At 61.7% G+C, this 225,106-nt stretch carries 207 protein-coding genes, 5 tRNA genes and 1 pseudogene (2 of these 213 cut by a window edge); 113 read left to right on the forward strand and 100 right to left on the reverse strand.

All coding sequences use genetic code 11. The features are described from left to right. Positions 1–365: the beginning of a 16S rRNA (uracil(1498)-N(3))-methyltransferase gene (locus RE432_RS09500; RefSeq protein WP_310933187.1), read on the reverse strand. Its footprint begins 370 nt before the window's first position; 365 of the gene's 735 nt are visible here — the first part of the coding sequence; the start codon lies at positions 363–365; the stop codon falls past the left edge of the window. A gap of 118 nt (positions 366–483) precedes the next feature. Here RE432_RS09500 and tkt point away from each other — a divergent pair, with 118 nt between their 5' ends. The 10 genes from tkt (at position 484) to RE432_RS09550 (ending at position 12,082) form a co-directional block, all read left to right on the forward strand. Further along, on the forward strand, positions 484–2,529 hold the full coding sequence (gene tkt, locus RE432_RS09505) for a transketolase (RefSeq protein WP_310933188.1): 2,046 nt from the start codon (positions 484–486) through the stop codon (positions 2,527–2,529). Positions 2,530–2,544: 15 nt separating this feature from the next. Continuing rightward, the gene (gene gap, locus RE432_RS09510) at positions 2,545–3,558 is read left to right on the forward strand and encodes a type I glyceraldehyde-3-phosphate dehydrogenase (protein ID WP_310933189.1); all 1,014 of its coding nucleotides are present in this window, start codon (positions 2,545–2,547) and stop codon (positions 3,556–3,558) included. Positions 3,559–3,652: 94 nt separating this feature from the next. Next, complete coding sequence (locus tag RE432_RS09515; RefSeq protein ID WP_310933190.1) at positions 3,653–4,846, forward strand: phosphoglycerate kinase; 1,194 nt, start codon at positions 3,653–3,655, stop codon at positions 4,844–4,846. 118 nt (positions 4,847–4,964) lie between these two features. Continuing rightward, positions 4,965–6,398, forward strand: coding sequence for an aldehyde dehydrogenase family protein (locus RE432_RS09520; RefSeq protein WP_310933191.1), 1,434 nt, complete (start codon positions 4,965–4,967; stop codon positions 6,396–6,398). A 47-nt stretch (positions 6,399–6,445) separates the two neighbouring features. Beyond that, the gene (gene mog / locus RE432_RS09525) at positions 6,446–7,084 is read left to right on the forward strand and encodes a molybdopterin adenylyltransferase (protein ID WP_310933192.1); all 639 of its coding nucleotides are present in this window, start codon (positions 6,446–6,448) and stop codon (positions 7,082–7,084) included. A 112-nt stretch (positions 7,085–7,196) separates the two neighbouring features. Beyond that, the gene (gene fba / locus RE432_RS09530; RefSeq protein ID WP_310933193.1) at positions 7,197–8,261 is read left to right on the forward strand and encodes a class II fructose-bisphosphate aldolase; all 1,065 of its coding nucleotides are present in this window, start codon (positions 7,197–7,199) and stop codon (positions 8,259–8,261) included. A 26-nt stretch (positions 8,262–8,287) separates the two neighbouring features. Further along, positions 8,288–9,169 (forward strand): phosphoribosylaminoimidazolesuccinocarboxamide synthase, encoded by an 882-nt coding sequence (locus RE432_RS09535; RefSeq protein WP_310933194.1) that lies wholly within the window; start codon positions 8,288–8,290, stop codon positions 9,167–9,169. Positions 9,170–9,247: 78 nt separating this feature from the next. After that, positions 9,248–9,775, forward strand: coding sequence for a 5-(carboxyamino)imidazole ribonucleotide mutase (gene purE, locus RE432_RS09540; protein WP_310933195.1), 528 nt, complete (start codon positions 9,248–9,250; stop codon positions 9,773–9,775). Between the two features lie 73 nt (positions 9,776–9,848). After that, complete coding sequence (locus tag RE432_RS09545; protein ID WP_310933196.1) at positions 9,849–11,030, forward strand: 5-(carboxyamino)imidazole ribonucleotide synthase; 1,182 nt, start codon at positions 9,849–9,851, stop codon at positions 11,028–11,030. 29 nt (positions 11,031–11,059) lie between these two features. After that, positions 11,060–12,082: an L-threonylcarbamoyladenylate synthase gene (locus tag RE432_RS09550; RefSeq protein WP_310933197.1), complete on the forward strand. Its 1,023-nt coding sequence runs from the start codon at positions 11,060–11,062 to the stop codon at positions 12,080–12,082. Here the strand turns inward: RE432_RS09550 and RE432_RS09555 are convergent. Further along, entirely contained in the window at positions 12,066–12,869 is an 804-nt protein-coding gene (locus tag RE432_RS09555) for an alpha/beta hydrolase (RefSeq protein ID WP_310933198.1), read from the reverse strand. The genes RE432_RS09550 and RE432_RS09555 overlap by 17 nt on opposite strands. A 93-nt stretch (positions 12,870–12,962) precedes the next feature. On the opposite strand from RE432_RS09555, the gene RE432_RS09560 reads away from it, so the two are divergent. After that, complete coding sequence (locus RE432_RS09560; protein ID WP_310933199.1) at positions 12,963–13,409, forward strand: MaoC family dehydratase; 447 nt, start codon at positions 12,963–12,965, stop codon at positions 13,407–13,409. Positions 13,410–13,468: 59 nt separating this feature from the next. Here the strand turns inward: RE432_RS09560 and RE432_RS09565 are convergent, their stop codons facing one another. Together RE432_RS09565 and RE432_RS09570 are read right to left on the reverse strand one after the other, a co-directional pair. Continuing rightward, positions 13,469–14,662, reverse strand: a complete 1,194-nt coding sequence (locus RE432_RS09565; RefSeq protein WP_310933200.1) for an acyl-CoA dehydrogenase — start codon at positions 14,660–14,662, stop codon at positions 13,469–13,471. A gap of 69 nt (positions 14,663–14,731) precedes the next feature. Beyond that, positions 14,732–16,429: a thiamine pyrophosphate-binding protein gene (locus tag RE432_RS09570; RefSeq protein ID WP_310933201.1), complete on the reverse strand. Its 1,698-nt coding sequence runs from the start codon at positions 16,427–16,429 to the stop codon at positions 14,732–14,734. Between the two features lie 184 nt (positions 16,430–16,613). On the opposite strand from RE432_RS09570, the gene RE432_RS09575 reads away from it, so the two are divergent. After that, positions 16,614–17,513, forward strand: a complete 900-nt coding sequence (locus RE432_RS09575) for a LysR family transcriptional regulator (RefSeq protein ID WP_310933202.1) — start codon at positions 16,614–16,616, stop codon at positions 17,511–17,513. An 80-nt stretch (positions 17,514–17,593) separates the two neighbouring features. Continuing rightward, positions 17,594–19,363, forward strand: coding sequence for a gamma-glutamyltransferase (ggt, locus tag RE432_RS09580; RefSeq protein ID WP_409079861.1), 1,770 nt, complete (start codon positions 17,594–17,596; stop codon positions 19,361–19,363). 470 nt (positions 19,364–19,833) lie between these two features. Here ggt and purU read toward each other — a convergent pair whose 3' ends face one another. The 5 genes from purU to RE432_RS09605 all read right to left on the reverse strand — a co-directional run bounded on the left by purU (position 19,834) and on the right by RE432_RS09605 (position 23,751). Then, positions 19,834–20,682 (reverse strand): formyltetrahydrofolate deformylase, encoded by an 849-nt coding sequence (gene purU / locus RE432_RS09585; RefSeq protein ID WP_310933204.1) that lies wholly within the window; start codon positions 20,680–20,682, stop codon positions 19,834–19,836. Between the two features lie 3 nt (positions 20,683–20,685). Then, on the reverse strand, positions 20,686–21,816 hold the full coding sequence (locus RE432_RS09590) for an NAD(P)/FAD-dependent oxidoreductase (RefSeq protein ID WP_310933205.1): 1,131 nt from the start codon (positions 21,814–21,816) through the stop codon (positions 20,686–20,688). Positions 21,817–21,846: 30 nt separating this feature from the next. After that, a complete protein-coding gene (locus RE432_RS09595) occupies positions 21,847–22,371 on the reverse strand; it encodes a flavin reductase family protein (protein WP_310933206.1) in 525 nt (174 codons plus the stop codon). Between the two features lie 22 nt (positions 22,372–22,393). Then, complete coding sequence (gene pdxH, locus RE432_RS09600; protein ID WP_310933207.1) at positions 22,394–23,026, reverse strand: pyridoxamine 5'-phosphate oxidase; 633 nt, start codon at positions 23,024–23,026, stop codon at positions 22,394–22,396. A gap of 74 nt (positions 23,027–23,100) precedes the next feature. Beyond that, positions 23,101–23,751, reverse strand: coding sequence for a gamma-glutamylcyclotransferase (locus RE432_RS09605; RefSeq protein ID WP_409079839.1), 651 nt, complete (start codon positions 23,749–23,751; stop codon positions 23,101–23,103). A 238-nt stretch (positions 23,752–23,989) separates the two neighbouring features. Here RE432_RS09605 and RE432_RS09610 point away from each other — a divergent pair, with 238 nt between their 5' ends. Next, positions 23,990–24,871, forward strand: coding sequence for a tRNA threonylcarbamoyladenosine dehydratase (locus RE432_RS09610; RefSeq protein WP_310934186.1), 882 nt, complete (start codon positions 23,990–23,992; stop codon positions 24,869–24,871). Positions 24,872–24,957: 86 nt separating this feature from the next. On the opposite strand, the gene RE432_RS09615 is transcribed toward RE432_RS09610, so the two are convergent. From RE432_RS09615 to uvrA, 5 genes are all read right to left on the reverse strand, one after another. Next, positions 24,958–25,602, reverse strand: a complete 645-nt coding sequence (locus RE432_RS09615; RefSeq protein ID WP_310933208.1) for a VOC family protein — start codon at positions 25,600–25,602, stop codon at positions 24,958–24,960. A 43-nt stretch (positions 25,603–25,645) separates the two neighbouring features. Further along, positions 25,646–25,978 (reverse strand): YnfA family protein, encoded by a 333-nt coding sequence (locus RE432_RS09620; RefSeq protein WP_310933209.1) that lies wholly within the window; start codon positions 25,976–25,978, stop codon positions 25,646–25,648. 63 nt (positions 25,979–26,041) lie between these two features. After that, a complete protein-coding gene (locus tag RE432_RS09625; protein WP_310933210.1) occupies positions 26,042–26,683 on the reverse strand; it encodes an aminotransferase class IV in 642 nt (213 codons plus the stop codon). Then, positions 26,676–27,860 carry an aminodeoxychorismate synthase component I gene (pabB, locus tag RE432_RS09630; protein WP_310933211.1) on the reverse strand — a complete coding sequence of 395 codons (1,185 nt, stop codon included), beginning with the start codon at positions 27,858–27,860 and terminating at the stop codon, positions 26,676–26,678. Before pabB ends, RE432_RS09625 begins: the two co-directional genes overlap by 8 nt. A 1-nt stretch (position 27,861) precedes the next feature. Next, the gene (gene uvrA, locus RE432_RS09635) at positions 27,862–33,597 is read right to left on the reverse strand and encodes an excinuclease ABC subunit UvrA (RefSeq protein ID WP_310933212.1); all 5,736 of its coding nucleotides are present in this window, start codon (positions 33,595–33,597) and stop codon (positions 27,862–27,864) included. 179 nt (positions 33,598–33,776) lie between these two features. Here uvrA and RE432_RS09640 point away from each other — a divergent pair, with 179 nt between their 5' ends. Further along, entirely contained in the window at positions 33,777–33,905 is a 129-nt protein-coding gene (locus tag RE432_RS09640; protein WP_264129781.1) for a hypothetical protein, read from the forward strand. 355 nt (positions 33,906–34,260) lie between these two features. Beyond that, on the forward strand, positions 34,261–35,184 hold the full coding sequence (locus RE432_RS09645; protein WP_310933213.1) for a glycosyltransferase family A protein: 924 nt from the start codon (positions 34,261–34,263) through the stop codon (positions 35,182–35,184). Between the two features lie 18 nt (positions 35,185–35,202). On the opposite strand, the gene RE432_RS09650 is transcribed toward RE432_RS09645, so the two are convergent. After that, positions 35,203–35,703: a hypothetical protein gene (locus RE432_RS09650; protein WP_310933214.1), complete on the reverse strand. Its 501-nt coding sequence runs from the start codon at positions 35,701–35,703 to the stop codon at positions 35,203–35,205. Between the two features lie 131 nt (positions 35,704–35,834). Here RE432_RS09650 and ettA point away from each other — a divergent pair, with 131 nt between their 5' ends. The 3 genes from ettA (at position 35,835) to RE432_RS09665 (ending at position 38,416) form a co-directional block, all read left to right on the forward strand. Further along, complete coding sequence (gene ettA, locus RE432_RS09655) at positions 35,835–37,508, forward strand: energy-dependent translational throttle protein EttA (RefSeq protein WP_310933215.1); 1,674 nt, start codon at positions 35,835–35,837, stop codon at positions 37,506–37,508. A gap of 23 nt (positions 37,509–37,531) precedes the next feature. Then, positions 37,532–38,074 (forward strand): isochorismatase family protein, encoded by a 543-nt coding sequence (locus tag RE432_RS09660; RefSeq protein ID WP_310933216.1) that lies wholly within the window; start codon positions 37,532–37,534, stop codon positions 38,072–38,074. Between the two features lie 114 nt (positions 38,075–38,188). Next, the gene (locus RE432_RS09665; protein ID WP_310933217.1) at positions 38,189–38,416 is read left to right on the forward strand and encodes a glycine zipper 2TM domain-containing protein; all 228 of its coding nucleotides are present in this window, start codon (positions 38,189–38,191) and stop codon (positions 38,414–38,416) included. Between the two features lie 198 nt (positions 38,417–38,614). On the opposite strand, the gene minE is transcribed toward RE432_RS09665, so the two are convergent. The 4 genes from minE to RE432_RS09685 all read right to left on the reverse strand — a co-directional run bounded on the left by minE (position 38,615) and on the right by RE432_RS09685 (position 42,424). Then, positions 38,615–38,875 (reverse strand): cell division topological specificity factor MinE, encoded by a 261-nt coding sequence (gene minE / locus RE432_RS09670; protein ID WP_310933218.1) that lies wholly within the window; start codon positions 38,873–38,875, stop codon positions 38,615–38,617. 1 nt (position 38,876) lies between these two features. Continuing rightward, a complete protein-coding gene (minD, locus tag RE432_RS09675; protein ID WP_310933219.1) occupies positions 38,877–39,692 on the reverse strand; it encodes a septum site-determining protein MinD in 816 nt (271 codons plus the stop codon). Positions 39,693–39,805: 113 nt separating this feature from the next. Continuing rightward, a complete protein-coding gene (minC, locus tag RE432_RS09680) occupies positions 39,806–40,615 on the reverse strand; it encodes a septum site-determining protein MinC (protein WP_310933220.1) in 810 nt (269 codons plus the stop codon). A gap of 42 nt (positions 40,616–40,657) precedes the next feature. Beyond that, positions 40,658–42,424, reverse strand: coding sequence for a glutamine--tRNA ligase/YqeY domain fusion protein (locus RE432_RS09685; protein WP_310933221.1), 1,767 nt, complete (start codon positions 42,422–42,424; stop codon positions 40,658–40,660). Positions 42,425–42,537: 113 nt separating this feature from the next. On the opposite strand from RE432_RS09685, the gene RE432_RS09690 reads away from it, so the two are divergent. Both RE432_RS09690 and RE432_RS09695 read left to right on the forward strand, forming a co-directional pair. Then, a complete protein-coding gene (locus RE432_RS09690; RefSeq protein ID WP_310933222.1) occupies positions 42,538–43,878 on the forward strand; it encodes a cytochrome ubiquinol oxidase subunit I in 1,341 nt (446 codons plus the stop codon). After that, on the forward strand, positions 43,875–44,924 hold the full coding sequence (locus RE432_RS09695) for a cytochrome d ubiquinol oxidase subunit II (protein WP_310933223.1): 1,050 nt from the start codon (positions 43,875–43,877) through the stop codon (positions 44,922–44,924). Before RE432_RS09690 ends, RE432_RS09695 begins: the two co-directional genes overlap by 4 nt. Here RE432_RS09695 and RE432_RS09700 read toward each other — a convergent pair. Next, positions 44,899–46,305 (reverse strand): ATP-binding protein, encoded by a 1,407-nt coding sequence (locus RE432_RS09700; protein WP_310933224.1) that lies wholly within the window; start codon positions 46,303–46,305, stop codon positions 44,899–44,901. The two genes, RE432_RS09695 and RE432_RS09700, sit on opposite strands and share 26 nt — an antisense overlap. Before the next feature lie 34 nt (positions 46,306–46,339). After that, entirely contained in the window at positions 46,340–47,041 is a 702-nt protein-coding gene (locus RE432_RS09705; protein WP_310933225.1) for a response regulator, read from the reverse strand. 104 nt (positions 47,042–47,145) lie between these two features. Between RE432_RS09705 and RE432_RS09710 the strand changes: the two genes are divergently transcribed. From RE432_RS09710 to recQ, 3 genes are read left to right on the forward strand one after another with little or no spacing between them, the layout of a single operon-like run. Further along, positions 47,146–48,933: a ClcB-like voltage-gated chloride channel protein gene (locus RE432_RS09710; RefSeq protein ID WP_310933226.1), complete on the forward strand. Its 1,788-nt coding sequence runs from the start codon at positions 47,146–47,148 to the stop codon at positions 48,931–48,933. A gap of 43 nt (positions 48,934–48,976) precedes the next feature. Further along, positions 48,977–50,134 carry a hypothetical protein gene (locus tag RE432_RS09715; protein WP_310933227.1) on the forward strand — a complete coding sequence of 386 codons (1,158 nt, stop codon included), beginning with the start codon at positions 48,977–48,979 and terminating at the stop codon, positions 50,132–50,134. A 2-nt stretch (positions 50,135–50,136) separates the two neighbouring features. Then, positions 50,137–51,954 (forward strand): DNA helicase RecQ, encoded by a 1,818-nt coding sequence (gene recQ, locus RE432_RS09720; protein ID WP_310933228.1) that lies wholly within the window; start codon positions 50,137–50,139, stop codon positions 51,952–51,954. A gap of 17 nt (positions 51,955–51,971) precedes the next feature. Here the strand turns inward: recQ and ruvB are convergent, their stop codons facing one another. Further along, positions 51,972–53,039 (reverse strand): Holliday junction branch migration DNA helicase RuvB, encoded by a 1,068-nt coding sequence (ruvB, locus tag RE432_RS09725; protein ID WP_310933229.1) that lies wholly within the window; start codon positions 53,037–53,039, stop codon positions 51,972–51,974. Between the two features lie 143 nt (positions 53,040–53,182). Here ruvB and RE432_RS09730 point away from each other — a divergent pair, with 143 nt between their 5' ends. Further along, positions 53,183–54,151, forward strand: coding sequence for a threo-3-hydroxy-L-aspartate ammonia-lyase (locus RE432_RS09730; protein WP_310933230.1), 969 nt, complete (start codon positions 53,183–53,185; stop codon positions 54,149–54,151). Positions 54,152–54,153: 2 nt separating this feature from the next. Here RE432_RS09730 and ruvA read toward each other — a convergent pair whose 3' ends face one another. The 6 genes from ruvA to RE432_RS09760 are packed head-to-tail and all read right to left on the reverse strand — an operon-like array spanning position 54,154 to position 59,433. Further along, entirely contained in the window at positions 54,154–54,729 is a 576-nt protein-coding gene (gene ruvA, locus RE432_RS09735; RefSeq protein WP_310933231.1) for a Holliday junction branch migration protein RuvA, read from the reverse strand. 52 nt (positions 54,730–54,781) lie between these two features. After that, positions 54,782–55,327, reverse strand: a complete 546-nt coding sequence (gene ruvC, locus RE432_RS09740; RefSeq protein WP_310933232.1) for a crossover junction endodeoxyribonuclease RuvC — start codon at positions 55,325–55,327, stop codon at positions 54,782–54,784. 3 nt (positions 55,328–55,330) lie between these two features. Continuing rightward, on the reverse strand, positions 55,331–56,923 hold the full coding sequence (gene purH / locus RE432_RS09745) for a bifunctional phosphoribosylaminoimidazolecarboxamide formyltransferase/IMP cyclohydrolase (protein WP_310933233.1): 1,593 nt from the start codon (positions 56,921–56,923) through the stop codon (positions 55,331–55,333). A gap of 24 nt (positions 56,924–56,947) precedes the next feature. Continuing rightward, positions 56,948–57,190 carry a helix-turn-helix domain-containing protein gene (locus RE432_RS09750; RefSeq protein ID WP_310933234.1) on the reverse strand — a complete coding sequence of 81 codons (243 nt, stop codon included), beginning with the start codon at positions 57,188–57,190 and terminating at the stop codon, positions 56,948–56,950. Next, positions 57,177–58,238, reverse strand: coding sequence for a tRNA dihydrouridine synthase DusB (gene dusB / locus RE432_RS09755; RefSeq protein WP_310933235.1), 1,062 nt, complete (start codon positions 58,236–58,238; stop codon positions 57,177–57,179). The genes RE432_RS09750 and dusB overlap by 14 nt, the downstream gene beginning before the upstream one ends. A 40-nt stretch (positions 58,239–58,278) precedes the next feature. Beyond that, on the reverse strand, positions 58,279–59,433 hold the full coding sequence (locus tag RE432_RS09760; protein WP_409079840.1) for an FAD-dependent monooxygenase: 1,155 nt from the start codon (positions 59,431–59,433) through the stop codon (positions 58,279–58,281). A gap of 65 nt (positions 59,434–59,498) precedes the next feature. On the opposite strand from RE432_RS09760, the gene RE432_RS09765 reads away from it, so the two are divergent. The 4 genes from RE432_RS09765 (at position 59,499) to RE432_RS09780 (ending at position 63,050) form a co-directional block, all read left to right on the forward strand. Next, the gene (locus RE432_RS09765; protein WP_310933236.1) at positions 59,499–59,942 is read left to right on the forward strand and encodes a TM2 domain-containing protein; all 444 of its coding nucleotides are present in this window, start codon (positions 59,499–59,501) and stop codon (positions 59,940–59,942) included. A gap of 349 nt (positions 59,943–60,291) precedes the next feature. Continuing rightward, complete coding sequence (locus tag RE432_RS09770) at positions 60,292–60,627, forward strand: hypothetical protein (protein ID WP_310933237.1); 336 nt, start codon at positions 60,292–60,294, stop codon at positions 60,625–60,627. Positions 60,628–60,657: 30 nt separating this feature from the next. Continuing rightward, positions 60,658–61,521 carry a cytochrome c oxidase assembly protein gene (locus tag RE432_RS09775; protein ID WP_310933238.1) on the forward strand — a complete coding sequence of 288 codons (864 nt, stop codon included), beginning with the start codon at positions 60,658–60,660 and terminating at the stop codon, positions 61,519–61,521. Positions 61,522–61,541: 20 nt separating this feature from the next. After that, the gene (locus RE432_RS09780) at positions 61,542–63,050 is read left to right on the forward strand and encodes a M48 family metalloprotease (protein ID WP_310933239.1); all 1,509 of its coding nucleotides are present in this window, start codon (positions 61,542–61,544) and stop codon (positions 63,048–63,050) included. Positions 63,051–63,060: 10 nt separating this feature from the next. Here RE432_RS09780 and RE432_RS09785 read toward each other — a convergent pair whose 3' ends face one another. The 4 genes from RE432_RS09785 to RE432_RS09800 are packed head-to-tail and all read right to left on the reverse strand — an operon-like array spanning position 63,061 to position 65,831. Then, on the reverse strand, positions 63,061–64,152 hold the full coding sequence (locus tag RE432_RS09785) for an alpha/beta fold hydrolase (RefSeq protein ID WP_310933240.1): 1,092 nt from the start codon (positions 64,150–64,152) through the stop codon (positions 63,061–63,063). A gap of 9 nt (positions 64,153–64,161) precedes the next feature. Continuing rightward, complete coding sequence (locus RE432_RS09790) at positions 64,162–64,584, reverse strand: nuclear transport factor 2 family protein (RefSeq protein WP_310933241.1); 423 nt, start codon at positions 64,582–64,584, stop codon at positions 64,162–64,164. 57 nt (positions 64,585–64,641) lie between these two features. Continuing rightward, a complete protein-coding gene (locus RE432_RS09795) occupies positions 64,642–64,854 on the reverse strand; it encodes a zinc-finger domain-containing protein (RefSeq protein ID WP_310933242.1) in 213 nt (70 codons plus the stop codon). Positions 64,855–64,910: 56 nt separating this feature from the next. After that, positions 64,911–65,831, reverse strand: a complete 921-nt coding sequence (locus RE432_RS09800) for a branched-chain amino acid transaminase (RefSeq protein ID WP_310933243.1) — start codon at positions 65,829–65,831, stop codon at positions 64,911–64,913. 169 nt (positions 65,832–66,000) lie between these two features. Between RE432_RS09800 and RE432_RS09805 the strand changes: the two genes are divergently transcribed. From RE432_RS09805 to RE432_RS09815, 3 genes are all read left to right on the forward strand, one after another. Then, positions 66,001–66,660, forward strand: coding sequence for an AzlC family ABC transporter permease (locus RE432_RS09805; RefSeq protein WP_310934189.1), 660 nt, complete (start codon positions 66,001–66,003; stop codon positions 66,658–66,660). After that, the gene (locus RE432_RS09810) at positions 66,657–66,998 is read left to right on the forward strand and encodes an AzlD domain-containing protein (protein ID WP_310933244.1); all 342 of its coding nucleotides are present in this window, start codon (positions 66,657–66,659) and stop codon (positions 66,996–66,998) included. The genes RE432_RS09805 and RE432_RS09810 overlap by 4 nt, the downstream gene beginning before the upstream one ends. A 175-nt stretch (positions 66,999–67,173) precedes the next feature. Continuing rightward, complete coding sequence (locus tag RE432_RS09815; RefSeq protein ID WP_310933245.1) at positions 67,174–68,553, forward strand: DEAD/DEAH box helicase; 1,380 nt, start codon at positions 67,174–67,176, stop codon at positions 68,551–68,553. Positions 68,554–68,583: 30 nt separating this feature from the next. Here the strand turns inward: RE432_RS09815 and RE432_RS09820 are convergent, their stop codons facing one another. Further along, positions 68,584–68,967, reverse strand: coding sequence for a thioredoxin family protein (locus RE432_RS09820; RefSeq protein ID WP_310933246.1), 384 nt, complete (start codon positions 68,965–68,967; stop codon positions 68,584–68,586). Between the two features lie 60 nt (positions 68,968–69,027). On the opposite strand from RE432_RS09820, the gene RE432_RS09825 reads away from it, so the two are divergent. The 3 genes from RE432_RS09825 to RE432_RS09835 all read left to right on the forward strand — a co-directional run bounded on the left by RE432_RS09825 (position 69,028) and on the right by RE432_RS09835 (position 71,541). Further along, the gene (locus RE432_RS09825; RefSeq protein WP_310933247.1) at positions 69,028–69,822 is read left to right on the forward strand and encodes an EI24 domain-containing protein; all 795 of its coding nucleotides are present in this window, start codon (positions 69,028–69,030) and stop codon (positions 69,820–69,822) included. Between the two features lie 39 nt (positions 69,823–69,861). Next, positions 69,862–70,665, forward strand: coding sequence for a molybdopterin-binding protein (locus tag RE432_RS09830; protein WP_310933248.1), 804 nt, complete (start codon positions 69,862–69,864; stop codon positions 70,663–70,665). A 63-nt stretch (positions 70,666–70,728) separates the two neighbouring features. Then, positions 70,729–71,541 (forward strand): IclR family transcriptional regulator, encoded by an 813-nt coding sequence (locus tag RE432_RS09835; RefSeq protein WP_310933249.1) that lies wholly within the window; start codon positions 70,729–70,731, stop codon positions 71,539–71,541. A gap of 121 nt (positions 71,542–71,662) precedes the next feature. On the opposite strand, the gene RE432_RS09840 is transcribed toward RE432_RS09835, so the two are convergent. Further along, positions 71,663–72,643 (reverse strand): tripartite tricarboxylate transporter substrate binding protein BugD, encoded by a 981-nt coding sequence (locus RE432_RS09840; protein WP_310933250.1) that lies wholly within the window; start codon positions 72,641–72,643, stop codon positions 71,663–71,665. Between the two features lie 357 nt (positions 72,644–73,000). On the opposite strand from RE432_RS09840, the gene phaP reads away from it, so the two are divergent. Then, on the forward strand, positions 73,001–73,585 hold the full coding sequence (gene phaP, locus RE432_RS09845) for a TIGR01841 family phasin (RefSeq protein WP_310933251.1): 585 nt from the start codon (positions 73,001–73,003) through the stop codon (positions 73,583–73,585). Between the two features lie 136 nt (positions 73,586–73,721). On the opposite strand, the gene RE432_RS09850 is transcribed toward phaP, so the two are convergent. The 6 genes from RE432_RS09850 to RE432_RS09875 form a co-directional block, all read right to left on the reverse strand. Next, a complete protein-coding gene (locus tag RE432_RS09850; RefSeq protein ID WP_310933252.1) occupies positions 73,722–74,774 on the reverse strand; it encodes a quinone-dependent dihydroorotate dehydrogenase in 1,053 nt (350 codons plus the stop codon). A gap of 12 nt (positions 74,775–74,786) precedes the next feature. Next, positions 74,787–75,515, reverse strand: a complete 729-nt coding sequence (locus tag RE432_RS09855; protein ID WP_310933253.1) for an arginyltransferase — start codon at positions 75,513–75,515, stop codon at positions 74,787–74,789. A 43-nt stretch (positions 75,516–75,558) separates the two neighbouring features. Continuing rightward, on the reverse strand, positions 75,559–76,299 hold the full coding sequence (aat, locus tag RE432_RS09860; RefSeq protein ID WP_310933254.1) for a leucyl/phenylalanyl-tRNA--protein transferase: 741 nt from the start codon (positions 76,297–76,299) through the stop codon (positions 75,559–75,561). 7 nt (positions 76,300–76,306) lie between these two features. Then, a complete protein-coding gene (locus tag RE432_RS09865; RefSeq protein ID WP_310933255.1) occupies positions 76,307–76,897 on the reverse strand; it encodes an NUDIX hydrolase in 591 nt (196 codons plus the stop codon). Then, complete coding sequence (locus RE432_RS09870) at positions 76,894–77,529, reverse strand: DUF2946 family protein (protein WP_310933256.1); 636 nt, start codon at positions 77,527–77,529, stop codon at positions 76,894–76,896. The genes RE432_RS09865 and RE432_RS09870 overlap by 4 nt, the downstream gene beginning before the upstream one ends. A gap of 83 nt (positions 77,530–77,612) precedes the next feature. Next, positions 77,613–78,263, reverse strand: coding sequence for an ABC transporter permease subunit (locus RE432_RS09875; protein WP_310933257.1), 651 nt, complete (start codon positions 78,261–78,263; stop codon positions 77,613–77,615). Positions 78,264–78,475: 212 nt separating this feature from the next. Between RE432_RS09875 and aqpZ the strand changes: the two genes are divergently transcribed. Together aqpZ and RE432_RS09885 are read left to right on the forward strand one after the other, a co-directional pair. Next, positions 78,476–79,174 (forward strand): aquaporin Z, encoded by a 699-nt coding sequence (aqpZ, locus tag RE432_RS09880; protein ID WP_310934190.1) that lies wholly within the window; start codon positions 78,476–78,478, stop codon positions 79,172–79,174. A 226-nt stretch (positions 79,175–79,400) separates the two neighbouring features. Next, positions 79,401–79,661, forward strand: a complete 261-nt coding sequence (locus RE432_RS09885; protein ID WP_310933258.1) for a hypothetical protein — start codon at positions 79,401–79,403, stop codon at positions 79,659–79,661. A 122-nt stretch (positions 79,662–79,783) separates the two neighbouring features. Here RE432_RS09885 and RE432_RS09890 read toward each other — a convergent pair whose 3' ends face one another. The 3 genes from RE432_RS09890 to RE432_RS09900 form a co-directional block, all read right to left on the reverse strand. Continuing rightward, on the reverse strand, positions 79,784–80,071 hold the full coding sequence (locus RE432_RS09890; RefSeq protein ID WP_310933259.1) for a hypothetical protein: 288 nt from the start codon (positions 80,069–80,071) through the stop codon (positions 79,784–79,786). A 522-nt stretch (positions 80,072–80,593) separates the two neighbouring features. Then, a tRNA-Cys gene (locus tag RE432_RS09895) sits at positions 80,594–80,667 on the reverse strand. A gap of 67 nt (positions 80,668–80,734) precedes the next feature. Beyond that, complete coding sequence (locus RE432_RS09900) at positions 80,735–82,294, reverse strand: phospholipase D family protein (RefSeq protein ID WP_310933260.1); 1,560 nt, start codon at positions 82,292–82,294, stop codon at positions 80,735–80,737. 227 nt (positions 82,295–82,521) lie between these two features. Here RE432_RS09900 and RE432_RS09905 point away from each other — a divergent pair, with 227 nt between their 5' ends. Further along, positions 82,522–83,004, forward strand: a complete 483-nt coding sequence (locus tag RE432_RS09905) for an acyloxyacyl hydrolase (RefSeq protein WP_310933261.1) — start codon at positions 82,522–82,524, stop codon at positions 83,002–83,004. Between the two features lie 90 nt (positions 83,005–83,094). Then, entirely contained in the window at positions 83,095–83,475 is a 381-nt protein-coding gene (locus tag RE432_RS09910; protein WP_310933262.1) for an RNA-binding S4 domain-containing protein, read from the forward strand. A gap of 45 nt (positions 83,476–83,520) precedes the next feature. Here the strand turns inward: RE432_RS09910 and ada are convergent, their stop codons facing one another. After that, positions 83,521–84,609 (reverse strand): bifunctional DNA-binding transcriptional regulator/O6-methylguanine-DNA methyltransferase Ada, encoded by a 1,089-nt coding sequence (gene ada, locus RE432_RS09915; RefSeq protein ID WP_310933263.1) that lies wholly within the window; start codon positions 84,607–84,609, stop codon positions 83,521–83,523. A 200-nt stretch (positions 84,610–84,809) separates the two neighbouring features. Here ada and RE432_RS09920 point away from each other — a divergent pair, with 200 nt between their 5' ends. After that, the gene (locus tag RE432_RS09920; protein WP_310933264.1) at positions 84,810–85,367 is read left to right on the forward strand and encodes a methylated-DNA--[protein]-cysteine S-methyltransferase; all 558 of its coding nucleotides are present in this window, start codon (positions 84,810–84,812) and stop codon (positions 85,365–85,367) included. A 2-nt stretch (positions 85,368–85,369) separates the two neighbouring features. Beyond that, the gene (alkB, locus tag RE432_RS09925; protein ID WP_310933265.1) at positions 85,370–86,020 is read left to right on the forward strand and encodes a DNA oxidative demethylase AlkB; all 651 of its coding nucleotides are present in this window, start codon (positions 85,370–85,372) and stop codon (positions 86,018–86,020) included. Between the two features lie 23 nt (positions 86,021–86,043). Here the strand turns inward: alkB and RE432_RS09930 are convergent, their stop codons facing one another. Both RE432_RS09930 and RE432_RS09935 read right to left on the reverse strand, forming a co-directional pair. Beyond that, complete coding sequence (locus tag RE432_RS09930) at positions 86,044–86,730, reverse strand: GntR family transcriptional regulator (protein WP_310933266.1); 687 nt, start codon at positions 86,728–86,730, stop codon at positions 86,044–86,046. A gap of 109 nt (positions 86,731–86,839) precedes the next feature. Next, positions 86,840–87,550: a ribonuclease activity regulator RraA gene (locus tag RE432_RS09935; protein WP_310934191.1), complete on the reverse strand. Its 711-nt coding sequence runs from the start codon at positions 87,548–87,550 to the stop codon at positions 86,840–86,842. A 209-nt stretch (positions 87,551–87,759) separates the two neighbouring features. On the opposite strand from RE432_RS09935, the gene RE432_RS09940 reads away from it, so the two are divergent. Next, positions 87,760–88,734, forward strand: a complete 975-nt coding sequence (locus RE432_RS09940) for a tripartite tricarboxylate transporter substrate binding protein (protein WP_310933267.1) — start codon at positions 87,760–87,762, stop codon at positions 88,732–88,734. A 48-nt stretch (positions 88,735–88,782) separates the two neighbouring features. On the opposite strand, the gene RE432_RS09945 is transcribed toward RE432_RS09940, so the two are convergent. Further along, positions 88,783–89,997 carry an isochorismate synthase gene (locus RE432_RS09945; RefSeq protein ID WP_310933268.1) on the reverse strand — a complete coding sequence of 405 codons (1,215 nt, stop codon included), beginning with the start codon at positions 89,995–89,997 and terminating at the stop codon, positions 88,783–88,785. 245 nt (positions 89,998–90,242) lie between these two features. Between RE432_RS09945 and RE432_RS09950 the strand changes: the two genes are divergently transcribed. Continuing rightward, on the forward strand, positions 90,243–90,647 hold the full coding sequence (locus RE432_RS09950; protein WP_310933269.1) for a DUF3597 domain-containing protein: 405 nt from the start codon (positions 90,243–90,245) through the stop codon (positions 90,645–90,647). A gap of 87 nt (positions 90,648–90,734) precedes the next feature. Further along, a complete protein-coding gene (locus tag RE432_RS09955; RefSeq protein ID WP_310933270.1) occupies positions 90,735–92,075 on the forward strand; it encodes an MFS transporter in 1,341 nt (446 codons plus the stop codon). A gap of 52 nt (positions 92,076–92,127) precedes the next feature. Here the strand turns inward: RE432_RS09955 and RE432_RS09960 are convergent, their stop codons facing one another. The 6 genes from RE432_RS09960 to RE432_RS09985 form a co-directional block, all read right to left on the reverse strand. Next, the gene (locus tag RE432_RS09960) at positions 92,128–92,685 is read right to left on the reverse strand and encodes a hypothetical protein (protein ID WP_310934192.1); all 558 of its coding nucleotides are present in this window, start codon (positions 92,683–92,685) and stop codon (positions 92,128–92,130) included. A 189-nt stretch (positions 92,686–92,874) separates the two neighbouring features. Continuing rightward, positions 92,875–93,402 (reverse strand): superoxide dismutase [Cu-Zn] SodC, encoded by a 528-nt coding sequence (gene sodC / locus RE432_RS09965; RefSeq protein WP_310933271.1) that lies wholly within the window; start codon positions 93,400–93,402, stop codon positions 92,875–92,877. Positions 93,403–93,561: 159 nt separating this feature from the next. Further along, the gene (locus RE432_RS09970; RefSeq protein ID WP_310933272.1) at positions 93,562–94,632 is read right to left on the reverse strand and encodes a PA0069 family radical SAM protein; all 1,071 of its coding nucleotides are present in this window, start codon (positions 94,630–94,632) and stop codon (positions 93,562–93,564) included. 84 nt (positions 94,633–94,716) lie between these two features. Further along, the gene (locus RE432_RS09975) at positions 94,717–95,871 is read right to left on the reverse strand and encodes a winged helix DNA-binding domain-containing protein (protein WP_310933273.1); all 1,155 of its coding nucleotides are present in this window, start codon (positions 95,869–95,871) and stop codon (positions 94,717–94,719) included. Between the two features lie 54 nt (positions 95,872–95,925). Next, positions 95,926–96,333, reverse strand: coding sequence for an SRPBCC family protein (locus tag RE432_RS09980; protein WP_310933274.1), 408 nt, complete (start codon positions 96,331–96,333; stop codon positions 95,926–95,928). Positions 96,334–96,409: 76 nt separating this feature from the next. Next, positions 96,410–96,838, reverse strand: a complete 429-nt coding sequence (locus RE432_RS09985) for a VOC family protein (RefSeq protein ID WP_310933275.1) — start codon at positions 96,836–96,838, stop codon at positions 96,410–96,412. Between the two features lie 102 nt (positions 96,839–96,940). On the opposite strand from RE432_RS09985, the gene RE432_RS09990 reads away from it, so the two are divergent. From RE432_RS09990 to RE432_RS10005, 4 genes are all read left to right on the forward strand, one after another. Next, positions 96,941–97,849 (forward strand): LysR family transcriptional regulator, encoded by a 909-nt coding sequence (locus RE432_RS09990; RefSeq protein ID WP_310933276.1) that lies wholly within the window; start codon positions 96,941–96,943, stop codon positions 97,847–97,849. A 197-nt stretch (positions 97,850–98,046) separates the two neighbouring features. After that, positions 98,047–99,030 carry a tripartite tricarboxylate transporter substrate binding protein gene (locus RE432_RS09995; protein ID WP_310933277.1) on the forward strand — a complete coding sequence of 328 codons (984 nt, stop codon included), beginning with the start codon at positions 98,047–98,049 and terminating at the stop codon, positions 99,028–99,030. 37 nt (positions 99,031–99,067) lie between these two features. After that, the gene (locus RE432_RS10000) at positions 99,068–100,117 is read left to right on the forward strand and encodes an amidohydrolase family protein (RefSeq protein WP_310933278.1); all 1,050 of its coding nucleotides are present in this window, start codon (positions 99,068–99,070) and stop codon (positions 100,115–100,117) included. Then, entirely contained in the window at positions 100,107–100,814 is a 708-nt protein-coding gene (locus tag RE432_RS10005; protein WP_310933279.1) for an RraA family protein, read from the forward strand. The genes RE432_RS10000 and RE432_RS10005 overlap by 11 nt, the downstream gene beginning before the upstream one ends. A gap of 22 nt (positions 100,815–100,836) precedes the next feature. On the opposite strand, the gene queC is transcribed toward RE432_RS10005, so the two are convergent. Further along, positions 100,837–101,562 (reverse strand): 7-cyano-7-deazaguanine synthase QueC, encoded by a 726-nt coding sequence (queC, locus tag RE432_RS10010; RefSeq protein ID WP_310933280.1) that lies wholly within the window; start codon positions 101,560–101,562, stop codon positions 100,837–100,839. Continuing rightward, a complete protein-coding gene (locus RE432_RS10015) occupies positions 101,559–102,227 on the reverse strand; it encodes a 7-cyano-7-deazaguanine/7-aminomethyl-7-deazaguanine transporter (RefSeq protein WP_310933281.1) in 669 nt (222 codons plus the stop codon). The genes queC and RE432_RS10015 overlap by 4 nt, the downstream gene beginning before the upstream one ends. A 276-nt stretch (positions 102,228–102,503) precedes the next feature. Between RE432_RS10015 and RE432_RS10020 the strand changes: the two genes are divergently transcribed. The 5 genes from RE432_RS10020 to RE432_RS10040 all read left to right on the forward strand — a co-directional run bounded on the left by RE432_RS10020 (position 102,504) and on the right by RE432_RS10040 (position 107,449). Further along, complete coding sequence (locus tag RE432_RS10020; RefSeq protein WP_310933282.1) at positions 102,504–103,436, forward strand: MBL fold metallo-hydrolase; 933 nt, start codon at positions 102,504–102,506, stop codon at positions 103,434–103,436. A gap of 265 nt (positions 103,437–103,701) precedes the next feature. After that, positions 103,702–104,277, forward strand: a complete 576-nt coding sequence (locus RE432_RS10025) for a hypothetical protein (protein ID WP_310933283.1) — start codon at positions 103,702–103,704, stop codon at positions 104,275–104,277. 177 nt (positions 104,278–104,454) lie between these two features. After that, the gene (locus RE432_RS10030; protein ID WP_310933284.1) at positions 104,455–105,144 is read left to right on the forward strand and encodes a DUF3313 domain-containing protein; all 690 of its coding nucleotides are present in this window, start codon (positions 104,455–104,457) and stop codon (positions 105,142–105,144) included. Between the two features lie 112 nt (positions 105,145–105,256). After that, a complete protein-coding gene (locus RE432_RS10035) occupies positions 105,257–106,651 on the forward strand; it encodes a chloride channel protein (RefSeq protein WP_310933285.1) in 1,395 nt (464 codons plus the stop codon). A 114-nt stretch (positions 106,652–106,765) separates the two neighbouring features. After that, a complete protein-coding gene (locus RE432_RS10040; protein ID WP_310933286.1) occupies positions 106,766–107,449 on the forward strand; it encodes a DNA-3-methyladenine glycosylase I in 684 nt (227 codons plus the stop codon). An 88-nt stretch (positions 107,450–107,537) separates the two neighbouring features. On the opposite strand, the gene RE432_RS10045 is transcribed toward RE432_RS10040, so the two are convergent. From RE432_RS10045 to RE432_RS19610, 8 genes are all read right to left on the reverse strand, one after another. Continuing rightward, the gene (locus RE432_RS10045) at positions 107,538–108,161 is read right to left on the reverse strand and encodes a hypothetical protein (protein WP_310933287.1); all 624 of its coding nucleotides are present in this window, start codon (positions 108,159–108,161) and stop codon (positions 107,538–107,540) included. A 96-nt stretch (positions 108,162–108,257) separates the two neighbouring features. Further along, a complete protein-coding gene (locus RE432_RS10050; RefSeq protein WP_310933288.1) occupies positions 108,258–108,818 on the reverse strand; it encodes a DUF2478 domain-containing protein in 561 nt (186 codons plus the stop codon). A 37-nt stretch (positions 108,819–108,855) separates the two neighbouring features. Further along, a complete protein-coding gene (locus RE432_RS10055; RefSeq protein WP_310933289.1) occupies positions 108,856–109,692 on the reverse strand; it encodes a peptidylprolyl isomerase in 837 nt (278 codons plus the stop codon). Beyond that, a complete protein-coding gene (gene narI, locus RE432_RS10060; protein ID WP_310933290.1) occupies positions 109,689–110,426 on the reverse strand; it encodes a respiratory nitrate reductase subunit gamma in 738 nt (245 codons plus the stop codon). The genes RE432_RS10055 and narI overlap by 4 nt, the downstream gene beginning before the upstream one ends. 13 nt (positions 110,427–110,439) lie before the next feature. Continuing rightward, positions 110,440–111,132, reverse strand: coding sequence for a nitrate reductase molybdenum cofactor assembly chaperone (gene narJ / locus RE432_RS10065; RefSeq protein ID WP_310933291.1), 693 nt, complete (start codon positions 111,130–111,132; stop codon positions 110,440–110,442). After that, entirely contained in the window at positions 111,129–112,652 is a 1,524-nt protein-coding gene (narH, locus tag RE432_RS10070) for a nitrate reductase subunit beta (protein WP_310933292.1), read from the reverse strand. The genes narJ and narH overlap by 4 nt, the downstream gene beginning before the upstream one ends. Beyond that, positions 112,649–116,398, reverse strand: a complete 3,750-nt coding sequence (locus RE432_RS10075; RefSeq protein WP_310933293.1) for a nitrate reductase subunit alpha — start codon at positions 116,396–116,398, stop codon at positions 112,649–112,651. Before RE432_RS10075 ends, narH begins: the two co-directional genes overlap by 4 nt. Before the next feature lie 21 nt (positions 116,399–116,419). Further along, positions 116,420–119,134 carry a nitrate/nitrite transporter gene (locus RE432_RS19610; RefSeq protein WP_409079841.1) on the reverse strand — a complete coding sequence of 905 codons (2,715 nt, stop codon included), beginning with the start codon at positions 119,132–119,134 and terminating at the stop codon, positions 116,420–116,422. Between the two features lie 410 nt (positions 119,135–119,544). Between RE432_RS19610 and RE432_RS10090 the strand changes: the two genes are divergently transcribed. The 4 genes from RE432_RS10090 to RE432_RS10105 are packed head-to-tail and all read left to right on the forward strand — an operon-like array spanning position 119,545 to position 126,461. After that, positions 119,545–121,569, forward strand: a complete 2,025-nt coding sequence (locus RE432_RS10090; RefSeq protein ID WP_310933294.1) for a TonB-dependent receptor domain-containing protein — start codon at positions 119,545–119,547, stop codon at positions 121,567–121,569. 2 nt (positions 121,570–121,571) lie between these two features. Continuing rightward, positions 121,572–122,156, forward strand: coding sequence for a MotA/TolQ/ExbB proton channel family protein (locus RE432_RS10095; protein WP_310933295.1), 585 nt, complete (start codon positions 121,572–121,574; stop codon positions 122,154–122,156). Beyond that, positions 122,153–122,509 (forward strand): DUF2149 domain-containing protein, encoded by a 357-nt coding sequence (locus RE432_RS10100; protein ID WP_310933296.1) that lies wholly within the window; start codon positions 122,153–122,155, stop codon positions 122,507–122,509. Before RE432_RS10095 ends, RE432_RS10100 begins: the two co-directional genes overlap by 4 nt. Before the next feature lies 1 nt (position 122,510). Next, positions 122,511–126,461, forward strand: a complete 3,951-nt coding sequence (locus tag RE432_RS10105; protein ID WP_310933297.1) for a cobaltochelatase subunit CobN — start codon at positions 122,511–122,513, stop codon at positions 126,459–126,461. Positions 126,462–126,645: 184 nt separating this feature from the next. Here RE432_RS10105 and RE432_RS10110 read toward each other — a convergent pair whose 3' ends face one another. Next, entirely contained in the window at positions 126,646–127,107 is a 462-nt protein-coding gene (locus tag RE432_RS10110) for a nucleotidyl transferase AbiEii/AbiGii toxin family protein (RefSeq protein WP_310933298.1), read from the reverse strand. Further along, the gene (locus RE432_RS10115) at positions 127,100–127,510 is read right to left on the reverse strand and encodes a DUF6088 family protein (protein WP_310933299.1); all 411 of its coding nucleotides are present in this window, start codon (positions 127,508–127,510) and stop codon (positions 127,100–127,102) included. The genes RE432_RS10110 and RE432_RS10115 overlap by 8 nt, the downstream gene beginning before the upstream one ends. A gap of 93 nt (positions 127,511–127,603) precedes the next feature. On the opposite strand from RE432_RS10115, the gene RE432_RS10120 reads away from it, so the two are divergent. The 4 genes from RE432_RS10120 to RE432_RS10135 all read left to right on the forward strand — a co-directional run bounded on the left by RE432_RS10120 (position 127,604) and on the right by RE432_RS10135 (position 133,484). Then, the gene (locus tag RE432_RS10120; RefSeq protein ID WP_310933300.1) at positions 127,604–128,107 is read left to right on the forward strand and encodes a sigma-70 family RNA polymerase sigma factor; all 504 of its coding nucleotides are present in this window, start codon (positions 127,604–127,606) and stop codon (positions 128,105–128,107) included. A gap of 81 nt (positions 128,108–128,188) precedes the next feature. Beyond that, entirely contained in the window at positions 128,189–129,181 is a 993-nt protein-coding gene (locus RE432_RS10125) for a FecR family protein (protein WP_310933301.1), read from the forward strand. Positions 129,182–129,428: 247 nt separating this feature from the next. Next, positions 129,429–131,891: a TonB-dependent receptor gene (locus RE432_RS10130; protein WP_310933302.1), complete on the forward strand. Its 2,463-nt coding sequence runs from the start codon at positions 129,429–129,431 to the stop codon at positions 131,889–131,891. A 159-nt stretch (positions 131,892–132,050) separates the two neighbouring features. Then, positions 132,051–133,484, forward strand: coding sequence for a YncE family protein (locus tag RE432_RS10135; RefSeq protein WP_310933303.1), 1,434 nt, complete (start codon positions 132,051–132,053; stop codon positions 133,482–133,484). Here the strand turns inward: RE432_RS10135 and RE432_RS10140 are convergent. Both RE432_RS10140 and RE432_RS10145 read right to left on the reverse strand, forming a co-directional pair. Next, a complete protein-coding gene (locus tag RE432_RS10140; protein WP_310933304.1) occupies positions 133,406–133,786 on the reverse strand; it encodes an RES family NAD+ phosphorylase in 381 nt (126 codons plus the stop codon). The genes RE432_RS10135 and RE432_RS10140 overlap by 79 nt on opposite strands. After that, positions 133,783–134,154, reverse strand: a complete 372-nt coding sequence (locus RE432_RS10145) for an MbcA/ParS/Xre antitoxin family protein (RefSeq protein WP_310933305.1) — start codon at positions 134,152–134,154, stop codon at positions 133,783–133,785. The genes RE432_RS10140 and RE432_RS10145 overlap by 4 nt, the downstream gene beginning before the upstream one ends. 708 nt (positions 134,155–134,862) lie before the next feature. On the opposite strand from RE432_RS10145, the gene RE432_RS10150 reads away from it, so the two are divergent. Together RE432_RS10150 and RE432_RS10155 are read left to right on the forward strand one after the other, a co-directional pair. Then, positions 134,863–135,621 (forward strand): type IV toxin-antitoxin system AbiEi family antitoxin domain-containing protein, encoded by a 759-nt coding sequence (locus RE432_RS10150; RefSeq protein WP_310933306.1) that lies wholly within the window; start codon positions 134,863–134,865, stop codon positions 135,619–135,621. Next, positions 135,614–136,537 (forward strand): nucleotidyl transferase AbiEii/AbiGii toxin family protein, encoded by a 924-nt coding sequence (locus RE432_RS10155; RefSeq protein WP_310933307.1) that lies wholly within the window; start codon positions 135,614–135,616, stop codon positions 136,535–136,537. The genes RE432_RS10150 and RE432_RS10155 overlap by 8 nt, the downstream gene beginning before the upstream one ends. 208 nt (positions 136,538–136,745) lie before the next feature. On the opposite strand, the gene RE432_RS10160 is transcribed toward RE432_RS10155, so the two are convergent. Beyond that, positions 136,746–136,821: transfer RNA gene (locus RE432_RS10160), tRNA-Gly, on the reverse strand. Positions 136,822–137,148: 327 nt separating this feature from the next. Here RE432_RS10160 and murB point away from each other — a divergent pair. Then, positions 137,149–138,174 carry a UDP-N-acetylmuramate dehydrogenase gene (gene murB / locus RE432_RS10165; protein WP_409079862.1) on the forward strand — a complete coding sequence of 342 codons (1,026 nt, stop codon included), beginning with the start codon at positions 137,149–137,151 and terminating at the stop codon, positions 138,172–138,174. A 68-nt stretch (positions 138,175–138,242) separates the two neighbouring features. On the opposite strand, the gene dapB is transcribed toward murB, so the two are convergent. Beyond that, the gene (gene dapB, locus RE432_RS10170; protein ID WP_310933309.1) at positions 138,243–139,034 is read right to left on the reverse strand and encodes a 4-hydroxy-tetrahydrodipicolinate reductase; all 792 of its coding nucleotides are present in this window, start codon (positions 139,032–139,034) and stop codon (positions 138,243–138,245) included. A gap of 12 nt (positions 139,035–139,046) precedes the next feature. Further along, the gene (locus tag RE432_RS10175) at positions 139,047–139,646 is read right to left on the reverse strand and encodes an outer membrane protein assembly factor BamE (protein ID WP_310934194.1); all 600 of its coding nucleotides are present in this window, start codon (positions 139,644–139,646) and stop codon (positions 139,047–139,049) included. 203 nt (positions 139,647–139,849) lie between these two features. Between RE432_RS10175 and fur the strand changes: the two genes are divergently transcribed. Next, positions 139,850–140,275, forward strand: coding sequence for a ferric iron uptake transcriptional regulator (gene fur, locus RE432_RS10180; protein WP_310934195.1), 426 nt, complete (start codon positions 139,850–139,852; stop codon positions 140,273–140,275). A 72-nt stretch (positions 140,276–140,347) separates the two neighbouring features. On the opposite strand, the gene recN is transcribed toward fur, so the two are convergent. Next, positions 140,348–141,997 (reverse strand): DNA repair protein RecN, encoded by a 1,650-nt coding sequence (gene recN, locus RE432_RS10185; RefSeq protein WP_310933310.1) that lies wholly within the window; start codon positions 141,995–141,997, stop codon positions 140,348–140,350. 4 nt (positions 141,998–142,001) lie between these two features. Beyond that, entirely contained in the window at positions 142,002–142,901 is a 900-nt protein-coding gene (locus RE432_RS10190) for an NAD kinase (protein WP_310933311.1), read from the reverse strand. A 119-nt stretch (positions 142,902–143,020) separates the two neighbouring features. Between RE432_RS10190 and hrcA the strand changes: the two genes are divergently transcribed. The 5 genes from hrcA (at position 143,021) to dnaJ (ending at position 149,214) form a co-directional block, all read left to right on the forward strand. Beyond that, positions 143,021–144,028: a heat-inducible transcriptional repressor HrcA gene (gene hrcA / locus RE432_RS10195; RefSeq protein WP_310933312.1), complete on the forward strand. Its 1,008-nt coding sequence runs from the start codon at positions 143,021–143,023 to the stop codon at positions 144,026–144,028. A 67-nt stretch (positions 144,029–144,095) separates the two neighbouring features. Continuing rightward, positions 144,096–145,157 carry a ferrochelatase gene (gene hemH / locus RE432_RS10200; protein ID WP_310933313.1) on the forward strand — a complete coding sequence of 354 codons (1,062 nt, stop codon included), beginning with the start codon at positions 144,096–144,098 and terminating at the stop codon, positions 145,155–145,157. Positions 145,158–145,252: 95 nt separating this feature from the next. Continuing rightward, positions 145,253–145,867, forward strand: coding sequence for a nucleotide exchange factor GrpE (gene grpE / locus RE432_RS10205; protein WP_310933314.1), 615 nt, complete (start codon positions 145,253–145,255; stop codon positions 145,865–145,867). 193 nt (positions 145,868–146,060) lie between these two features. Then, the gene (gene dnaK / locus RE432_RS10210; protein WP_310933315.1) at positions 146,061–147,983 is read left to right on the forward strand and encodes a molecular chaperone DnaK; all 1,923 of its coding nucleotides are present in this window, start codon (positions 146,061–146,063) and stop codon (positions 147,981–147,983) included. A 106-nt stretch (positions 147,984–148,089) separates the two neighbouring features. After that, positions 148,090–149,214 carry a molecular chaperone DnaJ gene (gene dnaJ / locus RE432_RS10215; RefSeq protein WP_310933316.1) on the forward strand — a complete coding sequence of 375 codons (1,125 nt, stop codon included), beginning with the start codon at positions 148,090–148,092 and terminating at the stop codon, positions 149,212–149,214. 446 nt (positions 149,215–149,660) lie between these two features. On the opposite strand, the gene RE432_RS10220 is transcribed toward dnaJ, so the two are convergent. The 4 genes from RE432_RS10220 to RE432_RS10235 all read right to left on the reverse strand — a co-directional run bounded on the left by RE432_RS10220 (position 149,661) and on the right by RE432_RS10235 (position 155,215). Then, on the reverse strand, positions 149,661–152,435 hold the full coding sequence (locus RE432_RS10220) for a pitrilysin family protein (protein ID WP_310933317.1): 2,775 nt from the start codon (positions 152,433–152,435) through the stop codon (positions 149,661–149,663). A gap of 54 nt (positions 152,436–152,489) precedes the next feature. After that, the gene (locus RE432_RS10225; protein WP_310933318.1) at positions 152,490–153,662 is read right to left on the reverse strand and encodes a hypothetical protein; all 1,173 of its coding nucleotides are present in this window, start codon (positions 153,660–153,662) and stop codon (positions 152,490–152,492) included. Continuing rightward, a complete protein-coding gene (locus tag RE432_RS10230; RefSeq protein ID WP_310933319.1) occupies positions 153,652–154,272 on the reverse strand; it encodes a GNAT family protein in 621 nt (206 codons plus the stop codon). Before RE432_RS10230 ends, RE432_RS10225 begins: the two co-directional genes overlap by 11 nt. Positions 154,273–154,342: 70 nt before the next feature. After that, on the reverse strand, positions 154,343–155,215 hold the full coding sequence (locus RE432_RS10235; protein WP_310933320.1) for a MoxR family ATPase: 873 nt from the start codon (positions 155,213–155,215) through the stop codon (positions 154,343–154,345). A 139-nt stretch (positions 155,216–155,354) separates the two neighbouring features. Between RE432_RS10235 and RE432_RS10240 the strand changes: the two genes are divergently transcribed. After that, entirely contained in the window at positions 155,355–155,708 is a 354-nt protein-coding gene (locus RE432_RS10240) for a cytochrome c (protein WP_310933321.1), read from the forward strand. 12 nt (positions 155,709–155,720) lie between these two features. Continuing rightward, complete coding sequence (locus RE432_RS10245) at positions 155,721–156,083, forward strand: c-type cytochrome (RefSeq protein ID WP_310933322.1); 363 nt, start codon at positions 155,721–155,723, stop codon at positions 156,081–156,083. 193 nt (positions 156,084–156,276) lie between these two features. On the opposite strand, the gene RE432_RS10250 is transcribed toward RE432_RS10245, so the two are convergent. Further along, entirely contained in the window at positions 156,277–156,705 is a 429-nt protein-coding gene (locus RE432_RS10250) for a DUF1841 family protein (RefSeq protein ID WP_310933323.1), read from the reverse strand. Positions 156,706–156,944: 239 nt separating this feature from the next. On the opposite strand from RE432_RS10250, the gene icd reads away from it, so the two are divergent. Genes icd through RE432_RS10265 form a run of 3 tightly spaced genes read left to right on the forward strand, consistent with a single transcriptional unit; the run spans position 156,945 to position 158,731 of the window. Next, on the forward strand, positions 156,945–158,201 hold the full coding sequence (icd, locus tag RE432_RS10255) for an NADP-dependent isocitrate dehydrogenase (RefSeq protein ID WP_310933324.1): 1,257 nt from the start codon (positions 156,945–156,947) through the stop codon (positions 158,199–158,201). Positions 158,202–158,240: 39 nt separating this feature from the next. Further along, the gene (locus RE432_RS10260; protein ID WP_310933325.1) at positions 158,241–158,420 is read left to right on the forward strand and encodes a hypothetical protein; all 180 of its coding nucleotides are present in this window, start codon (positions 158,241–158,243) and stop codon (positions 158,418–158,420) included. Between the two features lie 5 nt (positions 158,421–158,425). Beyond that, positions 158,426–158,731: an addiction module antidote protein gene (locus RE432_RS10265; protein ID WP_310933326.1), complete on the forward strand. Its 306-nt coding sequence runs from the start codon at positions 158,426–158,428 to the stop codon at positions 158,729–158,731. A 358-nt stretch (positions 158,732–159,089) separates the two neighbouring features. On the opposite strand, the gene RE432_RS10270 is transcribed toward RE432_RS10265, so the two are convergent. Both RE432_RS10270 and trxB read right to left on the reverse strand, forming a co-directional pair. Next, the gene (locus RE432_RS10270; RefSeq protein ID WP_310933327.1) at positions 159,090–159,821 is read right to left on the reverse strand and encodes a Smr/MutS family protein; all 732 of its coding nucleotides are present in this window, start codon (positions 159,819–159,821) and stop codon (positions 159,090–159,092) included. After that, positions 159,808–160,767: a thioredoxin-disulfide reductase gene (trxB, locus tag RE432_RS10275; protein WP_310933328.1), complete on the reverse strand. Its 960-nt coding sequence runs from the start codon at positions 160,765–160,767 to the stop codon at positions 159,808–159,810. The genes RE432_RS10270 and trxB overlap by 14 nt, the downstream gene beginning before the upstream one ends. Positions 160,768–160,811: 44 nt before the next feature. On the opposite strand from trxB, the gene RE432_RS10280 reads away from it, so the two are divergent. The 5 genes and pseudogenes from RE432_RS10280 (at position 160,812) to RE432_RS10300 (ending at position 167,345) form a co-directional block, all read left to right on the forward strand. Further along, the gene (locus RE432_RS10280; protein ID WP_310933329.1) at positions 160,812–163,166 is read left to right on the forward strand and encodes a DNA translocase FtsK 4TM domain-containing protein; all 2,355 of its coding nucleotides are present in this window, start codon (positions 160,812–160,814) and stop codon (positions 163,164–163,166) included. Then, positions 163,156–163,788, forward strand: coding sequence for an outer membrane lipoprotein chaperone LolA (lolA, locus tag RE432_RS10285; protein ID WP_310933330.1), 633 nt, complete (start codon positions 163,156–163,158; stop codon positions 163,786–163,788). Before RE432_RS10280 ends, lolA begins: the two co-directional genes overlap by 11 nt. A 9-nt stretch (positions 163,789–163,797) precedes the next feature. Then, complete coding sequence (locus tag RE432_RS10290; protein ID WP_310933331.1) at positions 163,798–165,129, forward strand: replication-associated recombination protein A; 1,332 nt, start codon at positions 163,798–163,800, stop codon at positions 165,127–165,129. A gap of 33 nt (positions 165,130–165,162) precedes the next feature. After that, the gene (serS, locus tag RE432_RS10295; RefSeq protein WP_310933332.1) at positions 165,163–166,518 is read left to right on the forward strand and encodes a serine--tRNA ligase; all 1,356 of its coding nucleotides are present in this window, start codon (positions 165,163–165,165) and stop codon (positions 166,516–166,518) included. A 38-nt stretch (positions 166,519–166,556) separates the two neighbouring features. Beyond that, positions 166,557–167,345 (forward strand): annotated as a pseudogene (locus tag RE432_RS10300) (SDR family oxidoreductase). Positions 167,346–167,373: 28 nt separating this feature from the next. Here RE432_RS10300 and RE432_RS10305 read toward each other — a convergent pair. The 4 genes from RE432_RS10305 to RE432_RS10320 form a co-directional block, all read right to left on the reverse strand. After that, positions 167,374–167,724, reverse strand: coding sequence for a hypothetical protein (locus RE432_RS10305; RefSeq protein WP_310933333.1), 351 nt, complete (start codon positions 167,722–167,724; stop codon positions 167,374–167,376). A gap of 148 nt (positions 167,725–167,872) precedes the next feature. After that, the gene (locus RE432_RS10310) at positions 167,873–168,391 is read right to left on the reverse strand and encodes a hypothetical protein (RefSeq protein WP_310933334.1); all 519 of its coding nucleotides are present in this window, start codon (positions 168,389–168,391) and stop codon (positions 167,873–167,875) included. A 139-nt stretch (positions 168,392–168,530) separates the two neighbouring features. Beyond that, positions 168,531–169,301 (reverse strand): TorF family putative porin, encoded by a 771-nt coding sequence (locus RE432_RS10315; protein ID WP_409079863.1) that lies wholly within the window; start codon positions 169,299–169,301, stop codon positions 168,531–168,533. A gap of 418 nt (positions 169,302–169,719) precedes the next feature. Continuing rightward, positions 169,720–169,810: transfer RNA gene (locus tag RE432_RS10320), tRNA-Ser, on the reverse strand. 234 nt (positions 169,811–170,044) lie between these two features. On the opposite strand from RE432_RS10320, the gene RE432_RS10325 reads away from it, so the two are divergent. After that, on the forward strand, positions 170,045–170,827 hold the full coding sequence (locus tag RE432_RS10325; protein WP_310933335.1) for a 3-hydroxybutyrate dehydrogenase: 783 nt from the start codon (positions 170,045–170,047) through the stop codon (positions 170,825–170,827). A gap of 58 nt (positions 170,828–170,885) precedes the next feature. Further along, the gene (gene yaaA, locus RE432_RS10330) at positions 170,886–171,677 is read left to right on the forward strand and encodes a peroxide stress protein YaaA (RefSeq protein ID WP_310933336.1); all 792 of its coding nucleotides are present in this window, start codon (positions 170,886–170,888) and stop codon (positions 171,675–171,677) included. 30 nt (positions 171,678–171,707) lie between these two features. Here the strand turns inward: yaaA and RE432_RS10335 are convergent, their stop codons facing one another. Next, positions 171,708–173,951: an FUSC family membrane protein gene (locus tag RE432_RS10335; protein ID WP_310934199.1), complete on the reverse strand. Its 2,244-nt coding sequence runs from the start codon at positions 173,949–173,951 to the stop codon at positions 171,708–171,710. A 123-nt stretch (positions 173,952–174,074) separates the two neighbouring features. Between RE432_RS10335 and RE432_RS10340 the strand changes: the two genes are divergently transcribed. The 14 genes from RE432_RS10340 (at position 174,075) to ilvC (ending at position 188,251) form a co-directional block, all read left to right on the forward strand. Beyond that, the gene (locus tag RE432_RS10340) at positions 174,075–174,842 is read left to right on the forward strand and encodes an SDR family oxidoreductase (RefSeq protein ID WP_310933337.1); all 768 of its coding nucleotides are present in this window, start codon (positions 174,075–174,077) and stop codon (positions 174,840–174,842) included. Positions 174,843–174,859: 17 nt separating this feature from the next. Then, positions 174,860–176,056 carry an acyl-CoA dehydrogenase family protein gene (locus RE432_RS10345; protein WP_310933338.1) on the forward strand — a complete coding sequence of 399 codons (1,197 nt, stop codon included), beginning with the start codon at positions 174,860–174,862 and terminating at the stop codon, positions 176,054–176,056. Between the two features lie 22 nt (positions 176,057–176,078). Further along, positions 176,079–177,110, forward strand: coding sequence for a phosphotransferase family protein (locus RE432_RS10350; RefSeq protein WP_310933339.1), 1,032 nt, complete (start codon positions 176,079–176,081; stop codon positions 177,108–177,110). Next, positions 177,103–177,483 carry a DUF6285 domain-containing protein gene (locus RE432_RS10355; protein ID WP_310933340.1) on the forward strand — a complete coding sequence of 127 codons (381 nt, stop codon included), beginning with the start codon at positions 177,103–177,105 and terminating at the stop codon, positions 177,481–177,483. The genes RE432_RS10350 and RE432_RS10355 overlap by 8 nt, the downstream gene beginning before the upstream one ends. Next, entirely contained in the window at positions 177,480–179,108 is a 1,629-nt protein-coding gene (locus RE432_RS10360) for a long-chain-fatty-acid--CoA ligase (RefSeq protein WP_310933341.1), read from the forward strand. Before RE432_RS10355 ends, RE432_RS10360 begins: the two co-directional genes overlap by 4 nt. Before the next feature lie 134 nt (positions 179,109–179,242). Then, complete coding sequence (locus RE432_RS10365) at positions 179,243–180,463, forward strand: ABC transporter substrate-binding protein (RefSeq protein ID WP_310933342.1); 1,221 nt, start codon at positions 179,243–179,245, stop codon at positions 180,461–180,463. 76 nt (positions 180,464–180,539) lie between these two features. Then, complete coding sequence (locus RE432_RS10370) at positions 180,540–181,412, forward strand: branched-chain amino acid ABC transporter permease (RefSeq protein ID WP_310933343.1); 873 nt, start codon at positions 180,540–180,542, stop codon at positions 181,410–181,412. Continuing rightward, positions 181,409–182,353: a branched-chain amino acid ABC transporter permease gene (locus RE432_RS10375; protein WP_310933344.1), complete on the forward strand. Its 945-nt coding sequence runs from the start codon at positions 181,409–181,411 to the stop codon at positions 182,351–182,353. Before RE432_RS10370 ends, RE432_RS10375 begins: the two co-directional genes overlap by 4 nt. Continuing rightward, entirely contained in the window at positions 182,350–183,120 is a 771-nt protein-coding gene (locus RE432_RS10380; protein WP_310933345.1) for an ABC transporter ATP-binding protein, read from the forward strand. Before RE432_RS10375 ends, RE432_RS10380 begins: the two co-directional genes overlap by 4 nt. Next, complete coding sequence (locus RE432_RS10385) at positions 183,117–183,818, forward strand: ABC transporter ATP-binding protein (RefSeq protein ID WP_310933346.1); 702 nt, start codon at positions 183,117–183,119, stop codon at positions 183,816–183,818. The genes RE432_RS10380 and RE432_RS10385 overlap by 4 nt, the downstream gene beginning before the upstream one ends. 46 nt (positions 183,819–183,864) lie before the next feature. Then, a complete protein-coding gene (locus tag RE432_RS10390; RefSeq protein WP_310933347.1) occupies positions 183,865–184,569 on the forward strand; it encodes a TetR/AcrR family transcriptional regulator in 705 nt (234 codons plus the stop codon). Between the two features lie 330 nt (positions 184,570–184,899). Next, complete coding sequence (locus tag RE432_RS10395) at positions 184,900–186,621, forward strand: acetolactate synthase 3 catalytic subunit (protein WP_310933348.1); 1,722 nt, start codon at positions 184,900–184,902, stop codon at positions 186,619–186,621. 12 nt (positions 186,622–186,633) lie between these two features. Further along, positions 186,634–187,125: an acetolactate synthase small subunit gene (ilvN, locus tag RE432_RS10400; protein ID WP_310933349.1), complete on the forward strand. Its 492-nt coding sequence runs from the start codon at positions 186,634–186,636 to the stop codon at positions 187,123–187,125. Between the two features lie 109 nt (positions 187,126–187,234). Continuing rightward, the gene (gene ilvC / locus RE432_RS10405) at positions 187,235–188,251 is read left to right on the forward strand and encodes a ketol-acid reductoisomerase (RefSeq protein WP_310933350.1); all 1,017 of its coding nucleotides are present in this window, start codon (positions 187,235–187,237) and stop codon (positions 188,249–188,251) included. Positions 188,252–188,456: 205 nt separating this feature from the next. On the opposite strand, the gene RE432_RS10410 is transcribed toward ilvC, so the two are convergent. From RE432_RS10410 to RE432_RS10430, 5 genes are all read right to left on the reverse strand, one after another. Then, entirely contained in the window at positions 188,457–188,870 is a 414-nt protein-coding gene (locus RE432_RS10410) for a hypothetical protein (RefSeq protein ID WP_310933351.1), read from the reverse strand. Between the two features lie 598 nt (positions 188,871–189,468). Then, positions 189,469–189,768, reverse strand: a complete 300-nt coding sequence (locus tag RE432_RS10415) for a hypothetical protein (protein WP_310933352.1) — start codon at positions 189,766–189,768, stop codon at positions 189,469–189,471. An 84-nt stretch (positions 189,769–189,852) separates the two neighbouring features. Further along, positions 189,853–190,263, reverse strand: a complete 411-nt coding sequence (locus tag RE432_RS10420) for a hypothetical protein (protein ID WP_310933353.1) — start codon at positions 190,261–190,263, stop codon at positions 189,853–189,855. Next, entirely contained in the window at positions 190,260–198,074 is a 7,815-nt protein-coding gene (locus RE432_RS10425) for a hemagglutinin repeat-containing protein (RefSeq protein WP_310933354.1), read from the reverse strand. Before RE432_RS10425 ends, RE432_RS10420 begins: the two co-directional genes overlap by 4 nt. Positions 198,075–198,111: 37 nt before the next feature. Next, on the reverse strand, positions 198,112–199,761 hold the full coding sequence (locus tag RE432_RS10430) for a ShlB/FhaC/HecB family hemolysin secretion/activation protein (protein ID WP_409079864.1): 1,650 nt from the start codon (positions 199,759–199,761) through the stop codon (positions 198,112–198,114). Between the two features lie 386 nt (positions 199,762–200,147). On the opposite strand from RE432_RS10430, the gene RE432_RS10435 reads away from it, so the two are divergent. From RE432_RS10435 to pssA, 7 genes are all read left to right on the forward strand, one after another. After that, positions 200,148–202,481 (forward strand): TonB-dependent hemoglobin/transferrin/lactoferrin family receptor, encoded by a 2,334-nt coding sequence (locus tag RE432_RS10435; protein WP_310933356.1) that lies wholly within the window; start codon positions 200,148–200,150, stop codon positions 202,479–202,481. Between the two features lie 64 nt (positions 202,482–202,545). After that, entirely contained in the window at positions 202,546–203,595 is a 1,050-nt protein-coding gene (locus RE432_RS10440; RefSeq protein WP_310934200.1) for a ChuX/HutX family heme-like substrate-binding protein, read from the forward strand. Positions 203,596–203,597: 2 nt separating this feature from the next. After that, positions 203,598–204,419: a helical backbone metal receptor gene (locus RE432_RS10445; RefSeq protein ID WP_310933357.1), complete on the forward strand. Its 822-nt coding sequence runs from the start codon at positions 203,598–203,600 to the stop codon at positions 204,417–204,419. Between the two features lie 8 nt (positions 204,420–204,427). Then, the gene (locus RE432_RS10450) at positions 204,428–205,444 is read left to right on the forward strand and encodes an iron ABC transporter permease (protein WP_310933358.1); all 1,017 of its coding nucleotides are present in this window, start codon (positions 204,428–204,430) and stop codon (positions 205,442–205,444) included. A gap of 18 nt (positions 205,445–205,462) precedes the next feature. Beyond that, positions 205,463–206,281: a heme ABC transporter ATP-binding protein gene (locus tag RE432_RS10455; protein ID WP_310933359.1), complete on the forward strand. Its 819-nt coding sequence runs from the start codon at positions 205,463–205,465 to the stop codon at positions 206,279–206,281. Between the two features lie 66 nt (positions 206,282–206,347). After that, positions 206,348–207,019, forward strand: coding sequence for a phosphatidylserine decarboxylase (locus RE432_RS10460; protein WP_310933360.1), 672 nt, complete (start codon positions 206,348–206,350; stop codon positions 207,017–207,019). Positions 207,020–207,023: 4 nt separating this feature from the next. After that, positions 207,024–207,923: a CDP-diacylglycerol--serine O-phosphatidyltransferase gene (gene pssA / locus RE432_RS10465; RefSeq protein ID WP_310933361.1), complete on the forward strand. Its 900-nt coding sequence runs from the start codon at positions 207,024–207,026 to the stop codon at positions 207,921–207,923. Between the two features lie 97 nt (positions 207,924–208,020). On the opposite strand, the gene RE432_RS10470 is transcribed toward pssA, so the two are convergent. Next, the gene (locus tag RE432_RS10470; RefSeq protein ID WP_310933362.1) at positions 208,021–208,542 is read right to left on the reverse strand and encodes a hypothetical protein; all 522 of its coding nucleotides are present in this window, start codon (positions 208,540–208,542) and stop codon (positions 208,021–208,023) included. 180 nt (positions 208,543–208,722) lie between these two features. Between RE432_RS10470 and rpsO the strand changes: the two genes are divergently transcribed. Both rpsO and pnp read left to right on the forward strand, forming a co-directional pair. After that, the gene (rpsO, locus tag RE432_RS10475; protein WP_310933363.1) at positions 208,723–208,992 is read left to right on the forward strand and encodes a 30S ribosomal protein S15; all 270 of its coding nucleotides are present in this window, start codon (positions 208,723–208,725) and stop codon (positions 208,990–208,992) included. Positions 208,993–209,083: 91 nt separating this feature from the next. Beyond that, the gene (pnp, locus tag RE432_RS10480) at positions 209,084–211,228 is read left to right on the forward strand and encodes a polyribonucleotide nucleotidyltransferase (protein WP_310933364.1); all 2,145 of its coding nucleotides are present in this window, start codon (positions 209,084–209,086) and stop codon (positions 211,226–211,228) included. A gap of 190 nt (positions 211,229–211,418) precedes the next feature. Here the strand turns inward: pnp and RE432_RS10485 are convergent, their stop codons facing one another. After that, the gene (locus tag RE432_RS10485; protein WP_310933365.1) at positions 211,419–211,550 is read right to left on the reverse strand and encodes a hypothetical protein; all 132 of its coding nucleotides are present in this window, start codon (positions 211,548–211,550) and stop codon (positions 211,419–211,421) included. A gap of 178 nt (positions 211,551–211,728) precedes the next feature. On the opposite strand from RE432_RS10485, the gene RE432_RS10490 reads away from it, so the two are divergent. Next, positions 211,729–212,112, forward strand: a complete 384-nt coding sequence (locus tag RE432_RS10490) for a type II toxin-antitoxin system RelE/ParE family toxin (RefSeq protein ID WP_310933366.1) — start codon at positions 211,729–211,731, stop codon at positions 212,110–212,112. Then, entirely contained in the window at positions 212,096–212,398 is a 303-nt protein-coding gene (locus RE432_RS10495; protein WP_128353781.1) for a DNA-binding transcriptional regulator, read from the forward strand. Before RE432_RS10490 ends, RE432_RS10495 begins: the two co-directional genes overlap by 17 nt. Before the next feature lie 5 nt (positions 212,399–212,403). Here RE432_RS10495 and RE432_RS10500 read toward each other — a convergent pair. The 8 genes from RE432_RS10500 to RE432_RS10535 all read right to left on the reverse strand — a co-directional run bounded on the left by RE432_RS10500 (position 212,404) and on the right by RE432_RS10535 (position 221,438). After that, positions 212,404–212,489, reverse strand: a tRNA-Leu gene (locus RE432_RS10500). Between the two features lie 324 nt (positions 212,490–212,813). Then, positions 212,814–214,460 (reverse strand): glycosyltransferase family 39 protein, encoded by a 1,647-nt coding sequence (locus RE432_RS10505; RefSeq protein WP_310933367.1) that lies wholly within the window; start codon positions 214,458–214,460, stop codon positions 212,814–212,816. After that, positions 214,444–215,496: a glycosyltransferase family 2 protein gene (locus RE432_RS10510; protein WP_310933368.1), complete on the reverse strand. Its 1,053-nt coding sequence runs from the start codon at positions 215,494–215,496 to the stop codon at positions 214,444–214,446. Before RE432_RS10510 ends, RE432_RS10505 begins: the two co-directional genes overlap by 17 nt. After that, the gene (locus RE432_RS10515) at positions 215,465–215,941 is read right to left on the reverse strand and encodes a GtrA family protein (RefSeq protein ID WP_310933369.1); all 477 of its coding nucleotides are present in this window, start codon (positions 215,939–215,941) and stop codon (positions 215,465–215,467) included. The genes RE432_RS10510 and RE432_RS10515 overlap by 32 nt, the downstream gene beginning before the upstream one ends. A 79-nt stretch (positions 215,942–216,020) precedes the next feature. Beyond that, the gene (locus RE432_RS10520) at positions 216,021–217,931 is read right to left on the reverse strand and encodes an LTA synthase family protein (RefSeq protein ID WP_310933370.1); all 1,911 of its coding nucleotides are present in this window, start codon (positions 217,929–217,931) and stop codon (positions 216,021–216,023) included. Positions 217,932–218,189: 258 nt separating this feature from the next. Continuing rightward, positions 218,190–219,458, reverse strand: coding sequence for a HAMP domain-containing sensor histidine kinase (locus RE432_RS10525; protein ID WP_310933371.1), 1,269 nt, complete (start codon positions 219,456–219,458; stop codon positions 218,190–218,192). Further along, a complete protein-coding gene (locus tag RE432_RS10530; protein WP_310933372.1) occupies positions 219,455–220,165 on the reverse strand; it encodes a response regulator transcription factor in 711 nt (236 codons plus the stop codon). The genes RE432_RS10525 and RE432_RS10530 overlap by 4 nt, the downstream gene beginning before the upstream one ends. Before the next feature lie 151 nt (positions 220,166–220,316). After that, positions 220,317–221,438: a glycosyltransferase family 2 protein gene (locus tag RE432_RS10535; RefSeq protein WP_310933373.1), complete on the reverse strand. Its 1,122-nt coding sequence runs from the start codon at positions 221,436–221,438 to the stop codon at positions 220,317–220,319. 255 nt (positions 221,439–221,693) lie between these two features. Between RE432_RS10535 and RE432_RS10540 the strand changes: the two genes are divergently transcribed. From RE432_RS10540 to RE432_RS19615, 5 genes are all read left to right on the forward strand, one after another. Further along, a complete protein-coding gene (locus tag RE432_RS10540) occupies positions 221,694–222,671 on the forward strand; it encodes an NAD(P)H-quinone oxidoreductase (protein ID WP_310933374.1) in 978 nt (325 codons plus the stop codon). A 79-nt stretch (positions 222,672–222,750) separates the two neighbouring features. Further along, complete coding sequence (gene tpiA, locus RE432_RS10545) at positions 222,751–223,500, forward strand: triose-phosphate isomerase (protein ID WP_310933375.1); 750 nt, start codon at positions 222,751–222,753, stop codon at positions 223,498–223,500. Positions 223,501–223,516: 16 nt separating this feature from the next. Continuing rightward, on the forward strand, positions 223,517–224,026 hold the full coding sequence (gene secG, locus RE432_RS10550; protein ID WP_310933376.1) for a preprotein translocase subunit SecG: 510 nt from the start codon (positions 223,517–223,519) through the stop codon (positions 224,024–224,026). A 105-nt stretch (positions 224,027–224,131) separates the two neighbouring features. Beyond that, positions 224,132–224,216: transfer RNA gene (locus tag RE432_RS10555), tRNA-Leu, on the forward strand. A gap of 186 nt (positions 224,217–224,402) precedes the next feature. Next, on the forward strand, positions 224,403–224,672 hold the full coding sequence (locus tag RE432_RS19615; protein WP_409079842.1) for an Arm DNA-binding domain-containing protein: 270 nt from the start codon (positions 224,403–224,405) through the stop codon (positions 224,670–224,672). Between the two features lie 170 nt (positions 224,673–224,842). Here RE432_RS19615 and RE432_RS10560 read toward each other — a convergent pair whose 3' ends face one another. Further along, a protein-coding gene (locus RE432_RS10560; protein ID WP_310933377.1) for a ubiquinol-cytochrome C chaperone family protein crosses the window boundary here: on the reverse strand, positions 224,843–225,106 show its 3' end. 555 nt of this gene lie beyond the right edge of the window; only the last 264 of its 819 coding nucleotides appear in the window; its start codon lies off the right edge, out of view; its stop codon occupies positions 224,843–224,845.

The raw sequence follows: 225,106 nt of genomic DNA on the forward strand, positions 1-225,106 counted from the left end.
CGCTCGCCCGAGAGCTGCAGCACGCTGCGCTGGGCGGCCAGGGGCTGGACGCAGGCCGCACCCAGTTCGACCGCCTTTTCAACGACCCAGTCCATTTTGTCGCCCGATGGCAGGCCCTGCACCAGGGTGATGCGGCCGGCGAGCTCGGCCTCGATGGGGTCGTGCCCGCCCAGGCGCGCGTAGGCTTTTTTCCCTTCGACGAGGAGGGTCGCCGTGTATTGCCCGCCCCGGCCGTCGAAGAGGACGATGTCCGATTCGGATTGCAGGCGCAGCACGCGCACGGCGTGGTGCGCAAGCGCCTGGGGCAGCTCAAGTGTGGTGTCGGGCGACAGCGGCGTGGCGCAGTAAAAGCGTGGCGTGGCCATGGGGGGTGTACCAATTGCAGAGGGCGATCCCAAGATCATAACCTTCCACGATGGTAAAATCAGAAGCTTTGTAAACTTACGCGGCCTTTTCAAGGCTGGTGCTTCCTGCGAGTTTGAAATGAGCCTTACGTCTGCCCAAAATACTTCCATGGCCAACGCCATCCGCGCGCTGGCCATGGACGCGGTTCAACAAGCCAATTCGGGTCATCCCGGCGCACCGATGGGCATGGCGGACATTGCCGAGGCGCTCTGGACGCGCCACCTGCGCCACAATCCCGCCGATCCGTCGTGGGCCGACCGGGACCGCTTCGTGCTGTCCAATGGCCATGGCTCCATGCTCATCTACGCCTTGCTGCACCTGACGGGCTACGATCTTTCCCTGGAAGAACTGAAGAACTTCCGTCAGTTGCACTCGCGCACGCCCGGACACCCCGAGGTGGGCATTACGGCGGGCGTCGAGACCACCACCGGGCCGCTCGGGCAGGGCCTGGCCAACTCGGTGGGCATGGCGCTGGCCGAGGCCTTGCTGGCCCAGGAATTCAACCGCGCGGGCCACACCGTGGTCGATCATTACACCTATGCCTTCGTGGGCGACGGCTGCCTGATGGAAGGCATCTCGCACGAGGCCTGCTCACTGGCCGGCACCTTGAAGCTGTCCAAGCTCATCGTTTTTTATGACGATAACGGCATCTCCATCGATGGGCGGGTCGAAAACTGGTTCGGCGACGACACCCCCAAGCGTTTTGAAAGCTACGGCTGGAACGTGCTGCCCGGTGTCGACGGGCACGATATCGCCGCCGTCGATGCCGCCATCGTCAAGGCGAAAGCCCTGGCGGAGCAGGGCAAGGGCCCCACGCTCATCTGCTGCCGCACCGTGATCGGCAAAGGGGCGCCCAATGCCGCGGGCACTGAAAAAGTCCACGGGGCGCCGCTGGGCGCCACCGAAATCGAAGCCACCCGCGAAGCCCTGAACTGGCCCTATGCGGCATTCGAGGTGCCAGCCGAAATCTATGCGTATTGGGATGGCAAGGAAAAAGGGCAGAAGCAGCAGGCCGAATGGCAAGGCCGCTTCGACGCCTACGCGCAAGCGTTCCCGGCTGAAGCGGCCGAGCTGCAGCGCCGCCTGAACGGCGAGCTGCCCGCGGACTTTGCCGAGCAGGCCCGCCGCTTCATCGACACCACCAATCAAAACGCTGAAACCGTCGCCACGCGCAAGGCTTCGCAACTGGCGATCACCGCTTTTGTCGAGTTGCTGCCCGAAATGCTGGGCGGCTCGGCCGACCTGACCGGGTCCAACCTGACCGACTGGAAAGGCGTGCAGGCGCTGCGGCCCGGCGAGCAGCACATTCGGTTCGGCCGCCACATCAACTACGGCGTGCGCGAGTTCGGCATGGCCGCCATCATGAATGGCGTGGCGCTGCATGGCGGCTACCTGCCTTTCGGCGGCACCTTCCTGACCTTCTCCGACTATTCGCGCAATGCCTTGCGCATGGCCGCCCTGATGAAACAACGCGTGGTGCATGTGTTTACCCACGACTCCATCGGGCTGGGCGAAGATGGCCCCACCCACCAGTCGGTCGAGCATGCGGCCAGTTTGCGCCTGATTCCCAACCTGCATGTCTGGCGTCCGTGCGACACCACCGAAACAGCCGCCGCCTGGGCCTATGCGATCCAGCGTCCCGTCAGCGTCGGCATGGCCGTGCGCGATGGCGGTCCCAGCGCCTTGCTGCTGTCGCGGCAGAACCTGCCTTTCGTGGCGCGCGACGCGCAAGCCATGGCGGATATCCAGCGCGGCGGCTATGTGCTGCGCGACGCCCCGGACGCAAAGGCCGTTATCATTGCCACGGGCTCCGAGGTGGCGCTGGCCCTGGGGGCGCAAGAACAGCTTGCCGCCAAGGGCATCGCGGTGCGTGTCGTATCCATGCCGTGCACCCATGTCTTCGACGCGCAGGACCAGGCGTGGCGCGACAGCGTCCTGCCCCAGGGCTTGCCGCGTGTGGCCGTCGAAGCGGGCGTGACCGCCGGCTGGTACAAGTATGTCGGCCTGCAGGGCGCCGTCGTCGGTCTGGATACCTATGGCGAGTCCGCCCCGGCCGGGGCGCTGTTCAAACATTTTGGCCTGACTGCCGAGCACGTTGCCGCGGCGGTCGAACAAGTTTTATAAAACAGGAGAGTAGCAATGACGATACGCGTGGCGATCAACGGTTATGGCCGTATTGGCCGCAATATTTTGCGAGCCCACTACGAAAGCGGCAAGAAGCACGATATTCAGATCGTTGCGATCAACGATCTGGGCAACCCGAACACCAATGCCCACTTGACCCGTTTCGATACCGCCCATGGCAAGTTCCCCGGCACGGTGACCGTGGATGGCGATTTCATGGTCGTCAACGGCGACAAGATCCGCGTGCTGGCCAATCGCGATCCCTCGGCGTTGCCTTGGGGCGAACTGGGCGTGGATGTCGTGCTGGAATGCACGGGTTTTTTCACCAGCAAGGAAAAAGCCAGCGCCCACCTGAAGGGCGGCGCCAAGAAAGTCATCATTTCGGCGCCCGGCGGTAAAGATGTGGACGCCACCATTGTGTACGGCGTCAATCACAAGGTGCTGAAGGCCAGCGACACGGTCATTTCCAATGCGTCGTGCACCACCAACTGCCTGGCGCCGCTGGTCCAGCCTTTGCACCAGAAGCTGGGCCTGGTCAACGGCCTGATGACCACGGTTCACGCCTACACCAACGACCAGGTGCTGACGGACGTCTATCACGAAGACCTGCGCCGCGCTCGTTCGGCCACCCACAGCATGATCCCCACCAAGACGGGTGCGGCGTCGGCGGTCGGCCTGGTGCTGCCTGAACTGAACGGCAAGCTCGACGGCTATGCCATCCGTGTTCCCACCATCAACGTGTCCATCGTCGACCTGTCCTTTGTCGCCGCGCGTGAAACGACGGTGGAAGAGGTCAACGGCATCCTGAAGGAAGCCGCTGAATCCGGTCCGCTGAAAGGCATTTTGCAGTACAACGAAGAGCCGCTCGTCTCGGTGGACTACAACCACGATCCTGCCTCCAGCACGGTCGACGCGGGCTTGACCAAGGTGTCGGGTTCGCTGGTCAAGGTGTCGTCCTGGTATGACAACGAGTGGGGTTTCTCCAATCGCATGCTCGACACCACGGTTGCCTTGATGGCGGCCAAGTAAACGTTTCAATGCGTGATTTGGTGTAAGCCATGTTTGACGCGGGCGGGGCAACCCGCCCTTTTCACGCCTGCCAAGGGCCCGGAGCTGAATATTTATGTCTACTGTTAAAACCTTGTCCGCGCTGGCCAAGTCCGATGCCCTGGTGGGCAAGCGCGTCTTTATCCGCTCTGATCTGAACGTGCCGCTCAAAGACGGGCAAGTCGCCGAAGACACGCGCATACGCGCGTCGGTGCCGGCCATACGCATGGCGCTGGACGGCGGTGCGGCCGTCATGGTGACGTCTCATCTGGGACGCCCAACCGAGGGGGCGGTCGGGCCCGACGACACCCTGGCGCCGGTTGCGCGCCGGCTGTCCGAGCTGCTTGGCCAGCCCGTCACGCTGGTGGCCGATTGGGTCGATGGCGTCAAGACCAGCGTAGGCCAGGTGCTGCTGCTGGAAAACTGCCGCTGCAATGTGGGCGAGAAAAAGAACGATCCGGAACTCGCCCGCAAGATGGCGGCGCTGTGCGATGTTTATGTGAACGATGCCTTTGGCACGGCGCATCGCGCCGAAGCGACCACCCATGGCATCGCGCAATATGCGCCGGTTGCCTGCGCAGGCCCTTTGCTCGAGGCCGAACTGACGGCCTTGGGACGCGCGCTTGAAAATCCCAAGCGCCCCCTGGTGGCGATTGTGGGCGGTTCCAAAGTGTCGACCAAGCTGTCGATTCTGCAGGCGCTGGCCGCAAAGGTCGACCAGTTGGTGGTGGGGGGCGGCATCGCCAATACCTTCATGCTGGCGGCAGGCCTGCCCATCGGCAAATCGCTGGCCGAGCCCGATCAACTGGACCAGGCGCTTGCGGTGATTGAACTGATGAAGCAGCGCGGGGCCGACGTACCCATTCCCAGCGACGTGGTGTGCGCCAAGGAATTCAGCGCAACGGCGGCGGCTACCGTCAAGCCGGCCGATCAGGTAGCCGAAGACGACCAGGTGCTGGACATTGGCCCCGACACGGCGCAGCAACTGGCCGGCATACTGCGGCAGGCGGGCACCATCGTCTGGAATGGCCCGGTGGGCGTGTTCGAGTTCGATGCCTTCGCCCACGGCACCCAGGTGGTGTCCAAGGCGGTGGCCGAGTCCGACGGTTTTTCGATTGCGGGCGGCGGCGATACCCTGGCGGCGATTGCCAAATACGGCATTGCCGACAAGGTGGGCTATATCTCGACCGGGGGCGGGGCGTTCCTGGAGTTCCTGGAAGGCAAGACGCTGCCCGCCGTCGACATGCTGCAGCAGCGCGCCCAGGGCTAGCATCGCGCGCCGCTTCCCGCCCATGCCTGGCGCCGCCGTCGTAGAATAAGTCTTCGGCGCCGCCGCCGGGCGTGGCGGCGCCAGGCCGGACCGCGGCTCAACCAGGGGGGAATGCACCATGCTGCACAAGAATTTTATTGCTAATCAATGGGTCGAGGCGCTTGGGGGGCAGACACTCACGGTGATCGATCCGTCCAACGGCCAGCCTTTTGCCGAGATCGCCCGCTCAGGCGAGGCCGATATCGATGCGGCTGTCCAGGCCGCGCGCGCGGCCAGCGCAGGCGCCTGGGGAAGGATGGCGCCGGCTGAACGCAGCCGCCTGCTCTTGCGCCTTAGCCTGGCCTTGCAGGATCAACAAGAGGCCCTGGCCAGGATCGAATCGCGCGACACGGGCAAGCCGATGAAGCAGGCGCGCGCCGACGCCGCAGCGGTGGCGCGCTATATTGAGTTCTATGCGGGAGCGGTCGACAAGCTGCACGGCACGACCATTCCGTATCCCAGCGACTACACGGTGCTGACCGTGCGCGAACCGCACGGCGTCACCGGCCATATCATTCCCTGGAATTATCCGCTGCAGATCTTTGGGCGCAGCGTCGGGGCGGCGCTGGCGGCGGGCAATGCCTGCGTCGTCAAGCCCGCCGAGGACGCCTGCCTGTCGCTGTTGAAGGTGGCTGAAATCGCCGCAGAGGCCGGCCTGCCGGCGGGCGCCCTGAATATTTGCACCGGCCTGGGTGCGGAAGCGGGCGCGGCCCTGTCGGCGCATCCGGGCATCGATCACATTTCCTTTACCGGCTCGCCGCAAACCGGCAAGCAGGTCGCCCTGGCGGCCGCCGGCCATTTTGCGCCGGTCACCCTTGAACTGGGCGGCAAATCGCCGCAGATTCTGTTCTCGGACGCCGACATCGATGCGGCGGTGCCGGTATTGCTCAATGCCATCATCCAGAATGCAGGGCAGACCTGCTCGGCGGGCAGCCGCCTGCTGGTGCAGCGCGCCATTTATACCGATGTCATGGGGCGCCTGTCCGAGCGGTTCAAGGCGACGCGCACGGGCCCGGCCCAAGACGATCCGGACTGCGGGCCCTTGATCAATGCCCGGCAACGGGATCGCGTCAAAGCGTTTCTGGCCGAGGCCGAAAGCGATGGCATTGCCATGGCGGCGCAGGGCGTGCTTGACATCAATGCCCCCAAGGGTGGTTTTTACCAACCGCCCGTCCTGCTGGGCGATGTCCCGCCGGCACATCGCCTGGCCCAAGAGGAAATCTTTGGCCCGGTGCTGGCAGCCATCCCTTTCGATACAGAAGACGAGGCCCTGAGCATCGCCAACAGCACGCCTTTCGGACTGGTGGCCGGCATCTGGACGCAAGACGGCGGCCGGCAGCTGCGGCTGGCGCGGCGGGTCCGGTCGGGGCAGGTGTTCATCAACAACTACGGGGCGGGCGGTGGTGTGGAACTGCCTTTCGGCGGCACGGGCCAGTCCGGCTACGGACGCGAAAAAGGCTTCGAAGCCCTGTACGGCTTTACGACGCTGAAAACCATTGCCATCAAGCATTGAACGCCGGCGATCCGCAGGCTTGTAGATAAAAATGAATAGGGGGAAACATGTCCAGTCCACAGCGACTTGTCCGCAGCCACCCAGACGAACTGTTGGTCGGCCTGGTGTCCATCTCCGACCGGGCTTCCAGCGGCGCCTATCAGGATGAAGGCATTCCGGCCCTGGAATCCTGGCTGGGCAGCGCTTTGACGCGGCCGCCGCAGTGCGCGGCGCGCCTGATACCGGACGAGCCGGAACGGATTTCGGCCACGCTGATCGAGCTGGTCGATCAACTGGGCTGCGACCTGGTCCTGACCACCGGCGGCACCGGCCCGGCCCGGCGCGACGTCACGCCCGAGGCCACCCTGGCCGTGGCCACCAAGGAAATGCCTGGATTTGGTGAGCAAATGCGCCAGATCAGCCTGAAGTTCGTGCCCACCGCCATCTTGTCGAGGCAGGTGGCCGTTATACGCGAGACCCCCAGCCATGCGGCGCTGATCATCAACCTGCCGGGTCAGCCCAAAGCGATCCGGGAAACCCTTGAAGGCCTGAAGGACGCCGATGGCGCGGTTCAGGCCGCCGGCGTGTTCGCCGCCGTCCCCTATTGCATCGACCTGATCGGCGGCCCCTATATCGAGACGCACGATGCCGTGGTCAAGGCGTTTCGTCCCAAGTCGGCGCTTCGGGCCGCCAGCGGCAAGATATAGGGAAAGGAGCTTTGAAGCGCTCTGTATCCAATGGATACGCGGCAGGCCAAAGCGCTCCTGACATTCGGGTAAAATGGCTTTTATCCCTTAAATTGCTTTCAGGAGTCTCTTCATGGCCCTTGTTTCCATGCGCCAGCTGCTCGACCATGCAGCCGAGAACGGTTATGGCATCCCCGCGTTTAACGTCAACAACCTTGAACAGGTCCAGGCCATCATGGAAGCCGCTGCTGAAACAGACAGCCCGGTCATCATGCAAGCGTCTGCCGGCGCCCGCAAATACGCGGGCGAAGGCTTCCTGAAGTACCTGATTCAGGCCGCCGTCGAAACCTATCCGCATATTCCCGTCGTCATGCACCAGGATCACGGCCAATCGCCGGCGATCTGCAAGGGCGCCATTGACCTGGGCTTTTCCAGCGTCATGATGGACGGCTCGCTGAAGGAAGACGGCAAAACCATTGCCGAATACGAATACAACCTTGACGTCACCCGCCGCGTGGTCGAAATGGCCCACAAGCTGGGCGTCACCGTCGAAGGCGAGCTAGGCTGTCTGGGCTCGCTGGAAACCATGAAGGGCGACAAGGAAGACGGCCATGGCGCGGAAGGCACCATGACCATGGAACAATTGCTGACCGACCCCGAGCAGGCCGCCGACTTCGTGCGCCAGACCCAGCTCGACGCCCTGGCCATCGCCATCGGCACCAGCCATGGCGCGTACAAGTTCACCCGCAAGCCCACGGGCGATATCCTGTCCATTTCCCGCATCAAGGAAATCCACCAGCGCCTGCCCAACACGCACCTGGTCATGCACGGCAGTTCCAGCGTGCCGCAAGACTTGCTGGCCGAGATCCGCGAATTCGGCGGCGACATGAAAGAAACCTACGGCGTGCCGGTCGAAGAAATCCAGGAAGCCATCAAGTTCGGCGTGCGCAAGGTCAATATCGACACCGATATCCGCCTGGCCATGACGGGCGCGATTCGCCGCTTCATGGGCGAAAATCCCGCCAAGTTCGACCCGCGTGAATACCTGAAGCCGGCGCGCGAGGCGGCCAAGCAAATCTGCAAGCAGCGCTACGAGCAGTTCGGCACGGCCGGCAACGCCAGCAAGATCAAGCCTATCCCGCTATCCGAGATGGCAAAGCGCTACGCCGCGGGCGAACTGGCCCAGGTCGTTCAATAACTGTTCTAGATTCTCAAGGATACATCGTGGTTCAGGCCCTGCATCAATCAAGCATTACATCATTGCCTCTGCTCGCGCGCGGCAAAGTACGCGACATGTACGCGGTGGGCGATGACAAGCTGCTGATCGTGGCGTCGGATCGCATCTCCGCCTTCGATGTCATCCTTGACGATCCCATTCCGGGCAAAGGGCAGGTGCTGACCGAGCTGACCGAGTTCTGGCTGAAGAAGCTGGCGCATATCCTGCCCAACCACTCCACCGGCATCGACCCGCAGGACGTGGTCGCCGAGCAAGAGCGCGGGCAAGTGGCCGGCAGGGCGGTGGTGGTCAAGCGCCTGAAACCCATCCTGGTCGAAGCAGTGGCGCGCGGCTATCTGATCGGTTCGGGGTGGAAAGACTACCAGAGCACCGGCAGCGTGTGCGGCATTGCGCTGCCCCAGGGCCTGCAGCAGGCCAGCCGTTTGCCCGAACCCATTTTTACGCCGGCGGCCAAGGCCGAGTTCGGTGAGCACGACGAGAACGTCGATTTCGATTATGTAGTGAAGCAGGTCGGCCGCGAGCTGGCCGAGGAAATCCGTTCGGTCACCTTGCGCCTGTATTCGGAAGCGGCGGATTATGCCGCCGGCAAAGGCATTATCATCGCCGATACCAAGTTCGAGTTCGGGCTCGATGACCAGGGCCGGCTGCACCTGATGGACGAGGTCCTGACACCGGATTCATCGCGTTTCTGGCCTGCCGCGGACTATGCCGTGGGCATCAGCCCGCCTTCTTTCGACAAACAGTTCGTACGCGATTGGCTGGAAACCCAGACCTGGGACAAAACCCCGCCCGCGCCCCGTTTGCCTGCCAGCGTGCTCGAGAACACAGCCGCCAAGTATCGCGAAGCCGCGACCCGGCTCATGGCATGACCGTACCGCGCCCTGCGCGCTACCCGTACAATAAAGCGTCCATAACGGACTCTTTGCATTGATATGACTGAATTTCACATGAGCGATACGAAACACGGCAATGGCGGCGCCGCGCCGGTGGTGGGCATTATCATGGGCTCGTCCAGCGATTGGGACATCATGAAGCATGCCGCGTCCATCCTGGAGGAATTCGGCATTGTCCACGAAATGCGGGTGGTGTCGGCGCATCGCATGCCGCTCGACATGGTGGATTACGGCGCAAGCGCATCCGATCGCGGCCTGCGTGCGATCATTGCGGGCGCCGGCGGCGCCGCGCATTTGCCGGGCATGATGGCGGCGCTGACCCCGGTGCCCGTGTTTGGCGTGCCGGTCCCTTCCAAGTACCTGCGCGGCGAAGACTCTTTGCTGTCTATCGTGCAGATGCCCAAGGGCGTGCCGGTGGCCACCTTTGCCATCGGCGAAGCGGGCGCCGCAAACGCCGCCCTGCATGTGGTCGCCTGCCTGGCCACCACTGATGCCGGCTTGCAGCAGAAGCTGATGGCGTTTCGTGCCAGGCAGACGGAAGCAGCCAGGGCCATGGTGGTTCCGCCTCATGTAACGATGTAGCGCTTGGCGCTTTTTTTGCCGCCGGGCCGCTCCGAAGCCTCCCTTGGGAGCCTTTATCCATTTAGGTCTTTTCATGAACGACGCTACACACACTTTTCCAATCGTGCCGGGAGACTGGCTGGGCATGATAGGGGGAGGGCAACTGGGGCGCATGTTCTGCCATGCGGCGCAAAGCCTGGGCTACAAGGTGGCGGTCCTGGACCCCGACGAGCACAGTCCTGCCGGCGCCGTCGCTGAATGGCATATCCGGGCCGGTTACCAGGATAGCGCCGCGCTGGCGCAGTTGTCCGCGCGCTGCAAGGCCATCACCACTGAATTCGAGAACGTGCCCGCCGAGAGCCTGCGCACCCTGGCCTTGCGCTCCACGGTGAGCCCGTCCGGCGATGCGGTGGCGGTGGTCCAGGACCGTATCCGGGAAAAAGCGTTCATCGAGGGCACGGGCGTGCCGGTGGCGCCCTATGCGCCCATACGCGCACGCAGCGATATTGCCGCGGCGCCCGCTGCGCTTTTTCCGGGCATTTTGAAAGTCGCCCGATTGGGCTACGACGGCAAGGGACAGGCGCGGGTGGCAAGCGCGCAGGAAGCGCTGGAAGCGTTTGCGCAGTTCCAGGAAGCCGAATGCGTGCTGGAGGCCATGCTGCCCTTGGCCAGCGAATTGTCGATTGTCATGGCGCGCGGCGCCGATGGCCAGACTGTGCGGTATGCCCCGGCGCAGAACGAGCATCGCGACGGCATTTTGGCTGTGTCAACGGTCGATCCCTCTTTGCTCGACGCGGCGCTGGCCGGCCAGGCGGCCGAATCGGCCGTGCGCATCGCCCAGGCGCTGGACTACGTGGGCGTCCTGTGCGTCGAGTTTTTCGTGCTGCAGGATGGCAGCCTGGTGGCCAACGAAATTGCGCCGCGCCCGCACAACAGCGGGCACTACACGATGGATGCCTGCATCACCAGCCAGTTCGAGCAGCAGGCGCGCGCCACGGCCGGCCTGCCCCTGGGCGACACCGGCAGCCTGTGCCCCGTGGTGATGCTCAATCTTCTGGGCGACCTCTGGTTCGACCCCGCCAGCGGCGCTGAGCGCGAGCCGGACTGGCGCGGCGTGCTGGCCGTGCCCGGAGCCCGGCTGCACTTGTACGGCAAGGCCCAGGCGCGCCGTGGACGCAAAATGGGTCATGTCAACCTGCTGGGCGCCACGCTGGACGAAGCGCGCGAGCGCACGGCGCGTGTGGCGCAGGTTCTGGGCATTGCTTTCCATCCATGAGCGGCCAGGCATCGCCTTTGGGCCCCGATATGGGACGACTGCTGACGGACGCCGCAGCGCGCCTGGCGGCGGGCGGGCTGGTGGCCTTTCCCACCGAAACCGTCTATGGCCTGGGTGCTGACGCCGAGAACACCCAGGCGCTTGCCCGGATTTATGCCGCCAAGGGCAGGCCGGCCAATCATCCCGTGATTGTGCACGTGGCGCCGGAAGCCGATCTGAGCTATTGGGCCGGCGCTATCCCCGCCGAAGCGCGCGCCCTGATACAAGCTTTCTGGCCAGGCCCCCTGACACTGATTCTTCCGCGTGCCGCGCATATTCCCGCCGCCGTCAGCGGCGGCCAGGACTCCGTCGGCCTGCGCTGTCCCTCGCACCCGGTTGCGCAGGCCTTGCTGCGCGAGTTTGCCCGGCTCAAGCCGAACGGCCAAGGAGGGGTGGCGGCGCCGTCGGCCAATAAGTTCGGGCAAGTATCGCCGACCCATGCGGCGCATGTGCGGGCTGAGTTCCCTGAACTGGGGCCTGACCAGTTGCTGGTGCTGGAAGGCGGGCCGTCCCAGGTGGGGATCGAATCCACCATTGTGGATGTGTCGCGCATAGCGCAAGGCGTGGGTCCGGTGCTGCTGCGGCCCGGGCACATCTCGGCGGCGCAGATCGGCGAGGTTCTGGGCGTGGCGCCGGCCCGCCCCGACGAGGCCGCCCCGCAGGTTTCCGGTTCCTTGAAAGCGCACTATGCGCCACGCACGCCTTTGCGGGTGCTGCCGCTGGATCAGTTGCTGGACGCCGCTGGGCGGGATACGTCCGCGCCCTCGGCGGGCCGCACGGCGGCCGTGGTGTTCAGCCTGGATGCGCGCCGCGCTATCCCGGGGGTGGACTGGCTGGAATGCGCAAGTGATCCGGGGCGCTATGCGCGCGATCTTTATGCGCTGCTGCGCCGGCTCGATGGGCAGGGTTATGACCGCATCCTGATGGAGCAGCCGCCGCGTGCGGCGGCCTGGCAGGCGGTGAATGATCGTATCGGACGAGCGGCCGCCGCCTTCGCTACAGACGGCGCATGAATCCGGTCAGTTCGCGGATGACTTTTTCAGGCTGATCGCGCTGGGGAATGTGGCCGCAATCGGCAACAATGCACAATTCGGTATGCGGGGCCAGCCGCTTGATCCCCCGGATTTGCTCCAGGGTGCCGTATTCATCGTTTTCACCCTGGATGGCCAGAATGGGGCACTGTATCTGCGCGACCAGCGCTTCGATATTCCAGTCCCGGAATTCCGGTTTCAGCCATGTGTCATTCCAGCTCCAGAAGACTGAATCGGGATCCCGGTGGTAGCGCCCGAGCTTGTGCTTGAGGTCGGTGGCCAGGTAGACCTCGCGCGCGGCCCGTATCCCTTGCAGCGTGATGTCTTCCACAAAGATATGGGGTGCGGCCACCGCGATGCCTTTGACGCGTTCCGGATACAGGGCGGCATAGAGCAAGGCAATCGAACCGCCGTCGCTATGGCCGAACAGTACGGGGCGTTCGCCGGCCAGGCCCAGGGCCTTGAACAGGGCGGGCAGGGCGTACTGGGCTTCGATGTGCAGGTAGTCGGCCGAGCGCGGCTGTTCAAGCGGGCGCGGGGTGCTTTGCCCGTAGCCATAGCGCGAGAACACCAGCCCCCGGCAATCGGCGGCGCGGCAGGCTTGCTCGGGCCAGTCTTTCCACATCGAAACCGATCCCAGGCCTTCGTGCAGGAACACCAGCAGATCGCTGCCGGTGCTTTCGGGGTTGACCCAATGGCATTCAATGGCGATTTCCGAGCCTGAGTGCTGGATGGGAAGCAAGACGGTGGTGTCGGCGGTTTCTGGCATGGGTTTCCGAAGGATGGGTGTCATAAGCTAGGTGTTTATATTAGGGTTAAACTACTTCGCTTACCAGTTATAGAAAGGTTGTTGGGCCTTGTCATGAAATTTAGCGAGTTTAGAATTGGAATGGTCATCAAGCATGGCCCTGTCGTGGTCAGCCAGGAAGAGATGCTGGCGTTTGCCAAGTCGTACGACCCTCAATGGTTCCATGTCGATCCCGAGCAGTCCAAAGAAGGCCGCTGGGGCGGCTTGATTGCCAGTGGCTGGCTGACATGCAGCCTGGCCATGCGCATGGCGGTGGATGCCGCCTTGCATGATTCCGAATCCTTTGCCTCGCCCGGCCTTGAGCGTTTGCGCTGGATACTGCCTGTGCGTCCGGGCGACGCCTTGCGCCTTGAAGCCACCGTGGATTCTTTGCGAACCTCGTCCACCCGCAGCGATCTGGGCATCATGCGCTGGACTTGGCGCGTGTTCAACCAGAAGGACGAGCAGGTGCTTGAGGTCGAAGCCACCAGTCTGTTCGACCTGGACGCGGCGTCCAGATAAACAAGGGCTGCACCGTTACGGGCAGCCCTTGATGCTTGCTACAGGAACAAGGCGATCGTTTAGAAGAACGCCTGCAGTCCTGTTTGCGCGCGGCCCAGGATCAGGGCGTGGACATCGTGCGTCCCTTCGTAGGTGTTGACCACTTCCAGGTTGACCAGGTGGCGGGCCACGCCGAATTCGTCCGAGATGCCGTTGCCGCCCAGCATATCGCGGGCCAGACGGGCGATGTCCAGCGCCTTGCCGCAAGAATTGCGCTTCATGATCGAGGTGATTTCCACCGCGGCGGTGCCTTCGTCCTTCATGCGGCCCAGGCGCAGGCAGCCTTGCAGGCCCAGCGTGATCTCGGTTTGCATGTCGGCCAGTTTTTTCTGGATAAGCTGGTTTTGCGCCAGGGGGCGGCCAAACTGCTTGCGGTCCAGTGTGTACTGCCGGGCGGTGTGCCAGCAGGCTTCGGCGGCGCCCAGGGCGCCCCAGGCGATGCCGTAGCGCGCCGAGTTCAGGCAGGTGAACGGACCGCGCAGCCCGCTGACCTTGGGCAGCATTTGCCCGGCGTCGATCTCGACCTCGTCCATGACGATTTCACCGGTGATCGACGCACGCAGGCCGACCTTGCCGTGAACGGCGGGGGCCGACAGGCCTTTCATGCCTTTTTCAAGGATGAAGCCGCGGATCTTGCCATCGTCGTCGCCGCCCACCACTTTGGCCCAGACAACGAACACGTCGGCGATAGGCGAATTGGTGATCCACATTTTGGCGCCGCTGACTTTATAGCCGCCGTCGGTCTTGACCGCGCGGGTTTCCATGCCGCCAGGGTCGGAGCCGTGGTTGGGCTCGGTCAGGCCGAAGCAGCCTATCCATTCGCCGCTTGCCAGCTTGGGCAGGTATTTCTGCTTTTGCTCTTCGCTGCCGAATTCATTGATGGGCACCATGACCAGCGACGACTGCACGCTCATCATGGACCGGTAGCCCGAATCGACGCGCTCGACTTCACGCGCAATCAGGCCGTAGCTGACGTAGTTCAGCCCGGCGCCGCCGTATTCTTCGGGGATGGTGGCGCCCAGCAGGCCCAGTTCACCCATTTCGCGGAAAATCGCCGGATCGGTTTTTTCGTTGCGGAAAGCGTCGAGCACGCGGGTGGCAAGCTTGTCTTGCGCGTAGGCCTGGGCCGCATCGCGCACCATGCGCTCTTCGCCGCTTAGCTGGGCGTCCAGCAACAGGGGGTCTTGCCAATGAAAAGAAGGGGCTGCCGACATGATGGGGCTCCGTTGAAAATAAGTTCAGGTTCAAAAATAATCTAGGCTTGGCGGGGCAAGCGCAGGATGCTAAGACTGCGCAGCCTGGGCCTGCTCGCGTATTTTTTGCAAGGTCGTGCTGGGCGAGATGGTTTCAGGATCCAGCAGGCAATGCAGGATGGCGGGTTTGCCGCTGGCCAGGGCGCGTTCGAACGCCGGCGCAAATTGTTCGGTGGTCTCGACCCGCTCGCCGTGACCGCCAAAGGCCTGGGCATAGGCCGCGAAATCGGGGTTCTGCAGGGCGGTTGCCGACAGGCGGGCGGGGTAATGGCGCTCTTGGTGCATGCGTATGGTGCCGTACATGCCGTTATCGATCAGCAGCACGATAATCGGCAGCCCATACTGGACAGCGGTGGCGAACTCCTGGCCGTGCATCATGAAGCAGCCGTCGCCGGCAAAGCACACCACGGTTTTCGATGGGTCGATGCGTTTGGCGCCGACGGCGGCGGGCAGGCCATAGCCCATCGAGCCCGATGTGGGCGCCAGTTGGGTGCCGTAGCGCGTGAAAGCGTGGAAGCGGTGCAGCCAGGTGGCGTAGTTGCCCGCGCCGTTGCATAGGATCGCGTCTTCAGGCAATGTCGTGCGCAGGTAAGCCATGACCTGGCCCATCTGCAGGGCGCCCGGGTGGTTGATTTTCTGTGGGTCGGTCCAGGCCACATAGCTGGCCCGCATGCGGTCGCGTTCGCCGGTCCAGGCGGGTGGCGAGGCCGGCTTCATGCCGGCCAGGGCCTGCGCAAAGGCCATGGGCGACACATTGATGCCCAGGTCGCTCCGGTAGACGCGGTTCAGCTCACCGGCGTCGGGGTGTACATGAACCAGCGTCTGCGCGGGCACCGGTATGTTGAACAAGGTGTAGCTCTGGCTGGCGATTTCCGACATGCGCCCGCCCACCAGCAAGACCAGGTCGGCCTCTTTGATGTAGCGCATTACTTCGGGGTTGCTCCCCAGGCCGACATCGCCCACAAAGCAGGGATGCGCGGTGGAGCACAGCATTTGCCGCCGGAACTGCACCGCAACGGGCAAGTCGTGGCGTTCGGCGAAATCGGCGAACTGGTCGACGGCCTGCTGGTCCCAGCGCGTACCGCCCAGAATCGCGATGGGCTTGCGGGCCCGGGACAGGTGTTGGGCCAGCGCCTGGATCTGCTCTGCGGTCGGGGCGTTTTCGATGACTTCATAACGGGGCGCATCGGCCACTTCGGCCACTTCGACCAGCATGTCTTCGGGCAGCGCGATCACAACGGGGCCGGGGCGGCCCGACGTGGCTACATGAAAGGCGCGCGAGACGATCTCGGGTATGCGCTCGACCTGGTCGATTTCAGTGACCCATTTGGCTTGCGTGCCGAACACGGCGCGGTAGTCCATTTCCTGAAAGGCCTCGCGTTCGCGCATGCCGCGCTCGATCTGGCCGACGAACAGAATGAGCGGGGTGGAGTCCTGCATGGCGATATGCACGCCCGCCATGGCGTTCGAGGCGCCGGGCCCGCGCGTGACCATGCATATGCCGGGCTGGCCCGTGAGCTTGCCATAGGCATCGGCCATCATGGCCGCGCCGCCTTCCTGGCGGCATACGGTGACTTGTATGGCCGCATCGTGCAGGCCGTCGAGTACCGCCAGGTAGCTTTCCCCGGGCACGCAAAATACGTGCTCTGTGCCTTGCGCGAGCAGTTGATCAACAAGAATGTGTCCGCCCAGGCGGGGGCGCAGTGTGGTTTCGGAGGTCGCTTTCATAAGGGATCAGCATAATGTGCGTTGCATGCACAACGCAATTGATAAAATTGCACAATGTCTTGCTCATAACGCAAGATCTACGACGGCGCGGGCAAGCATTGATTCTACCCTCAGGACTGCGATGCTGCGTGACGGGGATCGGGCAGCTCCCTCTGCCTGGTCCACAATATGGTAAACAGGACGCATGAGAAACGGGATACCCAATCTAGGCGCGCTGCAGGCATTCGAGGCAACGGCAAGGCTAGGCTCTTTTTCCAGGGCCGCCGAAGAGCTGTCGCTGACGCACAGCGCCGTGTATCGCCAGGTGACGGGACTGGAGCAGCGCCTGGGCGTGCAACTGCTTACCCGTGTGCGCCGCCGCGTGGCGCTGACCGACGCGGGGGCGGAATATGCGGCCCGTGTGCGGCATCACCTGGAACAACTGGAGAAAGACACCTTCGGCCTGGTGTCGCGTTCGGGCATGGGCCGCAGCCTGCACATTGCCGTGCTGCCTACGCTGGCCACGACGTGGCTGATGCCGCGCCTGCCCGACTTCCAGCGGGCGCATGGCGATATCGCCGTCAGCCTGTCGGTGCGCACCCTGCCGTTTCAGTTCAAAGACCATCCCTTCGATGCCGCCATCTACCATGCAACGCAAATTTGGCCCGACACGGCCGGCATCAAGCTGTTCGACGAGGGTGAGCTGCTGCCGGTGTGCATTCCGGAACTGATGGCGCAGCGGCAGGGCGACGGCATGGACGGATTGACGCATTTGCACATGACTTCCCGCCCCGATGCCTGGCGGCAGTGGTACCAGGCCCAGAATAAAGAGTACATTCCCGCTATCAGCGGCGGACCGCGCTACGAACTGTTCACCATGAGCCTGGCGGCGGTCAGGGCGGGGCTGGGCGTTGCCCTGATGCCGCGTTTTCTGGTGCAGGACCAGATTGCGGCCGGGACGCTGGCAACCCCCGCGGCGGGCGTCCTGAAAGTCCGCGAGGCGTATTTCTTTGGTTATCCGCTCGCCAGCGAACGTTCCGAAGCGCTGGCGTCCTTCGAATCATGGCTGGCAAAGGCAGCCCATTCCAGCAAGGAGATCGTATGAGCAGAATCCAGGCCCGGGGCAGCGCTGCCGCGGATAAGTATGCCGCCCGCCTGCGGAGGACGGGATGGCATCTGATCGCCCTGGGGCTATGGGCCGCCCTGGCGGCAGGGCCCGCAGCCTGGGCATCTGGCCTGCCGGCATTTCTGTTGAAAGCCGATACCGCCAGGCTGGCCGTCGAGGACAAGGAAGACATCAACCCTGAAATGGCGACCGTGCTGGGCCATTCCCAGGCTGTGCATGCGGCGGACTACATGATCAGCAGCGCCAATCCGCTGGCGACGCAGGCCGGCGCGGCCATCCTGGCCGAAGGGGGAAGCGCGACCGATGCCGCCATTGCCGCGCAGATGGTGCTGAACCTGGTGGAACCGCAGTCCTCGGGCATAGGCGGCGGCGCATTCCTGATCGCTTACGACGCCGCGGCGCAGAAGGTCCAGGCCTACGACGGGCGCGAAACAGCGCCTGAAGAGGCGCGCAGCAATCGCTTCATGCAGGGCGGCAACGCCATTCCTTTCTGGAGCGCGGTCAACAGCGGCTTGTCGGTGGGAACGCCGGGCCTGCTGCGCGTGCTGGGCCTAGCGCACAAGGCGCATGGGAAACTGGACTGGGCGCGGCTTTTCGAGCCGGCCATCGCGCTGGCGGAGCAAGGGTTTGCCGTGAGCCCGCGCTTGCACGCCTTGCTGGTCGAGAACACCGATTTGCGCCGCCAGACGGCATCGGCCGCCTACTTTTACGATGAAAAAGGGCGGGCCTGGCCGGTCGGGCATATTCTGAAGAATCCCGCCTTGGCGCAGGTATTCCGTGCTGTGGCGGAAGGCGGGCCGGATGCCTTTTATCAAGGCGCGATCGCGCGCAATCTGGTGGAGGCGGTAGCGGGCCACCCGGTGCCGGGGGACTTGAGCCTGAAGGATCTTTCCGGCTACGAGGCCAAGGCCAGGGAGCCGCTCTGTGCGCCTTACAAGGTCTATGTGTTGTGCGGCATGCCGCCTCCCAGTTCGGGCCCCCTGGCCGTCATGCAGATGATGACGATTCTGTCGCATACGCCTATTGCCACGACGCCGCCCGGCTCGCTCGAGGCGGTGCATTATTTCTCCGAAGCCGGCAAGCTGGCCTTTGCCGACCGGGACGTCTACGTGGCCGATCCGGACTTCATCAATGTGCCGATCAATGCCTTGCTGGATGCGCGGTACCTGGCGCTGCGGGCCGACCTGATCATGCCCCGGCGGACCATAGGCCGGGCGCCGCCCGGCGACCCGATAGGGATGCTGGTCGTGCGCGGGCAAGACGCCTCGCCAGAGCTGCCGTCCACGACGCACATCGTGGCGGTCGACCGGGATGGCGGTGTCATGTCCATGACCAGCAGCATCGAATCGGCCTTCGGCAGCAAGATATTCGTGGACGGCTATCTGCTGAACAATCAACTGACCGATTTTTCTTTGTCCGACGTGGATGCCGAATACAAGCCGGTGGCCAACCGGCTTGAGCCGGGCAAGCGTCCGCGCAGCTCGATGTCGCCCATGCTGGTGCTCAAGGATGGCAAGCCTTATATGGCTATCGGCTCGCCGGGCGGGGCGGCCATCATCAATTATGTAGCGAAAACGCTGGTGGGCGTGCTGGATTGGAACCTGAGTCTGCAGGATGCCATCGACTTGCCGAACTTCGGCAGCCGGAACCGCCATACCGAGCTGGAAAAAAACACCGACCTGCGCGGGATCGCCGATGAATTGCGGGCCATGGGGCATGAGGTGCGAGAGGTTGATTTTCCGAGCGGCTTGCAAGGGATCAGGCTGACGCCCGATGGCCTGGAGGGCGCCGCCGACCCGCGCCGCGAGGGCCTGGCGGCCGGAGGATGAGCGCGGCATGATGGCTGCGCTATGTGGGTGTGCTGCTCTTTGGGGTACGGTTCTGGCTTCTTAGCAGCGTGAGTGCTCGGCCTCGCCTCGACACGATGGCTGCGCTTTTCGCAACGGCCGTCCCGCCGCCGGCCAAGCCTTCACGCTCAAGCGCCACTCAACATACTGAAACCCGCCCTCGTTGCTTTACATCGGTCTTTGGTCTTTCTATGACGCAGCATGCGGGGTGTAGGGCACCGGGCTTAGCTCCTCGTGACTGGTTCGGCGCCTGCGCGCCGAACACCGCATCGCCTAGCTCGTCCGCCCCTTCGGGCTCCCTTCGCCACCGGCTCGCTCAGCCCCGAAAGTCGCCGCAGCCCGGCGCCCTACACCCCGCATGCGTCAACAGAAAACGGACCGCCCACAAAAAAACAAATCCTTCCCAGCGACGAGCTTATCCGCCGCCTCTTCCTAGCCAGGCCGCCGAAAAACTAACGAAACACCACCGTCCGTTGCCCGTTCAGCAAAATGCGGTGCTCTACGTGCGAGCGCACGGCGCGCGCCAGCACCAGCGATTCGACATCGCTGCCTACTTGCGCCAGCTCATGCGCGCCCAGGGCATGATCCACACGCTCGATGTCCTGTTCGATGATGGGACCCTCATCCAGGTCGGCCGTCACATAGTGTGCGGTGGCGCCGATGATCTTGACGCCGCGCGCGTGGGCCTGGTGGTAGGGCCGCGCGCCCTTGAAACTGGGCAGGAAGCTGTGGTGAATGTTGATGGCCTTGCCGGACAGCGCCTGGCAGAGCCGGTTCGACAGAATCTGCATGTAGCGTGCCAGCACCACCAGGTCGACGCGTTCGCGGGCCACGATATCCAGGATCTGCTGCTCCTGCGCATCGCGCGTTTCGGCGTTGACAGGCAAATGATGGAAGGGAATGCCGTAGGCCTGGGCCATGGCGGCATAGTCCTGGTGGTTGGATACAACGCCGGCGATCTCGACGGGCAATTGTCCGCTGTGGGTGCGAAACAGCAGGTCGTTCAGGCAGTGGCCCTGGCGGCTCACCAATATCAGCAGCCGTGCCTTGCGCTGGGCATCGTAAATGTGGGCCTGCATGTCGAATTTGTTTGCAGTAGAGGCAAACGAGGCGTCCAGTTCGGCGACGTCGGCGGCCTTGGGCAGCACAAAATGCACGCGCAGGAAGAAACGCTCGGTTTCCAGGTCGCCGAATTGTTGCGCGTCGATGATGTTGCCGTGCAGGCCCATCAGCCAGCCGGTCACGCTATGCACGATGCCAATGCGGTCGGGGCAGGATAGGGTCAGGATGTAGTCGTTCATGGTTCAGGCTTCGGTCGGGCCGGGTGATGCGTCAAGCGCTGCGCGTACTGCCTGGGCGATGGCCAGGCAGGCGGTCAGCGCGGGCGATTCCAGGCCGAACAGGTTGATCAGGTTGGGAATGCCGTGGGCGGCCGGCCCCATGATGGTGAAGTCGGCAGCCGGTTCGCCGGGACCGACGATTTTTGGGCGGATGCCGGTGTAGCCCGGGTTCAAGGCGCCGTCGGGCAGGGCGGGCCAGTAGCTGCGCACGGCTTCGTAGAACGCGTCGGCGCGGCTAGGATCCAGGGTGTAGTCTTCGCCGTCCACCCATTGCGTGTCGGGGCCGAACTTGGCCTGGCCGCCCAGGTCCAGGGTCAGGTGCACGCCCAGCCCGGCGCTGTTGGGCATGGGGTAAATCAGGTGTTTGAAGGGCGAGCGGCCCGACAGCGTAAAGTAGCTGCCTTTGCAGAAATAGGCTTGCGGTATCAAGCCGGCGGGCTGGCCGTGCAGCTTGCGGGCAACGGCCGGCGCATGCAGGCCGGCCGAATTGATCACGCAGTTGGCTGTCAGCGTCATGGCTTCGTCGCCGTCGAACTCCAGCTCGAATTCGCCCGAATCCAGGATACGCCCCTGGCGGAAAGTGGTGTGGAACACACATTGCGCGCCGTGGTTCTCGGCATCGCCCTGCAGCGCAAGCATCAGGCCGTGGCTATCGACGATACCGGTCGAGGGCGACACCAGGGCCGCGTCGCAAGTCAGCGCGGGTTCAAGCGCTTGTGCCTGGGCGCCGGTGATCTGATACAGGTCGTCGACGCCGTTGCGCTGGGCGTGTTCGGCTATCCGGTGCAGTTGCGCGCTTTGCTCCGGCGTTGCCGCCACAATCAGCTTGCCCAGCCTTTGATGCGGCACGCCGCGTTCGGCGCAATAGTCGTAGAGCAGATGCTTGCCTGCCACGCACAAGCGGGCCTTGAGGCTGCCGGGTTCGTAGTAGATGCCCGCGTGGATGACTTCGGAATTGCGTGAGCTGGTGCCGGTGCCGATGGCCTCGCTGGCCTCGACGACCAACACTTCGCGTCCCGCCAAGGCCAATTCGCGCGCCACAGCCAGGCCGACGACGCCGGCGCCCAGTACGACGCAGTCTATATCTGCTGCCATAGAATGTCCTGCATGATGATGTGACTCCGCCTAATTGCTCGATAGCGGCTCGGTTGACGGGGTCAGGTCGAAATCGCCCGCATGATACACCAGCGGTTGATGGAAGTTGCGATGGCAACGCTCTACCTGCCCGATGAAAATAAGATGGTCGCCCGCTTCGTGCTGCGTCACGTTGCGGCATTCGAACCAGGCCGCGCAGTCGGCGTCGTCCAGCATCAGCGTGCCGCCCGGGGCGCGTGTCAGCGCCAGGCCGTCGAAGCGCCGCGCCTGCGGCCCGTACGCAAACCGCTTGGCCAAGTGCAGTTGGGATGCGCCCAGCACATGGATGACATAGCGCTGGGCTTGCTGGAAATGCGGCAGCGACGATGCGGCGCGCGACAAGGTCCAGAGGACCATGGGCGGTTCGAGCGACACCGAATTGAATGAACTGATGGTCAGCCCCACCGGTTTTGGCTCGGCGCCCGTCTCAGCGGTAATGACCGTGACGCCGGTCGCGAACCGGCCCAGGGCCGAGCGAAAGAAAGCAGCGTCGAAATCGGGAGGAGTTGCCGTCATGCCGGGAGCCTGGAGCCGGCGTTCAAGGCGCCAGCCGTACACGCGACCATGCCTGGCCTGCGTCGCGCTGGAATACCAGCCTGTCGTGCAGCCGGGATGGACGCCCTTGCCAGAATTCCACCCGGTCGGGGGCAAGGCGGTAGCCGCCCCAGTGTTCCGGCCTGGGCGGTTCGCCGCCCAGCGACTCGGTGAGCTGAGCGGCGCGCGCTTCCAGTTCCGCCCGGGTAATGGGCTGGCTTTGGGGCGATACCCAGGCGCCTATGCGCGAGCCCAGGGGACGGCTGTGGAAGTATTCATCCGACTCGGCCGGCGAGACTTTTTCAATGGCGCCTTCGATGCGTACCTGGCGTTCCAGGGCGGGCCAGAAAAAAAGCAGGCTGGCGCAAGGGTTCTCTGCCAGCTCGTGGCCTTTGCGCGACAGATAGTTGGTATAGAAGACAAAGCCCTGGGCGTCGAAGCCTTTGAGCAGGACGATGCGCGCCGAAGGCCGCCCTGCCAGCGTGGTCGTGGCCAGGGTCATGGCATTGGCTTCGGGGACGCCTGCTTTCAGGGCATCGTTGAACCACAGGGTGAACTGTTCAAACGGGTCGGCAGCCAGCGAGGCTTCGAGCAATTCGAATTTTTCGTAGTTCTGGCGGATATCGGCAACAGACATGATGGCAGGCGAAAAAGGGAACGAAGCATTAGTTTACCGGATGGGGCGCGAAGCTTTGCCGGCATCGTTGCGGCTTAGCTTCCCTGGGCGATCGACATGCGCAGCGCACCGACCAGCGCCTGCAGCCGTTTGTCGTGGATATTGGACTGTTTCAGGGCTTGCGCGGTCTCCAGCACGTACTCGATGCAGGGGCCATAGCTGCCGTGCGCATTGCGTACGATCTGCACCAGGCGATCCACCGGCAGCCCGCTGACATAGGCGTCGGTATTGCGGTTCATAGTAAAGGCCAGGGCGGTAATCGGCCCGCTTTCCGTGCGGCAGGCCAGCCATTTGGGTATGTAGGCGCCGCTGGGCATTTCACGGCGCCAGAGCGCTTCCATGGTAGCGGGCACGTCGGCCGCCGGAATGCGGAAGGCCATGCCTCGGCATGATCCGCCCGAGTCCAGCCCGAACACCAGGCCGGGCTGGTCCGGCGTCCCCCGGTTCACCCTGGACCACAGGCACAGCGCGCGGTGATAACCGTGCAGCAACGCCATTCTTTTTTCAGAGAAGTCGAATTCGGGACGCCATATCAGTGAGCCGTAGCCATACACCCAAAGATCCTGATCCGGGCTCCAGTCTGTCAACGACGCTTGTAATGAAGCGTTTCGTTCAGCTTCGGTCAAAAGCCGAAAATTGCTGGGGGCGGGCATGGCATGGGGATCGGGTGAAAAAACGGTGTTCACTTTGCTGGCGGCTCTGGATGCGAGTGGATAGCGTTATATTTTAAGCCTGTCTTGGCGCGCTGCTAAGGCGCGTCTTCTATCTGTGGTTTTTTACGCATACGGCTATCGCGCGGCAGGGGGCCGGGCGCGCTGCCGGGCAAGGGCGCTGTGCTTGAAGGTAAACTTCATTCTGGGCTGGGCATCGCGCCAGCCGTCCGCCCGTACCGTGCCTATTTCCATCATTTATCCCGAGCCCGCCATGTCCGATGCTTCGTCCTTTGATCTTCAGCGCCGTTTCGGCGGGCTGGAGCGCCTGTATGGCCCGGAAAGTCTGGGCCGGCTGAGCGACGCGCACGTGGCGGTGGCGGGTATCGGCGGGGTGGGCTCGTGGTGCGCCGAAGCGCTGGCCCGCACAGGCATCGGGGCGCTCAGCCTGATTGATCTCGATCACATCGCCGAATCGAATGTCAACCGGCAACTGCATGCCTTAAGCGACACCCTGGGCCAGGCCAAGGTCATGGCCATGGCCCAGCGGGTGCATGGCATCAATCCGTCCTGCCGCCTGGGAATCATCGACGATTTCGTCAGCCCCGAGAATGTGGCTGAGCTGTTGGCGCCGGATGTGCGGGTCCTGATCGACTGCACCGACCAGGCCCAGGCGAAGATCGCCATGATTCTCGAGGCGCGGCGGCGTGGCATCCCCATCGTGGTGTGCGGCGGGGCGGGCGGCAAGACCGACCCGCTCAGCTTGCGGGCGGGCGATCTGTCCGCGGCGGTCAATGATGCTTTGCTGTCCAAGCTGCGCAATACGCTCCGGCGGCAGCACCGCTATCCCAAAGCGTCCGATCAGGCGGGCAAGGTGCGCAAGCGCCTGCCCAAGATGGGCGTGCGCGCATTGTGGTTCGATCAGCCCGCACTGCTGCCCGCGCAGTGGCTGCAGGCGGCGGGCGGCGCAGCTGCGGACGGATCGCCCGACAGGCAGGAACTTGGGCAAATGGCCGCGCATGCGCCCGAGGCCGCTGCTTTGCAAGGCCTGTCGTGCGCGGGTTATGGCTCGGTGGTAACGGTGACGGCGGCGATGGGCATGGCGGCGGCCAATGAGGCGGTGCACCATGTGCTGAGTGGGAAGTTTGCGGGCTAGGCCTGCCAACAAGGCTGGTGTACCGGAAACAGGGGGCAGCCCATGTCAAAGGGGCCGCGCCGGTGCTGCAATGGGCTTTTTCGGTGCTACTGCCGGCTGTCCAGCTGGCGTGGCCCCGAGGGCGTCTGGATATGAGCGATCAGGTAGGGCGCGCTGCCCTTGTCCAGCGGAAAGACTTTCAGCTTGTCGTCGAATCCGATCTGGTCCAGGAAGTGCTGGATGGCCGCGGCGTCGGGGTGGAAGGCTTCCAGGCCCAGCAGCGAGCATCCGATGTCTTCCATGCGGCTTGCCGGGTGGGGTTCGGCCTCCCACTGTATCAGGGCGGGCGCAATGCCGTCCATGACCAGCTTGCCGTCGTCGGGGAGGGTGATTTTCCACTTCAGGGGTCCGCGCGTCATGGATTCGATGGCGCCCAGCGGCAGCGCCGATAACTGTGCCGCCGCGTCGATATCGTTTGTCCGGGCGACCCAGGTGGCCAGCTTGGTGGGCTGGTTGTCGGCGTCTGTCAATTGGAACCAGCGCGGCCGGTCGGGCTGTTCGGCTTCGTGGTTGACCGCAATGACTTCAAGATAGACATCACTGCCCAGCCTGAGCAGCAGATTGTGCGTGCCCATCCGGGGATGCTCGCCGCCGGCCTCCAGGGCAACGCCCAGGGTGCGGAAAATGTATTCCGAGCCGTCAGCCAGCGATGCGGCGGTGATGACGATGTGGTCGATACGGGTTTGCAACATGGTGGATCCGTGCCTCCTGATGACGTATGCCGTAAGGGCAAGCTTACCCTGTCGAGGGCTGCAATGCGATGACCGCCATGCCCGTCAGGGCGATGGCGGCGCCCGCGGCGTCCCAACGGGTCAGCGCCACGCCGTCGACAAAGCGCAGCCAGAGCAAAGCCATCGCAATATACATGCCGCCGTAGGCGGCGTAGGTGCGTCCCGCGGCGCTGGGGTGCAGGGTCAGCAGCCAGGCAAACAGGCCGAGCGACAGGGCGGCGGGGATCAGCAGCAAGAGGCTTTTGCCTTGCTTGATCACCAGCCACGGTAGATAGCATCCGACGATCTCGGCCAGGGCCGTGATGGCGAACAGAAAACTCAGGCGCAGCAGTTCCACGGCGTGGGGTCCGGTTGAGGGCGGAAAGGGCTATTGTAAGGGGCCGCCGGCCAGGGGGACTTGTCAGGCCAGTTCGGCATCCAGCCATCCTCGTAAAGCGTTGGACACGCGTACGGCGGGGGCGTCCAGCAAGTCGCGCCGGCTGATGGCCGCCTCGCGGGCCAGGCCCTGGTCCAGCAAGGCCTGCCTTTGCACGCCTGGCAGCAAGCCGCAGGACAGCGGCGGCGTCAGCCAGCGGCTGTTGGCGTCCTGTATATACACATTGCTGCGGCTGCCTTCGCATACCTGATCCTGCGCATTGCAGAACACCACATCAAAATAATCGGTGTGATGGGCCAGCCATTGCTGGGTTTCGTCATACCAGTGCCGGCGGGTGGTTTTGTGCCGCAGCCAGAAGGCGTCGGCCTGCAGCGCATCGGGATGCAGGGTCAGCCTGACGGGTTGGCGCGTAGGGGGCAGGGGGTCCGCGGTCAGCGAAAAGCTGCCGTCCCGGTTGACAAGCAGGCGCAGGCGATGGGCGTGGGCGGCGTTCAATGCATCGAGCTGCTGCCGCAGGGCTGCGCTGAGCGCCTCGCCGGGCGGCGCATAATCCAAGGCCCGGCACGAGGCCGCCAGCCGCGCCTGGTGGCCCGCCAGCAGCGGCAACCGGCGGCCAGGCTCCACACGGATGGTTTCGATCAGTTGTATGTCTTTGCGCTCAGTCATATCGGGTGCCGGCAGGCCCTAGCAGGCGGGCCTTCCAAAGGCATTCCTGCCATTCCAGCTCGGGTTCGGAATCGTACACAATACCACCGCCCACGCCGAAGATGCCATGCTGCGGGTCGTGCATTTCTATCGTGCGTATGGCCACGTTCAGCGAGCAGTCGCCATCCGGGGCCAGCCAGCCTATGCTGCCGCAGTAAATGCCGCGCGCCCGGGATTCCAGCGCCTTGATCTTCTGCATGGCCGCGATCTTGGGCGCGCCGGTGATCGACCCGCAGGGGAAGAGCGCCCGCAGCAGCGCTTCCAGCCCGGTGTCGGGCGCGTCGGCGGTGATGGTCGAGGTCAGCGTCCAGACCGAGGGGTACTGCTCTAGCGAAAACAGGGCTTGCACTTTCACCGATCCCGGCGTGGCGACGCGGCCCAGATCGTTGCGCAACAGGTCGACGATCATGAGGTTCTCGGCGCGGTTCTTCTCGCTGTGGAGCAGCGCCTGCCCGCTGGCCCGGTCTTGTTCCGGGTCGGCGTGGCGCGGCGCGGTGCCCTTCATGGGCCGGACGGTCAGCGTGGCGCCCTGGCGGGCGACAAACAATTCGGGCGAGAAAGACAGCAGATAACGCCCGCCGTCTTCAATGTAGGCGGCATGGGCGGCGGGGTGCCGCGCCGCAATGGACTGATAGAGTTCGCGCGGCGGCGTCCGGCTGGTAATGGCTATGGGGAAGGTGTAGTTGGCCTGGTACAGCTCGCCGCGCCCTATGCTGGCGCGCAGGGCGCGTATGTCTTCCAGGTAGCGCGGCGTATCGATCAGGGGGCGGGCATCAAGGTCAATGGGTTGCGCAAGGGCGGGCGGCTCCCACACGGGGCCATGCCGGGCGTCCTGGAAAACCAGCGCGGTCAAGCGCGGCCGCGCTTGTGCCGCTGCTGCTTCACCTGGTTCCGAAGACAAGCCCGCGCGCGCCGGCGCCGTTCCAGGCGCCTGGCCCGCCGCCAAGGACGCCGGCTCCAGCCATTCGCCCAGTTCATAGTCCAGCAGCAGGGCGACCCAGCATCCCCTTGTGCGGGCCGCCTCGATATGCGTGAACGCCGTGGCCAGTTCCGATGCCGAATGGGCCGCAATGCGATGGCTGAACCCGGCCAGTTCCAGCGCCTGCCCCGACAAGCGGTTTTCAAATCGGCAGAGCATGTCAGCGCTGTTCCAGGAACGCGTCCAGTGCTGCGCCGGTGTGGGAGGCGGCTTTCAGGCTCATGACATGTTCGGGCGAGCCTTGGGCCACCAGGCGACCGCCGCCATGGCCGCCCTCCGGCCCCAGGTCCAGCACCCAGTCGGCTTCGGCAATGATGTCCAGATTGTGCTCGATGACGGCCACCGTGTTGCCGGCATCCACCAGCCGGTGCAGTACATGAATCAGTTTTTCGACATCGGCCGTGGACAGCCCCACCGTGGGTTCGTCCAGCACATACAATGTGTGCGGAATCCGCGAGGCTCGGCCGGTCTTGATGACGCCTTCGGTGAGCCGGGCCTTGGCCAGTTCCGTCACAAGCTTGATGCGCTGCGCCTCGCCGCCCGACAGGGTGGGCGAAGGCTGGCCCAGCGTCAGATAGCCCAGGCCGACGTCCTGCATCAATTGCAGGATGCGCGATATTCTTGAATGGGCGGCAAAGAATTCCACCGCTTCGTCCACTTCCATTTTCAGGACTTCGCCTGCGCTCTTGCCGCGCCAGGTGACATTCAGCGTATCGCGATTGAAGCGTTCGCCGTTGCAGCCATCGCACAGTACTTTGACGTCGGGCAGGAAACTCATTTCTATGGTGCGCATGCCCTGGCCTTCGCATACGGGACAGCGTCCTTCGCCCGTGTTGAAGGAAAAACGGGCCGCGGTCCAGCCGCGTATTCTGGCTTCGCGGGTATCGGCAAACAGCTTGCGCACGTCGTCCCAAAAGCCGACGTAAGTGGCCGGGCAGGAGCGCGGCGTTTTGCCTATGGGGGTCTGGTCCACCTCCAGCACGCGATCAATCGCCTCCCAGCCCGAGATGCTTGTGCAGCCGTGCCAGGCCGGGTCCTTGCGCTGCGAGACCGCCTGGGCCAGGTTGTCCAGCAGCACATCGCGCGCCAGTGTGGATTTGCCCGAGCCGGAGACCCCGGTGACCACGCTCAGCCGGCCTACCGGAAGTTGCGCATTGACGTTGTGCAGATTGTGCAAGTGCGCGTTCTGGACGCTGATCATGGGGACGCTGTCGGTGATGGCGCGCCGTGCCTGCAAAGGATGTTGCAAGGGCTGCCTGAGATAGCGCCCGGTGACTGATGCGGGATTGTCCATGAGGTCTTGCGCCGTGCCTTGCGCCACCACCATGCCGCCCCGCGTGCCGGCGCCCGGCCCGATATCGATGATGTGCGAGGCGCGCCGTATGGTGTCTTCGTCGTGTTCGACCACGACCAGGGTGTTGCCGTTGCCTTCAAGCGAAGCCAGGGCATTGAGCAAGATCTGATTGTCACGCGAGTGCAGGCCAATGGTGGGTTCGTCCAGCACATAGCACACGCCTTGCAGGTTGGAGCCCAACTGGGCGGCCAGCCGTATGCGCTGCGCCTCGCCGCCCGACAGGGTGGGCGCGGCGCGATCCAGCGCCAGGTAGCCCAGGCCGACTTCGCGCATGAAGCTGAGCCGTCCCCGGATCTCGGTCATGATGTCGCGCGTAATGTCGCCTTCGCGCCCGCGGATGACCAGGCCGTCGAAGAAGGTTTGCGCATCGGATACGGGCAGGGCGGCCAGTTCGGCAATCGATCGGCCGCGCCAGCGGAATGCCCGGGAAACCGGGTTAAGGCGCTCGCCGTGGCAACTGCTGCAGGTTTCCGTATTGCCTTCGTACCAGGCATTCCAGGCGGTTTCCTCGCCCGTTTGCTCCGCATCGAAACCGGCCAGTTGCAGGCCGGTGCCAAAGCAGCTGGTGCACCAGCCGTGCTTGGAGTTGTACGAGAACATGCGCGGATCGGGCTCGGGAAAACTGGTGCCGCAACTGGGGCAGGCGCGCTTGACCGAAAAATGCTTCTGCTGGACGGATGCGCTCAAGCCGGCGCTGCGGCGCTCATCCAGGCTTGCCGCCTGAGCGGGGGTCAGATCCAGCAAGATGCTCATGCTGCCTTGCCCATGCTCGAGCGCGCTGCCGACTGCTTGGCGCAGTTCGGCCTCGCGCTTCGGGTCCACGACCAGGTCGGCAACGGGCAGCTCGATGGTGTGTTCCTTGTAGCGGTCCAGCCGCGGCCACGGCGCGACGGGGATGAATTCGCCATCCACGCGCAAGTGGCTATGGCCTTTGCCGGCGGCCCATTTGGCCAGGTCGGTGTAATAGCCTTTGCGCGCGCTGACCAGCGGCGCCAGGATGCCGACATGACGGCCTTTGTGGTCCTTCAGTATCTGGGCGACAATTTGCTCGGCCTTCTGCGGCTCGACGGCGACGTTGCAGGTAGGGCACATTTGCGTGCCCAGTTTCACATACAGCAGCCGCAGGAAGTGATGGATCTCGGTCATCGTGGCGACGGTGGACTTGCGGCCTCCGCGGCTGGTGCGCTGCTCGATGGCGACGGTGGGCGGGATGCCGTAGATGGCGTCCACGTCGGGCTTGCCGGCCGGTTGCACAATGGCCCGGGCGTAGGCATTAAGGGATTCCAGATAGCGGCGCTGTCCTTCGTTGAACAGAATGTCGAAGGCCAGGGTGGATTTACCCGAGCCCGACACCCCCGTGATCACGGTAAAGGTGTCGCGCGGAATACTGACGTTAATGCCTTTCAGATTGTGTTCGCGGGCATTGACCATGTCGATGCTCGGCTTCTGGCCGCGCCGGTGCCGCAGAGCGGTCTGCAGCGGCGTGCCGGCATCGGCCCCATAGTGGGCCGTGGGCTCCGCCAGTTGCCGGGCAAGCTGCGACTTGTCTTCATAGACGATGGCGCTGGTGTAGTCGGCCAGGGCCTGGCCGGTATGCGAAGCCTTGTTCTGCATCAGCGTTTCGGGCGTCCCCGTGCCTACGATGCGGCCTCCGGCATCGCCGCCTTCGGGGCCCAGGTCGATGACCCAGTCCGCGGCCCGGATCACATCCAGATTATGTTCGATGATCAGAAGCGAATGCCCGGCGGCCAGCAGTTTCCGGAAGGCCCGCATCAGGCGCGCCACGTCGTCGAAGTGCAGGCCCGTGGTGGGCTCGTCGAACAGGAACAGGCTGCCTTTCTTGGCGACGCCGGCGCTTGAAATCCCGCTGCGCGCCGCGTTGGCCAGATGGCCGGCCAGCTTGAGGCGTTGCGCTTCGCCGCCCGAGAGCGTGGGTACAGGCTGGCCAAGACGCACATATTCCAGGCCCACGTCGGCCAGCGGCGCCAGTCCCCACTGCACGTCGCGCAGGCCGCTGAAAAAATCCAGGGCTTCGCTGATGGTCATTTCAAGTACTTCGTCGATCGACGCGCTGCGGCCCAGGTGCTCGACGCGGACTTCGAGTATTTCGGGCCGGAAGCGCTTGCCGTCGCAATCGGGGCAGCGCAGGTACACGTCGGAAAGGAATTGCATCTCGACATGTTCGAAGCCTGTGCCGCCGCAGGTGGGGCAGCGTCCGTCGCCGGTGTTGAAGCTGAAGGTGCCTGCCGTATAGCCGCGTTCTTTCGATAGCGTTGCCTGGGCAAAAAGCTTGCGTATGGCATCGAAGGCGCCGACATAGCTGGCGGGGTTGGACCGGGCGGTCTTGCCGATGGGGGTTTGATCCACCATGACGACTTCGGCCAGTTGCTCCGCGCCCAGCAGGCGTTCGTACTCGCCCGGCGACTCGGTGGGTTTGCCCTGGTGCTTGAGGATGGCGGGGTACAGCACGTCCTGGATCAAGGTCGATTTGCCCGAGCCCGATACGCCGGTCACGCAGACCAGCCGGCCCAGGGGGATGGACAAGGCGACATCCTGCAGGTTGTTGGCCTTCGCGCCTTCGAGCAGCAAGCGCGGCGTGTTGGCTGCAACCGGCATGGGGCGCGGGGCTTCGACGCGCAGGCGGCTGCCCAGATAGTTTCCCGTCAGCGTATCGGCGTTGCGCAATTGCTCGGGCGTGCCATCAAAGACAATCTGGCCGCCGCGCTCGCCGGGGCCGGGTCCCATGTCCATGATACGGTCGGCGGCGATCATGACCTGCGGATCGTGCTCGACGACGACCAGGGTGTTGCCGTTGGCGCGCAGCCTGTGCATGACTTCCACGACGCGATGCATATCGCGCGGGTGCAGGCCGATAGACGGTTCGTCCAGCACGAACAGCGTGTTCACCAACGAGGTGCCCAGCGCCGTGGTCAGGTTGATGCGCTGGACTTCGCCGCCCGACAGCGTGCGGCTTTGACGGTCCAGCGACAAATAGCCCAGGCCTACATCGCACAGGAACTTCAGGCGGGTGCGCACCTCGTTGAGCAGCAGGTCAATGGCGGCATCCAGGCTTGCGCCAAAGCTGATGTCGAAGAAATAGTCGCGTACCCGGCTGATGGGCAGGCGCATCAGGTCGTGGATGCCCAGGCCGGGCAAGGCATCGAGCTGATCGCGGGACCATTGGGCGTGTACAGGCATGAAGCGGGGGTAGGCGCCGTCGCCGTCGGCGGCTGTCTGGCTGCCCAGGCGCCACAGTGTGGCGTCGGGCTTGAGCCGTGCACCGCCGCAGGCGGGGCAGGGGGTGTAGCTGCGATACTTCGACAGCAGCACCCGCACGTGCATTTTGTAGGCGCGCGATTCCAGCCAGTCGAAAAAGCGCTGCGCGCCATACCATTGCGTCTTCCAGGCGTTGTTGCCGCCTTTCCAGTCGGGCGTGCCATCGATCACCCAGCGTTTTTCGTCTTCGCTCAGGGCGTGCCAGGGCGTATCGAGCCGGACGCCGGCAGCCGGGGCATATTGCTCCATTTCCGTCTGGCACTCTTTGTAGCTGTTGGTCTGCCAGGGTTTGACGGCGCCTTCGCGCAGGGTTTTCTTTTCGTCGGGGACGACCAGGCCGTAGTCGATGCCCATGACGCGGCCAAAGCCCCGGCAGGATTCGCAGGCGCCCAGGGGGGAGTTGAAGGAAAAGGTACTGGGCAGCGGCGTGCTGTATTCGATATCGCAGGCGGCGCAGTGCAGGCGATTGCTGAAACGCCACACGATTTCCTGAGCGGCGCCGTCGCCGCCGGCATCCGGCATGGCGTGTACCGCAATATGGCCGTCGCCCTGCTTCAGCGCGGCATCCAGGGCTTCCATGACGCGCTGGGGCTCGGCCGAACTATAGCGAAAGCGGTCTTGCACCACGTGCAGCACACGTAGTTTTTCCGCCTTGGGGGCGCGCTTGCTTTTCCCCTTGGTCTTGGCCGCCGGCGGAGTGTGCAGCCGGATCTCTTCATGGTGAACCCGGGTATAGCCCTGCTGCTCCAGAAAGCCCCGCACTTCCTCTTCGGTGTAATTGGAGGGAACCACGATGGGAAAGGTAATCACCAGTCTGGGGTCGCCGGCTTCTTGTGCCCGCGCGGCCAGTTGCTGCTGCACCGATTGCGCGTCATCGCGCTGCACGCGCCGGCCGCAGCATTGGCAATAAAGGCGGCCGAGCCGGGCAAAGAGCAGTTTCAGGTGGTCGTTGAGCTCCGTCATGGTCCCCACCGTGCTGCGCGAGTTGCGCACCGGATTGACCTGGTCGATGGCAATGGCGGGCAGAATACCCTCGATGCGTTCGACCTGGGGCTTGTCCATGCGATCCAGGAACTGCCGGGCGTAAGGCGAAAAAGTTTCTACATAGCGCCGCTGCCCTTCGGCATAAAGCGTGTCGAACGCGAGGGAGCTTTTGCCTGATCCGGACACGCCGGTGACGACCAGCAGTTCGCCCGTGTTGATGGAAACGTCAAGGTTCTTGAGGTTGTTCTGGCGTGCGCCGAAAATCCGAATATGTGAGCTCATGCCGCTATGATAATCGTTCTTTTCCCGCCGCTTGGCCATGCCCCTTTTTGCCGCCGGGCCAGTGGCAGGCACGGCGGCGTTTTTGTGCTTGAGCGGCATTCTGGGGTAGAATGGCGGGTTAACTGAATTTTTAGGGTTGCGCCGCCCGCGCACCTTGCACGCACAGATCGGAGATCATCATGGCAGAAATCAAACGCACGCGCCGCAACACGCTAGAGCGCCGTTGCCTGGGCAAAGCATTCAAGCGCCTTTTCGTGCGCGCGCCCAAAGGCGTTTTCAAGATGCTTGAAAAAGTAAAACGCGCCTGATTCCCTTGCGGTAGAACGCGTGCTGTACCGGCGCCGCTTGCCTTAGGTCCTTTAGGGCCCGCGCGGCGCTTTTTTGCGTCCTATCGACTTGGACAAGACAGCCCGAAAGCGGTCTTGATGCCTTGCTTGGCGGGCGTAAGCCGAAGGATGGGCATCGCTCCCCCAGTAGGAAAGTATCCAGATGTAAGTATGGCAAGCAATCCGCAGATATTCAGTCTGCGGATTTTTTTTGACCTATCATAAAACCGTTGAAGTGGGAAAAACATAGGGCAAGAATGCAAACCAGCTCGGGTACGGGCTCTCTCTGCAGGCTGGGCCGCCCGTACCTGAATGCTAAGCTATAAAGAAAATCGGTATGTCCACTTGGCGCCACCTTTTTACGGTTGTCACACCTACCTATAACAGGGCCCATACACTGGAAAGGGTCTATCTGTCGCTGTGCGAGCAATCGTTCCAGGACTTCGAATGGGTGATTGTCGATGACGGCTCCACCGACAACACGCGCGCGATGGTCATGGGCTGGCAGCAAGAAGCCAGCTTCCCCATCCATTACATGTGGCAAAGAAACCAGCACAAGAAAACGGCCTTCAACCGCGGCGTCAAGAAGGCCAATGGCGAACTGGTGGTCGCGCTCGACAGCGACGACAGCCTGGATACCAACGCCTTGTATGCCATGGCCACCGTCTGGAGCGACATTCCGCGTAATGACCGCGACCGTTTCGTGGCGATTACCGGCCTGTGCGCCCGCCCCGACGGCCATATCGTGGGCGATATGTACCCGCGCGATCTGCTCGATGCCACCTCGCTCGACATGACCTTCAAATACCATGTGAAGGGCGAGAAATTCGGCTGCCTGCGCACCGACGTTCTGCTGAAATTTCCCTTCCCCGAGGAAATTGCCGGATTCGTGCCCGAAAGCCTGGTGTGGCGGGCCATTGCACGCGCGGGCTACCTGACCCGCTTCGTCAATCAGGTGTTCAGGGTGTATCACCACAACAGCGATTCGCTGTCGAACCAAGGAAGGGACGGCCAGCAACATGCGTTGGGGCTATGGCTGCTGGCTTATGACACGGTGGTCGAATGCTTGCCCTGGTTCCGTTACCGGCCCCAGGCATTTTTGATGGCCGCGGCGCGCTACACCCGCTTTTCCCTGCATCTTAGACACAGCAGGCAGCCCCTGCCCGCGGGGCACCGGCTCAAAGGCCTTGCGCCGCGCACCTTGGTCGGCCTGATGTGGCCGCTTGGCCTGCTGCTGTATATGCGCGATCGGGCCCGCTAGCGGATTGAGCCTGGCGCCCTAATGCAGGGTGCGGGGCCCGTTAGGCTCGTCCAGGTCCAGCATGTCGTCGTCATCATCGTCATCGTCGCCGCTGTCATCGTCCGCCGGCGCTTCGTCGGCCATGATGAAAGGCAGAATGTCTTGCAGCGTATCCGTCCATGCGACTTCGTCGCCTTCCTGGTCCACCTTGATGAAGCGGACGCCTTCCAGATCGGACAACTGGATGGCCCACAGGTATTCGCAGTCGAAGACTTCGCCGTCGCTGATCGTCATGCCGCCGGTATTGCCCACGAAACGGGCATCGGCGCCGCCGATCTGCACCACGACATGGTCGTCGGGGTTGTCCTGGACATCGAGCGGAACCGCGAAAATAACCCATTCGAAGCCGGTTTCTTCCGCATCCATGATTTCGGCCAGCACGGGTTTGCCCATGTAGGCGCTCAAGGCATCGGCGGTGCGGCCCAGCAAATCGAGCTCATCGGCGGTAAAGACCAGTGGGGCGGTTTCTTCAGTGGACATGGCGAGTCGGCGGGAACGAGGATGAGAGCTTGATTTTAAAGCATGCCGGCCGCTCCTGGCCCGCAAGGCCCGGCTTTAATTTGCCGCACGGCCTACAATCGGGGTTTTCTTCATTCTTTGATTTGCTTGTTATGGCCCAATACGTATATACGATGAACCGGGTTGGCAAAATTGTGCCGCCCAAGCGCCAGATTCTGCGCGATATTTCACTGTCGTTCTTTCCCGGCGCCAAAATCGGGGTGCTGGGCTTGAACGGCTCGGGTAAATCGACCCTGCTCAAGATCATGGCGGGCATAGACCGCGAGATCGAGGGCGAAGCCATTCCCATGCCTGGCCTGAATATCGGCTACCTGCCCCAAGAGCCGGTCCTGAATGCCGAGCATACGGTTCGCCAGTCCGTCGAAGAGGGTCTGGGCGAGCTGTTCAGCGCCCGCAAACGGCTGGAAGAAGTCTACGCCGCCTACTCCGAGCCGGACGCGGACTTCGATCAATTGGCCACCGAGCAGGCCGAGCTCGAAGCCGTGATCGCGGCCGCGGCGTCCAGCGGCTCCGACGATATCGAGCACCAGATGGAAATCGCCGCCGATGCCTTAAGGCTGCCCCCCTGGGACGCCGTCATCGGCAATCTTTCAGGCGGCGAGAAGCGCCGGGTGGCCTTGTGCCGCCTGCTGCTGTCCAAGCCCGACATGCTGTTGCTCGACGAGCCCACCAACCACCTGGACGCGGAAAGCGTCGAATGGCTGGAGCAATTCCTGCGCAAATTCCCGGGCACAGTGGTTGGCGTGACCCATGACCGCTACTTCCTGGATAATGCGGCGGAATGGATACTTGAGCTGGACCGGGGGCACGGCATACCCTGGAAGGGCAACTACAGTTCCTGGCTCGAACAGAAAGATGACCGGCTCAAGCAGGAAGAGGCGTCTGAATCGGCCCGCCAGCGCACGATCAAGAAGGAGCTCGAGTGGGTCAGGCAGAACCCCAAGGGCAGGCAGGCCAAGGCCAAGGCCCGCCTGGCGCGCTTCGAAGAATTGTCGTCGCACGAATACCAGAAGCGCAACGAAACGCAGGAAATCTTCATTCCCGTCGCCGAGCGCCTGGGTAACGAAGTTGTCGAATTCGAGAATGTCAGCAAGGCGTATGGCGATCGCTTGCTGATCGATCAGCTCAGCTTCAAGATTCCCCCCGGTGCGATCGTGGGCATTATCGGGCCGAACGGCGCGGGCAAGTCCACGCTATTTCGCATGATCGCGGGCCAGGAACAGCCCGACTCCGGATCAGTCAAGGTCGGCCAGACCGTGAAGCTGGCTTTTGTCGACCAGTCGCGCGAATCCCTGCCCGACGATAAAACCGTATTCGAGGCCATTTCCGACGGCGCCGACTTGCTGACCGTGGGGCGCTTCGAAATGCCCTCGCGCGCATACCTGGGGCGCTTCAACTTCAAGGGCGGCGACCAGAACAAGCAGGTCGGCAAACTGTCGGGCGGCGAGCGCGGGCGCCTGCACCTGGCCAAGACGCTGATTGCCGGCGGGAATCTGTTGCTGCTCGACGAGCCCTCCAACGATCTGGATGTGGAAACATTGCGCGCGCTGGAAGACGCCTTGCTGGAGTTCGCCGGCAGCGTGATGGTCATCAGCCACGACCGCTGGTTCCTGGATCGCATCGCCACCCACATACTGGCGTTCGAAGGGGACTCGCAGGTCGTCTTCTTTGACGGCAACTATCAGGAATATGAAGCCGACAAGGTTCGCCGTCTGGGTGAAGAGGGCGCCAAACCTCGGCGTTTGCGCTATAAAGCACTTAAGTAGCGCCACGGTCTGAAGGAGGTCCCATGCCCACCCTGAGTACGCACGATTCCATGGTCCTGCTGGTCGATATGCAAACCGGGCTGCTGCCCGCCATTGCCGGCCAGCAGGCGCTTATCGCATCGACTCAGCGTTTGCTGCAGGCGGCACAGTTGCTGGGTGTGCCGGTCATGGCCACCGAGCACTGGGCAGAGAAGATCGGACCCACCGACCCGGTGCTGCGGCGCTGGGTCGATCATGTCATTCACAAACAGCACTTCGATGCCGCGCGCGAGGCGCACTTCCTGCCCGAACTGCCCCGGCAGCGCCGAAAAGTGTTGTTAATTGGCACAGAAGCGCATGTGTGCGTGTTACAAACCGGCCTGGGTCTGGCCGGCCTGGGCTTGGCGCCCATCCTGGTCACGGATTGCATCGGCTCCCGCCAACCGTCCGACCATGCTGCGGCCTGCGCGCGCTGGGACCATTACAGGCTAGAGCGGATCAGTTCTGAAATGGCCATGTTCGAATGGCTGGAAACACCCGCGCACCCACAGTTCAAAGAGGTGCTGGCACTGATCAAATCGACATAGTTCCCTCTTGATACATCTGTTTCGCAAGTTCACAAGGCGGTACGACCTGGCATGCATGCAGCACCTGAAATCGGCTACTTTAAGTCATCAGCTCGCATTCTTTGGAGGTAAAAAATGAAAGCAGCAACCCTCAGTAAATTTGGCGCTATCGGTATTCTTGCTCTGGCTATGGGCGGCTGCTCATCCTGGGACAGCATGAGCCATCGTCAGAAAAGCACCGTAACCGGCGCGGGTCTTGGCGGCGTCGCCGGCGCCGTCGTCACGGGCGGCGGCGTCCTGGGTACCGTGGGCGGCGCAGCCATAGGCGGCGTCATTGGCGACCAAGTCGGCAAGAATAAATAGCAAAAAAAAATGGACCCGGGGCGTTCCCGCCCGGATCCATAACGATTGACTCCGTAGATGAAACCCCCGGAAGGCTTCGGCTTTTCGGGGGTTTTTTTGCCGCCGGGCCGCCCCAAGGCAAAAAGCGCCCCCTTGGGGGGCAGCAAGCGGGCGTCAGCCCGTGCAGCGTGGGGGCATTTTTGCCGCTATGCGCTGGCGCTACCGGGCTTCCGGCTGGGGCATTTCGATCTTGACTTCAAGAATTTCCAGGGAGTCCTGGCGCTCCAGATTGACTTTGATGTCGTCCGGATTGATTTTGACGTAGCGGGAAATGACCTCGACCAGCTCTTTCTGCAGCCGGGGCAGGTAGTCGGGCGTGACGCCGTCGCCGCGCTCATTGATCAGAATCAGCTGCAGCCGGTCGCGCGCCACGCTGGCGGAGGTTTTCTTCTGGCCACGAAAAAAAGAAAGCAGGGACATATTATTTCCCTCCGAACAGGCGCTTGAACAGACCTGGCTTTTCGTAGTCGACGAAACGTAGCGGTTTTTCCTCGCCCAGATAGCGGGCAACGACGTCCTGGTATGCGACGGCGACGTCGCTGTCGCGCAGGTGGATGGCGGGAATGCCCTGGTTGGATGCTTGCAGCACCGATTCGGATTCGGGCACGACGCCGATGAGCTTGATGCGGAGGATGTCTTCAATATCCTTCAGCGACAGCATTTCGCCTTCGGCCACGCGCTTGGGGTTGTAGCGGGTCAGCAGCAGGTATTCCTTGATGGGCTCTTCGCCTTTTTCGGCACGGCGCGATTTGGCCGACAAGATGCCCAATATGCGGTCGGAGTCGCGTACGGAGGACACTTCGGGGTTGGTCACCACCAAGGCATCGTCGGCAAAGTACGATGCCATCAGGGCGCCGGTTTCGATACCCGCCGGCGAGTCGCAGATAATGTATTCGAAGCCCATGTCGGCAAGGTCCTTGAGCGCCTTTTCGACCCCTTCGCGCGTCAGCGCATCTTTATCGCGCGTTTGCGAGGCGGGAAGAATGAACAGGTTTTCAAGCTGTTTGTCGCGGATAAGCGCCTGGTTCAGGGTGGCCTCGCCCTGAATGACATTGACGAAATCGTACACAACGCGCCGTTCGCACCCCATGATCAGGTCCAGGTTGCGCAAGCCCACGTCGAAGTCGATCACAACGGTTTTGTGGCCACGCATCGCCAGTCCAGAAGAGAAGCTCGCGCTGGTGGTGGTTTTGCCCACACCGCCTTTGCCGGAAGTCACCACAACAATTCGCGCCATGACGATAGAATTCCTTTAGGTATTGATAAATCACGTAATCGTAATGCAAATTTGCATTAAGACTGCTCAAACTGACACTAATTTAACTTTGGCTTGGCAACAAAAAATATCTGCTATTTGCCCAAGGCGGTAATTTTCAGTGTGTCGTCGTCCAGCTGGACGATGGTCGGCTGGTTGTGCAATGACTTGTCCAACTGGGTTTCAATGACACGATAGACGCCGGCAATGGCCAACAGCTCGGGGTCGAGCTGTGTGGTGAAAATGCGGGCGGTCGTGTCGCCCCGGGCGCCGGCCATGGCTTTGCCGCGCAAAGGCCCGTACACATGGATATTGCCGTCGGCGATGACTTCCGCGCCCTGGCTGACGACGCCGATGATGATCAGGTCGGTGTTGCGCGCGTAAATGCGCTGGCCCGAACGCAGCGGCCGGTTGATGACCATGGCGGCGGGCGCCACCTCGGGCGCTGCCGTGGCGGTGTTTTGGGCGGGCTCGGCCGGCGCCGCGGCTGGGCTGCGGTGTTCGGCTGCTTTCCCGGTCGGCGGGGCGACGACGGGCACTTCCTGTTCCGGCGCGGGTTTGCTGACCGGGCGGGGCGTTGGGCTGGCCAGGTCGACGGCCGCCAGGCCTTGCGCCTTGGCGGCTTCCAGGTTGGCGTCTTGCGCCACCACGCCCACAGGGTGCAGGCTGTGCTCGCGCAGCGCCTGGACGAGGATGGCCCAGTTGACGGGTTCCGAGATCTGGCTGGCGTCGATGACGACCGCTTCGTTCTCGAAGAAGGCGCCGGCGTCGGTCATGCGCCGTTCAAGCGCGGCAAGCAGTTCGACATCGTCGTGGGTGTGCAGCACGACGCGCAAGGCATAAAGCGTGGCGCTTTTGAAGTCCAGTGCTGAGGGGCTTTTGCGTTTTGAGTTGGCGTCGCTCACGGATTCTTCTTTCGTTAATAAAAAATTACAAATTTTCGGCAATCATTTTTGCGGCGCCCAGGAATCCTTGAGCGTGGCCGTGCGGTTGATCACCGGTTTTTCGGGCGTGGAGTCTTCGCGGTCTGCAACGAAATAGCCCAGGCGTTCGAACTGCCAGGCGCTATCGGCAGACCCGACCGTGCCGGGTTCGAGCCAGGCCTGAACGACATGGCGGGAATGCGGATTGAGCGCCTCCAGGAAGTTCTTGTCGCCCGCGTCGGGGTGGGCTTCGGTGAACAGGCGGTCGTACAGGCGGATTTCGGCGGGAACGGCATGGCCGACGCTGATCCAGGTGATATTGCCCTTGACCTTGACCGAGTCGGCGCCGGGCGTCCCGCTTTTGGTGTCGGGCAGATATTCGGCGTGGACTTCGGTCACCTTGCCGTTTTCGTCCTTGATGCAGCCGGTGCAGCGGATGATATAGCCGTATTTCAGGCGCACCGTGTTCCCGGGAAAAAGTCGGAAATACTTCTTGGGCGGTTCTTCGCGGAAATCGTCGCGTTCTATCCAGAGCTCGCGCGACAGCGGAAATTCGCGTTGTCCCGCATCGGGATTGTGCGGATTGCGCGGCGCATGGCAAAGCTCGGTCTGGCCTTCCGGGTAGTTGGTCAGTACCAGCTTGATGGGGTCGAGGACGGCCACGCTGCGGGCCGCTTTGGGGTCGAGGTCATCGCGCAGCGCTTGCTCAAGCACACTGTAATCAATGCGTGAATCGGCTTTCGATACCCCCAGGCGTTCGCAGAACAGGCGTATGGATTCCGGCGTATAGCCGCGCCGGCGCAGCCCGGCCAGCGTAGGCAGGCGGGGGTCGTCCCAGCCGTCGACATGGCCTTCGCGCACCAGTTGCAGCAGCTTGCGCTTGCTGGTGATCACATAGCTCAGGTTCAGGCGCGCAAATTCGTGTTGATTGGGCAGCGGGCGCCGCAGTTGCCCCAGGTCGGCCAGATGGTCCAGGATCCAGTCGTAGAAAGGCCGCTGGTCTTCGAACTCCAGTGTGCAGATGCTGTGCGTAATGCCTTCCAGGGCATCCTCGACCGGGTGGGCCCAGGAATACATGGGGTAGATGCACCACCGCGTGCCTGTGCGATGGTGGGGCACATGCCGTATGCGGTACAGCACCGGGTCGCGCAGATTGAGGTTGGGCGAAGCCATGTCGATCTTGGCGCGCAGCGCCATGCTGCCGTCGGGGTGCTTGCCGTCGCGCATTTCGCGCAGCAGGCGCAAGGATTCGTCGGCCGGGCGGTCGCGCCACGGCGAGTTCGTGCCTTTTTCGGTCAGCGTGCCGCGGGTGGCGCGCATTTCATCGGCGCTTTGTTCGTCGACATAAGCCAGGTCGGCCTGGACCAGCGCTTCGGCAAACTGGTACATGTAGTCGAAGTAGTCGCTGGCAAAGTAGCAGTTTTTCTCGTCGCCGTAGTGCCAGCTGAAGCCCAGCCATTGCACCATGTCGATAATGGCCTTGACGTATTCGTCCTCTTCCTTTTCGGGGTTGGTGTCGTCGAAACGCAGGTGGCAGGCGCCCTGGTAATCGCTGGCCAGGCCGAAGTTCAGGCAAATGCTCTTGGCATGCCCGATATGTAGGTAACCGTTGGGCTCCGGCGGAAAGCGGGTGCGGATCCGGGCCGGATCGGCATCGCCCTGGGACTGCACGGAAGCCGGCCCTGGCTTGCCTGCCCAGCGCTTGTCGGCATAACGGCCCTGGGCCAGGTCGTTATCGATAATAGTGCGCAAAAAATTTGAAACAGGAGCAGGAGTGGGCACGGGGGTCATACAGAAATAAACAAGGAATGATCAGGTGAAGTAAGCATTTTGCCACGTTCAGCATTATTTGCCCGCTTTTGCGGGTTTACAAATGGCGAACTGGCTCTAAACTAGCGCTCATTATGACGCACTCGACATTGTGGTTATCGCAGATCCAGTTTTTTTCGAGTCTGGGCTTTATGCTGCTGTTTCTGGTTATCGAGCTGGGGCTGGCGTGGATACTGCTGTATTTCAAGCTTCGCTCGCTGGGGCCGGATCATGCTGCGTGGATCGCGGCATACCGCTTCTGGGTGCGGGTGTTCGCGCTGGCCTTTATCCTGAGCTTTGCGGCCAGCCTGCCGGTACTGATTCAGTTCGGCAGCCTGTGGCCTTCGCTCATGGACAAAATAGGCAATGTGGCCGGGCCTTTGCTGGCGGCGGGCATTCTCTCGGCCTTTGTCTTCAAGTCGTGTTTTCTGGGGGCCATGCTGTTCGGTCAGCGCTACCTGTCCGACAAGATCCACGCGCTGGTCGTTCTCATGGTGGCGGTGGGCGTGACGGTGTCCTCGTTCTGGCTGCTGGTCCTGCTGTCGTGGATGCATGCGCCCACGGGCGCCCAGTTTGTCGACGGGCAGTATCAGGTGGTCGACTGGCTGGCCGTTCTGTTCAACCCCGCGCTGCCCTGGTATGCGGGCCTGTTCATCCTGGCGGCCGCGCTGACGACCGCCTTCCTGATGATGGGCATGATCGCGGCGCAATCCCTGCGCCGTCCCGCCGATGACAGCGGGCGGCTGGTATTCAAGTCGGCGCTCTGGGTCGCGGCCGTCAGCATCGTCCTGCAAGGCCTGATGGTGGCCGGCATGGGCAATATGACGGCGCAATACCAGCCGGCCAAGGCAGCCGCCACCGCGGCCTATTGGCACAGCGGAGAGCCCGCCGATCTGGTGCTGTTTGCCTGGCCCGACGCCCAGGCAGAGGCCAATCGCTCTGCCTGGCTCTTGCCGCGCGCCGGCGCCGCCTGGCTGGGGCGCGATGCCGCCGGCGATTTGCGCGGCCTGGATCAGTTTTCAGGCATGGCGCCGCCCGTACCCATGATCTTCTGGTCGTTTCGGCTGGCGGTGCTGGCCGGCTTGGCCATGCTGGTCATCGCCTGGCTGACGGCATGGCGCGCCAGGCGTGTCCAGTACGACCCGGGGGCGCTGTCGCGCGGATGGCGCCATGTGCTGGCCGGCATGACGTTTTCGGGCTGGGTGCTGCTGCTGGCAGGGCTGGCCTACATCTTGCTCGGGGCGTTTCCGTACGCGGTCACCGGCACGGTCACCCTCAGCGAAGTGACGGGCAGCACGTCTTTTGAAACCTTGCTGGGCGGCTATCTGGCCTACCTGGCTTTTTATCTGCTGTTTTTGCTGGGCTTCTTCCAGATGCTGCGCCATATTGCCCGTTTTGGCGTGGTGCCGATTGCACGCCGCAGGGGACGCGCATGATTGATTCCTTGGCTGGGGCCCTGGGGCTTGGCGCGCAGGACCCCGCATTCTGGATGCCGCTGATCTTCATGGCGCTGTTCTTCGCCATTATCGTGGCCGGCACGGTGCTCGACGGTTTCGATATCGGCGTCGGCAGCCTGGTCCTGTTTGCGCCGGCCGATCTCCGTCCGCGCATGCTGTCTTTGCTGAGCCCCTGGCGCGACGCCAATGAGTTCTGGCTCTTTCTTGGGCTGGGCCTGTTCGTTGCCGCCTTTCCCAAGGCCTGGGGCAGCATCATGGGCCAGCTTTATCTGCCCTTATGCCTGCTGGCGCTGGGCGTTTTATTGCGCTCGGTTGCATTTGAAATGCGGCTGCGGGCGCCGCAGGAGTTTCAGGCGCGCTGGCTGGCGGGGTTTGCAGCCGGCTCGTTGTTGACGGCGTTCTCTCATGGCTTGCTGCTGGCGCAGGTGGTGGTGTCGTACGAGACTGAGCCGGGCTATATCTGGTTTTCCCTGTTCGTCGGCCTGTGCACGGTCGCCGCCTATTGTCTGCTGGGGGCGTCCTGGCTGATCATGCGGGTGGCGGGCGAGCTGCGCGCGCGCGCCGTGATTTGGGGCCGGCGCGCGGTGCGCTGGTCGGCCGCGGGCGCCGTGGCGGTGTCCGTGGTCCTGGCTTTCGCCAACCCGGGCGTGTTCATCAAATGGAGCGATGGCCCGCACTGGCAGGCCGTGGCCGCCTTGTGGGGCTTGTTGCTGATCTGTTTCGTCTCGGTCGAAATGTGCCTGCAGCGCATGATCAACAGCAGCTATCGCACGACCGCGCTGCCTTTCTTCATGACCTTGCTGATCTTCCTGACGATGCTGGGCGGGCTGGGGTACAGCTTTTTCCCCTATCTGGTCCTGGACGACATCACCCTTTGGGACGCCGCGGCGTCGGTGGATTCGCTGCGGCTGGTGCTGTCCGGCACGGTCATCGCCTTGCCGGTGGCCCTGATCTTCAATATCTGGGTGTACTGGCGGATGTTCGGCTTGTCGGTGCCGCCTACGCCGCCGGATTTCGATCGCTAGCCGCAGCCTTCGCCGGCAGGCTTATCCGTACTTCCAGGCCGCCCCAGGGGGCCGCTTCCAGGCTCAGCGCGCCCTGGTGGGCCCGGGCGATGCTGTCGGCCAGGGCCAGGCCCAGGCCGACAGAGCCTGTGCGGGTGCGCGCTTCGTCCAGCCGCGAGAAGGGCCGCATGGCTTCGACCCGGCGATCGGCGCTGATGCCCGGGCCGTGATCGGCGACCGTGATGACCGCCCCTTCCGGCGTGGCCTTCAGCGCAATCTCGACGGGAGGCTTGCCATGATTCAGCGCATTGGTGATCAAGTTGTCCAGGAGCCGGCCCAACGCCATTTTGTCGCCGTCCAGGCTGAGCGGCTCGCTGGGCATCTGAACCAGCCTGACGGGGCTGCCGGCGCTCTCCCAGGCGGTGACCTGCTCATCCAGCCAGGTGTTGATCACCATGGGCGTGAACTGATATGAGCCCGGATCAGAGCCGCGCACAAAGCCGATGAACTGGTTCACCATGCGCTGCATGTCCTGGACGTCCTTGAGCATGCCTTCCTTGAAGGTGGGGTCCTCGACCATTTCTATGCGCAGCCACATGCGGGACAAAGGCCCTTTCAGATCGTGCGGCAGTCCGGCCAGCAGCGTGCGCTGGACGGCGTTCGATTCGGCCAGCGTGTCCAGCATGGCATTGAAGCGCTCCCCCAGGATACGGGTTTCAGTGGGGCCCGAAGGGGTGACGCGTTCAGGCTGGCCCGCCGCCAACTGGTCGGCCGCCTTGGCCAGCCGCGTCAGCGGCCGGGTGATATGCCAGGAGAACGCGGCCGCCAGCAGCAGAAACAGGCCCATGCCGCTGAGCCAGACAATGATCACGGGCGTGGCCACCGGCGGCGCGATGCGATCCAGCGGGATCACCAGCCACTCCCTGTTTTGCCGTGCCTCGTCCACCTTGAGATCGGGCAGGAGCGAAATATACAGCCTGGGTTCGGGCCCGCGCGACAGGGCGACGCGGGTATCGTCGTCAAGACGCAGGTTCAGGGCTTTGACGAAGGTGCGCAGCGTATTGCGTATGTCCCCCGGCGGCGGAGGGGGAGGGGGCTCGCCGCGGGGCGGCCGGCGGTGCTCCACGCTGGTGTTCGGCGGCAGGCTGCGCGACCACAGATGCCATTCGTTCTGCGAGGCCTGGCGCACGAACTCGGCACGCTGGTCAGCGGGAATTTCCGCCAATGAGGCGCGCAGGGTGCGTATGGTCGTGGCCGTGAACTCGACCGTGACCTCTTCCGTGAATTTTTTGCGGTAGAACGACACGGTGGCGAAGGTCGCGGCCTGGACCAGCAAGATCGTGCCGAGCGTCAGCAGCACCAAACGGGCGCTCAGGGATCGTGGCAGCCATGTGCGTAACATCGTTCGGCTCATTGAATCGGGCTGGCGGGCCGCCCTAGGGCGAGAACCGGTAGCCGACGCCCCAGACGGTCTGTATCCAGCGCGGCTGCTTGGGATCGTCTTCAATGGCGCGGCGCAGGCGCAATACGGCGATGTCGATGGCGCGGTCGTTGCGTTCGCCTTCGTCGTCATCGCGGGCCAGCGCCAGCAAGCGGTCGCGCGACAGCGGCTTGCCGGGGTTGTTGACCAGGGCCTCCAGCAGGTTGACTTCGCCGCCGGTCAGCTTGATGGGTTCCTTGTCCTTGAACAGCTGGCGGGTGGCGGGATCGAAGACGAAGGGGCCGAACGAGACGGGCTTGTCTTTGTTCAGGGTCGAAGCGCCTTTTTTGCGGCGCAGCACCGCTTCGATGCGGGCCAGCAGCTCGCGCGGATCGAAAGGCTTGCCCAGATAGTCGTCGGCCCCCGCTTCCAGCCCAATCACCCGGTCAACCGTTTCGTCGCGCGCGGTCAGTAAAATAACGGGAATATCTTCGCCTTGCTGGCGCAGGCGGCGGCAGGCTTCGGCCCCATCGCCATCGGGCATCATGCGATCAAGTACGATGAGGTCGGGGGAATACCGCTGGATGCGCGCAGCCAAGTCGCTTGCGTCGGGGGCGAGCAGGGTGTCATAGTTGTGGCGGTTCAGGTAATCGGCCAGCAACTGGCGCAGGGCGGGGTCGTCGTCGACGACCAGCACTTTGATTAAAGGGTTTTCCATAGTTGGCAAGTGTGCCTGTTGGCCCGGGGCGTGGCAAGCGCCCGAAATGGATTGAAATAGATGCGCGCCTTGCGCTAAGGTTTTGGATTCATCAAAGGACGAGCATGATACGCAGCTCCGTGCAGTCAGTACGCGAACGCCTGGCAGGTTATTCCTGGCTGTCGGATCTTCCGGCCATGTTGTGCTGGGCCGTACTGGTGGGGGCTTGCGGCGCCCTGGCCACCATCGCCTTTCACGAGGGGATGCGCCTGGTGCAGTATCTGGCCACGGGCCGCAGCGGTTCCATCGTAGGCGTCACGCGTGAACTGCCCTGGTATGGCCGCCTGCTGTTTCCCTTGCTGGGGGGCGTGGCGGCGGGGGCCTTGCTTTGGGCCTCCAAGCAACTGAAAGGCAGCACCAATTCCGATTACATGGAAGCGGTCGCCATCGGCGATGGCCGCCTGTCGCTGCGCCAGGGCATGCTCCGATCCCTGTCTTCACTGTCCACTGTGGCGTCGGGCGGTTCGATCGGACGGGAAGGGGCCATGGTGCATATGGCCGCGCTCAGTGCCTCGGCCATCGGGCGCTTCACCCGCTTCAGCACCGCCCGCCTGCGCCTGCTGGTGGCTTGCGGCGCAGCGGCCGGCGTGGCGTCGGCCTACGGCGCGCCGATTGCCGGCGCCCTGTTCGTGGCCGAAATCGTGCTGGGCACCATGAGCATGCAAAGCCTGGGCCCTTTGCTGGTGGCCGCGGCCTCGGCCAATATTGTCATGCGCATGTCCGGCCACTACCAGACCACGTACGCCATGCCCGACATACCGCCCGTGTCCGGCCTCGAGGTGTTGCCGTTCCTGGCGCTGGGAGTGGTTGCGGGCCTGGGCGCGCCGCTGTTCCTGAAGTTCCTGGATTTTTCCCGGCGCCAGTTCCAGCGGACCCAGTTGCCCTTGCCCCTTAGCCTGGGCCTGGGCGGCGGGCTGCTGGGCTTGCTGCTCATCATCGTGCCCGAGGTGGCCGGCAATGGTTATAGCGTCGTGTACGCTTTGCTGCACGCTTCCTGGACCTGGTATGCCGTGGTGGCGATCCTGGTGCTCAAGGTGCTTGCCACAGCGCTGACGGTCGGTTCGGGGGCAGTCGGCGGCGTGTTTACGCCGGCACTGTTCGTCGGGGGCGGGCTGGGCATTCTGTTCGGCATGGTCATGTCCTTTTTCTGGCCCGGCATGAACACCGGGCTTTATATGTATGTCCTAGTCGGGATGGGCAGTTTCCTGGGGGCGGCGACCAGTGCGCCGCTGATGGCGATACTGATGATTTTTGAAATGACGCTCAGCTATCAGGTTGTCCTGCCGCTGATGCTGGCGTGCGTCATCGCGCACTTTGTATCCAGGGCCGTTGCTGAAGTCGCCATGTATGACGTCACGGTGGTGCGCGAGCGCGACGCCTGGTTTCGCTACCAGCTTCGGCGCACCGTCATTCAGGATCTGGTTCGCCCCGCCGATACGGTGGTCGCCACGACCGCGCCGGTACGCGATGCCTTGCAGATGTTCCTGGAATATCCGGTCAAGTATCTGTATGTGGTGGACGAGAAAAATGTTTACCAGGGTGTGATTGCCCAACAGGATCTGACCAGTTTATTGTTGAGCCAGGGGGATGTGCAGAGCAAGCTGGCCGGCGAGGTATTGCGCCTGGACTTCGTCAAAACGCTGTACCCCGATATGGGACTGGATCAGGCGCAGGAATATTTTGTCCATTTCCAGGGCGAACGCCTGCCGGTGGTCAGCCGGGACGAAGCGCCCCGGCTGCTGGGCGTCGTGTACAAGTCGGCCGTGCTCGAAAAATACAGTGCCCTGAAGAAATCCCTGGATACCAGCGGGGAAGCCATGCTGGATTTTCATTCAAGCAGACGTTTGCGTTGAGGGCGCTGTGTCTATGCCAAGTAGCGGTTTTGCGGTGGTTGCCATGATGTTTGATTCGGTAAGGCTGGCGCGCGCCGTTGCGCTGGCCGGATGCGCCACGCTGGCGGGCGCGCTGATGGTCCGGCCGGTGTGGGCTGACGGCCCCCGGCTGCGCGATCTGGCGCCGGTGCAGTTGTTCGCCGCGCCCCAGGTCGACGTCGCGCCGCCGCGATCCTTGCCCGACAATAGCCCGTCCAGGGCTCAGCCTGATGACGAATATGTCTTTACGAACGCCGCTGAAAGCATTCCCGATATTTCCTACAGCTTTTCCTGGAGCAGGGCCGACTCGACGGCCTGGCGATCGGGCAGGCTGTCGCCTTCATCGCCCGGCTTATGGGGTACGTCGGGCTGGCGCCGGGAGCCGTTGCTGGCGGTGCCGTCGCTGGCGGCCCCGGCCGGCCAGTCGTGGACCCTGGGCACGCAGAACTGGCGTTACGCAGGCGACGGCGGGCTGGACGTGACGCTTGGCAGCGACGAGGCAATGGTGCCGGCCTGGGGCAGCTCGGCGCGGCTGGGCGGCATCAACGTATCGCAGTCGTCGCTGGCGGGCGGAGAGGACGCGGAAAACAACTGGCAGTATTCTTTGTCGGTGGGCGCGCTGGATTATTCATCGGGCGACAGCGGCGACCTGAATCTGGGGCCTACCGCGGGCAATTCGGTGCTGCGCTACGGCGTCAGCCCCAGTTTCACCCTCGAGTCGCAGATGCAGGTGGCGCCGGACCTGATGACCACGGGCCTGGGCGGGCAATACAAAACAGACTGGGGCGTCTGGAGCGCAGGCCTGGCGCGGGCCAACCGGGGCATGTACAACGGGTGGCGCTACCAGGCGGCCTACGAACTGGATGTGCTCGAAGACTTGCAGCTTTCCTGGCTGAACGAGCGGCGGGGCGCCGGTTATGCCGATCTGAGCCGCTACACGGCCGATCCCTCGGTGGGCAGTGTGCGCCATAAATGGATGGCCACTGTGCCCATGGGCCGTTGGGGCGACGTGAGCGGCGTGTACGAAAACGAGCAGTCGTCACTGGGCGATACGCGGCGCAGTTTCGGCCTGACCCAGCAGTTCTGGTATAGCCCGAACTTGCGTATTGGCCTGCAGGCCGGACGGGAGATCACCAGCGGCGACTATGATATAGGTATTCGATTCTCGGTACCCATTTACTAAGCATGACCATTTCTCCCCTGGCGACCCTGCAGCAAGTCTTCGGCTACGAGTCTTTTCGTGGCGATCAGCAAGCCATCATCGAACATGTTGTACAGGGCGGCGACGCCCTGGTGCTGATGCCCACGGGGGGCGGAAAGTCGCTGTGCTATCAGATTCCCGCCTTGGTGCGTCCCGGCACCGGCATTGTCATCTCTCCCTTGATTGCGCTGATGCAGGATCAGGTCGATGCCTTGCTCGAGCTGGGGGTGCGCGCCGCGTTTCTGAACTCGTCCCAGGACTGGCGCACCGCGCGCGATGTCGAGCAGGCTTTCCTGAAAGGCGAGCTCGACCTGTTGTACGTGGCGCCCGAACGGCTGTTGACCGACCGCTGCCTTGAGCTGCTGGGGCAGGGGCAGGTCTCGCTGTTTGCCATCGACGAGGCGCATTGCGTATCGCAGTGGGGCCATGATTTCCGCCCTGAATACCTGGGGCTGTCGATCCTGCATGAACGGTGGCCGCAGGTGCCGCGCCTGGCGCTGACCGCGACGGCCACCTCGGCCACCCGGCGCGAAATTGCCGAAAGGCTGGACCTGAATGGCGCGCCCCATTTCGTGGCCAGTTTCGACCGCCCCAATATCCGCTATCGCATCATTGAAAAAAACGAGGTCAGGCGTCAATTGCTGGCCTTCATCAAGGCCGAGCATGAAGGCGATTGCGGCATCGTCTATTGCCTGTCAAGGGCCAGGGTCGAAGAAACGGCCGGCTTCCTGTGCGAGAACGGGATCGCGGCGCTGCCCTACCACGCAGGCTTGAGCGCCAGCGTGCGCGCCGACAACCAGGCCCGTTTCCTGCGGGAAGAAGGGATGGTCATGGTCGCGACCATTGCCTTCGGCATGGGGGTCAACAAGCCCGATGTGCGTTTTGTGGCGCACATCGATCTGCCCAAGTCGGTGGAAGGCTACTACCAAGAGACAGGACGGGCCGGGCGCGATGGGCTGCCGGCGACGGCCTGGCTGGCTTACGGCCTGCAGGACGTGGTGCAGCAACGGCGCATGATCAACGAATCGGCGGGCGATGATGCCTTCAGGCGGCGCCTGGGCGCGCAGCTGGATGCGATGCTGGGCCTGTGCGAAACGGTGACCTGCCGGCGCCAGCGCTTGCTGGCCTACTTTGACCAGACGATCACGCCTTGCGGCAACTGCGACACCTGCCTGGAACCGCCGCAAGCCTGGGACGGCACCATTGCCGCGCAGAAAATTCTTTCCGCCGTGTACCGGCTCTGGCGTGAGCGCGGGCAGCGCTTTGGCGCCGGACACCTGATTGACATCCTGCGCGGCAAGGTGACGGACAGAATCGAGCAGTACGAGCACCAAAGCCTGACGGTTTTCGGCATAGGCGCCGATTTGTCTGAACAGGCCTGGCGCGGCGTACTGCGCCAATTGCTGGCGCAAAGCCTGCTGGCTGTGGACCACGAGGGCTATGGCACCCTGGCCCTGACCGAAAGCAGCCGTGCGGTGCTCAAGGGCGAGAAGCAGCTGATGTTCCGGCGCGAACCCGAGAAGAAAGCCCGCAATAGCCGGTCAGCCAGCGCGCGCGGCAAAGATGCCGGTATTGTCCTGCCGCCCGAGGCGCAGCAGCGCTTCGAAGACCTGCGCGCCTGGCGTGCCGACGTCGCCCGTAGCCACGGTGTGCCGGCCTATGTGATATTTCATGATGCGACCCTGCGCGAGGTGGCCATGAACTGCCCGCAAACGCTGGAAGACCTGGGCGGCATCAGCGGGGTGGGCGTGCGCAAGCTGGAAGCCTACGGGGAAGATCTGCTGCGCTGCGTGGCCGGTTAACCGCCGCCGCCCGCCGATCAGTTGAACAGGTCGGGCGTTCCGGAAGCGCTGGCGGGCGGCGTCAGCCCCAGGTGCCGCCAGGTGGTCTGCGTGGCGATGCGCCCGCGAGGCGTGCGCTGCAAATAGCCTTGCTGTATCAGGAAGGGCTCGATGACGTCCTCGATGGTGTCGCGTTCTTCGCCGATCGCCGCGGCCAGGCTGTCCACTCCCACCGGCCCGCCGTCGAACTTGTGGATGATGGCTTCCAGCAGCTTCCTGTCCATCAGGTCCAGGCCTTGCGGGTCGACTTCCAGCATGGACAGCGCCGCGCCGGCCACGGCCGCGTCGATGCTGCCGTTGGCTTTGACTTCGGCATAGTCGCGCACCCGGCGCAGCAGCCGGTTGGCAATGCGCGGCGTGCCGCGCGCGCGGCGCGCGATCTCGACAGCGCCCTCTGGCGTCGCATGCGCATTCAGCAGGTGTGCGCTGCGCGTGACGATGTGGGTCAGGTCGTCGGCGTTGTAGAACTCCAGCCGCGACACGATGCCGAAGCGGTCGCGCAGCGGGTTGGTCAGCATGCCGGCCCGGGTGGTTGCGCCCACCAGCGTGAAGGGTTGCAAGTCTATCTTGACGCTGCGCGCGGCCGGCCCTTCGCCGATCAGGATGTCGATCTGGAAATCTTCCAGCGCCGGGTAGAGGATTTCTTCGACCACGGGTGAAAGCCGATGGATTTCGTCGATGAACAGCACATCGTTTTTTTCAAGATTGGTCAGCAGGGCGGCAAGGTCGCCCGGGCGCTCCAGCACAGGGCCGGACGTTTGGCGCAATTGCACCCCCATTTCGTGGGCAACGATGTGTGCCAGCGTGGTTTTGCCCAGGCCGGGCGGGCCGAACAGCAAGACGTGATCCAGCGCTTCGCCCCGGTTCTTGGCGGCGGCGATGAAGATTTCCAGTTGTTCGCGCACACGGTGCTGCCCGATATATTCCTTCAGTTCGCGCGGACGCAGGGCCCGTTCCACCGAGTCTTCGTTGGGTGAGCTGCTTTGCGGCGCCACCAGGCGTTCGGGAGCGGGAATGCTGGACAGTGAATCGGAATGAATGGCCATGTTTGCTGTGCTGATTATATTTACAGTGCTAATCGTACTCTACTACCGCCTGTTTGCGCAGCCTTGCGGCGATTGCAGCATAATGGGTGGCCTGCCTTGCATGCGCAGGGCCCTGTTTTATTTTCTACCGATAGTGGAACCTCATGAGTGCCAGTCTACCTTCTTACGATGACGTCGTTCAGGCCAGCAACACCTTGCAAGGCATTGCGCACCGCACGCCTGTGCTCACCTCCGCAACCTTGAACGCCCGGCTGGGCGCCCAGGTGTTTTTCAAGTGCGAAAACTTCCAGCGCATCGGCGCATTCAAGTTCCGCGGCGGCTATAACGCCCTGTCGAAACTGACCGAGGCGCAGCGCAAGGCCGGCGTGATTGCGTTTTCGTCGGGCAATCATGCCCAGGCCATCGCCCTGGCCGCCCGCTTGCTGGGTGTCCAGGCCACCATCGTCATGCCGCAGGATGCGCCGGCGGCAAAGAAAGCGGCGACACAAGGTTATGGCGCGCGCGTGGTGGACTACGATCGGCAGACCCAGGACAGGGAAGCGGTCGCGCATGCGCTGATGGAACAGCAGGGGCTGACACTGATTCCGCCTTTCAATCATCCCGATGTGATCGCGGGGCAGGGTACGGCCGTCAAAGAGTTGCTGGAAGAAACCGGCGGCCTGGATGCTTTGTTCGTCCCCCTGGGCGGGGGCGGGCTGTTGTCGGGCTCTTTGCTGGCCGCCCATGCCATCAGCCCCGACTGCGCGGTATACGGCGTCGAGCCCGAGGCAGGCACCGATGGCCAGCAATCCCTGCGCACGGGTGAAATCGTCCATATCGCGCCGCCCAGCTCGATTGCCGATGGCGCATTGACGCAAGCGCTGGGTTCGCTGACCTTTCCCATCTTGCGCCAGTACGCCCGCGATGTGCTGTCGGTCAGCGACCCGCAACTGGTGCAGGCGCTCAGGTTTTTTGCCGAGCGCATGAAAATGGTGGTTGAACCCACGGGCTGCCTGGGGGCGGCGGCGGTGTTCAACGAAATCGTTCCGGTCAGGGGCAAGCGGATCGGCGTGGTGCTGAGCGGCGGCAACGTCGATATCTCGGCCTACGCCCGTTATCTGCAGTCGGCCTGAACCTAGGCCCTGGCCAGCGATTTCAGCGCCAGGCGTATGCCTTCGGCGACATCGATCCCTTCGGGCAAGGCCTTGAGCGCGGCCTGGGTTTCGTTGTTTGAATAGCCCAGCGACAGCAGGGCGTTCAAGATGTCGTCGCGTCCGGCCGATGGCGTGCCGGCGCTATGCGCCAGGTCGGCGCCCAGCTTGCCGCGCAATTCCAGCAACAGGCGCTCGGCCGTCTTCTTGCCTATCCCGGGCACGCGTGTCAGGCGGCCTGTTTCCTGCTGCGTGATCGCGCTGGCCAGTTCATCGACCGTCATGCCCGACAGCACGGCCAGGGCGGTGCGGGCGCCTATGCCCGTGACCTTGATCAGCGCCCGGAACGCACTGCGCTCGTTGGCCGACAAGAAACCGTACAAGGTATGCGCATCTTCACGCACGGCAAGGTGGGTGTAGAGCGTGACCCTGGCGCCGTTCTCGGGCAGATCGTACAAGGTGCTCATGGGAACGTCGATTTCGTAGCCGACGCCGCCCACGTCTATGCAGACGACGGGCGGGGTTTTTTCAAGCAAGGTGCCGGTAATGCGACCGATCATGGGATTTCCTTATCAACTGGTGTAAGCCGCCGGGGCGCTTGAGCGTGGGGCCTTAGCCCAGCAAACGGCCCCCGCGTATGCGGCTGGCCCGTCCCGCTGCCAGCACGCCGGTGTCTTGCAAGCGCTGCTTCAGCGGGTGAAAGTGGGCGTGGCAGATGGCGCAGGCCAGGGCATCGGCCGAATCGGCGGCCGGCAGGCCGTTCAGGCCCAGAAGATGCTGCACCATTTTCTGCACCTGTTCCTTGGCGGCGTGGCCATTGCCCACCACGGATTTCTTGATCTGCAGGGCCGTGTATTCGTGCACCTCGAGCAGGCTGTCAGCCAGTGCGCACATGGCGGCGCCCCGTGCCTGGCCCAGCAGCAAGGTGGACGCCGGATTGGTATTGACGAATACCTTTTCCAGCGCCGACACGGTGGGCCGGGCGCTTTGGACGATCTCGCGGATATTGTCGAGTATGACCTTCAGGCGCCCCGCCAGCGGCTGATCCGCAGGGACCACGATGGTGCCGCTGGTGACATACTGCAGGCGCGTGCCCTGGACATCGATGACGCCAAAACCGGTGCGCCGCAGCCCCGGATCAATGCCCAGTATGCGCATGGCTTAGTGGCGGAAATGCCGCGCGCCGGTGAAGACCATGGCAATCCCGCGCTCGTTGGCGGCCGCAATGACTTCATCGTCGCGCACGCTGCCGCCCGGCTGGATGACGCAGGCGGCCCCGGCATCGGCCACGACATCCAGGCCGTCGCGGAACGGGAAGAAGGCGTCGGACGCCACGGCCGATCCGGCCAGGCTCAGACCCGCGTTCTCGGCCTTGATCGAGGCAATGCGCGCCGAGTCGATGCGGCTCATCTGGCCCGCGCCGACACCGAGCGTCATGCTGTCGCCGACAAAGACAATGGCGTTGGATTTAACGTACTTGGCCACTTTCCAGGCGAATTTCAGGTCTTGCATCTGCTGCGCCGTGGGGGCCAGCCGGGTGACGACCTTGAAAGCGTCTTCGGCGACCTGGAAGTCGTCGGGATTCTGCACCAGCCAGCCGCCGCCCACCCGCTTGATGTCGAAATCGTTATGGGCGTTGCCTTGCGGCACTTCGAGCACGCGCACGTTCTTTTTGGCGGCGAAAACCGCCAGGGCTTCAGAAGAATAGCCGGGCGCCAGCAGGACTTCGACGAACTGATTGCTGATGGCCTGGGCCGTGGCTTCGTCCACCGGGCGATTGAAGGCGATGATCCCGCCGAACGCCGACGTGGGGTCTGTCTTGAATGCTTGCTGGTAGGCCAGAAGCGGGCTGTCGCCCAGCGCGACGCCGCAAGGGTTGGCGTGCTTCACGATCACGCAGGCGCTGCTCTGGAAGCTGCGCGCGCATTCCCAGGCCGCGTCGGCATCGGCGATGTTGTTATAAGACAGTTCCTTGCCTTGCAACTGGCGGTAGCTGCCCAGCAGGCCGGCCTTGACGGGTTGGTCGACGTAGAAAGCGGCGGTCTGGTGCGGGTTCTCGCCGTAGCGCAGAACCTGTTGTTGCGTGACCTGGACCGTCAGCGTGCGCGGCCAGGCGCTGCGTTCGGGCGCCTGGTCCTGTGCGGGTTCGGCGGCCGACAGGCTGCTCAAGTACGAGGCGATGGCGCCATCGTAGGCCGCGGTGTGGGCATAGACCTTGGCGGCCAGTTCGAGCCGCAGGGCGTACGAGGGATGCCCCTGCGGGCCATCCATGTCGGCCAGAATGCGCGGGTAGTCGGCGGGGTCGATGGCGACCGTGACGCCGCCTTCGGGCGTGCCATGGTTCTTGGCCGCGGCGCGCAGCATGGCCGGGCCCCCGATGTCGATGTTTTCAACGGCGTCGGCAAAAGTGCAGCCCGGCTTGGCGATGGTTTCACGAAAGGGATACAGGTTGACGACCAGCAGGTCGATGCGGTCTATGCCGTGTTCGTCCAGGGTGCTCAGGTGTTCGGCGCTGTCGCGGCGCGCCAGCAGGCCGCCATGGATCTTGGGGTGCAGCGTTTTTACCCGTCCGTCAAGGATCTCGGGTGAGCCGGTATGGCTGGCCACTTCGGTCACCGCCAGGCCGGCGCCGGCCAGTTGCCTGGCGGTGCCGCCGGTGGACAGCAGGCGTACGCCGCGCTGCGCCAGGGCCTGGGCGAATTCAACAATACCGGTTTTGTCGGAAACCGAAAGTAAAGCAGTCTGGATTTTCATGGAATGGAAATAAAGGGTTTGAAATCAGGGTTGCAGATCGTGCGCCAGCAGTTTCTTGCGCAGGGTGCTGCGTGTGATGCCCAGCATTTCAGCCGCCTTGGACTGATTGCCATGGGTCTGTTCAAGCGCAATTTGCAGGACGGGCCGTTCGACGCAGTTCACGACCATGGCCAGCAGGTCGCGCGGCTGGGCTTCGTCGCCCAAGTCGGTGAAATAGCGTTCGAGTTGGTCGCGTACTGATTGCTCCAGAGGGTTAGTTGTACTCATGATCCTTGGTGACGATGTTTTCGGGTGTGACGGGGTTAGCTTCCCCGGCCGCCCTGGCCATAATTGGCTCGTTGGGTGGATGGCGGTCAAACCATTGCTCGATGGCGCGGGTTTGCTCGCCGGTACTGCTGATGGCGTTGACCTGAGGTAAAAGCGCCTGGGCATCCGGCAGGTCGGCCAGATACCAGCCTATATGCTTGCGCGCGGAGCGGACCCCGGTAAATTCGCCATAAAACTGATAATGGTCTTCCAGGTGGTCCAGCAGGCAATCGCGCAGTTCGCCATAGGTGGGCGGCGGCAAATGTTCGCCGTTGGCCAGGTAATGGCTGATTTCCCGAAAAATCCAGGGCCTGCCTTGCGCCGCGCGCCCGACCATGACCGCATCCGCACCTGTGTACTCTAGTACGTATCTGGCTTTCTCGGGACTATCGATATCCCCATTGGCAACCACCGGAATCTGTACTGCCTGCTTGACCTCTCGTATCGTATCGTACTCCGCTTTGCCCTGGTACAGGTCGCAGCGGGTGCGTCCGTGCAAGGTAATGGCCGCGATGCCGATATCTTGCGCGAGCCGTGCAATATGCACGGCGTTGCGCGATGCGCGATCCCATCCCGTACGTGTTTTCAGTGTAACCGGAACGCCGCGCGGCGAGCAGGCGTCGACCACGCTGCGCAGGATGCCGGCCACCAAGGCTTCGTTGCGCAGCAGCGCCGACCCCGATGCCACATTGCATACCTTCTTGACGGGGCAGCCCATATTGATATCGATGATGCGCGCGCCTTTTTCAATATTGAAGAGGGCGGCCTCGGCCATCATGCCGGGATCCGATCCGGCGATCTGTACGGCGATGGGGTCGATTTCGCCGTCGTGGTTCAGGCGCCGCGATGTCTTGACGCTGTGCCACAGGCGCGGATTGCTGGCGGCCATTTCAGACACGGCATAGCCCGCCCCCAGTGCCTTGCATAATTTGCGGTAGGGGCGATCGGTCACCCCTGCCATGGGGGCGACAAAAACGGGGTTGGGAAGAGACCATGAGCCGATGCGCATCGAGCGATTTTAACCCCCGATGCGGATTCGGGGGATGGGTTCAAGTGCGCAAGCCTTGTAACAGATGGCGAGCCAGGGGCTTACGCAGGAAGGGCGCCAGGTCCAGTGCCAGCAGGGCCAGGCCGCCGGCGTGCTCGACCAGGGGATTGCCGGTACTGAATGCCCGGGGCAGGAAATCGGTGATGCCTGCGGTCAGCCACCGGTCGGGCCGGCGCATGCCGGCAAACCGGGCCAGCAAGGGGCTTGGGTCGGTATGGGGACGGGCCAGCCACGGCGCCAGGGCCTGTCCCAGTTGGGCCGCGTCCCGCAGCCCCAGGTTCAGTCCCTGGCCGGCGACCGGATGCAGGGTCTGGGCGGCATTGCCGATGGCCACGGTTCGGTCACTGATCAATGACGGCCCGGCATGCAGGGCCAGCGGAAACACATGCCGTTCGGCCAGGCACTGGAAGCGGCCCAGCCGGTCGCCGAACATGCGGTGCAGGGCCGTCTCGAATTCGTGGTCCGGCAGCGCCTGCAGGCGGGCGGCGTCCTCGGGCGCGCAGCACCAGACGATGCCGTACACATCGTCTTGTTGAGGGTGGGGCAGCGCGGCCAACGGCCCTTGCCGGGTAAAGCGCTCGAAGGCCCAGCCTTTTCTGGGCCGCGAGGCCCTTACGGTCGCCAGCACGGCATGCTGCTTGTAGTGGCGTTCGATGCCTTGCGGCCTGGCGCCGTCGGACTGGATGGCCACGCTGCCGGAAAGATCCCGGCCTTCGTGCTGGAACAGCACATGCCCCGGCCCGGGCAAGGGCGTCGAGGCGGCCTCGAGCAGGGTGACGCCGCTTTGCCGCAGTGCCTGGTGCTGGGCCGCCAGCAGCGCGTCGTAGGTCACGACGCTGCCCAGGCGCGGAACGCCCAATTCATCGTGCGTGATCAGTGCCCGGCCCAGCCGCCCGCGCTGCGAGACGTGCACGGTATCGATGCTGGCCGATTCGGCCGGCCAACTGTTCAATTGCTCCAGCAGCACCCGGCTGCCGTGGTTCAGCGCCAGGGTGCGTGGATCGACGCCGCCGTCCTGGTGCCGGCCCGCGTGGAATTGCCGGCCCAGCAGCGCGATGCGTTCGGGCCGCGGGGACTTGCCGGCCAGAATAAGCGCCAGCGCGCTTCCGGCCGGGCCGGCGCCGCTGATGACAATATCGTAGGTGGGCGTATCCATGTGCATTCCATGCTTGACTACTACAATACGCAAAATTGTAGGCTTTTATTGATAGAACCGGGATCATGACTCAGACCGCTGTTACTGTTCCAGTGCGCCATCGAAGCAAGGTGGCTGCTGCCTGGCTGGCATGCCTGTTGGGCGTGTTCGGCGCCCACTGGTGGTATATGGGCCGCGCCAGGGCCTGGGTGTGGACGTCGTTCGCCGTCCTGATGCTGTTGCTGGCGCAGCTTTACCCTGTGTGGTGGGACAGCCCCCCCTTCCTGGTGCTGATCGTTCCCGTCACCGCCGGCTTCATCGAGGCGCTGGTGTTCGCGCTGAAGCCCGACGAGCAGTTCGATGCTAAATACAACGCCGGTTCGGGCCAGGCGACGCGTACGGGCTGGAATGCCGTCATCGCCGCCATTGTGACCACTTTCATGGGCGGCACGGTGATGATGTTCGGCCTGGCGCTGATTGTCATGCATGTGTACACCGCCATGGGCTGGCTCGATGGGTATGTGTACTGAGCACCCATGCCAAACGTTCTTTTCTTGCGCAAGCGTATAAGGGTTGTCCCTAGTCGTCTCTGGCATTACAATAGAGGCTGTCAATTTTACAGGAGCCTTGTGGTGAATTCCGACCCCGGCGATAGTAGCAGCCGATCTTGCATCGGCTATTCCTTCACCAGGCGCGTTTAGGCAGCAGGCAGGCTCACCCAAGCTCCTTTTGCCACGCCCTGGTTTTCCAAGGGCGTGGCAGTTTGAAGCGTCATCCGCATTCGAACTCCCGTCATCATCCGATAATGTGCAACCGCTTGCCGCCAGGCAAACGGTTAGGCGCCGCTCCGGCGGCGCGCATAAGACAGTGGGGGTTTTTATGCGTCTTTTCAATTTGTTTTTGCGCCGTGCCGGCGTTCAGTCCGTACCGGTCCGCATCCCCAGCTCGACATCGCGGCTGACGGTGGTGTGCCCGCGCCATCGGCTTGCCGATGTACGCAAGCAGATCTATCTTGGCTTCGAAGGGGCCGGCCTGCAGGTTGCCACGCTCATGGTCGATCACGTGCCGCCGCAAGATATGGCCCGGGCGTGCGTCACCGTGCATTGCCCGCCCGAACTGCGTCCGGTGCTGATGTCGCAGGCGCGCCAACTTAGCCAGTACCCCGGCGTACAGCAAGTGCAGTGGGGCGACCGGCGTCATATTGCTTTAAACTAGCCGGGTTCGCGCTAACTGGATTTTTCGCCCATGATTGTCATCGATTGGCTCACGCCCTGGGAGTTCTCTCCCTCGCTGCTGTTGATGTTCTTTGCGGGCTGTTGGCTGTTTTTGCGCGGGCGCCGTGTTCACCGGGTCAGTGCGGCGCGCCAGGTTCTCTTTTGGGTCGGTGTCGCCTTCCTGTACCTGTCTATGCACACGCGCATCGACTACTATGCCGAGCGCATGTTCTTCATACACCGCTTGCAGCATCTGGTATTGCACCATCTGGGGCCTTTGCTGATCATGGGGGCTTATCCCGGGCAGGTGCTGCGGGCGGGGTTGCCCATGTCGTGGCGCCTGCGCTTGCGTGATTTCCGCCAGAGCCGGCCGGGCCGGGCGCTCCAGGCCGTGCTGACCAACAAGATATTCGTGCCCGTGCTGTTCGTGGTGCTGGTGGTCGGGTTTCTTATTCCCACGGTCCAGTTCTATTCCATGCTCGACTGGCGCTTGTACCGCTTCATGAACTGGTCGGTGGTCATCAGCGGGTTCATGTACTGGAATCTCATCCTGGACCGCCGTCCCAGTCCGCCCGCCGTGCTGTCGCCGGGGGGGCGCATTATTTCGCCGGTGCTCACCATGGTGCCGCAAATGGTGGTGGGCGCGATCATTACGTTTACAGAGTACGATCTGTATCCCATTTTCGACTTGTGCGGCCGGGCCATCCCAGGCATGTCGGCCTTGACCGACCAGGCCATAGGCGGCTTGACCATGTGGGTGCTGGCCGGTTTTGTCGAAGTATTCGGCTTGTTGTTCGCCCTGGCCACGCTGATGCGTTTATCCGCCAAGAATCGCTTGCCCAATAAACAAGACATACGCCGCGCCAAACAATCGATGGTTGCGCCCGTTTCCTGACGCCGCTTTCTTTCGGACTCATGACCGTTCATCGCCTTGCTTCCCGAACCCGGCCCCGCTCCCGCCTGTTGTGCGCAGGCCTTGTCGCGCTGATGTGCTGGTCCGGGCCCGCCGCCAGTCAGCCCGTCGGTATTCCCAGCATGGGCTCGGCATCGTCCGCTGAATTGCCTCCCGCGCTGGAGCGTACCCTGGGCGACGCCATCATGGAGCAAGGGCGCCGCGATCCCACCTATATCGCCGATCCCGATGTCAGCCAGTATCTGACCGATATGGGCCGCCGCCTGGTGGCGAACGCACCGGGCGGCTCGGGCCAGCGTATTACGGTATTCGGCGTGCGCGACCAGCAGATCAACGCCTTCGCCTTGCCGGGGGGGTATATCGGCATCAACAGCGGCCTGGTGGTGGCGGCACAAAGCGAGTCCGAACTGGCATCGGTCGTTGCCCACGAAATCGGACACGTGGTGCAGCGGCATATCGCGCGCGGCATGACGCAGCGTTCGCAAAGCGGCAATGTCGTGATCGCGGCGCTGGCCGCCGCCTTACTGGCGGCCCTGTCGGGCAGCGGCGATCTGGCTATGGGGGTGGCGGCCTTCGGCCAGGCTGCCGCCGTCGATCAGCAACTGGGGTTTTCCAGGCAGGCCGAGCAGGAAGCCGACCGCGCCGGTTTCGAAATGATGCGCCGCACGGGCTTTGACCCGCGCGGCATGGTGCGCATGTTCGAGCAGCTTGGCAATGCCGCGCGGCTCAATCAGGGAATGGGCGGCGGTGGCTACACGAGCACGCACCCGCTTTCCATCCAGCGTATGTCCGATATCCAGAATCGTGTGGCCGAAGCACCGACCGCCGCGCATCGCGATTCTGATACCTTCTGGTACGTGCGGGCCAAGCTGCGCATACTACAGGCGCGCGACAGCCAGTCGCAGCGCAATGCGCTTGAGCGCCTGCGTCTGGATGCGAACCAGAAAAGCGGTATTGAACAGTCTGCCGCCTGGTATGGCCTGGCGTATGCCGCCTGGCAGAAGAAGGACCTGGCCGAAGCGCAACAGGCGCTGGCCAAGGCACAGCAGGGCGGGCAAACGTCTCCGGAAATCGTCGGGCTGACGGTGGCGCTGACGCAAGCCCAGGGCGATGACGCCCAGGCACTGGCCCTGGCTCAGTCGGCATGGGAGCGCTGGCCGGACAGCCAGGGCATTGCCCTGGCCAGGGTCGAGGCCATGCAGAAGACCGGCCGAGACGCCCAGGCCATTGAGTTCCTGAAGCAGTTAAGCAAGCAATGGCCCGATGTGCCGCGCTTGTATCAGCTGCAGGCGCAAAGCCATGAACGGCTTGGCCAGCAGATAGAGGCCCGGCGCACCATGGCCATCTATTACGAACGGATCGGCGCCTTGCCCACTGCCGTCGAGCAGTTGGAGCAGGCCCGCGGCATGACCAAGGATTTTTACGTACAGTCCGAACTCGACGTGCAGATACGTACGCTTAAAGAGCGGCTGAAATCCGATCGCGAACTGCTGGAGCGGTTCAAGTCCTGATTCGCGTCAGTCAGGCGTTGGTTTCGAAAAAACGGGCCAGCCTGATGGGCAGCCAGCCAATATGGCCTGGAAACGCGCCGCAGACGAAAGCCGCGTGCCCGCCTTCAGCAGGCTGATGCAGCAGTACGCTTGACGAGCAGTCGTGGGAGCCGGGCAGGGAGGGCTCAGGAACGAAAGGGTCGTTGCGGGCATTCAGGACCAGCGTCGGCACGGCGATGGTTTTCAAATGCGGCTTGCTGGACGCGCGCGTCCAGTAGTCGAGCGCATTCTTGTAGCCATGCATGGGTGCTGTGTACAGGGTATCGAACTCGCGCAGCGTCCTGGTCTGGCTGAGCCTGAACATATCGATGTTGCCGGGAAAGCGCTTTGCCTTTTCGCTGATCTTGGCTTTCATGGTCTTCAGGAAGTAGCGTGTGTAAAGCCGCCTGCCCAGCCGGGTTTCAGACAGGCGCACGCCACAGGCGACCAGGTCCATGGGGACGGAAACCGCGGCGCAGGCCGCCAGCCATGAGACTTGGCTGCCTTGCTCGCCAATGTGCTTGAGCATGGCATTGCCGCCCAGCGATACCCCTGCCGCGTGCCAGCGGGCATGCGGCAGGCGTTGCCGGACCGTATCCAGGATGAATTCGATATCGGCCGAGTCGCCCGAATAATAGGCGCGCGCCATGCGATTCGGGAAACCCGAGCAACTGCGGAAATGGGCGATGACAACCACCCATCCCCGTGCGCGGAAGTGCTGGGCGATGGCTTGCGCATAGTGACTGCGGCTGCTGCCTTCCAGGCCATGGAACAGCACGAGCGCCGGCGTGTTCGGCGTGGTGGGCAGGGTGGCCCAGTCTTCGTCCTGCATCCATCGGCGCGCGGCGGTTCTTTGCAGCTGCGCATCGGCCTGCGCGGTCTGGCCGTCGGCCAGGCGGTCTGAAAACAGGCCCGGGCCGGTCCAGTCGAAATCCAGGAAGTCCCCGTCAGGCGTGTTGACGCGTTCGCGCACGAAGGCGATGCGATGGTAGCGGGCCGCCAGTGCGCCGTACACGGTTTGCAGGTGGCCGCCGGGCAGCCAGGCCGGACTTGGGCAGGAAGAGGTATCGATCTGTGCTGTCACAACCCGCCTTCAGTGCAGGGTATCGGGCCGGTCTTGCAAATCGAACAGATCGATTTCCTGCGGCGCGTGCGAAGCATGGTGCAAGATCATTTTCCAGCCTGTGCGGCCTTTGTGGAAAATATTGGTGGTGTAGCAGTGGGCCGACTGGCTGCCTTGTGCCGTGCTGACGGTAAGCTGCTCGATCAGGACATGCACCGAGCTCATGACGCTGGTCATGACCATGGGCCGTATCGGCTGGATGGTGACGGGGCCGTTTGCGAAAATCTGCTGCCACGCGCTTTTGAGGGCGTCATGGCCTATGGTCCGCATGCCGCCGGGGTGAATGCAGACGACCTCTTCGTCGTCGGCCCAGACGCGCATCATCAAGGCAAGGTCGGCTTGCCGGAGTGCTTCGTAGAACGCTTGTTCAGCCTCTTGTGGCGTTGTAAACATGACAGGTAACCAAGAATTGTCGGGGCATTAATCTGCAGAGGAGCGCCCCACTGCAGATTAATGCCCGTGAACCTTTTCGCCTTCTTTCAACTGGTAGGCGGCGCCACAGTATGGGCACAGCGCCTTGCCTGTTTTGACCACTTCAATGTATACGCGCGGGTGCATGCTCCAGAGCGGGGCATGCGGGCCAGGACAGTGCAAGGGCAGGTCCTTGGCTTCAATGAAAATGGTTTCGTCTTTGGGGACGGTTGTTTTTGGGGCGCTGCTCATGGTGGGTCCTAGTAAACAAAACGGAGTGTTGGGTGAACAAGAGCGAGTTTAGGGGTTTATACCTTGCTTAACCAGTGATGGTATTTGGGATTCTTGCCGTTGACGACATCAAAAAACGCTTTTTGCAGCTTTTCGGTGATGGGCCCGCGGCTGCCTTGCCCGATGACGCGGCGGTCGACTTCGCGGATGGGGGTGACTTCGGCGGCCGTCCCGGTGAAGAATGCTTCGTCGGCGATGTAAAGATCGTCGCGGGTCAGGCGCTTGGTCAGCAGGGGGATGCCCAGGTCGGCGGCCAGGGCATGGATGGTCGAGCGCGTAATGCCGGTCAGCGCCGAAGCGATTTCGGGTTCGCACAAGGCGCCGTCCTTCACGATGAAGATGTTCTCGCCCGAGCCTTCCGCGACAAAGCCGTCGGTGTCGAGCAGAATGGCTTCGTCGTAGCCATGGTCGAGCGCCTCGGCGTTGGCGATGATGGAGTTGGCATAGGTGCTGGCGACCTTGGCGCGCGGCATCGTGACATTGACGTGCTGGCGCGCATAGGACGAAATCTTGACGCGTATGCCTTGCTGCAGGGCCTCTTCGCCCAGATACGCGCCCCATGGCCACGCGGCGATGGCGACATGGACGCGGGCGCCCTTGGGCGAGACGCCCATTTTCTCGGAGCCGTAGAACACGAGGGGGCGGATGTAGCAGGATGCCAGCTTGTTCTGGCGCACGACTTCAAGCTGCGCCGCGTTGATGGCATCCTGGTCGTACGGGATGTCCATCTGGTAGATATGGGCCGAATTGAACAGGCGCTTGGTGTGGTCCCGCAGGCGGAAAATGGCGGTGCCCAGATCGGTGTCGTAGGCGCGCACCCCTTCGAAGACAGACAGGCCGTAATGCAGGGAATGGGTCAGCACATGGGTGGTGGCGTCGCGCCACGGCACTAGTTTTCCGTCGTACCAGATAAAACCATCGCGATCAGACATGGACATGGTGCTCTCCCAAAGATGAGGCTTGATTGTACCAAGCGCGGGGGCCTTACAATAGCCGCTTTTCATGTAAGGTCTTGTGCTCGTGGCCCAGTCCAGATTCGCTTCGTTGTGTCCCGACAGCTCTCAACGGAAAAGCTTGAAGTCCGGCCTGACGGACGCCCTGCCTGCGATGGTCGCCACCGGCACCTGGGGCTTCGTCACCGGGATTGCCCTGGTGAAATCGGGCCTGACGGAAAGCATGGCAACGCTGATGACCCTGATGGTCTATGCTGGCTCGGCCCAATTGACGTCTTTGCCCCTGATTGAATCCTCGGCGCCGCTGTGGCTGATTTTCGCCGCCGGGACGGTCGTCAACATACGGTTTGTGATTTTCGGCGCGGCGCTCCAGCCCTTCTTTCGCCATATGTCGTGGTTCAAGCGCCTGATCCTGGGGTACTTGAGCACCGATTTCTCGTTTGTCCTGTTCATGGCGCGCTATGGCGATAGCCGGGACAAGGGCACAAAAGACCAGCTGTGGTATTTCCTGGGCGTGATTCTTCCAGGCTGGCTGACCTGGAACCTGTTTTCGCTGCTGGGCATTTATCTGGGCGCCTTCGTGCCGGCCAGTTGGTCGCTTGAGTTCGCCGCCATACTTGCCTTGATGGCCATCGTTCTCCCGCTGGTCAAGACGCGTCCCATGGTCATGTGCCTATTGGTGGCAAGCGTGATCGCCTGGGTAAGCCAGCCTTTGCCGCTGCGCCTGGGCCTGGCCGCCGCGGTCATCGGCGGCATTCTGGCGGGCGTGCTGACCGAGCGCCGGCTGCATCGCAACACAGGGGCGGCACGATGACGGGCAACCTTGAGTACGATCTGTACATTCTGGGCGTGATCGGCCTGTTGACGGTATGCAGTTTCCTGACCCGCGCTGGCTATTTCCTGTTCGGCGACCACATTCCGCTGACTGATTCGGTGCGCAGCGCGCTGCGTTACGCGCCGGTTGCCGCCCTGGTCGGCATTGTGGTGCCCGAGCTCTTGCCCTGGACCGAGTCCGGTCCTGTGGTGGATATCCGGCTACTGGCGGCGATAGCCGCGGTGCTGGTGTTTTGGCGCACCCGCAGTACCGTCATGGTCATTGTGGGCGGCATGGTGGCCTACTGGATACTGAAAGCGCTGGCCGGATTGTTCTGAAGCCGGGCCGCCGGGCCGGCAAAGCGTATGCTTTTAACGACACTCCGCCGTTTTTATCCGGGCTGTGGACGTGCTGCGCGCGCCCAAGTCATGATGCTGTCGCATGCTGCGTTAAAATAGCGGGGTTATAAAAGCTACGCGCGGGGTGCTCCTGCGTCGGGCGCAACCATTTTCAATGACCGAAACTACACATACACACCCAGATACTCCTGCCGCCACTTTTTCCGATTTTGGCCTGCATCCCAGCATTCTTCAGGCAGTCGCCGAAACCGGATACACCACTCCTACGCCCATTCAGGCCCAGGCCATGCCTATTGTCATGGATGGCCGCGATGTCATGGGAGCGGCGCAAACCGGCACGGGCAAGACGGCGGCATTCACGTTGCCCATACTGCATCGCCTGATGCAGTATGCCAATACCAGTGCGTCGCCGGCGCGCCATCCGGTGCGTGCGCTGATCCTGACGCCCACCCGCGAACTGGCCGACCAGGTCGCCGACAGCGTCATGACCTACAGCAAGTCCACGCCCTTGCGCTCCACCGTCGTGTTCGGCGGCGTCGATATCGGACCGCAGCGCGATGCCTTGCGCCGCGGCTGCGAGATCCTGATTGCCACGCCGGGCCGCCTGCTGGACCATGTCGAGCAGAAGAACGTCAACCTGAGCCAGGTGGGCATCCTGGTGCTCGATGAAGCCGACCGCATGCTCGACATGGGCTTCCTGCCCGATCTGGACCGTATCGTGCGCTTGCTTCCGGCCAAGCGCCAGGGGCTGCTTTTTTCCGCCACCTTCAGCAACGAAATCCGCAAGCTGGGCCGCAGCTACCTGAGCAATCCCGCTGAAATCGAAGTGGCTGCCCGTAATGCAACGGCCGACACCGTCAGCCAGATCGCCTATCCCCTGGCGGGCACCGACAAGCGCGCCGCGGTCGTGCATCTGGTCAAGTCGCGCGGCTTCAATCAGGTCATCGTTTTTTCCAACACCAAGATCGGCACCAGCCGGCTGGCGCGCGAACTGGTGCGCGACGGGGTCAAGGCCGAATCCATCCACGGCGACAAAAGCCAGCTTGACCGCATGAAAGCGCTGGAAGCCTTCAAGGCGGGCGAGCTCGAAGTCCTGGTGGCCACCGATGTGGCCGCGCGCGGCCTTGACGTGGCCGGCGTGCCTTGCGTCATCAATTACGATCTTCCCTACAACGCCGAGGACTACGTCCACCGCATCGGCCGTACCGGGCGTGCCGGCAACACCGGCGAGGCGATTGCCTTCTTTTCGCCCGACGAGGAACGGTATCTGCTCGATATCGAGAAACTCATCAAGACGAAAATCCCCCGTGGCCAGCTTGCGCTGCCAGCGGCATCGCGCCGCCCGGCATCCGGCTCCGGCCGCGGCGACCGCCGCAGCTATGGGGGCGGCGCAACGCCGTCCAAGCCGGTAGACGAGTTCTTCTACAAGCCGTATGTGCCGTCGGCCACGCCGCGTGCCACAGAGGCTGCGCGGCCCACGGCCGCAGCCGCTACGAGCAAGAAATCGGTGGGCGTCCTGTTGGGCGGCCGCTAAGGCGCCGGCCCCGGCCGGCACGGCATATTCTTAGGCGTTGTCCAGCAGTGTCAGCAAAGGCCCCGGGCCTTGCGCCAGCACGGGCGAGCGCTGATCGGCGCGTTCGATCAGCCGGTCAAGATGGGCGATATGCGGCAGCAGCGTACCGAAAAACAGATTGCCCTGCCGGCCCTGTATCAGCAGCGTTGGAAAATTCTCGACGTCTTCATCGCCGAGCAGCTCCGGATTTTCTTCGATATCCACCCACACAAACGTGCACTCCGGCCATTTTTCGGCCAGCGCATTGAAATGGGGGCGATATTCTGTACAGGTATCGCACCAGGCGGCACAATAGCAGGCAATGGTCAGGCCGTCGTGGCGGCCAAGCTGCGCCGCCAGGGCGGGGGTGTCGTATTGGGGTTCAAACACGGGCATAAAGACAAATAGGACCTGGTTTGACTATGATAGTCGTGTCATTGATTCAAGGTTGCTTTAATGAGCGAATCTAATCTTGCTTTGCGCCCTGCGCCGTCCGCCGTCACCGGCCTGGGGGCCGTGGGCCTGGCATTCAAGCGCGCGCTGGTCTCGCAATGCCATCCCAAAATGCTGATGGCCTTGTTTTTGCCTTTTCTGATTGCGCTGCTCGGGGCCATTATATTGCTTTGGGCGTTCTGGGCGCCATTGACGGAATGGATGAACGCCCAGGCGTCCGACTGGGGCGTCGTCAACCAGATCGACCAATGGATGCTGGCCATCGGCCTGTTTTCCATCAAGCTCTACCTGATTCCGGTGCTGGCGGTCTGTGTGCTGTTGCCGATTTCGGGCATATTGGGGCTGATCATCGCCGCCATATTTGTCATGCCCATTGTCTTGAGCCATCTTGAAAAGGGCGAATACAAGGGCGTGTCGCGCCAGGGGCAGTTTTCCACGGCGGTAGGCGCCTGGAACGCCGTCTGGGTGGGTATCATCTTTGCGGTCGGCTGGGTCATGACCATGCCCTTGTGGCTGATTCCCCCCTTGCCCGTGTTGCTGCCCATTTTCTGGTGGGCTTTCGCTTTCACCCGCATGCTCAGGGTCGATGCCATCATCGAGCACGGCAGCGCGCAAGAGCGCCGGCTGCTGTGGCGCCGTCATAATCGCCAGTTGTGGCTGATTGGCGTCATTCTGGCGCTGATCAACCTGTTTCCGCCTGCTTGGCTGTTTCTGCCAGTATTCTCGGCACTGGTCTTCGCGCATTTCAGCCTCGAGGCATTAAGGCAGTTGCGCGTGCAGACGGTGGTCGAGGCCTGAACGCCATTTATTCAATAACACAACAAGATCTGGAACGCTATGGACACCCTTACACGCAAAGTGCGATTGATCATTATCGGCGACGAAATCTTGTCGGGACGGCGGCAGGACAAGCATTTCAGCAAGCTGGTCGAGCTGCTGTCGCAGCGGGGCATGCAACTGGCGGGGGCGGAGTTCATTTCCGACGAACGCAATGTCATTGCCTCGACACTGGCGCGAAGCTTTGCCACCGACGATATTGTTTTTGCCTGCGGCGGCATCGGCGCCACACCCGACGATCAGACCCGCCAGGCGGCCGCGCAAGCGCTTGGGGTCGAGCTTGCGTTGCATCCAGAGGCCGAACGGCTGATTGCCGAGCGCTGTGCCGATAACGAAAGGCGCGGGCAGGGCAGCGGCGACATGAGCCTGCCCGAAAACCAGCAGCGTCTGCAAATGGGCGTATTCCCGGCCGGGGCCGACATCGTCCCCAACGCCTATAACAAGATTCCGGGTTTTTTCATTAAAGACCACACCTTCATGCCCGGGTTTCCCGTGATGGCGTGGCCCATGATGGAATGGACGCTCGATACCCGCTACAAGCATTTGCATCATCAATCCACGCGGGTGGAGCATTCCTTCCTGGTGTTCAAACTGCCGGAGTCGCGGATTACCCCGGCGCTGGAAGAGCTGGAAAGGCGCTGGCCGGGGATCAAGGCCTTCAGCCTGCCGAGCATGGGCGGAGAAGGGCATCCCCACATCGATCTGGGGGTGCGGGGCGAGCCCGAGGCGGCCGCCCAGGCCTTGGCATTTTTGCGGGACGAAGTCGGGAAAGTCGGGGGAGAGCTCAGCCCGCCTGAAAAATAACACTTGCCAGACAGCAGGTTTTTTTCATATTATGGAATTGTTGCGTTGCGTCAAAATCAGACTATGCCACGATCCACTTTATTTACTCCTTCCTCGAATGGCGTTTCCGCCATCAACGATTCGCAAATAACAATACAGGTGCTGGAGCGCGCCATGCGGCTGCTGGACGTATTGGCCAGGCAGTCGGACCCGGTGGCGCTGAAAGACCTGGCGGCCGCAACCGGCCTGCACACTTCCACCGCGCACCGCATTCTGAACGACCTGGCCGTGGGCCGCTATGTAGAGCGGGTCGATAGCGGGTTGTACCAATTGGGCATGCGCTTGCTGGAACTGGGCTCCCTGGTCAAGGGGCGGCTCAATGTGCGCGAGGTGGCGCTCGAGCCCATGCGCGAATTGCATAAGGTAACCGGCCAGACCATCAACCTGTCTTTGCAGCAGGGCGACGAGATCGTCTACATCGAGCGCGCCTGGAGCGAGCGTTCGGGCATGCAGGTCGTGCGCGCCATAGGCGGGCGGGCGCCCTTGCACCTGACCTCGACAGGCAAGCTGTTTTTGTCCGTCAGCGATCCCAGGCAGGTCAGGGCATACGCCATGCGTACCGGCCTGGCCGGCACGACGCGCAACAGCATTACGCAAACCGACCAGCTCGAGCGCGATCTGGCGCAGGTGCGGCGCCATGGCTATTCGCGTGACAATGAAGAACTTGAGCTGGGCGTGCGCTGCATTGCGGCCGGGGTGTACGACGATACCGGCAAACTTCAGGCCGGCTTGTCGATCTCGGCTCCGGCGGAACGCATGCGCGATGAATGGATTCCCATTCTGCTGCGCACCGCCGCGCAGATATCCGAGGCGCTGGGATACGAGGCCAGCCAGTAATTCCATCGCTTCGCCTTCACGCTTGATCTGAACATGGCATAGGCAAACTGTTTGATCCAGCGCATAAAAAAAGCATCTCGTGACACGAGATGCTTTTTTAACGATTAAAGCGGCTGCCGGCTTATTGTGGTTCTATGCCGGATTTCTTGAACAGTTCGGCCCATTGAGGCACCTGCTGTTCTACTTTCTTGGTCAGTGCCTCGGGGTTGGCTTCGTCGGTCAGCACGGTGGCGCCCAGGCCGGCCATGCGTTTCTGGAAGTCTTCAGAGGCCAGGCCGGCTTGCAGGGCAGCAATCAGCTTGTCCGTCACGGGCTTGGGCGTGCCTTTGGGCGCCCACATGCCGTGCCAGATGCCGACCTCGAAATCAGCGAAACCGGATTCCTGCATGGTGGGCAGGTCGGGCAGGGTGGGAACACGCTGCTTGCTGGTGACGGCATAGGCCTTTACGGTGCCGGCCTTGATGTGCTGGGTGGTATTGGTGGTTTGGTCGCACAGGACATCAACCTGCTTGCCCAGCAAGTCGTTCATGGCGGGGCCGGTTCCCTTGTAGGGGATGGTCAGCAGGTCGACGCCAATGGCGTTGGTGAACATGGTGCCGCACAGGTGGCTTGCGGCGCCGATGCCGGCGTTGGCCAGCGATACCTTGTCTTTATTGGCTTTCAGGTATTCAACCAGTTCCTGGACGTTATTGGGCGGGAAGTCGGCGCGCGCGATGATGGTCATGGGCACGTCGACCACCAGGCCGATGGGTTCGAAGCTGGTCTTGGGATCGTAGCCGGGATCTTTGTACAGCGACGGTGCGGTCGAAAAGCCGATGTGCATCAGCAAGAAGCTGTAGCCGTCCGGCTTGGCGCGCGCAATCTGGCTGGTTCCGATGGTGCCGCCGGCGCCGGCCTTGTTCTCGACGACAATGGTCTGGCCCAGCGTGGGGCGCATAGCTTCGGCCAACGAGCGCGCAACGTTGTCAGTGGGGCCGCCAGCAGAAAACGGCACCACCATGTTAATGGCGTGGTCAGGGTAGTCGGCGGCCTGGGCTGCGCCGGCGCCAAGCAGCGCGCTGACGAACAGGGCGGAGCCGAGTTTTAGGGTCTTGTGCTTCATTCAAACTCCCTTTGTAAACAACAAAGTAAAAATATTAAGTAACTGTAAGCGCAAATAGCGGTCCGAATTGAATACTAGGGCAAAAAGCCTAGACTGTCGCCTAGGTTAACCCCCTATAACCCAGTGGCCGAGGGCGTCCGGCCGCTGTTTTGGCCGTACTCTATTCAGTGTTGCATCGCAGCAAAAAAGGCTTGACTTGCCTGTTTATTAACGTAAAATAGTTTTTGTGCGTTGCAGCATGGAAGGTTTTCATACACGTTAGGTGATTTGCTTAGCCTTCTTTATTTTTACGTTTGAACCTACCTGTTCAATTACTACGAATCGCCCACCTCGCGGTTCATTTATAAAGGAAACATCATGAGCGCAATCCCTCAACAAGTCCTGGCCAACCAAAAAGCTTCGCTGGACAATCTGCTTGCCGTTCAGGGCACATTCTTTGGCGGTTTCGAAAAACTCGTCGACCTGAACCTGAAAGTCATCAAGGCTACGTTCGACGAAGTGGCCCAAAAATCGCAAGAAGCGATCGAACTGAAAGATGCGCAGGAAGCCCTGGCCTTCACCTCCGGCCTGGTGCAGCCCAACGCTGAAAAGGCGCTGGCCTACAGCAAGCATGTTTATGACATCGTGTCGGGCGTGCAAGTCGATCTGTCCAAGCTGACGGAAGAACAAATCGCCCAAGGTCAAAAACAGGTTTCCGACGCCATCGACCAGATTTCGAAGACGGCCCCCACCGGTTCCGAAGGTGCCGTGGCCCTGCTGAAGTCCTCGCTGGCAACGGCCAACAGCGCCTACGAATCGGTTGCCAAGGCAACTCGCCAGGCTGCCGAAGCCGCCGAGTCCAACATCAGCGCCGCCACCAACGCAACCTTCAAGGCCGCTTCCGATGCCGCTGAAGCCGCGACCAAAGCAGCGCCTCGCGCCCGTCGCGCTACCGCAGCCTGATTAGCGTAGCCGTACCCGTGCCCGCCTGATTGTACCGGCGGGTAAAAAAGCCCAAAGCAATGTTTGCTTTGGGCTTTTTGCATTGCGCATGTGCGTTTCGTTGTGGGCGCCGACTGCTTTCCCGGCCGCTTGCGTTTCAGCCCTGGCCTTGTTGCGCCAGCGCCCGCACACATTCACCGATCAGGGCGGGGCCGCGATAAATCAGTCCTGTATACAGCTGGATGGCATCGGCGCCCGCCGCCAATTTTTCGCGCGCCTGCTGACCCGACAAAATGCCCCCCACCCCGATGATGGGGAAGCCCGCCCCCAATTGCTGGCGCAAGCGGGCAATGACTTCGAGCGACAGCACATGGACGGGCGGACCCGACAAGCCCCCGGTCTCGTCGGCATGGGGCAGGCCCCGCACGGCTTCGCGCGACAGTGTTGTATTGGTGGCGATCACACCGTCCACGCCGTGGCGGGGCAGCAGCCCGGCGATGATGTCGACCTGCTCTGTGCTCAGGTCGGGGGCGATCTTCACCACCATGGGCACAAGCCGGCCGTGCTGGTCGGCAAGGGCTTTGCGTTTTTCCTGCAGCGGCTGCAAGAGCTGGGTGAGTTCGTCCTGTCCCTGTAAATTGCGCAGATTCTGGGTATTCGGCGACGAGATGTTCACGGTAATGTAATCGGCGTGCGCATAGACGCCTTCCAGTCCCAGCAGATAATCATCGACCGCCCGTTCGATGGGCGTTGCGGCATTCTTGCCGATGTTCAGGCCCAGGATGCCGCCCTGGCTGCGCCATTGGCTGTTCCGGACATTGGCAATAAAGGTGTCCAGCCCCTGATTATTGAAACCGAGGCGATTGATCAGGGCTTGGGCGCGCGGCAGCCGGAACATGCGCGGCTTGGGATTGCCCGGTTGCGGCAAGGGGGTGACCGTGCCGACCTCGACAAAACCGAACCCCAGGTTGCCCAGCGCGTCGATATGGGCGCCGTTCTTGTCCAGGCCCGCAGCCAGTCCCACCGGATTGCGAAAAGCCAGGCCCATCAGCGTGCAGGGGTACTCTGGCCGCGCCGCCATCAGATTGCGGGTCAAGCTGCAGTCGTAGGCTTTCTGCAAGGACTTGAGCGTGAGCTCGTGGGCGGTTTCGGCATCCAGGGAAAACAGTGCCGAGCGGGCCAGCGGGTAAGTATTGAACAGGAATGACATGCGTAGTGTGGTTCAGGCCGGGTCGGGTTCCGCCCAGACGCCATCTTTCAGGAGCTGGAACGGGCGATATTGTGATTTGTAGGCCATTTTACGGCTTTCCGCGATCCAGTAGCCCAGGTACAGCCAGGGCAGGTGCAGTGCGCGGCATTGTTCGATTTGCCACAGTACCCCGTAGGTGCCCAGACTGCCCGCCGCATCGGGGTCGAAAAAAGTGTAGACCGACGACAGCCCGGTATCCAGGACATCTATCATGGACACCATCTGCAATTGGCCGGATGGCGTGCGGAACTCGACCATCTTCGAGTCGACGCGGCTGGTCAGCAAAAACTGGGTGTATTGAGTACGGCTGTCTTCGTCCATGCCCGCGCCGGGATGCCGGCCCAGCTGATAACGCTGATACAGCTCGAAATGCTCTGTGTTCCAGTGCAGCGGCAGGCTGTGGGCGACAAGCTGCCCGTGGCGGTTCCAGGTCTTGCGCTGGGTGCGATTGCGTTGGAATCGATTGACGTCTATGCGTATGGGCAGGCATGCCTGGCAACGGTCGCAGTGGGGACGATAGGTAAACAGGCCGCTGCGCCGAAAGCCCTGTTCGACCAACTGGGAATAGGTTTGCGCGTCGATAAGATGCGTAGGCGCCGCAACCTGAGAGCGTGCATCCAGGCCGGACAGATAGCTGCAAGGGTAGACGGCAGTGGAATAAAACTGCAATGTTTTGAAGCTTGGCTCGGACGGGTGGCTCATGACGGAATCCGGTAGCGCGGTATGGAAATCATTATGGCGTTATTCACGCGCTGGGCGCAAGCTGGCCGGATTGCCGTATTTCGCCATGCCCCCATTCGGGCGCGGGTTGTTGCAGCGCCTGCTCCAGCAAGGCCATGAATCGCTTGCGGCTGATCGGGTGCGCGCCCAGGCTGGACAGGTGGCTGGTTTGCTGCTGGCAGTCTATGTGCCCGATTCCGCGGCGCTGCAGGAAGCGTACCAGGTAGGCGACCGCAATCTTGCTGGCGTCGGTGGCAAGGCTGAACATGGACTCGCCAAAAAAGAACCGGCCCTGGCATACCCCGTACAGGCCGCCGACCAGTTGCCCGTCTATCCACGTTTCAATGCTGTGGGCCGCGCCCGCCCGATGCCAGGCCAGGTAGGCGGCCTGTACATCCGGTGAAATCCAGGTCGCATGCTGCGTCCTGCGCGGCGCCGCGCAGGCGCGGATGACTGCGGCGAAGTCTATGTTCGTGGTGACGCGGATGCGGGCATCGGCGGCGCCCTCGCTGCGGGCAATCTGGCGCAGCCGCTTGGCCAGCGAGTGCGAGGTCTTGAAGTCCGCGCAGGCCAGGACCATGCGCGGATCCGGACTCCACCACAGTATGGGGTCGCCCTCGTTGAACCATGGAAAGATTCCCCGGCGGTAGGCCTGGGTCAGGCGTTCGACCGTCAGGTCGGCGCCGGCGGCCAGCAAGCCTTCGGGCAGGGCGGCTTCCGGGTCGGGGAAGGGCGCGCCATCATCCAGCCAGATCAAGCTTGCCATGAAACACCTAATTCTTGGGAAAGGGTGTCGGAATGTCGTAATGATGCATGGGGAAGACGCCTGCCTTGCTGTCGGCGATGTAGTGTTCCAGCGTCGTGATGATGGTCCGGAACGCCAGTTCGGGCCAAGGAATATCTTCTATGCGGAAGAACGCCGCCTCGATGCTTTCGGGGCCCGGGTAAAGGTCGTCGCTCAGGACCTTGGCCAGATAGAAAAAATGCACCTGCTCGGCATGCGGAACGTCGATCACCGTATACAGCGGACCCAGTTCTATTTGCGCGCCGGCTTCTTCCTGCGTTTCGCGCATGGCCCCTTGCGCCGTGGTTTCCCCCAGCTCCATGAATCCGGCGGGCAGCGTCCATTTGTTGTAGCGGGGCTCGATGGCGCGCCGGCACAGCAGGATGCGGTCGTCGCGAATCGGCAGCACGCCGACGACATTGCGCGGATTCTGGTAGTGGATCGCACCGCAGTGATCGCATACGTCGCGTGTACGATTGTCGTCGGGCGGGATGCGTTGCGTATTTTCCGCTCCGCATTGGCTGCAAAATTTCTGGAGACGAGGAGCGGGAAAGTAGAAATTGGGGGCGTGCGATGTCATGGCGTGATTCTACCCAATGCAGGGCAGCGCACAAAACCCAGAATGCCGGCAACATCGGCCTCCGCGCAAAAGCGCAATGATGCGCTCAAGGCCGGGCTGCCGGTGACGCGCAGGGGCCCCTTGGCGGGCGCGTGCTCCAGTGCATCCAGCAGGGTGCCGCCGCCGTCCAGATGCAAGCGGGCCAGCAGGTCCGCCAGATCGCGGCCGGCAATCAGCCCCGGCCCGCGGTCTGTTTCCGCGTACAGCTTGCCGCCGTCGTCCAGCCACCAGGCCTGCACGGCCGTAATGTCCTGCCCCGTATGGCTGCGCAAGCCGGTGCCGCCGGCCTTGGCGGTGACGGTGCGCAGAATATGGGGGGCGGCGTCCAGGCGCACGAACACACGTTGCGGTCCGTTCTGGAAATACCACTGGCCCCTGTCGTCGGCCTCGTAGTTGCGATTGATGAATTGCAGGATGGGCGGGCTGCTGATGGACTCGCCCGGGCTGTACCCGCCGTCCGTGCAATGCTCGGGCAGCAGTGCGTCGCCCTGCGGGTGCAGGCGCCATTCGCCGCGCTCGGAAAGGGAAAGCCAGCCATACACATCCGGCACGTCCGGCCAGCGCGCCATTGCGGCGAGTACTTTTTCGTCCATGATCCTGTTGCCATCATCCGTTCGAGCCCGACAGCGCGCCGTGGCAGTCATGCACGGCCCCCATCGGGTCATTCAGAGATAGTCTAACGCTGGTTCAGGCGATGGGCCAGCGTGCCGCCCAGCACATGAAACGTTTCCGCCAGGCCGACCAGCATCAACACCACAAGCAGCATGACCTCGGGAAGAAACTCCTGATAGCCGTAACGGATGCCCAGGTCGCCCAGCCCGCCGCCGCCAATCGCGCCGGCCAGGGCGGAATACCCCACCAGGCTGGCCAGGGTAATGCCCAGTCCCGCGACAATGCCGGCGGACGCCTCAGGTATCAGCACCCTATGGATAATCTGCCAATGCGTGGCCCCCATGGTCTGTGCCGCTTCAATAACATGCCGGTCGACGCCGTCCAGTGCGGACTCCACATGGCGCGTCACGAACGAGGTGGCAATAATGGTCAGTGGCGCGATGGCCGCGCCCATGCCAACCGAACTGCCTAGCAGCACATGCGTCAGCGGAATCGCCGTCGCCAGCAGAATGATGGCCGGCGTGGACTGCACGGCGTGCGCGGCCAGGTTCAGGAAGCGGTGGGCGGCCGGGGCAGAAATAGCGCCATGGCTGGCCATATACAGGAACAGGCCCAGCAGTCCGCCCAGCACCAGGCCCACCAGCCCCGATACGCCGATCATGAGCAGCGTTTCGCCAAACGATGTAATGAAAAGGTCGATCATGGCCGGCGACATGGGCGGATTCCTGGATGGGACTCAGAAATTGTAGGGGCCGGCCCGGTCGAACGGAACGATCTTTTTGATAGAGGCTAATAGCCGGAAGTGATAAGGTGCGGCGCAGCTAGGGCTAGGGTCGCGCTTGACAATTGTTTGCCTTTCCTGGATGGCATCCTTCGACCTGCATCGGTAGACTCATGCCCATTCAAACTACTTTTTGGGGCGATGTCATGTCTTTAGTACGGCGGAGTATTGCGGAGTCGCTGGGTACATTCTGGCTAGTATTCGGGGGCTGCGGAAGCGCCTTGTTCGCCGCTGCATACCCAGAGCTGGGTATTGGCTTTGCGGGCGTGGCACTCGCTTTCGGCTTGACCTTGCTGACCATGTGCTACGCGATCGGAAATATTTCCGGCTGCCACATTAATCCGGCGGTTACGCTTGGGCTGGTTGCCGGCGGCCGATTCCCTGTGCGCGAATTATTGCCTTATGTTGTGGCGCAAGTGGTGGGCGGTATCTTGGCCGGCGGGGTGCTTTATCTTATTGCGACGGGAAAAGCAGGCTTCGATCCGGTGAGCGGGTTTGCTTCGAATGGCTACGGGGAGCATTCTCCCGACAACTATAGCCTTGCCGCAGCGCTGATGGCAGAAATCGTGCTTACCGCTTTCTTTCTATTTATTATCATGGGCGCCACCCACAAGAGGGGCCATGCCGGCTTGGCAGGGGTAGCCATTGGCTTATCGCTCACCTTGATACACCTTATCAGCATACCTATCACGAATACTTCGGTTAATCCCGCGCGGTCGACAGGTGTGGCCCTGTTTCAGGGGACTTGGGCGATCGATCAATTATGGTTGTTTTGGCTGGCGCCTTTGTTGGGCGGTGTTCTAGGGGCGATCATCTACCGCTGCCTTTACGCCAGTGACGACTGAAGCGCTTGCCGGCATCCTCGCATAACCTCTTCGAGGCTGCCCGCTTACCCCGCCGGCCAATGCTGCGATTGAATATGTCAGCTTTTGATTCAGCCGCTTGGCTAAAGTAGATGAAAGCGGTTCATCGGGGCTTGGGATTCAATGTGGCTGGCGGGAACCGGTCATTGGGCACAAGGCTTGCTGTGCTAGCACAGCATCCCACACTACTAGCCCAGGAAGGCCGATCATGAATCCAAACAGCAAAGGAAAGGGCAAGGATATATCCCGCGCCTCGTATGAAAAGGAAACCACTGAACGCGAGCATGCTGAAAATGAGAAGCACATCAAAGGCAAGCGGCGCTCCTGGATGAACGCACCGGTAGACCCTAATTCGCCCACCACCAATATCAACTTCCCGCCCGGCATCGAGCCGGAGGATGCTGTGGACCCCGGAAGGGCTACGCCGGGCGCGCCGCCAACAGACAACCGTTCAGGAAAAAAAGAATGACACGATGATTCCTTCTGGGCGCATCACTAGGCCGTTGAGGCCCTGTTCATCCCGCATGCATCGGGTTGCGCCGCTGCGTGAACACCACGCAGTACAGTGGTTACGCTAATGGTGCAGGCTGATCATCTTTTGGGCGCCTCTACGGTCACCGAGGCAGACATGACCAGTCCCTTGTTTTGAAGGGAAATCTTGATGCGCTTGCCGTGTAGGGAGGTGTCGTTGATCACGGAAGAAAGCATCTTAATAAGTTCTTCCTTATTGAGGTCGATGACGTGTACATCCACGTCTACCCGAGTTGGTCCTTCGCGCAAATGAAGAATGCAGCCCCCATGGTCCGGCAAATTGTCATAAGCCAAAATATGGTGCTTCAGCGAGCGACTCAATTCTTCAACAAACTTTCCGTAGCTCATAGTTTATCTGCCGTGGTCAACTCGCCCTGACATGCAGGAGTGCTTGATATGCTGCGGCCCGAGGGGCCTCAATCATCACCTGATCCTCGCTGAACCTCACGCCGTTTCCGACTTGATACCGACTTCTGCGCACCAGTTGTTCAACAATCACGCCACTATAATAATCGACTGAGGAGGCGGGAAGGGCGGTCACCCGAACGGGTATCCACCGCTAGGTGGATTGGGCCGTCAGGTGCACAATGTCTTCCACCGCAAGCTTGAGTGCGCCCGGCGCGCGATGCCCCGCCCGATACGCCGACCAATACCAATGCGACGATTTGTTGTGCCGGACTTTTTGTGAGTGGATAAACAGCCGCGCGGTACCCAAGTGCTCGACGTTGAAGCTAATTGATCTGTGTTTATAAGCAGTGTTTTTAACGCAAAAAAAGCCCGCATGGCGGCGGGCTGATTTGCTTTTGCGGACCGGGCGAATTATTGCGGACTAAGAGTATCTTAATAATCCCTCAAAATCGGCATAGATGCTGGAGGCGCAACTCGGAATCGAACCGGGGTACACGGATTTGCAATCCGCTGCATAACCACTCTGCCATTGCGCCGCAGGTTTCGGCTTGACGCAGCCAAGCCGAAACGCATGAAGCAAAAGAGTATAGCATTACTTGACGGTTACAGCAGCCAGTCTATGGGCAGGTGGGACGAAAACCAGACGCCGGCCCGTTTCCAGACGGTGGTTTCCGGCTCGGTATCGTGGCGCAGCAGCTTGCCATCGTGATGTTCCAGCCAGTACAAGTCCCCGTCCTCTGACAGGCGGACTTCGTACGAGCGCAGGGGGATGTCCGAGTCGAAGGCGGCAGCAATCTTTTGCGCAAGCGCCGGGCTTTCGATCACGAAGCCCAGCTCGGTATTCAAGGCGGCCGAGCGGGGGTCGAAGTTGAAGGAGCCCACAAAGAAATGCTGGCCGTCCACCGAAAAGGTTTTGGCGTGCAGGCTGGAGCCCGAGCTGCCAAAGCGGCCCGGCCGCGAACGGGGCCGTTCTTGTTCCGAATCGCTGCGCCGCATCTCGTACAGCATAATTCCCGCATTGAGCAGGTCTTTGCGCCATTTGGCGTAGCCGGCATGGACCACGGCCACGTCGGTGGCGGCCAGCGAGTTGGTGAAGATGCGTACCTTGACCCCTTTCCGGGCCATGGCCACAAACGCCTCGGTGCCGGTTTTCGTTGGAACAAAATAGGATGAAATCAGATTCAGGCTGCGCTCGGGTTCGCCCACGATGTCGCTGAGCTGATGAATCAGCAGGTCTTTCCCCTGGACCTCGCCCTGGCCTTTCCTGGGGTCGTCGCTGACCATGCGGGTCGGCGCCCAATCGAGCGCCAGCTTGCCGTCGATCAATTCCTGGACGATGGGCAGCCCGCCCAGCACTTTCATGTAGGACGCCGCGCCGGTCGAGCGCTCGGTGCTGGTGGCGGTCACGGCCAGCGCGTCAAGCGCATCGGAGGTGGCCGCGGGCAGCACTTGGGCAACCGGGAAAGAGGATTGGCTGGCCCAATACAGGTCGAAGTCCTTGGAGACTTCCTGCACGACCGGGCCGACGGCCAGCACGTCCAGGTCGGAAAATAGCACATTGTCGGTGGCGCCGAAGTATTCATCCCCGATATTGCGCCCGCCGATGATAGTGGCCTGATTGTCGGCGGTGAACGACTTGTTGTGCATGCGCCGATTGGCGCGCTTGAAGTCCGTCAGATAGCCCAGGATTTTCAGCTTGCGCAGATAGAAGGGATTGAACAGGCGCACTTCGATATTGGGGTGGGTGTCCAGCGCGGCCAACTGTGCGTCCAGGCCGGCGTTGCCGTTGTCGTCGATCAGCAGCCGTACGCGTACGCCACGATCAGCGGCGGCATGCAGCGCCTCCAGCAGCAAGATGCCCGTCGTGTCCTTGCGCCAGATGTAGTATTGAATATCCAGGCTGCGTTCGGCGGCCCTGGCCAGGAGCATCCGGGCGGCAAAGGCATCGTGCGGCGCGTCCAGCAGATAAATGCCGCTCTGGCCTTTATGTGCATCGGTTTGCGGCGCAATGGCCTTTCCGAGTGTGGTATTCCGGGCTTCGGCCAAGGCCACTGCGGACGTTGTGGTGTGGTGCTGCGGCACGGTGTGCGAACACCCTGCCAGCACAATGGCCAGGCAGAACATCAGTCCCGTGCCCAGGGCATGGACGTATTTTTGGACCATGCTGTTTCTTACCTCGCGTTTACGACCCATACATGTGAAAATTGACACCATCAAGTTGGCTGGAATGATAGCCCAGCCACGTTTTGCACGGCCGGCTATTGAATAGCGAATTTGGATTATGATTCCGTACACGTGCAAAAGTAAACGAAATAAACAAAGAGGTGTATTGAATGATCCGAATGCCAAGAGCCCGTATTGCGATGGCAAGCATCGCGGCGACGCTGTGTATGTCAGGCGCTTATGCCGGCGAGCCCACGCAGGGTGGCATCAGCGTCCGGGCCGGTTATGGCGACCACTACAAACGGGCGGAAGTCGCCTGGGAATCGCCCTCGCTTTGGTCTTATCAGTTTTCCGGCGGCCATGGGCGCCTTGACGTTGTGGCCGAATTGGGCGCGGCCTACTGGATGGCCAACAGCTCGCGTTCGCCGTCAAACGCCTGGCAATTCAGTGCCATTCCCTTCCTGCGCTGGACATGGAGCGACCGCTATTATCTGGAAGCGGGCGTTGGCCCAACGGTATTTTCGCGTACCCATTTTGCCGGAAAGAACATCAGTACGGCATTCCAGTTTGGCGACCACATCGGCGTGGGCGCCCATCTTTCGGATTCCAGCCGCATCGGCTTGCGCTATTCGCACTTTTCCAATGCAAGCATCAAGAAGCCGAATCCCGGACTCAACGTTCTGCAGTTAATATATACCTATCAGTATTAAGCCCCGCCCGGGTCCGGGCCGGGCGACGGCCCCCTGAAGGCAGCCGGGTATCATGTGTTTTTACGAAAGCGCTTAGCGGATGCGTGCATCATGGACAAGATACGGCTAGATAAATGGCTATGGGCGGCACGTTTTTACAAGACCCGAAGCGTGGCGTCGCAAGAGATCGGCAAGGGGCGGGTGCTTGTGAATGGCCAGCCCGCCAAGCCTGCACGCGAGGTTGCGGCAAACGACTTGGTCAGCGTACGCAAGGAAGACCCCGCGCTACATGTCCGGGTGCTTGCCGTCAGCAATACGCGCGGTCCGGCGCCGGCCGCCAGATTGCTCTACCAGGAAACGCCTGAAAGCGTGGCAGCACGTGAACGCGCGGCTGAAACCAGGCGCCTCGCTCCCGAGCCTGCCCATGACATCGCGATGGGGCGCCCCACGAAGCGCGACCGGCGGCAAATCGACCTGATGCGGGGAAAATAGCAAGGCTCCGGACCGGCGCCGGGGGGCAAGACCCGACGGGCGGGTTCAAGCTTCAGCGTCTTGCGCTTCGCGCTGAAGCAACTGGCGTTTGCGCTCCACCCCCCAGCGGTAGCCGGAAATGTCGCCGTCGCGGCGTACCACCCGGTGGCAGGGAATGGCGACGGCAATGCGGTTGGCGCCGCAGGCCTGCGCCACGGCGCGCACCGCTTTGGGGGAACCGATGCGCTGGGCTACTTGCGCATAGCTCACGGTGATGCCGGGCGGAATCTCGCACAAGGCTTGCCAGACGCGTTCCTGAAATGCGGTACCGCGTATGTCCAGAGGCAGGTTCAGCCCCAGCGCCGGCGCTTCGACAAAGCCTACGACCTGCGCCACCAATTGCTCGAAGCGGCCGTCGCCGCCCATCAGTTGGGCTTTAGGAAACTGATCCTGAAGATTGCGCACCAGTGCGTCGGGATCGTCGCCCAGGAGAATGGCGCAGATACCGCGCTGGCTTTGCGCGACAAGAATGGCGCCCAGCGAGCATTGTCCCACCGCGAAGCGGATCTGTGCGTTGTGCCCGCCATCGCGATATTCGCGCGGACGCATGCCCAGCATGGCCTGCGAGGCGTCGTAAAACCGGCTGTTGGAGCTGAATCCCGCTTCGTAAAGCGCGTCGGTAATGGTGCCGGGCAGGCTCAGTCCCTGGCGGAGCCTGGCGGCGCGATGGGCGTTCGCATAAGCCTTGGGCGTCAAGCCGGTTTCGCGCTTGAAGATACGATGAAAATGAAAGGGGCTCAGCCCAACCCGCGCAGCCAGCACGTCCAGGCTGGGCGGCGTTTCAGATGTCTCGATCAGCCGGCAAGCCTGGGCGACCAAGGCTGCGCGTTGGGCGGCGGCGGTGGTCTGGTCACTCGCCGCACGCCGGCTGGCCCGGTATCCAGCCGCTTCGGCCGCCGCGGCGTTCTTGAAGAATTCGACGTTCTCGCGCCTGGGCAGGCGCGCGCTGGAACTGGGCCGGCAATAAATGCCTGTCGTCTTGACGGCGTAGACAAAGTGTTCATCGGCGGCGGGATCGCGCGCCTGCACGGCCGCCCATCGCTGGTCGTCGTCAAGATAGGCAAGGCGGATCGCCGGCTCTGGCAGGGGTTTCATGTCTTTGCGGCTCCTTCAGTTGGGTTGACCGGCCCTGGCAATGAATGAAGTGTATGTCTGAACGCGGCGGCGTAAAATACGTTACTTGCGGTTGAATTCAATGCCATGCTGCGGGAAATTCAAGCGCAAGGAGCGGAGTGTCGAGGGTTCCGCCGGTCTTTTACACTGTGCCTGTTTCCTGAATATAGTGGGTGAAGGCCATGAAAACCAATCTCCATTCCTCTTTCGCATACCGCTACCGTTCTCCGGGCAGCGGGATCAGCGGCCCGGTATGCTATGCCATCGGCCAAAGCGCCCAGGGCCTGGTGTTGGCGGGGCGCAGCCGGCACGGCATTTGCGCGATTTTTCTGGGCGAAGATGCGGCAGAGCTGCGCGGCCAGCTTTCCAAGGCCTTCCCGCGCCTGGCGTTAAGCGAGGATGCTGGGGCGCTGGGCCGCGACCTGGATCGGATTATCGCCTTCCTGGACAATGGCGTCTCTGATGACGTCATTGAATTGGATATTGGCGGAACGGCTTTCCAGCAAAAGGTATGGCGTGCGCTATGCGCGATACCGGCAGGGCAAACCCGCAGTTACACCGAACTGGCCCAATCCCTGAGTGTGCCCGCGGCGGTGCGCGCCGTGGGCGGCGCTTGCGCGGCCAATGTGCTGGCGATTGCTATTCCATGCCACCGCATTGTGCGCAGCGATGGATCGATTTCCGGCTATCGCTGGGGGGTAGAGCGCAAGCGTGCGCTGCTGGCGAAGGAAGGCGCGTAACGGTGTATACGGCTGATCTGTTTGCCCAGGAACGCCTCGGTCAACGCGATGCCATAGGGCCGTGCGCCTGGGTGCTGCGCGGTTTTGCGCTGCCCTATGTGGACGAGCTGCTGCCCGCCCTTGGCCGCCTGGAGGCGGCATCCCCCTTCAGGCATATGGTGACGCCCGGCGGATTCACCATGTCGGTCGCCTTGACCAATTGCGGCGCCCTGGGCTGGGCCAGCGACCGGCGGGGCTATCGCTACACCAGCACTGATCCGGATAATGGCCAGCGCTGGCCTGCCATGCCAGGGGTGTTCGCAAGGTTGGCGGCCGAAGCGGCGGCGGCCGCCGGCTTCATGGGCTTCGAGCCCGATGCCTGCCTGGTCAACCGCTATGCCCCGGGCTCGCGCCTGTCGCTGCATCAGGACAAGGACGAGCGTGATTACGACGCGCCCATCGTTTCGGTGTCCCTGGGCATGACGGCCACTTTCCTGTTCGGCGGCCATGCGCGTTCGGACAAGACGGCAAAGATTCCGCTCTACCACGGCGATGTGGCGGTTTGGGGCGGGGAAGACCGCTTGCGTTATCACGGTGTATTGCCGCTCAAAGGCCCTTCGCATCCGCTGATGGGCGAGCAGCGCGTCAACTTCACCTTCCGCAAGGCGGGGTGAGCAGGCGCTGCGCCCGCAGCCGCCTATTCGGCCTTGAACAGATGCGGATGATCCGCCTGGATCTGGTTCATGTATTCCAGCGTGCCTGACAGGTGGTCTCTAAGGGCCTGTTGCGCCCCCTCTGGATCAAGGCGGCGGATGGCGTCGAGAATACGGCTGTGGTCGCTGATGATGCGATCCTGCTTGCCGACAACGGGCAGGTGCAGGCGGCGCAAGCGGTCGATATGGCCGCTGCGGCTGCGAACCAGATACCACAAAGGCTCTTTACTGGCGGCCTGATACAAAGCTAGGTGAAAGGCCATGTCGGCGTGGGTGAACGCGGCGAAATTCTCAGTGTCCCGGGCCGTTTCTTGCTGGCGCAGCAGGTCGGTCAGGGTGCCGATCAGTTGCGGCTGGTGCGACAGGGCAAGCTCACGCACGATTTCGCTCTCTAGGGACCGGCGCAGGAAATGCGTTTCCCGTGCAAAGGCGACATCGATCAGGCTGACCCGTGTCGACGCTTGCGGGAAGACATCGACCAGCTTTTCTTCGGCCAGTTTCAATAATGCTTCGCGCACGGGCGTCTGGCTGACATCGAATTCGACGGCCAGTTCCGCGCGCGACAACACGGTCCCTGGCGCAAGCTCAAGGGAAATGATTTTTTGCCTCAGCAATTCATACAGCTGCGGGGCTGCCTGGCGACCACGATCAAGAGCTGTTTTTGTTGTCATGCCTGTCAACAGGAATACTCGCTATACAAGAAAACGGTGGTCTGCATAATAATGCAACAGCGGCGCAGGGTCATTCAATTTCAATGAACAAGCTGCCATGCCTGCCCGCTCATCGGCCCTTGGCCTGTCTCCAGGCGGCAAAGTCGCTGCGCGTCTTTTCGTCGGTTGCGGGGTAGAGCCCGATAATGGAACGGCCGCCCAGCACCGCTTCGGTCACGAAGTCTTCGTAAGCCGTCATCTCGACAGCTTCCGCGGCAATGTCGTCGGCCAGGTGGGCAGGAATCACCACAACGCCTTCCCCATCCCCCACGATGACGTCGCCGGGAAAGACGGCCACATCGCCGCAGCCTATGGGCACATTGATATCCAGCGCTTGATGCAGCGTCAGGTTGGTGGGCGCCGAAGGACGATTGTGATAGGCGGGGATGGCCAAGCGGGCGATTTCGGGCGAGTCGCGAAAGCCGCCATCTGTAACCACGCCGGCCGCGCCGCGGGCCATCAGGCGGGAAACCAGAATGGAGCCGGCCGACGCGGCCCGCGGATCTTTGCGGCTGTCTATCATCAAGACGGCGCCTGCGGGGCATTGATCCACCGCAATGCGCTGCGGATGATTGCGGTCTTGAAAGACGGTAATGGGGTTCAGGTCTTCGCGCGCCGGAATATAGCGCAGGGTATAGGCGGCGCCCACCATATTGGGCAGATCGGGATTCAGCGGACGGACGTCCTGGATGAACTGATTGCGCAAGCCGCGTTTGAATAGAGCCGTGCACAAGGTGGCCGTGCTGATCGTGGTGAGCTTATGGCGGGTATCGGGGTTCAGGGACACGTTTGCTCCGGGTCTGTGAGGGTGAAATGGATGATTTGCGCGGCATGTTGCTGAATATCGTTAATTAAAACACTAATATATCAATCAGTAAAGCACAGAGGGCCGGCATATGCCGTGCATCCGGCCCGGCGCCCTGGCGGTGGCAACAGGCCTGCCTGCGGTAAACTCATCCAGCAAAATATCAGAACCACAGGAGTCATATTATGCGCAGACTGATACAGGCCGGTTTGGCGGCCGTTTTGGCATTGGGTGTTTCCGTGCCGGCCGCCGCCGCCGAAAAATGGCCAGCCAAGCCCTTGACATTGGTCGTGCCGTTCGGCCCGGGCTCCAGTCCCGATATGATGTCCAGGGTCATTGCGGAGCAGGCCAGCCAGACGCTGGGTCAGACCATTGTGGTGCAGAACCGGCCTGGCGCCAGCGGGAACCTGGGCACCTCGGTGATCGCCAAGGCTGCGCCGGACGGCTATACATTCGGTGTTTCCATTACCGGCCCGATGGTCAACAACACGGTGTTGTACAAGGACCTGCCCTACGATCCGAAAAAAGACATTGCGCCGCTCACGCTTGGCGTGCACCAGCCCAATATACTGGTCGTCCCCGCATCGTCGCCCATCAAGTCGCTGGACGATCTGCTGAAAGCCATGCAAGATCCGGCGACACCGTACAACTTCCCGTCCACTGGCGCGGGCACCGTATCGCATTTGTCGGTCGAACTACTGCTTGAACGCGCCGGCGGCAAAGCGGTGCATGTGCCTTATCCTTCTTCGCCCGCCGCCGTGACGTCGCTGGTGTCGGGCGACACGCACTTCGCCGCGCTGCCCCCCATTGCCGTCATGCCGCTGATCAACGATGGCCGGCTGCGCGCCCTGGCTGTGGTGTCCGACAAGCGGGTCAGCTTTCTGCCCGACACCCCGACCGTTGCCGAGCAGGGCATGGAAGGCATTGAAGGGTCGGGCTGGATCGGTTTCGTTGCGCCATCCGGCGTGCCTGCGGATATCAAGCGGCAACTGGCCGATGCCTTGGTCCAGGCCATCCATCATCCCGAGGTGCAGGCGCGCCTGCACAGCCAGTTCATGGAGCCGGTGGGCAACCAGCCAGAGGAGTTCGGCCAGTACATGGACGAAGAACTGCAGCGTTGGGCGCCGCTGATCAAGCGCCTGAACCTGAGCGTCAACTAAGGTATGCATGCCAGGTCAGGCTAACTTGGTCTGGCATGCCCCGGGGCGTTAGCTGATTGCCCGCATGAAGGTTTCCATTTTGGTGGCCGTTTCCCTAATCTCGCTATCGGGGTCCGAACCGGCCACGGTTCCCGCCCCCGCATAAAGACGCAACTGGCTGTCGCCCGTGTGCAGCGCGCACCTTAAAGCCAGCGCCCATTCCCCGTCGCCATTGGCATGCTGCCAGCCCACCAGTCCTGCAAAGTAGCCGCGATCGAACGGCTCCAGGGTGCGAATGTGGTTGAAGGCGGCGGCGGTCGGGTGCCCGCAGATAGCCGGTGTCGGGTGCAGGGCGCAGGACAGTTCAAGCGCGGTGATCGCAGGGTTGCGCAGCCGGCCTGTAATGTAAGTGGACAAATGCCACAAGGTGTCGGTGCCGATCACCGAAGGGCCGTCCGGCATGTCCAGCTCGTCGCAATAGCTGCGCAAGATACGTTCGATATCGGCGACGACATAACCGTGTTCCCGCAGGTCTTTTTCCGAGCACGCCAGGCCTTCCTTGAGCGCCTGGTCTTTTTCCGGATCGCTGTTCCGGCCGATCGAGCCCGCCAGGGGATTGACGACGATGCGGTCGCCGGTACGGCGCACCAGCAGTTCCGGGCTGGCGCCCACCATCACGCCGGTGGGCGGGGCGTCGGCGCCGTCGCCCCAGATGGGAACGGCAAAGGTATAGCCCTTGGCGTTGCGGCTGAGCAGGTCGGGCAATAGCTGCGCATAGTCCAGCGGCCGGTCCAGCAGGACGTCCATCGCGCGGGAAAGCACGACTTTCTTCAGTTCGCCTTGTGCAAACAGGCCCAGGGCGGCCCGGACCATATCGCCGTATTGCTCGGGGGCGGGGACGGGTTCGCGCTTGACGACACGGGGCCGCGCCTTGTTGGCCGGCGTAGCGCCTGTTGCCTTGGACGGGATGCCTGCGCTATCCCAGTGCACCGGTATGGCCATGCTGGCCTGCTTGGTCATATCGAACGGCACCAGGCCGAACAGCATGGGCTCGCTGATGCCGCGCTGCGCGGCCTGGTCGAACAGCGACTGTACGATGGCGCTGTCTGCCGGCTGGTAAGCCGACAGGACGCCGTCCTTGCTCCAGCCGCGGTACTGCGTGGTGGGCGAGGCAAAGAAAAAGTCGCCTGCCTCGAAGCCATCCAGCAGCCACGCATCGCCTGAAGAAGCAGGGTGCTCCTGATTGTGTTTATGCCCAGCCGAAGCCCCAGATTCCATCGTCATGCTCTTGCATCCATCAAACATCTCATCTTGCGCAAGTTAGCAGAAATGGGCAGGCGGTTCAATGCGAGGGCCAATGTGATTGCGGCCAGTCAGAATGACGGAATTCATGGCTGGGCCAGCAAGCGTGCGCGTCAAAATACAGGTAGCTGTAAAGAATGGTAAAGCCTTGTGTTCGTTCATCATGATTGGCCAGGCAGCGACGTATACTGCAAAGTCCTAACACCAACCAGCAGGGAGAAACAGCGATGGGATTCTTCAACAAGATTCTGGAAAAGCTAGGTATCGGCAGCGCGGCCGCGGGAACGCCAGACGCAACGCCAACGCAAGTGGATGCCGCGGCTGCCGCAGAGGCCCCGCCAAGCGCCCCGGCGGCGTCGGCCAGTGTGCCGGTCACCGATGTGATGGCGCAATTAGAGCAAAAAGCAGCGTCCAACCCTGAAAAACTCAACTGGCGCACCTCGATTGTCGATTTACTGAAGCTGCTGGACCTGGATAGCAGCCTGACTGCCCGCAAGGAGCTGGCGGCCGAACTGGGTTGCCCGGCTGACCTGATGGGGGATTCGGCCCAGATGAATATGTGGCTGCACAAAGCCGTTTTGGCGCGTATTGCGCAAAACGGCGGCAATATTCCTCAGGATCTGCTGCGCTAAAGACCCAGGGGGGAACACCATGGGCATTTTCCCCAGGCGCTTCTTCCTGTATTGCCCGCCGTATCGCCTTGTGTACACGAGGTAAGCATGGCTGAAGGCGCCCGCCAGCATCCGCTATTGCGTCGCATCGCTGCGCTGTTCAACGTGCGCCGCGAAGAGATCGTCCCGGTATTGCTGGCGGGCTTATTCTTTTTTTGCATCCTGACCGCGCTGATGGTGCTGCGTCCGGCTCGCGATGCGTTGGGCATGCAGCGCGGCATCGAGGCGGTGCGCTGGTTGTTCATCGGCACCGCCCTGGTCACGTTGCTCGCCAACCCCGTCTTCGGCTGGCTGGTGAGCCGCTTTCGGCGGCTTCAGTTCATCGCCGCCACCTACATTTTCTTCGCACTGAGCCTGGTGGGCTTCTATCTGCTGCTGGCGCTGGCGCCCGAAGCGGCCGGGGTCATCAGCGGCCAGGTGTTCTACGTCTGGTTCAGTGTCTTCAATCTATTCGTCACCATGCTGTTCTGGGCGCTGATGGCGGACCGGTTTTCCCTGGAACAGAGCAAGCGATTCTTTGCGCTGATCGCGGTGGGCGGCACCCTGGGCGCCATTTTCGGCCCGTGGCTGGCGTCGGCGCTGGCGCAGCCCCTGGGCTCGCCCGCGCTGCTGCTGGTCTCGGCGGGGTTTCTGGTCCTGGCGCTGCTTGCGGCGTGGGCGGTGGGCCGCACCCAGCATCGCCATCATGATGCGGAGGCCGGCGCCGGCCCGCAGGCGCCGCCGGTTTCCGCGCCGGAAGAACGTGCCGTCATCGGCGGCAGCGCATGGGAGGGGCTGAAGGCGGTATTTCGCTCGCGCTATCTGCTGGGTATCGCCGCTTATGTGATCCTCATGACCATCATGGCCACGCTGCTGTATTTCACCCGGCTGCAGATGGTGGCTGCACTGGGCGATGACGTCGACCTGCGCACTGCCATCTTCGCGCGCATCGACTTGATCACCCAGCTGGCCACGCTGGTGTTGCAGGCGATTATTGCCGGCCATCTGATGAAGCGGTTCGGTGTGCACCTGACCTTGATGCTTTTGCCATTGACCGTGGTGCTGGGTTTCATCGGCCTGGCCATGGCCGGCACGCTGGCGGCGCTGATTGTGTTCGAATCCGCATTCCGCGCCCTGCAGCGCGCGCTGACCCGGCCGGCCCGCGAGACGCTGTATACCGTGGTGAGCCGCGAAGACAAGTACAAGTCAAAAGCATTCATCGATACTTTCGTCTACCGTGGCGGCGACGTGGCGGGCGCTCAGCTTGAAGGCCTGTTGGGAAGACTGGGCATGGGCCTGGCGGGCCTGGCCAGTGCGGCGATTCCGCTCGCATTGGCCTGGGCTGTGCTGGGCCTGTGGCTGGGCCGCACGCAACAGCGTCTTGCCGCAGACCGGCAGCCGCCTGCCTGATCGCCTTGCCTGGCCAAGGTTGTTGCGGCCGGGGCGACGAATCCGCCGTGCTTTAGAGCCTGTCCTGGCAGCTTCGGTATTGGGCGCCGAAGCGTTCCGCGCGTTCCTGTACTTTGGCGGCCACGCGTTTCAACCAGGGTTTGCGGTCATAGCTGCGGTTGCGGTAGCCGGTCCAGCCTTCGTGATAATTCAGATACTGCCCGTATGCATCCCACTTGGACGTGCCATTCAAGCGCTGGGCCTTGTTCATGTACCAGCCCATGAAGTCCAGCGCATCGCTGAAGTTGTCGCGGCTGGCGAACCAGCCGCCCGCTTCGCGTTTGTAATCAGCCCAGGTTTCGTCTTTGGCCTGTGCATAGCCATAGGCCGAGCTGACGCGGCCCCAGGGGATGAATCCCAAGATGTACCGGCGCGGCGGCAAGGCATCGTGCCGGAAACTTGATTCCTGGTAAACGACGGCCAGTGTCACCTGCGGCGGCACGCCCCATTTGTTCTGGGTCTTCACGGCGGCTTTGTGCCAGCCCGATTTCTCGCGGAAGATGGCGCAGATGTTTTCAGGATTGTCCGGAGGCACGGTAGCGCAGCCCGCAAGCAGCACAAGGGCGGCCATCGCCGCAATACGCCCCGGCCGGGCAAGGCGCCGAATTAAGGTGGGTCTCATCTAGAATCTGCAACATGTAAGCGTCCAAGCTTGAATATTACCTTTTGTATTGCTTGCGCCGGTAGTATCGAGCCGCAGGTATATCAGGATAAGACTTGTATTGCGGTGATGCGCCGCTTCGTGGAAGGGATAGCCGGGCTATTTAATGACGCCGCAGGCCATGCGGGCTCCGCCGCCGCCCAGGGGTTCGGGATGGTCGGAATAGGTGTCGCCCCCTTTGTGGACCATCAAGGAACGCTCTTTTACGTCCGCCAAAGAGGTCAGGCGCGGCGCCAGTACGGGCGTGTCCGCTGTTCCGTCGTCGTGGACGTACAAGGCGGGAAGGTCCCCCAGGTGGCCGTTGCCCCATGGCAAGCCGTGCTTGCCGGTCTTCTTGGGGTCAAGATGCCCGCCTGCGGCTTGGGCGGGCGTTGTCTTGCCATCTTTCTCGGCGGCATCGCAACTGGGGTTCTCGTGGACGTGAAAGCCATGAACGCCGGCGGACAAACCGGATAATTTGGGCGTGAACACCAGGCCGTATGGCGATTCTGAAATGATGACGGTCCCGATCGCTTTGCCCGCGCCTTTTTCACCGGCCTCGTGCATATCCACCGTCATATCGGCATAGACAAGGCCTGCCGTGCAGCACAAGGCGCCGGCTGCGATACGTGCGAGTACTTTCTTCATCGTGTTTCTCCAGGGTAGGGCCGAGGCGCCGAGCCACGTGCCACAGTTGAACGACTCATCAGGCTTGAAGCGCCTTGGCAGCAATCCCTGTACCTGCGTGGCTGCAAGGCCCTATGCCAGGCGGCGACGCAGGGCTGCCGCCATGCGCGGAGCCTGTCGCTAGAACAGGGTCAGTTGGGGCGAGTCTGCGCGCGGCCGGGAAAAAAGAGCGGTGCTCAAGGGATGCCGGGTCTGGTTCAAGCCTGCTTTGGCACACGCCCGTTTGAATCTCTGCTCGATCAGGTCGGCAAAAACGCCGCTTCCTTTCATTCTGGTCTTGAAATCGGCGTCGTATAGCTTGCCGCTGCGCATTTGCCTGACCAGATTCATGACGTGCGCTTCCTTCAAGGGGTAGTGCGCCAGCAGCCATTCGCGAAACAGGTCGGCAATTTCCAAGGGCAGCCGCAGCAGGACATATGCGGCGTTCTTGGCGCCGGCGTCTTTCGCATTGAAAAGAATTTTTTCCATGTCGTGGTCGGTCAGCGCGGGTATGACGGGCGCTACGATCACGCCTGTCGGAATGCCGGCTGCGCTCATCCTGCGGATAGCGTCCAGGCGCGCTCCGGGCGTGCTGGCGCGCGGTTCCAGTGTTCTTGCGATGGTCCTGTCCAGCGAGCCTACCGACATGAATACGCGTACCAGGTTCTTGCTGGCCATCCGCGCAAGCACGTCGATGTCGCGGGTCACGGATGCGGATTTGGTGGTAATGGCGACGGGGTGGTTGAACGCTTCCATGACCGCTAGGATCGAAGCCGTGATCCCTAAGCGCCGTTCTATCGGTTGATAGGGGTCGGTGTTTGCACCCAGGGCAATAAGCCTGGGCACGTACGATGGCTTTGATAATTCCTGGCGCAATACATCGGCCGCGTTGCCCTTGGCGTAGAGCTTGGTTTCGAAATCCAGGCCGGGGGAATGGTTCAAATAGGCGTGAGTGGGCCGGGCGTAGCAGTAGATGCAGCCGTGCTCGCAGCCTCGGTACGGATTGATGGACTGGTCGAACGGAATATCGGGCGAATCATTGCGGGAAATGATGGATTTGGCTGATTCCAGCGTGACGGTTGTCGCCGGCTTGGGGAGGCCGTCCTCGTCGGTTTTTGCCCATTCATCGTCAAACGATACGCGCTGGAACTGCTCGAAGCGGGATGTCTTGTTCGAGACGCTGCCCCTGCCCTTGATTGGAGTTGCCTGCATAGCGGTGTTTTGGATTTATACTGTATAAACATACAGTATATGACGATGCGCTCGGCCACGCGGGTTCAAAAATGTAAAAACTATTCACGACGCGAACTGGAACTGTTCGAACTGATGAAGCTTTTCTTCGATCCGCTGTTTATGCAAAGACGGCTTGCCTTTGCCGACCCAGCTCCATTGCTGCAGCAACAGCGCGCGTTGCGAACGATCGGCCTTCAAGTCGATAACCGCCACGATGTCGCCATCGACCAGCACCGGCAGCCCCAGGTAGCCATACACGCGTTTTGCTTTGGGTATATAGGCTTCAAACAAGTGCTCGTAGCCGAAGAATAGTTTTAATCTTTTGCGTTGAATGATCAGCGGGTCGAAGGGGGACAGAATATGGGTGCCTGGCGTCGCTTCAGGGATGCCGGCCACGGTGTGCGGGCATGCCCAGTGTTCCTGCTTGCCCGCGCCCTCGATCGCGACGGGCACAAGACGCTTTTGCCGCAGCCGGGTTTCGATCAACTGGCGTATAAGGGGTTTGCGCTTGGGATTCAGATGGCAGATGGAGTCCAGGCTGACCAGGCCCTGCGAGCGCAGCGATCTATCAAGCAGATAGTTGATGGCCTGGTTCTCGGAAGCTTTCCTTGGCCGGCTATCCCATTGAAAGTGCCGGTCCGTAAGCTCGTATGTCTTGAGCATGCCCGAGCGTTCGCTGACCGTCAGTTTTCCGGTGTAGAAAGCCAGTTGTAGCGCCCGCTTCGAAGGTTTTCGGCTTGCCCAGGCATGGTCTTTTTCAACCAGCACGTCATCGTCAATATCGCGAATCGACAAGGGGCCATGGTCGCGAATGCGCGTCATGACTTTGCGAAGATCGCTGTTCGTCACGGCGTTGAACCAGCTTGCCGGCGACTTGCGATGGCGCTCCATGTCGGCAATGAAGAACTTCAGATCGCTGGTCGGAACGTAGGACAAGGCGTGAGTCCAGTACTCGAAAATGGTCTTGTCTATGGTTTGCGCCTGATGCAGATGACTGCGCCGGTAGCCTGGAATCCGCGTCCAGAGAATATGGTGATGACAGCGCTCGATGACGTTGATGGTGTCAATTTGCACGTAGCCAAGATGCGAGATGGCTTTGGGCGTTGCCTGGGCGCCGTTTCCGAACGGCGCCGCTGTGTCGAGCCGCTGAGCAGCCAGCCAGATATGCCGGGCCTGCAGCGGTGTCAGCGGAACGGGGGTAATGGAATGTTCGGCCATGCGGGTTTCTCCTTGGGCACGCGCTGGCGGTGCCGGCAGGAGGCGTTGGCGAAACTACCGATTCGACTCGACATGGCGCGTGAAGCGGTTCAGAATGGCCTGCCACCCCTCGCGCTGTTCGTCGACGGAGTGTGTTGATTCGCTATCGAACGTCACGCGTACGTTGACGCCTTTCGGGCCTTCGGCGAACTCGACCCGTCCTGAGCGATCGCCGAAGGAAAATTCGATCAGTTCATGCTCCACGATATTCGTATAAGTGCCGGTGAAATCAAAACCCATGCTGCCGTCCTTGGCCTCCATCCGGGATGAAAATTCGCCGCCGGCGCGCAAGTCGACCGCGGCCGCGGTGGTGTGCCAGTCGTCGGAGGCCGCATTCCACTGCTTGATATCGTCGGGTGTCGTGTAGGCGCGCCAGACGTCCTTTATCGGTGCAGCCACGGTGGTTTCAACGGTGATTTGCATGGTGTGCCTCCTAGGAATGGCGGGTAACGGTGAAAAGCCCCGCATGCGGGTGCAGCATAAGAAGGGGTGGCCGCGGTCAGAAGGTGATTTTCACCGACGGCGCGCTGCGCTGGGCTTCGCCGTGGAATACGGCTTCGATGTTGTTGCCATCAGGGTCCAGGACGAAGGCGGCGTAATAACCTGGGTGATACTCGCGATATCCCGGCGCGCCGTTGTCTTGGCCTCCTGCGGCCAGCGCGGCCTGGTGGAATGCGTCCACCATGGCCTTGTCCCGGGCCTGGAAAGCCAGGTGATGGCGGCCGGTCAATGTACCGCTCGCGGCTTGGCTGTCGGCGGTCGAGACGAAGAGTTCGTCGGCCCAGAAATAGCCGTCGCCGGCGCCGCCCATCGGTATCTTCAGCACGTCGAAAACGGCCTTGTAGAAGGCCTCGCTTGCCGCGAGGTCCTGGACGATGAGTTGCAGATGGTCGATCAGCCGACCGCGATGTATTTCTTGTGCTTCCATAGTGTGCTCCCGCATGATGGGCATCAGGATTTATCATAATACTGCATGCAGTATTTCCCTAAGAAGGTAGCGCCGCTCCACGCGCAAAAAAAAAGGTGTTGAATGGACTTGCGGCAGCTCGAATGTTTTATTTATGTTGCGGGATTGGGCAGCTTCACGCAGGCGGCCATGGTGCTGGGCGTCGGGCAGCCTGCGCTCAGCCGGCAAGTACGCCGTCTTGAGGTAGAGCTCAGGCAGACACTGTTCTATCGTAATGGACGCGGTGTCAGCCTGACCGAAGCGGGCAAGCGCCTGTTGGCGCATGGGCGCACGATTCAGATGCAGTTCGAGCACGCACGCCATGACGTCGAGGATTCGCGCGGCAGCCCTTTGGGGCGTGTGACGATAGGCTTTCCTTATGCGGTGGGGCGGGCACTGAGCTGCCCGTTTGTTAAAACGTTCCGGAGCCGGTATCCGAAGGCGAACTTGTGCATCACCGAAGGGCTGACCATTCATTTGTACGAATGGCTGCTTTCGGGGCGTGTTGATATTGCCCTGCTGCATGACCCGGTGCCGTCGCCCAGTCTGGATATCCGGCCGCTACGCGAAGATGATCTGCTGGTGCTGGGCTACAGGAAACGCACGCAGGCGGCGATGGGGCCATCCATACCGATGCGGAACATTGCGGAGCTGCCCCTGATCATGCCTTCCCGGCCCCATTCGCTGCGCATGATGGTCGAAACGCGGCTGGCCAATATGGGGCTCAAGCCGACGATTGCGCTCGAAGTTGACTCGGTGGCTTCCATCGTGAAGCTCGTTTCGGAAGGCGAGGGATACGCCATTGCCACGCAGCATGCGATTGCCGCCAGCGACGCCCAGGACCATCTGCAGAGCCGCCGCATCATCGCTCCGCGCATGAGCAGCGTCTTGGCGCTGGCCACTTCCGCCGAACGCCCCTTGACCACATTGGTGCTGCGAACCAGCGACTTGCTGCAGGAGATCCTGCTGGGCTTGCCGCCGGACGGCAATTGATCTGTAGGCCTGCCATCAGCCTGGTCGGCAGGAAACGCAGACCTGGATATGTCTTTCAGGAATATCAGCTAGGCAGAATGCCTCTATCACATGGGTGCGGCTACGACTAGTATCTGGCTGTTGCCGTCGGCGTCAGGCTGCCGCAACCGTGGCGGGCCGTATCGTCACTACCCATAAAAAGTGAAGGAGACATTTCAATGAAGACAGTTTTCAATCGCATGCTAGGGGTGCTTGCCATCGGCGCCATGGCGGCTCTTGGACTTGCCGCTGCGCCAGCCAGTGCGGCCTTTCCAGAAAAACCCATGACGCTGGTGGTGCCGTTTCCGCCCGGAGGGGCGGTGGATACCCTGGGGCGTATTTTTGCCGACAGCATCAGCGCCCAGACAGGCAAGCCCGTCATTGTGGAAAATCGTGCCGGCGCCAATGGCAACATCGGTACCGAAGCGGTTGTCAACGCGGCGCCCGACGGCTATACCTTGTTGATCGGCGCCAATGGCCTGGCAACCAACCCTGCGGTCTATCCCAAGCGCTCGTTCAATGAAGTCAACGATCTGGCCCCTGTGGCCTACGTGGGATATGCGCCATTGATTCTTGTGGTGGCTTACGACTCGCCTTTCAAGACGTTCGACGATCTGGTCAAGGCGGCCAAGGCCGATCCGCATGCCGTGTCGTTTGCGACCTCCGGCAGCGGCAGTGCTCCCCACCTGGCTTCTGAACTGCTTAAAATCACCACCCAGGCCGAGATGCTGCATGTGCCCTACAAAGGGGGGTCTCCCGCCAAGCTCGATCTGGTGACGGGCCGGGTTTCGTTTATGTTCCTGAACCCCTTGGAAGCGGTTCCCCAGGTCCAGGCCAAGAAGCTGCGGGCGCTCATGGTTGACAGCGATGAGCGCATTGCTCAGTTGCCTGAGGTTCCGACAGCCAGGGAACTGGGCTATCCCGATCTGGAGGCCAAGGTATGGTGGGGGTTTGCGGTCCCAAAAGACACACCTGCGGAAACCGTCGCAACGCTCAATCTTTATATCAACAAAGCCTTGCAGGACAAGCAGGTTCAGCACAAGCTTGAACAAATGGCGATCACTATCGGGGGCGGTACCGTGGCGGAGTTTGACAAGTACTTTCACGATCAGGTCGAAAAATGGGCCGGCGTCGTGAAAGCAGCGGGCCTGAGTACGCATTGATGCGGTGCCGGGTGACGAAACGAGAGAGCGGAAAAATATGATTATTGATTGTCATGGGCACTATACGACAGCGCCCAAGGCGCTGGGGGATTTTCGCGCCTGGCAGGAGAAAAAGCTGAAAGATCCCCAAGGAAAATGGCCAGATCCCGGTGTCGTCATCAGCGACGACGAGATCCGCGAGTCCCTGGAAGACAATCAGTTGCGCATTCAGCGGGAGCGTGGGGTCGACCTGACCCTGTTCTCTCCGCGCGCAGGCGGTATGGCACATCATGTGGGCGACGTGGGCACCAGCGAAGCGTGGACTCGCCATTGCAACGACCTTATATACCGGGCGGTTGCACTGTATCCCGATCAACTCGTCGGGGTATGCCAGCTGCCTCAGTCGCCCGGCGTGAGCCCGGCCCATTGCATACCGGAATTGCTGCGCTGCGTGGAAGAGCTGGGGTTTGTGGGCTGCAATATCAACCCCGACCCCACCGATGGCTACTGGACCGATCCCCCTTTGACGCATCGCCATTGGTATCCGCTGTTCGAGAAAATGGTTGAGCTGGATGTGCCCGCAATGGTGCACACGAGCTGCTCGTGTAACCCTAACTTCCATTTCACGGGCGCGCACTATCTGAATGGCGATACGACAGCCTTCATGCAGTTTGTCGAGTCTGATTTGTTTCGCGACTTCCCTACGCTCAAGTTCATTATCCCGCATGGAGGAGGGGCGGTGCCTTATCATTGGGGGCGTTATCGGGGGCTCGCCCAGAACATGGGCCGCCCGCCTTTGGAAACGCTGATGCGGAATGTGTACTTCGACACTTGCGTGTATCACCAGCCAGGCATTGAACTGTTGCTCAGGGTTGTTCCGCCGGAAAACATATTGTTCGCCTCTGAAATCATAGGCGCCGTCAAAGGTGTGGACCCCAAGACGGGATTTAATTACGATGACACCAAGCGTTATATCGACGCCGTGGACTGGCTGCCACCAGCCGCGCGAAAGCAGGTGATGGGCGGCAACGCGCTGCGCGTCTTCAGCCGTCTCAGAGCACAGTTGCAGGCACAGGGCCGCATACAAAAGGAAAGCAATGATCAATAGCCATTACCAGCGTGTCGACGAAGCCACGCTGGCCGCCTGCGCGGGCTTGCCCGCATCCATTCTGGCCGATGTCTGCGGCCGGCGCGGTGCGCTCGATGGGCAGATCGGCGCCATCCATACAGGCAAGCGTTTATGCGGCACGGCGTTTACCGTCGATGTGCGGCCCGGAGACAACCTGATGATTCACGCCGCGCTGATGCTTGCCGGCCCTGGCGATGTCTTGGTCATCGACGGCAAGGCCAGCACCACGTGCGCGCTCATGGGTGAGTTGATGTGCGCCCATGCGCAGCAGGCCGGGCTTGCCGGCATTGTGATCGACGGTGCCGTGCGGGACGTTGACGCCTTGCGCCAGGGCGCCTTGCCCGTCTATGCGCGTGCCGCCAACCCCAACGGCCCGACGCGTATCCACGGCGGCCGTATCGGCTATCCCGTGTCCGTGGGCGGCGTTTGCGTCGAGCCCGGCGACCTGGTTGTCGGCGACGATGACGGCGTTGTGGTGGTGTCGAAACATGAAGCCCCTGCCGTGCTCGACGCCGCGCGCCGCAAGGTCGAAGCCGAAGCGCAGCGCATGCGCGACATTCAGGCTGGCCGATTGCTTTACGGCTGGCTAGAGGGGGCGCTCAAGACGGCAGGCGAACTGCCGGAAGAACGGAGCCTGGAAGCATTGATGAAGGAGTTCAGGTCCGCGCAAGGGTGATCAGGCTGGCCTTGCTTGCGCGCTAAGCATGGTGTTGCCGCGCCATCCATTGCCGGTGGCCCTGGGCGCGCAGCGTGCAGGCTGGGCATTGGCCGCAGCCATAGCCCCAGGCGTGCAGAGTATCGCGCTGATTTAGGTAGCAGGTGTGGGTCTGGGTGCGGACCAGCTCCGCCAGCGCATCGCCACCCAGTTGCCTGGCCAGCTCCCAGGTATCGGCCTTGTCCAGCCACATCAATGGGGTTTCCAGCGTCAGGGGGCGGTCCACGCCCAGGCTCAGCGCTACCTGCAAGGCCTTCAGGGTATTGTCGCGGCAGTCCGGATAGCCGGAGTAGTCCGTTTGCGACATACCGCCCACCAGCACGTCCAGCCCGCGGCGGTAGGCCAGCGCGGCGGCCAAGGTAAAGAACAGCAGATTGCGGCCCGGCACGAAGGTATTGGGCAGACCGTCGGCCTGCATGGCAATGGCCACCTCGTCGGTCATAGCCGAGGCGCCCAATTGCCCCAGCACATCCACATTCAGCAGGTGATCGTCGCCCAGGCGCGGCGCCCAGGCGGCTTGCTGCGCGATCATGCTACGGCGCAGCGTGGCGCGGCAGTCCAGCTCCGCCCGGTGGCGCTGTCCATAGTCGAAACCCATGGTCTCGACATGGCCAAAATGAGCCAGCGCCCAGGCCAGGCAGGTGGTGGAATCCTGGCCGCCGGAGAACAGGACCAGGGCGCGGCGATGGGGCTGCCAGGGCGTGGTCATGCCTGGGCCAAGACCGCATCGCGCCGCTTCATGATCCGGACGATGGCGTTCAGCGCAACACCGTACATGGGGACGAACAGCAGCAGGCTGACGGCCAGTTTGATGACGTAGTCCACGACGGCGATTTCACCCCAATGTTCGGCCATGAAGGGGTTGCTGCTGCGCCAGAAGGCAACACTGAAGAAGGCGGCCGTGTCGAGCGCCTGCCCGAACACGGAAGAGGCTGCCGGCGCAACCCACCACTGTATATAACTGCGGCGCATGCGGTCGAATACCTGGACGTCCAGCAATTGGCCCAGGACGTAGGCGGCGAAGCTGGCGAAGGCGATGCGGAATACAAAGCTGTTGAATTCGCCCAGTGCGCTCACGCCATTGAAGCGGCCTTCATGGAAGAGCACCGACACGATATAGGAGGCAATCAGCGCCGGTATCATGGCGCGCGCGATCACACTGCGCGCCTCGGTCTTGCCGATCAGGCGCACGGTCAGGTCGGTGGCCAGGAAGATAAAGGGAAAGCTGAAGGCGCCCCAGGTGCTGTGAAAGCCGAACAGGTCGATGGGCAGCTGCACCAGGTAGTTGCTGGAAATGATGATCAGGATGTGGAACGCTACCAGCAGGGCGAGGTAGGACGATACCCGCGATTGCGGGACGGAAGCCGAGGTCATGATGAGCCTTTTTGATGGATGGGGTTAGGGAACCCATGAAGGAAATGCGAGCGCGTATTGTACGCAGAGACCGCCAGGGCGATCAAGGGCATGGTCCATGGAAGCACTTGCCGCGCTTATCCGGGGGAGCGGTCCCAGGGGGGGGCGCCTCTTCATGTTCCTGTTTGCTGCGTATCAGGCAACATGGTGAGCCCCTTTACAGGCCTACCGCCTTGCGCCTCGGCTCCCTACGATGACGACATGCGGCCTTTTGCCGTTTTCTTAGGAGACTCTATTATGCTTGCCCTGGACAACACCTTATACCCCGCTCCCGCCCCCGTTAGCGTGGCGCCCGCTGAACTGGTTCCATCGCGTTATGCGCTGAAGGTCGGCGACATCGACGTGCTGGTGGTCAGCGATGGCGTGCTGCCGCTCCCCACTAAAATGTTGGCGCACAATGCCGAACAGACCGCCAGGACGGCCTGGCTGGACGGCATGTTCCTGCCCCAGGACGCTTTCGACTGGGCGCTGAACGTGCTTGTGGCGCGCAGCGGCGACCGCAACATACTGATCGACGCCGGGCTGGGGCTGGACCCCGACCTGCAACTGCCGCGGGCCGGGCAACTGATCAGGCGGCTGGAGGCGGCCGGCATCGACCTGGCGTCCATCACCGACGTGGTGTTGACCCACATGCACATGGACCACATTGGCGGGCTCCTCGTCGACGGGGTGAAGGACAGGCTGCGCCCAGACTTGCGCATCCATGTGGCCGCCGCCGAAGTCAAATTCTGGGCCTCGCCGGATTTCACCCGCACCGCCATGCCGCCGGGATTCCCCGACGCGCTCCGGGCGACCGCCCATCATTTCATGCAAGAATACGGCAGCTATCTGCAAACGTTCGAGGCAGAGCACGAGGTGGCGCCGGGGGTGCTGGTCCGGCGCACTGGCGGCCACACCCCCGGGCATAGCGTGGTCCGCCTGGCGTCCGGCGGCGAAGGGCTGACGTTCGCGGGCGACGCCGTGTTCGCGGTCGGCTTCGACCACCCCGACTGGCACAACGGTTTCGAACACGACCCCGAGGAATCGGCGCGCGTGCGGATCGGCCTTTTGCGAGAGCTGGCGGCGACCGGCGAACTGCTAGTGGCCACCCATCTGCCGTTTCCGTCCGTCGGCCGGGTGGCGGTCGACGGCGACGCCTTTCGCTGGGTACCGGTGTTCTGGGACTACTGATCGCTCGCCTTGCAAATGCTGGGTTACCCATCGCTCACACACGGACCATAGCCATTACATTACCAAATGGTAATGATCTCTTTGTGCCCGATGGGTGTGTCGGGGGGCATAATAAGACGGCTGCCGCATGTATTTACTACTGACGGAACATGCATATAGACACCGTAGCCCATAGCGTTGCGTTCCCAGCAACTCCTTGATATGGAAGGGCGGCTCAAGCCCGTTGGGTCAGGAAGTTGCTGAGTCACCATTCCGTGGAGAAGTTATGGTTATGTCCACGCCAAATCACGATGCTGTTAAGAAGAACTACGTCACCATCAATAAAGATGGCGTGGTCAAAGTCTTTTCGCAAGGGCCGGCCCAGTCGCACAGATTCAAGCGGGAGGTCAACGCGCTTAAACGCTTGACAGGCATCGAAGGCATCCCGGCTCTCTTGTCCTATTCTCCAACGCACAGGCGCATCGTCATAGCGCGTATTCCAGGAGCCCCTTTGTCTGTGACCGACAACGTGCCTGACAAAGCATTTATCCAGTTGCGCACGATCGTGGAAGACATGCTGGATTGTGGCGTAGCACGCCACTCCCTGCCCGCGCGTGATGTGATCGTCGCCCAGGGTGGCGCGGTCGGATTAGTCGATTTTGAGCGTTGCTCTTTGCGGCATTGTCGATTCGGCCCGCTCTGGTGGATCGCCCGTAAAGTAGCGCGTTTTAATCTGCTGCGTTTGATCGACAGCTATGCCCCGCACCTTCTGACTCAGGCAGAGCACAGAACGCTGCGCGGACAATATCACTTGCAAAGCCTCTTTCATTGTGTCAAATATCGGCATCGCCGCGCTTCATAAGCGCAGCGCCGTGCAAGTTTCACATACTGCGCTTTGACTGACAGGCCGCGCGGCCGGAGGCGCACAAGCGGGTACACTGGTCTGCGCTGTCGGCCTTGTTCAGGGGGGGGGCGACAGCGCTGGGCGTCTGGCTTCCCCTGTTTTGCACAAAATATACAAGAACCATAGGAGCAAGCAATGCGCAACAAAAAACAAGCGCGAAATATTTTTCTGTCCCTCTTTGCCGCGGCCCTTGTCGCTGGCTGCGCGACATCATCCGTCCCGAAACAATCTGGTTTTTTACCTGATTACTCGCGCCTGCACCAAGAGTCCACCCCTGCTGGGGGAGACCGGCTGGTCTATGTGAACCCGGAGTTTACCCCCGCCCGCTATAACGCAATCAAGTTTGACCCTGTCGTGTATTACCCCGAGCCCCAGGCCACCGCCGACATGTCCATGGACACCTTAACGCAGATCCGTCAAGAAATGGATCGGTCGCTGCGCAAGAAACTGGGGGAAAAGGTCAAGATGGTCGACCACGCAGGGCCGGGCGTGGCCCATGTACGCATCGCCATCACAGCGATCGGCGCCGAAACCCGGGCATTGAAAGCCTATCAGTTCATACCCGTTGCCCTGGCGGTGACAGGGGCCAAGGCCGTGGCGCAAGGCGGTTTGCCGCGTGATGCCACCATTGCGATCGAGTCGCATGTCACTGACAGCGTTTCAGGCGAGCCATTGTACGCCGCCGTGCGCGGCGGGACGGGAGAACGCCTGGTCGACGCAGCGCAAGGGCGGGGCGGTGTTCAACTGTCTAGTCTGCAGCCCCTGATCGACAAGTGGACCACAGCCGCTGCCAACACCGTCCAGAAGTACGTCAAAGGAAAATAAGCCGGTGTGTTTGACTTGTTCGGTTTGCCGCTGTTTTATCCGTAAGCCAGCGAGTATGTGCGGATGACAAGTCAAATCCCCCTAACGCTGCCACCCGCGCTGGAAAACGTAAATGTCGTCGCCCCGCTTTAATTTCAATTATGTCGAGCCCATCGTAATGTTGGCAACGATCATGCAGTGGTTGGTTCTCGCAACGGTTGTGGGAGCGGTGGTGGGAAGCGGGACGAGCCTTTTCCTTCATGGCTTGATTTTCTTTACCGGTAAGACTGCATCCATACCATTGTGGTTTCAGATGGTGCTGTTGCCGGTGGGCGGGCTTTTAAATGGCCTGCTTTTGCATTATGGCTACAAGCTGAATAAAACAGGGCTCAAGGATTCGGTCATCGAGGCGGTGCACAAGCAATCGGGGCGCATGCCTTTCAAGACAGTGGCGATCAAACCGGTGGCCGCCATTATCACCTTGGCCTCGGGCGGCTCGGCGGGCAGGGAGGGGCCTTGTTCGCATCTGGGCGCTTCGCTGGCCTCGGGCATCGGCTGGATTTTCCGGCTGAACAGCGAGTTGCAGACCCGCCTTGTGGCTTGTGGCGTCAGCGCCGGTTTCGCCAGTGTGTTCGGCACGCCGCTGGCGGGTGCGATTTACGGCGTGGAGGTGCTCATCATCGGGCGCATTCGCCATGATTTTCTATTTCCGGCCATTGTCTCCGGTTTTGTCTCGTTCGAGATCAGCAAGTGGTGGGGCGTGCCGTACACATTCTATAGCGTGTTCCCGCTTCCCGGGTTTTCAGAGATTCTGTTTCTCAAAACCATCGCCATTGGAGTGATATGCGGGGTCGTCGCCTGGATTTTTGTCGACATGATCGGCTTGGCGCGCGCTGCTTTTTCGCGTATTGGAAGCCGGTTTGATTTATGGCCCCCATTGTTGCCGATGATGGGCGGCTGTGTGCTGGCCGCGCTGATTCTCGTCATTCCCACCGATTACCTGGGCTTGAGCCTGCCGCTGGTAAGCCAAGCCCTGAATGGGGAAACCATGCCCTATTTGGGGTTTTTATGGAAAACGCTTTTGGTGGCAATTACCTTGGGGTCGGGATTTTATGGCGGTGTCGCGACCCCGCAACTGGTCATTGGTGCGATTGCGGGCAACGCTTTCGCTCCCTTGGTGGGAATCAGCCCCTCGTTAGGAGCGGCAGTGGGCCTGGTGGCCGTGGTGGCGGCCGCATCGAACACGCCTATTGCCGCGATCCTGATGAGCGTTGAATTGTTTGGCGGAAATCTGGGTGCAGTGTATGTGGCCGGGCCGTGCATCGCGGCTTATCTGATCATCGGCCATCGAAGCATTTATCCAGACCAGCTCGTCGCGTATTCTAAGACTTCTTGGCTGCGCTTAAAACCCGAGATGCCTTTGGGAGAGGAGAAGGTGTATTTGTCTTATGGTTTACTGAGGTGGTGGAGCAGGTTTCGATTGCGGCAAAGCATGCGCCACTGGTGGCGGCTGCCAAGAAAGCGCTGACCTTCTGGCCAGGGGGGCTGCCTGGCTATCTTGCGGGGTTTGTCGCGCTATGTGGCGCGTGATGAGGAAATTCAGTCCATTCCGCCAATGGCTGGACACTGAAATGAGGCAAGTATGATCCTTAGCTACCGCTGGCTTTACGACACAGTACGAGAGCGCTTTGAATCGGACGAGGCCATGGATGCCTTTCTGCCCACAGCGCATACTCCCCAGGCGTTGAAGCAGAAGGGCGATGATCGCTACCTTTCCGCCATGAGCCAGCGGGTATTTCAGGCCGGCATGCAGCACGCGATGGTCGATGCCAAATGGCCCGCCTTCGAAGCAGCGTTCTGGGGCTTTGTACCCGAGAAAATGGTGATGCTCAGCCCCGAGCAAATCGACGGCTACATGAAGAACGACAGTCTCATCCGCCATCGCGTCAAACTGCAAACCATTCCCAAAAACGCACAATTCATTTTGGATATCCGCCAGGAGCAGGGCGGCAGTTTCGGCGAGTTCATTGCCAACTGGCCGGTTGCCGACATCATCGGCTTGTGGCGTTTATTAGGAAAACGTGGCGCTCGCCTGGGCGGCCGCTCGGCCGCCGGATTCTTGCGCCTGGTCGGGAAAGATACTTTTTTACTGACCAGCGATGTGGTTGCGCGCCTGATGGCGGCAGGCATTATTGGCCACCAACCCACCAGTCAGCGCGACCTGCAAATCGTCCAGGACGCTTTCAATGCATTGCAGCAAAGTTCAGGAAGGCCTTTGTGCCAGCTATCGGCCATGCTGTCGTTGAGTATTAATCCGAGGTTTTGACCTGTTTCTTTACTGCTGCTTTGCATCCCTTCTTTCGTCAGAATCTATCTGAAGACTATCGAATCCTTGCGGTCTGTCTTGCAATCGCCTAAGGAGCAGAACTCCTGGCTTCCTGCTGCCACCGCAGATAGGCGGAACGGGTCGCGGCGGATACTGATTCCAGCACTTTCTGGTGCTTGACCTGGTGCCTTAGCGCCAGCCGCGCATCGGCCACAGATCGGGATTTGCAAAACCAATGGCAGCTGTGCTGAAACAGATACAGCTCTGCCGAGAGGTGATAGGCGCGAGTTTTCATATCCCAGCCGGCTTCGTTGTCCACCACATGGCCCAGGCCGGCCGCATGAATGTGCAGCAGCTTGCGAAAATCCCGTGTCACCGACGGCAGAAAAAGCTCGGCATAAGGCAGGCAGAATGGCAGCGTGCCCATACTGGCGGCCTGCTCGCTTTCCTTCTGCATGGAGTCGGCCAGCGACCGTATCTGCGTCGCCACCGTGCGTTCAGTCTGGGCGAAGGTTTCCAGCACCTGGATCTGGCGTGTCTCAGCTTCTTCATGGATGGCGCGGGTGTAGCCCTGCGTCAGTGTTTCCATATGGCGTTCAAGCTGAAAATTGGCCAAATGGCGCCCCAGCAAAGCAATACGCGCGCGCTGGTAACGCAGGCACACCACTCTCCACGCCACAGCGATCATCAACAGCGTTAATGCAATGTTCATCCTTTGCAGTCCTTCATATCCAAGGAAATAGCCACGCGCAAAACAAAAAGGCTCAAACCGAAGTCTGGCCTTTTCAGGAATGTCGACGGCCTCATTCTAATCTCTTGGCGCGGTCTTGCCTTGGGTATCGGTGCCGCATGCCTTGCTGCGGATAGTCCTGGATAATGCGGCCAGGCACCAGCCGGTTGCTTGCCCGGCGTCGGGGGCGACTTCCGTGGCCGCCCCGCCCGCGAACTCAAGAAAAGCCGGCAGGTTCAGCCCGTTAACGCCGACCAGGACCGGCAGGCCGCGCTCCAGCGCATCGGCGATGACGCCCGTCAACCCCTTGCCTTCGGCTTCCCGCTTGCCGAATTTGTTCACGACCAGAAGCTCGGCCCGTTCCAGGGCGCCCGACACCCACAGGGCCGATTGTTCGAGCGCGCCGGCATCCAGCCGGCACCCGCGCGCCTGGGCGCCGCGGTCGATGCTGATGCGCAGCACGGGCCCGTCGGGCAGCAAGCGCAGATCCATGTCGCACGCCGGACGGTCATGGCGGTGAATATTGGTCTGGACCGTTCCCGCCAAGGCGACGCCGTGCGCTTCAAGCTGCTCTACGATTTCAGCTAGCAAAAGATCGATCCGGCCTCGGCCGCGCAAGCTGACGTATCCCAGCTTCATTGGGGGACTCCTAGTTCGGGCAAGCCGGGCGAGCGGCTCATGCCGGCTCTTGCGCGTTCAGCCAGGAAGTTTGCCTTAAGTCGATGCCAGTCACTTGGGCCCGCCCCGTCAGCGCCTGGACATAGGCGCGGCTGGCGTGCACCCAGTCGGTTTTCTCTTGGGCCGCGCGCAGTTGTGGCAGCACGGAGGCGAAGGGCAGTGTATCGCCCCGTACCCGGGCATCCAGGCGGATCAGGTGGACGCCGTAGCGGGTTTCCACCGGATTTTCGGAAATGCTGCCTTCATCCATGGTGGCAAGAGCCGCCTCGAATTCCGGTACGGTATCTCCGGAGGCCAGTTGGCCCAGCAAGCCACCGTTGGTCCGAGACGGACAGGCGCTGTGTTCCGCGGCCAATACGCTGAAGCGCCCGGGATTGCGCCGCAGTTCGGCCAGCACGGCATGGGCCCGTTCAAGCGCCGCCGCGCGGGCCTGGGCGTCATCGGCGGCAGCCGGGAACAGGATATGCGCCGCTTCAAACAATGATGGGCCGCGAAAGCGGTCTGGCGCGGCGTCGTAGACAGCCCGCAATCGCGCTTCGTCGACCACGGCCGGAGCAATGGCCTCTTCCAGAAGTTGGCGGATCAGTGCTTCATCTTCTGTTTCCCATTTGTCGGCTTCCAGCTCGATGGCTGCGGGCGCTATGCCGCGGGCCCTGGCCTCTTGCAACAGGATTTCGCGCAGCACTAGCGCGCCGGCCGCCGCGCGCCAGGCCCAGCCGGGCTTGCCGCGCGGCATGGGATGATTCTGGGCCTCGGCGGCGATGGCCTCGGCGGTGATGGTCACGCCATTTACAGTGACGTCGGCTTGCGGGCGAGTGTGATGGATGACTTTCATTCGCCTGGCTCCATGCGGGACCGCGGCAGCGGTGCCAGCCCGGCCGCAGCGGGTTTTGCGCCGCGACGCGTGCGCACGATCTGGTAGCCTGGCCGCCACAGATAGCGTACCGGCGCGGAAAATATATGGACGAGCCGGGTGAAGGGGAAAAGCAGGAAAATGGTCAGGCCGATAAAGATGTGCGCCTTGAACAGCCAGTGCGCATCCACCATGTATTGGGCGGCGCCCGAACGCAGGTAGATAATGCCCTGCGCCCAGCTCATCAGCTTGACCATCTCCTCGCCGTCGAGATGGCCGAGCGACACGATGATGGTCGCAAGCCCAAGGACCAGTTGCGCCATCAGCAGCGCCAGGATGCCGGTGTCGGCAAAGGTGGAGTGGGCGCGGACGCGGGGGTCGAACAGCCGTCTGTGCAGCAGCAGCCCGCCGCCCGCCAGCGCCATGACACCCGCCACGCCGCCGACCGCAATGGCCAGGATCTGCTTGGCCTCGTGGCTGATTCCCAGCATGCTGAATAACTGGATGGGGGTCAGCAGGCCGACCAGATGCCCGAAAAAGATGATCAGTACGCCGACATGGAACAGGACCGAGCCAATGATGAATTGCCGTTTGCGCAGCAACTGGCTGGATTTGGATTTCCATGTGAAGGGATCGCGGTCGTAGCGGATGACGCTGGCCACCACCATGATGGTGATGGCGATATAGGGATAAATCCCGAAGATGAAGTGGTTCATGTCTGCCTCCCGTTTAGCGCACGGCCGCTGCCGTGACAGGCTTTATGCGGATAACCGCGTTGCGGCTGGCGTTGGTGGAACAGCCCGCGTTCTGGTCCGGGCCGAACATGACCTGCGCCTCTTCCCAGACCGCGTCAAGGGCGGCCAGGTCCTCGGGATTGTCGTCATGCTGGGCCAGCAGGGCCTGCGCTTCCTCGGTGCCGGCATCGGCCGCTGAAAGCGCCACCAGCGCTTCCAGCACGGCGGCATAGATGCACTCGCGCCGCGCCAGCCGTTCGGCCAGCGCGACAAGAATATGCCCTGCATCGGCCAGGATGCCGCGCGCTTCGGCCAAGGGTCGGGTGGACAGGAATTCCAGCAGCACCGGCAGGTGATCGGGCAGTTCCGTTCCGGCCAGATCGAAGCCGCCAGCGCGGTAAGTGGCAAGCAAGTCGACCATGGCGCCGCCCCGGTCGCGGCTTTCGCCATGAATGTGCTCGAACAGATTGAGCGACAAGCTGCGTGAGCGGTCGAACAGCAGCACGTAGCGTTCTTGAAGATCGTAAAGATCGGCGGTCTCAAGAGACAGCAGCAGGGGCTCCAGCGCCGCGATGGCCGCCGGCGGCAAAAGGCCTTCGGCCAGCACCGCGCGGACCGCCGGAACGGCCTGCTGAAGATCGTGGCTGGGATAGCAGAGCAGGGCGGACAGGGCTTTGAATGTCTTCATGCGATGTACTCCTGCGGGCTGCGGAATTTCTTCTTGCCGCCGAACAGCGACGCGCCCGAATGGCCCGACGAACAGCCGTTGCCGTCGGTGAAGCCGCAACCGCTCTTCAGGTCGTAGGCGTCCTCGACCAGTTCGCGATGAGTGGTGGGGATGACGAATCGGTCCTCGTAGTTGGCGATGGCCAGAAGCTGGTACATGTCGTCGATCTGCTGCGGAAGCAGGCCGACACGCTGGGCCACCCCTAGATTGATGACGCCATCGACCGTCTTGGAGCGCATATAGGAGCGCATGGCCAGCATGCGTTCAAGCGCCGAAATGATCGGCGCATCGTCTCCCGCCGTGAGCATATTGGACAGATAGCGGACGGGAATGCGCAGCGAGCTGACGTCGGGCATGTCGTCTTGCGCGGCAATGCGGCCGGCCTCGGCCGCATTCTGAATGGGCGACAGCGGCGGCACATACCACACCATGGGCAAGGTGCGGTATTCGGGATGCAGCGGGAAGGCGATCTTCCACTCCATGGCCATCTTCCAGATGGGGGAGTTCTGTGCGCCGATTATCCAGTCCTCGGGGACGCCTTGCGCGCGCGCTTCGGCGATGACTTCGGGATCGTTGGGATCAAGGAACACGCCGAGCTGGGCGTCATAGAGGTCCTTTTCGTTTTCGACGCTTGCCGCTTCGGCGATTTTGTCGGCGTCGTAGAGCATGACGCCCAGGTAGCGGATGCGCCCGACGCAGGTCTCCGAGCAAACCGTTGGCTGGCCGCTTTCAAGGCGCGGATAGCACAGCGTGCATTTTTCGGATTTTCCCGTCGACCAGTTGTAGTAGATTTTCTTGTAGGGGCAGCCCGAGACGCACATGCGCCAACCGCGGCATTTCTCCTGGTCGATCAATACAACGCCGTCGTCTTCGCGCTTGTAGATCGCGCCCGAGGGACAGGAGGCCACACAGGTCGGGTTAAGGCAGTGTTCGCACAGTCTTGGCAGGTACATCATGAAGGTGTTTTCGTACTGGCCGTAGATTTCTTTCTGGATGTCCTCGAAGTTGTAGTCCTTGGAGCGTTTCTCGAATTCGCCGCCCAGGATCTCTTCCCAGTTTGGGCCCCATTCGATCTTTTCCATGCGTTCGCCCGTAATCTTCGAGCGTGGGCGCGCGGTGGGAAAGGCCTGCATTTCGGGAGCGGATTTCAGGTGGTCGTAGTCGAAATCGAACGGTTCGTAGAAATCGTCAATCTCGGGGAGGTCAGGGTTCGCAAAGATATTTGCAAGAATGCGCCATTTGCCGCCTTGCTTGGGTTGCAGCGCACCCGACTTTGTCCGGATCCAGCCGCCGTTCCAGCGCTTCTGGTTTTCCCAATCCTTGGGGTAACCGATGCCGGGTTTGGTTTCCACATTGTTGAACCAGGCGTATTCGACGCCTTCGCGGCTGGTCCACACGTTCTTGCAGGTGACGGAGCAGGTGTGGCATCCGATGCATTTATCCAGGTTCAGCACCATCCCTATCTGAGCACGTATTCTCATTCGGTTGCCTCCGTAGTCTGAGTTGTGGGCTGGTCCATCCAGTCCACTTTTGGCAGTTTGCGTAGAATCACGAATTCGTCGCGGTTGGAGCCGACGGTGCCGTAATAGTTGAAGCCATAGGCAAGCTGGGCATAGCCGCCGATCATATGCGTGGGCTTGAGCACGATTCTGGTCACAGAGTTGTGGATGCCGCCGCGCTGGCCGGTAACCTGGCTGCCCGGAGTGTTCACGATTTTCTCTTGGGCGTGATACATGAACAGAGTGCCTTCCTTGATCCGCTGGCTGACCACCGCCCTTGCGGCAATGGCGCCATTGGCGTTGAAGACTTCGACCCAATCATTATCGGCCAGCCCGGCCTTTCTGGCGTCGATTTCCGAAATCCAGACTACAGGCCCGCCCCGGTTCAGAGTCAACATCAGCAGATTGTCGGTGTAAGTGGAATGAATGCCCCATTTCTGGTGCGGGGTGATGAAGTTCAGCACCACGTGCGGCTCGCCGTCTGTCAGCGAGCGCGTCGCCGCCGTGCCCACGCTTTTCATGTCGACGGGCGGACGCCACGTGACAAAACCTTCGCCGAAGGCGCGCATCCATTCGTGGTCCTGGTAAAGCTGCTGGCGCCCGCTGACGGTGCGCCATGGAATCAGCTCGTGGACATTGGTCCAGCCCGCGTTGTAGCAGACCTCTTCACTTTCTATCCCAGACCAGGTGGGCGATGAGATGATCTTGCGCGGTTGCGCGGCAATATCGCGAAAACGAATTTTTTCGTCTTGCTTGACTTCGGCGAGGTGGCGGTGATTCAGGCCGGTTGCCTTGCCGAGCGCATCCCATGCTTTCACGGCCACTTCGCCGTTGGTTTCGGGCGCCAGCATAAGGATCATCTCGGCGGCGTCGATGGCGGTGTCCAGGCGAGCCATGCCCTGGGTGGCGCCCTCCTCGGTGACGGTGCCGTTCAGGGCCTTGAGGTGGCGGACTTCTTCTTTTGTATCCCAGGCGATGCCCTTGCCGCCATTGCCTATCGTTTCCAACAGGGGGCCGATGGCGGTGTAGCGCTTGTGGATATTGGGATAATCGCGCTCGATGGCGATATAGGAGGGAGCCGTCCGGCCGGGTATCAGGTCGCACTCGCCTTGTTTCCAGTCTCGCACCACGCCTTGCGCCAGCTCGTTCGGACTATCGTGCTGCAGCGGCAACTGCACCACATCGTTTTCCACGCCCAGGACTTCCGGTGCCACTTCAGAGAATTTTTTGGCGATCTCCTTGAAGATTTCCCAGTCGGTCTTCGACTCGTAGGCGGGATCCACCGCCGCTTGCAGCGGGTGTATGAAGGGATGCATGTCGGACGTGTTCATGTCGTCCTTTTCGTACCAACTGGCTGTGGGCAATACGATATCGGCATAGACCGCCGTGGTGGACATGCGGAAATCGATGGTGACCAGCAGATCGAGTTTTCCTTCCGGTGCGCTATCGTGCCAGACCGCCTCTATCGGTTTTTTGCCGCCTTCGACACCCAGGTCCTTGCCTTGCACGCCATGCGCGGTGCCCAATAGGTACTTCAGAAAATATTCGTGCCCCTTGCCCGATGAACCCAGCAGGTTGGAGCGCCAGACGAACAGATTGCGCGGCCAGTTTTCGGGTGCGTCGGGGTCTTCGCAGGACATTTGCAATGCGCCTGACTTCAGGCGTTCAGCCACATAGTCCTGGACGTCGATGCCCGCGGCCTTGGCCGCGCGGCCGACCTCCAGCGGATTGGTCTTCAACTGCGGGGCGGACGGCAGCCAGCCCATGCGCTCGGCGCGGATGTTGTAGTCGATCAGGCTGAGCTTGTTCCAGTCGCCGCTGGGGGCTGTGGGCGACAGGATCTCGGCGGCGCTGACCGTCTCGTAGCGCCACTGATCCGTATGGGCATACCAGGCGCTGGTGGCATTCATGTGGCGTGGGGGCCGCGCCCAGTCAAGCGCGAAAGCCAACGGCGTCCAGCCGGTCTGGGGACGCAGCTTTTCTTGTCCGACATAGTGCGCCCAGCCGCCGCCCGACTGGCCTACGCAGCCGCACATGACCAGCAGGTTGATGACAGCGCGGTAGGTCATGTCCATGTGGAACCAGTGGTTGGTGCCCGCGCCTATGATGACCATGGAGCGCCCGTGGGTCTTTTCCGCATTGGCGGCGAACTCGCGCGCGACCTGGATGATCTTGTCGCGGCGCACGCCGGTGATGTGTTCCGCCCAGGCCGGAGTGAAGGGCACATCGGCATCATAGTCGCGCGCGACGTGTTCGCCCCCCAGGCCGCGATCCAGGCTGTAGTTGGCGCAAAGAAGGTCGAACACCGTGGCGACCAGGACTTCTTCCCCGTCGGCCAGTTGTAGCCGCTTCACAGGCACGCTGCGGGTCAGTATTTCGCCTCGGGCGTCCACTTTGAAGCCATTGGACGCTGCGCCGCCGAAGTAGGGGAAGTCGACCTCCGCCACCTCGTCGTGATCCTTGTCGAGGACCAGGCTGAGCTGCAGTTCGACATCGTTTGTGCCGGCTTTTTGCTCTAGATTCCATTTCCCTTGCTCGCCCCAGCGAAATCCGATGGAACCATTGGGTACGACGACCTTGCCGGATCGCTCGTCGATGCCGACGGTCTTCCAGTCGGGATTGTTGTCCTCGCCCAAGCCGTCGGCTAAATCGGCGGCACGCAGTTGCCGTCCGGGAATCAGTCGTCCGTCCTGTCGGTCCAGGCGCACGAGCATGGGCATATCGGAGTACTTGCGGCAGTAATCCTCGAAATAGGGGACCTGCCGATCAAGATGGAATTCGCGCAGAATGACATGCCCAAAGGCCATGCCGAGCGCGGAGTCTGTGCCTTGCTTGGCATTCAGCCAGATGTCCGAGAATTTGGCGGCCTCGGAATAGTCGGGACAGATGACGGCGCTTTTAGTGCCTTTGTAGCGTACCTCGGTATAGAAATGGGCATCGGGCGTGCGGGTCTGCGGAACGTTGGAGCCCCATAGCAGCAGATAGCCGGCGTTATACCAGTCCGCGGATTCGGGGACGTCGGTTTGTTCGCCCCAGGTTTGGGGGCTGGCCGGGGGCAGGTCGCAATACCAGTCGTAGAACGACATGCATGTGCCGCCCAGCAGCGACAGATAACGCGTGCCCGCCGCATAGGAAACCATGGACATGGCCGGGATGGGCGAGAATCCGAACACCCGGTCAGGACCATATTTACGCGCCGTATAGGCGTTGGCGGCTGCGACGATTTCGGTCGCCTCATCCCAACTGGCGCGCACGAAACCGCCTTTGCCGCGTATGCGCGTATAGCTTGCGCGTGCGGCGGCATCGTTCTGGATGGCCGTCCAGGCTTCGACCGGGCTCATGGTCTTGCGTTTTTCACGCCACAGGCGCATCAGCCGGCCGCGAATAAGCGGCGTCTTCACCCGGTTGGCGCTATAAAGATACCAGCTATAAGAGGCGCCGCGCGAACAGCCGCGCGGTTCGTGATTGGGCAAGTCCGGCCGTGTGCGCGGGTAGTCCGTCTGCTGTGTTTCCCACGTGACGATCCCGGACTTGACATAGATTTTCCAGGAACAGGAGCCCGTGCAGTTCACACCATGCGTGGACCGCACGATCTTGTCATGCTGCCAGCGGCGGCGATAGGCGTCTTCCCAGTCGCGGCTTTCGATCGTCGTCTGACCATGGCCATCGGCGAACGTGTCCTTGCGCAGCGATGTCAGAAAGTTCAGTCGGTCCAGCAGTTGACTCATGGCTGTCTCCTTAAGTTAGGGTTAGGCGGGAAGGGCGGCAGGCAGGCCCCGGCCTCGCTCGATGTCATGTAGCAGGCCGCCGCGGCGGGTGTAGACCGCCCAGGTAACGAACAAGCACAAGACATAGAAGGCCAGGAAGGCCCACAAGGCGGCTGTCGGCGCGCCGGTCAGGCCTATCGATGTGCCGTAGGCCTTCGGGATGAAGAAGCCGCCATAGCCGCCGATGGCGCTGGTAAAGGCGACGATTGCGGCGGACTCGCGTTCGGATTGACGGCGTTGCGTGTCGAGGCTGTCATTGGGGTGGAGACGGGCGATTTCTTTGCGCATGATGATCGGGATCATCTGGAACGTGGAGGAATTGCCGATCCCCGTGAAGAAGAACAGCGCCATGAAGCCTGCGAAGAAAATGGCGAAGGATGAGTTTTCAAGGCCCCAGATCACCACCAGAACCGAGGCGATCATGCTGGCGAACACCCAGAAGGTGACGCGTCCGCCTCCGATCCGGTCTGCCAGGCCTCCGCTCCAGGCGCGGCTGAGCGCGCCGATCAAAGGCCCCAGAAACACGAACTGCAGTGCATTGACATGAGGGAAGGCCAGCCCGGACAAGAGTGGGAAACCCGCCGAATAGCCAATGAAGCTGCCGAATGTACCGACGTAGAGCAGGCACATCACCCAGTTATGCTTGCGGGTGAAAATCACAGCCTGTTCGCGGAAACTGGCGCGTGCGTCGGCCAGATCGTTCATGCCCAGCCACGCGGCCATTGTCGAAGCCAGGATGAAAGGCACCCAGATGAAGCCGGCATTTTGCATCCAGATGCGGCCGCCATTCGACAGCTCCTGAGGAGGGCCGCCAAGCGCGCCGAACACGCCGGCGGTAATGGCCAGCGGTACCAGGAACTGCATGATCGAGACCCCCAGATTCCCCAACCCCGCATTCAGTCCCATGGCACGGCCCTTTTCGGCCCGCGGGAAGAAGAAGCTGATATTGGCCATGGAGGAAGCGAAATTGGCGCCGCCCAGCCCGCACAGCAGCGCCAGCACCACGAAAATAAGATAGGGCGTGGAGGGGTTCTGCACGGCATAGCCGATGCCCAGGGCGGGGACCAGTAAAGAAGCGGTAGACAGTGTGGTCCAGAGCCGGCCCCCGAAAATGGGGACCATGAAGCTATAGAAGATACGCAGCGTCGCGCCGGACAGCGCCGGCAGGGCCGCCAGCCAGAAGAGTTGGTCTTGCGCGAAGGCGAAGCCTATGGAAGGCAGTTGCGCCACCACCACCGACCAGACCATCCATACCGCAAAGGCGAGCACCAGCGCGGGGATGGAGACCCATAGATTGCGCGTGGCGATGCGCCGGCCCTTGTCTTTCCAGAACTGAGGATCTTCGGGCCGCCAGTCGTCCACGAGATGCGGCATGACCGTGCGGTCTGGATCGTGGACGTCCGACAGTTCGGGGAAGTTGGGCAGCCTGTCCAGGGCGACGCCTTGCGCCTGCCGCTCCATGGCGCGGATCGACAGATGCATCCAGCTTATCGAAACCAGTACGATCAGGAACAAAAGCAGGAAGGCCGAGGTCCAGATGCCGGTCAGGTCCAGCAGCGCGCCAAAGATGATGGGCAGCACGAAGCCGCCCAGGCCGCCTATCATGCCTACAAGACCGCCCACCGAGCCGACGTGGTTCGGATAATAGATCGGTATATGCCTGAAGACCGCCGCCTTGCCGAGACTCATGAAGAAGCCCAGCCCGAACAAGGCGGCAACGAAGGGCCACAGGCCTATCTCGGTTGAGAAAGCGATGGGGCCGTGCTTGCCGCGGATCACATAGTCCGTGGGAGGGTAGGACAGCATGAACAGGAACAGTAGCGAGAAGCCCAGCGCCCAGTACATGACAGCGCGGGCGCCGAAGCGATCGGACAGCACCCCGCCATAGGCGCGAAAGACGCTGGCGGCAAGACTGAAGATGGCTGCCGCGATACCCGCCGTGCGCACATCCACCTCGTAGACATGCACCAGGTAATAAGGCAGCCACAGCGCCAACGCCACGAAGCCGCCGAACACGAAGAAATAATAGAGCGAGAAACGCCAGACTTGCAGCTTCTTCAGGGGGGCGAACTGCTCGGCCAAGCTGGGCGCGGCAATGCCCTGAGCACGCCGTGCCGCAAAATCGGGATCGTCCTTGGCCAGTAGGTAGAAGAGGATGCCCGTGGCAGCCACGACGGCCGCCCATATTTCCGCTACCCCCTCCCAGCCCCAGGCGATCAGCGCAAAGGGCGCGAGAAAGGTTGTCAGTGCCGCGCCGGCATTGCCCATGCCGAATACGCCAAGCGCGGTGCCTTGCCGCGCTTGTGGGTACCATTTGGTGACGTAGGTGGCCCCGATGATGAACGACCCGCCGGCAAGGCCCACGCCCAGCGCCGCGAGCAGGAAGGTCGGGTAGCTGTCGGCCCAGGTCAGCGCGAAGGTGGCGGCGCCGGCCAACACCATCTGGATCGAGAACACCAGCCGCCCGCCGTAGCGTTCCGTCCATACACCGAGTATCAGCCGGGTCAGCGAACCCGTCAGCACCGGCGTGGCGATAAGCACCCCGTACTCAAACTCGGAAAGCGCCAGCTCGTCCCGGATGGACAGGCCAATAATGGAAAAGAGTGTCCAGACGGCAAAGCACACGGTGAAAGCAATCGTGCTCAGCCATAAGGCTCGTACCTGATTTGAACGGTTAGGTGTCACGGGGCTGGTCATGGCGATAGCTCCTGATCGGGTGCCGGGGCCAGCATATCAACTCCCCTTCCAGGCAACAAGAGCAAGAATATGGGTGTTTGATTTAAATCAACGGCGGGAGAATCAATCGGGGCTTGCCTGTATCTCTGCTTTCGTCAGAGCCTGCCCCGTGAATGAATTACAGCGAATGCAGATACTTCTGCAACTGAGGCGCCTGGAGCCTTGCCGCACGGAGCTCATGACGCATACTCCATGCGATGAATATGACTGTTATGTTATAACATAACAATTTTATTCGAGGAGAGGACCTCCTGATGGAAACCCAAGCCGTCAAACCGCGTCGGCACAGACGCATCGAGAAACGGGCAGGCGCACTGGCTGTCGCACTATGTCTAGCGTTTGGGACGCAGGCCGCTGAGACGAACGCCAAGATGGCAGACGATCCCCGGACTGCTGCGTCGCGATCGGACGCCGCTGTTTCCGCCCAGACTCAGTCGGCAGAGCTGAATCCCATCGTGGTCACGGCCACGCGCCAGGCCCAGCGCCGCGACGAGGTCGCATCCTCGATGGAAGTTGTCGAAGGCCACGTCCTGGAAGAAACGGTTGGCAATACCTTCCTTGACCAGCTCAAGAAAAATGCCAGTGTGGATGTCATCCAATATCCGAACGGTCTGGCCGGCGTCGGCTTGCGCGGCATGCGGCCGAACTTCGAGTTCACCATCAACCCGCGCACCTTGGTCTTGATAGACGGGCGGCCTTCGGGTTCGACCAGTTTCACCACGCTGTCGCCGGAAAGCATTGAGCGGGTCGAAGTGCTCAAAGGGCCGGCCTCGTCCTTGTATGGGGCGTCGGCCATGGGCGGCGTGGTCAACATCATCACGCGCCGCTCCACCGGCCCCATAGGCGGCAGCGTCAGCCTGGGCTATGGCTCGTTCGATACCCGCCAAGCCGATTTGGCATTGGGCGGTTCCTTGTCCGATAGGACGGATTTTGATCTGGCTGTCGGCTATGTGAACCAGCATGACGACTTTCGCACGGGCGGCGGCGACACGCGTCCCAACAGCGATTTTCGCCGTGTGTCGGGCAAGGCGCGGCTGGGCAGCGATCTGACCGATATGGTCAGGGTGGACGTGACGCTGGACTGGGCGGACTTGAACAACAATGCGCCGGGCCCGCTCAGCTACGATCCGCCCAACGCATCGGCTAATGAAACCAGCCGGTTCGGGGGCGATGTCAGGCTCACGCTGACGCCACGTGATCACGAGATTACGGCAGTCGCTTATGCCTCCCGGGAGACCTACAACTACATCACCGTGCCTGCGCAAGCGCCGCGCTATCGTTCCAGCCGCACCGAGTCAAGCTACACGGGCCTGCAATTGCAGGATGTCTGGAGCCTGAATGATCGGATGACGTTGACCTATGGCCTGGACTGGCAGCGGGTCGAGGCCGATCGCTTTTCCTTCAATGCGGCCGGCGAGAGCCTGGCGCCCTACAGCCCTAACGAGCGGCGCGACAGTCGGGGCATTTTCGCCGAATGGGGCAGCAAGTGGCTGGACGAGCGTCTGATCCTTACCTTGGGCGGTAGGGTGGACTGGATCGATGCGAGTACACGCACCACGCCTTACAAAGACACTTTCACACCGGGCTCCTCGAGCTTTACCAGCTTCAACCCGCGCGGCGGCGTGGTGTACAAGTTGACGGACAACTGGCGTGTGCACGGTTCGGCCGGCACGGCCTTCGCGCCACCGCAAGGCAACGAACTGGCGGGCGAGAACGTGGAGTATGCCGGTATCCAGCGGCGCCTCAGCATCGGCAATGCGGGCCTGAACCCCGAGCGCAGCAAAAGCTGGGACCTGGGTGTGGGCTATGCCGACGGCTACCTGGACGCGGACCTGACCTATTTCCAGGCGAGCATCAGCGACCGCATCCGCTCGGTCATCGTCAGCGAAACGCCCACCGAACGCATCAGCAGCTACGAAAATGCCGACGATTCGCGCATGCGCGGTATCGAGGCCAGGCTGGCGCTTGATGCCGGGCGGCTGTTCGGCCTGCCTGCTGGCCGGGTGGGCCTGTCCACCAGCCTGACGCGGATGATACAAGCCGAGGATTTCGACGCCAGCGGTCCCGTGCCGATACGTAACGTGGCCAAGTGGAAGGGCAATGTGTCCCTCACTGTCAGCGACGGCCAGGCATGGTGGGCGACGCTGACGGCGCGCCATGTGGATGCGCGCTACGACAATGACAACAGCCAGGGCCGCATCTATACCGGCGGGCAGGGTGGGCTGTTCGAGAACGAGCCCTTTACGGTGGTGGATTTCAGCGCCCGCTGGAAGCTCACGCGCAAGGACACGCTGCGTTTCGATGTTTCCAATCTGTTCGACCGCGACTACTACGAGAAGGCGGACTACACCATGCCGGGCCGCGCCTTTTACTTGCGCTACACAAGGACGCTGTAATCATGACAGTAAAGCTCATACTGGAGCAGATTTCCCAATTGTTGTTCGAGCCGGTGCTGGTTTTGCTGGTGGCGCTGGTGGTCTGGACGCTGGTGGCGCTGGGCATGTTTTTGCGCAGCCTGGCGGGCCGCCGGCGCGGGCGCAGGCCGGCGGTGGGGCGGTTCATGCGGCTGGTCGATACAGCGGTGGCCGGCGACGCTGCCGATCCTGACCTGCGCATCGAAGCGCTTTTGGCGCAAGCCGAACAGGGTGGCCTGCGTAGTTTGAACAGCGTGCGCTTTGCCGTGCGCGCCGGCCCCTCGCTGGGACTGATGGGGACGCTGATTCCGATGGCGGCGGGCTTAAGCGGCCTGGCGCGCGGCGATTTGCCCGCCTTGGCCGAGCACATGGTGGTGGCTTTCTCCGCCACCATTGTCGGCATTGCGATCGGTGTCGTGGCGCATGTGATCGCCATGGTGCGCGAAGGCTGGCTGCGCCAGGACCTGGACGAGATCCGCCTGCATGCCGAGCGCGTGCTGCGAAGGCATGAGGCCGTTGCCGCGAAACAGCCGGCCGGCCAGGCCGAGGCTGCGCGGGAGGCGGCATGAGATCACGCCTGCGCTTTGCCCGCTCGCGGCTGGACACGAGCCGCCACGACGACCCCTTGTCCGGCGTGGCCAATCTCTTCGATGCCAGCCTGGCGTTCATCGTGGCGATGGCGCTGGCGCTGTTCTCCGTGATGGGCTCGAGCGATATGCTCAGTGCCGATGCCAGCTGGACACTGACACGCATGACCGCCGACGGCGAGTTGGAGGTCGTCAGCAAGAGCCAGCAGCAGATCAAGGTCGAGCGCGTGTCCGACCGCAAACTGTCGGGGCAGGGCGAGCGCCTGGGCACGGCCTACCGCCTGCCGGATGGGCAGGTCGTATACGTGCCGGAACAAGAGAATGGGAAGCCCTGACATGATTCACGATCTGAATATCCATGGCGCACGTGGCCGTGGCGGTTTCCCGGCTCCTCGCTGGATGCGAGATGGCTGCCTATGGGTCTGCCTGCTGTGTTGGCTATGTCTTTGGCCCATGGCGGCGCATGCGGTCCAGGCCTCCCGCCCGCGTATTGCCGTCATTTCCATAGAGCTGGCGCAGCAGCCTACCTTGATGCGCGAGGCGGCGACGCGCCAGGCGCCCGCCATGCGGATCGATCTGTTCGGCCTGGGAGGCGGACATTTGCCTTCAGTGAATGATGCCGATCTGACTGGATACGATCTTATCGTCGTCGAAGGCATAGGCCCCCGGCTGGCGCAATATCGCGCGCGCCTGGACGAAGCGGCGCGGCATACGAAGGTGTTGGTGCTGAACGGCCATGAGTGGGTGCGCGGCAACGTGGACCCGGCCTCGGTGCCGGACGCCATCAAGTACTGGCGCAACGCCACCGCGGACAACTACACCCGCCTGTTCGACTACCTGGGCGCGCGGCTGCTGGGCCTGGACAGGCCAGTTGCCGCGCCGGTCGAATATGCCGACCGTGCCTATTACCACCCCGGCCATCCCGAGGGCTTTACCGATTTGCAAGCCTATTTGGACTGGATGGGGCGGCGCTATGCCGACGCCGCCGAACGCCCGCGTGTGGGCATCGTGTTCTACCGCAGCCTGGCGCTGGGCGGCAACACCGCCGTGATCGATGCGCTGATACAGGAAACAGAGCGCCAGGGCGGGCTGCCCGTGGCGTTTTGGCGCAGCGGCAGCCGCGATTCTCTACGCGGCCTGCACGGCCAGGATGGCCATCCTGCGGTCGACGCCTTGATTCTGTGCGCCAGCCAGATCGACTACGCCGGCCATCGTGCGGGAGTAGAGGAGGCCAAGGTGCTGGGCGTGGCCGTGCTCAATTGCACGACCGACTACAGCCGTAGCCCGCAGGAGTGGCGTGCGGACCTGGGCGGCTTTGCGCCCGATCGCAGCGGCCAGCTTGCCATGAGCGAGGCCAGCGGCATCGTCGAGCCCATGATGGTCGGCGCCCGAGTGGTGCATAAGGATGGCGCCGTACGGCACGAAGCGCTGCCTGAACAGGTTGCCTGGCGCGTGGAGCGGGCCATGGCTTGGGCGCGATTGCATCGCATGCCCAACGCCGACAAGAGCCTGGTAGTGACCTATCACAGCGAAGCGGCCGATCGGGCCGACGTAGGCAGTGATCCCGACACCTATCTGGACGCACAGGCCAGCCTGGCGGCGCTCTTGCGCCGGCTCAGGGACGAAGGCTATGACGTGGGAGACGACCCCTTGCCCGGTGCTCAAGCGTTGGCGCGGCGCATGGCGCAGGATGGTGCCAATGTCAGCGCGGGTCTGTGGGGCGCCGCCAGCCATCGGGGCGAAGACGACGCACAGGCGGCGAATGCGCAGGCCGAATTGGATAAGCGCCTGAAAGAGGGCAACGCGGTAGCTATTCCCGAGGCGCAGTACCTGGAATGGTATGCGCAGTTGCCAACGGTCTTGCGTGAGCAGACCGAAGCGCGCTGGGGACCACCGCCGGGCAGATTGATGGTGCACGTGGATGAAGCGGGCGCGCGTTCCATCGTCATCCCCTTGCTGCGCTTTGGCAAGGTGGCACTGGCCCCGCATCCGGTCTGGGGCTATCTGCAGGATGCGGATGCCTTGTCTTCCACGGGCGCCTTGCCGCCGCACCACCAGTACATCGCCTTCTATCTATGGATGGCCCGGGGCTGGCACGCCGACGCCTATGTGCCGTTCTTCACCCAGCTTTCGCTCATGCCGGGCAAGCAGCAGGGCCCTGCGCGCGACGATTGGATAGGCACGTTGATCGGCGGCTTGCCGCACATACAGCCCACGCCTTTGCAAGCCAATGGCGGCATCGGCAACAAGCGGCGTGCCAACGCGGTGACGCTGGGCTTCATGCCGCCGCTCAGACAAGGCGGCCTGCCGCCGGCTTTGGCCGACTTGCGTGATGACCTGGCCCGCGCGTCGGATGTAGCGGTATCCGCGGCGGATCGGGAAGCGGCCAGGCAGGCCGTGCGCGAAGCCGCCGTGGCCCATGGACGAGCGCTGGACCTCGATCCCGCCTCGGCGCCGTGGCCGAAGCTGGAAGCCGCGCTGGGCGCCTACCTGGACGAAGTGGCTGGCGCCGTCATGCCGGTCGGGGGGCATGTGCTGGGCCAGGCGCCCGACGTGGAAACGACCGCGGGGATGGTGCATGCCATGCTGGCGGGCGATGGTGCCGATGCGCCGGACGAAGCAACCGTGCGCGCGGTGCTGCGGGGCGATGCCAACCAGGTAGCGCCCGGCCAACTGGCGCGCATTCGTGACTACGCTGCCCGCATCGCCGCCGCGCCGCGTGAAATGGATGCGGTAGTGCAAGCCTTGTCGGGCGGCTACATCGAACCCGGCCCCATGGCCGACGCCGTGCGCAACTCGGATGCGCTGCCACCGGGACGCAACCCCTACACGCTGGCTACGCGCCGCCTGCCGACGCCCGAATCCTGGGAGATCGGCGTCCGGCTGGCCGACGAGTTGATCGATACCTACCGCCAGGAGCACGGCGCCATGCCGCGCAAGGTGGCGTTCGTGTTGTGGTCGGGTGAATCCACCCAGAATGAGGCGGCAATAGAAGCCCAGGTTCTGCGCCTGCTGGGCGCCAGGCCAGTCTGGAATCCGCGCGGCGAAGTCGTCGATGTGACGCTGGATGACCGGGCGACCCTGGGCCGGCCGCGGGTGGACGTGTTGGTGACGACCTCGGGTACCTACCGCGACCACTTCCGCGACAAGATCGCCATGCTGGCCAAGGCCGCTCGGCTGGCGGCGCAGGCGCGCGAAGACGACAATCCCGTTTTTCTCTACAGCCAAGCGCAAGCCCAACGCCTGCGCGCAGAGGGCTTGGATGCCGACACCGCCGCGCAACGATCGCAGCGGCGCATTTATTCGACCGCGCCGGGCGCGTATTCGCCTTCGACGCAGTTCGCCATCCGCGCAGGCGCCGAATGGGATGACGCCCGCCTGTCCCGGCTTTACACGGATAGGCTGGGCCATGCCTATGGCGAAAACGACGACGGCGCGGCCGACGCGGCAGGCTTCGTCGCCCAGCTGTCGTCCGTCGAGGCCGCCGTCTTCAGCCGCAGCTCCAACGCCTATGGCTTGCTGGACACCAGCATGCCCGCTGCCTACCTGGGCGGCATCGGCATGGCGGTGCGCGAGCACACGGGGCGACAGGTCAGTAACTACGTGGCCGACCTGAAAGCCTCGCAAGCCGGCCAGGCGCACCTGGAGCCCCTGGCGCGCACCTTCGGCCGGGAGCTGCAGTCGCGCTACTTCAACCCAGAGTGGATACGCGCCATGCAGGATAGCGGCTACAACGGCGCGCGCTACATGGCCGACCTGCCGGCCCATATGCTGCTGTGGAACGTGACCACGCCGCAGCTTGTCGCTGATGCCGACTGGGTCGAGGTTAAAGAAGTGTATGTCGAAGACAAGTACGGTCTGGATCTGGAGGCCTACTTCGAGCAGCACAACCCGCATGCGCGCCAGCATCTGCTGGAAGCCTTGCTGGATGCCATTGATCGCGGCGCCTGGCAGGCGAATGAAGCCGACCGCGCGCAACTGGAGCAGGCACTGGCTGAAAGCATAGCCCGGCACGGGTCGGATTGCGTGTTGCCGTCATGCCAGGCCACGAAACTTGTGAACATGGACCAGCCGGCGCCCGCTTCCGGCGCGGCGCCTGTCGTCGCTCCGCAGGGTGCTGCGGCGACGCCGGCTGAGCCGTCGCTGACGGCAGCGAATATAGAGGGCTACGCGCTGGAGCCGCGTGCTGCTGCGCCGATTCAACCAGTGCAAAAAGGGGTTTGGCTCTGGCTGCTGGCCATGGCTGTGTTCGTTGCAGCGGGCTGGGTGCGTCGGCCGCGTTGGTAGTGGCATTGTTGCTCGACTTTGCGCTTGAGGTGGCACGGTTGGCGCACGCCGATCCGAATGAATTGATGCTGCCCTCGTCAAGTGGTAGCGGTCGCGTACAGCGCGTCGAATCTGTCCGTTGACTTCCAAGGAAGTCCAACGAGCGTCTATCTATCTGCCGCAAGCCGCGATTCATCCTTGGCGATTAATTTCCCGCTCCAATGCGGTCAGACGCTCGACAATGCGATCGAAAGTCATGGTCTCGCCGTAGAACATCTGCCAGCGCGTCTCGTAGAGACGGTAGCAGTTCCTCGGTGATGTGCTCCACCAAGGCCGCCTTGAGTGCGTCGGACAGCTTCTTGCGCTGGGTGTTGGAAAGACTCCCGAGATCAGGCCCATCGGCCACCAGGCTCCGATAGTCGATGGTAACGTCAATGTCTTCGGAGAAACGCTCGATGGCCTGATAGGCCTTGGACAGCGACGTGCCACCCTTGAAGGCCATCGGCTTGCGATTCGGCAGCGCGAACAGGATCCCTAGTATTTGGCACAGCCAGATGTCTTTTTCCAGAATTTCAGCGCGACGACCTAGCACCGGGGCTAAGCCGTGCAACAACTCGGCCTGCTCGGCCAATGACAAATCGAAATAGTGCTCCGTGGATTCAGGCATGGGACAGCTCGCCTCGCTCATAGCGAGTGAGGGCTTCGATCATCCAGGCCGGCATTGACGCCTTGGCTTGGCTCAACGCCTCGAACTCGCTTGCTGGCAGCTTCTTTGCGATCTGCTTGAACGTGTCCGGTGTGACTTGGCTGCGTCCTAGGTACCAGAGGGCCGCCAGTGCCTGGCCCGCAGGCCGACCGGCCAGTGCCAGTTTGCGAGGAGCCACATGTTGCAGTTGGACGAGCAGTTTGCCCAGCCGGATCATGTGGGAGGAGCCTGTGGTGTGAAAAACCGCCTGCACCGGCATCTGTGTGGATAGGCCCAGGCGCCGCGCAGCTTCCGCCCCATGGATCTCGATTATCGCCCCTTCTGCTGCGGCCACGGCCTGCGCTACCTGCTCAGGTGCAGGCATCGATTTGATGCCGAACCGCCGCTACCCTATATCTAAATAAGAATTATTGCTATTATGGAAGGCTTATTACGCTAGTCTGTTTTCGCATTCATCATGTCTCGCCCGCCCGAGTCCAAAAAAGGTTGGCTCGCTCATTACAGCGGGCTGGTCGGGACGTGGTCGAAAGGCAATGCCAATCCCCAGGACGCCGAAGATGCCGTCCAGGATGCAGCGGAGCGCCTGTTGGGCGCGGACACGCTCGCCATCCGGGATACCCGAGCCTATCTGCATCGTAGTGCCGTCAATGGTCTGGTCAGTCGCTATCGACGAGAACAGTCCTTTTTGGCGTTACCCTTGCATGAGTTGACAGAGGCAGAGCATCCCGCCGCCGAAGACGTAGAATCGGCCGTATACGTGGCCCAATTGTCGCGGGCCTTGTCCGAGTCTTTGGAGGAGTTGCCCTTGGCTTGCCAACAAGTCTTCGCCTGGCATCGCATTGAGAATTGGACGGTGCCGGAAATTGCTCAGCACATGGGCTTGTCTGCCAGCACCGTGGAGAAGTATCTGACGAAGACCATGCGCCATTTGCACCAACGGTTACAAAGATTCACCTCGTAAACTTACGGGGTTTGCCCCCACCAAGCGTCTTTCTTATAAAGGGGGGGCAAAAATCTGTATTCACCGGCTTTTGCTTCCAGTATGACTACAAACGACCCAGACATTCCTGATGACCTGCACGACGCAGCCGCTCACTGGTTTACCCGTGAACACGGCGGCCTGATGACGTCGGATGAACGCCTGGTGTTCGAGGCTTGGCGCAAGGCCGACCCTCGACATGAGCAGGCTTACCAAGAAATGATGCGAGTATGGGGCGCGGCCAAGGCGGCCCCCGACATGGTGTTCGAGAATATCCTGCGGCGCCCTCCACAGCCGGCAGCCGGATTTCCATCCCGTCGCCGCATACTAGTGCTGGGCGCCGGGGCCGCCTGTTGCGCCGCCGTGGCAACCGTATTGGTGGGGCCGCAGCGATGGTTTGACTCTCCGACGTTTTCCGAGCGCTACGCCAGCCCGCGCGGAGAGCGCCGCATTGTTGACCTTCCCGATGGTTCGGCCCTGACGCTGAATACCGCCAGCATCGTACAAGTCCGGCTCTACGAATCCGAGAGGCGCGTCCTGCTGGAGCGGGGCGAGGCGTTCTTTTCGATTGCATCGGCGATGAACCGTCCTTTCGTGGTTGATGCCGGCGTGGCGACGGTGACCGTCACAGGCACGCAGTTCAACGTGCGGCGCGATACCGGGCAGGTGTCGGTCGCCGTGGAGTCGGGGTCCGTGGAGGTTGCCGGCGGTACGTGGTGGAAACGGGAGGTGCGCCGTCTGGGCGCGGCCCAGTCGGTGCTGGTGGCCAGTTCCACGGAGGTGTCCGAGGTGTCAACGGCAAACCTCGGACGGCTGACAGCATGGCGGCAGGGCAAAGTTGTTTTCGATGCCGAGCCGCTCGCGGTGATCGTGGCAGAAATGAACCGCTATCGGGTTCAGCCTGTGCGTTTGCGATCCGCCGCTTTGCAAGGGCTGCGTGTGGCGGGTGTATTCAGCACCGACAACCCCGATGCCTTCCTCGATGTGCTGCCCTCGCTCGCCCCGGTGGCGGTGTTGCGGCTGCCTGACGGGCGTAGCGAAATCGTCCCGCGCTGAAAATTCTCTCCCTGCCCCACGGATGACTAAGTGCTTGTTTGAGAATGAGATTCCATCTCGTTTGTCTTGTATCTGAAATATATTGTTTCAAAATAGAAGGCAAAACCCTTACGGGGTTCACCCTTGCCGATCCTCTTTATTAATGAAGAGCCTGGTTTTCGTCGAGTGATGAAGCCCCGGCTGCGAGGAACCTTTGGCCAAAGGGTTTGGCGCCTATGCGTCGGTTTCATTATCAAGAGAATGTTCGGTGAACTCAAAAATTGCTATCTCCATCGCCGCTAAGTCCAAGCACGGCAAGCGACTCAGGCTGGGTACCCTGGCTCTTTCGATCGCGCTCGCCTTCTGCCTGTCGCCCACCGTGGGCTTTGCACAGAGCACGACCCCGGCACAGATCAACATCCCGGCGCAATCGCTGCATCAAGCCCTGCTGGAACTGGGTCGGCAAACGGATATCCAGATCTATTACCTGCCGGAAACCGTGGCCAATCAGAATGCCCCGGCTGTGTCCGGGACGTTGACGGCGCAGCAGGCGCTGGCGCAATTGCTCCGGGGAACGGGCATCGAAGTGCAATGGAGCGGGAAAACGGCTTCACTTTTGCGGTCAGCGCCTGAAACAACAACGCAATTGGCGCCGGTCATCGTCACGGGCTCCCTGCCAGGCGCCTTGCCGCCCGCCTATGCGGGCGGACAGATGTCCACGGGTGGGCACGTCGGCATGCTGGGCAATAAAGATGTGATGGATACGCCGTTCAGCCAGACCAGCTACACGAGCAAGACGATCCGGGATCAGCAGGCCCAGACCCTTCAGGACGTGCTGTCGAATGATCCGTCCATCGTGACGAAACAAAACAGCGCGAGCGATGAAGACGGTTCGATCAATATTCGGGGCTTTCCGACCACCTTCGCATCCGGCGCCGGTAGTCTGAACGGATTGACGGGCATGGCGCCGCTGCGCGCGCCGGACATGGATTACATCGAGCGTGTCGAGGTGCTCAAGGGGCCGAGCGCTTTGCTCAACGGCATGGCGGCATCCGGGGCCAGCGGCCCCGGCGGTTCATACAACCTCGTCACCAAACAGGCCGACGACGAGCCGCTGACAGAATTGACCACGCGGTATGACTCCCGTTCGCAGCTGGGCGCTCATTTGGATGTCGGCCGCCGCTTCGGTGAGGACAACCGGTTTGGCATCCGCTTCAACGGAGCGTACCGCAAGGGCGATACGCCGGTGGATTCGATCGAATCGAAAGTGGGGTCGGCGGCGCTCAATCTGGACTACCGCGGCGAGCGTGTCCGGCTGTCCGCTGATTTTGCGCATCAGTCGAACGACGCCAGTCCCCAGGTGATACAGCAGTTGGCCGTGACCAGCCTTGGCTTCGTGCCAGAGGCCCCCGACGCCGACACCAGCCTCAATCCTGCATGGAGCAAACAACGCAGCCGATTGACGCTGGGCATGGTGCGGGGCGAAGTGGACGTGATCGACAATATCACGGCCTATGCCGCTATCGGCAAACAGAAACTGGATTTCTATCTCATCGGCCCCAGCCAGCCGACGCTGCGCGATACGAGCGGAACGTATGGATGGAATAGCGCCGAATATTCGAGATATGCCTATGACGTGCTGTCCATGCAGGGCGGATTGAGGGCCAAGGCGACGACCGGGCCGGTGAGTCATGCCCTCAGCCTCAACCTGTCGCAATCCCGGATGGAGATAGGATCGGCGGAAACGCAAGTCCGGCCATATGACTACACCACGAATCTTTACAATCCGGTATTCGGCCCCGCTCCATTCCTCGCTGATCCCGGCGACCCGGGGACATCCAGTAAAAGCCGTGTCTCCAGCACCGCCATCGCCGACACCTTGTCGATCCTCGACGAGCGAATCCAACTCACCGCAGGCATCCGTTATCAGGAAGTGCAAGCCAGCAATTTCGACACGACGACCGGCGCCGAAACCTCCAATTACGACAGCGACGCATGGACGCCGGCGCTGGGCTTGGTCATCAAGCCATGGGAGAAAGTCTCGCTCTATGCCAACTATATAGAAAATCTGCAGCAGGGGGCTATTGTTGGCCCCTCGTATGCGAATTCTGGCGAGGTATTTTCACCCTATGTCAGCAAGCAGTATGAAACCGGTGTCAAGGTCGATTGGGGCACGGTGACGACAACGTTGGCGGCGTTCCAGATCGCCAGACCCAACACGATCTCCGTCGACGATCCGACCGGCGGCCTGCCGACGCTGGCGCTCAATGGCGAGGTGCGAAATCGCGGGCTCGAACTGAACGCCTACGGCGAACTCACGCCCGGCGTTCGCCTGATGGGGGGCGTCACCTTGCTGGATGCCCGCCAGACGAAGACCCAGGGCGGTCTCTATGATGGCCACAGGGAAGCGGGCGCCCCCCGCATTCGCGCCGTGCTGGGCGGCGAATGGGATACGCCGTTCATGCAGGGCCTGACGCTGACCGGCCGCATCACCTATTCCGGCGATCAGGTGGTCAGCAGCAACAACGAGAACTTGAAGCTTCCTGCGTGGACGACCGTCGATCTGGGCGCGCGGTATGTCCTCGATTCGCCGTGGAGCAAGCAGCCGGTCACGCTTCGCTTCAACGTCGACAATGTGTTCGGCAAGAACTATTGGTCGGGGACGAACAACCGGTATATCCAGCTTGGCTCGCCGCGTACTTTCCGTCTTTCCGCGACCTTCGCTTTCTAAGTCGTGGCCGTTGTTTTCGGGCTGGCGCTGGCCGTTCTCGGTTGTGCGGTTCGCAAGTTTTTTTGCAATGCTCGCCTACCACTGTGCCGACAGCGTCTGCACAACGTATGGTCAGAGTTCAAGCGCATAGTGCGCCCTTTTCCAACCGAGGATACGAGCATGAAAGTAATGTCCCTCCAAACCATCGTCCTATCAGTACAAGTATGGCGTCAATGGATTTGTATGCTGGCGCTGACCTTTACCCTCGGTACTGTCGGCACCGCCCTGGCTGCCGAAGACGAAAGTCCTCCCGGCTTGCACGTATCCACCACTGAAGTTCTGGCCGGAGCAAAGGCGGAGGTATCGGGGTTTCGCTTTCAGCCCGGCCAGCGCGTCACGCTGACGCTGGAGCATGCTCGGGAAGGTGCTCAGCCCGTTGTGGTTCAGGATAATGGCCGCTTCAAGAGCAAGGTTCAGATTCCGCATGATGCCAAGGTCGGCGTGTTGCAGCTGACTGCCAAGGCCGATGGTGCCGAAGTCGCCAGGACGGATTTGATGGTGTCCAAAGTCGTCCCCGTGTCGGGTGCAGATTGGTTTACGATGACGCAAGGCAAGTTGCCGCCCGGGCCGTACCTGGCTGCAAGCAGTGCCGACGGCAAGGCGGTTTTCGTCACCCGCTCGGTGTTCAAAAAAGCGCCTGAGTCCGGTATTGCCGAGGCCGGCATCCTGAAGGTGGATACTGAAACGCTGAAGGTGCTGGACAGCACTACGCCACCAGTTTCTCCGGCGCGTGACGACGGTAAGAACAAACCGGCTGCACAGTCTGTCTATGCCGCCTTTGGCATGGCAGCCGATAGCGACAACCAGACCCTCTGGGTGACCAATGTCTTGAATGACACGGTGGCAGCCTACCGGCAGGGCGACTTGTCACTGCTCAAGCAGTTCGAGCCCGGCGCGGTGACGCACCCGCACTTTGCACAGGTCGATGCCGCGCACCACAAGGTTTATGTGTCGTCGGTGGGCGATAAGAACGTCGCCGTAATTGACACCCAAACGCTAAAACCGTTAAAGAGCATCAACATCGACGCCGGGGAGGGAGATAAGAAGTTCGTACCGCTCGGGTTGGCGCTGGACAGCCAGACCGGTACCCTGTATGTGTCGAGCATGGAAGCGCCGGCCATCGCCGCAATCGACTCGGCCAGCGGCAAGGTCAAGAAAGTCTTTACGCCACTGCCACAGGCGCGTGAATTCCAGGGCTTGGCCTGGGATGCGGCCAACAGGCTGTTGCTGGTGGCTTCGCGGGGTAATGACAACCTGCTGGTGGTCGATCCCGAAACCGGCAAGCTCGTGCACGATTTGTACGTCGGTGCCCAGCCGCTGACCGTCGTCTGGGAGCCGGTTAGCGGCTGGGCTTTTACCGCCAATCGTGGCGCGGGCACGGTGACGGTGGTGGAACCGAAGTCGGGCAAGCTGCTCGCCAATCTGGCCGTCGGCAGTTTTCCTAATCACGTGGTTGCCGATGGCAAGGGCAACGTTTACGTGATCAACAAGTCCAAGGGGCCGGACGACCTGAAGGGCGACTTGATTACCCGCATCACACCGAAGGTGCAGTAGGAGTCATCAAGCAAAGAGAAACTGGCGACAGCCTCAGAAGGTTGCGAGGGGTAGGCGAACTCATGTAACAGCACTGGCACTTCCGGCAACCGCAGGAACGGATTATCGGCGGCGGGCGGCTTGAGGACAGCCACCACATCCTCGTCCGTCGACAGGTAGAGTGCTTCCTGGCCAGGTCGGTTGAAGCGGCCACCCTGACGTGCCGCGCCCGCGCCGGACAGCGGCGTGCCGGCATAGGCGGGTGTAATGACGCGATAGTAGACTGCCTCTTCAGCTTTGCCGACGGTAATGGCCGGGATCATCCTGCGGCGCCGCCTGCGAGAGACTCCAGGTAGGCAATGACTGCATCGGCCCGTCCTTCTTGAATGAGAGTATCCGCTGTCTTGTAGCCGAAGGCGCGTAGCGGCTCGTTGCGCAGCAGGAACGCCGCCCGCTTTTCGTCACCGGTCATCTCGGCGGCGACGGTCAGCACTCTGACCATGTCCTGCAGATACTTCTGCAACTGAGGCGCCTGAGGCCTTGCCGTCGGGGTATTGCGATGCACGTGCGCACGCTCGGCCAGTTCCTGGACCTGGAAGCCGAAGAACTCTCCAATCCGGGCTGGGGACAAATACGGTGTATCCGGTTCACGGAACTGTTCGGCGAGGGGTCGTTGCAGTACGGTGCTCATGGCGCATACTCCATGCAATGGTTATGCACTTATTTTGCACTATTATTATCGCTCTTGACACAACCGAGCCATCTACGGCCGAACGACACCTCGCGGCGCATTTTTGCGAAAAAGCAAGCACCGCGTCAGAGAAACCGGCCATGCCGCAAATCGCGTTGTTGCCTGACGCGCGAACGCGACTGCGACGAGATGCGAGGCATAGGGCCGTTCTGGTCCATGTCTCGGAGATTTCTCATGGCCACCCATCCCACCTGCACGGGGATGATGCCTCGTTCCCCACGCCGACTGTGCTTGTGCTTGACACTCGGCTCATGCTACTGAAGCGCGACGGCTGGCAGCGTTGTTGCAAGGCCCGCTTTGTATAGGGTGGAATGGCCGCTTCGAGTCGTAAGCAGCCACCCAGCCAAACCGCAAGAGCGTAACCACCAAACGCAAAAAAGCCTAGATCGAAATCTGGGCTTTTTAAAATCTGGAGCGGGAGACGAGCTCCAGGACGAAGCCATAACCCATTGATTAAAAATGAAATACTTTCATCCGGAGTGACTGGATGGACTAAAGTCAGTGGTGTGGTGGGCCTATCTTCGCTGCGTTTTCAACCTGGCGAGTTATGATTAAATTTAAGCGTTAAATTCAATCATGGGGTGAATTTCAGAGAAAAATCTATCAATTTCAGTGGTGTCAGATTAGATTTTGACGTATATTTCATGTATGGGTAAACATTTGCGACATCAGATAATCAAACGCCTGCAGGCGGAGCTTCCTCGGGGAGCGCCGTTCGATCTTGCCGTGCTTGAAACCTTCGGCGTGTCCCCCAAACTGGCCGCTCGCTACGCCGAGAGCGGTTGGCTGGTGCGCCTGGGACACGGCGTCTATGCCTATCCCAACGATAACTTTGACGCTAGCGGTGCGTTGCAGCTTCTGCAAGAGCGGGTTGCTGGGCTGCACATCGGCGGCAAAAGCGCTCTGGCGCTGCAAGGGGTTCGGCACAACCTAGCTCCCAGAGAAGTCTTGGTGCTCTGGGGCGATGTCCGCTTTGCGTTGCCTGCCTGGTTCACCACGTGTTTTCCATCGCGCTACGTCAACGCCAGGCTGTTCGACTGGCCCGACGATGACCTCGCCAGCAAAACCCTGCATACACCACCCGGACAGCCTGCTGGACTGCGGGTGGCAGTGCCCGAACGCGCAGTGCTGGAGCTGCTCTACGACACCGGCACGCGGGAAAGCCTCGACGAGTCCCGCAACCTGTTCGACGGCCTGCGCTCACCGCGCAAGGACGTGCTCGGACGGCTGCTGGCTTGCTGCACCAGCGTCAAGACCGTGCGCCTGTTCCTGACCTGGGCGCGGGAAACCGGCGTTATTGACGTGGATGAGTTGCTGGCGCAATACCCAGTACGCTCCGGCAGCGCCAGGCGCTGGATGAGCCGGCTGGATGACGGAACCCTATTGAGCCTGAACCCTCATGGATAAACACTACGCCGACACCGTCCGCCTGCTGCTGAACATCGCGCCCGACGTGTTCGACAACGACATTTTCGCCATGAAGGGCGGCACGGCCATCAATTTGTTCCTGCGGGATATGCCCCGCCTGTCGGTGGATATTGATGTGGTGTACCGCCCCTGGCAGATTCCACGCGACAAGGCATTAGAGGATATCAACCAGGAGCTGGCCGCCATCGCTCAGCGAGTCGAACGTCTTGGCGTGCAGACACGGTTGATTCGTAGCAAAGACTTTGGCGACACCAAGCTGATCGCCGAGAACGAAGCCAGCCAGGTCAAGGTCGAGGTCAATGTCGTGTTCCGTGGCACGGTGTTGCCCATCGAGCGCAGGCCGTTGAGCGCCCACACTGGCGATCTGTTCGGAGTCGAATTTGAGGTGCCGGTGCTCGCCCCGGACGAACTCTATGCGGGCAAGCTGGTTGCCGCCCTGGATCGCCAGCACCCGCGAGACCTGTTCGATGTCTGGCAGTTGTTCCAGACCGGAGGCCTGACCGATGCCATGGTCGAGTGCTTCGTGGTCTATCTGGCAGGACACAACCGGCCCATCCATGAAGTGCTGTTCGGCAACGACAAGGACATCGCGGCCGAATATGAGCGTGCTTTCGTGGGCATGACGGAAGTGGACTGCTCACTTGAGGTTCTGCTCGAAACTCGCAGCCAACTACGCCAAGAACTGTCACAGAGGTTGAGCGCCGCTCACCGGCAGTTCCTGAGCGGACTGGCCCGCGCCCAACCCGACTGGTCGCTGCTGCAATGCCCGCATGCCGACCAGTTGCCTGCGTTACGCTGGAAGCTCGCCAACCTGGCAACCTTCCAGAAACGTCGTCCACGAGACTTTGCCGCGCAGGCTGATGCGCTTGATGCCGGGTTGCGCTCTGGGATATGAACAATGCTCACTGCAGCCGTGAATCCGAAAGCCAGAACTTACAGACTAGCTCAGAAGACCTGGGCGCGCCACTGTTCTCTTGCTCTCGGTAGCGATGACGTCGTTAAATGTTTGCAGGTGATCGCTGCTTCACCAGACTCATCTATGGACGTTGGTGGATGCCCATGAAATAAAAAAGCCCAGATCGAAATCTGGGCTTTTTAAAATCTGGAGCGGGAGACGAGTCTCGAACTCGCGACCTCAACCTTGGCAAGGTTGCGCTCTACCAACTGAGCTACTCCCGCATATGTACTGCTGTTTTGCCTTCCTGTTTTTAACCTCTCGGTTAAGGAAGCCTCGCATTATAAGTACTTTTTTAAAGTCGTGCAAATCGCGTTTTTACTGCTGGTTTTGCATGCTTCCGTATCCCTTCAAGCCTGTATGGTCAACACAAGCCAAAGCAAACCGGTCTTTAAAAAACTACCCGCAAAAGCATTAAAACCAGTGCTAAGCGAAGAAAAAGATAATAGCATGAAAGCACCCCGTCTTGTCAAGTAGCAAGCAGTGTGCGGGCGGGGGTATGCTTATGCTTTTTGTCGGGCTGCGGCCGGGCTTTTTGTTTTCAGGCGGGGCTGCTTTTGCTGCATGCTATCGATCAGGATCTGACTTCTTTCAATACGCTGGGCCTGCGCTCGCATGCGCAGGCGTTTGTGCGCTGCGCGTCGGCGGAGCAAGCCCAGACCCTGTCGGCGCTGGCCGGCGACTATCCCAGGGTTTTTATATTGGGCGGTGGCAGCAATGTGGTGCTGGCGCCCGAGCTCGATTGTCTGGTGATCAAGGTCGAAACCGCCGGTGTGCAACTGCTGGCCGAAACCGCCGACGCCTGGATTGTCGAGGCGCAGGCAGGCGAGACGTGGCACGACTTTGTCGGGCACTGCGTCGCTCAGGGATGGAACGGGCTAGAGAACCTGGCCTTGATTCCCGGCACGGTCGGCGCCGCGCCGGTCCAGAATATTGGCGCCTACGGTGTCGAGCTGGACCAGCGCTTTCACAGCCTGGTGGCGTGGGATATGCAGGCCAGGCGTCTGGTCGAAATGGGTCCGGAGGCTTGCGGGTTTTCGTATCGCAACAGTTTTTTCAAGCAGGCGGAGCAGGGCCGGTGGCTGATCCTGAAGGTGCGTTTTGCCTTGCCCAAGGCCTGGCGTCCGGTGCTGGGCTACCCCGATCTGCAACGCCACCCCATGCTGCAGGCCGCGGGTGCGAGCGTAACGGCGCGGCAGATTTTTGATGCGGTATGCCAGATCCGCCAGAGCAAACTGCCCGACCCGGCAGTGCTGGGCAATGCGGGCAGTTTTTTCAAGAATCCGGTCGTCGACGCGGCCGCTTACCAGGCGCTGGTACAAGCGCATCCCGGGCTGGTGGCGTATCCCCAGTCAGAGGGTTCGTACAAGCTGGCGGCCGGCTGGCTGATCGACCGCGCCGGCTGGAAGGGCAGGCGCATGGGCGCGGCGGGGGTGCATGAGCGCCAGGCCCTGGTGCTGGTCAATTATGGGGGCGCCGGCGCCGGCGATATCGCGGCATTGGCCGAGGCCATCCGGGCCGATATCTTGGCGCGCTTTGGCGTGAGTCTGGAGCAGGAGCCCGTCCGGGTCGGTTGAGCCGTGAATGAACGGCCCTTGAAGCGCAGGCGGCCCTCGGGTGTGGCGGGGCGGCCTGCGGCAGGCGTTCAGGTTGCCAGGACGTCCTGCATGTCGAACAGGCCGAATTCCTTGCGTGCCAGGTAGCGGGCAGCGCGCAGGCTGCCTTGCGCGTAGGTGGCGCGGCTGCTGGACCGGTGTGTGATTTCAATGCGCTCGCCGGTGCCGCAGAAGTAGACCGTGTGGTCGCCCACGATGTCGCCGCCGCGCAGGACTGAAAATCCGATCTTGCCGGTTTCGCGTGCGCCGGTCTCGCCGTGGCGGGCCCAATCGGCGATGTCGTCCAGCTTTTTGCCCCAGGCCGATGCAACGGTTTCGCCCATGGCCAGCGCGGTGCCCGAGGGCGCATCGACTTTGTTGCGATGGTGGGCTTCGAATACTTCGACATCGTAGCCGCTGTTCAGCAGCTTGGCGGCCATGTCGAGCAGGCGCAGTGTGGCATTGACCCCAACGCTCATGTTGGGGGCGAAGACCACGGCAATTTTCTGGCTGGCGGCCTGTATGGCCTGCTTGCCTTGTTCGTCGAAACCGGTGGTGCCGATGACGCACTTGGTGCCATGCTGGACGCAGGCTTGCAGATGGGCAAGGGTGCCTTCCGGCCGGGTAAAGTCGATCAGGCAGTCCGCATTCGATAAAGCGTCCAGGTCATCGCTGATCAATACGCCCGTCTCCAGCCCCAGGAAGGCGCCGGCGTCTTGGCCGATGGCCGGCGAACCTGCGCGATCCAGCGCGACGGTCAGTTCAAGGTCTGGACTTTGTGTGACGGCTTCAATCAGCATGCGGCCCATACGGCCGTCGGCGCCTGCAATGGCAATACGCATTGTTTCTTCCCCCTAGCGTAGCGGTTCAGCGGTGTTTCTGCCGGGTGTCGGCACGCCTGGATTAACGGGGCGCGACTCGTCGGCATTCAGAATGGCCCGGTGTTCCTGGTGGACGCTAGGCTGGGTGTCGGGCTCGCCGGCCTGTGCCGCGTCGTCAGCCGAAGGGCTGGCGGGGGCGTTGGCGTCGACTGGGCTGCTTTGCGCCGCTGCCGGGGGCGCTTCCTGGGCTGGCGGCAGGGCGCTTTCACTGGGCGGGGCCGAGCGGGGCGTTGTGGCGCTCGCCCCGGTATCGGTTCTTTCGTAAGGCTGGCGGTCGGGCTGGTCATCGCCTTCCCAGCGCACCAGTGTGTCGCCCTCGAACCAGACGGTGAACTTGCGCTCTTCTTCCTTGCCGTAGCCAGGCTTGTTATAGTAGGGGTAGTCCCAGCGATTGGTACGGAAGATATCTTGAAGGGTGGGCGTGCCCAGAATAAAGCGCACCTGCTCGCGGGTCATGCCTTCTTGCAGTTGCGCGACTTGCTCGGTGGTGATCCAGTTGCCCTGTTGAACGTCGGGGCGATACGGAAAGCCCCAGTTGGTGGTACCGCAAGCGGTCAAGGCCATGGCAAGCATGCTTGCCGTCAGTCCGGCGCGTAGCGTTGAAAAAAATGGTTTTGCAGTCGTCAGCACGAAGCGCCCCTGTTATTCATCTTGGATAAAACCGTTATCATAAAGCTTGGATAATAAACGCATAATAGCGTTAGTCAGCGTTGAGCGTATCGCAACCCTTGCATATGCCTGAACATCACCCTATTTCTGCCAGAGACATTTTAGCTATGAACGATCAAAATGAATTGAAAAACATGGGTTTGAAGGCGACCTTCCCGCGCCTGAAAATTCTGGATATTTTTCGACGGGCCGATCTTCGTCACCAAAGCGCTGAAGATGTCTACCGCACGCTTGTTGCTGAAGATGTCGACATTGGTTTGGCTACGGTCTACCGGGTGTTGACCCAGTTCGAGCAGGCCGGCATCTTGGTGCGCAGCCAGTTTGATGGCGGCAAGGCCGTCTTCGAGCTTAACGACGGCGATCATCATGATCACCTGATCTGCACCAATTGCGGCACGGTCGTCGAGTTTACCGACCCCGAAATCGAAAAGCGTCAGCATAAGGTCGCCAAGGACCAGGGCTTTGCGCTTGAAAGCCATACGATGCTGCTATATGGCATTTGCCCCAATTGCTCGCCTAAGCACGCCAAGTAAGCAAAAAGCGACACCAAAAGAAAAAGGCCGATTTTTACGTCGGCCTTATTTTTTGCCAGGCTGGCCTTGGGTCTAGCCGGTGCTGGCCAGCATTTCGCGCGCGTGCTTGCGCGTGGTGTCGGTAATTTTCAGGCCGCCCAGCATGCGTGCTACTTCGTTGACACGGCCCTCGGGGCTCAGGGGCTCGATCTGCGACAGGGTGCTGGCGCTGGAAGTAGATTTCCTGACCTCGTAATGATGCGCGCCCCGCGCGGCCACCTGCGGCAAGTGGGTCACGCACAGCACCTGGTGGCGTTCCCCCAGTTCGCGCAGCAGTTGGCCGACGACCTCGGCCACAGCGCCTCCGACACCGGTGTCGACTTCGTCGAAAATCAGGGTGGGGACCCGGGCCGCCTGGCTGGCAATCACGGACAAGGCCAGCGATATGCGGGCCAGTTCGCCGCCCGAAGCCACTTTGGCCAAGGGTTTGGGTGTCGTGCCGGCATGCCCCGCCACCAGAAACTCAACGGTTTCGTTGCCGCTTGCGCTGGGCGGGCAGGCCGACAGGCCGACGTCGAAACGGCCGCCTTTCATGGCCAGGGTTTGCATGGCGCCGGTCACTTGCTCCGACAGTTTTTTGCTGGTCTTGCGCCGCGCCTTGCTCAGTTGCCCGGCCAAGTCTTGGTACTGGGCTGCGGCCTCGTCCACCCGTTTTGCAAGCGCTTCGGTGTCGGCGGCGGCCTGGCTGGCATTCAGCTGTTCATGCAGGCTTTCCTGCAAGGCCGGGAGCGCTTCGGGTTCGGTCTTGAATTTCCGGGCCGCATCGAAGATGGCCGACAGGCGCTGCTCGGCCTGCGCCAGCCGGTCGGGTTCGAGCTCGAGTTTGTCCAGGTAACTGTTCAGGTCAGAGACGGCTTCGGCGGCCGAGATGCGGGCCGATTCGATCGCATCGTAAATGCCTTGCAACTGCGTATCGTGACGCAATTGCTGCTGGACCGCGTGGGCGGCGGCGTTCAGGGCTTGCAGGGCAGCGCCTTGCTCGTCGTCCAGGGCGGCCAAGGCCTGCGTGGCGCCATCGAGCAGCGCTTGCGCATGGGCCAGCCGATGGTGGTCGCTGCTGAGTGTTTCCCATTCGCCCGCTTGCAGGCCCAGCCGCTCGAGTTCGGCCAGTTGCCATTCGATCTGCTCGCGTTCCGCCTGCAAGGTGGCGGCGTTGGCCAGGGCGGCGGCCAGGGTTTTTTCAGCCTGCTGCCAGTGCTGCCAGGCCTGTTGTACCTGCCGGGACAGGGCCAGATGGCCGCCTTGCGTGTCGAGCAGTTCGCGCTGGCTGGCGGTTTTCAGCAGGCTTTGGTGGGCATGCTGGCCATGGATGTCGACCAGTTGTTCGCCCAGTTCGCGCAATTGGCCCAAGGTGACCGGCAGGCCATTGACGAAGGCGCGGCTGCGCCCTTGAGTGTCGATGACCCGGCGCAGGATGAGCGCGTCGTCGGCGTCGAACTCGTGTTCGTGCAGCCAGGCATGCAGGCTGGCCGGGGGCTCGAAGACAGCCGAGATATCGGCGCGTGCGGCGCCGTCGCGCAGGACGGAAGCATCGCCGCGGGCGCCCAGGGCCAGCGACAGGGCGTCGATGAGTATGGACTTGCCCGCCCCCGTTTCGCCCGAAAACACGGTAAAGCCCGTCTCGAACGGTATCTCTGCCTGATCGACAATGACGAAGTCGCGTATATGCAGGGATCGCAGCATAGGTTTATTCAGTCTCGTCCGAAGGCTGGGGCATGTGATTCCAGTACAGTTTGCGGCGCAAGGTGGAAAAGAAACTGTACCCGGTGGGGTGGATGAAGCGGACCGCATGCTGGGCCCGGCGCACGTCGATGCGGTCGCCCGGCTGGCATTCGGACCAGGTCTGCATGTCGAAGTGGACGCTGGCGCCCGATTCGACCCGGCCCAGGGCGGTGATGGTCAGGCTCAGTGTGCCGCTGTCGGGCAGCACGATGGGCCGGTTGGACAGGGTTTGGGGGGCGACCGGGACCAGCAGGATGGCGTTCAGCCTGGGGTGCACGACCGGGCCGTTGGCCGACAGGGAATAGGCGGTGGAGCCCGTGGGGGTGGCGACGATCAGGCCGTCGGCGCGCTGGCTGTACATGAAGACGCCGTCGAATTCGACATGGACTTCGATCATCCCGCCGCGGCCGGCGCGGTTCAGCACCACGTCGTTCAGGGCCAGGCCTGAATACATGGTTTCGCCGTCGCGCACGACGCGGCCTTCGAGCAGGACGCGGTCTTCGGCGTTGTAGTTGCCGTGCAGGACGCTGTTCAGCGCGTCGTTGGCGCTTTGCAGCGGGATGTCGGTAATGAACCCCAGGCGGCCATGGTTGATGCCGATCAGGGCGACATTGTTGTAGGCCAGTTGGCGGGCCGCGCCCAGCATGGTGCCGTCGCCCCCCATGACCACGGCCAGGTCCGCCTGCTGGCCGATTTCCTGGTATGAGGCAACCGTGTGTTCGGTGATGCCCGTGTTGCGGGCGGTATCGGTTTCGATAAGCACCTTACAGCCTTCAGCTTGCAGCATGCCGGCGAGCTTGCGCAAGGGCGCATCAAGGCCGGTATCTTGATATCGGCCAATGATTGCGATGGTTTTGAAGTGCATAAGGCGGACACCTTCTTAATTGATGGAATAATACAGACTGATTGATTATATTGTTCCTGAGAACGGATGGCTGTAGGTATAAAAACCCGTGTCCGCAACATTACACATAAAATGGCGTCATGGATGATAGAGCCAATGCGCTTTTAAAAGCGCTCATAGAAAAATATATTGCCGATGGGCAGCCTGTGGGGTCGCGCACATTATCCAAAATGTTCGACCTGTCGCCTGCGACCATCCGCAACGTCATGGCCGATCTTGAAGATCTGGGCCTGATTCATAGCCCGCATACCTCCGCCGGCCGGATTCCCACCCCCAAGGGCTATCGCCTGTTCGTGGACCGGCTGCTGGCGGTGCAGCGCTTCGAAGTCCTGCCCAGCCAGGTCCGCCAGATATTGCCTGCCGCCGAGCCGGGCCGGGCGGTCACGGCGGCGGCGACGCTATTGTCCAACCTGTCGCAGTTTGCGGGGGTCGTGCTGGCGCCCAAGCGGGCCCAGGTGTTTCGGCAGATCGAGTTCATCCGCCTGTCCGAAAAAAGAGTCTTGCTGATTATTGTCACGCCCGACGGCGATGTGCAGAACCGTATTCTGTTCGTGTCCCGGGATTATCTCGAACAGGAACTGATCGAGGCCAGCAATTTCTTCAACCAGCATTTTGCGGGCATGTCTTTCGAGCAGGTCAGGCTGGCCATTACCGACGAGCTTTCCTCCCTGCAGGCCGATATTTCACGGCTCATGCAGGCGGCGGTCGAAGCGGGCACCGCGACAGCGGACTCGGACGAATCCCTGGTCATTTCCGGCGAAAGCAAATTGCTGGACATCTCCGAAATCGCCTCCGACATGGATAGGCTGCGCCGCATGTTTTCCCTGTTTGAAAAGAAAACCGACCTGTTGCAGCTGCTGGACGTATCCAGCCGCGCCCAGGGCGTCCAGATCTACATAGGCGGCGATTCGCAGTTGGTTCCCATGGACGATGTATCGGTCATTACCGCGCCCTACGGGGTGGATGGCACGGTGGTGGGCACGCTGGGGGTCATCGGCCCGTCGCGCATGTCCTACGAGCGTGTCATCCCCATCGTGGATATCACGGCGCGCCTGCTTTCCAACGCACTCAGCCACAATCAGCTCTAAGGGCGGCCGCCTTCCGGTGTGCCGCCGGCCGTGCTGCGTCCGCCACAATAATCAGGTCCTGTCATCTATGTTCAAGTTGTTCGCTTCACCTTATTTGCCGGAGCCGGCCGATCCGCATGCCTTCAGCACCGAGCCGCCGCCGCGCGATCCAGGTCCGGCCGGTGTCCTGCTGGTCAATCTGGGCACGCCTGACGAGCCCACCGCAGGGTCGATTCGGCGCTATCTGGCGGAGTTCCTGTCCGATCCGCGCGTCATCGAGATTCCGCAGTGGCTGTGGCAGGTGATTTTGCGCGCCTTCATCCTGACGCGCCGCCCGCAAGCGCTGGCGCCGCGCTACCGGGAAATCTGGCTGGAGCAGGGCTCGCCCTTGCTGGTCTGGAGCCAGGCCCAGGCGCAGGGGGTGCAGCAGCATCTGGCGGCCCAGGGCAGGGACGTCCGGGTGGAGCTGGGCATGCGCTACGGCAATCCGTCCATCGCCAGCGCCATTGACCGGCTCCGGGCGGCCGGTTGCCAGCGGATTCTGGTGGCGCCCATGTATCCGCAGTATGCGGCCAGCACGACCGCCACCGCCGTGGACCGCGTGGCGTCCCACGCCGCCGCTTTGCGCGACCAGCCCGAGTTTCGCTTTATCAAGCGTTATCACGATGATCCCGCCTATATCGGCGCGTTGGCCGGGCAGGTGCGCAATTATTGGGCGCAGCACGGCAAGCCGCAGCGCCTGTTGCTCAGTTTCCATGGCTTGCCGCGCCGGACCGTCGAGCAGGGCGATCCGTACTATCGCGACTGCATGGAAACCGCCGCGCTGCTCAGGCAGGCGCTGGGGGCGGACGGCGGCCTGGTTCACGTGGCGTTCCAAAGCCGTTTCGGCGCCGAAAAATGGCTGGAACCCTATACCGAGCCCACGCTGCGGCAATGGGCGCGTGACGGCATCGGGCAGGTGGACGTCATGTGTCCGGGCTTCCTGGCCGACTGCCTGGAAACCATGGAGGAAATCCAGATGCAGTGCCGCGATGCTTTCCTGGCCGAGGGCGGGCGGCAATTCCGGTACTTGCCCTGCCTGAATGACGACGCCGATTGGACGGCCGGTTTTGCGGCGCTGATTGGAAAGCACTTGGCGGGCTGGGTGTAAACTGGCTCGTTAAAGGCGCGTTTTGCGTGGTCTTGAAATGGGGGCGGCTGCCCCCATTTTTATGGAATTGCATAGTTCAGATGTGGAGATTTTTTATGTCGGCACCCCAAGAGCCCCGGGATACCAAACAGCAAGACCCGTCGGTCGATACTTCCGAGCAACTGGAAGTCAACCAAGCGCAAGAAGCATCAGGCGATGCCGACGCGCAGGCGTCCGGGCAGCAAGTCCAGGCCGAGGCCGAAGAAGACTGGGCCACTTTGCTGTCCGAGTCACAGGAAAAAGTGGCGCAATATCATGAAGAGTTGCTGCGCGCCAAGGCCGAAACCGAGAATATCCGCCGCCGCGCCCAGGAAGACGTGGCCAAGGCCCGGAAGTTCGGTACCGAGTCGTTTGCCGAAAGCCTGATTCCCGTTCGGGACAGTCTCGAGGCCGCGCTGGCGCTGACCGACCAAACGGCAGAAGCCTGGAAAGAGGGCGTAGAAGCCACCTTGCGCCAGCTCAATAGCGCGTTCGAACGCAATCTGTTGAAAGAAGTGGCGCCCGCCGAGGGCGACAAGTTCGATCCGCATGTGCACCAGGCGATTTCCTCGGTGCCGTCCGGCCTGCCCGAAGGCACTGTCGTCCAATTGCTGCAGAAGGGCTACACCATTGCCGATCGCGTATTGCGCCCGGCGCTGGTGATGGTGTCGTCGGGCCAGCCCGCCGCGTAAAGCGCCGTTTCAGGTTTTGGGGCGGCCAGGGCTGTTTTTAGCTGAAAAAACACGGTTTTTGGCCCAAAAACCCGCTCCAGCGCACAAGAAATACAAAATTTGCAGGGTCAAGGCTTGAAATCGCAGCGGCGGGCCCCAATTAAGAACCATCAGGCAGTTTCCACAAATTCAAAATTTTTAGCAGGATATAGATATGGGCAAGATTATCGGTATTGACCTGGGTACGACCAACAGCTGTGTGGCTGTCCTGGACGGCAGCAGCGTCAAGATCATTGAAAATGCCGAAGGCACACGCACCACGCCTTCCATCGTGGCTTATATGCAAGACGGCGAGATCCTCGTCGGGGCCCCGGCCAAGCGCCAGGCGGTCACCAATCCCAAGAACACGCTGTACGCCGTCAAGCGGCTTATTGGCCGCAAGTTTGACGAAAAGGCCGTGCAGAAGGACATCAACCTGATGCCCTATGGCATTGTCAAGGCCGACAACGGCGACGCATGGGTCGAAGCGCAAGGCAAGAAGCTGGCGCCTCCCCAAGTGTCGGCCGACGTGCTGCGCAAGATGAAGAAAACGGCGGAAGACTATTTGGGTGAAGAGATCACTGAAGCCGTCATTACCGTCCCCGCTTACTTCAACGACAGCCAGCGCCAGGCAACTAAAGACGCCGGCCGCATCGCAGGCCTGGACGTCAAGCGCATCATCAACGAGCCCACGGCGGCGGCGTTGGCCTTTGGCATGGACAAGACCGAAAAGGGCGATCGCAAGATTGCCGTCTATGACCTGGGCGGCGGTACCTTCGACGTATCCATCATTGAAATCGCGGACGTCGACGGCGAGAAGCAATTCGAAGTGCTGTCGACCAACGGCGATACCTTCCTGGGCGGCGAAGACTTCGACCAGCGCATCATCGACTACATCATTGCCGAGTTCCAGAAGGAAAGCGGTGTCGATCTGTCCAAAGACGTGCTGGCCTTGCAGCGTTTGAAGGAATCCGCCGAAAAGGCCAAGATCGAGCTCTCCTCGGCGCAGCAGACCGAAATCAACCTGCCGTACATCACGGCCGATGCGTCCGGTCCCAAGCACCTGAACCTGAAGATCACGCGCGCCAAGCTGGAAGCGCTGGTCGAAGAGCTGATCGAGCGCACCATCGAGCCTTGCCGCATCGCCATCAAGGACGCCGGTGTCAAAGCCTCTGAAATCGACGACGTCATCCTGGTCGGCGGCATGACCCGCATGCCCAAGGTCCAAGAGAAGGTCAAGGAATTCTTTGGCAAGGAGCCCCGCAAAGACGTCAACCCCGACGAGGCCGTCGCCGCTGGCGCCGCCATTCAGGGTTCGGTGTTGTCGGGCGACCGCAAAGACGTGCTGCTGCTGGACGTGACCCCCTTGTCCCTGGGTATTGAAACCCTGGGCGGCGTCATGACCAAGATGATCCAGAAAAACACCACGATCCCGACCCGGTTCTCGCAAGTGTTTTCCACGGCCGACGACAACCAGCCCGCCGTGACGATCAAGGTATTCCAGGGCGAGCGTGAAATTGCCGCCGGCAACAAAGGCCTGGGCGAGTTCAATCTGGAAGGCATTCCGCCTGCGGCGCGCGGCACGCCTCAAATTGAAGTGACCTTCGATATTGACGCCAACGGCATCCTGCACGTGTCGGCCAAGGACAAAGGCACAGGCAAGGAAAACAAAATCACCATCAAGGCCAATTCGGGCTTGAGCGACGATGAAATCGAACGCATGGTGAAAGATGCCGAGGCCAATGCCGAGGAAGATCACCGCATTGCCGAGCTGGCGCTGACCCGCAACCAGGCCGATTCCCTGCTGCATTCGACCCGCAAGTCGCTGGAAGAATATGGCGACAAGCTTGAAGCGGCCGAGAAGGAAGCCATCGAAGCGGCCCTGAAAGAGCTCGAAGAAACCTTGAAGGACGGCGACAAGGCCGCCATCGAGGCCAAGGTCGAGGCGCTTTCCACGGCTTCCCAAAAGCTGGGCGAGAAGATGTATGCCGATATGCAGGCGCAGGCCGCCGCGCAGGCTGGCGCGGCCGACGCCGCCAAGCCTGTCGACGATGACGTGGTCGATGCCGACTTCAAGGAAGTCAAACGCGATCAGTAAACGTCGCGCATAGCGGTCTTGAGCCCGGTTTCTGGTGTTTTTACCGGAAATCGGGCCTTCTTATTCAGATAAAAAAGAGCAGACGTCTTAGACGCAAGCAATTCACATGGCAAAACGCGACTATTATGAAATCCTGGGCGTAGCGAAAAACGCCTCCGATGATGAGCTGAAAAAAGCTTATCGCAAGCTGGCTATGAAGTACCATCCGGACCGCAATCCGGACAGCAAGGAAGCCGAGGAAAAATTCAAAGAGGTCAAAGAGGCCTACGAAATGCTGTCCGACGAGCAGAAGCGCAGCGCGTACGACAGGTTCGGGCACGCGGGCGTGGATCCCAACGCAGGGATGGGCGGGGGCGGCATGGGCGGCGCCGGCTTTGCCGATGCGTTTGGCGACATCTTTGGCGAAATCTTCGGCGGCGGCGGTGGCCGGCGCGGCGGCCCGCAAGTCTATCGGGGCGCCGACCTGAAATACACGCTGGATATCAGCCTGGAGCAGGCCGCCAATGGCTTCGATACCGAAATCCGCGTACCCAGTTGGGAAACCTGCGATGTCTGCCACGGGTCGGGCGCCAAGCCCGGCACGCATCCCAAGACCTGCCACACATGCGACGGCGCCGGTACGGTCCGCATGCAGCAGGGTTTCTTCAGTGTGCAGCAGACCTGCCCGACGTGTCATGGCACCGGCAAGGAAATCACCGATCCCTGCGTGTCCTGCGACGGCGTGGGACGCACGCGCAAGAACAAGACGCTGCAGGTGAAGATTCCCGCGGGTATCGACGATGGCATGCGCATTCGCTCGTCCGGCAATGGCGAGCCGGGTGTCAACGGGGGGCCTCCGGGCGACCTGTATGTTGAAATCCATTTGAAGCCGCACGGTATATTCCAGCGCGATGGCGAGGACTTGCACTGCGAATTGACCATTCCATTCACCACCGCGGCATTGGGTGGAGAACTGGAGGTGCCGACGCTGGCTGGACGGGGCGAGATCACGATTCCGGAAGGCACGCAGACGGGCAAGACTTTCCGCTTGCGGGGCAAGGGGATACGCGGGCTGCGCGCCAGCTATCCGGGTGATTTGTACTGCCATGTGGCGGTGGAAACGCCTGTGCGGCTGACGGATGAGCAGAAGAAGATTCTGCGGCAGTTCGAGTCTTCTCTGGCGCAAGGCGGCGAAAAGCATTCGCCAAAAAGCGAGTCGTGGACGGATCGGGTGAAAAATTTCTTTTCGTAAACAATAAAGCCCAGTTTTTTTGACTGGACTTTCAGACTGTTGATAAACCCCCCTGTTTTTGCAGCGGGGTTTATTTTTTGGGCTTGTTAGGCAGATGCGTGCTGATGTGATGAGCGCGTTAAGAATGCGTATTTTTCAGTGCTTATTTCTTAAGAAAGCCCCCAGCAGCCGGGCTTGCTACGGCTTCGCGCGCTGCGGCCCTGGCGATGCCAGGGCTTCCCGGTTCAGGCCTTGATATCGCGGCGAGTGTGGAACTCGCCCGGTCGGGCCGGTGGCCCGACACCCGTCGGGCTCAGACAGCCACACTCTTGCACCCGCGATATCAAGGCCTGAACCGGCTTGCGCGAGGCGCCTGCGCAAGCCCGGCTGCTGGGGGCTTTTTAGATCGCTTAGCGCTGGAGCCTCTGATCACCAGACGCGGAAAACGGCATCTGCTATACCTGCCGTTATGGCTTTGCGACCCCTTGTTTGCTTTCGTCAGCGGCTATGGCCGTGCTGAATGTGGCTGGATCCAGGGTTTTGCGAAGCACGGCATTGACTTTATCGGCAGTCAAGGCGCTCAGGTCCTGGTCGATTTTTGCGGACCAGTCGAAATTGCGATCCAGCTGCATGTAGTTGATCCATGTCGATGCCAGCACGCCGTCGCGTGTGCGGGCCAGTTTCCGATAGTTCAGCAGGGCCTGGACGCCTTCGCGCACTTCATCTTCCGTAAAGCCGTCTTTCAGCGCACGCTGCAATTCTTCGTTGACCGCCGTCAGCAGCTTTTGCGTGTTCTCGGGGGCGTGGATGGCGTAAATGCTCCAGTCGCCCGATGGCTCGTAAGACGAAATGTCCAGGCTGCTGCGCACGTCGTACGACAGGCCGTCCTTGACACGGACGCGTTCCCACAGGCGCGAGGTTTCCGACCCGCCCAGCAGATAGTTGGCGATATACAGCGCCGCATAGTCGGGGTCGGTATCCTGTACGGCCAGGGGCGAGGTGGACAGGTAGAACGCGTTGGCTTTGTCGGGGGTGTCGATGTTGAAGGTTTCCGACGGGACAGCATGGTAGGGGTCGGCGATGCGTTCATAGGCGGGGGCTTTGCGCCAGTCTTTCAGGCCTTGCGTCAGCGCTGCCTTGACGGCGTCGGCGTCGAAAGCGCCCACTGCCGACAAGCCGATTGTGCCGGCGCCGTAGAAACGTGAATGGAAGTCTTGAAGCTGTTCGCGCGTCAGGGCGCTGATTTCGCTGCGGGCTTCGTCGAAGGTGGGCGTATAGCGGATGTCGTCGCGCGGCCAGGGGTTGTCGTGGCGTGACAGCGCGCGCGAGGCCAGGGCGCTGGGTTCGGACTGGGCGTTCCTGATCGAAGTGTTGGCCTGCGCTTTATATTCGTCCAGCTCTTTCTGGGGGAAGTTCGCGTCCCGGACCACGTGCAGCACCAGCTCGATCAGGGCGGGCAGGTTATCTTTGGTGGTCGACATGCTGGCCACCACGGCGCCCGCGCCGCCGCTTATGCCGACGTTGGCCTGCAGCTCGTTGTACTTGTCTTCGATTTCCTGGCGGCTCATCTGGCTGGTGCCGTGGTCCAGCAAGGACGCGGTGGCGCTTGAGATGCTGCGCTGGCCTTTCAGGCTTTCCGCATCGCCGAACTGAATCAGCAGCTTGGCCTCGACCCGGTCGCCGCGGGTTGGCTTGGGCAGCAAGGCCAGCTTGACTTCCCCGTTAGGCAGGGCAAGCGGCGTCCGTTGCGTGGCTTCGTTGATATGCGCGGGGCTGGGGTCGAAGGCGTCGATGACCTGGGCGGTGTCCTTGCCCTTGTAGTCCTTGAGCAGTGCTTCAAGCTGGCTGGCGCCGGTCTGGGGCGCGCGCACCGGCTTTTCAGTGGGGATATACAGGCCGCTGGTTCGGTTGCTGGGGGTCAGGTAAGCGGCGGTGACGCGCTGCACGTCTTCCAGCTTCATCTGCTCGACCTGGTCGCGCTGCAGGAAGAACAGGCGCCAATCGCCGTCGGCGACCGTTTCCGACAGGGCGGCGGCCAGGTTGGACGGGCTGGCATAGGTTTGCGACCAGTCGGTCAGCCAGCGGTTGCGGATGCGCTCCAGTTCTTTTTCAGTGAACGCGTCCTGCGCCAGCGCATCAAGGGTTTCGTGCAGCGTATTCAACGCCTTGCCCTGGTCCATGTCGGCTTCCAGTTGCGCGCCGAAAAACGCGTAGCCAGGCTGGTTCAGGCCGGCGGCAAAGCCGAATACATCGGTGCTCAGCTTGTTTTCCACCAGGGATTTGTACAAGCGCCCTGATGGCGTGTCGGCCAGAATCGACACCCCGATATCCAGCGCGGCGAAGTCGGGATTGCCGGCGGCCGGGGCGTGGAACATGGCGGCAATCAGCGGGCTGCCGCCGTGGCGGCGCAAGGTGACCTGGCGTTCGCCGTCTTGCACGGGCTCGACAGTGTATTCGGGCGGTAGCGTACGGGTAGGGCGTGGGATGGCGCCGAAGGCTTCTGCAATAGTTTGCAGCGTGGCTTCAGGCTCGAACTGGCCCGAAACGATCAGGACCGCGTTGTCGGGCTGATAGTACTGGTGATAGAAGGCGCGCAACTGGGCGATATCCACGTTCTCGACGTCGGAACGCGCGCCAATGGTGCTGTTGCCATAGTTGTGCCAGCGGAAGGCCGTCGCCTGCATTTGCTGCATCAGCATTTGAAAAGGGCTGTTCTCGCCGCGCTCCATTTCATTGCGCACCACCGTCATTTCGGCGTCCAGGTCTTCCTGGGCGATCAGCGAGTTCACCATGGCGTCGGCCTGCCACTGCAGATACCAGGTCAGGGTTTCCGGATTGGCGGCAAAGCTTGCGTAATAGTTGGTCCGGTCGCTGGTGGTGGACCCATTGGCCGCCAGCCCGCGTTTGGAAAATTCCGCCAGGGCGTTGCGCAAGGTCGGCGTGCCGCGGAACAGCAGGTGTTCCAGCAGATGCGCCATGCCGGTCTGGCCATAGTTTTCGTGGCGGGCGCCCACCAGGTAAGTCATGTTGACCGTGGTGGTCGGCTTGGAGGCATCAGGCGCCAGCAGCACACGCAGACCGTTGGGCAAGGCGTATTCGGTCACGCCTTCGACGGTGCTGTGCTGCACCACCCCGGCGGGCAAGCCGCCGGCAGAGGCTTGCTGGGCCTGGCGTGCCTGAGACGGCAAAAACAGGGAGCCGGCAAGAAACAGAAGGGGAAGCAGGCGTAGGCAAGACAGCATGTGGTTCTTCCGGATAAGAATGGCCAGGGGAAGCCTACATCATATCAGGCCGCCTTACTTCGACAGCATGCGCATGGCCTGTTCCAGGCCGCTGACCGTGACGCTGTACATGCGGTGGTGCATGATGTTCTGAATGATGGAAATGGATTGCCGATATTGCCAGTATGCGGCGGGTTCCGGGTTCAGCCATACCGCCTTGGGCCAATTTTCCAGCAGGCGCTGCAGCCAGGCGGCGCCGGTTTCCTTGTTGTAATGCTCTACCGAACCGCCCGGCTGAAGAATTTCATAGGGGCTCATGGTGGCGTCCCCAACGATAATCAGCCGCCAGTCGTCGTTGTATTTGCGCAGAATGTCCCAGGTGTCGAAACGTTCGCTGTTGCGGCGCCGGTTGTTCTGCCACAGCGATTCGTAAGGGCAGTTGTGGAAGTAGTACACATCCAGATGCCGGAATTCGCTGCGCGCGGCGGAAAACAGTTCTTCGACCCGCGCAATATGATCGTCCATGCTCCCGCCCACATCCAGCAGCATCAGTACTTTGACGGTGTTGTGCCGCTCGGGCACCATCTGCAGGTCCAGGAATCCGGCGTTGCGGGCCGTACTGCTGATGGTGTGATCCAGGTCCAGCTCGAGTTCGGCGCCTTCCCGGGCAAACCGGCGCAGGCGGCGTAGGGCCATCTTGAAGTTGCGCGTGCCCAGCTCCTGCTGGTCGTCGTAATCCTTGTACTCGCGCTTTTCCCATACTTTGATGGCCGTGCGGTTACCCGCCGATGGCCCGCCCAGGCGTATGCCCTCGGGGTGATACCCGCCATGCCCAAAGGGCGACGACCCCCCCGTGCCTATCCATTTGCTTCCGCCCGCGTGGCGTTCCTGCTGCTCTTCCAGGCGTTCCTTGAACAGCTCCATCAGCTTGTCCCAGCCGTGTTTTTCGATGGCCGCCTTTTCTTCCGGACTGAGGTTCTTCTGGAATTCCTTGATGAGCCAGTCCAGCGGGATTTCCTTGCTGTCCGGCAGCGCCGCTTCCAGCGTGCGATAGAACTCGCCGAAGGCCTGGTCGTAGCGGTCGAACAAGGTCTCGTCCTTGACCAGCGTCATGCGGGCCAGATGATAGAAATCGTCGACAGTGGGCGGCATGACGCGCGCCTGCAGGACGCTGAGCAAGGTCAGGTATTCCTGGACTGAAACCGGCAGTTTGCGCGCGCGCAAATGATAGAAGAAATCAGTCAGCATGGCGGATCTGCAGTTGGTACGCCAGGTGTTTTTCGACTTCCGGCCATTCGCCCGCAAGCAGGCTGTACATGACGGTATCGCGCACCGTGCCGTCGCGGCGCAAGGCATGGTGCCGCAAAACGCCGTCTTTGTGGGCGCCCAGGCGCTCGATGGCCCGCTGCGAGGCAAGATTGAAGTTGTCGGTGCGCCAGCCGACCACCTGGGCGCCCAATGATTCGAAGGCATGCCGCAGCAGCAGCAGTTTGCAGGCGGTGTTGACGTGGCTGCGCTGCCAGCGCCTGGCGTACCAGGTGTAGCCGATTTCAAGCCGGGCCACGGACGGAATGATGTCATGGTAGCGGCTGGTGCCGATGACTTCGCCGCTGCTTTCTTCAATGATGGCGAAAGGCAGCATATGGCCCGCTTGCTGGCCTTGCAGGGCGGCATCGATATAGGCGGGGGCCGCGCCCGGCTCGGGCACCGATGTGACGCGCAAAGTCCAGAGCTCGCCGTCGGCGGCGGCACGCTCCAGCGCCTGCGCGTGCTCCTTCTGCAAAGGGACCAGGCTGACGCCGAAACCTGTCAGCGTTGTTGGGGACGGCAATTGCTTAAAGCCCTGCGTTGCATTCATGGTTTGTTTTCCGGTTCAGTTGACATGTCTGGTGTGCGGGTACTGTGGGTGGCGGCGGGTTTGGCGTCCGTTAGCGGCGCTGCCCCGCGCGCGTCATGGCCGCCAGCCGCTGAAGCAGGGTCAGATCCTGCTCGTTCTTGAGCAGGGCGCCGGCCATCAAGGGCAGGTCGCCGGTGGTCTTGCTGATATCGTCGGCCGACAGGGCTTCGTTGGTCAGCAGGCGCAGCCAGTCCAGGAACTCGGAAGTGGAGGGCTTCTTTTTCAGGCCCGGGGCGTCGCGCAGGGCAAAGAAGGTGTCCAGCGCGGCGCGCAGGACATCGGCGCGGATGTCGGGGTAGTGCACCGCCACGATGTCCTTCATGGTGTCGCGGTCGGGGAAGTTGATGTAGTGGAAAAAGCAGCGCCGCAGGAAGGCGTCGGGCAAGTCTTTTTCATTGTTCGATGTAATGATGATCAGCGGGCGGTGTTTGGCCGTGACCGTCTGGCGGGTTTCGTAGACATGAAATTCCATGCGGTCCAGTTCGCGCAGCAGGTCGTTCGGGAACTCGATGTCGGCCTTGTCGATTTCGTCGATCAGCACCACGGTCGGTTCGTTGGCTTCAAAGGCGCGCCACAGCACGCCTTTGACAATATAGTTGCCGATATCGCGGACTTTTTCGTCGCCCAGCTGCGAATCGCGCAAGCGTGACACCGCGTCGTATTCATACAGGCCTTGGTGCGCCTTGGTCGTCGATTTAATATGCCATTGCAGCAGAGGGCGCTTGAGCGCTTCGGCCACTTCCTCGGCCAGCATGGTCTTGCCTGTGCCGGGCTCGCCCTTGATCAGCAAGGGGCGTTGCAGTGCAAGTGCCGCGTTCACGGCAAGTTTCAGGTCGTCCGTCGCGACGTAGCGCTCGGTGCCGGTAAAACGTTCAGAAGAAAAGGCGGGTGCCGCAGAAGTCATCAGGTGCTCCGGTGGTGTACGGTATTGCAACGTTGCAGGGCCATTCATGTATGACGCATCACAATTATCGTACAATCTCAATTTTTCGTTGGTCTGTTGACATAGATCAACTTCTATTCACCGCCAAACAAGAGCTATTATGAAGTTGCGAACTTACCTTACGCGCACCTTGTCTGCGCTAGCCGTTACGGCTTCCTGTGCGATTGCGGGCCAAGCCCTTGCGGCTGATGCCGCGCCTGTGGGCGACGCTAAGGCCGCACTATCCAAAACTTCTATGTGCATCGGCTGTCACGGCATCAAGGGTTACAAGTCCAGCTACCCCGAGATCTACCATGTACCGATGATTGCCGGCCAGAATGCCGAGTACATCGTGGCGGCGCTAAAAGAATATGCCAGCGGCGCGCGTACCTTCCCCACCATGGAAGCCATTGCTCAAAGCCTGACCGAGCAAGACATGGCCGATCTGGCTGCTTATTACTCCAGTCTTAAATAATCGGGGGCCTGAATGAAAAAATTGACACTCGCCTTGGCAGGCTCCGCTATTTTCGCTTTGGCTTCGGGCGCTTCGGCCGCCGACCTGGCCGCCGGCAAAGCAGCATTCGAAAAATTCACCTGTGCCACCTGCCACGGCGCCGACGCCAAGACGTCCACCATGCCGGCGTATCCCATTCTGGCAGGGCAGCATCAAGACTATCTTGAGCATGCGCTCAGGTCTTACAAACGGGGTGCAGCGGGCGCGCCCGACACCGCCAACATACGCAAGAATGCAATCATGGGCGCCATGGTGGCCCAGTTGTCGCCCGCCGATATCAAGAACATTTCGGCATGGCTCGCCAGCCTGCCGTCGCCGCTGGCCGTTCGCAAGTAATACGGCACAGGCGCCCACCAAATCCCCCCAGAGCGGCGCTGGTTCCGTCAAGCCGGCCAGCCAGTTCCAGGGGCAAAAGCCCGAGCCCGGTTCAATGCCGGATTCGGGCTTTTTTTACTTGCATTGAATGCGTTCAGGATTGCCGCCACAGGCGGCCGCCGGCTGCCCGCCGCGATGCCGCAGGGCCGGCGGGCTAATTGCGCGTTGCGTGCCGGCGGATCAGTTCCAGGTATTTTTCGGTGTCCAGGGGCGTGCCCAGGCGCTGGGATTCCCACACCGTTTCGCCCAGCGCTTCCATGATCACGTGCGCTGACTCGTGCGCATCGCGGGTGGCCAGCAAACTGTGGAAGGCGGCCTTGATGCCGGGCGGCTGGTCGATGGATAACTGTTCATTGATGGCCAGATGCATGGACAGATGCAGAAACGGATTCGTTTTCCCCTGCTCAACGGAAAATTCCGCTTCGGCCGCATCGGGGCGTTCCAGATCGGCATGATATTCCGGATGCAATTCCATCAGGTCGACCGCCATGGTTTCAAGTGGCGTCAGCACCCCGGCCGACCTGTGCTTGCGCCATGCGTCGGTAAAGAACTGCCGCACCTGCTCGCGCGAGGGGTTGAACATAAAGCATCCTGTACATAATGAAGCGCGCCGGCGTGTGCCGCCGCGGCGCGCTTGCCGGTAAAATTCCTATTTTACCCGCCGCTGTCTTCGATTTCAGGCAGCTTGCGGGTATGCGTCAATATCGGCTTTGGCAAATTTAGGATAAACTACTCTTATATAAGACTGAGCGTTTTTCCGCTGAGCGTTTACTTTTCCCATTCGACTGATTTCTACTCCTTACGGAGCAAACTGGAGCATCCATGTCTTATCAGCACATCAAGGTCCCCACCGAGGGCCAAAAAATCACGGTTAATGCCGATTTTTCGCTCAACGTACCCGATGAACCCATCATCCCTTATATCGAGGGCGACGGCACGGGCGCCGATATCACCCCCGTCATGCTCAAAGTCGTTGACGCCGCTGTCGCCAAGGCATACAACGGCAAGCGCAAGATCCACTGGATGGAAGTCTTCGCCGGCGAGAAATCGACCAAAGTCTATGGCCCCGACGTCTGGCTGCCCGAAGAAACCCTGGAAGCCGTCAAGGAATACGTGGTCTCCATCAAGGGCCCGCTGACCACCCCGGTTGGCGGCGGCATCCGTTCGCTGAACGTTGCGCTGCGCCAGCAGTTGGACCTTTATGTCTGCCTGCGCCCCATCCAGTACTTCAAGGGCGTGCCTTCGCCTGTCAAAGAGCCTGAAAAAACCAATATGGTGATCTTCCGTGAAAACTCGGAAGACATCTACGCCGGCATCGAGTTCGAAGCTGAAAGCGCCAACGCCAAGAAACTGATCGACTTCCTGCAGAACGAGCTGGGCGTCAACAAGATCCGCTTCCCCGGAACATCGGGCATCGGCGTCAAGCCCGTGTCGCGCGAAGGTACGCAGCGTCTGGTCCGCAAGGCCATCCAGTACGCCATCGACAATGACAAGTCCTCGGTCACCCTGGTGCACAAGGGCAACATCATGAAGTTCACCGAAGGCGGCTTCCGTGACTGGGGTTACGAGCTGGCCGAAAAAGAATTCGGCGCCCAACTGATCGACGGCGGCCCATGGTGCAAATTCAAGAACCCCAAAACGGGTCGCGAAATCACCGTGAAAGACGTCATCGCCGACGCCTTCCTGCAGCAAATCCTGCTGCGTCCGGCTGAATACGAAGTCATCGCCACGCTGAACCTGAACGGCGACTATGTGTCCGACGCGCTGGCCGCGCAAGTGGGCGGTATCGGTATCGCTCCCGGCGCCAACCTGTCCGACTCGGTTGCCATGTTCGAAGCCACCCACGGCACGGCGCCCAAGTACGCCGGCAAGGACTACGTGAACCCCGGTTCCGAAATCCTGTCCGCCGAAATGATGCTGCGCCACATGGGCTGGACCGAAGCCGCCGACCTGATCATCTCCAGCATGGAAAAATCCATTCTGTCGAAAAAGGTCACCTACGACTTCGCCCGCCTGCTGGAAGGCGCGACCCAGGTATCGTGCTCCGGCTTTGGCCAGGTCATGATCGAAAACATGTAATATCGTCTACCGTCGTACACGGTAGTACACGAAACCCGCTTGCCGAAAGGCTTGCGGGTTTTTTCTTTTGATTGTTTGCGGCGTCATGGCGTGGATTGGCGGCTATATTACACCCAACGGGGTGGCGTGCTGATTGTCATGCTGGGCGGTGGCGACAAGTCCACGCAGAAAGCCGATATCAAGCAGGCCATTGCACTGGCGAAAACGATGCAGGAGTAACGCACATGACCAAGACCACCAAGATTTCCGAATTGCCAGAGTTCGACATGGCTGAAATCCTCAAGACGGACGAGGATATTGCCAACTATCTGACGGCCGTTCTGGAAGAGAACGATCCCGCCGAGCTTTCCCATGCGCTGGGTGTCATTGCCCGTGCGCGCGGTATGACCGAGGTTGCGCGGGCTAGCGGCCTGACGCGCGAGGCGCTTTATAAAGCATTGCGCCCTGGCTCACATCCACGTTTCGACACCATTGCCCGTGTATGTGCGGCGCTGGGCGTGCAACTGACTGCCCGGCCTGTGCATTCATAGTCTTGCCCGGGGCGCGTGAGCGGGGATAGTGACTGCTGAATGGATGGGCCAACGAACACGTTGGCACCAATATTGCCCAAAATCTACCGGTAATAGACCAAAAAGGCATTAACTTAGTGCATTCCCTAAGTGTTGCATTCACCAATATGATGCACAATCCTGTCCATGCAGGTGAGGAGACAAAGCCCTGCATGGGCAAAGCCGATAAATCGGTAATATAAGAAAGTAGCAGGTCCCATAAAAAATATAAATGCACAAAAGCCGACGACAAAATCGTCGGCTTTTGTCATTTGCGCCGCAATCGCCTTGCCGATGGATGGGTTTGTATCGCGGGCGGGCCCGTATTTTTCGGCAGCCGTCAGTGGGCGCCGTGGTCCGCAGTGGGTACGTGCAGCAGGACTTGTACGGCGCCGGCGCCGCCGTCGGGCTCCGAGCATTCCGCATAAGCGGTCACGCTGTCGATCTGGCTCAGCCAGCGGCGGATGGTTTGCTTGAGCACCGATTCCCCGTCTTTCGAGCCATAGCCTTTGCCATGCACGATGCGCACGCATTTGATCCGGTGCGCAAGACAGGACTCCAGGAAGCGGTCCAGCCGTTCGCGGGCCTGCTCCAGCGTGCTGCCGTGCAGGTCCAGGCTGGCCTCTATGGCCCATTTCCCGCGCTTCAGGCCCTTGAGCACATCGGGGCCGTGGCCCCGGCGCAGGTAGCGCGCATCGTCGCCATCCATTTTTGCCGGCGTGTAGTGGTCTGATGTTTGCGGCAGGCGTACCGGTTCCTGGCCCACTGCGCGTTCGCGCCGTTGACGCAATAGTTCGCCCGGCGCCAGGGGAGGCGCCGGCAAAATCATGCGATGGGGGTCCTTGATGGGCGTAACCGTTTTCATCGCGCGCCGGAACAATAGGGCATCTTCCCGGTCCAGGCCCGTTTCGCCGATGTGGGCGGCTTTGACGGGGCCGGCGGCGGCCTTGGCCGGCTTCGGCGGGGAAGGGGGCGCCGCCGCGGCGGCGGACACCGCTGCTTTGTGCAGGCGCTTCAGGTCGGCCAGGCCGCTGGCGGCCTGGCCCTTGCGCCCGCCTTTATTCGCCGGCATTCTCCAGCCAGCGCTGTGCGTCCAGCGCGGCCATGCAGCCCGTGCCTGCGCTGGTGATGGCTTGGCGGTACACATGGTCTTGTACGTCGCCCGCGGCAAAAACGCCGGGTATCGAGGTCATGGTGGCCAGGCCTTTCAGGCCGCTCTGGGTAATGATGTACCCGTTTTCCATGGCCAACTGGCCTTCGAAGATGCCTGTGTTGGGCTTGTGGCCGATGGCGATGAAGACCCCGGTGACGGGCAAGTCTTCAGTATCGCCGGTTTGAACGTTGCGCAGACGGGCGCCGGTCACGCCCGATTGGTCGCCCAGGACCTCTTCCAGCGTATAAAAGAGCTTGAGCTTCATGTTGCCGTTGGCGACTTTGTCCATCAGCTTGTCGGTCAGGATGGGTTCGGAGCGGAACTTGTCGCGGCGGTGCACCAGGGTGACGCTGCGGCAGATATTGGACAGGTACAGGGCTTCTTCAACGGCGGTGTTGCCGCCGCCAACGACGATAACATCTTGGTTTTTATAGAAAAAACCATCGCAGGTGGCGCAGCCCGACACGCCGCGGCCCATGAATTCCTGTTCGGTGGGCAGGCCCAGGTACTGCGCTGAAGCGCCCGTGGCGATAATAAGCGCGTCGCAGGTGTACTGCGCGCCGGTGTCGCCCGTCAGGGTGAAGGGGCGCTTGGACAAATCCACGCTGGCAATATGGTCAAAAATCATTTCTGTGTTGAAACGCTCGGCGTGGGCCTGGAACCGCTGCATCAGGTCGGGGCCTTGCACCCCCTGGGCGTCCGCGGGCCAGTTGTCCACGTCGGTGGTCGTCATCAGTTGGCCGCCTTGTTCCAGACCGGTCACCAGTACGGGATTCAGGTTGGCGCGCGCTGCATAAACGGCGGCGCTGTAGCCGGCCGGGCCCGAACCTAAAATCAGTACTTTGGCGTGTTTTGGAGTCGTCATCACAGAAAATCCGAAAAAAGTGAACAGCCAATTATAATGAGTCTATGGCTAGATTACCTGCGACATCCCCACGCTCCTCGCGCAACGTGCGCAATGGGCCTTCTCCCTTGCAGTCCCGGCTGTCAGGCTTGCTGCGCGAAGCGCGCTGGATCGTGTTCGCCGCGCTGGCGGCCTGGCTGGGTTTGGTGCTTGCCACCTGGAACCCGTCCGACCCTGCCTGGTCGCATTCCGTGCATGCCACCACGACGCTGAACCGGGGGGGCACGCTGGGGGCCTATATTTCTGATTTCCTGTTGTTTTTGTTTGGCTATTCCGCCTGGCTATGGGTGGTGTTGCTGGCCCAGCGGGTGGCGCTGGGGTTTTATCGGCTCACGCACATCCTGCTGCCCAATAAAGAAGAACCCCTGCCCCGCTTGCGCTGGGAGGTCGGCATTGGCTTTTTCCTGCTGTTTGTGGGGGCCATGGGTACCGAAGCCCTTCAACTGAAGCAGTTCGGCGCCGAATTGCCGGCAGGCGCCGGGGGGCAATTGGGCCAGCTCCTGGCCAGCGGCATGGCGCTGGCCATGGGCGTCACCGGCTGCACATTGCTGCTGCTGGTGTTCGTGGCGGTCGGCGCCAGCCTCTTTTTCGGGTTTTCGTGGCTGCTGTTGTCTGAACGGGTGGGGCTGGCCATTGAAAAGACGGTGCGCCGCCTGTTCGAGCTCAAAGCCGCCCACGATGACCGCAAGGTTGGGCAGGCCAAGAAAGCCGAACGCAACGAAACCGTGGTCGCCAAGCAGGAACAACTGGTGCACGAACAGCCTGTGCGCATCGAGCCCGCCATCACGTCGGTGCCCAAATCGGTCCGGGTGGAAAAGGAAAAGCAGAAAACGCTATTCACCGCGCCCATCGAAGCCGGCGGCTCGGGCGACCTGCCCGCCATCAGCCTGCTCGACATGCCGGTGGAAAACCCTGAAACGGTGTCGCCCGAAACCATTGAATACACCTCGCGCCTGATCGAGAAAAAGCTGTCCGACTTCGGCGTCAAGGCCGTGGTGGTGGCGGCGCAGGCCGGTCCGGTGATCACCCGCTACGAAATCGAACCCGCCACCGGCGTCAAGGGCAGCCAGATCGTGAATCTGGCCAAAGACCTGGCACGGGCGCTCAGCCTGGTCAGCATCCGCGTGGTCGAGACCATTCCGGGCAAGAACCTGATGGGGCTGGAACTGCCCAACCCCAAGCGGCAAATGGTCAAGCTGTCGGAAATCATCGGCTCGCAAACCTATCACGCGGGCAGCTCCATGCTGACCATGGCCTTGGGCAAAGACATTGCCGGCAATCCGGTGGTGGCCGACCTGGCCAAGATGCCGCACCTGCTGGTGGCCGGTACGACCGGCTCGGGCAAGTCGGTGGGGATCAATGCCATGATCCTGTCCTTGCTGTACAAGGCCGACGCAACCCAGGTCCGTCTTATTCTGATCGACCCCAAGATGCTGGAAATGAGCGTCTACGAAGGCATTCCGCATTTGCTCGCGCCGGTGGTCACCGATATGCGCCATGCCGCCAATGCGCTGAATTGGTGCGTGGGCGAAATGGAAAAACGCTACCGCCTGATGAGCAAAATGGGTGTGCGCAATCTGGCGGGCTACAACAGCAAGATACGCGATGCCATCAAACGGGAAGAACCCATACCGAACCCTTTCTCGCTGACCCCCGATGCGCCCGAGCCCCTGGCGCCGCTGCCCATGATCGTCGTGGTCATCGACGAGCTGGCCGACCTGATGATGGTGGTGGGCAAGAAAATCGAAGAGCTCATCGCCCGACTGGCGCAAAAGGCACGGGCCGCCGGCATACACCTGATTCTGGCTACGCAGCGTCCCAGCGTCGATGTGATCACCGGCCTGATCAAGGCCAATATCCCCACCCGCATCGCTTTCCAGGTTTCCTCGAAAATCGATTCGCGCACGATTCTGGACCAGATGGGCGCCGAAACGCTGCTGGGGCAGGGCGATATGCTGTACATGCCGCCCGGCACGGGCCTGCCCGTCCGGGTGCACGGCGCCTTTGTGCACGACGATGAGGTGCATCGCGTGGTCGAGGCCTTGAAAGAGCAGGGCGAACCGAACTATGTCGACGGCCTGCTGGAAGGCGCGCTCGAGGGCGAGACCGGCGACGGGGTCGGCAGCGTCACCGGGTTTGCCGATGCCGAATCCGATCCGTTGTACGATCAGGCCGTCGAAGTGATTCTGAAGAACCGGCGCGCGTCCATTTCTTCAGTACAGCGTCATTTGCGCATCGGCTACAACCGCGCCGCGCGGCTGCTCGAGCAAATGGAGCAGGCCGGCCTGGTATCGCCCATGCAATCGAATGGCAACCGTGAAATCCTGGTTCCTGCAGGGAATGGTTCAAATGAAGATTAACGTTGGTTTCAAGCAGTTTGTGGCGGCGGCCATCGTGGCGGCCAGCCCCCTGGCGGCCTGGGCGGCCGAAGCCCCCCAACAACTGGAGCAGTTCATCACTCAGGTGCAGTCGGCCACGGGCGATTTCACGCAGCAGCGTATCGACCAGAAGGGGCAAGGCAAGCCGGCCCAGTCGGGGCAGTTCTCGTTCAAGCGTCCGGGCCAATTCAAGTGGGCGGTCAAGAAACCTTACGAGCAGCTTATTGTTTCCGACGGCAAACAAGTCTATCAGTACGATCCCGATCTGGCCCAGGTCACCCAGCGCGATGTGGATCAGTCCATCGGGGCTTCGCCCGCCGCCATCCTGTTCGGCTCGGGGTCGCTGGATGACGCCTTCAATATTTCCAGCCTGCCGGCCAAAGACGGCCTGGATTGGCTGCGCGCCGAACCCCGCAGCGCGGACGCCGGCTTCACGCATGTGGACATCGGCTTCAAGGACGCCATGCCGGCCCGGCTGGAACTGCTGGATTCCTTCGGCCAGACCACGCGTATCGACTTGAGCAATATCGCGTCCAATCCTGCTCTGGACGCCGGCGAGTTTTCCTTTACGCCGCCCGCGGGCGTAGACGTCGTCAAAATGTAGCAGGCCTTTATGGCAAGTTCGCACGACCTGTTTTCCAATGCGCCCGGCGTGCTTGCACATGCGCCGCTGGCCGAGCGCATGCGTCCCAAGACCTTGTCCGATGTCGTTGGGCAGGCCCATTTGCTTGGGCCGGGCAAACCCTTGCGGGTCGCTTTCGAGTCGGGGCGGCCTCACTCCATGATTTTCTGGGGGCCGCCAGGCGTGGGCAAGACGACGCTTGCCCGCCTGATGGCCGACGGCTTCGATGCCCAGTTTCTGGCGATCTCCGCCGTGCTGGGGGGCGTCAAAGATATACGCGAGGCGGTCGTTGCCGCCCAGGTGGCGCAAGGCCAGGGCCGGCGCACCATTCTGTTCGTCGACGAAGTCCACCGGTTCAACAAGGCGCAGCAGGATGCCTTTTTGCCTTATGTCGAAAGCGGCCTGTTCACCTTTATTGGCGCGACCACCGAGAACCCCTCCTTCGAGGTCAACTCGGCCCTGCTGTCGCGGGCGCGCGTTTATGTGCTGCAGTCCCTGGCGGTCGAAGAGCTGCAGCAACTGATCGACCGCGCCATTGCCATTCTGAATGACGACGGCGAACCCTTGGAGTTCGACGCCGCCGCGCGCGAGCAGCTTGCCCGCTGGGCCGATGGCGATGCGCGCCGGGTGATCAATGCCATGGAGGTCGTTGCCGAATCGGCGCGCGGGGCGCAGCGCACGCTGATCGACAGCGAGTGGCTGGAAACGTCGTTGTCGCAAAACCTGCGCCGCTTCGATAAGGGCGGCGACGCCTTCTATGACCAGATCAGCGCCTTGCACAAGGCCGTGCGCGGTTCGGACCCGGACGCTTCTTTGTACTGGTTTGCGCGCATGCTCGATGGCGGCGCCGACCCGCGCTATTTGTCGCGCCGCATTGTGCGCATGGCGATCGAGGACATCGGACTGGCCGATCCGCGCGCCACGGAGATTGCCCTGAATGGGGCCGACATCTACGAGCGGCTGGGCTCGCCCGAGGGCGAACTGGCGCTGGCCCAGGCGGTGGTGTACCTGGCCTGCGCCGCCAAATCCAATGCGGTCTACAACGCCTACAAACAGGCCAGGCGCTACGCCGAGGAAAACGGCAGCGCCCCGGTGCCCATGCATTTGCGCAATGCGCCCACCAAGCTGATGAAAGAGTTGGGGCACGGCCACGCCTACCGCTATGCGCACGACGAGCCGCATGGGTATGCCGCGGGCGAGCGTTATTTTCCCGATGGCTTGCGGGCCCGCTTCTACCGGCCGACCGACCGTGGGCTTGAGGGTAAAATCTCTGAAAAGCTGGCTTTTTTGCGCGAACTCGACAAACAGCAAGGCAAAGGCTAGCGCCCCGTTTTCTTAATCTTTCTTTGGTTATCTATGCTAGACCCCAATCAGTTACGTAAAGATCTGCCCACCGTCGTGAAGGCGCTGGAACTACGCGGCATTGCGTTCGACACAGAGCGGTTCAACCAGCTTGAAGCGCGCCGCAAATCGGTCCAGGTCGAAACCGAAGCGCTACAGGCAAGGCGCAACGCGGTGTCCAAGCTGATCGGGCAACTGAAGTCCAAAGGTGAAGATGCCAGCAAGGAAATGGCCGAGTCGCAGCAGATTCCCGCCCGCTTGAAAGAACTGGAACAGGATCTGGCGGCGGTGCAAAGCGAACTGAACGCCTGGCTCATGACGCTTCCCAATTTGCCGCATCAAAGCGTGCCGGCCGGCCAAGACAGCGATGACAACGTCGAGGTGCGCCGCTGGATTCCCCCAGGCATGGCGACCGATGCCGACGGCAATCCGCAGCCCCTGGCGTTCGAACCCAAGGATCACGTGGCCCTGGGCGAGCCTATCGGCCTGGATTTCGACACCGCGCGCAAGTTGTCCGGCGCGCGTTTCATGATGCTGCGTGGGCCGCTAGCCCGTCTGCATCGCGCCCTTGCGCAGTTCATGCTTGACCTGCAAACCGCCGAGCACGGCTATCAGGAATGCTACACACCTTATATCGTGAATAGCTCAACCCTGTTCGGTACCGGGCAGTTGCCCAAGTTCAAGGATGATATGTTCTGGGTCACCAAAGGCGGCCAGGACGACGAAGCGGCAAGCGAACAAGACGACGCCGCTGCCCACGAAGACCTGTATCTGATTTCCACCTCGGAAATCACCCTGGCCGGTTCCGTGCGCGACACCATCGTGGCGCATAGCGAACTGCCGGTGAAACTGACGGCGCACACGCCGTGCTTCCGCTCCGAAGCGGGCAGCGGCGGACGCGATACGCGCGGCATGATACGCCAGCACCAGTTCGACAAGGTCGAGATGGTGCAGGTTGTGCATCCCGAGCAGTCCTACGACGCCCTGGAAGAGATGGTGGGCCATGCCGAGGCCGTGCTGCAGCGGCTGGGCGTGGCGTACCGCGTGGTGCTGCTGTGCGGCGGCGACATGGGCTTTGGCGCGGCCAAGACCTACGACCTGGAGGTCTGGCTGCCGGCACAGAACACCTGGCGCGAAATTTCCTCGGTGTCCAATTGCGAAGCCTTCCAGGCGCGGCGCATGCAGGCGCGCTATCGTCCTGAAAAAGGCAAGCCCGAATACCTGCACACCCTGAACGGCTCGGGCCTGGCCGTGGGCCGCGCACTGGTCGCCGTACTGGAAAATCATCAGCAGGCCGATGGCAGCATCCGCGTTCCCGAGGCCTTGCGCCCGTATATGGGCGGGGTCGAACGGCTGGCCGCCGGGGCTTGAGCTTCGCCGCTTGCGGCAAACACAGAAAAGGGGTGGGCATGGATCTGGAGCTGAACGGTAAAGTCGTATTGATCACGGGGGGCAGCAAAGGCATAGGCCTGGCCTGCGCCCATGCCTTTGCCCGCGAAGGGGCCAGGGTCGCCATTGCTTCTCGCAGCGCTGACAACCTCAAGACGGCTCAGGCCGAGCTTAAGGGGGCGGGGCATCCGGTCCTTACCGTAGCGGCCAACCTGTGCGATGCGCAAGCGGCGCAGCATATGGTCGACACGGTCGAAAAAGAGCTGGGGCCCGTTGCCGTGCTGGTCAATTCCGCCGGCGCGGCCAAGCGTTACCCGCCCGCCACCCTCACGCCCCAATCCTGGCGGGACGCCATGGATGCCAAGTATTTTCCTTATATCAATGCCATGGATGCCGCGATCAAGAGCATGGTGGCGCGCGGCACGGGCGCCATCGTCAACATCATCGGGGCGGGCGGCAAAATGGCCAGCCCCATCCATCTGCCCGGCGGTTCGGCCAACGCGGCGCTGATGCTGGCCTAGGCCGGCCTGGCCAATGCCTGGGGGCGGCATGGCATACGCGTCAATGCCATCAACCCGGGCGCCACCCTGACCGGACGGGTGCAGGGTTCTTTGCAGGCCGAGGCGGAACTCACCGGCAAGTCCATCGATGCGCTCCTGAAAGCCAGGGAAGAGAAAATTCCGCTAGGCCGCCTGGCCAAGCCGGAAGAAGTGGCCGATACGGCGCTGTTCCTGGCATCCGCGCGGGCCAGCTATATCACCGCCGCACTGATCACCATGGATGGCGGCGTCCATCCCATGGGCGGCTGATTACGCTTGAATCCAGGCCATGGCGCGTCTAGCGCTGCCACCCGTTGCGGTAGCCGCCATGATGACCGGGGCGCCCGTACTGCCCATAGGGCTGGTAATGATGCCGATAATGGTGATGCCGCGGCTGATAGTGCCGGTATCCCGCATACTGATCGTGTTGATGACGCGAGCGATACTTGGGCACAGGCCGGTAAACATGCTCGGGCAGAATAATCACGCGCGGCCGTTCCATATGCCGTATGGGCGGGGGGTTGTAATTGGGCTCGCTGTAGATCGCGCCCGGCCCGCGGGTGGATGTGTGGAAATCGTTGCGTGCCATGGCCGCGCCCGATCCCACGACGGCGGCTAGCATCGCGCCAGCCAACAGCAGTCGTTTCATGATGACCACCTTTTGTCCTAGGTTGATAAGCCTATTCTGCAATTTTTTCGATTTCTGAACGTTTGCTGAAACCGGTCAAAGCGCATCAAAAAGCTACGGACAAGGGAAGGGGCCGATGCAAAGATACATTGTGTAGCGGTTGCCGGGCCTATTTAGCGTGGCTGATCAGGTAGTTGACCAGGCGGTGATGGCGCCGGTGCCTTTTGGGTTTTTTGCCCGGCGCCGCATAGTTGGCGCGGCTGACCGGCAGGTGCGGCCGCGCATGCGGAGCCGCCGCTTCATCGTGGCCCTGCTTGCCGTCTGGCTCTGCCAGGCGGGCATGGGCGGCGCCGGTAGCCGGGCTACGGCGGGCGCTTGCAGCATCCAGGCTGGCGTCGTCGGGTTCGTCGACCGTGGGCGACAGCCAGGTCAGCAAGCTGAAGATCGCAACGACCCAAAGCATCAGCGACAGGGTGACTGACAGGGAGCCATTCAGGCTGCGATATCCCGTGGCTTCGGATGCCTGGATATTGAGCAGGGTGGATAGATAGGGAATATGGCCTAGGCCTTCAACCAGCAGGTTGCCCGGAAGACGGTAGACCCATTTGACGGCTTCCCAGAGCTCCCACGGGCTATAGGCCCCATCGCGGTTAAGGTCGATGACCAGATTAAGAGACTCGATATTCATGGCGGCTCCTTATTCAGGCCGGCCCGGCAATCAAGCATGCCAAAGCCGACACCAGGGTGCGCAGCACCCCCACTACCAACGCATGACACGCTACTACTATAGGCTGATGTGGGGAAGGAAGCAACGCCAGGGGCAGCGCCTAAAAGGTTTTGTTCAATGACAGCAGGGCCGTGGCCCGGCCTGTGTACCGTCCTTTCGTGTTGCTGTAGACGTTCCGGTCGGCATTGGTGTCGATGTAGGCCAAGGTGGTGCTGAACCCCTGTCCCCAGTCTTTGCTCAGGCCCAGCGACCAGTCGGTATACGAGCCGTCGTCCAGATTCCTGACTTTCTGGTATCCCACGTGCGCGTCCAGCGTCGTGCCCCACACGCCTGTTTCAAAACTGGCCGACAGGTCGTAGTACTGGCTGTTCTTGCTGTCGGGCACGCCGAACAGGTTGGTGAAGGCATGCGAATACTTGAACGCGATGGGGCCATACCCCAGGCCCAAATACGCTTCCGTTGTGTACGGACGCGTGTAGCCGCCCGGATAGCTGCCCGGATAGTAGTACTCCAGTATCCCCACATCAAAAGTCAGGTCCTTCCAGAGCGTGCCCGCATACCCCGCATAAAAATCCATTTCGACCGCTGCGGATACATCGGGATCGGAATCGTCCAGCCAACTGATGCTCGAGTTCCAGTTGCCGATATAGAAACCGCTGGCGTGCACAAGGTCGAACCCGCCCTGGATGGCCGGCTTGTTGTTGGTTTGCATGATGCCGCGGTAACGATACTGGCTGACCAAAGACATATTCGCACTGAGGGTAAAGTCCGAGGCCTGTGCGGCGCCGGCGTCTTGCGCATACGCGGGCGCGCAGGCCGCGGCGCCCAGCATCAGCGCGCATATTCCGCCCGTGGCCAGCCGGTTGCCCATGATGCCCTTCGCACGCGTTTGTCTTGCAATAGGGGAGAGGGTCGTGGTGGGTATAGAACCAGGGAAACGCGTATACATAAGTCAGGCTCCTGAACGAAGTTGAAGGTTGCCCCCGGCCTATGAAAACAATGGCGAGGCATAACGGGGGCTTCGCAACGGACTGCCATCAGTCTGTTGCCGCTCGCCGTTCAGGATCAAGCAAAACGCGTGCCATATTTTTTTGATTGTTTTGGGGCTGCACCCGGCCGCGCCGCGCGCGTCGGCGTGGATCGTGCCTGTCATGGTGCGCGGGCGCGGCACAGTTCAAGTGCGGATGCGCCAGCGCTTCTTCATTCGGTGCGTGGAAACCTGCGCGCAAAAGAAAACGGCAACTCGGGGGTATCCGAATTGCCGTAGCGATTTGATTCTATGGGTATTCTGGCGGACAGGGTGGGATTCGAACCCACGGTACGGGGTTACCGTACGCCTGATTTCGAGTCAGGTACATTCGACCACTCTGCCACCTGTCCGGGTTTACTGCATTGGTGTTTACTGCATTGTTACTGCTGTTGCCTGCCAGGCCAAAATGTCTGGAGCTGGTCGAAAACCAGACGGGCGCTAGAAGGCAAGTCCGCTATTCTAGCAAGAATTAAAAAAAAATCATAATGGGCCAAAGGCGCTGCATCCAGGCCTCCGGCCGGGCCTGCCGGGCGGTACACTTAGCAAACAGTTTCGATATTCTGGACGATATGAAAAGGAACAACATGCTGAACGGTAAAAACGCAGTCATTACCGGCTCGACCAGTGGTATTGGTCTGGCTATTGCCCGCGAGTTGGCTTCCAACGGGGCGAATGTGGTCATCAACGGCTTTGGCGATGCCGACGCCATCGAGAAAGAACGCGTCAACCTCGAGCTGGAATTCGACGTCAAGGCGCGTTATATAAACGCCGATCTGATGCAGGCCGATGCCACACGCAATTTCATCGATGAAGCGGTCAAAGCCCTGGGCAGCATCGACATTCTGGTGAACAACGCCGGCATACAGCATACCGACCTGATCGAGGATTTTCCCGTCGATCGCTGGGACGCCATCATTGCCCTGAACCTGTCGGCGGTGTTCCACGGTACGGCGGCCGCCCTGCCGTATATGAAGAAACAGGGTTGGGGGCGCATTATCAATATCGCTTCCGCGCACGGGCTGGTGGCGTCCGCGACCAAATCCGCTTATGTGGCCGCCAAGCATGGCGTGGTGGGCTTGACCAAGGTGACCGCGCTCGAGAACGCAGGCAATGGCGTGACCTGCAATGCAATCTGCCCGGGCTGGGTACGCACCGCCCTGGTAGAAAAACAGATCGAGGCGCTGGCCCAGAAGAACGGCCTGGATATCGAGGCGGCGGCAAAAGAACTGCTGATGGAAAAGCAGCCATCGCTGCAGTTCGTGACGCCCAAGCAACTGGGCGGGGCGGCCGTCTTTCTGTCGTCCGAAGCGGCCGACCAAATGACCGGCACGACGCTGTCGCTGGACGGCGGCTGGACCGCGCGGTAGGCATTGGGGCGAGCACCCAGGCCTTGTTTCTTTAACCCTACATCCACGGGAACTCTTCATGCTGTTGTTATTGTCTCCGGCAAAAAAGCTGGACTATGACTCGCCGGTGCGCACCACGTTGCACACGCAGCCTTTGTTTGTCGATCACTCTGCGGAACTCATCAAGGTATTGAAGAAGAAATCCGCCTCGGAGATCGCCGCCTTGATGAAGCTGAGCGATGCCTTGGCCAAGCTCAATGTAGCGCGGTACGCGGCCTGGAAGCCGGTCTTCAACCAGACCAATTCGCGCCAGGCGGTACTGGCATTCAATGGCGATGTCTACGAAGGCCTTGACGCGCCTAGCCTGTCCGATGCGCAGTTGAAATGGGCGCAGGATCATGTGGCGCTGCTCAGCGGCCTGTACGGGGTATTGCGTCCGCTGGACCTGATGCAGCCCTATCGGCTCGAGATGGGGACGCGGCTGGAAACCCGCAAGGGCAAGAATCTTTATGAGTTCTGGGGCAGCGCCATTGCCGACTACCTGAACCAGCATCTGGCCGGTCAGGGCAAAGGCAAGAAAGCCGCCGCCGTGGTGCTGAACCTGGCATCGGAAGAGTATTTCAAATCGGTCGATCTCGATACGCTGCAAGCCAGGGTGGTGCAGTGCGTGTTCCAGGACTACAAGAATGGGGCATGGAAAGTGATCAGTTTCCATGCCAAGCGCGCACGCGGGCTGATGGCCCGCTATGTGATCGAGCACAAGATCAGCGATGTGAAAGCCTTGCAGGGCTTTGCCACCGAAGGCTACGCTTATGCCGCCGCCGAGTCCACGGCGGACAAGCTGGTGTTTCGGCGCAAGGCCCACGACTGACCGGCAAGCGCCGGCGGGCCCGCATCTGCTTCAGGCGGGGTCGTGGCTCGCGGCGTCAAGGCCGCGCATTTCCTGCCGTATCAATTGCGAGGCCTTGACCATCTGCCGCAAGGGGTAGGCCAGCGTCGCCAGCTCGCCTTCGGTTTCTATGGATGCGGGCGGGTCGGCCTCTTGGTCGCTCAGCGAAAGGCTCACCGCGTCGAGCGACTTGCGTATGCCTTCGGGTACGGAAACCAGGCCGGCCAGCACCGGGATGGCCGAGGTGATCTGCGAGGCCAGGACATGGTTCTGGATCAGCAGGTTGTTCAGTTCGGGGACATTGGCCTGACGCCGGATGGGTTCATCCATCATGCGGTAAAAGGCCGAGGCAAAGTTGCTGAAGGCGATATGCATGTTCTTGCGGGCCACGCGCCAGTGCACCTCGGCCTCATGTTGTTCATCGTCCAGGTCTTTCAGGTCTTGCGCGGATAGCGTGCGGGAGCCGTCAAGCCCTGTGTGGGCCGCGGTCTGCGCCCGGCTCAGCTCGGCATAGCGCAGGCCGGCCTTGAAGAACTCCTGGTTCGCCTTCTTGGCGGCCCTGGCCAGCGAGCTCATGTAGCGATGCTCCCACCATGGCAGGATGTAGCTGCACAGCAGCGCCAGGCTGCATCCCACGAAGGTGTCGATCAGCCGTTCGCCAATGACGGCATTGGTGGTGGGCGACAGGAAATGGAACACCAGCAGCACGAACAGGGTGTTGAAAATCGCGGCCCCCATGAAGTTCACCTGGATCAGGCTGTAGCCCAGTACGCAGCAGATGATAAGCACCGCAAGGTAAACGTTGACGCTCTGGGTTACGTTGAACAGCACCAGGGCCAGGACGCAGCCGATCAGGGTGCCGGCCAGCCGCCAGCCGTTGCGCTGGCGCGTCAGGGCAAAGCCCGGCTTCATGACCACAAGTATCGTCAGCACAATCCAGTAGCTGTGCGCGCTTAGCCCGGGCACCATGCGTTCCAGCACGTCCACGTGCGACAGGGCCGCCGTCAGGCTCATGGCGAGCAGGGCCGCAATGGCGACACGGCTGGCATAGCGGAAATGCGATGAGTCCAGCCGCAAGTTGCTGGTCAGCATGCCCAGCCGCCATTTCTTGCGCGACAGAAAGCGGTCCAGCGATTTTTCCAGGCGCATGTCCACCAGCTCGGCGTTCGGTGTGTGGCTGATGTGCTCGGCCATGCGATCGACCAGCCGGGTGGCGTTGCGCAGCCGGCGCAGTACTTGTACCAGCAGGGCGTAGATTTCGGGGTCGCGCTCGACCATGCCGCCGGCCCGGTATTTTTCCAGCTCGTACTCGATGGCGCGCAGCTCGGCCTTGACGCTGTTGCGTTCTTTCACATGCTTGTCCCGCGCGATGTTCAGGGCGATGCGCGCCACGTTCATGGACAGCTTCTGCAAGGCATCCCGCGCGAAAACCAGAATATCGCTGTCGGGCAGGCTGCGGCGCAAGGTGGCGTAGTCAGTATGGGTGGCCACCAGGCTGTCCAGCAAGGCCACCATGTCGATGAAGACATTCAGCGATGCCGTGCGAAGGCGGTCCGCATGTCCATGGCCTTTGGGCAATTCCCGCAGGACGGTGTCGCGCGCGGCCTGATGCTTGTCGGTCATGTCCGCCTGGGCGCGAATCAGGGCGCGATAGCTGGCTTCCAGGTCGGAATTGACGTCATAGAAGCGGGACCTGGCCGCCATGTAGTCGGCCGTGGCAAACAGCGCGACGGACAAGGCCTGCTGTTCTTCGCGATGCCACAGCAGGCGGTGCATGGCAAAGCTGTAGACGAAGTAGAAGGCGCCGCCGGCGAACGAGTAAAGCGTGTGCTCGAGCACTTCATGAGGCGCCAGCGGAACGCGCATGGTCAGCGTCATGATCAGCAGGCAGGCAAAACCCAGCAGGCCGCCTTGCTTGCCGAACACGGTGAACATCGAGAACACAAAGCACAGAAGGGGGACCGTGAACCAGATCAGCAGGCTGTGCGACGAAGCCAGCCCGGTTACGAACGCGGTCAGCGAACCCAGCAAAATAGCCGCCAGCATCCCATTGGTGCCGTAGCGCCGCGGCCCGCCGGGTTGGTCGATGATGGCCACGCAGGCCGCGCCGATGGCGGAAATCATGCCGATGGCATACATCTGGAACAGGCCTGCCAGAACCAGCGCGGGCATCAGTACGCCTATGGCCTGGCGCAGCCCGCCAAAGAAATAGTGGCTGTAGAAAAAACGCTGGAGCTGGGGAATGCGTGTCGTCATGAAGACCGTGCCATAGCCGTCGATCCGTGCAGTATAGAGGTAAACCACGACAACGCCCGAGGCCTGCCGCCGTTGACTTTATCGAACGATCGTTCTATGCTCGAAACAAGAAGGAGGGCTGGCATGGATAATAGATTCCGCCTGGATGGCAAGGTTGCCCTGGTGACGGGCGCCGCGGGCGCGTTGGGCGAGCAGTTTTCCCGTACGCTGGGTGCGGCCGGGGCCACTGTCGTGGTCGGGGGGCGCCGCCTGCAACCGCTGCAGCAGCTGGTGGCGCAGCTAAAAGAACAGGGCATCGCCGCGCACGCGGCCGCCATGGACGTCACCGACGCGGCCAGCGTGCAGGCCGCGTTCGAGCAGGCGCAGTCGGCATGCGGCGTGATCGATATCGTGGTGTCCAATGCCGGCATGGCCGCCGGCCGGAAAGCGCTGGACCTGACCGAGGCCGACTGGTCGCAGGTCATGGATGTCAACCTGAAGGGCAGCTGGATCGTCTGCACCGAGGCGGCCCGCCGTCTGGTCAAGGCGGGCCGGCCCGGTTCGCTGATCAACGTAACATCCATCCTGGGGCATCGCGTCGCGGGCTCGGTGCTGCCGTACACCACGTCCAAGGCGGGGCTCGAGCACATGACGCGCGCCCTGGCGCTGGAATGGGCCCGCCACGGCATCCGCGTGAACGCCCTGGCGCCCGGCTATATCGAAACCGCGCTGAATCGTGATTTTTTTGCTTCCGACGCCGGCAAGGCGTTGATCAGCCGCATTCCGCAGCGGCGCCTGGGCACGCCGGCCGATCTGGACGGCGCTTTGCTGCTGCTGGCTTCCGATGCTTCGTCCTACATGACGGGCAGTTCTATTGTGCTCGATGGCGGGCACTTGCAGTCATCCCTTTAATAAGAGGTTATCGCGACATGGACTTTACCTTATCACCCCGGGGCGAAGCGTATCGCAGCCGCATCCAGGAATTCGTCGACCAGGAACTCATACCGCTCGAAGAGCGGGCGGATTCCTACGACGAGCATGAAAACATCAACGAAGCCTTGCTGCAGACCTTGCGCGGCAAGGCCAAGGCGAACGATTTATGGTCCCTGCAAATGCCCCGGGATCTGGGCGGCCAGGGGCTGAACATGGCCGAGATGGCGGCTTGCTACGAAGCCATGAACCGGTCCATTTTCGGTCCTGTGGTCTTCAATTCCGCCGCGCCCGACGATGGCAATATGATGGTACTAAGCAAGGTGGCCACCGACGCCCAGAAGGCCCGCTGGCTTCAGCCTATTGTCAACGGCGACGTGCGCTCGTCGTTTGTCATGACCGAGCCCGCGCCGGGTTCGGGCTCGGATCCGTCCATGATGTTGACGACAGCGGTGCGCAAGGGGGATCATTGGGTGGTCAATGGCCTGAAGCACTTTATTACGGGGGCAGGGGTGGCATCCCACTTCATTCTCATGGCGCGTACGTCCGATGACGCCCGCAAGGGCCTGTCGGCCTTTCTGTTCCATAAAGACGACCCGGGCTGGGAGATCGTCCGGCGCATCCCCATCATGGGGCCGGAAGAGCACGGCGGCCACTGCGAACTGCGCTTCACCGATATGGTCATCCCCGACGAAAACCGCCTGATGCAGGTGGGCGACGGGCTGAAGCTGACCCAGATCCGACTTGGGCCCGCGCGCCTGACGCACTGCATGCGCTGGCTGGGCCTGGCCAAGCGGTCGCTGGAAATTGCCTCGGCCTATGTGTCCGAGCGCGAGTCGTTCGGCAGCAAGCTGGCCGACCGCGAAGGGGTGCAATGGATGCTGGGCGAAGCCGCCATGGCCATACAGACGGGCCGCTTGCTGACCATGCACGCCGCCTGGAAGCTGGATCAGGGCGACTATGCCCGCAACGAGGTATCCATGGCCAAAGTGGCCGTGTCCAATGTGCTGCAGCAGTCGGTCGACACGGCGATCCAGCTGTGCGGAGCCAGGGGATATTCCAAGGATACCCGGCTGGAATGGATATACCGCTACGCGCGCCAGGCCCGCCTGGTCGACGGCGCTTCCGAAGTCCATAAAATGGTCTTGTCCAAGAACCTGCTCAAAGACGGCGGCAATTTCTGGTCGTGGGGGTAGCGGCGCGATGCAAGGGGACCGCATGAACGCGAATGAGATCAGCCAGGCCTTGGCGCTGTATATACAGCGCCAGACGGGTGCGGCGCACGTCAGGGTGCTGGCGTTCTCCCGCCTGTCGGGCGGCGCCATCCAAAGCAATTACGCCTTGTCGGTCGAATGCGAAGGCGGCTTGCTGCCCGGTCCGCACGAGCTGGTCGTGCGCAGCGACGCCCCGTCGCAGGTGGACGCCAGCCTGACGCGCGAACAGGAGTTCCAGGTGCTTGAAGCGGCCTACGAGGCGGGCGTCACGGTGCCGCGCCCTTTGTGGCTATGCGCCGATACATCAGTCATTGGGCGTGTCTTTTGCGTCATGCTGCGCGTGCCGGGCACGGCGTCGGGCAGGCAGTTGGTGCGGGGCGCGCTGACCGAAAGCCAGGCCCAGCATTTGGTGCGCCAGTTGGGCTACGAGCTTGCGCGCCTGCACCAGGTCAGACCGCCCCACGACCGGCTGGCTTTCCTGCCGGTGCCCACGCAGTCGCCCGCGCTGGCACGGGTGCAGGAATACCGCAATGCGCTCAGCCAGATTCCCGAGCCGCATCCTGTGCTGGAATGGGCGCTGAACTGGCTGCAGGACCACGCCCCCGACAGCCCCGCCATCGTGCTGTGCCATGGCGATTTCCGTACTGGCAACTACATGGTGCACGAAGGGCGGATCAGCGGAATCCTGGATTGGGAGTTCGCCGCTTTCAGCGACCCCTATGAAGACCTGGGATGGCTGTGCGCGCGAAGCTGGCGTTTCGGGGCCTTTGAAAAGGCCGTGGGCGGCGTCGGCCACAAGGCGGATCTGTTCCAGGCCTATGCGGATGCCACCGGGCAGGCCGTGGATGCCGGCAAAGTGCTGTATTGGGAAGTGATGGGCATGACGCGCTGGGCCATTATCGCCTTGCAGCAGGCGCAGCGCCACCTGTCGGGCGAGCAAAACTCGCTGGAACTGGCCCTGACCGGACGCCTGCTGCCCGAGATCGAATTCGATCTGCTGAACCAGATCCATCAAATGGGGGTGCGGCATGAATAATCGTCCTTATGGCCATGAACTGCTGGGGGTGGGGCGGCGCGTCTTGCTCGATGAGCTGCTTCCCCTGCTGCCGGCCGATAAAACCTACGATGTGCTGATGATTGCGAACGCCATGGCGATTGCCGCGCGCGAACTGGCGCCCCATGCCGAGCATGATAACGCCGCGGATCAGGCCATTGCCCGTTTCTATGAAAACACCGGCCTGGGGGACCCCGGCGCGGCCACCGAGCAGGGGCTGGCGGACCTGATCCGGGCGCGCGCGGCCGGGTCGCCGCAACAAGAGCGCTTGTACGAATTGCTGCGCGCCTTGACAGAGGCCAAGTTGGCCCTGAGCAACCCCAAATACCTGCGCCAGCCGGGAGGGCAAGCATGAGCAATCAGTATGAACGCGGCCTGGGCAAGAACCCGGCCAATTACGCCAGCCTCACGCCGGTCAGTTTCCTGCAGCGTTCGGCGGGCATCTTCCCGGACAAGGCAGCGGTCATCGATGACGACATGACCCTGACTTACAGCGACCTCTACCGCCGCTGCCGCCGCATGGCATCCGCCTTGACCAACCTGGGCATCAAGGCGGGCGATACGGTGTCGGTGCTGTGCTTCAATACGCATGAGCTTCTGGAAAGCCACTACGCCATTCCCATGACGGGCGCGGTGCTCAATGCCTTGAACACGCGGCTTGATGCCGCCACGCTGCGGTTTATTCTGGAGCACGGCGATTCGCGCCTGCTTTTCTACGACACCGAATTCGAACCGCTGGTCGAGCAGGTGGTGGCGCGGATGGAGTCGCCGCCCCTGCTGGTGGCCATCGCCAGGATGGCGGGCGCATCGCAAGGGCTTTCCGCCCTGACTTACGAAGACATGGTTGCGGCGGGCGATCCCGAGTTCGCCTGGACTCCGGTCGGCGATGAGTGGGATGCGATCGCGCTGAATTACACCTCGGGCACGACGGGCAACCCCAAAGGCGTGGTGTATCACCATCGCGGCGCCTATCTGGCCGCCATGAGCAATGCCATGGCCTTCAACATGAATGCCGATACCGTCTATTTGTGGACGCTGCCCATGTTCCATTGCAATGGCTGGGGCTATACCTGGGCGATCACGGCGGTGGGCGGCACGCATGTCTGCCTGCGCAAGGTACAGGCCGATCATGTGCTGGCGCGCATAGAAAACCACCATGTCACGCATTTATGCGGCGCGCCCATCGTGCTGAATATGCTGCTGAACGACTTCCACAAAAGCGGGCAGTCGCTGTCGGCGCCGGTGCAGTTTGCGCTGGGCGGCGCGGCGCCGCCCAGCCCGGTGATCTACCGGGCGCAGGAAGTCGGTTTCCGCATCACCCATCTGTATGGGCTGACGGAATCCTACGGTCCATCCGCTTTGTGCGTATGGCAGGACGACTGGGAAGGCCTGGCCACCGAAGCCCTGGCGCGCAAGATGGCCAGGCAGGGCGTGGGTACCCTGGCCATTGACGAGCTTGCCGTGGCGGGCCTGGAAGATGGCTTACGGGTGCCGGCCGACGGCCAGACCCTGGGCGAACTGGTGATGCGGGGCAATACCTTGATGAAAGGCTATCTGAAAAACGAAGCCGCCACGCAAGAGGCCTTCCGCGACGGGTGGTTTCACACGGGCGATCTGGCCGTGATGCATCCCGATGGCTATGTGGAAATCAAAGACCGGGCCAAGGACATCATAATTTCGGGCGGCGAAAACATTTCCAGCCAGGAGATCGAAGAAGTGCTGTATCGCCATCCCATGGTGCTTGAAGCCGCCGTGGTCGCCATGAACGATGAAAAATGGGGCGAGGTGCCTTGCGCCTTCATCACGCTGAAAGACGGCGAGACAGCCGACGCGCAAGCGTTCATCGCATTCTGCAAGGAAAACATGGCGTCGTTCAAAGCGCCCAAGCACATCGTTTTTGGCGAACTGCCCAAAACGTCCACCGGGAAGATCAGGAAAAACCTGCTGCGCGATCAGTTGACCCAGCCAGGCGGAACTTGATGCCATGCCCGGGTCCAGTGTAAACAGAAAGGCTGCTTAACGGAGGTGTTCGATCGACGATACAAGGTGTGAAGTAGAAGTAGAAACAAAATAGATACATAGCGTATATAAACAATTACTTACGGAGACATCGCATGTTCAAGTTTCTTGCTAAACGACCCCTTACTGCACTGGCCCTGGCGGGCGCATTCAGCCTGGCGCCGGCCCAGGCCGCGGAAGACCCCATACGCATCGGCGCCATCTACATCATGTCGGGCAGCGCCGCCAATTACGGCAAGTTCGCCCAGCAGGGCATGCAGCTGGCCATCAATGAAATCAACGCATCGGGCGGCGTGCTGGGCCGCCAGCTGGCCATGCAGCTTGAAGACGGCCAGGGCAAGGCCGCGGTGGCCATACAGGCCGCCCGCAAGCTGGTGTACCAGGACAAGGCCGATGTGCTGATGGGGCTGGACAGCTCCGGCGTGGCGCAAGGCCTGGCGCCGGTGCTGCCCGAGCTGGGCAAGCCTTTCATCATCACGCATGCGGCTACGCCCGATGTGACCGGCAAGCTGTGCAATGCCTATACCTATCGCGTCAGCGTCAACGTGCACCAGAACATGTCGGGCGCCGCCGAGATCGCGGCCAAGACGGGCGCCAAGAAGTGGACCACCATTGGCCCCGATTATGCCTTCGGCCATCAGTCATGGGAATTTTTCAGCAAGTACCTGAAAGAGAAAATGCCCGATGCCGAACTCATGAGCGAAACGGCCTTCCCGCGCTTCGGGGCGGAAGACTTCACGCCGTTCATCAATGGCGTCATGGAAAATAAACCCGACGGCGTGCTGATTTCGCTCTGGGGCGGCGATCTGGTCAACTTCGTGCGGCAGGCCAACAGCCGCGGCTTCTTCAAGCAAGGGTTCCAGGTATTGCTGACCGTGGGCGCGGCGACCGAGGTGCTGAGCTCGCTGGGCGAGCAGATGCCCGAAGGGGTATGGCTGGGCACGCGCTATTGGTACGGCGCCCACGATAACGACTTGAACAAAAAGTTCGTGGCCGACTACAAGCAAGCCTATGGCACGCCGCCCAGCTATAACGCCGAAGGCGCGTATGTGGCCGTCCATGCCTTCAAGGCCGCCATCGAGAAAGCCGGCAACACGGATGGCAAGGCAGTCGCTGAAGCGCTGTCGGGCCTGAGCATCGAGGCGCCCACCGGCACCCTGACCCTTCGCAAGGGCGACAACCAGGCACTGATCGGACCCACCTGGGGCCGTACCGGCGCCATGAACACCGAGGACAAGATCCGTTCGCTGACCGAGGTGCAGTTCTTCGATGGCGAGAAAATCACGCCGCCCGTCGACCCGGCCTGCAAGCTGTAGCGTGTTCACCCGTTCGTCAGAGCGGACTTCCCGCCCGGCAGGGCTGCCGGGCGGGTGACATAACCTAGGGGGTGTCATGAGCAGTTTAGGCTTGGCTTTGCTCAATAGTCTGGATATAGGTTTACTTCTGTTTGTCATTGCGGTCGGGCTGAACATTGTTTTTGGCGTCCTGAACGTCATCAATTTCGCCCACGGCGCCTTGTATATGCTGGGCGCATACCTGGCGTATTCGTGCATCACGCTGCTGGGCATGCCGTTTTGGCTGACGCTGCTGGTGGCGCCCCTAGGGGTGGCGGTGCTGGCGGTCGCCATCGACCGGCTGATGCTGCGCTTCATCTATCAGCGCGAGATCTCCGACAGCCTGCTGCTGACATTCGCCCTGTTGCTGATGATCAACGAGTCGGTGCGCCTGATGTGGGGAACCGGCATACATGTGATCGATCCGCCCGCGCTGCTGCAGGGCACGGTGGCCTTGCCCGGGGGAATCACGTATCCGCTGTACAGCCTGTTCGTCGTGGGCATCGGCCTGGTCATTCTGTTCGGGCTCTGGTGGCTGTTCAACCGTACCCGCGTCGGCAAGATCATGCGCGCCGCCGCGCTCGACCGCGAGATGGCGCAGGTGCTGTGCATCGACACCAAGCGGGTCATCACCGGGGTGTTTGCCTTCGGCGCCTGGCTGGCCGCAGTGGGGGGCGTGGTGGCGGCGCCCATGCGCGCCATCGATCCCGGCATGGGCGACAAGATCATTATCGAGAGCTTCATCGTGGTCGTCATCGGCGGGCTGGGCAGCTTTACCGGCGCCTTGCTGGGCGCCATCGTGCTGGGCCTGATGTACGGGCTGGGCGGGCGCTTCTTTCCCGAAATCAACCTGGTGCTGCCTTTTGTGGGCATGGCCATTGTCTTGTTGCTCAAGCCGCACGGCCTGATGGGCAAAGGAGCATCGCTATGAGGAATACGATCACGCTGTGCGTGCTGGCCCTGGTGCTGGCGCTGCTGATTGCCTTGCCCTGGATCGCGCCTTTTTTCTATATTTTCATTGCCACCGAGATACTGATATTGGGCCTCTTCGCCGCCAGCTTCAACCTGATCTTTGGCTACACCGGCATGCTCAGCTTTGGCCACGCGGCTTTCTTTGGCGTCGGCTCCTATGCGACCGCCATGCTTTTGCAGTCGATGCAGTGGCCGCTGCTGGCCTGCCTGCTGGCGGCCATTGTTGCCGGCGCGGTGCTGGCGCTGATCATCGGTTTCTTCAGCGTGCGCCTGAATGAAGTGTATTTTTCGATGCTCACGCTGGCCTTCGGCATGATGGTGTATTCCGTCGTGCATCAGTGGCGCTCAGTAACCAACGGCAGCGACGGCATCGCCGGCTTTGTCGTGACGTCGCTGGGCCTGGGCATAGACGTGACGCTGGGCAATCCCGCGGTGTATTACCACGTCGTGCTGGTGCTGGTCGTGCTGGCTACCGCGCTGCTGTACCTGATCTGCCGTTCTTCCTTCGGCCTGATCTTGCGGGCGATCCGGCAAAATCCCGAGCGCGTGGCCTTTTGCGGACTGAATGTGCGCAGCTACCGGCTGGCCGCGTTCACCATCGCGGGGGCTTTTGCCGGGTTGGCCGGCGGGCTCATGGCGCCGTTTCTGCGCATCGCCAGCCCGGAGCTTGTGCACTGGTCCATGTCGGCGGAACCGGTGCTGATGTCCATATTGGGCGGCACGGGCTACTTCCTGGGGCCTTTCTTTGGCGCGGGCATGTTCGTACTGCTGGAAACCTGGATCACCAGCATGACGCATGCGTGGATGCTGGTGCTGGGCATTATCCTGGCGCTCATGGTGATGTTCTTCCGGCGTGGCGTGCTGGGTACTTTTCTTGACTGGCTGCAGGAGCGCAAATGAATCCACCCTTATTGCAGGTCAAGAACCTGACCAAGCGCTTTGGCGGCGTGGCCGCCGTATCGGATGTCTCGCTGGACGTGATGCCGCGGGAAACCCTGGCCATCATCGGGCCGAACGGCGCGGGCAAGACCACCTTCTACAACATGCTGTCAGGCCGGATGGCGCCCACCGAGGGCGCTATCATCCTTGAAGGCAAGGACATCACCGGGCAGCCGCCGCATCGCATCAGCCGCATGGGCGTGTCACGGTCATTTCAGATCAACAATATCTTCAATGAAATGACCGTGCGCGAAAACGTCGAAGTGGCGCTCACCGCCTACCATCGCGACAGCCGGCGCTGGGCCAACATCGCCTCGCGCAACACACCCATACAGCAGGAAGCCGATGCCATTCTTGAACGGCTTTCCCTGTCGGACCTTGCGTCCCGGCGGGCAGGGGTGATCAGTTACGGCGACAAACGGCTGGTGGAAATCGCCATGGTGCTGGCGACCCGGCCGCACCTGGTGTTGCTGGACGAACCCACCGCCGGCATGACGCCGGATGAAACGCATCGGGTCACCGCCCTGGTCAACGCGCTGGCCACGACCGGCGACTACACCTTTCTGATCACCGAGCACGACATGAGCGTGGTATTTGATGTGGCGGACCGCATTCTGGTCATGCATCGCGGGCAGAAACTGGTGCTGGGCACGCCGCAAGAGGTCAAGGCGCATCCCGAGGTCCGCCGTGCTTATCTGGGTGACGCTGAAGAGGAGATCGCGCCATGATTCTGGAAGTCGACAACATTCATACCTATTACGGCGAAAGCCACGCCCTGCAAGGCGTCTCCTTGTATCTGAAAAAGGGCGAAACCGTATGCCTGCTGGGGCGCAATGGCGCGGGCAAGAGCACCACCTTGCGCAGCATCATCGGCTTGTCGCCGCCGCGCAGCGGGCGCGTGGTTTTTCAGGGGCAAGACGTTACCGGCCAGCCGGCTTACCGGATCGCGCGCCAGGGCATAGGCCTGGTGCCCGAAGACCGGCGCATCTTCCCGGGCCTGAGCGTGCGCGAGAACCTGGAGGTGGCGCAGTACCAGCGCTCGGGGGAATCGCGCTCGTGGTCCGTAGAGCGCATTTTCGATGAATACCCCATGCTGGGCGAACTGGCCGACCAGGACGGCGCCACGCTGTCGGGCGGGCAGCAGCAAATGCTGGCGGTGGCGCGCTCGTTGATGAGCGAGCCGCGCCTGCTGCTGCTGGATGAACCCAACGAAGGGCTGGCCCCGGTCATCGTCAAGCAGATCGGCGCGCTTATCGATGCGCTGTCCGCGTCCACCACCATTCTATTTACCGACCAAAGCGTGCATTTCGCCTTGAAGCATGCGCAGCGCGCCTACATTCTTGAAAAGGGCATGATTGTTCACGAAGCCAGCAGCCAGGACCTGCTGGCCGACGCCGATACGCAGCATCGTTATCTGTCGGTGTAGTCCTGCCGTACACTTGCGCGATCCAACCATAAGCGGGAGCCCTGTAATGATTGCTGATTTTGAGTCATTCAAGATCGAGCTGAGCCTGTCGAAAATCGAGATTTGCCGCGAGCTGTACCACCTTAACCGCGACATGATTCGCATCAAGAAAGAAGACATCGCGGTCAAGAATCTGGTGCGCATCATCAATTCAACCCTGCGCCTGACCAGCACCAAGGGGTTTCATGCCATGTCGCTGCGCGACCTGTGCGCCGATTCGGGTTTCAGCATAGGCGGCCTGTATGCCTACATCCGCAACAAAGAAGACCTGGTCTGCCTGATACAGGGCCACGGCTTCCTGCTGACCCGGCGCACCATGCTGGCCTACACCCAGGGCATCGATGCGCCGCGCGACAAGCTGCTTGCCGCCGTCAAGGCCCATGTATACCTGAGCGAGCTCATGCAGTCCTGGTTCTATTTTTCCTTCATGGAGGCCAAGAGCCTACCCGAGAAGCAGAAAAAGGAAGCCATCGCCATCGAGCTCGAAGTCGAGAACATCCTTTACGACATCATCCAGGAAGGGATCGCGGCGGGGGACTTCCACGAGGTCAACGCGCGGCTGCTGGCCTCGCTGTGCAAGGCCATGATGCAAGACTGGTACCTGAAGCGGCGCAAATACAGCAACCAGGGCGTCAGCGCAACGCAATATGCCGAATTCATCGGTTCCGTGCTCCACCGCTACCTGAGCCCTGATTTGCCTATGTCGCGGTAAAGCGCTACATTATTGTGTCGATTCGTTCAAATATCCCGAATAAATCCTCAAAGGCTCTGTGCGCCGGGCTATCCGCCCGGTTTTTTGCGCCTGTAACACTTTGCCGTTGGCCGCGCCACAAGCGTGTGTTGCCAAGGCTTCCGTTTCTACCTCCCGCGTTCACATGAACGCTTGTGCTGTGTTTCGATAAGTTCGAATCGGGTCAGCAAGGTGTCTGGGTGGCATGGCTCCGTGAGCCACAAAGCGCCAGATCATGTTGTTGCAGCCGGTTAGGCTTGGGCGCTGTCTGGCCGGTCGAGGCGCATGTACTGGTTACGAAAGGAATACAATATGGAACTCAATGGCGCCGACATCGTCGTGCGTTGCCTTGCCGAAGAAGGCGTAGACCATGTCTTTGGCTATCCGGGCGGCGCGGTACTGTACATCTACGACGCAATCTACAAACAAGACAATTTCAAGCATATTCTGGTTCGCCACGAACAGGCTGCCGTGCATGCGGCCGATGCCTATTCGCGCTCGTCGGACAAGATCGGCGTGGCGCTGGTCACCAGCGGCCCGGGCCTGACCAATGCCGTCACGGGCATTGCCACCGCCTATATGGACTCCATCCCCATGGTGATCATCAGCGGCCAGGTACCCAGCAATGCCATCGGCGAAGACGCCTTCCAGGAATGCGACACGGTCGGCATCACCCGGCCTTGCGTCAAGCATAATTTCCTGGTCCGCGACGTAAAAGACCTGGCCGAAACCATGCGCCGCGCCTTTTATATTGCCAAGACCGGCCGGCCCGGCCCTGTCCTGGTGGACATCCCCAAAGACATCACCGTGGCCAACTGCAAGTTCGTGCCCAAGCGCGGCGAAGTCAAAATGCGCTCGTACGCGCCGGTGGTCAAGGGCCATCAGGGCCAGATCAAGAAAGCGGTCCAGATGCTGCTGGCGGCCGAGCGGCCCATGATTTATTCGGGCGGCGGCGTGGTGCTGTCCGATGCCTGCGCCGAACTGCGCGAACTGGTCGAACTGACCGGCGCGCCCTGCACCAATACACTGATGGGCCTGGGCGCCTTTCCGGCCAGCGACGACAAGTTCGTGGGCATGCCGGGCATGCACGGCACCTACGAAGCGAACATGTCCATGCAGAACTGCGATGTGCTCATCGCCGTGGGCGCGCGCTTCGATGACCGCGTGATCGGCAACACCAAGCATTTTGCCCAGAATCCGCGCAAGATCGTTCATATCGATATCGATCCGTCTTCGATCTCCAAGCGCGTGCGCGTCGATGTCCCCATCGTGGGCAACGTCAAGGACGTCCTGCAAGAACTGAATGCCCTGTATGCCCAGGCGGCTATCGACACCCCCGCCAACAAAGACGCCCTGGCCAAATGGTGGCAGCAGATCAATACCTGGCGCGGCAAACAGTGCCTGGTCTATGAAAACTCCGATACCGTCATCAAGCCGCAGTTCGTGGTCCAGAAGCTGTGGGAAGTCACGGGCGGCAATGCCTTTGTCACGTCCGACGTCGGGCAGCACCAAATGTGGGCGGCCCAGTACTATGGCTTCAACCAGCCGCGGCGCTGGATCAACTCGGGCGGCCTGGGCACCATGGGCGTGGGCCTGCCTTATGCCATGGGTGTGCAAATGGCCAACCCGGACAGCGACATCGCCGTCATTACGGGCGAAGCATCCATACAGATGAACATCCAGGAACTGTCCACCTGCAGCCAGTATCGCCTGACGCCCAAGGTGCTGTGCCTGAACAACCGCTACCTGGGCATGGTGCGTCAGTGGCAGCAGATCGACTACGGTTCGCGCTATTCCGAATCCTATGTCGACGCCTTGCCGGATTTCGTCAAACTGGTCGAAAGCTACGGGCACGTGGGCATGCGCATCGAAAAGCCGGCCGACGTCGAACCGGCCATCCGCGAAGCGTTCACCAAGCACAAAAACAGGCTGGTCTTCATGGACTTCATTACCGACCAGACTGAAAATGTGTGGCCCATGGTCAAGGCCGGCCGCGGCCTGACTGAAATGCTGCTCGGTTCCGAAGACCTGTAAGGAGAGAAAACAATGAAACACGTCATTTCTATCCTTCTGGAAAACGAACCGGGCGCGCTCTCGCGCGTGGTGGGGCTGTTCTCGGCGCGGGGCTACAACATCGAAACCCTGACCGTCGCACCGACCGAGGATGCCACCTTGTCGCGCATGACCATCGTGACCAAGGGGTCGGACGAAGTCATCGAGCAGATCACCAAGCACCTTAACCGCCTGGTCGATGTGGTGAAAGTGGTGGACTTGTCCGAAGGGCCGCACATCGAGCGCGAGCTCATGCTCATCAAGGTGCGGTCCGTGGGCAAAGAGCGCGAAGAAATGAAGCGCATGGCCGACATTTTCCGGGGCCGCATCATCGACGTCACCGACAAGGTCTATACCATCGAGCTGACCGGCGACCAAGGCAAGATCGAGGCCTTCATCGGCGCCCTTGACCGCAGCGCCATCCTGGAAACCGTGCGCACCGGCGTATCGGGCATAGGCCGCGGCGAACGCGTCCTGAAGCTTTAATTTATTATTCACCGGCCAGGCGGCTGTATGCCGGCCAATGTTTAACCATAGCGTCTGAATGCCCGCATTCAGCAAAAATCAAAATACCGAAAGTATTGGAGCACCTTAAATGAAAGTTTTCTACGATAAAGATTGCGACCTTTCCCTGATCAAAGGCAAAACGGTTGCCATCATCGGCTACGGCTCGCAAGGCCATGCCCACGCGCTCAACCTGCACGAATCGGGCGTCAACGTCATTGTTGGCCTGCGCAAAGGCGGCGCCTCCTGGAGCAAGGCTGAAAACGCCGGCCTGAAAGTGCAGGAAGTGGCCGAGGCCGTCAAGGCCGCCGACCTGGTCATGATTCTGTTGCCCGACGAAAACATTGCCGAGGTCTACCGCAATCAGGTGGCCGGCAACATCAAGGCGGGCGCGGCCCTGGCATTTGCCCACGGTTTCAACGTTCACTACGGCCAGGTTCAGCCTCGCGCCGACATCGACGTCATCATGGTCGCGCCCAAGGCGCCCGGCCACACGGTTCGCGGCACCTACAGCCAGGGCGGCGGCGTGCCTTCGCTGGTTGCCGTGCACCAGGACAATTCCGGTGCGGCCCGCGATATCGCCCTGTCGTATGCCTGCGCCATCGGCAGCGGCCGCGCCGGCATCATTGAAACCAACTTCCGTGAAGAAACCGAAACCGACTTGTTCGGCGAGCAGGCCGTACTGTGCGGCGGCACCGTCGAACTGATCAAGGCCGGCTTCGAAACGCTGGTCGAGGCGGGCTACGCGCCTGAAATGGCCTACTTCGAGTGCTTGCACGAACTCAAGCTGATCGTCGACCTGATCTACGAAGGCGGCATCGCCAACATGAACTACTCCATCTCGAACAACGCCGAGTATGGCGAGTACGTGACCGGCCCCAACATCGTCACCGAAGAAACCAAGAAGGCGATGCGCAAGTGCCTGACCGACATCCAGACCGGCGAATACGCCAAGAGCTTCATCCTAGAAAATGCGGCGGGTGCTCCCACGCTGATTTCGCGCCGCCGCATCAACGCTGAGTCGCAAATCGAACAGGTTGGCGGCAAGCTGCGCGCCATGATGCCCTGGATCGCCGCGAACAAGCTGGTCGACCAGACCAAGAACTAAGCAGCTACTGCCTTGCTTAGCAACCCGGCTTCGTGCCGGGTTTTTTAATCTCAGGATGGCTTTAGTATCGGGGTTCGCAGGGCTATGCTGTCATCAGGAAAGGTAGACTCAGCAACGCCAAACGTCTCAGCATTTCCGCTCCCAATTTCCTGTCCGCAATGTTCTACGACCCGCTTGCGCATGTCGCTGCGCGAAAGGCTGTCTATCATCTATTCGGCTTTGGGGACTGGCATGCCGGGTACTGGCTTGGTATTTCACCATCGCATGTACCCGTATACTTGTAGCCCTTGTCCATCATGCAAAGCTGAACGCCATCAAATTTCTTAGATGACAAATCAGCTGTCTCTTTGCTAGTGCCTCCTGATATTCCTGCGACTCCACCACCAGGCAATCCGCCACAGGCCACCCAGTCTTGCTGGCGTATATCATTTCGTCCCGATACTTCTTGCCACTTTTCCATTGATGATGGGGATCTGAATAACGCGTCATAAGCTTTCTTGTCGCAATACACCATCGGCGTCTGCGGGCCGCAAATTCTCCCATTACCAATGGTGCATCCTGAAAACATGCTACTTATGGCGATGATTGGAAGAATAGTTCTGATCACGAGCATGTTCATTTTGATAATTTTCTCCTTTTATCACCCAGCTGTCGCATCTTAAGGAAGGCACTCTGGCACTGGGTTGTCATAATCGTTGTTGTCGCAGCCATCAGGATGGCGAGCATTCTGCTTGCAATACTCATAGTCCGTCTTTGCCTTGCAATACGGGCTATTCAATCTCCGGCTGATGCTGGGGGTGGGAACAGTTGCTCCCGGAGCACACACCGGCAAATTCATCTCACGATAGTTCGCGCACCACGATAAACTTCCATCTTTGTGATGGAATTCCGCCTTCTCCATACACATAGAAATTGACGCCTGTTCGTTCCTAGCAAGTCGATAATATTCAGAGCCCTTGCTGCTCGGTTCCGGCATCCCGCACTCAAGTAGCGCTTTTTTTACATCTACAATGCTACGGCCCGTCGCCGTCCAGTTTAAGAAAACCGGAGGTGGAGGCTGAAACAGCCTTTCCGCACATCCAGAGACCGATATGCCTGTCAAGATCAGGAAAAGTCTTCCCGGCATCGCCAAACGTCTTATCATTGCCCACCCCCATATCCCTTTCCGTAATGCGCTATAACCCGCTTGCGCATGTCGCTGCGCGAAAGGCTCTCTATCATCTATTCGGCTTTAGGGACTGGCATGCCGGGTACTGACTTGGTATTTCACCAACACATGTGTCTGTATAACGGTAGCCATTTTTCATCATGCAGTACTGCAGCTCGTCGAACTTTACTTTACCGGCGCGCTGCGGACCGAAATGACGGATATCTTCTTCCGTCAGGGCGTATCCTCCTATCTTATTTCCACCGCAGGATATCCACTGTTCTTCCCTTCTATCTGTCATTTCATTTTTAGCTACCCAATAGTCGCGGAGCGGGATTATGTTGCTCCCTGCTGATGGATCACCATTCATCCAGAATCCACCGATCCCGCATCTCGATAGCAACACAAACAAACCTGTCAGAGGTACGCCCGCTTGAACATTAACCGAGGCTCCTCACCTGTTCATCGCTTTACATGCAGGGTACTGGCTGGGTATTTCACCATCGCATGTTCCCGTATAGCTATATCCTTTCTTCATCATGCAGTACTGCATGTCATCAAACTTAATACTGGCGGCCTCAAGTGTTGTTCTTCCTTTTAGATCTTCCGTGGAGATCCCATATCCGCCATTAACGTTCCCGCCACAGTCCATCCAATCCTTCCGGCGGCCATCAATACTTACCGATGCCTTCTCCCAATAATCCCTGCTTGGGGTTGGATACAACAGTTTTTGATATGCTTCTCGATCGCAATATGCTGATGGTGTCTGAGGGCCACAAATTCTCCCATTACCAATGGTGCATCCTGAAAACATGCTACTTATGGCGATGATTGGAAGAATAGTTCTGATCACGAGCATATTCATCTTGATGCCTTTAGGAAGGTGGAGATAGCTTGCCAGACTTCCTTTGGCAAGGCTTCAGACATCGCAAAGGGTGCAGCTGGAGCTATGGCGACAATGGACCATGTAGCTTGTGCGTTTGAAACAAGCTTCGATCTGTCACGGGTGGCATTTCCGTCTTTGTCGTAAAGTCCACTCAGTTTCCCGCCAATCATATCGTGTGTTCCTGCGAAAGCCTCAACGACCTTATCCGCCAAGCTTCCTGGAGAATATGGAATTCCGAATAAAGTTCCCTTTGCTCCCTGAATTCCACCGGTTGCTCCAGATGCTTTCTTTCCCTCGTCGGTTTTCAGGAATTGTGCCAGGGTCATTTTGGTCTCCTTGATATCAAATTTGACCATATTGTTTTCATCGCGTTGCAGCGATCCGTCCGGGTTGGTAACGCATCGCTTATTTTGTGCTCCACAAATAATGTCGAGATCCACCCGTGTTCCTCCTATCTTTTTTTCATCTCCATTTACCCCGGCGCTTGTGCCAGAGATGTTGCTCAGCGGATCGCCACTACCATCGGTGATGCCCGCGAATTTCATCGAGTCCTCAATCATCAGCCTCCGCATTTCACTGGCGGCAGCAGAAAGCGTTTCCTTAGTGACGGCCGAAACGCCGGACCCCGTCACCGCTCCAATCAGCACGTTCATTGCGCGCTCTTGCAGCTTGAGATCGCGTAGCTCACTTTCGACCGCCGACTTCTCTTCCGGTGTTTTGGCATCCTTCAATTTAGCCTGAAGTTCTGCACGCTCGCGTTGCACATACCTGTCCATCTGTGAGTACGCTTGCTGCGAGAAGGCCGCCGCGATTTCCGCTTGAGCCTGTACCTGAGCGGCCAGCTTGTCTGGGTCCCAGTTCTTGGTCAGCCCATTTGCGCTATCGCCGGTGAGTACATCCCGGTCAATGCTGGCAACGGTTTCGTCAGCGATTTTGCCAGTCAGGGCCTCTTGCGCGGCTTGATCGCGGATTTCAAGTTTTCCGACACTGATACCGCTGCGCGTGGAGCTGTGGTCGCTGCCGCTTTCCTTGCTGTATCCGGGCGCGCCAGCACTTGCGTCGTTGCCAAAGTTCTGCAACGACCACTCGCTGCCTTTACCTGCAACGTTGCTGGCGGGAATGTTCTCGGATTTCTTGGCCGAGCCCTCGCCGTTGGTAGTTCCGTTCGCCTTCTTGTCGTCTCCGCTCATGCTGAAGCCACCGGATAGGCTGACGCCTGTCGCCTTGTACTTACTGCGATTCTCGATGTCGCTGACAGTCAGGGTGCCGGTACTCACCTCGTTCAGACCCGCCAGCACGGCATTGTCCGTGCTCGCAATGACGCCGCCCTTGAGGTCAGTGTTGCCTTTGACCTTGACGTCGAAGCCGCCATCGCCTGCCTGGATGCCGCTTTGCTCACTTACGCTGGCGAAGTCAGCGTCTACCCTGGACTTGGCGTAGCTGGCACTACCGGAGAAACCCGCGCCCACGGTGACGCTGCCGCCGACGTTGCTGTCCTTGCTCTTGAAGGTGCTGGTGTCTTGCAGGCTTTCGATATTGAGGTTGCCGCCTACGTCGGCCACGACCTGCTTGCCGCTGGCGACGGCGCCGCGCAGGTGGGTGTCGCCACCGGATTCCAGGGTCAGGCGATTGCCGGCGCTGACATGGGTATTGGTCCAGGTGACGTCCTGGCCGTCGCCTTTGCCCTTGCCGCGGCTGGCGTTGGCGGTGATGCCCATGGAGGCGCCGCCCTGGCCGACGGAAATCGCGACGCCCACGCCCGCGCTGGAGCTGGAACTGCTGCGGTGGGTTTCGACGGTGTTCTTGGCTGCCAGAAGGTTGATGTCGCCATCGGCCTTGAGGTGGGCATTGCCGCCCGCGCTGATGGTGCTGCCGCGCACGGTCAGGTCGGAGTCCTGCCCGGCGCCGGTGGCGCTGATGCGCACGTCGCCGCCCGCGGCCACGGTGGAGCCGGCGGCCGTGTCGTAGGTGGTGGTGGATTTGCTGTCGCTTTTGCTGGAGCCGACGCTGACGGAAAGGTTGAGGCCGCCGGCGGCTTTGGGGTCCGCGCTGACGGCATCGTAGGCGTTGACGGCGGCCAGCCCGGTGGTCGCGGCGGCCAGCGCTTTCATCCGCGTGTCCGACGTGTTACCGGAGGCGCTTTTCATCTGCTGGCCTGTCTGGACCGCCGAAATCACGGGCGAGGTCACGGCCACGGTGAGGCCGGACTGGCGGAACTTGCTCTCTTGCGTGCTGGCGCCGGTTTCGCGCGCCTCGATGATGTCCACCTTGCTGGCGTGGATGTCGATGTAGCCCTTGGGCGCCAGGACATGGCTGCCGGTCTGCTGGTAGTGGTTGCCCGCCACCAGGGTGACGTCGCCTTCCGTGGAGCCAACGGTCGAGGCCGCCGCACGGGTGCTGACGTCCTTGCGGTCGCCGCTCTGCATCTGGCTGCCGACGGTAAAGGCGACACCGCCGTTATGGAGGAAGCCGCTTTTCTTGGTTTCCTTGAAGTGGCTTTCGCTGGCGGTCTCCGTCGCCGCCTGGATGGTCAGATCGTTCTTCGCCACGATGACGGTGCGGGCATCGGAGACGACATTGCTGCCGGTGACGGTGACGTTCTGACCCTGGACCGCCACGGTGTCGCCGCTGAAGGTGCTGGCTGTTGCCGTGGTTTCTTCCAGGCTGTCACGGGTGGTCTTCTTGCTGGAGCCCAGCAGGTTTTTGGACTTGTGCTGGCGGCCTTCGCTCCAGTTGCTGCTGGCTTCGCCCGCCAGGATGTCGACATCGCCCTGGGCGACGGCGACCAGGGCGCCCTTGTCGCTGGTGACGTTGGCGGCGGTGGCGGTCAGGTCGCGGCCGGCTTGCAGCCGGACATCGCCTGCGGTGTCGATGCGGGTGCCGGCGTCATTCACGTAGCCTTGCTTGAGGTAGTTGCTGGCATTGCGGACGTTGTTTTCTTGCTCGGCAACCTTGACGGTGCCCAGCGTGAGGTCGCGGCCGGCGACGATGGCGGTCTGGCCGTCCTTGCCGCTGTTGATGACCTGGGCCGCAATCAGGTTGACGTCCCGGCCGGCCATGGCGACCAGCGTTCCCTCTGGTTTGCTGACGTACAAGCCGGCCACGCGGTCGACGTGGGTCCGGCTGAAATCGCTCAGGCCCGCCTGCTTGGCGTCGCTGCGGGTGGTGCTGGCGACGTTCAGGTCGCGCCCCGCCTTGACCAGCAAGGCGCTGTCGGCGTCGAGTACGCCGCCGATATTGTCGATATCGGTCAGGGCGGTCAGGGCCACGGCATCGCCGGTGATGCGGCCGCCCAGGTTGCGCAGGTTCTCGCCGGTGAGTTTCACTGCCGTGCGCCCGGCGATGGTGCCCGAGTTGACCAAATCGCCCTTAAGGTCAAGGTCGATGGCGTTGGCGGCCATCAGGGTGCCGCGGCCATCGAGGTCGCCCGGTTTTACCCTGACATAGACCTGGGGGACCAGGGCGCGGGTGGTGGTGCCGTCGGACAGCGTCACCTCGCGCTCTACCAGCCAGACGATATCGCTGGTGAGCTGGGCCATCTGTTCGGCGCTCAGCGCCACGCCGGGCCGCAGGTTCCACGCCTTGGCGTAGGTGCTGCCGGCTTCCAGCAGGGCGCGGTATTGCGCTTCGTCGCTGGCATAGCCGTCCAGGAAGCGGCGGCCGGTCAGTTGGCTTATCTGGTCGCGCACCAGCTTCTGTTCGTAGAAGCCGTCGCCTAGGCGTTTGTGCATAGTGGCCGGGTCGTAGCCGAGTTGGGACAGCATGTAGTCGGAGCTGAGCCAGTTGCGGTAGTCGGCGAAACGCGGGTCGGTCTCGACCAGGTAGCTGCCTGATTTGGGGCCGCGACGGAACAGGCTGTTGGCGGGAACGCCGGTGTCCATCTGGATGACCATGTTTGCGCCCGAACCGGCAGCCCCGTCTAACGAGGGATCGCGGACGCTGTGCTCGACGGCCGCATTGGCGCTGCCGCCCACGCTACTGTTGACCTGGCCTGTCTGATGGTTGCCCACAGTGAAGCCGCTGCCGCCGCCGGAGGCGTTCTGCACGACCTTGGAGATGTCGAGGGCGACCGTTTCGACAACGTCGGCAGGGGTGTAGGCAATCTTCGCGTCCCACTTGCGCTGGTGGTAGCGCTTCAGGCCGCCACGCCACCTGCTGTAGGTGTACTGGCTGGTGCCTGTTTCGCGAATGATGTGCTCGCCGAAGACTGCTTCGTTCTTCAGGTTGCGCAGATCGCCCCGGAGGGTGCCGCCGGCGATGATCTGGCTCTTGTCGTTGACCAGTTCGTCGCCGCGCAAGGTCATGTTGCCGCCGGAGCGGATCATGGACGGCGCGCTTCCGGTGACCTTCGTTTCGTATTCGGTCTGGATCACATCGTACTGGGTCCATGCGCGGACTTCCTCGCCCGTTTCCTTGTGACGGTAGCGTCCGGCGCGGCTCCAGCTCTCCCAGCGGTATTCGTCCGCGTTGTGCTTGTTCGGGTCGCCCTTGGGCTGGATGTAGAGGTACTGGGTGGCGCCGCCCACCTGCACCAGCTTGGTGCTGAAGTGAAGGTTGCGATTGAGCAGGCGGCGGGTGTCGATGGTCAGGCCGCCCAGCGACTCGATGGTGGCGCTGTCGTTAAGGATGAGGTTTGCGCGCCCGGCCGCCTGGCCGTTCGCGTCCAGCGTGCCGCCGATGTTCAGGGCATCGCTGCCGCCGCCGGCGCTGAATATCAGGGCTTGTTCGCGGTTGTTGATGAGGTTGGCGCCGATGTCCAGCCGCTGGCGGGCGGCGATGGCGGCGGCGCGGTCCGCCTCGTCACGGTTGTTCAGGGTGCCGGCCTGGATGGCCAGATGGTCGCCGTAGATACGGCCGGTGCCCACGTTATCCAGAGTGCCGGCGTCGATGCGGGTCTGGCCGCCGTCGATAAGGCCGCGGTTGGTCAGGGTGTCGCGGGCGGCGACGGTGGTTCGGCCTCCGGTCATCTGGCCGGTGGCGGTGTTGTTGACGTTGGCGCCACGGACTTCAAGGTCGCCGGCCTGGAGCAGGCTGTGGTTCGTCAGCAGGCCGGCGGTGCTGATGAGCGCGCGGCCGTTGGCGGTCACTTCCTTGAAGTTGGTGAAATCCTGCTGCAGGATAAGGCTCAGGTCGCCCTTGGACAACAGACTGCCGTCGCCGCCAAGACGGTCGGCGGTCACATTGAGCGACTCGCCGGCCAGCAGCGTGCCAGCCTGGTTCAGGACGCGGTTGATGGCGACGTCGATGCTGCCGACCGAGGAGACGCTGCCGCGCGTGTTGTCGAGCACGCCCTGCGCGCCCGTGCTGCGAATGCCGATGTGGCTGTCGGCGGCGATGGCGCCGGCGGTGTTGTCGATGTGGTTGGCCGACAGCGCCACGGTGTTGCCCTGCAGGCCAAGGGGCTTGTCGGCGTCCGCGCCTTGCGTGTCGCGGTTGAGGATCTGCGCGGCGTTGACCGTCAGGCCGTCCTCGGCAACCATCAGGCCGCCATTGTTGTCCGCCACGCCGGACAGGTCGGCGGTCAGGTCCTTGCCCGCCAGGATGCGGCCGCCGCCATTGCCGAGCGTCGAGGCCCCGATATCGACGCTGGCGCTGCTGCCCAGTTGGCCGCCGCGGTTGTCGATGCCGCTGCTGCGGGCGACCAGATCGCCCTGGCTATGCACGACGCCGCCGCGATTGTCCAGGTTGCCGCTGTTCAGCGCCAGCGTGCCGCCGCTCAGGATGCCGCCGGTGCTGCCGGCATCGGTGTTGACGAGCGCTTGGCCGTGGGTGTCCACGCGCATCGCCTGGGCCGACTGCAACAGTCCGCCCGCATTGTTCAGTACGCCGCTGTCCACGCTAAGGGTGCCGTGGGTGCTGGCGATAACGCCGTCGTCGCTGTTGTCGAGCGTACCGGCATTAACCTGCAAGCTGCCGTCGCCGGCGTGGGTAATGTAGCCATCGGTGTTGAGCAACTGCCCGGCGTCCAGGGTCAGGCGCTTCGCATTGCTGGCGATAGTGCCTTCGCTGTTGTCCAGCCGGCCCTTGACCTGGATGCGGGTATCGGTCTTGCCGCTGTGCTGGAAGGTGCCGGCGCGGTTGGAGAAGTCCTGCGCCTCCACGGCAACGGGACCGGCCAGTTGCATCAGGCCGGCATCGTTGTTAAGCAGGCCCGTGGCGATGCGCGCGTCGGCAGCGACCTTGATTTCGCCCTTGCGGTTGTCAAGGCCGCCGCCGCTTACGTCGAGCCGGCGCGCGCCGAGATGGCCGCCAGCATTGTCCAGGCCGGCGCTGGCTGCGACGTCGATATTGCCGCCAGCCATGATGCGCCCGCCGTCGTTGTCCAGCGTGGCGGCGATGTTCAGCAGGCCTGTCGCCAGGGGCGCAACGCCTGCGCCTGTGCCGGTTCCGGGCTGGCCGCCTCCGCCAGGGCTCCCGCTACCGCCAGAACTCCCGCCACCCGGCGAGCCGCCGCCGGTGCCGGCGGTTTCGCCGTTCGTGCCGGTTTCCAGTGTGCTGCCGTTGCCCGGCGGCGTGCCGGTATCGGTGGCTGCCAGACCGATACGGCCATCATCGCGGTTGCTCAGGTGCGAGGCGCGCAGCGCGAGATCCTGGGCGCCGGTCTGTTCGATGGCGCCGCCGCGGTTCTTCAGCGATCGAGCCTCGGCCTCGATACGGCGCGCGTTGAGCGTGCCCTTGCGGTTGTCGATGTCCTTGGGGGTAGCGACGAGCAGTTCGCGGCCGGCGCTGACTGTGCCGGTATTGGCGACACCGCCGCCGGCGCCGATGCGGGTGTCGGTCTTGGCCTGCATCGTGCCGCTGTTTTCCAGGCGGCCATCGGCGGTGACCACCAGTTGGCCGGCCTGAGCACCGATAGTTCCGGCGTTGCGCATGCCGACACCCTGTTCGGTGCCGACCAGCATGATTTTCTGGCTATACATGCCGCCCAGCGCGCCGACGTCCAGCGCGAAGGCGGGCGCTTCGCCGCTGGCCGCGAGCTTGCGCACCGTGGCATGGCCGGCGCTGACTTCGTTGGCGCCGGTGGTGACCTGCAACTGCTGCGCCCAGATACCGGCATTGGCTTGTACGGAACGGGCAATCAGATCCGTGTAGTTGGCGGCGCTGGCGTCCATGCCTTGGCCGTGAATCCGGATGGCGCCGCCCTGGACGCGGTACCCCTCCAGCGAGCCGCCGTTGATGATGGGCTTGCCGGTGGTAATGGTGGCCCGGTTGGCGTTGATAAAGCCGCAGCCGTCGCAAGAGATGCCGGCAGGGTTGGCAATGACGAGCTGTGCGCGGTCGCCGGCCACCTCGATATAGCCATTGAGCCGGCTCGGGTCGCTGGCGTTGACTTCATTAAGGATGACCCGGGCCGTGCCCTTGCCCAGCCAGGGGTTGCCTTGCACCCAGCCGCCCAGTTGCGTCTGCGTGTTCTTGCGGGAATTGTTAAGGATGGCGCCTTTCTGGTCGATATCGAACTGCCGGTAGGTGTTGCGCGAAACGCCCGCCGCACTGGGGGTCTGGATGTTCACCAGCGGCACGCCATTGGCCGTCCCCAGGACTGTGGGGCGTTGATTGCCGGGTGCGTTGGGGTCGGCCACAACCCGGGCATTGGCCAGTGGAACGATGACCGCCTGGCCGAGCGCGAGCGCCACGGCCAAACGCAGCGGGCTGAGCATGGCAAGAAAGCGGCTGCCGGCGGCGCCTGCCCCCGTGCTTGCGCCCGGCCCATCGCGCCGGGCGGTTTCCGCAACGACCTGGAGCAGGCTCAGCGCCCGGTTGAATACGATGCGGTAGAGGTTCTTGTTCATGCCATCCCATTCCTTGCTTGCGCGAAATCAGTGCGGGTCAGTAGGACCAACTGAGGTTGAAGCCCGTGGTCAGCGAGTCGGTGTGGAAGCCCTTGGGCTTGGATAGCGGCATGCCGGCGAACAGGTCCCAATAGAACCCCGCCGCGCCACCGCGCAGGCCCATGACCGAACCGGCCAGGTTGCGCCCCTGTAGCCAGCGTGTGGACGGGCCGGATACATGGCCGTAGTCGGCGCCGAAGTAGAGTTCCTGTCCGGCGCCGAGCATCACGCCGATTTCGTTGCGCCAGACCCAGCCACGTTCGCCCATCAGCGTCAGTTCGCCGTCGAAGCCGCGCACGGTGTAGCGGCCGCCGATGGCGTAGCGGTCTTGCGGCACCAGCGGCGTGCGGTCCCATTGCGCGCGCCAGCTGCCGATGTAGCGGGCGCGCTGCGCGCCCATCTGGAACGGGACCATCAGTTGGGCATCGGCGGTGATGACCTTCATCCGCGAGGTGCCTTCGCCGAAGTCCTCTTCGGGCGCGGCCATCGCACGGAATGCGCCGGTGCCCCGGCGGTAGGCGAAGCTGGCATCCAACGTGCTTTGGCCCAGATATTCGCGGTGGGTCAGGCCCAGCTCCCAGCCGCCCGTGCGGCGGCGCTGGACCTCGATTTCGGTGTCGTCGATGTAGTTGTTGGACTTGCGCATCCAGCCCCGGCCATGGAGTGACGTCTTGCGGCCGGCGTCGCGGTAGACCAGGCGCGACAGGCGCATGTCGGCGTTGTCGCTCGTGCCGCTGTAGACATAGTTCTGGCTGTATCCGGCAACGGTCTGCCGGTACTTGTAGCCGCTGGCGGTCGCGCTGAGGGTCCAGTAGCCATACGGCACGCTGTAATGCGCGGTGTAGCCGCGGGTGCCCTTGCTGTTGGCGTTGAAGACGTCATGGTTGACGTTGGCGTAGAACAAGTCATTCCACATGAGCAGGTCATCGAGCGAGAGGGTGGCGCCGCCCTGGAGCTTGCCGGTCGCCTTGCTGCCGGCGTCGTCCAGCGACACGCTGAAGCGAACGGGCGGGGAGCGCTGCCGCCAGGCGATGACCAGGTCGCTTTCGCCGGGCCGGGCGTCCGCGCCGTCCGCCGGGACGATCTGGATGTCGGCCTCGACCGTGGGCACGCGCTTGAGGTTCTCTAGTGCCTGTTCAATGTCACGCAGGTTGAGCAGGTCGCCCCGCTTGGCCGGCACGGCGTTCCACGCGGTTGCCTTGAGCGACGTGCCGGGCGCGAAACGGATGCTGCGGATGCGGCCGGGCACGACGGTCAAGGCTAGCGTGCCAGTCTTGAGATCTTGTGGCGCGGCGAGAATGCGGGTGGTGACGAACCCGCGAGCGATGACGGCGTTTTGCACACGCGCCATCACCACGTTGATGCCATCGGTTCCCAGGCAGCGCCCTGTGGCGGGGTCATTCCTGGGGTCCGCCGCCCTCAGCGCCCAGGCGAAGCGCTCGGCATCCTCGCCATCCAATTGAATCCGTGCAATGCGGAAGCAGGGGGCCTCGTCCGCCGGCAGTTGCCCGGCCGGCGGCGTTTGCGACGGCCGCAACCGCACATCCGGCGAGGCCTCTTGCTGCTCGCGCAGGACGCGCTCCCGTTCCTGCTGGCGCAGCAGTTCCTGCGCGGCGCTGTCCTGCATCTGCGCCAGCGCCGGCAACATGGGCGCCAGCAGGCCAAACAAGGCCCAACGCGCATGTCGAAACCACGCTCCCATCCCATCCCCCTTTGCATCCCTGTGCAATCACGCCCCGGCGCTGCGCGAACACTGTGTTTCGCTGCGGCCGCTTGGTCTTGGATGAGGCAGGATAAGAGCGGGTTCGAGTGTTTGGAATCAGACAATTCTTAAAATTGGCCGTGTCTCGTTTTTTCGGACTAGATAAGGCGATGACATGGCGCGACCACAACAGTGTCCGTTCGCGCCGGGTTGTCATGCGTACTGGGCAGCCCGGCATGTCATGTTGAACATTGGGTAGCAGTCATTGATAACAAGAATGAAAATGGTTATCATTTTTAATTCTGATTGAAACTCATTGGATCAATAAAAACATGACCAAGTTGCAAGTGTGGTGGGGTGGGGCATTCCTGGCGGCGGCAGCGGTCCAGGCAGGCGCGCAGGGCAGTGCCGTGGCGGAAAGCCAGCCCGCCAGCTCGGGCGGCCAGGCCATACAGACACTGGCCCCTTTGCGAATTCAGGGGCAAACGCTGGCGTCGCAATTGCCGGAAGGCGCCACGGTCACCACGCGCCGGCAATTGGATGAGCGCGCCATCGAAAGCTGGGAAGACTTCGCCAAGCGGGGCGAGCCCGGTGTCAACTTCAGCACCGGCAGCAAGAGCGTGAATATCCGGGGCATGGACCAGGACCGCGTGGTAACGCGCGTGGACGGCATCCGCATCCCCTGGATGAACGATGGCGCGCGCGACGAAAAGGGCGGACTGGACACCATCAACTTCAATACGCTGTCCAGCATCGATCTGGTGCGCGCAGCGGGCGCGCCGCAGTCGGGATCCCTGGTGGGCTATTTGAATTTGCGTACGCTCGCGCCTGACGATCTATTGGGCCTGGGCCAGGATTTCGGCGCGCTGGTCAGAAGCGGGTACGACAGCGCGGACGACAGCTGGGGCCTGGATGCGGCCCTGGCGGGCCGCCTGGGCGACAGCGGCACCCGTTGGTTGGTGCAGGCGGGCCAGCGCAAGGGGCACGAGATGGACAACCAAGGGCGCGTGGGCGGATACGGTCCGCTGCGCGACAAGCCCAACCCGGAAACCTACACACAGCGCAATGTCATGCTCAAGCTGCAGCACGACTTCAATGCCGAGCACCGCGTCACGGCCAGCGGCGAATTGTTCAAGCGAACCGGGACGGTCGACAGCCTTCATGCGCAGGGAACCCTCACCTTCGCCCTGGGCGGCAACTATACCGACAAGGAGTCCTCGCGCAAGCGCGCGGTGCTGGGTTATGAGTTCCGGTCGATCGAGGAAAAGGCCGCGGTCAGCCGGGGGGATGTCAAGCTGTACTGGCAGCGCGGCTATCAGGCAGGCAGCCAGCATGCGATACGGCTGCCCGACCCGCGCGGCGAGGTCATGTTCGGCCCGTTTCCCGTTGGGCAGGTATACGGCTACGGATATCCGTACGGCCCTTATGGACGCAGCAACAGCATTCAGAAAACCGGGCGTGGGCTGTTGACGGAATGGCAGGGCTACCTGATGTCCGGCGGCCTGCAGCATCATTGGGCCGTCGGGGGCGAATGGTACGGCAATCGCCTGGAGCAGCGTTCCACCGGATATGACAACTGCCCCGACTTCCTGTTGCCCAATCCGCCGCTGGGTCCGCGAAGCTGCGACCTGCTGCATACCAATCAAAGCGATATTCCCCAGGCGGACGGGGATCAATGGTCTTTATGGGCGCAGAACGAGATGTCGTGGGCCGAGGGCAAATATGCCCTGACGCCTGCCTTGCGCTTCGATGCCTACCGGTTCTCGCCGGAAGCCGGCGGCGCTTATGACGCCAATCCGAATGCCCGGGTCACCGCGCTTTCATCCACCAGCGGCCAGCGTTTGTCGCCGTCCCTGCTGGCTGCTTACCGGCCGCGCGAAGACCTTTCTTTCTATGCCAAATACGGATATGGCTACAAAGCCCCCAGTGCAACCCAGCTGTATACCAACTATGGCGCGCCCGGTACTTATCTGCGCGTGGGCAACCCAAACCTGAAAGCCGAAGTCAGCCGGGGCTGGGAGCTGGGCATGGATGCGGGCACGGCCGATCTGGGCGGCCGTTTAAGCGTGTTCGATAATCGCTATCGCGATTTTATTGAAGAAGAAGTGCCTTTGAACCCCGATTCGCCTGAATGGAATCCGGCCTGGGCCGGGGTCTACCCCATGGGCGTCACGGGTTTTGCCAACCGGTCGCGCGTGCGCATCTACGGCGCCGAGCTGAGCGGGCACTGGAACATCAACAGCAACTGGTATACCTGGGGTTCTTTGGCGTGGTCGCGCGGTAAAGACCAGGACACCGACCGCTATCTGAATTCGGTGGCGCCGCTCAAGGCCATCTTGGCGCTGGGATACCGCTCGGAGCAGTGGGGCGCCGAAGCCATCACCACACTGGCCAAGCGCCGTTCCCATGTCGAATACCCCGAGGCAACCGCCGACGTCAGCACGCCTGATTTTCAGGCGCCCGGCTACGGCCTGCTGGATCTGACGGCATGGTGGAAGCCGCAAGCGGTCAAGGGCGTGCGCCTGCAGGCCGGCATATACAACGCGTTTGACAAGAAATACTGGAATGCCTTGAATGTACCGCGTCCCGGCCGCGATCCGCATCCCATCGATTACTACACTGAGCCGGGGCGCAGCTTCCGCGTGAGCCTGACTTATCAGTATTAATCGAACTGATAATCAATCTTGTTGTCAGTATAATCATTCCAGGTATCCAAGCATAAGGGCAAGCATCATGAACGTTTCGTTTGAACAGCACGCACAAGCGTTGCGTGAACGGTACGCACGGTACAAAGCACAAAATCCGAAAGCACGGATACGCACGCTGGCGCAGGACATGTCGGTGAGCGAAATGGAATTGGTGGCGGCTGGCTGCGGCCAGATTGTGCCGGTACGATTGACGGAGCCGGCCCAGGACATCTTCAAGGAACTGGGCAGCCTGGGGCGCGTCATGGCGCTGACCCGCAACGACTGGTGCGTGCACGAACGCCACGGCAAATATGAAGACATACGCGCCGGCAGGGTCATGGGCATTGTGCTGGGGCCGGACATCGATTTGCGCATGTTTTTCAGCAGCTGGAAGTTCACCTTTGCCGTGAATGACGACGGCCGCCTGAGCATTCAGTTTTTCGATGCGGCCGGCGCCGCGCTGCACAAGGTGTACATCACCGATGAAAGCGATGTGGATGCCTACCACGCGCTGGTGGCCAGGTTTACCGACCCGGACCCCGTCTGGCCTCAGGCCGTGCCCGACGTCCCCAAGGCCGATGAAACCGTTGCCCGGGCGCCCGCGCAGCTTCGCGAAGACTGGCTGGCCATGAAGGACACCCACGAATTTCACGAACTGCTCAAGCGCCACAATGTGTCGCGCCTGACCGCCTTGCGCGATGTGGGCGAAGATCTGGCCCAGCAGGTGCCCAATGATGTGGCGGAACGCATGCTGACCGATGTGGCCGAACGCGATATCGCCTTCATGTGCTTTGTGGGCAACCGCGGCATGATTCAGATTCATTCCGGTCCGATCAAGAAGCTGATGCGCACAGGGCCATGGTTCAACGTGCTTGAGCCGCATTTCAACCTGCATCTGGATACCACCGCGATTGACTCCGCATGGGTGGTCAACAAGCCCACGGCCGACGGCTGGGTGACCTCTGTGGAATGCTACGCCGCCAATGGCGATCTGATTGCCCAGTTTTTTGGGGCGCGCAAGCCTGGCGTGCCCGAGCTAACCAGTTGGCGCGAGCTGTTGGTCGGCTATTGCCCCGTGCCATTGGCCGCGTAGCCATGAAACGCTGGCTGCTTGCTTTCAGTCTGTTTGCATCCGCTGCGGCATGGGCCGCCCAGCCGGCGCCCGGTCGGGTGGTTTCATTGGGCGGCAGCGTGACCGAGATCGTTTACGCGCTCGGCCAGGGGGCGTTGCTGGTGGCTGACGACGCTTCCAGCCTGTATCCGGAAGCGGCGACGCAACTGCCCCGTGTGGGGTATTACCGCGCGGTGCCGGTCGAAGGGGTGGTGGCCCAGGCGCCCGATCTGGTGCTGGCGTCCGAGAACGCCGGCCCGCCCAAGGCGCTCGAGAGCCTGAAAGGGTTGGGGGTGACCGTGAAGACGGTCACCGACCGGCCCTCGCTGGACTCGCTGTATCAGCGGATTGAGCAGGTGGCGCTGGAACTGCGGGTTCCCGCCGCGGGCGAACAGCTGGCCAGTCAAGTCCGCAGCGAAGTGGCGGCGGCGCAAAGCGTGCCGTCCGCGCCGCTGCGCGCCCTGGTCCTGGTGAACCGCTCGGGCCCCCTGATGGGGGCGGGCCACGACACGACGGCGGATGCCATGCTTGAATTGGCGGGCCTGGTCAATGCGCTATCGGCGCAAAAAGGCTACAAGCCGATTTCGCCCGAAGGGCTGGCCATGCTGGCGCCCGAACTGATCATCATCACCGAAGTGTCGCTGCAGGCCAGCGGCGGCATGGACAAGCTGCGGTCCAGCGCAGGCATTGCGTCCACGCCGGCGGCTAGGAACAATCGGATCATCGCCATGGATGATTTGCTGATCCAGGGCATGGGGCCGCGGGTGGGCCAGGCCATACGCCAGCTTAAAGAAGCCGCAAGGTAAACGAAACCATGCTCGCCGGGTCCGGTTCCCATAAGCTTGCCCCTAGGCCTGTGCTGATTGCGCTGCTGTGCTGCCTGGCGGTGGCGACGCTGGCCTCCAGTGCAAGCGGCGCCGTGCCTATTCCCTGGAGCCGTATTCCCGGCTTGCTTTGGGGCGATCTGGCGGCGGACGATGCGCTATTGCATAACGTGTTGCTGCATATCCGCCTGCCCAGAGTGCTGTTCAGCATTGTGGCCGGCGCGGCGCTGGCGGCCACCGGCGTGACCATGCAGGCCTTGTTCCGCAACCCCCTGGCCGAACCGGGGCTGGTCGGCATATCGTCCGGCGCGGCGCTGGGCGCCGTCTGTGCCATCGTGATGACGGCAGGGGGCTTTTTCCTGGTGGCGGCCTCGGCCTTTGCGGGCAGCTTATTGGCCACCTTCCTGGCTTACTCCATCGGCCGCCGCTACCGCGGCGTGGCTGGTTTGCTGCTGGCCGGCATCGCCATCAACACCATTGCAGGCAGCGCCATCGGCATTTTTACCTATCTGGCCAACGACAGCGAATTGCGCGACCTGACCTTCTGGACCATGGGCAGCCTGGCGGGCGCCGATTGGCGCATGCTGCTGTGGCTGGGCCCCTGGACGGCGCTGCTGCTGATTTACTTATGCAGCCAATGGCGTGTGCTCAACGCGCTGTTGCTGGGGGAGCGAGAGGCGGCGCACCTGGGATTCGAGCTTGCGGTGCTGCGGCGGCGCTTGATTGTCGTGACCGCGCTGATCATAGGCCCCCTGGTCGCCGTGACGGGGGGCATCGGCTTTATCGGACTGGTGGTGCCGCATCTGGTGCGCATGGTCCTGGGCGCGCATCACCGCTACCTGCTGCCGGTGTCCCTGGTGGCCGGCGCCCTGGTGCTGACGCTGGCCGATTGTCTGTCGCGCGTGCTGGTCAGCCCGGCTGAATTGCCCATAGGGCTGATCACCAGCCTGGTCGGGGGGCCGTTCTTTTTCTGGCTGCTCAGCCGTGGCCGCAGCGCGCCAGCCTGATCCCCATGATGCACGAATATGTCTGAATCTAGCCTGTTTTCCGCGACTCGTCTAAGCGTGCAGCGCGGCCGCCGCGACGTGCTGCAACAGGTGTCGCTGCAACTGCGGCCTGGCGAGGTGCTCAGCCTGCTGGGCGCCAATGGCGCCGGCAAGTCGACGTTTCTGTCTGCTTTGGCGGGCGAGATCAAGCCGCAGCCGGTCTTGCAGGGCGAGTACCCCGTGGCGCTGAATGGCCGGGCCCTGTCGGGCCTGGATGCCGCGCAGCAGGCGCGCAGCCGTACCGTGTTGCCGCAAAAGCCGGGGTTGGCCTTCGACCTGCAGGTGTCGGAAGTGGTGTCCATGGGGGCCTACCCGTTTCCGGCCCTGTCGCAGGACCAGGTCGACGCGCTGACGCAAACGGCCTTGCGGCGGGCCGATATCGCCCACCTGGCCCAGCGGCGTTATCTTGAGCTGTCGGGGGGCGAGCAGCAGCGCGTGCAGTTCGCCCGGGTCGTCCTGCAGATTCTGGCTGAACGCCAGGACGATCCGCAGGGCCGTTATATGCTGCTTGACGAGCCCACCGCCAGCCTTGATCCGCTGCACCAGCAGACGCTGTTGAAGACCGTGTCTGAACTGGCCCGTTCGGCGCGTATCGGCGTACTGGTGATTTTGCACGATGTGAACCTGGCGGCCTTGTGGAGCGACCGCATCGCCCTGTTATCGCAAGGGACGCTGCTGGCTTGCGGCGAGCCCGCCCTGGTGCTGACCCCCGGCAACCTGAAAACCGTGTATGGCGTGGATGTACGTATCATGCCCCACCCGGCCAGGCCCGGGAAACCGCTGGTCGTTTTCGGCTGAGCCGCATTTCCGAAGGCGGTTTTTACTGCCGGACGCCCGCCTTTTTCGGTTATTCTTCGTCTTATCATGAATAAACCTTCTTATCCCCATCCTGTTATCGCACGTGAAGGCTGGCCGTTCCTGGCCGGTATCGTGCTGGTGTCGATCGTTGTCAGTGTCTGGTCCGGGCTTGCGTCCATTCCGTTCTGGCTGCTGTCGGTCTTTGTTTTGCAGTTTTTCCGCGACCCCGCCCGTGTCGCCCCCGATGGCGACCTGAATGTGCTGTCGCCCGCCGATGGCCGTATCGTGGCGGTGGAAGAAGTCCGCGATACCTATGCAAACCGTGATGCGCTTAAAATAAGCGTGTTCATGAACGTTTTCAATGTCCACTCCAACCGCTCGCCGGTTCATGGATCGGTTCAGGCCATCAATTATTTTGCCGGTCAGTTTTTCAACGCCGCGCTTGATAAAGCGTCGCTTGAAAACGAGCGCAATGCCATGGTCATCCTGACCCCGCAAGGCCATACCGTGACGGCTGTGCAAGTTGCCGGCCTGGTGGCCAAGCGCATTCTTTGCTATGTGAAACCCGGCGATCAACTGTATGCCGGCCAGCGTTACGGTTTCATCCGGTTTGGTTCGCGTGTAGACGTGTACCTGCCCCCGGGGTCCCGTCCGCGCGTGGCCATTGGCGATAAGGTCCAGGCCACCAGCACGGTGCTGGCCGAGCTGCCCGATACGCCCGCCGACCCAAGCGAGTAAGCCCATGCCCAATTTTTCCTCCGACGAATCCCGCCGCCGACGCAGTATTTATCTGCTGCCCAACGCCTTTACCACGGCGAATCTGTTTGCCGGATTCTATGCGGTGGTGCAGGCAATGAATGGCCGTTTCGAGATGGCGGCCATCGCCATCTTCCTGGCGATGGTATTCGACGGCATGGATGGCCGCGTGGCGCGCCTGACCAACACGCAGTCCGCGTTTGGCGAGCAATATGATTCTTTGTCCGACATGACTTCGTTTGGCATTGCGCCGGCGCTGGTCATGTACGAATGGGCTTTGCAGGACCTGGGCCGCTGGGGCTGGCTGGCCGCTTTCATTTATGTGGTGGGCGCCGCCTTGCGCCTGGCCCGTTTCAATACCAACATCGGCGTGGTCGACAAGCGCTTCTTCCAGGGCCTGCCCAGTCCGGCTGCCGCGGCACTGGTGGCCGGTTTCCTGTGGCTGGTGGTCGATAACAAACTGGTGTTCGAAAGCCACACGATCTCGTGGCTGGCCTTTGTGTTTACCGTGTATGCCGGTGTTGCCATGGTGACCAATGCGCCGTTCTATAGCGGTAAAACATTCGCCCTGGGCCGCAGCGTGCCATTCTGGGTCATTCTGGTGCTGGTCGGGGTCTTTGTCTTCGTTTCCAGCGATCCGCCCATCGTGCTGTTCAGCCTGTTCGTGGTGTATGGGCTGTCGGGCTGGTTCATTATGGCCTGGCGCTGGCGCCGTGCCCGCGAGCTGACCCGCCTGCGCCAGTCGGGCGCGGAAGGCGACGAGGAAGCGCCCGAGCCTTCCTTCAGTGCAACCCATACCTACCAGTCGCCGCAACTGGGCGGCCTGACCGACAGGCATGAGCCTTTGAAAACCGGCAAGCCGGACGATCCCGACCGTCCGGCATAAACGCCGCCGTCTAAACGGCCAGAGCGAACAAGGCGCCCTTGGGCGCCTTGTTCATTTGACAGAAGAACCTGGCCCTGGCCCGGAAAAGGGCTGCGGGTTAGTCAAAAAAAAAGCTGTCGCGCTCGAACAAGGGGTCGGGCCCAGGGTGAAAGCGCGTGACGGCTTCCCCGGTTTTTCCAAAATACACATACATCAGCGAATTCCAGGCCTTGGCTTGCTTGTAGCGGTAGCTCCAGACGATCTGGGACGAAGAGGGCAGGCCGACCGTGGTGATTTCGGCCGGGGGGCCGAATTCGCAGCGGACCTGTTCCGGCGTCCAGACGCCGCTGGCCAGCACCTTGAAGTGCTCATCTGTCAGCAAGGGTTCGATGCGGTCGGTGAGGCCGGCCTCGTTGACCCGGGTGCCCCAGGCGTATTGCCCGTAGGGTTGCTGGGTCCAGATCAGGCGCTGGGCGCCGTTTTCGCCGGGACACGAAAAGTTGGGACGGCCGAATTTGGCCTCGACCTGATGCAAAGGAGTGCCCGGCGGCGTATCGGCCATATTGGCACAGGCCGTCAAAAGCCCCAATCCGATGCCGGCCAGGGCGAGCCGGGTAAGCCGGGTGAGTGCAGAGTCCATGATTTCCACCTTTACGGTATAATGCTGACTTCTTTGGGTTGGCCGCGCCGTTCGCGCAGGGTTTGGCCTAAAGTAAAACCCGATGTAAAACCCGCAGCAAAACCTTTATGGTTATTGTAGTTTGTTAATTATTTCACGTCAGGGCACCTCGGCTCTGTCGCATGTCAAAGAGGCTTAATAATGTCTGTTGCAGAAATCAAAAAATCCGACATCGTTGCACAATTCCAACGTGCACAAGGCGATACCGGCTCTCCTGAAGTCCAGGTTGCGCTGCTGACCGCACGCATCAATGAGCTCACCGGCCACTTCAAAACGCACCTGAAAGACCACCACTCGCGTCGTGGCCTGCTGCGCATGGTCAGCCGCCGCCGCAAATTGCTAGATTACCTGAAGGGCCGCAATCCCGATTCGTATCGCTCGCTCATCGAAAAGCTCGGTCTGCGTAAGTGATACCCGGGGCTGGCTCCCCACGATGCAACCGTGGACACTGCGACCAACGTCGCGGTGTACACGGTTTTTTTTATTGTAAGGATATCTCCTAATGTTTAATAAAGTGAGCAAATCGTTTCAGTACGGTCAGCACACGGTAGTTCTGGAAACCGGCGAGATTGCTCGCCAGGCCTCGGGCTCCGTACTGGTTTCGATTGACGATACCGTCGTATTGGCGACGGTTGTTGGCGCCAAGACCGCCAAGCCCGGCCAGGACTTCTTCCCCCTGACCGTCGACTATGTTGAAAAGACCTACGCTGCGGGGCGCATTCCCGGTGGTTTCTTCAAGCGCGAAGGCCGTCCTTCCGAAAAAGAAATCCTGACGTCGCGCCTGATCGACCGCCCCCTGCGTCCGCTGTTTCCTGAAGGCTTCTACAACGAAGTCCAGGTCATTCTGCATACCGTGTCGGTCAACCCCGAAATCGATCCCGATATCGCCGCCATGATCGGCGCGTCCGCCGCGCTGGCCATTTCCGGCATTCCTTTCAATGGCCCCATTGGCGCCGCGCGTGTCGGTTACATCGACGGCCAATATGTGCTGAACCCCACTTCCAGCCAAATCCAGGCCTCGCAAATGGATCTGGTGGTTGCCGGCACCGAAGCCGCTGTGCTGATGGTGGAATCCGAAGCCCAAAACCTGTCTGAAGAAGTCATGCTGGGCGGCGTGATGTTCGGCCACGAGCAAATGCAGGCCGCCATCAACGCCATCCATGAACTGGTCGCCGAAGCCGGCAAGCCCGAATGGGACTGGCAGCCTGCGCCCAAGAACGAAGCGCTGGCCACCGCAGTGGCATCGGCCGCTCAAGAAGCGCTGCAGGCCGCTTACCTGGTTCGTGAAAAACAGGCCCGTACCGCCAAGCTGCGCGAAGTGTATGCCGGCGTCAAGGAAAAGCTGGCCGAACATGCGGCCGCCAAGGGTGAATCCGCCCCGGACAGCGTCGAAGTCGAAAACATGCTGTTCGACCTGGAAGCCAACATTGTCCGCGGCCAGATCCTGAATGGCGAGCCGCGTATCGACGGCCGCGACACACGCACGGTGCGCCCCATCAGCGTCAGCCTGGGCGTGCTGCCGCGCGCGCACGGCAGCGCCTTGTTTACGCGTGGCGAAACCCAGGCTCTGGTCGTGGCCACATTGGGCACCAAGCAAGACGAGCAAATCATCGATTCCATCATGGGCGAGCACCGCGACCGCTTCATGCTGCACTACAACTTCCCGCCGTTCGCCACCGGCGAAACCGGCCGCTTCGGTTCGCCCAAGCGCCGTGAAATCGGCCACGGCCGCCTGGCCAAGCGTTCGCTGATCTCGTCCCTGCCGGATGCGCAAGACTTCCAGTACACCATCCGCGTCGTATCGGAAATCACCGAGTCCAATGGCTCGTCTTCCATGGCATCGGTGTGCGGCGGCTCGCTGGCCATGATGGACGCCGGCGTACCGGTCAAGGACCATGTGGCCGGCGTGGCCATGGGCCTGATCAAGGACGGCGGCAAGTTCGCCGTGCTGACCGACATCCTGGGCGACGAAGATCACCTGGGCGACATGGACTTCAAGGTGGCAGGTACCGTGCAGGGCATCACCGCCCTGCAAATGGATATCAAGATCCAGGGCATTACCCGGGAAATCATGCAGGTTGCATTGGCTCAGGCCAAGGAAGGCCGCCTGCACATCCTGGGCAAGATGAAGGAAGCCATCGAAGGTTCGCGCACCGAGCTGTCCGAATTTGCGCCGCGCATGCTCAGCGTCAAGATCAATCCCGAGAAAATCCGCGACGTCATCGGCAAGGGCGGGGCGACCATCCGTGCGCTGACCGAGGAAACCGGCACGCAGATCGACATCGGCGACGACGGCACCATTACCATTTCCAGCGCCGACCTCGACAAGGCGCGCGAAGCCGAGCGCCGCATCAAGGAACTGACGGCCGACGTGGAAGTGGGCCAGGAATATGAAGGCCCCGTCCTGCGTTTGCTGGACTTCGGCGCCATCGTCCAAGTGCTGCCTGGCCGCGACGGCTTGCTGCACATCTCGGAAATCGCCAACTACCGCATTGCCAACATCAATGACGTGCTCAAGGTAGGCCAAACGGTGCGCATCAAAGTCATCGAAGCCGACGACAAGGGCCGTTTGCGCTTGTCCATGAAGGCGATCGGCGGCATCGAGGCCCAAGGCGGCCCGCAAGCGCCTGTAGCGGCTGAAGAGTAAGCGCCACCATCGGCAGGGCGGCGGGAAACCGCCGCTGTTGTGCCGGGCAAAAAGCAATACCCCGGAAGTTGATGATCAGCTTCCGGGGTATTTTTATGGATGCGAGGCACGGCGGGGCCTATGGGGCGTGACGCATGAGGCGTGAAGTATGAGGCGTGAAGTATGAGGCGTGAAGTATGGGCCGCAGGCGTCAGCGCTGCGCCAGGCCAAGCGCGATCCCGATGGCAAGGCCTATGCCGATGCCGCCCGCAATATTGTCCATGGCGCTGCCGATGGCAACGCCAATAGCGGTGCCCACGGCGATCCAGGTTCCGGTCTTCATGTAAAAACGATAACATGTATCGTGTGGTGCACCCAGCCGGAATCGAACCGGCACGACCAGAGGTCGAGAGATTTTAAGTCAGAGAATGGGTTCTGCGCCGGTAACTCTAATCCACACTCGTGCATCACGCTGGTAGTTGGAAAAATGTACCCGTTTCGGGTATAGTTTGGAGGTGAAGATGACGCGTGTGCTCAAGCGAAAGGACTTCGCGCGCTGGCAAGCAAGCGAAAAACTGCCTGATGCCGCGTTGTGCAAAGCGGTTCAAGAGATGGAAAGCGGCCTGATTGATGCGGACTTGGGTGGCTTCCTCTACAAGAAGCGGGTTGCCCGCCCCGGCAGAGGCAAGAGCGGAGGCTACCGCACGCTGCTGTCGGCCAGGATGGGTAGCCGCTATGTGTTCCTGCATGGGTTCCCCAAGAGTGACAGGGCAAACATCACGCAGGACGAGAAGAAGGCGCTGCAATTCGCTGGCAAAGTGTTTCTGGAGCTGTCCGCAAAGGCTTTGTCGAAGGCGTTGCAGTCTGGTGTGTTATTGGAGGTGTATTGTGAGCAAGATCATTGAATCCCTGCGTGGTGACCTGGCCGCGCTCCACAAAGCTGGAGCGATCAGCAAGGTAACGATGCGCGAGTTCGACGCGATCTGCCCGCCGCCGGTGCGGGAGTTCAGCGCTGCCGACATCAAGCGTCTGCGCGAAGCGTTGAAGTTCAGCCAGCCTGTGTTCGCTCTTCATTTGCATACGTCGGCCTCGACCGTGCGTAAGTGGGAGCAAGGCGACACCCATCCCACGGGGCCAGCCCTCAAGCTGCTCAATGTCATCGCTGACAAGGGCTTACAGGCCATCATCTGATTGTGTGGTGCACCCAGCCGGAATCGAACCGGCACGACCAGAGGTCGAGAGATTTTAAGTCTCTTGCGTCTACCAATTCCGCCATGGGTGCGCGGGGCTGCAAGGGCCTTGAGCGGCCGTATGATGCCCTGGTAGTCTTTGTTCTTGGCGGAAGGTCAGGGATTCGAACCCTGGAGGGGCGTGAACCCCTGCCGGTTTTCCTTACTACTATAGTTTTCACTACCAGGCAAAAAAATCGCCTGTTTGATAGTCTGGACTTTGCCTTCACCATGGTCCTTGGACTGTAGGTGGGAGCCGTCAAGTCTCTACACGTTCCTGCCAGGGCAGGCTTCGCTCGGCGTTACCTCGGCATACGCCAGGGGCTTCTCCGAATTTGACTCCTTACATTTGATGCGTTTACACATCAAAGCTCGATTTAACAAGACCGGTGCATTCGACCACTCTGCCAACCTTCCGAGCGCAAGATGGTAACACGACTATCGTCCGGCAGGAAAGCGTGGAGCATTGGTTTAAACGCTTTCTGCGCATTCGGGGTCACAGATTGCATGGCGCATGCCGAAAGCGGCGATATCTTTATCAATACATAGCGCTTGTTGGCGTACAGTTTGCGGGGCGGCTTGCCGGCCATCGCTTCAATCTCCTTTTGCTTGTCTTTCGGGACCGCCAAGTAGAACGGCGTGCCGCACTGCATGGCTTGCTGTAATTCGCTTTGCTCAAGCTCACGCACCTGCCCAGCCGAGTAAAACCGTGCAGAGAAGGGCGGCTTGGAATAATAGAACAAGGGAAGGGCTGGCTCATCGCGCTGCGCCGCGTAGCGGATCAGGCTTCGTTCAGTATTGCGCATGTCCGGGTTGACCCAGACGATCGCGCTCAGTACCAGGGCCGCCAGGGGCACTATCCCGGCGGCGCTGAACAGCACGCGCCTGGACAGGACGGCTTGCTTGCCTGCCTGTTCCGCCAGCATCGCGACGATGACACTCAAGCCGGCCAGGGAAGGCAGCAGATAGGTCCACAGGATATTGGCCGAGAAGGTAAAGAATAAGGGTGTGAATAGCGCGCCCGTGAGCCAATATGAGAACAAGGGGTCTTTGCGGGCAGCGCGTATTGTTGAGCGAAGACGGGTACTGCGTAGCGCGCCGAACCCCGCCGCCAGCATGATGATGCCCCAGGGGAAAGAGGCCTGCAGCCAGTAGAGCCATATGGTTCCGTAGGCCTGCCTATGGGCCGTTCCATACAGGTCTCCGCTCCAGCCCGGGTCCAGGAAGCGCCGGAAATGCTCCCCCGCAATGAAGTAGTCCAGGAAGCCCGGCGTCTTGATTTCCGCCATGGCATACCAAGGCAGGGTCAACGCGGCCGTCAAGGCCAGGCCTTTGGCCCAAGGCAATGCCGCGGGCAGACAGGCCGTCTTTCGATTCAGGACAGACCAGACGGCCGGCGGGGCCAGGATCAGTACCGCGGCCAACGGCCCTTTGGCCAATAGGCCAATGGCCAGGCCCAGGAAAAAGCCGTATCGCCACCACCAGGCGCCCTGTGCTGGCGGCGTGCCGGCTGATGCCCCGCCCTGATTGCCGGTCCCGTTTATGCATTCATTTCGGCGGTGTGCCGCCATGGCGAACGAGATCAAGGACAGCGTCGTGCCGAGCGTCAGGAAGGGGTCGGTAAGTACAGCGCCCGAACTGATGTAGCTGAGCGCGCAGGTGCTATAGATAATGGCCGCAATCAGGGCAGCGCGCGGCCCTTGCAATGATCGCAAGCCTGCTATGAGTATGCCGTTGGATAAAAGCAGGCAGATCCAGGAGGGCAGGCGCGCCCCGAACTCGGTGTAGCCGAATAGCTTCATGGACAGCGCCTGCGCCCAGAAGGAAAGGGGCGGCTTGCCCCAGAAAGGCAGGCCCGGCTCGAACCAGGGCGTTATCCAGTCGCCCGATTGCGCCATGATGCGGGCAATCTCCGCGTAGCGGGGCTCGCTGGTGTCGTAGAAAGGAACGACCATCATCGAGACAAGCGGCAACAATAGCACGGCCCACAGTGCGCGCCGCGCGCCTTTACTTATAGCTTGCATAGGGCTCGTTGGCCGCCGTTGCGGTTCCAGCATGGGCGTTGGCCGTCGGGCTGGCTGTTCTCCCTTGGCTTACCACTTGGCGCACCAAGTACACGGGGCGCTGCTTGGTTTCGTAATAGGTTTTGCCGACGTATTCACCCAACAGTCCAATGGACAGCAACTGGACGCCGCCCAGGATCGTGATCATGCAGATGAGCGAGGGATAGCCCTGCACAGGGTCTCCCAGTACAAGCGCCTTGGCCACGATCCACAGGGTGAACAGAACCCCGAAAAACGCGGTCAGAAGGCCTCCCGCCATCGCCAGGCGTAGCGGAGCCGTCGAGAAAGAAGTAATGCCTTCGAATGCAAGATTGAACAGGCTCAGGTAATCCCATTTAGTGACGCCTGCCGCCCGCGGTTTGCGGTCATATTCAATGACGGTCGTGGGCAGGCCTATCCAGGCGAACAAGCCCTTCATGTAGCGGTTGCGTTCGTTCAAGCGGTTCAGCGCATCGACGGCCTTGCGGCTGAGCAGGCGGAAGTCGCCGGTATCGGCGGGAATGTCTACATCGCTGATGGCGTTGAGCAGCCGGTAGAAGCCATGGGCGCTGTACCGCTTGAACCAGCTTTCCCCTGCGCGTGAGCGGCGGCGCATGCAGACGACGTCCGCGCCGTCTTTCCATGCGCGCAGCATGTGCGGGATGAGTTCCGGCGGGTCCTGCAAGTCGGCATCCATAATAATGACCGCCTCTCCTGCGGCATGCGCCAGGCCGGCGGTCAGCGCCGCCTCTTTGCCGAAGTTCCGGCTTAGAAAGACGGCCGTCACAGAAGGGTCCGCCTGGGCCAGTTGGTGCATCGTATTGGGGGTGCCGTCGCGGCTGCCATCATCGACCAGGACCAGCTCGTAAGGCATGTCCAGGCCGGCAAGCACCGCGGTTAAACGCGCATGCATCAGCGTGATCACCTCATGCTCGTTGTATAGGGGGATCACAACCGAGAGTTCGGCTTGCCGGTCCCTCTGGGGTTCAAGGCGCCAGTTTTCGACTAATGCGTTCATGGAACACAACCTTTTTGTAAAGAATGAAATTCATGGCCGCGACCGCCAAGGTGGCGCAAAGTTGCGCCATCGTTGGGCCTGCATGAGCAATCGAATTTAGAAAATAGAAAAGCGCCGCATTGGCGCAGCAGCCCAGGATCACCGTGCGGATATAGGCCGGGACGGCCCTGCCGTGGCGGCTATTTCCCTTGAAGGTCCAGTAAAACTGGAGCAGGTAGTTGACGATGGCGCCCGCCAGCGCACCGGCGGTGGTAGCCAGGACTGGCGCCAGGCCTGCCCAGACCAGCATGCCCATCCAGGCCCAGTGAACAAGGGTGGCCAGTCCGCCCGATGCCAGGAACGGCATGACTTGGGCCGCCAGCGATGCCGCCGAGGCCGCTGGGCGGCGGCGCCGATGTCGCGTGCGGGCTTGCCTTGCGGGCGAGACGGAAATCAATGTCGGCATTCATGTGATGGGTTGATGCGATGGCGCAAGAATACACATGCCGGCAACAAGAAATCGTCAATTAAGAATCAAGAATCCATTAAGGCGGGCTGATGCTTCCCGGGTGTGCCGATTGAAGCTGCGGCAGCGTGTAGTAATGGTTTTTATAGACCCACGCGGGCCACAGTACATGGCTCAGCGCTTCCTTGAGCAGGGCATCGTCCACGCGTTCCGGCGTATAGGAAGCGGGCGCGGCATAGCGGTACTGAGTAGGCGTGCGATGCGGCTCCAGAACAAGCAATCTGTCGCCTTTAAGATATCCGTAGTTCTCGCCATACTGCATCATCGCCCGGTTGCTGTCTGTGCTCGTGAGGTCGCGCCCGATCATGGGGTGCTCGCTGTGGATGCCAAGCAAAGAAAGCAGGGTCGGGGGCAAGTCGATCTGGCTGATGATGCGCTTGTCTTGGCGTGGCTGAATGCCGGCGCCGAGGATCAAGGCGGGAATATGAAAATGCCTGAGCGGCACCAGGTTGGCGCCGAAGACGCGGGAATCATGGTCTGCCGCAACAAGGAACACCGTATTTTCCCAATAGCCGGAGGCCTTGGCCTTCTTGAAAAACTGCCCCAGCGCCCAATCGGCGTATCGAACGCTATTGTCCAGGGTTGCAGGGTCGCCATTGGCCTGAATCCGCCCTGGCGGGTACTCCCAGGGGGAATGGTTGCTCACGGAGAACGCAAGGGTAAAGCTTGGCTGGCCGGAAGGATCGCTTAACAGCGCATCGAGCTTGTTGAACATGTCTTCGTCGGATGCGCCCCATGTTCCGACAAAGGCGGGTTTGTGGAAGGTGGGCAGGTCGTGGAGTTCGTCAAAGCCGTTGCCCAGGAAGAAGCTCTTCATATTATCGAAGTGGGCTTCCCCGCCATAGATGAACCGGGATCGATAGCCATGCTGCTTCAGCGTCTGGGCCAGGGTGTAGAAGTTACGCTGGGCGCCCGACAGGCGCAAGGCGGCATCGGAAATGGTGGGTGGAAAGCCCGCGACAAGCGCCTCGAGGCCGCGCACCGATCGCGTGCCCGTTGCGTAGGCCTGGGTGAAGTTCCAGCTTTCGCCGGCCAGTTGGTCGATGTGGGGCGTCAGGCCGCGCCCGCCCAGGTTCTTTACATATTGGGCCCCCAGGCTCTCTTCGACAATCATCACCAGGTTCAGCGGCTTTGGCCTGTTGAAGGTGGGTTCCTGAAGGTGAAGTGAAGGAATGTCGCGGCTCGAGGGGGTAATGCCGGCACGCAGATTGACTTCAGCACTGATGTCCGCATCGGGCAGCTTGCCGTACACGTCCGAGGCGGAGCGTTCGTTCTTCATGCTGTAGAGCGCATAAAGAACGCTGTAGAGCGAATTCAGCGGCAAGGTGTTGAGCATCCCATCGCCGCAATAGGCCACCGTGGACGAGTTGATGGGCCGATGGCTCAAGGTGCCGCGAATCGCCAGGAAAACGAGCAGCGCGGCGGCAAGGGCGTAAAGGACTTGCTGCCACCCTGACAGCGGCGCGTCGGCGCGAACCTGGCCAAAGCATTGATAACCTGCCCACATCAATAGCGCGACCCATAGCAATGCGCCGGCTATGACCAGGCGATAGCCTTTCCACAGCATGCCAAACACTTCTTTGGGGTGTTTCAGATACTCTACATACAGGCGGTTAGGGCGGGTGTCGTATTCCAGGATGAACTGGGGGGTCGATGCTTCCAGCAGCACCAGCAGGAACCACGCGGCAAGCAGCCAACCCACGGCCATCGTATCGGCAAACTGATAGTGACCCAGGAAGGGGCCCAGGATCAAGGGGATGCCTGCCAGCATGGCGATCTGGGCGGCGTCGATGCGCAGACCACCTTTAAGAATGGGCCACAGGCCGCCGGCGGCCTGGACGCGCCGCCATTGCCACAGACAAAGCGCGAGACGGCTAGCGCTCAGAAAGCAGAAGCTGGCAAGGATAAAAGAGAGTGTGGTTGCACGCATGAAGGCTGTAGGCGGTAGGGTCGTGCAGTGCCAATGCCCAGGTGCGATCATCAAGCACCCGGTGCACGGCATGTGCTGCAAGAGGGGATATTGGTCAAGCGACGGGGCAAGAATAGGCAGGCCGGCAACAAGAATTCATCAAGAAAAAATCAAGAATTCATCAAACCGGGGCCTGTCTTGTCCAGAAAGGGGCAAGCAGGCACAAGGCGCCCGGGGCGAGCTGCGCAATGGGCGCCCTTGATCAGAGGGGGATATCGTTCAGTTGATCGGCTTGAGATTCAGGCGGATGCGTGTGCCATGGTTGTCGGTCTGCGCAATGTCAAGCTGCCAGCCCAGCCTTTCGGTCATCAGCGTCACAATATAGAGGCCTAATCCAGTGAGCGTTGATCCGTCAGAAGCGATTTTCTTTTCGCCCAGAAGAATGGCTTGCTGCTCGGCGGTCAGCCCCGACCCCTGGTCTTCAATGTCGATCATGCTTTCCGACAGCGTGACGCGAATATCGCTTTGGGTATGTTGCAGGGCATTCTGTATGAGATTGCGGAGCAGCATGCGTACCATGACGGTGTCGGTTTTTACCATCACAGCGGACTTTGCCTCAAGCGTGACCCGGTCTCCTGCATGATGGCTGACCTTCAGGTCTTCGATTACCTGTTGCGCGACAGGGCGTACGTCAAACACTTCGTGTGCTTGATCGGTGGGATCGCGGCGAGCCAGCTTGAGCAAGATGTTGACGTTGTCCCGCATTTCGTCGCATGACCTGCGCACACGCTTGAGCGTGGCCTGGTCGTTCGGCGTAAGCTGGTCGCGCAACTCCAGAATATCAAGCGCTCCCGACATGACCGCGATGGGGGTGCGCAGCTCGTGGCTGGCCAGGTTCAAGAGCGACTGCTCTCTTCGCACATAGGATTCCAGTTCATCCAGGAACCGGTTGAAGGTCATCGCAATAGAGTGCAGCTCGGCATCGGCGTAGTCGGTTTCCATCCGGGGCATGTTCGGCCCTACGGGAATCCGGCTTATCCGTTCAGATAGCAGCTTCAAGGGCCTGACGATGCGGCGGCTGTTCAATACGGCAAGCAACAGACTGAACGCGATGATGATCAGCGTCATGATGATCAAGGCGACGCTAAAAAGCGCTTCCCGGTCCTCAAAGTGCGTGATGTTCTTGGCGACGTAAAGCAGACCCTTTTCGACGGTATCGACGGTCACCAGATAAGTTTTGGCATCGAACGTGCTTTCCGCTGAATAGTTATCGGGCAACCCACGGAATATTGGCGGCAGGACATCGGGGCGAGGTTTGCCGTGGGGCACGAAAACGACGGCCAGGTTGGGCGTATCCCAGACCAGCACGTCTTCGCCCGTATTGTTCATCAGTATGAAGTCGCGTTCTTCTGCAAACTCCACATCAAGCATCGTGTGTTCAAGGTCTTCATTCACGAGCAGCACAGTCATGACCATGACGACCATGCTGACGACGCTGACTGCCAGGATGGCCCGATAGACCCTGCGGGAAATAGACTTGAACTTCATCGGCTATCTTTGTTTGGCGCCAGGAGGCGGTAGCCGCGTCCGTGCAGGGTCTTGATCATAGGATACTGAAATGTATCCTGCAGCAGCTTGCGCAGCGAATACACATGCGTGCGCAGCGTGTTCATGTCGACTTCGCGTTCGCCCCACACCCTGTCCTGGAGATCGGCGTATGAAAGGAAGTCGGGATGCGCCTTGATCAGCTCTTCGAAGATGCGGGCCGCCGTGCCGGTCAGTTCAAGCTGTTCGCCGCCGTCGGTGCGCACCACGAAGGTGCCGGGATTGAAGTGGATCCCGGGAATGGTGATCTCGGGTGTCCTGGAAAATCCGGCCTTGCGCCGATAGAGCGCATCGACCCTTAGTTGCAGCTCGCGCAGATTGAACGGCTTGACCAGATAATCGTCCGCGCCCACGATAAAGCCCTGTTCCTTGTCTTGCAATTGGTCTTTCGACGTCATGATAATGACGGGTGTCGAGCAGTGAATGTCATGGCGAATCCGGCGGCATACTTCGAATCCGGAAAGCCCCGGCAGCATGACGTCCAGAATAATCACATCGTATTCATGGGTGGCGATAAGATGGATCGCCGTCAGGCCGTCGGACGCGAAATCCAGTATGTATCGGCTGTCGTGGAAAAATTCCAGCAGGTTGGTGGCAAGACCCGCATGATCCTCGACGATGAGCATCCGTATTGAGTGCTTTGGGGGCATGTTGATGGGTTTATCCAGTAGGGTTATTCGATAAATGGGTAGCGGTTTGCCATGCTCTCCACCCTTTCAGATGCCGGTTCTGCTTGTCGTCCGATTTTACCCATATGCCGGGAAGCCAGGACAGCAGCGCAATGCCCGGGCCTGCCGGCCGCTACAGCACTGAAGGCACGCGGGACCGCATCAGTTTCTTGACGACGTACCGCGGGCGCTTGGTGCAAGGGCGTGTGCGGTTGATTGATTTGCCCATCCACCCGGCCAAAAACAATAGGGCGCTCCAGAGCAAGGCCTGGGTGGACAGGGCCAGCGGCTTGGCTGGCGCAGGGTCGTGTAGAACGGCGGCTGCCGTGAAGATGCAGCCGGCATAGAGCAAACTGGCCAGGGCGCCCACCAGACCGAGCGACATGAGGGCGCGCAGCAGGACATCGGTATAGATGCTTGTGTCATCCGCAGCAAGCCCGAGGAATGTCAGAATGCTGGATTTCGAGGAACCTGCCGCCCTGGGTTGCCTGTTGTACTCAATGACGGCCTGCTTTATGCCCGCCCATTCGAATATGGTGTGCATATAGCGCTTTCGGTGGACGACAAGGCTGAGCGCGTCTAAGGCTTTCTGGTCATAGAGCATGAAGTCGACCTTATCCTTGGGCATGCCCACATCGCCAATGACGTCCAGCATGCGGTGAAGACACCACTTGCCCAGATGCCGGAGCATCGGCCCTGGATATGGATTACGCCGGCGCATAAGCACTGCATTGGCCCCTTTGCGCCATGCCGCCAGCATGCCTGGAATGTGTTCAGGCGGGTCCTGCAGATCCGCATCCATGATGATGATGGCCTGCCCGCCGGCCAGGGCCAGCCCGGCATCCAATGCCGCTTCTTTGCCGAAATGGCGTGTGAAGACAATGACGGCCACCTGCGGGTCGCGGAGCGCAATGCCGGATAAGGCCGCGGTCGTGCCGTCGTTGCTGCCATCATCGACAAACACCAGCTCATAGCGCACATTCAGCGGCGCGATGGCCGCCTTCAGCCGCCGGTACATAAGGTGAATGACTTCTGCTTCGTTGTGCAGGGGGAGGACCACAGACAATTCCAGCCTTTCTTCGTTGGAGTGCTTGGGGTGATCGCTTTGTACTGGCGCCGCGAACGCGTGCGTTTCCGCCGGTAGAGACCTTGCTTCATGGGCGCCTTGCATCAGGGGGCGGGGAATGCCCGTGTTGGCGCCCATGCATTGGCTGGCGCCGGAAGAAGAATGAGTAAAGCGTCTGGAGTGTGACATGCCCGCCTGGCGTTGTTGCGTATATATCAGCGTAGGCCAGGCACAAACAAGAAATTATCAATTGTTTATCAAGCAAATATCAAAGGCTCGGTATCCATGGTTTATCTATACTGCTTGCGTCAATGGTACAGGCCGCTGGCAGGCTTCTGTTACGGGGTGTCGTGGCGGGCGGTTTGCGCCGTGCAGGGACCGGGAGCAAAAAAATGGCGGAACGGGTGATAATAGGCTTTTGGATCGAATAAACAAGGAGTCGCAATGAAAGCAGTGGAAATTTCAACGCCGGGTGGTCCTGAAGTGTTGGTGCTGGTGGACCGGCCCATGCCGGAACTCAAGGCCGGCGAAGTCTTGATCAAAGTTTCCGCTGCCGGCATCAACCGGCCCGATGTGTTTCAGCGCAAGGGCAATTACCCGCCGCCGCCCGGCGCGTCCGACTTGCCCGGGCTCGAGGTCGTGGGTGAAATCGTGTCGGGCGACACGGGCAGCACGGGCCTGGCCATTGGCGATAAGGTGTGCGCCCTGGTCGCGGGGGGCGGTTATGCCGAGTACTGCGCCGCGCCCGCGGCCCAGTGCCTGCCGGTGCCCAAGGGTTCGTCCGATGTCGAAGCGGCGGGCCTGCCCGAAACCTACTATACCGTCTGGACGAATGTGTTCGATCGCGGCCGCTTGTCGGCGGGCGAGTCCTTGCTGGTGCACGGCGGCGCCAGCGGCATCGGCACGACGGCGGTGCAACTGGCCACGGCCATGGGCCATAAGGTGTATGCCACGGTGGGCAGCGACGAGCGTGCCCGGGCAGTGGAAGGCCTGGGCGCCGTGCTGGGCATCAACTACCGCAGCCAGGACTATGTGGAAGAGGTCAAGAAGGCGACTGACGGCAAGGGCGTGGATGTCGTGCTGGATATGGTCGCGGGTGAATACATCAACCGCAACATCAATTGCCTGGCCGATGACGGCCGCATTGTCATCATCGCCTTGCTGGGCGGGGCCAAGGCCACCATCGATTGCAGCCAGATACTGCGCCGCCGCCTGACGGTCACCGGCTCCACCTTGCGTCCGCGCCCGGTCGAATTCAAGGCCGATATTGCGCAGTCCCTTAAAAAGCACGTCTGGCCCTTGCTGGAAAGCGGGAAAATCCGTCCCATCGTCCACGCCACCTTTCCGCTGGACAAGGCCTGCGATGCACACGCGATGATGGACGCGGGCGAGCAGATCGGGAAAATTGTTTTGACCGTTTAGCTTGTCAGCTTGCTGTTAGGCAGATTGGCCGCGAACACGCTACAATGCCGGGTTGTCCAAATTTTTTTGTTTCGGGCCAATGAATAGTCATCAAACGCGTAAGCGCCTTGTCATAGGCAACTGGAAAATGCACGGCCATCAAGCTGCAAATGCTAGCCTGCTGGATGGCTTGTGCGCGGGCGTGCCGGCCGTGCAAGATTGCGATCTGGCCGTTTGCGTGCCTTTCCCTTATTTGGGGCAGGCCCATGCCAGCTTGCAGGGCAGCGGAATTACCTGGGGCGCTCAAGACGTCAGCAAGCACGAGCAGGGCGCTTTTACCGGCGAGGTATCTGCCGGCATGCTCAGCGATTTTGCGTGCCAGTGGGTGCTGGCCGGTCATTCCGAGCGGCGCACGCTGCACGGTGAAACCGATCAACTGGTGGCTGAAAAGGCCGTCGCCGCGCTGAATGCCGGCATCACGCCCGTGGTGTGCGTGGGTGAAACCCTGGCCGAGCAGGAAGCCGGCCAAACAGACCAGGTCATTGCACGCCAGCTTGCGCCGGTCCTGGCGTTGGGCGCCCAGCAGGTGGGCAAAATGGTCATTGCCTACGAGCCCGTTTGGGCCATCGGCACGGGCCGTACGGCAACGCCCGAGCAGGCGCAGGCCGTGCATGCCTTTATTCGTTCGCAATTGGCCGGCCTGGGTGTACCCGAAGTCAGGGTGCTTTATGGCGGCAGCGTCAAGGCCTCGAACGCGGGCTCTTTGTTTGCCATGTCTGATATCGACGGTGCGCTGGTTGGCGGCGCGTCGCTGATGGCGGAAGAATTTTTACGTATAGCGGCCGCATAGGCTTCGGAGTTTTTTCATGCAATGGTTGTCACCTGTACTTTTGGCGATCCAGGTTATATCGTCGTTGAGTATTATTGTGTTGGTCCTGCTGCAGCAGGGCAAGGGCGCCGATATGGGCTCTTCGTTCGGCGGCGGTTCCGCAGGTAGCCTGTTCGGCGCCACGGGCGCGGCCAACTTTCTGTCGCGCACGACCAAATGGGCTGCGATTATCTTTTTTGCCTCGACCGGCGGCCTGGCCTGGGTGGCTCATCATCCCGCCGGCAGCCCGTCGGTGATCGATGGCGGCGTCATGCAAGGCTTCCAGGGCCAGGAAGTGCCTTCCGCTGGCTCGGCCGTGCCCGCGGCGCCTGCCGCGCCATCCGGTGCGGCGGTACCGTCTGCGCCTGCGCCCGCAGCGCCCGAGGCATCCGATGTGCCGCAAGCGCCCGCCCAGCCTGCGCCTGCCGAGCAACCCGCCCAGACGCCTGAGCCGGCGCCGGCCGAGCCGTCCGGCGGCGCCCAACAACAGCCTGCCCAAAACAATTAAGCGAAACCCGGAAGCCGCCTGATGACGCGGCTTCCCGCCAGCACACCGTGCCCGGGTTCGTCAAAATATGAACCTGTTTTCGTGCTAGAATACCGCTCTTTGCAAGCCGACGTGGTGGAATTGGTAGACACGCTATCTTGAGGGGGTAGTGGCGAAAGCTGTACGAGTTCGAGTCTCGTCGTCGGCACCACAGTTAAACATCAGGTTGTTTCATAACGGCCTGAGAAGTACCGGAAGCCCGCATAGACATTAGGTTTGTGCGGGTTTTTTGCGTTCAGGGCGTCTCAGGGGGGGGGCAGTAAATCCCGGGTTTTTGGTATGCGTTTTGGTATGTTAAAAATTACATACCATAGAATGGCCCACTTAGAGACCCGACATGCCAAAAATCCCCACACAACTCACTGATCTTGCAGCTCGCAGGGCGAAACCCAAGAATACAGTTTACACGTTGGCTTCTGGGCGCGGCCTGTTCCTGGTCGTGCAGCCAAGTGGTCAGAAGCAGTGGGTGGTTCGTTTCCAGTTTCCAGACGGGAAGCGTGGTAATCGGATCATATGTGCGTCCCTGCTTCGCAGACCGCGCTGCTTCAGGTTCGCTGTTCGCTCATCCCTGGCGGGACTGGCTGACGTCAGCCTTCCCCATCGATGACGCCTTCGGCCCGGCTTCTTGGCCGGGCTTGCGCGCTTCGCTTGCCTGCGGGCGACACCAAACACCTGGCTGTTGCCGGCGCAGCCATCTTTCCTGACCTCATCACCTGGTCCGCGACTGTAGACAGGGACATCTATTGATATACGCGCTACGTGTCTGCTGTTGGCCGGTCAGTTTTTCAAACGACATCCACACTCACCGCAGAATTTTGCACTGCTCGAGACCGGGGTGTCACATTGCGGGCAACGTCCTTCTTTCTCTTGGGCGGAATACGCCTTTTGTCGCATATAGGCAATTTGAACCACGCAAGGAACCGTGACGCGATACGCGGGACTCGCGAGGTCAAAAACCGTCCAGATTCCTGTAATTGCCCAGCCGATGGGGCCTGCGAATGCACCGGCTCCTCGCATTAAGGGAGCAGTGGTGGTGAACAC

It is taken from the genome of Pusillimonas sp. SM2304, from assembly GCF_031628915.1.
GTDB lineage: Bacteria > Pseudomonadota > Gammaproteobacteria > Burkholderiales > Burkholderiaceae_B > Pusillimonas_C.

What these genes read in the sequence shown, in the direction of transcription:
- tkt (WP_310933188.1), top strand. Translation starts at nt 484, where the DNA reads ATGAGCCTTACGTCTGCCCAAAATACTTCCATGGCCAACGCCATCCGC.
- gap (WP_310933189.1), top strand. Translation starts at nt 2,545, where the DNA reads ATGACGATACGCGTGGCGATCAACGGTTATGGCCGTATTGGCCGCAAT.
- RE432_RS09515 (WP_310933190.1), top strand. Translation starts at nt 3,653, where the DNA reads ATGTCTACTGTTAAAACCTTGTCCGCGCTGGCCAAGTCCGATGCCCTG.
- RE432_RS09520 (WP_310933191.1), top strand. Translation starts at nt 4,965, where the DNA reads ATGCTGCACAAGAATTTTATTGCTAATCAATGGGTCGAGGCGCTTGGG.
- mog (WP_310933192.1), top strand. Translation starts at nt 6,446, where the DNA reads ATGTCCAGTCCACAGCGACTTGTCCGCAGCCACCCAGACGAACTGTTG.
- fba (WP_310933193.1), top strand. Translation starts at nt 7,197, where the DNA reads ATGGCCCTTGTTTCCATGCGCCAGCTGCTCGACCATGCAGCCGAGAAC.
- purE (WP_310933195.1), top strand. Translation starts at nt 9,248, where the DNA reads ATGAGCGATACGAAACACGGCAATGGCGGCGCCGCGCCGGTGGTGGGC.
- RE432_RS09545 (WP_310933196.1), top strand. Translation starts at nt 9,849, where the DNA reads ATGAACGACGCTACACACACTTTTCCAATCGTGCCGGGAGACTGGCTG.
- RE432_RS09550 (WP_310933197.1), top strand. Translation starts at nt 11,060, where the DNA reads ATGGGACGACTGCTGACGGACGCCGCAGCGCGCCTGGCGGCGGGCGGG.
- RE432_RS09555 (WP_310933198.1), bottom strand. Translation starts at nt 12,869, where the DNA reads ATGCCAGAAACCGCCGACACCACCGTCTTGCTTCCCATCCAGCACTCA.
- RE432_RS09560 (WP_310933199.1), top strand. Translation starts at nt 12,963, where the DNA reads ATGAAATTTAGCGAGTTTAGAATTGGAATGGTCATCAAGCATGGCCCT.
- RE432_RS09565 (WP_310933200.1), bottom strand. Translation starts at nt 14,662, where the DNA reads ATGTCGGCAGCCCCTTCTTTTCATTGGCAAGACCCCCTGTTGCTGGAC.
- RE432_RS09570 (WP_310933201.1), bottom strand. Translation starts at nt 16,429, where the DNA reads ATGAAAGCGACCTCCGAAACCACACTGCGCCCCCGCCTGGGCGGACAC.
- RE432_RS09575 (WP_310933202.1), top strand. Translation starts at nt 16,614, where the DNA reads ATGAGAAACGGGATACCCAATCTAGGCGCGCTGCAGGCATTCGAGGCA.
- purU (WP_310933204.1), bottom strand. Translation starts at nt 20,682, where the DNA reads ATGAACGACTACATCCTGACCCTATCCTGCCCCGACCGCATTGGCATC.
- RE432_RS09590 (WP_310933205.1), bottom strand. Translation starts at nt 21,816, where the DNA reads ATGGCAGCAGATATAGACTGCGTCGTACTGGGCGCCGGCGTCGTCGGC.
- RE432_RS09595 (WP_310933206.1), bottom strand. Translation starts at nt 22,371, where the DNA reads ATGACGGCAACTCCTCCCGATTTCGACGCTGCTTTCTTTCGCTCGGCC.
- pdxH (WP_310933207.1), bottom strand. Translation starts at nt 23,026, where the DNA reads ATGTCTGTTGCCGATATCCGCCAGAACTACGAAAAATTCGAATTGCTC.
- RE432_RS09610 (WP_310934186.1), top strand. Translation starts at nt 23,990, where the DNA reads ATGTCCGATGCTTCGTCCTTTGATCTTCAGCGCCGTTTCGGCGGGCTG.
- RE432_RS09615 (WP_310933208.1), bottom strand. Translation starts at nt 25,602, where the DNA reads ATGTTGCAAACCCGTATCGACCACATCGTCATCACCGCCGCATCGCTG.
- RE432_RS09625 (WP_310933210.1), bottom strand. Translation starts at nt 26,683, where the DNA reads ATGACTGAGCGCAAAGACATACAACTGATCGAAACCATCCGTGTGGAG.
- pabB (WP_310933211.1), bottom strand. Translation starts at nt 27,860, where the DNA reads ATGCTCTGCCGATTTGAAAACCGCTTGTCGGGGCAGGCGCTGGAACTG.
- uvrA (WP_310933212.1), bottom strand. Translation starts at nt 33,597, where the DNA reads ATGAGCTCACATATTCGGATTTTCGGCGCACGCCAGAACAACCTCAAG.
- RE432_RS09640 (WP_264129781.1), top strand. Translation starts at nt 33,777, where the DNA reads ATGGCAGAAATCAAACGCACGCGCCGCAACACGCTAGAGCGCCGTTGC.
- RE432_RS09645 (WP_310933213.1), top strand. Translation starts at nt 34,261, where the DNA reads ATGTCCACTTGGCGCCACCTTTTTACGGTTGTCACACCTACCTATAAC.
- RE432_RS09650 (WP_310933214.1), bottom strand. Translation starts at nt 35,703, where the DNA reads ATGTCCACTGAAGAAACCGCCCCACTGGTCTTTACCGCCGATGAGCTC.
- ettA (WP_310933215.1), top strand. Translation starts at nt 35,835, where the DNA reads ATGGCCCAATACGTATATACGATGAACCGGGTTGGCAAAATTGTGCCG.
- RE432_RS09660 (WP_310933216.1), top strand. Translation starts at nt 37,532, where the DNA reads ATGCCCACCCTGAGTACGCACGATTCCATGGTCCTGCTGGTCGATATG.
- RE432_RS09665 (WP_310933217.1), top strand. Translation starts at nt 38,189, where the DNA reads ATGAAAGCAGCAACCCTCAGTAAATTTGGCGCTATCGGTATTCTTGCT.
- minE (WP_310933218.1), bottom strand. Translation starts at nt 38,875, where the DNA reads ATGTCCCTGCTTTCTTTTTTTCGTGGCCAGAAGAAAACCTCCGCCAGC.
- minD (WP_310933219.1), bottom strand. Translation starts at nt 39,692, where the DNA reads ATGGCGCGAATTGTTGTGGTGACTTCCGGCAAAGGCGGTGTGGGCAAA.
- RE432_RS09685 (WP_310933221.1), bottom strand. Translation starts at nt 42,424, where the DNA reads ATGACCCCCGTGCCCACTCCTGCTCCTGTTTCAAATTTTTTGCGCACT.
- RE432_RS09690 (WP_310933222.1), top strand. Translation starts at nt 42,538, where the DNA reads ATGACGCACTCGACATTGTGGTTATCGCAGATCCAGTTTTTTTCGAGT.
- RE432_RS09695 (WP_310933223.1), top strand. Translation starts at nt 43,875, where the DNA reads ATGATTGATTCCTTGGCTGGGGCCCTGGGGCTTGGCGCGCAGGACCCC.
- RE432_RS09700 (WP_310933224.1), bottom strand. Translation starts at nt 46,305, where the DNA reads ATGTTACGCACATGGCTGCCACGATCCCTGAGCGCCCGTTTGGTGCTG.
- RE432_RS09705 (WP_310933225.1), bottom strand. Translation starts at nt 47,041, where the DNA reads ATGGAAAACCCTTTAATCAAAGTGCTGGTCGTCGACGACGACCCCGCC.
- RE432_RS09710 (WP_310933226.1), top strand. Translation starts at nt 47,146, where the DNA reads ATGATACGCAGCTCCGTGCAGTCAGTACGCGAACGCCTGGCAGGTTAT.
- RE432_RS09715 (WP_310933227.1), top strand. Translation starts at nt 48,977, where the DNA reads ATGATGTTTGATTCGGTAAGGCTGGCGCGCGCCGTTGCGCTGGCCGGA.
- recQ (WP_310933228.1), top strand. Translation starts at nt 50,137, where the DNA reads ATGACCATTTCTCCCCTGGCGACCCTGCAGCAAGTCTTCGGCTACGAG.
- ruvB (WP_310933229.1), bottom strand. Translation starts at nt 53,039, where the DNA reads ATGGCCATTCATTCCGATTCACTGTCCAGCATTCCCGCTCCCGAACGC.
- RE432_RS09730 (WP_310933230.1), top strand. Translation starts at nt 53,183, where the DNA reads ATGAGTGCCAGTCTACCTTCTTACGATGACGTCGTTCAGGCCAGCAAC.
- ruvA (WP_310933231.1), bottom strand. Translation starts at nt 54,729, where the DNA reads ATGATCGGTCGCATTACCGGCACCTTGCTTGAAAAAACCCCGCCCGTC.
- ruvC (WP_310933232.1), bottom strand. Translation starts at nt 55,327, where the DNA reads ATGCGCATACTGGGCATTGATCCGGGGCTGCGGCGCACCGGTTTTGGC.
- purH (WP_310933233.1), bottom strand. Translation starts at nt 56,923, where the DNA reads ATGAAAATCCAGACTGCTTTACTTTCGGTTTCCGACAAAACCGGTATT.
- RE432_RS09750 (WP_310933234.1), bottom strand. Translation starts at nt 57,190, where the DNA reads ATGAGTACAACTAACCCTCTGGAGCAATCAGTACGCGACCAACTCGAA.
- dusB (WP_310933235.1), bottom strand. Translation starts at nt 58,238, where the DNA reads ATGCGCATCGGCTCATGGTCTCTTCCCAACCCCGTTTTTGTCGCCCCC.
- RE432_RS09760 (WP_409079840.1), bottom strand. Translation starts at nt 59,433, where the DNA reads ATGGATACGCCCACCTACGATATTGTCATCAGCGGCGCCGGCCCGGCC.
- RE432_RS09765 (WP_310933236.1), top strand. Translation starts at nt 59,499, where the DNA reads ATGACTCAGACCGCTGTTACTGTTCCAGTGCGCCATCGAAGCAAGGTG.
- RE432_RS09770 (WP_310933237.1), top strand. Translation starts at nt 60,292, where the DNA reads ATGCGTCTTTTCAATTTGTTTTTGCGCCGTGCCGGCGTTCAGTCCGTA.
- RE432_RS09775 (WP_310933238.1), top strand. Translation starts at nt 60,658, where the DNA reads ATGATTGTCATCGATTGGCTCACGCCCTGGGAGTTCTCTCCCTCGCTG.
- RE432_RS09780 (WP_310933239.1), top strand. Translation starts at nt 61,542, where the DNA reads ATGACCGTTCATCGCCTTGCTTCCCGAACCCGGCCCCGCTCCCGCCTG.
- RE432_RS09790 (WP_310933241.1), bottom strand. Translation starts at nt 64,584, where the DNA reads ATGTTTACAACGCCACAAGAGGCTGAACAAGCGTTCTACGAAGCACTC.
- RE432_RS09795 (WP_310933242.1), bottom strand. Translation starts at nt 64,854, where the DNA reads ATGAGCAGCGCCCCAAAAACAACCGTCCCCAAAGACGAAACCATTTTC.
- RE432_RS09800 (WP_310933243.1), bottom strand. Translation starts at nt 65,831, where the DNA reads ATGTCCATGTCTGATCGCGATGGTTTTATCTGGTACGACGGAAAACTA.
- RE432_RS09805 (WP_310934189.1), top strand. Translation starts at nt 66,001, where the DNA reads ATGGTCGCCACCGGCACCTGGGGCTTCGTCACCGGGATTGCCCTGGTG.
- RE432_RS09810 (WP_310933244.1), top strand. Translation starts at nt 66,657, where the DNA reads ATGACGGGCAACCTTGAGTACGATCTGTACATTCTGGGCGTGATCGGC.
- RE432_RS09815 (WP_310933245.1), top strand. Translation starts at nt 67,174, where the DNA reads ATGACCGAAACTACACATACACACCCAGATACTCCTGCCGCCACTTTT.
- RE432_RS09820 (WP_310933246.1), bottom strand. Translation starts at nt 68,967, where the DNA reads ATGCCCGTGTTTGAACCCCAATACGACACCCCCGCCCTGGCGGCGCAG.
- RE432_RS09825 (WP_310933247.1), top strand. Translation starts at nt 69,028, where the DNA reads ATGAGCGAATCTAATCTTGCTTTGCGCCCTGCGCCGTCCGCCGTCACC.
- RE432_RS09830 (WP_310933248.1), top strand. Translation starts at nt 69,862, where the DNA reads ATGGACACCCTTACACGCAAAGTGCGATTGATCATTATCGGCGACGAA.
- RE432_RS09835 (WP_310933249.1), top strand. Translation starts at nt 70,729, where the DNA reads ATGCCACGATCCACTTTATTTACTCCTTCCTCGAATGGCGTTTCCGCC.
- RE432_RS09840 (WP_310933250.1), bottom strand. Translation starts at nt 72,643, where the DNA reads ATGAAGCACAAGACCCTAAAACTCGGCTCCGCCCTGTTCGTCAGCGCG.
- phaP (WP_310933251.1), top strand. Translation starts at nt 73,001, where the DNA reads ATGAGCGCAATCCCTCAACAAGTCCTGGCCAACCAAAAAGCTTCGCTG.
- RE432_RS09850 (WP_310933252.1), bottom strand. Translation starts at nt 74,774, where the DNA reads ATGTCATTCCTGTTCAATACTTACCCGCTGGCCCGCTCGGCACTGTTT.
- RE432_RS09855 (WP_310933253.1), bottom strand. Translation starts at nt 75,515, where the DNA reads ATGAGCCACCCGTCCGAGCCAAGCTTCAAAACATTGCAGTTTTATTCC.
- aat (WP_310933254.1), bottom strand. Translation starts at nt 76,299, where the DNA reads ATGGCAAGCTTGATCTGGCTGGATGATGGCGCGCCCTTCCCCGACCCG.
- RE432_RS09865 (WP_310933255.1), bottom strand. Translation starts at nt 76,897, where the DNA reads ATGACATCGCACGCCCCCAATTTCTACTTTCCCGCTCCTCGTCTCCAG.
- RE432_RS09870 (WP_310933256.1), bottom strand. Translation starts at nt 77,529, where the DNA reads ATGGACGAAAAAGTACTCGCCGCAATGGCGCGCTGGCCGGACGTGCCG.
- RE432_RS09875 (WP_310933257.1), bottom strand. Translation starts at nt 78,263, where the DNA reads ATGTCGCCGGCCATGATCGACCTTTTCATTACATCGTTTGGCGAAACG.
- aqpZ (WP_310934190.1), top strand. Translation starts at nt 78,476, where the DNA reads ATGTCTTTAGTACGGCGGAGTATTGCGGAGTCGCTGGGTACATTCTGG.
- RE432_RS09885 (WP_310933258.1), top strand. Translation starts at nt 79,401, where the DNA reads ATGAATCCAAACAGCAAAGGAAAGGGCAAGGATATATCCCGCGCCTCG.
- RE432_RS09890 (WP_310933259.1), bottom strand. Translation starts at nt 80,071, where the DNA reads ATGAGCTACGGAAAGTTTGTTGAAGAATTGAGTCGCTCGCTGAAGCAC.
- RE432_RS09900 (WP_310933260.1), bottom strand. Translation starts at nt 82,294, where the DNA reads ATGGTCCAAAAATACGTCCATGCCCTGGGCACGGGACTGATGTTCTGC.
- RE432_RS09905 (WP_310933261.1), top strand. Translation starts at nt 82,522, where the DNA reads ATGTCAGGCGCTTATGCCGGCGAGCCCACGCAGGGTGGCATCAGCGTC.
- RE432_RS09910 (WP_310933262.1), top strand. Translation starts at nt 83,095, where the DNA reads ATGGACAAGATACGGCTAGATAAATGGCTATGGGCGGCACGTTTTTAC.
- ada (WP_310933263.1), bottom strand. Translation starts at nt 84,609, where the DNA reads ATGAAACCCCTGCCAGAGCCGGCGATCCGCCTTGCCTATCTTGACGAC.
- RE432_RS09920 (WP_310933264.1), top strand. Translation starts at nt 84,810, where the DNA reads ATGAAAACCAATCTCCATTCCTCTTTCGCATACCGCTACCGTTCTCCG.
- RE432_RS09930 (WP_310933266.1), bottom strand. Translation starts at nt 86,730, where the DNA reads ATGACAACAAAAACAGCTCTTGATCGTGGTCGCCAGGCAGCCCCGCAG.
- RE432_RS09940 (WP_310933267.1), top strand. Translation starts at nt 87,760, where the DNA reads ATGCGCAGACTGATACAGGCCGGTTTGGCGGCCGTTTTGGCATTGGGT.
- RE432_RS09945 (WP_310933268.1), bottom strand. Translation starts at nt 89,997, where the DNA reads ATGACGATGGAATCTGGGGCTTCGGCTGGGCATAAACACAATCAGGAG.
- RE432_RS09950 (WP_310933269.1), top strand. Translation starts at nt 90,243, where the DNA reads ATGGGATTCTTCAACAAGATTCTGGAAAAGCTAGGTATCGGCAGCGCG.
- RE432_RS09955 (WP_310933270.1), top strand. Translation starts at nt 90,735, where the DNA reads ATGGCTGAAGGCGCCCGCCAGCATCCGCTATTGCGTCGCATCGCTGCG.
- RE432_RS09960 (WP_310934192.1), bottom strand. Translation starts at nt 92,685, where the DNA reads ATGGCCGCCCTTGTGCTGCTTGCGGGCTGCGCTACCGTGCCTCCGGAC.
- sodC (WP_310933271.1), bottom strand. Translation starts at nt 93,402, where the DNA reads ATGAAGAAAGTACTCGCACGTATCGCAGCCGGCGCCTTGTGCTGCACG.
- RE432_RS09970 (WP_310933272.1), bottom strand. Translation starts at nt 94,632, where the DNA reads ATGCAGGCAACTCCAATCAAGGGCAGGGGCAGCGTCTCGAACAAGACA.
- RE432_RS09975 (WP_310933273.1), bottom strand. Translation starts at nt 95,871, where the DNA reads ATGGCCGAACATTCCATTACCCCCGTTCCGCTGACACCGCTGCAGGCC.
- RE432_RS09980 (WP_310933274.1), bottom strand. Translation starts at nt 96,333, where the DNA reads ATGCAAATCACCGTTGAAACCACCGTGGCTGCACCGATAAAGGACGTC.
- RE432_RS09985 (WP_310933275.1), bottom strand. Translation starts at nt 96,838, where the DNA reads ATGGAAGCACAAGAAATACATCGCGGTCGGCTGATCGACCATCTGCAA.
- RE432_RS09990 (WP_310933276.1), top strand. Translation starts at nt 96,941, where the DNA reads ATGGACTTGCGGCAGCTCGAATGTTTTATTTATGTTGCGGGATTGGGC.
- RE432_RS09995 (WP_310933277.1), top strand. Translation starts at nt 98,047, where the DNA reads ATGAAGACAGTTTTCAATCGCATGCTAGGGGTGCTTGCCATCGGCGCC.
- RE432_RS10000 (WP_310933278.1), top strand. Translation starts at nt 99,068, where the DNA reads ATGATTATTGATTGTCATGGGCACTATACGACAGCGCCCAAGGCGCTG.
- RE432_RS10005 (WP_310933279.1), top strand. Translation starts at nt 100,107, where the DNA reads ATGATCAATAGCCATTACCAGCGTGTCGACGAAGCCACGCTGGCCGCC.
- queC (WP_310933280.1), bottom strand. Translation starts at nt 101,562, where the DNA reads ATGACCACGCCCTGGCAGCCCCATCGCCGCGCCCTGGTCCTGTTCTCC.
- RE432_RS10015 (WP_310933281.1), bottom strand. Translation starts at nt 102,227, where the DNA reads ATGACCTCGGCTTCCGTCCCGCAATCGCGGGTATCGTCCTACCTCGCC.
- RE432_RS10020 (WP_310933282.1), top strand. Translation starts at nt 102,504, where the DNA reads ATGCTTGCCCTGGACAACACCTTATACCCCGCTCCCGCCCCCGTTAGC.
- RE432_RS10025 (WP_310933283.1), top strand. Translation starts at nt 103,702, where the DNA reads ATGGTTATGTCCACGCCAAATCACGATGCTGTTAAGAAGAACTACGTC.
- RE432_RS10030 (WP_310933284.1), top strand. Translation starts at nt 104,455, where the DNA reads ATGCGCAACAAAAAACAAGCGCGAAATATTTTTCTGTCCCTCTTTGCC.
- RE432_RS10035 (WP_310933285.1), top strand. Translation starts at nt 105,257, where the DNA reads ATGTCGTCGCCCCGCTTTAATTTCAATTATGTCGAGCCCATCGTAATG.
- RE432_RS10040 (WP_310933286.1), top strand. Translation starts at nt 106,766, where the DNA reads ATGATCCTTAGCTACCGCTGGCTTTACGACACAGTACGAGAGCGCTTT.
- RE432_RS10045 (WP_310933287.1), bottom strand. Translation starts at nt 108,161, where the DNA reads ATGAACATTGCATTAACGCTGTTGATGATCGCTGTGGCGTGGAGAGTG.
- RE432_RS10050 (WP_310933288.1), bottom strand. Translation starts at nt 108,818, where the DNA reads ATGAAGCTGGGATACGTCAGCTTGCGCGGCCGAGGCCGGATCGATCTT.
- RE432_RS10055 (WP_310933289.1), bottom strand. Translation starts at nt 109,692, where the DNA reads ATGAAAGTCATCCATCACACTCGCCCGCAAGCCGACGTCACTGTAAAT.
- narI (WP_310933290.1), bottom strand. Translation starts at nt 110,426, where the DNA reads ATGAACCACTTCATCTTCGGGATTTATCCCTATATCGCCATCACCATC.
- narJ (WP_310933291.1), bottom strand. Translation starts at nt 111,132, where the DNA reads ATGAAGACATTCAAAGCCCTGTCCGCCCTGCTCTGCTATCCCAGCCAC.
- narH (WP_310933292.1), bottom strand. Translation starts at nt 112,652, where the DNA reads ATGAGAATACGTGCTCAGATAGGGATGGTGCTGAACCTGGATAAATGC.
- RE432_RS10075 (WP_310933293.1), bottom strand. Translation starts at nt 116,398, where the DNA reads ATGAGTCAACTGCTGGACCGACTGAACTTTCTGACATCGCTGCGCAAG.
- RE432_RS19610 (WP_409079841.1), bottom strand. Translation starts at nt 119,134, where the DNA reads ATGACCAGCCCCGTGACACCTAACCGTTCAAATCAGGTACGAGCCTTA.
- RE432_RS10090 (WP_310933294.1), top strand. Translation starts at nt 119,545, where the DNA reads ATGGCAGACGATCCCCGGACTGCTGCGTCGCGATCGGACGCCGCTGTT.
- RE432_RS10095 (WP_310933295.1), top strand. Translation starts at nt 121,572, where the DNA reads ATGACAGTAAAGCTCATACTGGAGCAGATTTCCCAATTGTTGTTCGAG.
- RE432_RS10100 (WP_310933296.1), top strand. Translation starts at nt 122,153, where the DNA reads ATGAGATCACGCCTGCGCTTTGCCCGCTCGCGGCTGGACACGAGCCGC.
- RE432_RS10105 (WP_310933297.1), top strand. Translation starts at nt 122,511, where the DNA reads ATGATTCACGATCTGAATATCCATGGCGCACGTGGCCGTGGCGGTTTC.
- RE432_RS10110 (WP_310933298.1), bottom strand. Translation starts at nt 127,107, where the DNA reads ATGCCTGAATCCACGGAGCACTATTTCGATTTGTCATTGGCCGAGCAG.
- RE432_RS10115 (WP_310933299.1), bottom strand. Translation starts at nt 127,510, where the DNA reads ATGCCTGCACCTGAGCAGGTAGCGCAGGCCGTGGCCGCAGCAGAAGGG.
- RE432_RS10120 (WP_310933300.1), top strand. Translation starts at nt 127,604, where the DNA reads ATGTCTCGCCCGCCCGAGTCCAAAAAAGGTTGGCTCGCTCATTACAGC.
- RE432_RS10125 (WP_310933301.1), top strand. Translation starts at nt 128,189, where the DNA reads ATGACTACAAACGACCCAGACATTCCTGATGACCTGCACGACGCAGCC.
- RE432_RS10135 (WP_310933303.1), top strand. Translation starts at nt 132,051, where the DNA reads ATGAAAGTAATGTCCCTCCAAACCATCGTCCTATCAGTACAAGTATGG.
- RE432_RS10140 (WP_310933304.1), bottom strand. Translation starts at nt 133,786, where the DNA reads ATGATCCCGGCCATTACCGTCGGCAAAGCTGAAGAGGCAGTCTACTAT.
- RE432_RS10145 (WP_310933305.1), bottom strand. Translation starts at nt 134,154, where the DNA reads ATGAGCACCGTACTGCAACGACCCCTCGCCGAACAGTTCCGTGAACCG.
- RE432_RS10150 (WP_310933306.1), top strand. Translation starts at nt 134,863, where the DNA reads ATGGGTAAACATTTGCGACATCAGATAATCAAACGCCTGCAGGCGGAG.
- RE432_RS10155 (WP_310933307.1), top strand. Translation starts at nt 135,614, where the DNA reads ATGGATAAACACTACGCCGACACCGTCCGCCTGCTGCTGAACATCGCG.
- dapB (WP_310933309.1), bottom strand. Translation starts at nt 139,034, where the DNA reads ATGCGTATTGCCATTGCAGGCGCCGACGGCCGTATGGGCCGCATGCTG.
- RE432_RS10175 (WP_310934194.1), bottom strand. Translation starts at nt 139,646, where the DNA reads ATGCTTGCCATGGCCTTGACCGCTTGCGGTACCACCAACTGGGGCTTT.
- fur (WP_310934195.1), top strand. Translation starts at nt 139,850, where the DNA reads ATGAACGATCAAAATGAATTGAAAAACATGGGTTTGAAGGCGACCTTC.
- recN (WP_310933310.1), bottom strand. Translation starts at nt 141,997, where the DNA reads ATGCTGCGATCCCTGCATATACGCGACTTCGTCATTGTCGATCAGGCA.
- RE432_RS10190 (WP_310933311.1), bottom strand. Translation starts at nt 142,901, where the DNA reads ATGCACTTCAAAACCATCGCAATCATTGGCCGATATCAAGATACCGGC.
- hrcA (WP_310933312.1), top strand. Translation starts at nt 143,021, where the DNA reads ATGGATGATAGAGCCAATGCGCTTTTAAAAGCGCTCATAGAAAAATAT.
- hemH (WP_310933313.1), top strand. Translation starts at nt 144,096, where the DNA reads ATGTTCAAGTTGTTCGCTTCACCTTATTTGCCGGAGCCGGCCGATCCG.
- grpE (WP_310933314.1), top strand. Translation starts at nt 145,253, where the DNA reads ATGTCGGCACCCCAAGAGCCCCGGGATACCAAACAGCAAGACCCGTCG.
- dnaK (WP_310933315.1), top strand. Translation starts at nt 146,061, where the DNA reads ATGGGCAAGATTATCGGTATTGACCTGGGTACGACCAACAGCTGTGTG.
- dnaJ (WP_310933316.1), top strand. Translation starts at nt 148,090, where the DNA reads ATGGCAAAACGCGACTATTATGAAATCCTGGGCGTAGCGAAAAACGCC.
- RE432_RS10220 (WP_310933317.1), bottom strand. Translation starts at nt 152,435, where the DNA reads ATGCTGTCTTGCCTACGCCTGCTTCCCCTTCTGTTTCTTGCCGGCTCC.
- RE432_RS10225 (WP_310933318.1), bottom strand. Translation starts at nt 153,662, where the DNA reads ATGCTGACTGATTTCTTCTATCATTTGCGCGCGCGCAAACTGCCGGTT.
- RE432_RS10230 (WP_310933319.1), bottom strand. Translation starts at nt 154,272, where the DNA reads ATGAATGCAACGCAGGGCTTTAAGCAATTGCCGTCCCCAACAACGCTG.
- RE432_RS10235 (WP_310933320.1), bottom strand. Translation starts at nt 155,215, where the DNA reads ATGACTTCTGCGGCACCCGCCTTTTCTTCTGAACGTTTTACCGGCACC.
- RE432_RS10240 (WP_310933321.1), top strand. Translation starts at nt 155,355, where the DNA reads ATGAAGTTGCGAACTTACCTTACGCGCACCTTGTCTGCGCTAGCCGTT.
- RE432_RS10245 (WP_310933322.1), top strand. Translation starts at nt 155,721, where the DNA reads ATGAAAAAATTGACACTCGCCTTGGCAGGCTCCGCTATTTTCGCTTTG.
- RE432_RS10250 (WP_310933323.1), bottom strand. Translation starts at nt 156,705, where the DNA reads ATGTTCAACCCCTCGCGCGAGCAGGTGCGGCAGTTCTTTACCGACGCA.
- icd (WP_310933324.1), top strand. Translation starts at nt 156,945, where the DNA reads ATGTCTTATCAGCACATCAAGGTCCCCACCGAGGGCCAAAAAATCACG.
- RE432_RS10265 (WP_310933326.1), top strand. Translation starts at nt 158,426, where the DNA reads ATGACCAAGACCACCAAGATTTCCGAATTGCCAGAGTTCGACATGGCT.
- RE432_RS10270 (WP_310933327.1), bottom strand. Translation starts at nt 159,821, where the DNA reads ATGCCGGCGAATAAAGGCGGGCGCAAGGGCCAGGCCGCCAGCGGCCTG.
- trxB (WP_310933328.1), bottom strand. Translation starts at nt 160,767, where the DNA reads ATGACGACTCCAAAACACGCCAAAGTACTGATTTTAGGTTCGGGCCCG.
- RE432_RS10280 (WP_310933329.1), top strand. Translation starts at nt 160,812, where the DNA reads ATGGCTAGATTACCTGCGACATCCCCACGCTCCTCGCGCAACGTGCGC.
- lolA (WP_310933330.1), top strand. Translation starts at nt 163,156, where the DNA reads ATGAAGATTAACGTTGGTTTCAAGCAGTTTGTGGCGGCGGCCATCGTG.
- RE432_RS10290 (WP_310933331.1), top strand. Translation starts at nt 163,798, where the DNA reads ATGGCAAGTTCGCACGACCTGTTTTCCAATGCGCCCGGCGTGCTTGCA.
- serS (WP_310933332.1), top strand. Translation starts at nt 165,163, where the DNA reads ATGCTAGACCCCAATCAGTTACGTAAAGATCTGCCCACCGTCGTGAAG.
- RE432_RS10305 (WP_310933333.1), bottom strand. Translation starts at nt 167,724, where the DNA reads ATGAAACGACTGCTGTTGGCTGGCGCGATGCTAGCCGCCGTCGTGGGA.
- RE432_RS10310 (WP_310933334.1), bottom strand. Translation starts at nt 168,391, where the DNA reads ATGAATATCGAGTCTCTTAATCTGGTCATCGACCTTAACCGCGATGGG.
- RE432_RS10315 (WP_409079863.1), bottom strand. Translation starts at nt 169,301, where the DNA reads ATGGGCAACCGGCTGGCCACGGGCGGAATATGCGCGCTGATGCTGGGC.
- RE432_RS10325 (WP_310933335.1), top strand. Translation starts at nt 170,045, where the DNA reads ATGCTGAACGGTAAAAACGCAGTCATTACCGGCTCGACCAGTGGTATT.
- yaaA (WP_310933336.1), top strand. Translation starts at nt 170,886, where the DNA reads ATGCTGTTGTTATTGTCTCCGGCAAAAAAGCTGGACTATGACTCGCCG.
- RE432_RS10335 (WP_310934199.1), bottom strand. Translation starts at nt 173,951, where the DNA reads ATGACGACACGCATTCCCCAGCTCCAGCGTTTTTTCTACAGCCACTAT.
- RE432_RS10340 (WP_310933337.1), top strand. Translation starts at nt 174,075, where the DNA reads ATGGATAATAGATTCCGCCTGGATGGCAAGGTTGCCCTGGTGACGGGC.
- RE432_RS10345 (WP_310933338.1), top strand. Translation starts at nt 174,860, where the DNA reads ATGGACTTTACCTTATCACCCCGGGGCGAAGCGTATCGCAGCCGCATC.
- RE432_RS10350 (WP_310933339.1), top strand. Translation starts at nt 176,079, where the DNA reads ATGAACGCGAATGAGATCAGCCAGGCCTTGGCGCTGTATATACAGCGC.
- RE432_RS10355 (WP_310933340.1), top strand. Translation starts at nt 177,103, where the DNA reads ATGAATAATCGTCCTTATGGCCATGAACTGCTGGGGGTGGGGCGGCGC.
- RE432_RS10360 (WP_310933341.1), top strand. Translation starts at nt 177,480, where the DNA reads ATGAGCAATCAGTATGAACGCGGCCTGGGCAAGAACCCGGCCAATTAC.
- RE432_RS10365 (WP_310933342.1), top strand. Translation starts at nt 179,243, where the DNA reads ATGTTCAAGTTTCTTGCTAAACGACCCCTTACTGCACTGGCCCTGGCG.
- RE432_RS10370 (WP_310933343.1), top strand. Translation starts at nt 180,540, where the DNA reads ATGAGCAGTTTAGGCTTGGCTTTGCTCAATAGTCTGGATATAGGTTTA.
- RE432_RS10375 (WP_310933344.1), top strand. Translation starts at nt 181,409, where the DNA reads ATGAGGAATACGATCACGCTGTGCGTGCTGGCCCTGGTGCTGGCGCTG.
- RE432_RS10380 (WP_310933345.1), top strand. Translation starts at nt 182,350, where the DNA reads ATGAATCCACCCTTATTGCAGGTCAAGAACCTGACCAAGCGCTTTGGC.
- RE432_RS10385 (WP_310933346.1), top strand. Translation starts at nt 183,117, where the DNA reads ATGATTCTGGAAGTCGACAACATTCATACCTATTACGGCGAAAGCCAC.
- RE432_RS10390 (WP_310933347.1), top strand. Translation starts at nt 183,865, where the DNA reads ATGATTGCTGATTTTGAGTCATTCAAGATCGAGCTGAGCCTGTCGAAA.
- RE432_RS10395 (WP_310933348.1), top strand. Translation starts at nt 184,900, where the DNA reads ATGGAACTCAATGGCGCCGACATCGTCGTGCGTTGCCTTGCCGAAGAA.
- ilvN (WP_310933349.1), top strand. Translation starts at nt 186,634, where the DNA reads ATGAAACACGTCATTTCTATCCTTCTGGAAAACGAACCGGGCGCGCTC.
- ilvC (WP_310933350.1), top strand. Translation starts at nt 187,235, where the DNA reads ATGAAAGTTTTCTACGATAAAGATTGCGACCTTTCCCTGATCAAAGGC.
- RE432_RS10410 (WP_310933351.1), bottom strand. Translation starts at nt 188,870, where the DNA reads ATGAACATGCTCGTGATCAGAACTATTCTTCCAATCATCGCCATAAGT.
- RE432_RS10415 (WP_310933352.1), bottom strand. Translation starts at nt 189,768, where the DNA reads ATGAATGGTGATCCATCAGCAGGGAGCAACATAATCCCGCTCCGCGAC.
- RE432_RS10420 (WP_310933353.1), bottom strand. Translation starts at nt 190,263, where the DNA reads ATGAATATGCTCGTGATCAGAACTATTCTTCCAATCATCGCCATAAGT.
- RE432_RS10425 (WP_310933354.1), bottom strand. Translation starts at nt 198,074, where the DNA reads ATGAACAAGAACCTCTACCGCATCGTATTCAACCGGGCGCTGAGCCTG.
- RE432_RS10430 (WP_409079864.1), bottom strand. Translation starts at nt 199,761, where the DNA reads ATGTTGCCGGCGCTGGCGCAGATGCAGGACAGCGCCGCGCAGGAACTG.
- RE432_RS10435 (WP_310933356.1), top strand. Translation starts at nt 200,148, where the DNA reads ATGACCAAGTTGCAAGTGTGGTGGGGTGGGGCATTCCTGGCGGCGGCA.
- RE432_RS10445 (WP_310933357.1), top strand. Translation starts at nt 203,598, where the DNA reads ATGAAACGCTGGCTGCTTGCTTTCAGTCTGTTTGCATCCGCTGCGGCA.
- RE432_RS10450 (WP_310933358.1), top strand. Translation starts at nt 204,428, where the DNA reads ATGCTCGCCGGGTCCGGTTCCCATAAGCTTGCCCCTAGGCCTGTGCTG.
- RE432_RS10455 (WP_310933359.1), top strand. Translation starts at nt 205,463, where the DNA reads ATGTCTGAATCTAGCCTGTTTTCCGCGACTCGTCTAAGCGTGCAGCGC.
- RE432_RS10460 (WP_310933360.1), top strand. Translation starts at nt 206,348, where the DNA reads ATGAATAAACCTTCTTATCCCCATCCTGTTATCGCACGTGAAGGCTGG.
- pssA (WP_310933361.1), top strand. Translation starts at nt 207,024, where the DNA reads ATGCCCAATTTTTCCTCCGACGAATCCCGCCGCCGACGCAGTATTTAT.
- RE432_RS10470 (WP_310933362.1), bottom strand. Translation starts at nt 208,542, where the DNA reads ATGGACTCTGCACTCACCCGGCTTACCCGGCTCGCCCTGGCCGGCATC.
- rpsO (WP_310933363.1), top strand. Translation starts at nt 208,723, where the DNA reads ATGTCTGTTGCAGAAATCAAAAAATCCGACATCGTTGCACAATTCCAA.
- pnp (WP_310933364.1), top strand. Translation starts at nt 209,084, where the DNA reads ATGTTTAATAAAGTGAGCAAATCGTTTCAGTACGGTCAGCACACGGTA.
- RE432_RS10485 (WP_310933365.1), bottom strand. Translation starts at nt 211,550, where the DNA reads ATGAAGACCGGAACCTGGATCGCCGTGGGCACCGCTATTGGCGTTGCC.
- RE432_RS10490 (WP_310933366.1), top strand. Translation starts at nt 211,729, where the DNA reads ATGACGCGTGTGCTCAAGCGAAAGGACTTCGCGCGCTGGCAAGCAAGC.
- RE432_RS10505 (WP_310933367.1), bottom strand. Translation starts at nt 214,460, where the DNA reads ATGCAAGCTATAAGTAAAGGCGCGCGGCGCGCACTGTGGGCCGTGCTA.
- RE432_RS10510 (WP_310933368.1), bottom strand. Translation starts at nt 215,496, where the DNA reads ATGAACGCATTAGTCGAAAACTGGCGCCTTGAACCCCAGAGGGACCGG.
- RE432_RS10515 (WP_310933369.1), bottom strand. Translation starts at nt 215,941, where the DNA reads ATGCCGACATTGATTTCCGTCTCGCCCGCAAGGCAAGCCCGCACGCGA.
- RE432_RS10520 (WP_310933370.1), bottom strand. Translation starts at nt 217,931, where the DNA reads ATGCGTGCAACCACACTCTCTTTTATCCTTGCCAGCTTCTGCTTTCTG.
- RE432_RS10525 (WP_310933371.1), bottom strand. Translation starts at nt 219,458, where the DNA reads ATGAAGTTCAAGTCTATTTCCCGCAGGGTCTATCGGGCCATCCTGGCA.
- RE432_RS10530 (WP_310933372.1), bottom strand. Translation starts at nt 220,165, where the DNA reads ATGCCCCCAAAGCACTCAATACGGATGCTCATCGTCGAGGATCATGCG.
- RE432_RS10535 (WP_310933373.1), bottom strand. Translation starts at nt 221,438, where the DNA reads ATGTCACACTCCAGACGCTTTACTCATTCTTCTTCCGGCGCCAGCCAA.
- RE432_RS10540 (WP_310933374.1), top strand. Translation starts at nt 221,694, where the DNA reads ATGAAAGCAGTGGAAATTTCAACGCCGGGTGGTCCTGAAGTGTTGGTG.
- tpiA (WP_310933375.1), top strand. Translation starts at nt 222,751, where the DNA reads ATGAATAGTCATCAAACGCGTAAGCGCCTTGTCATAGGCAACTGGAAA.
- secG (WP_310933376.1), top strand. Translation starts at nt 223,517, where the DNA reads ATGCAATGGTTGTCACCTGTACTTTTGGCGATCCAGGTTATATCGTCG.
- RE432_RS19615 (WP_409079842.1), top strand. Translation starts at nt 224,403, where the DNA reads ATGCCAAAAATCCCCACACAACTCACTGATCTTGCAGCTCGCAGGGCG.